This is a genomic window from Hymenobacter sp. BT559 (assembly GCF_016427535.1).
In the GTDB taxonomy this organism is placed as follows: Bacteria; Bacteroidota; Bacteroidia; order Cytophagales; family Hymenobacteraceae; genus Hymenobacter.
On record NZ_JAELXV010000001.1, the window covers coordinates 1,208,271 to 1,438,956 of the forward strand.

The 230,686-nt window shown below is 59.6% G+C and carries 184 protein-coding genes, 2 tRNA genes and 2 pseudogenes (2 of these 188 only partly in view); 85 read left to right on the forward strand and 103 right to left on the reverse strand.

The window, feature by feature from the left end:
• The 3 genes from JAO77_RS24335 to JAO77_RS05010 form a co-directional block, all read left to right on the forward strand.
• A protein-coding gene (locus JAO77_RS24335; RefSeq protein ID WP_198989194.1) for an OmpA family protein crosses the window boundary here: on the forward strand, positions 1–1,024 show its 3' portion. 605 nt of this gene lie to the left of the window's left edge; the window shows 1,024 of its 1,629 coding nt (coding positions 606–1,629); its start codon lies beyond the left edge, outside the window; it ends in the stop codon at positions 1,022–1,024.
• Between the two features lie 158 nt (positions 1,025–1,182).
• Complete coding sequence (gene gatB, locus JAO77_RS05005) at positions 1,183–2,640, forward strand: Asp-tRNA(Asn)/Glu-tRNA(Gln) amidotransferase subunit GatB (RefSeq protein WP_198989195.1); 1,458 nt, start codon at positions 1,183–1,185, stop codon at positions 2,638–2,640.
• Between the two features lie 90 nt (positions 2,641–2,730).
• On the forward strand, positions 2,731–3,855 hold the full coding sequence (locus JAO77_RS05010) for a TlpA disulfide reductase family protein (protein ID WP_198989196.1): 1,125 nt from the start codon (positions 2,731–2,733) through the stop codon (positions 3,853–3,855).
• Between the two features lie 75 nt (positions 3,856–3,930).
• Here JAO77_RS05010 and JAO77_RS05015 read toward each other — a convergent pair whose 3' ends face one another.
• The 3 genes from JAO77_RS05015 to JAO77_RS05025 form a co-directional block, all read right to left on the reverse strand.
• A complete protein-coding gene (locus JAO77_RS05015) occupies positions 3,931–4,740 on the reverse strand; it encodes a hypothetical protein (protein ID WP_198989197.1) in 810 nt (269 codons plus the stop codon).
• Between the two features lie 12 nt (positions 4,741–4,752).
• Complete coding sequence (locus tag JAO77_RS05020; protein ID WP_198989541.1) at positions 4,753–5,232, reverse strand: acyl-CoA thioesterase; 480 nt, start codon at positions 5,230–5,232, stop codon at positions 4,753–4,755.
• A 224-nt stretch (positions 5,233–5,456) separates the two neighbouring features.
• Positions 5,457–6,137: a protein-L-isoaspartate(D-aspartate) O-methyltransferase gene (locus JAO77_RS05025; protein WP_198989542.1), complete on the reverse strand. Its 681-nt coding sequence runs from the start codon at positions 6,135–6,137 to the stop codon at positions 5,457–5,459.
• 89 nt (positions 6,138–6,226) lie between these two features.
• Between JAO77_RS05025 and JAO77_RS05030 the strand changes: the two genes are divergently transcribed.
• From JAO77_RS05030 to JAO77_RS05045, 4 genes are all read left to right on the forward strand, one after another.
• The gene (locus tag JAO77_RS05030) at positions 6,227–7,639 is read left to right on the forward strand and encodes a sugar transferase (RefSeq protein WP_198989198.1); all 1,413 of its coding nucleotides are present in this window, start codon (positions 6,227–6,229) and stop codon (positions 7,637–7,639) included.
• A gap of 256 nt (positions 7,640–7,895) precedes the next feature.
• Positions 7,896–8,513: a riboflavin synthase gene (locus JAO77_RS05035; RefSeq protein WP_198989199.1), complete on the forward strand. Its 618-nt coding sequence runs from the start codon at positions 7,896–7,898 to the stop codon at positions 8,511–8,513.
• 66 nt (positions 8,514–8,579) lie between these two features.
• Positions 8,580–8,783: a hypothetical protein gene (locus JAO77_RS05040; RefSeq protein ID WP_198989200.1), complete on the forward strand. Its 204-nt coding sequence runs from the start codon at positions 8,580–8,582 to the stop codon at positions 8,781–8,783.
• 45 nt (positions 8,784–8,828) lie between these two features.
• The gene (locus JAO77_RS05045; RefSeq protein ID WP_198989201.1) at positions 8,829–9,056 is read left to right on the forward strand and encodes a hypothetical protein; all 228 of its coding nucleotides are present in this window, start codon (positions 8,829–8,831) and stop codon (positions 9,054–9,056) included.
• 32 nt (positions 9,057–9,088) lie between these two features.
• On the opposite strand, the gene JAO77_RS05050 is transcribed toward JAO77_RS05045, so the two are convergent.
• Both JAO77_RS05050 and hemF read right to left on the reverse strand, forming a co-directional pair.
• Positions 9,089–9,673: a phosphatase PAP2 family protein gene (locus tag JAO77_RS05050; protein ID WP_198989202.1), complete on the reverse strand. Its 585-nt coding sequence runs from the start codon at positions 9,671–9,673 to the stop codon at positions 9,089–9,091.
• A 13-nt stretch (positions 9,674–9,686) separates the two neighbouring features.
• Positions 9,687–10,622 (reverse strand): oxygen-dependent coproporphyrinogen oxidase, encoded by a 936-nt coding sequence (gene hemF / locus JAO77_RS05055; RefSeq protein WP_198989543.1) that lies wholly within the window; start codon positions 10,620–10,622, stop codon positions 9,687–9,689.
• Between the two features lie 134 nt (positions 10,623–10,756).
• On the opposite strand from hemF, the gene JAO77_RS05060 reads away from it, so the two are divergent.
• On the forward strand, positions 10,757–12,922 hold the full coding sequence (locus tag JAO77_RS05060) for a thiamine pyrophosphate-dependent enzyme (protein ID WP_198989203.1): 2,166 nt from the start codon (positions 10,757–10,759) through the stop codon (positions 12,920–12,922).
• A 124-nt stretch (positions 12,923–13,046) separates the two neighbouring features.
• On the opposite strand, the gene JAO77_RS05065 is transcribed toward JAO77_RS05060, so the two are convergent.
• A complete protein-coding gene (locus JAO77_RS05065; protein ID WP_198989204.1) occupies positions 13,047–15,113 on the reverse strand; it encodes a kojibiose hydrolase in 2,067 nt (688 codons plus the stop codon).
• Between the two features lie 269 nt (positions 15,114–15,382).
• Between JAO77_RS05065 and JAO77_RS05070 the strand changes: the two genes are divergently transcribed.
• The 6 genes from JAO77_RS05070 to JAO77_RS05095 all read left to right on the forward strand — a co-directional run bounded on the left by JAO77_RS05070 (position 15,383) and on the right by JAO77_RS05095 (position 27,417).
• A complete protein-coding gene (locus tag JAO77_RS05070) occupies positions 15,383–18,133 on the forward strand; it encodes a substrate-binding domain-containing protein (RefSeq protein ID WP_198989205.1) in 2,751 nt (916 codons plus the stop codon).
• 211 nt (positions 18,134–18,344) lie between these two features.
• Entirely contained in the window at positions 18,345–19,667 is a 1,323-nt protein-coding gene (locus tag JAO77_RS05075) for a sugar porter family MFS transporter (protein ID WP_198989206.1), read from the forward strand.
• 142 nt (positions 19,668–19,809) lie between these two features.
• A complete protein-coding gene (locus JAO77_RS05080; RefSeq protein WP_235998212.1) occupies positions 19,810–20,691 on the forward strand; it encodes a carbohydrate kinase family protein in 882 nt (293 codons plus the stop codon).
• A gap of 18 nt (positions 20,692–20,709) precedes the next feature.
• Positions 20,710–22,488: a glycoside hydrolase family 13 protein gene (locus JAO77_RS05085; RefSeq protein ID WP_198989207.1), complete on the forward strand. Its 1,779-nt coding sequence runs from the start codon at positions 20,710–20,712 to the stop codon at positions 22,486–22,488.
• Between the two features lie 290 nt (positions 22,489–22,778).
• Positions 22,779–25,823: a SusC/RagA family TonB-linked outer membrane protein gene (locus JAO77_RS05090; RefSeq protein WP_198989208.1), complete on the forward strand. Its 3,045-nt coding sequence runs from the start codon at positions 22,779–22,781 to the stop codon at positions 25,821–25,823.
• Between the two features lie 25 nt (positions 25,824–25,848).
• Positions 25,849–27,417, forward strand: a complete 1,569-nt coding sequence (locus JAO77_RS05095) for a RagB/SusD family nutrient uptake outer membrane protein (RefSeq protein ID WP_198989209.1) — start codon at positions 25,849–25,851, stop codon at positions 27,415–27,417.
• A gap of 87 nt (positions 27,418–27,504) precedes the next feature.
• Here JAO77_RS05095 and JAO77_RS05100 read toward each other — a convergent pair whose 3' ends face one another.
• The 13 genes from JAO77_RS05100 to JAO77_RS05160 all read right to left on the reverse strand — a co-directional run bounded on the left by JAO77_RS05100 (position 27,505) and on the right by JAO77_RS05160 (position 40,466).
• Positions 27,505–28,278, reverse strand: coding sequence for a 3-keto-disaccharide hydrolase (locus JAO77_RS05100; protein ID WP_144849431.1), 774 nt, complete (start codon positions 28,276–28,278; stop codon positions 27,505–27,507).
• 96 nt (positions 28,279–28,374) lie between these two features.
• Positions 28,375–29,268 (reverse strand): hydroxypyruvate isomerase family protein, encoded by an 894-nt coding sequence (locus JAO77_RS05105; protein WP_198989210.1) that lies wholly within the window; start codon positions 29,266–29,268, stop codon positions 28,375–28,377.
• A gap of 18 nt (positions 29,269–29,286) precedes the next feature.
• Positions 29,287–30,549 (reverse strand): nucleoside permease, encoded by a 1,263-nt coding sequence (locus JAO77_RS05110; RefSeq protein WP_198989211.1) that lies wholly within the window; start codon positions 30,547–30,549, stop codon positions 29,287–29,289.
• A gap of 104 nt (positions 30,550–30,653) precedes the next feature.
• Positions 30,654–31,145 carry a c-type cytochrome gene (locus tag JAO77_RS05115; RefSeq protein WP_198989212.1) on the reverse strand — a complete coding sequence of 164 codons (492 nt, stop codon included), beginning with the start codon at positions 31,143–31,145 and terminating at the stop codon, positions 30,654–30,656.
• A 21-nt stretch (positions 31,146–31,166) separates the two neighbouring features.
• Complete coding sequence (locus tag JAO77_RS05120) at positions 31,167–32,219, reverse strand: sugar phosphate isomerase/epimerase family protein (RefSeq protein WP_198989213.1); 1,053 nt, start codon at positions 32,217–32,219, stop codon at positions 31,167–31,169.
• Between the two features lie 9 nt (positions 32,220–32,228).
• Positions 32,229–33,392 (reverse strand): Gfo/Idh/MocA family protein, encoded by a 1,164-nt coding sequence (locus JAO77_RS05125; protein ID WP_198989214.1) that lies wholly within the window; start codon positions 33,390–33,392, stop codon positions 32,229–32,231.
• A gap of 75 nt (positions 33,393–33,467) precedes the next feature.
• Entirely contained in the window at positions 33,468–34,085 is a 618-nt protein-coding gene (locus JAO77_RS05130) for a gluconate 2-dehydrogenase subunit 3 family protein (protein WP_233635947.1), read from the reverse strand.
• Between the two features lie 20 nt (positions 34,086–34,105).
• The gene (locus JAO77_RS05135; protein WP_198989215.1) at positions 34,106–35,785 is read right to left on the reverse strand and encodes a GMC oxidoreductase; all 1,680 of its coding nucleotides are present in this window, start codon (positions 35,783–35,785) and stop codon (positions 34,106–34,108) included.
• Positions 35,786–35,862: 77 nt separating this feature from the next.
• A complete protein-coding gene (locus JAO77_RS05140; RefSeq protein WP_198989216.1) occupies positions 35,863–36,747 on the reverse strand; it encodes a sugar phosphate isomerase/epimerase family protein in 885 nt (294 codons plus the stop codon).
• A 493-nt stretch (positions 36,748–37,240) separates the two neighbouring features.
• A complete protein-coding gene (locus JAO77_RS05145; protein ID WP_198989217.1) occupies positions 37,241–37,450 on the reverse strand; it encodes a heavy-metal-associated domain-containing protein in 210 nt (69 codons plus the stop codon).
• Positions 37,451–37,547: 97 nt separating this feature from the next.
• Positions 37,548–38,855, reverse strand: a complete 1,308-nt coding sequence (gene fahA, locus JAO77_RS05150) for a fumarylacetoacetase (RefSeq protein WP_198989218.1) — start codon at positions 38,853–38,855, stop codon at positions 37,548–37,550.
• A gap of 169 nt (positions 38,856–39,024) precedes the next feature.
• Positions 39,025–39,252, reverse strand: a complete 228-nt coding sequence (locus JAO77_RS05155; RefSeq protein WP_198989219.1) for a NifU family protein — start codon at positions 39,250–39,252, stop codon at positions 39,025–39,027.
• A 107-nt stretch (positions 39,253–39,359) separates the two neighbouring features.
• Positions 39,360–40,466 (reverse strand): Mrp/NBP35 family ATP-binding protein, encoded by a 1,107-nt coding sequence (locus JAO77_RS05160; protein ID WP_198989220.1) that lies wholly within the window; start codon positions 40,464–40,466, stop codon positions 39,360–39,362.
• A 179-nt stretch (positions 40,467–40,645) separates the two neighbouring features.
• Between JAO77_RS05160 and JAO77_RS05165 the strand changes: the two genes are divergently transcribed.
• Both JAO77_RS05165 and JAO77_RS05170 read left to right on the forward strand, forming a co-directional pair.
• Positions 40,646–40,861, forward strand: a complete 216-nt coding sequence (locus JAO77_RS05165; protein WP_198989221.1) for a DUF2471 family protein — start codon at positions 40,646–40,648, stop codon at positions 40,859–40,861.
• Positions 40,862–40,870: 9 nt separating this feature from the next.
• Entirely contained in the window at positions 40,871–41,353 is a 483-nt protein-coding gene (locus JAO77_RS05170; protein ID WP_198989222.1) for a hypothetical protein, read from the forward strand.
• A gap of 57 nt (positions 41,354–41,410) precedes the next feature.
• Here the strand turns inward: JAO77_RS05170 and JAO77_RS05175 are convergent, their stop codons facing one another.
• Positions 41,411–43,252 (reverse strand): glycoside hydrolase family 2 protein, encoded by a 1,842-nt coding sequence (locus tag JAO77_RS05175; protein ID WP_198989223.1) that lies wholly within the window; start codon positions 43,250–43,252, stop codon positions 41,411–41,413.
• Positions 43,253–43,438: 186 nt separating this feature from the next.
• Positions 43,439–44,704 (reverse strand): asparagine synthetase B, encoded by a 1,266-nt coding sequence (locus JAO77_RS05180; protein ID WP_198989224.1) that lies wholly within the window; start codon positions 44,702–44,704, stop codon positions 43,439–43,441.
• A gap of 195 nt (positions 44,705–44,899) precedes the next feature.
• On the opposite strand from JAO77_RS05180, the gene JAO77_RS05185 reads away from it, so the two are divergent.
• Both JAO77_RS05185 and JAO77_RS05190 read left to right on the forward strand, forming a co-directional pair.
• A complete protein-coding gene (locus JAO77_RS05185) occupies positions 44,900–46,147 on the forward strand; it encodes an ABC transporter permease (RefSeq protein ID WP_198989225.1) in 1,248 nt (415 codons plus the stop codon).
• Positions 46,148–46,571: 424 nt separating this feature from the next.
• A complete protein-coding gene (locus JAO77_RS05190) occupies positions 46,572–46,979 on the forward strand; it encodes a hypothetical protein (RefSeq protein ID WP_198989226.1) in 408 nt (135 codons plus the stop codon).
• A gap of 148 nt (positions 46,980–47,127) precedes the next feature.
• On the opposite strand, the gene mtaB is transcribed toward JAO77_RS05190, so the two are convergent.
• Positions 47,128–48,471 (reverse strand): tRNA (N(6)-L-threonylcarbamoyladenosine(37)-C(2))-methylthiotransferase MtaB, encoded by a 1,344-nt coding sequence (gene mtaB / locus JAO77_RS05195; protein WP_198989227.1) that lies wholly within the window; start codon positions 48,469–48,471, stop codon positions 47,128–47,130.
• A 409-nt stretch (positions 48,472–48,880) separates the two neighbouring features.
• On the opposite strand from mtaB, the gene JAO77_RS05200 reads away from it, so the two are divergent.
• A complete protein-coding gene (locus JAO77_RS05200) occupies positions 48,881–51,070 on the forward strand; it encodes a glutamine synthetase III family protein (RefSeq protein ID WP_198989228.1) in 2,190 nt (729 codons plus the stop codon).
• 116 nt (positions 51,071–51,186) lie between these two features.
• Here JAO77_RS05200 and JAO77_RS24470 read toward each other — a convergent pair whose 3' ends face one another.
• The 8 genes and pseudogenes from JAO77_RS24470 to JAO77_RS24475 form a co-directional block, all read right to left on the reverse strand.
• The gene (locus JAO77_RS24470) at positions 51,187–51,432 is read right to left on the reverse strand and encodes a patatin-like phospholipase family protein (RefSeq protein WP_370549805.1); all 246 of its coding nucleotides are present in this window, start codon (positions 51,430–51,432) and stop codon (positions 51,187–51,189) included.
• Positions 51,433–51,474: 42 nt separating this feature from the next.
• Positions 51,475–52,641: a hypothetical protein gene (locus tag JAO77_RS05210; RefSeq protein ID WP_198989230.1), complete on the reverse strand. Its 1,167-nt coding sequence runs from the start codon at positions 52,639–52,641 to the stop codon at positions 51,475–51,477.
• 168 nt (positions 52,642–52,809) lie between these two features.
• Entirely contained in the window at positions 52,810–53,043 is a 234-nt protein-coding gene (locus JAO77_RS05215; protein ID WP_198989231.1) for a hypothetical protein, read from the reverse strand.
• Between the two features lie 654 nt (positions 53,044–53,697).
• Positions 53,698–53,862 (reverse strand): DUF3606 domain-containing protein, encoded by a 165-nt coding sequence (locus tag JAO77_RS24010; RefSeq protein WP_198989232.1) that lies wholly within the window; start codon positions 53,860–53,862, stop codon positions 53,698–53,700.
• Between the two features lie 269 nt (positions 53,863–54,131).
• Positions 54,132–54,353 (reverse strand): hypothetical protein, encoded by a 222-nt coding sequence (locus JAO77_RS05225; protein WP_198989233.1) that lies wholly within the window; start codon positions 54,351–54,353, stop codon positions 54,132–54,134.
• Positions 54,354–54,822: 469 nt separating this feature from the next.
• Positions 54,823–55,416, reverse strand: a complete 594-nt coding sequence (locus tag JAO77_RS05230) for a DUF4468 domain-containing protein (protein ID WP_198989234.1) — start codon at positions 55,414–55,416, stop codon at positions 54,823–54,825.
• A complete protein-coding gene (locus JAO77_RS24015) occupies positions 55,417–55,638 on the reverse strand; it encodes a hypothetical protein (RefSeq protein ID WP_235998213.1) in 222 nt (73 codons plus the stop codon).
• A gap of 18 nt (positions 55,639–55,656) precedes the next feature.
• Positions 55,657–55,821, reverse strand: a pseudogene (locus tag JAO77_RS24475) (helix-turn-helix domain-containing protein); the annotation flags it as partial.
• Between the two features lie 166 nt (positions 55,822–55,987).
• Here JAO77_RS24475 and JAO77_RS05240 point away from each other — a divergent pair.
• Together JAO77_RS05240 and JAO77_RS05245 are read left to right on the forward strand one after the other, a co-directional pair.
• On the forward strand, positions 55,988–56,305 hold the full coding sequence (locus tag JAO77_RS05240; RefSeq protein ID WP_198989236.1) for a hypothetical protein: 318 nt from the start codon (positions 55,988–55,990) through the stop codon (positions 56,303–56,305).
• Positions 56,286–56,924, forward strand: a complete 639-nt coding sequence (locus tag JAO77_RS05245) for a hypothetical protein (RefSeq protein ID WP_198989237.1) — start codon at positions 56,286–56,288, stop codon at positions 56,922–56,924. The genes JAO77_RS05240 and JAO77_RS05245 overlap by 20 nt, the downstream gene beginning before the upstream one ends.
• Before the next feature lie 406 nt (positions 56,925–57,330).
• On the opposite strand, the gene JAO77_RS05250 is transcribed toward JAO77_RS05245, so the two are convergent.
• Positions 57,331–57,828: an efflux RND transporter periplasmic adaptor subunit gene (locus JAO77_RS05250; protein WP_235998214.1), complete on the reverse strand. Its 498-nt coding sequence runs from the start codon at positions 57,826–57,828 to the stop codon at positions 57,331–57,333.
• Between the two features lie 1,393 nt (positions 57,829–59,221).
• On the opposite strand from JAO77_RS05250, the gene JAO77_RS05255 reads away from it, so the two are divergent.
• A complete protein-coding gene (locus JAO77_RS05255) occupies positions 59,222–62,332 on the forward strand; it encodes a SusC/RagA family TonB-linked outer membrane protein (protein ID WP_370549705.1) in 3,111 nt (1,036 codons plus the stop codon).
• 13 nt (positions 62,333–62,345) lie between these two features.
• Positions 62,346–63,836 (forward strand): RagB/SusD family nutrient uptake outer membrane protein, encoded by a 1,491-nt coding sequence (locus JAO77_RS05260; protein WP_198989239.1) that lies wholly within the window; start codon positions 62,346–62,348, stop codon positions 63,834–63,836.
• 114 nt (positions 63,837–63,950) lie between these two features.
• Here the strand turns inward: JAO77_RS05260 and JAO77_RS05265 are convergent, their stop codons facing one another.
• From JAO77_RS05265 to JAO77_RS05275, 3 genes are all read right to left on the reverse strand, one after another.
• Complete coding sequence (locus tag JAO77_RS05265) at positions 63,951–64,814, reverse strand: sigma-70 family RNA polymerase sigma factor (RefSeq protein WP_198989240.1); 864 nt, start codon at positions 64,812–64,814, stop codon at positions 63,951–63,953.
• A gap of 107 nt (positions 64,815–64,921) precedes the next feature.
• Positions 64,922–66,268 (reverse strand): sensor histidine kinase, encoded by a 1,347-nt coding sequence (locus JAO77_RS05270; protein WP_198989241.1) that lies wholly within the window; start codon positions 66,266–66,268, stop codon positions 64,922–64,924.
• 4 nt (positions 66,269–66,272) lie between these two features.
• The gene (locus JAO77_RS05275) at positions 66,273–67,646 is read right to left on the reverse strand and encodes a sigma-54-dependent transcriptional regulator (RefSeq protein WP_198989242.1); all 1,374 of its coding nucleotides are present in this window, start codon (positions 67,644–67,646) and stop codon (positions 66,273–66,275) included.
• A gap of 303 nt (positions 67,647–67,949) precedes the next feature.
• On the opposite strand from JAO77_RS05275, the gene JAO77_RS05280 reads away from it, so the two are divergent.
• From JAO77_RS05280 to JAO77_RS05290, 3 genes are read left to right on the forward strand one after another with little or no spacing between them, the layout of a single operon-like run.
• A complete protein-coding gene (locus tag JAO77_RS05280) occupies positions 67,950–69,209 on the forward strand; it encodes an efflux RND transporter periplasmic adaptor subunit (protein WP_198989243.1) in 1,260 nt (419 codons plus the stop codon).
• Positions 69,210–69,246: 37 nt separating this feature from the next.
• On the forward strand, positions 69,247–69,930 hold the full coding sequence (locus JAO77_RS05285) for an ABC transporter ATP-binding protein (protein WP_198989244.1): 684 nt from the start codon (positions 69,247–69,249) through the stop codon (positions 69,928–69,930).
• 21 nt (positions 69,931–69,951) lie between these two features.
• Entirely contained in the window at positions 69,952–72,309 is a 2,358-nt protein-coding gene (locus JAO77_RS05290; protein ID WP_198989245.1) for an FtsX-like permease family protein, read from the forward strand.
• A gap of 538 nt (positions 72,310–72,847) precedes the next feature.
• Here JAO77_RS05290 and JAO77_RS05295 read toward each other — a convergent pair.
• The 5 genes from JAO77_RS05295 to JAO77_RS05315 form a co-directional block, all read right to left on the reverse strand.
• Positions 72,848–73,750 carry a DUF4249 family protein gene (locus JAO77_RS05295; protein ID WP_198989246.1) on the reverse strand — a complete coding sequence of 301 codons (903 nt, stop codon included), beginning with the start codon at positions 73,748–73,750 and terminating at the stop codon, positions 72,848–72,850.
• A 103-nt stretch (positions 73,751–73,853) separates the two neighbouring features.
• Positions 73,854–76,217, reverse strand: coding sequence for a TonB-dependent receptor (locus JAO77_RS05300; RefSeq protein ID WP_198989247.1), 2,364 nt, complete (start codon positions 76,215–76,217; stop codon positions 73,854–73,856).
• Between the two features lie 371 nt (positions 76,218–76,588).
• The gene (locus tag JAO77_RS05305; RefSeq protein WP_198989248.1) at positions 76,589–77,062 is read right to left on the reverse strand and encodes a DUF1330 domain-containing protein; all 474 of its coding nucleotides are present in this window, start codon (positions 77,060–77,062) and stop codon (positions 76,589–76,591) included.
• A gap of 82 nt (positions 77,063–77,144) precedes the next feature.
• Entirely contained in the window at positions 77,145–77,732 is a 588-nt protein-coding gene (locus tag JAO77_RS05310; RefSeq protein WP_198989249.1) for a Crp/Fnr family transcriptional regulator, read from the reverse strand.
• Between the two features lie 200 nt (positions 77,733–77,932).
• Entirely contained in the window at positions 77,933–78,298 is a 366-nt protein-coding gene (locus JAO77_RS05315) for a winged helix-turn-helix transcriptional regulator (protein WP_198989250.1), read from the reverse strand.
• Positions 78,299–78,429: 131 nt separating this feature from the next.
• On the opposite strand from JAO77_RS05315, the gene JAO77_RS05320 reads away from it, so the two are divergent.
• The gene (locus JAO77_RS05320) at positions 78,430–79,116 is read left to right on the forward strand and encodes a nitroreductase family protein (protein ID WP_198989251.1); all 687 of its coding nucleotides are present in this window, start codon (positions 78,430–78,432) and stop codon (positions 79,114–79,116) included.
• Between the two features lie 164 nt (positions 79,117–79,280).
• Here the strand turns inward: JAO77_RS05320 and JAO77_RS05325 are convergent, their stop codons facing one another.
• Positions 79,281–79,796 (reverse strand): hypothetical protein, encoded by a 516-nt coding sequence (locus tag JAO77_RS05325; RefSeq protein WP_198989252.1) that lies wholly within the window; start codon positions 79,794–79,796, stop codon positions 79,281–79,283.
• Between the two features lie 609 nt (positions 79,797–80,405).
• Here JAO77_RS05325 and JAO77_RS05330 point away from each other — a divergent pair.
• Positions 80,406–81,494: an adenylate/guanylate cyclase domain-containing protein gene (locus tag JAO77_RS05330; RefSeq protein ID WP_198989253.1), complete on the forward strand. Its 1,089-nt coding sequence runs from the start codon at positions 80,406–80,408 to the stop codon at positions 81,492–81,494.
• A 23-nt stretch (positions 81,495–81,517) separates the two neighbouring features.
• Here JAO77_RS05330 and JAO77_RS05335 read toward each other — a convergent pair whose 3' ends face one another.
• From JAO77_RS05335 to JAO77_RS05350, 4 genes are all read right to left on the reverse strand, one after another.
• A complete protein-coding gene (locus JAO77_RS05335; protein ID WP_198989254.1) occupies positions 81,518–82,348 on the reverse strand; it encodes a helix-turn-helix domain-containing protein in 831 nt (276 codons plus the stop codon).
• 144 nt (positions 82,349–82,492) lie between these two features.
• On the reverse strand, positions 82,493–83,305 hold the full coding sequence (locus tag JAO77_RS05340) for an oxidoreductase (protein ID WP_198989255.1): 813 nt from the start codon (positions 83,303–83,305) through the stop codon (positions 82,493–82,495).
• Positions 83,306–83,489: 184 nt separating this feature from the next.
• The gene (locus tag JAO77_RS05345; protein WP_198989256.1) at positions 83,490–84,410 is read right to left on the reverse strand and encodes a DUF6268 family outer membrane beta-barrel protein; all 921 of its coding nucleotides are present in this window, start codon (positions 84,408–84,410) and stop codon (positions 83,490–83,492) included.
• Positions 84,411–84,758: 348 nt separating this feature from the next.
• Positions 84,759–85,742 (reverse strand): alpha/beta hydrolase family protein, encoded by a 984-nt coding sequence (locus JAO77_RS05350; protein ID WP_198989257.1) that lies wholly within the window; start codon positions 85,740–85,742, stop codon positions 84,759–84,761.
• 168 nt (positions 85,743–85,910) lie between these two features.
• On the opposite strand from JAO77_RS05350, the gene JAO77_RS05355 reads away from it, so the two are divergent.
• Positions 85,911–86,303: a winged helix-turn-helix transcriptional regulator gene (locus tag JAO77_RS05355; protein ID WP_198989258.1), complete on the forward strand. Its 393-nt coding sequence runs from the start codon at positions 85,911–85,913 to the stop codon at positions 86,301–86,303.
• A gap of 30 nt (positions 86,304–86,333) precedes the next feature.
• On the opposite strand, the gene JAO77_RS05360 is transcribed toward JAO77_RS05355, so the two are convergent.
• On the reverse strand, positions 86,334–87,116 hold the full coding sequence (locus tag JAO77_RS05360; protein WP_198989259.1) for a LytR/AlgR family response regulator transcription factor: 783 nt from the start codon (positions 87,114–87,116) through the stop codon (positions 86,334–86,336).
• Positions 87,113–88,177 (reverse strand): sensor histidine kinase, encoded by a 1,065-nt coding sequence (locus JAO77_RS05365; protein WP_198989260.1) that lies wholly within the window; start codon positions 88,175–88,177, stop codon positions 87,113–87,115. Before JAO77_RS05365 ends, JAO77_RS05360 begins: the two co-directional genes overlap by 4 nt.
• Before the next feature lie 468 nt (positions 88,178–88,645).
• On the opposite strand from JAO77_RS05365, the gene JAO77_RS05370 reads away from it, so the two are divergent.
• On the forward strand, positions 88,646–89,809 hold the full coding sequence (locus tag JAO77_RS05370; protein ID WP_198989261.1) for a fumarylacetoacetate hydrolase family protein: 1,164 nt from the start codon (positions 88,646–88,648) through the stop codon (positions 89,807–89,809).
• Between the two features lie 80 nt (positions 89,810–89,889).
• Here JAO77_RS05370 and JAO77_RS05375 read toward each other — a convergent pair whose 3' ends face one another.
• The 4 genes from JAO77_RS05375 to JAO77_RS05390 form a co-directional block, all read right to left on the reverse strand.
• Positions 89,890–90,276: a VOC family protein gene (locus JAO77_RS05375; RefSeq protein WP_198989262.1), complete on the reverse strand. Its 387-nt coding sequence runs from the start codon at positions 90,274–90,276 to the stop codon at positions 89,890–89,892.
• Between the two features lie 232 nt (positions 90,277–90,508).
• Complete coding sequence (locus tag JAO77_RS05380) at positions 90,509–90,889, reverse strand: VOC family protein (RefSeq protein WP_198989263.1); 381 nt, start codon at positions 90,887–90,889, stop codon at positions 90,509–90,511.
• 73 nt (positions 90,890–90,962) lie between these two features.
• Positions 90,963–91,883 carry a DUF6929 family protein gene (locus JAO77_RS05385; protein WP_198989264.1) on the reverse strand — a complete coding sequence of 307 codons (921 nt, stop codon included), beginning with the start codon at positions 91,881–91,883 and terminating at the stop codon, positions 90,963–90,965.
• A 324-nt stretch (positions 91,884–92,207) separates the two neighbouring features.
• The gene (locus JAO77_RS05390; protein WP_198989265.1) at positions 92,208–93,122 is read right to left on the reverse strand and encodes a magnesium transporter CorA family protein; all 915 of its coding nucleotides are present in this window, start codon (positions 93,120–93,122) and stop codon (positions 92,208–92,210) included.
• A 172-nt stretch (positions 93,123–93,294) separates the two neighbouring features.
• Between JAO77_RS05390 and JAO77_RS05395 the strand changes: the two genes are divergently transcribed.
• A complete protein-coding gene (locus tag JAO77_RS05395; protein ID WP_198989266.1) occupies positions 93,295–94,032 on the forward strand; it encodes a hypothetical protein in 738 nt (245 codons plus the stop codon).
• Between the two features lie 265 nt (positions 94,033–94,297).
• Here JAO77_RS05395 and JAO77_RS05400 read toward each other — a convergent pair whose 3' ends face one another.
• The 4 genes from JAO77_RS05400 to JAO77_RS05415 form a co-directional block, all read right to left on the reverse strand.
• Complete coding sequence (locus tag JAO77_RS05400; RefSeq protein WP_198989267.1) at positions 94,298–95,122, reverse strand: maleylpyruvate isomerase N-terminal domain-containing protein; 825 nt, start codon at positions 95,120–95,122, stop codon at positions 94,298–94,300.
• A 569-nt stretch (positions 95,123–95,691) separates the two neighbouring features.
• Positions 95,692–96,120: a hypothetical protein gene (locus JAO77_RS05405; RefSeq protein WP_198989268.1), complete on the reverse strand. Its 429-nt coding sequence runs from the start codon at positions 96,118–96,120 to the stop codon at positions 95,692–95,694.
• Between the two features lie 213 nt (positions 96,121–96,333).
• On the reverse strand, positions 96,334–96,897 hold the full coding sequence (locus JAO77_RS05410; protein ID WP_198989269.1) for a hypothetical protein: 564 nt from the start codon (positions 96,895–96,897) through the stop codon (positions 96,334–96,336).
• A gap of 12 nt (positions 96,898–96,909) precedes the next feature.
• Positions 96,910–99,228, reverse strand: coding sequence for a TonB-dependent receptor (locus JAO77_RS05415; RefSeq protein WP_198989270.1), 2,319 nt, complete (start codon positions 99,226–99,228; stop codon positions 96,910–96,912).
• A 148-nt stretch (positions 99,229–99,376) separates the two neighbouring features.
• Here JAO77_RS05415 and JAO77_RS05420 point away from each other — a divergent pair, with 148 nt between their 5' ends.
• Entirely contained in the window at positions 99,377–100,612 is a 1,236-nt protein-coding gene (locus tag JAO77_RS05420) for a hypothetical protein (protein ID WP_198989271.1), read from the forward strand.
• Positions 100,613–100,750: 138 nt separating this feature from the next.
• On the opposite strand, the gene JAO77_RS05425 is transcribed toward JAO77_RS05420, so the two are convergent.
• The gene (locus JAO77_RS05425) at positions 100,751–100,969 is read right to left on the reverse strand and encodes a hypothetical protein (protein WP_198989272.1); all 219 of its coding nucleotides are present in this window, start codon (positions 100,967–100,969) and stop codon (positions 100,751–100,753) included.
• A gap of 34 nt (positions 100,970–101,003) precedes the next feature.
• Between JAO77_RS05425 and JAO77_RS05430 the strand changes: the two genes are divergently transcribed.
• Positions 101,004–102,446: an alpha-L-fucosidase gene (locus JAO77_RS05430; protein ID WP_370549721.1), complete on the forward strand. Its 1,443-nt coding sequence runs from the start codon at positions 101,004–101,006 to the stop codon at positions 102,444–102,446.
• A gap of 112 nt (positions 102,447–102,558) precedes the next feature.
• Here JAO77_RS05430 and JAO77_RS05435 read toward each other — a convergent pair whose 3' ends face one another.
• Complete coding sequence (locus JAO77_RS05435) at positions 102,559–103,449, reverse strand: sugar phosphate isomerase/epimerase family protein (RefSeq protein WP_198989273.1); 891 nt, start codon at positions 103,447–103,449, stop codon at positions 102,559–102,561.
• Positions 103,450–104,042: 593 nt separating this feature from the next.
• Between JAO77_RS05435 and JAO77_RS05440 the strand changes: the two genes are divergently transcribed.
• Positions 104,043–105,902, forward strand: a complete 1,860-nt coding sequence (locus JAO77_RS05440; RefSeq protein ID WP_198989274.1) for a glycoside hydrolase family 97 protein — start codon at positions 104,043–104,045, stop codon at positions 105,900–105,902.
• Positions 105,903–105,964: 62 nt separating this feature from the next.
• On the opposite strand, the gene JAO77_RS05445 is transcribed toward JAO77_RS05440, so the two are convergent.
• On the reverse strand, positions 105,965–107,047 hold the full coding sequence (locus tag JAO77_RS05445) for an NADH:flavin oxidoreductase/NADH oxidase (protein ID WP_198989275.1): 1,083 nt from the start codon (positions 107,045–107,047) through the stop codon (positions 105,965–105,967).
• Between the two features lie 200 nt (positions 107,048–107,247).
• On the opposite strand from JAO77_RS05445, the gene JAO77_RS05450 reads away from it, so the two are divergent.
• Together JAO77_RS05450 and JAO77_RS05455 are read left to right on the forward strand one after the other, a co-directional pair.
• A complete protein-coding gene (locus JAO77_RS05450) occupies positions 107,248–109,566 on the forward strand; it encodes a tetratricopeptide repeat-containing sensor histidine kinase (RefSeq protein ID WP_198989276.1) in 2,319 nt (772 codons plus the stop codon).
• A 294-nt stretch (positions 109,567–109,860) separates the two neighbouring features.
• Positions 109,861–110,682, forward strand: coding sequence for an alpha/beta fold hydrolase (locus tag JAO77_RS05455; protein WP_198989277.1), 822 nt, complete (start codon positions 109,861–109,863; stop codon positions 110,680–110,682).
• A gap of 197 nt (positions 110,683–110,879) precedes the next feature.
• Here JAO77_RS05455 and JAO77_RS05460 read toward each other — a convergent pair whose 3' ends face one another.
• Positions 110,880–113,390, reverse strand: coding sequence for a sigma 54-interacting transcriptional regulator (locus tag JAO77_RS05460; RefSeq protein WP_198989278.1), 2,511 nt, complete (start codon positions 113,388–113,390; stop codon positions 110,880–110,882).
• Between the two features lie 223 nt (positions 113,391–113,613).
• On the opposite strand from JAO77_RS05460, the gene JAO77_RS24340 reads away from it, so the two are divergent.
• The 4 genes from JAO77_RS24340 to JAO77_RS05480 all read left to right on the forward strand — a co-directional run bounded on the left by JAO77_RS24340 (position 113,614) and on the right by JAO77_RS05480 (position 117,699).
• Entirely contained in the window at positions 113,614–114,489 is an 876-nt protein-coding gene (locus tag JAO77_RS24340) for a helix-turn-helix domain-containing protein (protein ID WP_198989279.1), read from the forward strand.
• A 72-nt stretch (positions 114,490–114,561) separates the two neighbouring features.
• A complete protein-coding gene (locus tag JAO77_RS05470) occupies positions 114,562–115,191 on the forward strand; it encodes an alpha/beta hydrolase (RefSeq protein ID WP_198989280.1) in 630 nt (209 codons plus the stop codon).
• A gap of 36 nt (positions 115,192–115,227) precedes the next feature.
• Positions 115,228–116,163 (forward strand): ring-cleaving dioxygenase, encoded by a 936-nt coding sequence (locus JAO77_RS05475; protein WP_198989281.1) that lies wholly within the window; start codon positions 115,228–115,230, stop codon positions 116,161–116,163.
• A 111-nt stretch (positions 116,164–116,274) separates the two neighbouring features.
• Positions 116,275–117,699, forward strand: a complete 1,425-nt coding sequence (locus tag JAO77_RS05480; protein WP_198989282.1) for an alpha-L-fucosidase — start codon at positions 116,275–116,277, stop codon at positions 117,697–117,699.
• A 16-nt stretch (positions 117,700–117,715) separates the two neighbouring features.
• Here JAO77_RS05480 and JAO77_RS05485 read toward each other — a convergent pair whose 3' ends face one another.
• The 3 genes from JAO77_RS05485 to JAO77_RS05495 all read right to left on the reverse strand — a co-directional run bounded on the left by JAO77_RS05485 (position 117,716) and on the right by JAO77_RS05495 (position 121,839).
• On the reverse strand, positions 117,716–118,459 hold the full coding sequence (locus tag JAO77_RS05485; protein ID WP_198989283.1) for a ThuA domain-containing protein: 744 nt from the start codon (positions 118,457–118,459) through the stop codon (positions 117,716–117,718).
• A 129-nt stretch (positions 118,460–118,588) separates the two neighbouring features.
• Positions 118,589–120,955, reverse strand: a complete 2,367-nt coding sequence (locus JAO77_RS05490) for a glycoside hydrolase family 127 protein (RefSeq protein WP_198989284.1) — start codon at positions 120,953–120,955, stop codon at positions 118,589–118,591.
• A 347-nt stretch (positions 120,956–121,302) separates the two neighbouring features.
• Entirely contained in the window at positions 121,303–121,839 is a 537-nt protein-coding gene (locus JAO77_RS05495; RefSeq protein WP_198989285.1) for a pyridoxamine 5'-phosphate oxidase family protein, read from the reverse strand.
• Positions 121,840–122,249: 410 nt separating this feature from the next.
• On the opposite strand from JAO77_RS05495, the gene JAO77_RS05500 reads away from it, so the two are divergent.
• The 8 genes from JAO77_RS05500 (at position 122,250) to JAO77_RS05535 (ending at position 130,778) form a co-directional block, all read left to right on the forward strand.
• Positions 122,250–123,122, forward strand: a complete 873-nt coding sequence (locus JAO77_RS05500) for a helix-turn-helix domain-containing protein (RefSeq protein WP_198989286.1) — start codon at positions 122,250–122,252, stop codon at positions 123,120–123,122.
• Positions 123,123–123,125: 3 nt separating this feature from the next.
• Positions 123,126–123,341, forward strand: coding sequence for a hypothetical protein (locus JAO77_RS05505; RefSeq protein WP_198989287.1), 216 nt, complete (start codon positions 123,126–123,128; stop codon positions 123,339–123,341).
• A 29-nt stretch (positions 123,342–123,370) separates the two neighbouring features.
• Positions 123,371–124,561: an FAD-dependent monooxygenase gene (locus JAO77_RS05510; RefSeq protein ID WP_198989288.1), complete on the forward strand. Its 1,191-nt coding sequence runs from the start codon at positions 123,371–123,373 to the stop codon at positions 124,559–124,561.
• Between the two features lie 146 nt (positions 124,562–124,707).
• Positions 124,708–125,208, forward strand: a complete 501-nt coding sequence (locus JAO77_RS05515; protein WP_198989289.1) for a hypothetical protein — start codon at positions 124,708–124,710, stop codon at positions 125,206–125,208.
• 281 nt (positions 125,209–125,489) lie between these two features.
• Positions 125,490–128,042: a PAS domain-containing protein gene (locus JAO77_RS05520; protein ID WP_198989290.1), complete on the forward strand. Its 2,553-nt coding sequence runs from the start codon at positions 125,490–125,492 to the stop codon at positions 128,040–128,042.
• 50 nt (positions 128,043–128,092) lie between these two features.
• On the forward strand, positions 128,093–128,497 hold the full coding sequence (locus tag JAO77_RS05525; protein ID WP_198989291.1) for a response regulator: 405 nt from the start codon (positions 128,093–128,095) through the stop codon (positions 128,495–128,497).
• A 242-nt stretch (positions 128,498–128,739) separates the two neighbouring features.
• Positions 128,740–129,495, forward strand: coding sequence for a GAF domain-containing protein (locus JAO77_RS05530; RefSeq protein WP_198989292.1), 756 nt, complete (start codon positions 128,740–128,742; stop codon positions 129,493–129,495).
• A 986-nt stretch (positions 129,496–130,481) separates the two neighbouring features.
• Entirely contained in the window at positions 130,482–130,778 is a 297-nt protein-coding gene (locus JAO77_RS05535; protein WP_198989293.1) for a hypothetical protein, read from the forward strand.
• Between the two features lie 18 nt (positions 130,779–130,796).
• Here the strand turns inward: JAO77_RS05535 and JAO77_RS05540 are convergent, their stop codons facing one another.
• From JAO77_RS05540 to JAO77_RS05550, 3 genes are read right to left on the reverse strand one after another with little or no spacing between them, the layout of a single operon-like run.
• Positions 130,797–131,201 carry a hypothetical protein gene (locus JAO77_RS05540; protein WP_198989294.1) on the reverse strand — a complete coding sequence of 135 codons (405 nt, stop codon included), beginning with the start codon at positions 131,199–131,201 and terminating at the stop codon, positions 130,797–130,799.
• Between the two features lie 23 nt (positions 131,202–131,224).
• Positions 131,225–131,596, reverse strand: a complete 372-nt coding sequence (locus JAO77_RS05545) for a cupin domain-containing protein (protein ID WP_198989295.1) — start codon at positions 131,594–131,596, stop codon at positions 131,225–131,227.
• A gap of 13 nt (positions 131,597–131,609) precedes the next feature.
• A complete protein-coding gene (locus JAO77_RS05550; RefSeq protein WP_198989296.1) occupies positions 131,610–131,870 on the reverse strand; it encodes a Kazal-type serine protease inhibitor family protein in 261 nt (86 codons plus the stop codon).
• 167 nt (positions 131,871–132,037) lie between these two features.
• On the opposite strand from JAO77_RS05550, the gene JAO77_RS05555 reads away from it, so the two are divergent.
• Both JAO77_RS05555 and JAO77_RS05560 read left to right on the forward strand, forming a co-directional pair.
• The gene (locus JAO77_RS05555) at positions 132,038–132,589 is read left to right on the forward strand and encodes a CsbD family protein (RefSeq protein WP_198989297.1); all 552 of its coding nucleotides are present in this window, start codon (positions 132,038–132,040) and stop codon (positions 132,587–132,589) included.
• Positions 132,590–132,737: 148 nt separating this feature from the next.
• Entirely contained in the window at positions 132,738–133,160 is a 423-nt protein-coding gene (locus JAO77_RS05560; protein WP_198989298.1) for a YtxH domain-containing protein, read from the forward strand.
• Between the two features lie 364 nt (positions 133,161–133,524).
• On the opposite strand, the gene lysS is transcribed toward JAO77_RS05560, so the two are convergent.
• The 3 genes from lysS to JAO77_RS05575 all read right to left on the reverse strand — a co-directional run bounded on the left by lysS (position 133,525) and on the right by JAO77_RS05575 (position 138,880).
• Positions 133,525–135,051, reverse strand: coding sequence for a lysine--tRNA ligase (lysS, locus tag JAO77_RS05565; RefSeq protein WP_198989299.1), 1,527 nt, complete (start codon positions 135,049–135,051; stop codon positions 133,525–133,527).
• 252 nt (positions 135,052–135,303) lie between these two features.
• Entirely contained in the window at positions 135,304–136,410 is a 1,107-nt protein-coding gene (locus JAO77_RS05570; RefSeq protein WP_235998215.1) for a hypothetical protein, read from the reverse strand.
• Positions 136,411–136,738: 328 nt separating this feature from the next.
• Entirely contained in the window at positions 136,739–138,880 is a 2,142-nt protein-coding gene (locus tag JAO77_RS05575; protein ID WP_198989300.1) for a carboxy terminal-processing peptidase, read from the reverse strand.
• 235 nt (positions 138,881–139,115) lie between these two features.
• On the opposite strand from JAO77_RS05575, the gene JAO77_RS05580 reads away from it, so the two are divergent.
• Together JAO77_RS05580 and JAO77_RS05585 are read left to right on the forward strand one after the other, a co-directional pair.
• Positions 139,116–140,096, forward strand: coding sequence for an ADP-ribosylglycohydrolase family protein (locus tag JAO77_RS05580; protein WP_198989301.1), 981 nt, complete (start codon positions 139,116–139,118; stop codon positions 140,094–140,096).
• A 30-nt stretch (positions 140,097–140,126) separates the two neighbouring features.
• Positions 140,127–140,672, forward strand: a complete 546-nt coding sequence (locus JAO77_RS05585) for a protein-tyrosine phosphatase family protein (RefSeq protein ID WP_198989302.1) — start codon at positions 140,127–140,129, stop codon at positions 140,670–140,672.
• 14 nt (positions 140,673–140,686) lie between these two features.
• Here the strand turns inward: JAO77_RS05585 and JAO77_RS24480 are convergent, their stop codons facing one another.
• The 3 genes from JAO77_RS24480 to JAO77_RS05600 all read right to left on the reverse strand — a co-directional run bounded on the left by JAO77_RS24480 (position 140,687) and on the right by JAO77_RS05600 (position 146,429).
• A complete protein-coding gene (locus JAO77_RS24480) occupies positions 140,687–141,577 on the reverse strand; it encodes an EamA family transporter (RefSeq protein ID WP_213019314.1) in 891 nt (296 codons plus the stop codon).
• 202 nt (positions 141,578–141,779) lie between these two features.
• Complete coding sequence (locus JAO77_RS05595; protein ID WP_198989304.1) at positions 141,780–145,211, reverse strand: DUF8696 domain-containing protein; 3,432 nt, start codon at positions 145,209–145,211, stop codon at positions 141,780–141,782.
• Positions 145,212–145,769: 558 nt separating this feature from the next.
• Positions 145,770–146,429, reverse strand: a complete 660-nt coding sequence (locus tag JAO77_RS05600; protein ID WP_198989305.1) for an outer membrane beta-barrel protein — start codon at positions 146,427–146,429, stop codon at positions 145,770–145,772.
• A 425-nt stretch (positions 146,430–146,854) separates the two neighbouring features.
• Here JAO77_RS05600 and JAO77_RS05605 point away from each other — a divergent pair, with 425 nt between their 5' ends.
• From JAO77_RS05605 to JAO77_RS05640, 8 genes are all read left to right on the forward strand, one after another.
• Positions 146,855–149,443, forward strand: a complete 2,589-nt coding sequence (locus JAO77_RS05605; protein WP_198989306.1) for a BamA/TamA family outer membrane protein — start codon at positions 146,855–146,857, stop codon at positions 149,441–149,443.
• A 97-nt stretch (positions 149,444–149,540) separates the two neighbouring features.
• Entirely contained in the window at positions 149,541–149,987 is a 447-nt protein-coding gene (locus JAO77_RS05610) for a MarR family winged helix-turn-helix transcriptional regulator (protein ID WP_198989307.1), read from the forward strand.
• Between the two features lie 211 nt (positions 149,988–150,198).
• On the forward strand, positions 150,199–151,518 hold the full coding sequence (locus JAO77_RS05615; RefSeq protein WP_198989308.1) for an inositol-3-phosphate synthase: 1,320 nt from the start codon (positions 150,199–150,201) through the stop codon (positions 151,516–151,518).
• 24 nt (positions 151,519–151,542) lie between these two features.
• Positions 151,543–151,992, forward strand: coding sequence for a phosphatidylglycerophosphatase A family protein (locus tag JAO77_RS05620; protein ID WP_198989309.1), 450 nt, complete (start codon positions 151,543–151,545; stop codon positions 151,990–151,992).
• Between the two features lie 4 nt (positions 151,993–151,996).
• The gene (locus tag JAO77_RS05625) at positions 151,997–152,380 is read left to right on the forward strand and encodes a GtrA family protein (RefSeq protein WP_198989310.1); all 384 of its coding nucleotides are present in this window, start codon (positions 151,997–151,999) and stop codon (positions 152,378–152,380) included.
• The gene (locus JAO77_RS05630) at positions 152,377–154,950 is read left to right on the forward strand and encodes a DUF5686 and carboxypeptidase-like regulatory domain-containing protein (protein WP_198989311.1); all 2,574 of its coding nucleotides are present in this window, start codon (positions 152,377–152,379) and stop codon (positions 154,948–154,950) included. The genes JAO77_RS05625 and JAO77_RS05630 overlap by 4 nt, the downstream gene beginning before the upstream one ends.
• Before the next feature lie 12 nt (positions 154,951–154,962).
• Complete coding sequence (locus JAO77_RS05635; RefSeq protein WP_198989312.1) at positions 154,963–156,264, forward strand: DUF4833 domain-containing protein; 1,302 nt, start codon at positions 154,963–154,965, stop codon at positions 156,262–156,264.
• 21 nt (positions 156,265–156,285) lie between these two features.
• On the forward strand, positions 156,286–157,227 hold the full coding sequence (locus tag JAO77_RS05640; protein WP_198989313.1) for a phosphatase PAP2 family protein: 942 nt from the start codon (positions 156,286–156,288) through the stop codon (positions 157,225–157,227).
• 32 nt (positions 157,228–157,259) lie between these two features.
• On the opposite strand, the gene JAO77_RS05645 is transcribed toward JAO77_RS05640, so the two are convergent.
• Positions 157,260–158,726: a S41 family peptidase gene (locus tag JAO77_RS05645; protein WP_198989314.1), complete on the reverse strand. Its 1,467-nt coding sequence runs from the start codon at positions 158,724–158,726 to the stop codon at positions 157,260–157,262.
• A 141-nt stretch (positions 158,727–158,867) separates the two neighbouring features.
• The gene (locus JAO77_RS05650; RefSeq protein WP_198989315.1) at positions 158,868–159,506 is read right to left on the reverse strand and encodes an MOSC domain-containing protein; all 639 of its coding nucleotides are present in this window, start codon (positions 159,504–159,506) and stop codon (positions 158,868–158,870) included.
• A gap of 88 nt (positions 159,507–159,594) precedes the next feature.
• Here JAO77_RS05650 and JAO77_RS05655 point away from each other — a divergent pair, with 88 nt between their 5' ends.
• Positions 159,595–160,845 (forward strand): M1 family aminopeptidase, encoded by a 1,251-nt coding sequence (locus JAO77_RS05655; RefSeq protein ID WP_198989316.1) that lies wholly within the window; start codon positions 159,595–159,597, stop codon positions 160,843–160,845.
• Positions 160,846–160,945: 100 nt separating this feature from the next.
• On the opposite strand, the gene JAO77_RS05660 is transcribed toward JAO77_RS05655, so the two are convergent.
• From JAO77_RS05660 to JAO77_RS05680, 5 genes are all read right to left on the reverse strand, one after another.
• Positions 160,946–162,697, reverse strand: a complete 1,752-nt coding sequence (locus JAO77_RS05660; RefSeq protein ID WP_198989317.1) for a S41 family peptidase — start codon at positions 162,695–162,697, stop codon at positions 160,946–160,948.
• A 50-nt stretch (positions 162,698–162,747) separates the two neighbouring features.
• Entirely contained in the window at positions 162,748–163,479 is a 732-nt protein-coding gene (locus JAO77_RS05665; RefSeq protein WP_198989318.1) for a GIN domain-containing protein, read from the reverse strand.
• Positions 163,480–163,482: 3 nt separating this feature from the next.
• Positions 163,483–164,412, reverse strand: a complete 930-nt coding sequence (locus JAO77_RS05670) for a hypothetical protein (protein ID WP_213019315.1) — start codon at positions 164,410–164,412, stop codon at positions 163,483–163,485.
• A gap of 156 nt (positions 164,413–164,568) precedes the next feature.
• Entirely contained in the window at positions 164,569–166,977 is a 2,409-nt protein-coding gene (locus JAO77_RS05675) for an FtsX-like permease family protein (protein WP_198989320.1), read from the reverse strand.
• Between the two features lie 13 nt (positions 166,978–166,990).
• On the reverse strand, positions 166,991–167,677 hold the full coding sequence (locus tag JAO77_RS05680) for an ABC transporter ATP-binding protein (RefSeq protein WP_198989321.1): 687 nt from the start codon (positions 167,675–167,677) through the stop codon (positions 166,991–166,993).
• A 129-nt stretch (positions 167,678–167,806) separates the two neighbouring features.
• Between JAO77_RS05680 and JAO77_RS05685 the strand changes: the two genes are divergently transcribed.
• Positions 167,807–168,625, forward strand: a complete 819-nt coding sequence (locus tag JAO77_RS05685) for an AraC family transcriptional regulator (protein ID WP_198989322.1) — start codon at positions 167,807–167,809, stop codon at positions 168,623–168,625.
• Positions 168,626–168,652: 27 nt separating this feature from the next.
• Complete coding sequence (locus JAO77_RS05690; protein WP_198989323.1) at positions 168,653–170,275, forward strand: FAD-dependent monooxygenase; 1,623 nt, start codon at positions 168,653–168,655, stop codon at positions 170,273–170,275.
• Positions 170,276–170,327: 52 nt separating this feature from the next.
• Here JAO77_RS05690 and JAO77_RS05695 read toward each other — a convergent pair whose 3' ends face one another.
• Positions 170,328–170,669 (reverse strand): hypothetical protein, encoded by a 342-nt coding sequence (locus tag JAO77_RS05695; protein WP_198989324.1) that lies wholly within the window; start codon positions 170,667–170,669, stop codon positions 170,328–170,330.
• 163 nt (positions 170,670–170,832) lie between these two features.
• Between JAO77_RS05695 and JAO77_RS05700 the strand changes: the two genes are divergently transcribed.
• The 5 genes from JAO77_RS05700 to JAO77_RS05720 all read left to right on the forward strand — a co-directional run bounded on the left by JAO77_RS05700 (position 170,833) and on the right by JAO77_RS05720 (position 180,096).
• The gene (locus JAO77_RS05700) at positions 170,833–172,194 is read left to right on the forward strand and encodes a sigma-54-dependent transcriptional regulator (RefSeq protein WP_198989325.1); all 1,362 of its coding nucleotides are present in this window, start codon (positions 170,833–170,835) and stop codon (positions 172,192–172,194) included.
• Positions 172,195–172,198: 4 nt separating this feature from the next.
• Positions 172,199–173,578: a sensor histidine kinase gene (locus JAO77_RS24485; protein WP_198989326.1), complete on the forward strand. Its 1,380-nt coding sequence runs from the start codon at positions 172,199–172,201 to the stop codon at positions 173,576–173,578.
• 302 nt (positions 173,579–173,880) lie between these two features.
• A complete protein-coding gene (locus tag JAO77_RS05710) occupies positions 173,881–175,983 on the forward strand; it encodes a glycoside hydrolase family 97 protein (RefSeq protein WP_370549806.1) in 2,103 nt (700 codons plus the stop codon).
• 264 nt (positions 175,984–176,247) lie between these two features.
• Positions 176,248–176,811 (forward strand): DUF4112 domain-containing protein, encoded by a 564-nt coding sequence (locus tag JAO77_RS05715; protein ID WP_198989327.1) that lies wholly within the window; start codon positions 176,248–176,250, stop codon positions 176,809–176,811.
• A gap of 270 nt (positions 176,812–177,081) precedes the next feature.
• Positions 177,082–180,096, forward strand: a complete 3,015-nt coding sequence (locus JAO77_RS05720) for a glycosyltransferase family 117 protein (RefSeq protein WP_198989328.1) — start codon at positions 177,082–177,084, stop codon at positions 180,094–180,096.
• A gap of 86 nt (positions 180,097–180,182) precedes the next feature.
• On the opposite strand, the gene JAO77_RS05725 is transcribed toward JAO77_RS05720, so the two are convergent.
• The 6 genes from JAO77_RS05725 to JAO77_RS05750 all read right to left on the reverse strand — a co-directional run bounded on the left by JAO77_RS05725 (position 180,183) and on the right by JAO77_RS05750 (position 192,136).
• Complete coding sequence (locus JAO77_RS05725; protein ID WP_198989329.1) at positions 180,183–180,737, reverse strand: GNAT family N-acetyltransferase; 555 nt, start codon at positions 180,735–180,737, stop codon at positions 180,183–180,185.
• A gap of 137 nt (positions 180,738–180,874) precedes the next feature.
• Positions 180,875–183,283 carry a glycoside hydrolase family 2 TIM barrel-domain containing protein gene (locus tag JAO77_RS05730; protein WP_198989330.1) on the reverse strand — a complete coding sequence of 803 codons (2,409 nt, stop codon included), beginning with the start codon at positions 183,281–183,283 and terminating at the stop codon, positions 180,875–180,877.
• 98 nt (positions 183,284–183,381) lie between these two features.
• Entirely contained in the window at positions 183,382–184,911 is a 1,530-nt protein-coding gene (locus tag JAO77_RS05735) for a glycoside hydrolase (protein WP_198989331.1), read from the reverse strand.
• A 176-nt stretch (positions 184,912–185,087) separates the two neighbouring features.
• Complete coding sequence (locus JAO77_RS05740) at positions 185,088–186,629, reverse strand: RagB/SusD family nutrient uptake outer membrane protein (RefSeq protein WP_198989332.1); 1,542 nt, start codon at positions 186,627–186,629, stop codon at positions 185,088–185,090.
• Positions 186,630–186,650: 21 nt separating this feature from the next.
• Complete coding sequence (locus tag JAO77_RS05745) at positions 186,651–189,791, reverse strand: SusC/RagA family TonB-linked outer membrane protein (protein WP_198989333.1); 3,141 nt, start codon at positions 189,789–189,791, stop codon at positions 186,651–186,653.
• 419 nt (positions 189,792–190,210) lie between these two features.
• Positions 190,211–192,136: a glycoside hydrolase family 35 protein gene (locus JAO77_RS05750; RefSeq protein ID WP_198989334.1), complete on the reverse strand. Its 1,926-nt coding sequence runs from the start codon at positions 192,134–192,136 to the stop codon at positions 190,211–190,213.
• 337 nt (positions 192,137–192,473) lie between these two features.
• Here JAO77_RS05750 and JAO77_RS05755 point away from each other — a divergent pair, with 337 nt between their 5' ends.
• Complete coding sequence (locus tag JAO77_RS05755; RefSeq protein WP_198989335.1) at positions 192,474–196,739, forward strand: hybrid sensor histidine kinase/response regulator transcription factor; 4,266 nt, start codon at positions 192,474–192,476, stop codon at positions 196,737–196,739.
• 119 nt (positions 196,740–196,858) lie between these two features.
• Here JAO77_RS05755 and JAO77_RS05760 read toward each other — a convergent pair whose 3' ends face one another.
• Both JAO77_RS05760 and JAO77_RS05765 read right to left on the reverse strand, forming a co-directional pair.
• Complete coding sequence (locus JAO77_RS05760) at positions 196,859–197,269, reverse strand: acyl-CoA thioesterase (RefSeq protein ID WP_198989336.1); 411 nt, start codon at positions 197,267–197,269, stop codon at positions 196,859–196,861.
• A 110-nt stretch (positions 197,270–197,379) separates the two neighbouring features.
• A pseudogene (locus tag JAO77_RS05765) lies at positions 197,380–197,802 on the reverse strand (5-methyltetrahydropteroyltriglutamate--homocysteine S-methyltransferase); the annotation flags it as partial.
• Positions 197,803–197,967: 165 nt separating this feature from the next.
• On the opposite strand from JAO77_RS05765, the gene JAO77_RS05770 reads away from it, so the two are divergent.
• Positions 197,968–198,240, forward strand: a complete 273-nt coding sequence (locus JAO77_RS05770; RefSeq protein WP_198989337.1) for a UBP-type zinc finger domain-containing protein — start codon at positions 197,968–197,970, stop codon at positions 198,238–198,240.
• Between the two features lie 49 nt (positions 198,241–198,289).
• Here the strand turns inward: JAO77_RS05770 and JAO77_RS05775 are convergent, their stop codons facing one another.
• Positions 198,290–199,069: an NADPH-dependent F420 reductase gene (locus tag JAO77_RS05775; RefSeq protein ID WP_286192435.1), complete on the reverse strand. Its 780-nt coding sequence runs from the start codon at positions 199,067–199,069 to the stop codon at positions 198,290–198,292.
• 55 nt (positions 199,070–199,124) lie between these two features.
• Complete coding sequence (locus JAO77_RS05780; protein ID WP_198989339.1) at positions 199,125–199,682, reverse strand: lipocalin family protein; 558 nt, start codon at positions 199,680–199,682, stop codon at positions 199,125–199,127.
• A gap of 260 nt (positions 199,683–199,942) precedes the next feature.
• Here JAO77_RS05780 and JAO77_RS05785 point away from each other — a divergent pair, with 260 nt between their 5' ends.
• Together JAO77_RS05785 and JAO77_RS05790 are read left to right on the forward strand one after the other, a co-directional pair.
• Entirely contained in the window at positions 199,943–200,653 is a 711-nt protein-coding gene (locus JAO77_RS05785) for a GAF domain-containing protein (RefSeq protein WP_198989340.1), read from the forward strand.
• Between the two features lie 203 nt (positions 200,654–200,856).
• Entirely contained in the window at positions 200,857–201,948 is a 1,092-nt protein-coding gene (locus tag JAO77_RS05790; protein ID WP_198989341.1) for a glycoside hydrolase family 53 protein, read from the forward strand.
• A gap of 137 nt (positions 201,949–202,085) precedes the next feature.
• On the opposite strand, the gene JAO77_RS05795 is transcribed toward JAO77_RS05790, so the two are convergent.
• The 6 genes from JAO77_RS05795 to JAO77_RS05820 all read right to left on the reverse strand — a co-directional run bounded on the left by JAO77_RS05795 (position 202,086) and on the right by JAO77_RS05820 (position 205,287).
• Positions 202,086–202,811, reverse strand: coding sequence for a M48 family metallopeptidase (locus JAO77_RS05795; RefSeq protein WP_198989342.1), 726 nt, complete (start codon positions 202,809–202,811; stop codon positions 202,086–202,088).
• A gap of 120 nt (positions 202,812–202,931) precedes the next feature.
• A complete protein-coding gene (locus JAO77_RS05800; RefSeq protein WP_198989343.1) occupies positions 202,932–203,216 on the reverse strand; it encodes a hypothetical protein in 285 nt (94 codons plus the stop codon).
• Between the two features lie 501 nt (positions 203,217–203,717).
• Complete coding sequence (locus tag JAO77_RS05805) at positions 203,718–203,954, reverse strand: hypothetical protein (protein ID WP_198989344.1); 237 nt, start codon at positions 203,952–203,954, stop codon at positions 203,718–203,720.
• A 285-nt stretch (positions 203,955–204,239) separates the two neighbouring features.
• Positions 204,240–204,313 (reverse strand) — tRNA-Asp (locus JAO77_RS05810).
• 227 nt (positions 204,314–204,540) lie between these two features.
• On the reverse strand, positions 204,541–204,879 hold the full coding sequence (locus tag JAO77_RS05815) for a hypothetical protein (RefSeq protein ID WP_198989345.1): 339 nt from the start codon (positions 204,877–204,879) through the stop codon (positions 204,541–204,543).
• Positions 204,880–205,213: 334 nt separating this feature from the next.
• A tRNA-Asp gene (locus tag JAO77_RS05820) sits at positions 205,214–205,287 on the reverse strand.
• Positions 205,288–205,558: 271 nt separating this feature from the next.
• On the opposite strand from JAO77_RS05820, the gene JAO77_RS05825 reads away from it, so the two are divergent.
• The 5 genes from JAO77_RS05825 (at position 205,559) to JAO77_RS05845 (ending at position 210,846) form a co-directional block, all read left to right on the forward strand.
• Complete coding sequence (locus tag JAO77_RS05825) at positions 205,559–206,506, forward strand: acetyl-CoA carboxylase carboxyltransferase subunit alpha (protein WP_198989346.1); 948 nt, start codon at positions 205,559–205,561, stop codon at positions 206,504–206,506.
• 108 nt (positions 206,507–206,614) lie between these two features.
• Complete coding sequence (locus JAO77_RS05830) at positions 206,615–207,463, forward strand: MBL fold metallo-hydrolase (RefSeq protein ID WP_198989347.1); 849 nt, start codon at positions 206,615–206,617, stop codon at positions 207,461–207,463.
• A gap of 87 nt (positions 207,464–207,550) precedes the next feature.
• Complete coding sequence (locus tag JAO77_RS05835) at positions 207,551–208,321, forward strand: patatin-like phospholipase family protein (protein WP_198989348.1); 771 nt, start codon at positions 207,551–207,553, stop codon at positions 208,319–208,321.
• A 123-nt stretch (positions 208,322–208,444) separates the two neighbouring features.
• Complete coding sequence (locus JAO77_RS05840) at positions 208,445–209,017, forward strand: 1-acyl-sn-glycerol-3-phosphate acyltransferase (RefSeq protein ID WP_198989349.1); 573 nt, start codon at positions 208,445–208,447, stop codon at positions 209,015–209,017.
• A 356-nt stretch (positions 209,018–209,373) separates the two neighbouring features.
• Complete coding sequence (locus JAO77_RS05845) at positions 209,374–210,846, forward strand: DUF4394 domain-containing protein (protein WP_235998216.1); 1,473 nt, start codon at positions 209,374–209,376, stop codon at positions 210,844–210,846.
• Between the two features lie 136 nt (positions 210,847–210,982).
• Here JAO77_RS05845 and JAO77_RS05850 read toward each other — a convergent pair whose 3' ends face one another.
• Together JAO77_RS05850 and JAO77_RS05855 are read right to left on the reverse strand one after the other, a co-directional pair.
• Positions 210,983–211,702, reverse strand: coding sequence for a carbonic anhydrase (locus JAO77_RS05850; RefSeq protein WP_198989549.1), 720 nt, complete (start codon positions 211,700–211,702; stop codon positions 210,983–210,985).
• 184 nt (positions 211,703–211,886) lie between these two features.
• Positions 211,887–212,552, reverse strand: coding sequence for a DUF4159 domain-containing protein (locus JAO77_RS05855; RefSeq protein ID WP_198989351.1), 666 nt, complete (start codon positions 212,550–212,552; stop codon positions 211,887–211,889).
• 154 nt (positions 212,553–212,706) lie between these two features.
• On the opposite strand from JAO77_RS05855, the gene JAO77_RS05860 reads away from it, so the two are divergent.
• On the forward strand, positions 212,707–213,399 hold the full coding sequence (locus tag JAO77_RS05860) for a hypothetical protein (protein WP_198989352.1): 693 nt from the start codon (positions 212,707–212,709) through the stop codon (positions 213,397–213,399).
• The gene (locus tag JAO77_RS05865; RefSeq protein ID WP_198989353.1) at positions 213,396–214,826 is read left to right on the forward strand and encodes an RtcB family protein; all 1,431 of its coding nucleotides are present in this window, start codon (positions 213,396–213,398) and stop codon (positions 214,824–214,826) included. Before JAO77_RS05860 ends, JAO77_RS05865 begins: the two co-directional genes overlap by 4 nt.
• Before the next feature lie 171 nt (positions 214,827–214,997).
• Here JAO77_RS05865 and JAO77_RS05870 read toward each other — a convergent pair whose 3' ends face one another.
• The gene (locus JAO77_RS05870) at positions 214,998–215,705 is read right to left on the reverse strand and encodes a 16S rRNA (uracil(1498)-N(3))-methyltransferase (RefSeq protein WP_198989354.1); all 708 of its coding nucleotides are present in this window, start codon (positions 215,703–215,705) and stop codon (positions 214,998–215,000) included.
• Positions 215,706–215,891: 186 nt separating this feature from the next.
• Here JAO77_RS05870 and JAO77_RS05875 point away from each other — a divergent pair, with 186 nt between their 5' ends.
• On the forward strand, positions 215,892–216,266 hold the full coding sequence (locus JAO77_RS05875) for a hypothetical protein (protein ID WP_198989355.1): 375 nt from the start codon (positions 215,892–215,894) through the stop codon (positions 216,264–216,266).
• Between the two features lie 79 nt (positions 216,267–216,345).
• Here JAO77_RS05875 and JAO77_RS05880 read toward each other — a convergent pair whose 3' ends face one another.
• Positions 216,346–216,759: a hypothetical protein gene (locus tag JAO77_RS05880; RefSeq protein WP_198989356.1), complete on the reverse strand. Its 414-nt coding sequence runs from the start codon at positions 216,757–216,759 to the stop codon at positions 216,346–216,348.
• 241 nt (positions 216,760–217,000) lie between these two features.
• On the opposite strand from JAO77_RS05880, the gene JAO77_RS05885 reads away from it, so the two are divergent.
• Positions 217,001–217,816, forward strand: a complete 816-nt coding sequence (locus JAO77_RS05885) for a M48 family metallopeptidase (protein ID WP_198989357.1) — start codon at positions 217,001–217,003, stop codon at positions 217,814–217,816.
• 89 nt (positions 217,817–217,905) lie between these two features.
• Here the strand turns inward: JAO77_RS05885 and JAO77_RS05890 are convergent, their stop codons facing one another.
• The gene (locus tag JAO77_RS05890) at positions 217,906–218,538 is read right to left on the reverse strand and encodes an LON peptidase substrate-binding domain-containing protein (protein ID WP_213019316.1); all 633 of its coding nucleotides are present in this window, start codon (positions 218,536–218,538) and stop codon (positions 217,906–217,908) included.
• A gap of 136 nt (positions 218,539–218,674) precedes the next feature.
• Between JAO77_RS05890 and JAO77_RS05895 the strand changes: the two genes are divergently transcribed.
• The 4 genes from JAO77_RS05895 to JAO77_RS05910 all read left to right on the forward strand — a co-directional run bounded on the left by JAO77_RS05895 (position 218,675) and on the right by JAO77_RS05910 (position 226,597).
• Positions 218,675–219,097, forward strand: coding sequence for a hypothetical protein (locus JAO77_RS05895; protein ID WP_198989358.1), 423 nt, complete (start codon positions 218,675–218,677; stop codon positions 219,095–219,097).
• Between the two features lie 261 nt (positions 219,098–219,358).
• Positions 219,359–223,792 carry a CusA/CzcA family heavy metal efflux RND transporter gene (locus JAO77_RS05900; protein ID WP_198989359.1) on the forward strand — a complete coding sequence of 1,478 codons (4,434 nt, stop codon included), beginning with the start codon at positions 219,359–219,361 and terminating at the stop codon, positions 223,790–223,792.
• A 60-nt stretch (positions 223,793–223,852) separates the two neighbouring features.
• Positions 223,853–225,046: an efflux RND transporter periplasmic adaptor subunit gene (locus tag JAO77_RS05905; protein WP_198989360.1), complete on the forward strand. Its 1,194-nt coding sequence runs from the start codon at positions 223,853–223,855 to the stop codon at positions 225,044–225,046.
• Positions 225,047–225,124: 78 nt separating this feature from the next.
• A complete protein-coding gene (locus tag JAO77_RS05910; RefSeq protein ID WP_198989361.1) occupies positions 225,125–226,597 on the forward strand; it encodes a carotenoid oxygenase family protein in 1,473 nt (490 codons plus the stop codon).
• On the opposite strand, the gene JAO77_RS05915 is transcribed toward JAO77_RS05910, so the two are convergent.
• The 4 genes from JAO77_RS05915 to JAO77_RS05930 all read right to left on the reverse strand — a co-directional run.
• Positions 226,594–227,007 carry an EamA family transporter gene (locus JAO77_RS05915; RefSeq protein WP_198989362.1) on the reverse strand — a complete coding sequence of 138 codons (414 nt, stop codon included), beginning with the start codon at positions 227,005–227,007 and terminating at the stop codon, positions 226,594–226,596. The two genes, JAO77_RS05910 and JAO77_RS05915, sit on opposite strands and share 4 nt — an antisense overlap.
• A 243-nt stretch (positions 227,008–227,250) precedes the next feature.
• Positions 227,251–228,558: a chloride channel protein gene (locus JAO77_RS05920; protein WP_370549748.1), complete on the reverse strand. Its 1,308-nt coding sequence runs from the start codon at positions 228,556–228,558 to the stop codon at positions 227,251–227,253.
• Between the two features lie 180 nt (positions 228,559–228,738).
• The gene (locus JAO77_RS05925) at positions 228,739–229,806 is read right to left on the reverse strand and encodes a T9SS type A sorting domain-containing protein (RefSeq protein WP_198989363.1); all 1,068 of its coding nucleotides are present in this window, start codon (positions 229,804–229,806) and stop codon (positions 228,739–228,741) included.
• Between the two features lie 243 nt (positions 229,807–230,049).
• Positions 230,050–230,686: the 3' end of a heavy metal translocating P-type ATPase gene (locus JAO77_RS05930; protein ID WP_198989364.1), read on the reverse strand. Its footprint extends 1,697 nt past the window's final position; 637 of the gene's 2,334 nt are visible here — the last part of the coding sequence; its start codon lies beyond the right edge, outside the window; the stop codon is at positions 230,050–230,052.

Sequence of the window (230,686 nt, forward strand, 5' to 3'; positions counted from 1 at the left end):
GTTCAACAAGTACGACCAGTACATGCAGTACTCGGCCGGTGTAACCGTGAACTTTGGCAAGGCTAAAGACACTGACGGCGACGGCGTGCCCGACCGCAAAGACAAGTGCCCCGACACCCCGCAGGGCGTGAAGGTGGATGAAAACGGCTGCCCCGTTGACACCGATGGTGATGGCGTAGCTGACTACCAAGACAAGTGCCCCGACGTGAAGGGCCTCGCTAGCCTGCAAGGCTGCCCCGACTCGGACAATGACGGCGTAGCCGACAACGACGACAAGTGCCCCAACACCCCCGCTGGTGTGAAAGTAGACGCTTCGGGCTGCCCCGTTGATAGCGACGGCGACAAAGTGCCCGACTACCTCGACAAGTGCCCCAACACCCCCGCCGGTGTGCAGGTAGACGCCAATGGCTGCCCGCTCGACCGCGACGGCGACGGTGTGCCCGACTACCAGGACCGCTGCCCCGACCGTGCCGGCCCCGCCAGCAACAAAGGCTGCCCCGAGATTAAGGCCGAGCAGAAGAAGGTGCTGAACGAAGCCACCAAGTACATCAACTTCGACTTCAACAAGGCTACGCTGAAGCCTTCGTCGTTCCCCAAGCTGGAGCAGATGGTACAGATTATGAACGAGTATCCCGACTACTCGCTCAGCATCGCTGGCCACACCGACGACGTGGGCAATGACGACTACAACCTGCGCCTGAGCTACGAGCGTGCTGCTGCCGCTCGCAAGTACATGGTTGACAAAGGCGTTCCAGCCGAGCGCATCGAGTCGCGCGGCTATGGCGAAACCAAGCCGATTGCCGACAACAAGACTAAGGCTGGCCAGGCCCTGAACCGCCGCGTTGACTTTGACCCTTACCTGACCGGCGAAGCCAACGCTGCCGAAGCCAAGTACGGCCCTGCCCCGAGCATTTCGGAGTTGAAAGCCACTGGCAAGCCGCTGCCCGGCAAGAAAACCACTGGCACCGGCTCGCCCCGCAGCCGCAAGGCGCCCGTGAAAAAGGCCCCCGCCAAGCGCAAGTAAACGCGCCTAGGTAGCCTACTCAAAAGTGGCCTGCTCCCAGCGAGCAGGCCACTTTTTTTGTGCCATTAATCGGGTTCGGTGGTTTTACGCTAGCAGGGCCGCCGGTTCGCCGGGTACTAAATCAGGACTAACTTGCGACTTCTTAGCTTAAGAGACTTATGGACGAAGCCACCATTGCGAATTACCAGCCTGTTATCGGCCTGGAAGTACACGCCCAGCTGCTGACGCACAGCAAGATGTACTCGTCGGATGAGAACGAGTACGGGTCGCTGCCCAACACCAACCTGTCGGTAATCACCCTAGGCCACCCCGGCACGCTGCCCCGCGTGAACCGCACGGCCGTGGACTTTGCCATCAAAATGGGCTTGGCCACCAACTGCCAGATACAGCGCGAAAACCTGTTTGCCCGCAAAAATTACTTTTACCCTGACCTTCCCAAGGGTTACCAGATTACGCAGGACAAAACGCCCATCTGCTACGGTGGGCACATCGATATCCGGCTGGCTGACGGTAGCACGCGGCGCATCGGCATCACGCGCATTCATATGGAGGAAGACGCGGGCAAGAGCATGCACCTCGCCGGCGAAACCGAAACCCTGGTAGACCTCAACCGCGCCGGCGTGCCGCTCATCGAGATTGTGAGTGAGCCCGACATTCGCACCGAAGAAGAAGCCTACGCTTACCTAGCCGAAATCAAGAAGCTGGTGCAGTACCTCGAAATCTGCGACGGCAACATGGAGGAAGGCTCGCTGCGCTGCGACGCCAACGTGAGCGTAATGAAAAAGGACGCCACCGAGTACGGTACGAAGGTGGAGGTCAAGAACATGAACTCGTTCCGCAACGTACAGCGAGCCATCGAGTATGAGGTGCAGCGGCAGGTTGAAATCCTAGAGAACGGCGGCGAGGTAGACTCCGAAACCCGCGGCTTTGACGCTACTAGCGGCACTACCAGCGGCCAGCGCTCGAAAGAAACGCTGAATGACTACCGCTACTTCCCCGAGCCCGACCTGCCGCCCCTCATCGTGGATGATGCGTGGCTGCACCGCGTGCAGGCCGCCCTGCCAGCGCTGCCGCAGCAGCTCTACGCCCGCTTCACGGGCGAACTGGGCCTGAGTGACTACGACGCCAATGTACTTATTGACCAGAAGGAAGTGGCTCAGTACTTCGACGAGCTATCGCGCCTCACGCCCAATGCCAAGGCCGCGGCCAACTGGATAATGGGTCCCGTAAAGTCGTACCTCAACGAGCGGGCCCTAGAGCTAGCCGATTTCCCGCTCGACCCGGCGCAACTAGCTGGCATTATCGAGCTGATTGATGCGGGCAAGCTCAACTACTCAGTCGCTTCTAAGCAGCTGTTTCCGTACTTGCTAGAGCACCCCACCGCCAACGCTACGGGCGCCGCCGAGACCCTAGGCCTCCTAGTAAAGGCCGACGCTGGCGAACTGCAAGCCTTGGTAGACCAGGTGCTGGCTGCCAACCCGGCCAAAGTAGCTGAGTACCGGGCTGGTAAGAAGTCGCTCACCGGCATGTTTATGGGTGAGTTGATGAAGCTGACTGGCGGCAAGGCCGACCCTAAGCTAGCCAATCAACTGCTGCGCAAGGGCCTGGATGGCTAGGCGGGAACTACCCGCCGCTTTCTGCGCTTTCAGCCGCAGGGTACCCGCCCTAGGTGCGCTTTTTTGTCGTTTTGCCCCATGAGTGCTTATATGAAACCAACCCTTGCTGCCGTGGCCCTTCTCGGCCTCACCAATGCTTGCCAGAACGCCAGCGCGGCTTCTGGCTACGAAATCAGTGGGCAGCTGAAGAATGCCCCGGCGGGCACCACGCTGCACCTGGCCGAGCTCACGAGCAGCCAGTTTGTGGAGCGCGGCACGGCCAAAACCGACGCGCAGGGCAACTTCACCTTCAAGGGCGAGCAGCCGGCTTCGGCGGCCGTGTACCAGCTGAAGGTAGACGAGCCTAACCAGATACTGCTGGTGCTCGACAACAAAACCAGGCTCACCCTGAACGGCGACGCCAAGAACCTGATGACGACCTACGCCGTGAAAGGCTCCAAGGATTCGGAAGTTATTCAGGAGCTTACGCGTAGTAACCTGGCCAGTAAAGTGCAGCTCGAGAACCTCGGGCAGCGCTACACGCTGGCTAGCCAGAATGGGAAAACTGATTCGCTCGAAGCCATCAAGAGCCAGTACCTGACGACGGTAGACCGCCTGACGGCCCGCAACAAAGCCATCATCCGGCGCAATGCCAAGTCGGTAGCGGCGGGCTTTGCGGTACTCAGCTTCGTGAGTCCCGATGAGGAGTTTCAGTTTGCTGATTCTATTGCCACGGTGCAGCGCACGGCGCAGCCCAACTCGCCCTTCACGGCCGCGCTCACCGAGCGGCTGGCGCCGCTGCGGGCCACGGCCATTGGCACTTCGGCGCCCGAAATTAACCTGGCCAAGCCCGATGGCACCAAGCTCTCGCTAAAGAGCCTGCGCGGCAAGTACGTGCTGGTAGACTTCTGGGCGAGCTGGTGCGGCCCCTGCCGCGGCGAAAACCCCAATGTGGTGAAGGCTTACAACGAGTACAAGGACAAAGGCAAGGGCTTCACGGTTTACAGCGTATCGCTCGATGATGATAAAGCCCGCTGGACCCAGGCCATTGCCGCCGACGGCCTGGCGTGGCCCAACCACGTGTCGGACCTGCAAAAGTGGAACAGCGCTGCTGCTTCGGCCTACGGCATTCAAGCCATTCCGCAGTCGTTTTTACTCGACCCGCAGGGTAAAATCATCGCCAAAAACCTACGCGGCCCCGCCCTGCAAGCCAAGCTGGCCGAGGTGCTGAAATAAGTGCCATAAGTCCTAGGTATGAAAAAGGCCCGCTTCTTCGAAGAAGCGGGCCTTTTTCATACCTAGGGCATTGGCTTAACTTAAAAACATGCGCTGCAAGCCGCCCCAAAGGCGCTTTTTGAGGCTGGTGTCGTACTCTATCATCTCGACCTCAGCGCCGGCCAGGTAGGCTAGGCCCACGGCCGGAAACTGCACGGGCTCGTATATCTGCGTGGTGCGCACGGCCACGTCGAGCAGGTTTTTGCCGAAGGCCAGGATGTGCGTGGCCGCAATCTCCTTGCGCAGATTTTGCAAAGCCACGGGGTAGGGGCCTTCTACGTTGACGAGTACCACGTCGGCCATCACCAAGCCAATGGCTTTAAGCAGGTTGTTGAGGAAAACGTTGCGCGGGAGCTTCTTAAACCGCTCGTCAGGCAAGCGCACTAGTAGCACCACCCCTTGCGCATTAGCGCCTAGGGTATTGAACTTGGTGAGTAGGTAAGGGGCCACTACTGGGGCGGCCGCAGGGCTGGCGGGCGCTGCGGGGGGCGTGGCAGGTGGCGTACCCAGCCCCGTACCTGCCAGCGATGGCAGCTTGCCAGCCGCAGCTGCGATGGGCGGCACTGGCTTTGGTGCAGGTGTCGGCGCGGCAATAGGAGCGACCGGCGCAGCAATAGGCGCTACTGGTGCCACAACAGGTACTACGGGGGCAACTGCAGGGGCCACTGGCGGCGCCGCAGCGGCCCTAGGTGCCGGCGCCGCGGCCACTGGAGTAGTAGCCTCAGCGGGGGCGCTGACTACGGCGGGTACGGCCTCACGCTCGTGCGCCTCGAAGGGCATGTAGAGCGTGATGTCGGTGTAGAAATTCTGCAGAAAAGCCAGGGTGCCGGCTTGCTCGTCAGCCATAAGTGACTAGGGTTAAGCTAGTTCGAACAGTGCTTTTAGCTCGGTAGCATCGGCGGGCTTCATGCGGCCGGCCAGTACTAGGCGCAGTTGGCGGCGGCGCAGGGCCCCGTCATAAAGGGCGATTTCCTCGGCGGTTTCGGGTACGGCATCGGGCACATCGATGGGGCGCCCCGATTGGTCGACGGCCACGAAGGTGAAAAACGCCTCGTTGGTTTTCATGCGCGTGCCGCTCGGAATATCCTCGGCCCACACATCGATGTGCACCTCCATGCTGGAGCTGAAGGCCCGCGTTACCTGCGCCTGCAAGGTAACGACGCTACCTAGGCGAATGGGGTCGCGGAACGACACATTATCAACCGACGCCGTGACGACGATGCGATTGGAGTGCTTTTGGGCGGCGATGGCGGCGGCAATGTCCATGAGGTGCATCATGCGGCCACCCATCAGGTTGTTGAGGGTGTTGGTATCGTTGGGCAGTACCAACTCAGTCATGATGACGTAGGAGTCGGCGACGGGGCGTTGCTTGCGCACTTCGAGGATAATTAGGAAGTAGAGAGTATGAAGTATGAATTGCTCCGAGGTTTCAGGGCGTCACAGTTCAAGGCAACAAAGGTAAGTTATGGCTCGCCCGACAAGCCGCGGGGCTTGCGTAAGCCGTTGCTTATCCTAAGCAGCCGCAAGTCATACTTTATAGTTTTTAATTTATAATTATTAACTTAAACTGCCCACCCCGCGGCGCCTAGCAGTGGCACAAATCGGCAGCCACCAAACTCCTCGCGTACGAACGACTCGGGGCCCTCGCGCGTGATGCGCAGGAGCTGCTGCTTGCTGGGGTCTTGGGCACCCACCGGCACCACTAGCCGCCCACCTATGCGCAGCTGGCGCAGCAGGGCTGGGGGCAGCGCGGGGGCGCCAGCCGTTACCAAAATACCGTCGTAGGGGGCGCCAGCCGGCCAGCCCAGCGAGCCATCGCCTAGGTGCAGGCCGGCCGTGGGCAGGCCTAGGGCGGCTAGGCGCGCCCGCCCCCGCGCATACAGTACGGGGTTAAACTCAATGCTTTGCACTTGGCTGGTGAGTTGGCACAGCACCGCATATTGGTAACCCGAGCCGGTGCCGATTTCGAGCAGGTGCTGGCCGGGCTGCACACCCAGCAGCTCGGTTTGGGTGGCCACAGTAGCGGGCTGCGAGATGGTTTGGCCTTCCCCAATAGGAAAGGCTTTGTCCTGGTAGGCGTGGGCTTCGAAAGCGGGCTCGAAGAACAAATGGCGCGGCACGGCAGCCATCGCGGCCAGCACGCGTTCGTCGCGGATGCCGCGCTGCTCACGCAGCAGTGTCACCAGCGCCCGGCGCTGGCCGCGGTGGCGATAGGTGTCGCGGTCGGGAGAAAGGGGAGAAATGATAAGCGTAGTAGTTGAGCTATTGGCGGGGCGGCGCCCTATTTTTGCGCCATACGCCGCGAAAATACGACTTGCCCGCTCCTTTGCTCTTGCTCCGCCGCCTTCAGTACTGCAAGCTGGTTGTCGCCGATTTTGCGGCGGCCCTGCTAGCCTGGGCCGGTTTCTTCCCCCTGCGCAAGTACCTGCTGCAAGAAGTTACGGCCGCGTACTTCACCCGCGCCATGGTGGCAGAGTTTGCCGGGGCGGCCCTGCTGATAGCTACCTTCTGGACGCTGCTCTACACCCTGCTGGGGCTCTACCGTGATGTCTTTCGCAAGTCGCGCCTTTCCGAAATCATTCGCCTGGCCCGTATTTCGGTGCTCGGAGTAGTGGTCATCTTTTTTGGCTTGCTGCTCGACGATGGGGTGAGTAGCTACCAGGTTTACTATAAGACGGTTACGGCCTACTACGCGCTGCATTTTATGCTCACGGCCGTGCTGCACACCTGGGCCGTCAGCAGCGTGCAGCACTTAGTGCGCAGCGGGCAAATTTCTTTTCCGGCTCTGCTTATAGGGTCTAATGCGCTGGCGCTGAATACCTCGCGCGAGCTGCGGCGCACCGGTAAGCACCTAGGGCTGCGGCTGGTGGGCTTCGTACCCATCGGCGAGGTCATCAACCCCGAGCTGGCGAGCGAACTGCCAGCGCAGGGTACTTATGCCGAACTGCCTACGCTGGTGCAGGACCTGCAAATCGAGCAGGTTATCATCGCCATCGAGCCCAGCGAGCACCAACGCATCCAAGAGATACTGGCCCTGCTGGAAGGGGTGCCGGCCCGCATCAGCATCCTACCTGACCTGTACCAGATGCTACTGGGTTCGGTGAAGGTCAACCACTTATTCGGAACGCCGCTCATCGAAATCAAGCAAGACCTGCTACCCCTGTGGCAGCAGGCGGTTAAGCGGGGACTCGATGTGGCAACCTCCGCGGCATTTATCACAGGCGGCTGGTGGCTCTATTTGTTCACGGCCGCAATGGTGAAGGCCTCGTCGCCAGGTCCCATTTTCTACCGCCAGGAGCGTATCGGTAAAAACGGAGTGCCGTTCTACATCATCAAGTTTCGGTCGATGTACGTAAACTCGGAGCGCCTAGGTCCGGCACTCAGCTCCGACCACGACCCGCGCATTACCAAGTGGGGTCGTTTCATGCGCAAGGTGCGCCTAGATGAGTTTCCGCAGTTCTGGAACGTACTCAAGGGCGATATGAGCCTGGTGGGCCCGCGCCCCGAGCGGCGGTTTTTCATCGAGCAGATTGTGAAAACCGCTCCCCACTACCGCCACCTGCACCGCGTGCGTCCCGGCCTCACCTCACTTGGTCAAGTCAAGTACGGCTACGCCGAAACGGTGTCGCAGATGGTCGAGCGCCTGAAATTCGACATCCTATACATCGAAAATATGAGTTTGGCTATGGACTTCCGGGTCATGCTTTACACGCTGAAAATCATTTTGGAAGGGCGCGGCAAATAATCGCAGATTATAGCGGATTTAACGGATTTCGCAGATACGCCTGCCTTCGGCAGGCTGACTAACTGGCCTAGGGCTGGACCAAAGTGGCTAGAGGCCCTCTAGACGGGTTTCTAACTTTCAAGCTTCGTGCGGTGTTTGGCACCTGCAGGGCATGCTATTCCTAATATCTAACACCTAGCTGCCCAAGCCGGTTAGTCAGCCTGCCGAAGGCAGGCGTATCTGCGTAATCCGTTAAATCCGCTATAATCTGCGATTCATGTTTACAGGAATAATTGAAGCCCTAGGTACTGTGGTGGGCGTGGCCGATGAAGGCGCCAACCGCCACTTTACTGTGCAGTCGCCTTTTGCGAGCGAGTTGAAAATAGACCAGAGCGTGGCTCACGATGGCGTGTGCCTCACAGTGGTAGCCCTCGATGTGGCGGCAGGCACGCACACCGTCACAGCCATTGCCGAAACGCTGCGTAAAACCAACCTAGGGCAGTGGCAGCCCGGCCGCCACATCAACCTAGAGCGGTGCCTGGCCGCGGGCGGGCGCTTTGATGGGCACATTGTGCAGGGCCACGTTGATGCCACTGCTGAGTGCGTGCTTGTGGAAGACCAGAATGGCTCTTGGCTCTACCGCTTCCGCCACGAGCCCGGCCCCCAGCGCCTCACGGTAGAGAAAGGCTCAATAACTATTAATGGCGTGAGCCTGACGTGCTTCGATAGCGAGCCCGATGCTTTCTCGGTGGCTATCATCCCGTATACTTACGAGCACACGGGCTTTCACCAGTTGCAAGTTGGCGAAGTGGTCAACCTAGAATTTGATATTGTGGGCAAGTACGTGGCTAAGCTGCTGGCAGCTCAGGGCTTAGTTTCTGCCGTTGCGAGCTAACATCTTGGTAATTCGCGCGTAGAGTAGGTAGGTGGCCAGTTGCATCCTGGTAGCCTACCTATTTTTATGTCCAGCAAACGCGAATTAATCGAGCCCAATCCCGGTGATAAGCGCTACATCCGGCGCGATAAGGATGGTAAAATTGAAAGCTCCGTTGACTTGAACCAATCGCTCTCGCGCGACGACAAGCACAACGCGAAGAAAACCAGTAAGCCCGGCCAGGGCGACCACGGCGACGGCCACACCGGCAACCGCAAGCCGGGCAAATAAGGTGCGCGTGCAGTATCATTGCTTACTACCGCAAAAATCTTCCTTATGAACTGGCTACCCTCCTTCGTTAAACTGTTTCTAATATTCGTGGCCGGGCTTGTGTTGTCGGTTGGGGGTATAATAGCAGAAATGGAAAGCATTGGTAGCTATGCCTTTAGCAGTATTGGTATGGCCTTGCGGCTGTTAGGGCTACTGTTGATGGTAGTTAGCCCGTTGCTAATAGCGCTGAAGTTCTTTGCGCAGATGGATAAAAAAGATGGTGCTGCCCGGTAAAAAATACCGGACAGCCAATAGTGCCCGACAAACTATCTAAGAACGTGGCTGCCGCCACCCCAGCGGCGAAATAGCTGCGTGGCGCCTATCCCCAGCGCCGCGCCAATCAGTGCTCCACCCAGCACATCGCTAGGGTAGTGGGCGCCTAGGTACATGCGGCTGTACGATAGCAGTCCAGCCCACAGAAAGGCCGTGATTTGGAGGGCGCGAAAACGGCGGCCCGGCAGTACCAGCAGCAGAAACACGGCCAGGGCAAACGAGTTGGCCGCGTGCGATGATAGAAAGCCAAATTGCCCGCCGCAACCATCGGGCAAGTGCAATTGGTCCATTAAGCCGGGCGCGTGGCAGGGCCGCAGCCGGGCAAAAAACGGCTTAAATAATTTGCTCGCAATACTATCGGCTAGAGCCACTGCACCTATTAGTAGCAATAGTAGCTGCCAAGCCTGCCGCCGAAAAATGTCTATCAACCAGAGAATCAAAAGTGCATAGGCCGGAAACCACACGTAGCGGTCGGACACGAAGACCATAAACCGGTCGAGCGCTGGCGTATGTGCGTGGTTGATGGCCAGCAGCAGTTGGTGGTCGAGGTCGGTGAAAAAGGTGCGCGTCAGGCTCATAACGGTTATGGCGTTATGCGCTCGCGCTAGTGGTGCCTACCCAGTCTACACCTTTGCGCAGCCACCCTAGGGTAGTGGCCTCGGGCGAGCCGGGGGCGGGCGGGGCGGGGTTGTAGCTCCAGCCGCAGCGGGGCGGCAGGCTCATAAGAATGCTCTCGGTGCGGCCGCCGGTTTCGAGGCCGAAGCGGGTGCCGCGGTCGAAAGCCAGGTTGAACTCGGCGTAGCGGTTACGGCGCAACGTTTGCCAAGCTTCTTCACGCTCGCCGAAGGGCAGGGCGTGGTTTTCGAGCATGAGCTGGCTGTAGAAGGGGCCAAAGACCTCGGCCACATCTTGCATAAAGCTGAATAGCTCGGCGGCCGTGCCATCCTTGCCTACCGTGAGGCGGTCGAAGAAAATGCCGCCCACGCCGCGAGTTTCCTGGCGGTGGGGCAGGTAGAAGTAGTCGTCGGCCCACTTATGAAAGCGGGCGTAGTATGTGGGGTTGTGCTTGTCGCAAGCGGCTTTTAGCTGCTGGTGAAAGCGCTGGGCCTGCGCCTCGTCTACATAAATAGGCGTGAGGTCGATGCCCCCACCAAACCACGCCTCACCATTGCCGGCCTCGAAGTAGCGCACGTTCATATGGATAATGGGCACCCTAGGGCTGCGTGGGTGCAGCACCACGCTCACGCCGGTGGCGTAGAAATGCGGGTCGGGCATGTGCAGCTGGCGAGCGGCGGCCTCGCTCATTTCACCTTCCACGGCCGAAAAGCCCACGCCGCCTTTCTCCAAAATGCGGCCTTGCTCGAGCACGCGCGAGTGGCCACCACCGCCGCCGGGCCGCAGCCAGTCGTCCTGGCCAAAGCGGGCGCCGCCATCGGCCGTTTCGAGCTGTTGGCACAGGCGAAGTTGAAAATCTTGAAGCCAAGCCGTGATGTCGGCGCGGGAAGGAGAGGAGGTCAACACGTTTATTCTGGCAAACTAACCCTAGTAAAACAACGCGGCTCGGCGCCTAGGTAGGCGCCGCCGCAAGTGGCAAAGGTAAGCCCGCCTAGGTGCGGGCGCAGCCTGGAGCGTACTTTTGGTACCCTATCTACCCCGCCTCTATGCCCACCGATTTTGGGGTTTCCCCACTCGCTCCTCCCGCCCCCGCTACCCTGGCACTTTTGCGCCGCGCCTACCTGCTCATGCACACCGCCGCCGAGATGGCTGCGCTGTTTGAAGAACAAAAAACGGTGGCCTCGCGCTACGTGCACGCCACCGCCCGCGGCCACGAAGCCGTGCAGCTAGCGGCCGCTTTCTTGCTCACCGAAATCGACTACGCCGCGCCTTACTACCGCGACGATGCCATGCTGCTAGGTATGGGCCTGCGCCCCTACGAGCTGATGCTTCAGCTGCTAGCCAAAAAAGACGACCCCTTCAGTGGGGGGCGCACCTACTACAGCCATCCCTCGCTGCGGCGGCCGGGCCTGCCAGTTATTCCGCACCAGAGCTCGGCCACGGGTATGCAGGCCATTCCGGCCACCGGCATGGCGCAGGCTATTCAGTACCTGGAGCGCGTGAAGTGGGAGGCCACCAAAGCAGGCAATGGCTCGCCGGTAAGCGGAAATACTACCGACAAGCTAGCCCAGCACCTCGCCATTGCAAAGTCTGATAACCCACTGGTTCTGTGTTCTATCGGCGATGGGGCCATGACCGAGGGCGAAGTGGCCGAAGCGCTGCAAATGGCCGTGCTGCACCGACTGCCCATCGTGTACCTGGTGCAGGACAACGACTGGGGCATCTCAGCCACCGGGCGCGAAATGCGGGCTATGGATGCCTACGAGTTCGCCGCTGGTTTCCCGGGCCTGCTGCGCCTGCGCGTAGATGGGGCCGATTTTATTTCTTCTTACAAAGGCCTGGAAGAAGCCTTCGCGCACGTGCGCCAACGCCAGGGCCCGGCCCTGGTGCACGCCAAATGCCCGTTGCTAGGCCACCACACCAGCGGCGTGCGCCGCGAGTGGTACCGCGGCGACAACCTACTCGAACACCAGACCCAGGACCCGCTGCCCCGGCTGCACCGCCACCTGCTGCACCTAGGGCTGGCTGAGGCCGAGCTATCGGCCCTGGCCGCCCAGGCCCGCGCCACCGTGCGCCAAGACTGGGCCGAGGCCCTAGGTGCCCCTGACCCCGACCCGGCCACCTACGCCGACCACGAGTTTGCGCCGCCTGCCGTGCTGGCCGAAACTGGCGAGCGCGCTCCTGCGGGCGCTGCCAAGGTGCTTATGGTCGATGCCGCGCTGCACGCGGTAGACGACATTTTGCGCGAATTTCCCGAGGCGCTGTTCTACGGCCAGGATGTGGGTGGCGAGCTGGGCGGCGTATTTCGGGAGGCAGCGCTGCTGGCCAAGAAATACGGCGACCACCGCGTCTTCAATACGCCCATTCAGGAGGCGTACATCGTGGGGAGCACGGCGGGCATGGCGGCTGTGGGCGCGCGGCCCATTGTCGAGATTCAATTTGCCGACTACATCTGGCCGGCGCTCAACCAGCTGGTGGAGGAGCTTAGCAAGAGCTGCTACCTGAGCATGGGCAAGTTTCCGGTGCCAACGCTCATTCGGGTGCCGGTGGGGGCCTACGGCGGTGGCGGGCCCTACCACTCGGGGTCGGTCGAGAGCACGCTGCTGACCATCCGGGGCATTAAAGTGGTGTATCCTAGCAACGCGGCCGATATGAAGGGCCTACTGCGGGCGTCGTTCCTCGACCCTAATCCGGTAGTATTGCTGGAGCACAAAGGCCTGTATTGGAGCAAGGTGCCTGGTACCGAAGAAGCCAAAACCACCGAGCCCGCCGCGGGCTACGTCATCCCCCTAGGGCAGGCGGCCGTGGCCCAGGCGGCCGATGCGGCGCAGCAGCAGCGCGGGGGCACCTGCGTGGTCATCACCTACGGCATGGGGGTGCACTGGGCCCGCGCGGCCAGCCGCCAGCATCCTGGCTTGGTCGAAATCCTGGACTTGCGTACCCTCAACCCCCTCGACTGGGAGGGGGTGCAGGCGGCCGTGCGGCGCCACGGCAAGGTGTTGGTATTAAGCGAGGAGCCGCTGCTCAATAGCTTTGCAGAAAGCTTAGCTGGCCGCATCCAGAGCCAGTGCTTTTTTGACCTCGACGCGCCCGTGCGTACCCTAGGCGCCGCTAGCCTGCCGGCCATCCCGCTCAATGTGGAGCTGGAAAAGCAGATGCTGCCCTCGGCCGAAAAAGTTGGGGTAGCGTTGGGCGAGCTGCTGGCTTATTAGTCAATAAAGACCGTTGTCCTCACGAGCGCAGCGAAGCAATCACACCTGAATGAGCCCACCTAGGTTCTGTTTAGGTGCGATTGCTTCGCTGTGCTCGTAATGACAGTCGTTTGGTAATCAGACGTTACTTCCCAACCGAATACGTCTTGCGCTGCGGCCCCACACCCGTAATCTTCACCGACTGCCAGCCGCTGGGTAAGGTGCTCTGGCGCTGCACAATGCCCGTAGGCGTGATGTCGAGCCCGCCGAAGCCCATGAGCACGGCTTGCAGCACGCCACCCGCGCCGGTGGCGAAGTAAGGGTTGGTGCCGCCTTTGGTTTCGGCGATGACGCGGAAGGGCGGCAGCAGATTGGGCGTGTAGGCATCCTGGAAGAAGTGCTGGGCCTTGGCGCCGTCGCCGAGCCGGGAGTAGAGCAGCGCGAAGATGGCCTGCGTCATGGCGGGTGTGCCTTCGTTGGGCACGCGGGTTTCGTAGTAGGCGAGGTCTTTCTTGATTTGAGCTGGGTTAGTAATGGTCTTGAGCGGGTAGGCCAGCAGATTCACGTCGCCCTGCTTGATGCCCTCGCCGTGGTAGGTGGCGTGCTCCTGGGTCACGCCATCGGCCGTTTTCAGGATGGGAATATTCTGGGCGACTAAGGCCCAGTCAGCGTTGGCCGGGCGACCTAGGATTTTGGCGGCGGCGGTAGCAGCTTGCAGGTTGGCCTGGGCAGCGGCGTTGGTAAAGGCGTTGTTGTCCACGTTTTCGGCCCACTCATCGGCCGCTACCACGTTCTTGATGTCGTAGTGGCCGGGGCCGTTGCGCTCGACGCGGCTAGCCCAAAAGTCGGCGGTGGCTGAGATAATAGGCCAGCCTTTTTCGCGTAGCCACTCCTTGTCTTGCGTCACGCAGTAGTACTGCCAGGCGGCTAGCCCCACATCGGCCGAAATGTGGTGTTCAAACGGACCGCTCAGGGCCCACACTGGCGTTTCTTCCACGCCCGAGTCAGCACTTTCCCAGGGGTACATGGCGCCCTTGTAGCCGTGGGCAAAGGCATTGCGCCGGGCCATTTCTAGCCGGTTAAAGCGGTACTCAACCAAGGACTTGGCAATGTCGGGGTGCAACACTAGGAGCGCTGGGTACATCCACAAGTCGCTGTCCCAGAATACGTGGCCGTTATAGCCTAGGCCCGAGAGACCCATGGGCGAGGGCGAGTAATCGGTGCCCGCCCGCGAAAAGCTGTAGAGGTGGTACAGCATACTATGCACATCTTGCTGGGCCTGCGCATCACCGGCTATCTGGATGTCACTGCGCCACAAATCCTGCCAGGCCTTGGCGTGAAAATCGAGCAGGCGCTGGCGGCCTTCGAGGCGGGCAAAGATGGTGAGGCGCTCGGCCTCGTTGAGCGGGTCGGGGTGGTGGGCCGACGTGATGCTAGAGCCTGCCACGGCATAGGCGTAGGTTTGGCCGGCCCGTAGTGTCTTGCTGAATTTCATGAGGTGCATGCTGTTATCCCACATCTCATGAATGATGCGTGGCTCCTGCCCATGCGGCTCGCTGAATAAGAAGCTGTTGCTGGCGCACATTAGCAGCTTGCCAGTGGGGCTTTTGGCCGACGACGTGAGCAGGCTGAGCGTGACATGCGGCCGGTCTATTTCGTTGTAGTAATTCTGCACGTCGCGCAGGGCATCGGGTGCTGCCATCACGCTGGCGGCCGTGATGCCTAGGTCCTTTTTGGCGGTGATGCTCACGTCCATGAGCACTGTGTAGGGCAGGTGGCGCAGGGCGTAATAGGTGTAGCTGATGGTGGCCTGGTCGCGGTAGTCGAAGGTGGTCGTCAGCGACGCCCGCTGCATGTCGAGCTGCTGCCGGAAGTTGGTCGCATCCTGGGCGTTGAGGCGGTGGCCGCCTATCTCCAGGTACATATTCAGCAGGTTGAAGCTGTTCAGGAAGTTGCTGACCCGGCCCCGGCCGTACTGGTCGTAGGCGCCGGCCAGCACCACGTTTTTGACCTGAAACGGCATTGGCGCCGACACAATGCCGAGCATGCCGTTGGCTACCGTCACGCCGTAGTAGTTGCTAGGGTCGATTTTGTCGGCACTGATACGCCAAGGGTCAGGCGTTTGTGCCTGGGCGGTTAGCGTGAGGGGAGCGGCCAGCAGCAGCCAGGCGCAAAGGCGCCCTTTGAGGCAGGAGAGTAGGGGTGGGAACATAGGAAGAATAAGGTAGGCGCGGGGGTAGCAATACGGCTGCCAGCCCCGCAGGCAAAACAAGCCGGGCTCTAGGTAGCGGGCGGCGCCCAGCGGTCAGCAAGATAAGGCGGCGGGCCGCAGCCGGCCAACGGCGGCCCCGGCCCGCCGCCAACTCTAGCTTTTGCGCTTACCTTGAGCCTCGTTTATAAGCCGCTAGCGCCCACCTTTCAGCAGGTGCGGCGCGGACCTAGTACCACCCTAGGTTGCGGCTGCTACCTTTTCCCACCCAGTTGACTACCGTATCCCGACTCGTTTTTAGAAGGCATTTTGCCTGGTTGCTACTCGGGCTGGCGGGCTGCGCTGCCGCCCCGCAAGAGCCCGTATACCGCATTGGGTTTTCGCAGTGCACTACCAGCGATGCCTGGCGCCGGGCCATGCTGGCGGGTATGCAGAAGGAGCTAGGCTTCTATCCCAACGTCCAGTTTCAGATGCTGGATGCGCACAACGACAGTGACTTGCAGCGGCGGCAGGTGCAGGATCTACTGCGCCAGCACGTTGATTTGCTTATTATTTCGCCCAACCAGTCGGGCCCGCTCACCGACCTGGCTGAGGCCGCCTACAGCCAGGGCACGCCGGTCATCATCCTCGACCGACGCACCACGTCGCGCCTTTACACGGCCTACGTGGGCGGCAACAACCTAGAGGTGGGCCGCACCGCCGGCCACTACGCGGCGCAGCTGCTGGGCCGCAAGGGCAGTATAGTGGAGGTGCTGGGTACACCTGGCTCGTCGCCGGCCGCCGAGCGGCACCGGGGCTTTGCGCAAGCGCTGGCCGCCTACCCGGGGCTGCGGCTGGTAGCCCAGGTGCAGGGCGACTGGCGCCCGGCCTCGGTGCGGCAGCAGTTGCCGGCCGTGCTGCGCGCCCACCCCGAGGCCAACCTGCTATTCGTGCACAACGACCAGATGGCGCAGGCCGCCCAGCAGGTGGCCCGGCAGCTCGGCCTAGGGTCGCGGCTGCGCATTATCGGGGTCGATGGCCTGGCGGGGCCCGGCAATGGTTTGCAGCTGGTAGCTGATGGTGCCTTGCAGGCCACGCTACTGTACCCTACCGGCGGCGAGCAGGCCATTCGCACGGCTTTGCGCATCCTGCGCCATCTACCCTACGAGAAGGAAAATCTGCTCGGCACGATGGTTATCGACTCGGCCAACGTGGGCGCTATGCGCAGCCAGACCGAGCAGCTGGCAATGCAGCAGCAAGACATTCAGCAGCAGCAGCGGCGCCTGCTAGAGCAGCAGCGGCGCTACGCCAGCCAAGCCACCACGGTATACCTGCTACTGGCCAGCCTGCTGGGCGCGGTGGTGCTGGGGGCGCTGGCCTGGCGCTCGGCGCGCCTCAACCGCCGCATTCGGCGGGTGCTGGAGGGGCAGAACGCCGAAATCAGCTCGCAGCGCAACCGCATTGCCGAGCTGGCCGAGGAAGCTCGCCGCTCGACCGAAGCCAAGCTGCGCTTTTTTACCAATTTCTCACACGAGCTGCGCACGCCGCTCACCCTCATCCTAGGGCCGGTGGAGGAGCTGCTGACCACTGCCACCGACCTCACGCCCGCCCAGCGCCACGACCTGACGCTGGTGCGCCGTAACGCCCAGCGCCTGTTGCAGCTGGTGAATCAGCTGCTCGATTTTCGCAAAATCGACGTGGGCAAGATGGCTGTGCGCGCCACCGAAGGCAACTTGGTCGGCTTCGTGCGCGAAATCATGGATGTATTTGAGAAAATAGCCCGGCAGCGCAGCATCACGTTCCGGTTTTTGCCCGCCGAGCCAGTTATCAAGCTCTGGTTTGATGGCGACATCCTGGATAAGGTCTTGTTCAACCTGCTCTCCAACGCCTTTAAATACACTCCCGACGGCGGCCAGATAACGGTAAGCGTGCAGCGCGTGCCCGACGCTGATACCGTGCGCATCAGTGTAGAAGACAACGGCCGGGGCATTGCGGCCGACGACCAAGCTCACATTCTAGAGTGGTTTTACCAGGGCAGCCAGCCTTCGGCCAATAGCTCGGGCCTAGGCTTGGCGCTGGCCGAGGGCCTGACGCGCCTGCACGAGGGCAAGCTGTCGTTTAAGAGTCAGCTCGGCTACGGCAGCACCTTTGAGGTGACGCTGCCGCTGGCCCGCCCGGCTACCTTCCTCGACGGCGTACCAGCAGGACCTAGCAACCACCACCCGTCGGCCGACGAGCCCACCGAGCTACTGACCGAAACGGCGCTCGCCGCTACCGACGTCACGGCCCTCATCATCGAAGACAACGACGAACTGCGCCAGTTTCTGGAGCAAAAGCTGCGGCCGCACTTCCAGGTGAGCACAGCGGCTGACGGGGCCGCTGGCCTGCGCCTGGCCGCCGAAACCCTGCCCGACGTGATTGTGTGCGACGTGAACCTGCCCGAGCTGAGCGGATTGGAAGTAGTGACCCAGCTCAAAGGCGACTGGCGCACCTCGCACATCCCGCTGGTGCTGCTCACGGCCCGCAATGCGCCCGAGCAGCAGGTGGCCGGCGTGCAGGCGGGCGCCGACCTCTACCTCACCAAGCCTTTCAACCCCACCTTCCTGCTCGAAAGCCTGCGCACGCTGTTGCGCAACCGCGACCAGCTGCGCGAGCACTTCCGCCGCCAGCTCAGCGTGGACACGGCCACGGTGGTGCCCCAGCGCGGCGACCAGAAGTTTCTGGCCGACCTCACCGCCATTATGGAGGCCCATCTCGATGAGCCGGGCCTCGGGGTCGATGACATCGCCCAGCGCCTGGGGCTGTCGCGCACCCAGCTCTACCGCAAGGTGAAAGCCCTGCTCGGCACCGGCGTCACGGACTACCTTCAGAGCCTGCGCCTCACCAAAGCCCGCCAGCTGCTGCTGCAAGTGGGCACCACTGTAGCCGAGGTAGCCTACCAAACCGGCTTCTCGTCGCCTACTTACTTCGCCACCGCCTTCAAGGCCAAGTATCAGCTATCGCCTACCGAGTTCCGGGCCCTGCACGCCCCATCACGCCCCTGATTCAATTTTGAACAGCGTGCATCAAAAGTGAAGCTACGCTAGGGCCCTAGGTTGAAATATTGCTGGTAAATTATTGATTGTCAGTTATAATTTTGCTCGAAGTCAAATTGCATTAATTCTTAACGCATTTGGGATAATCAAGTACGGCGGCCTGGGTGGCGGCACTGGACATTTGTTGCAATCGATTCCGATACGCACTTCTCCCCACCCAATGTCACAGCGCAAAGTACTCTTCTGGTCTATCGTCACGGCGCTGGGCGGCTTCCTGTTCGGCTTCGACACGGCCGTTATCTCGGGCGCCGAAAAAGCCATTCAGCAGCTCTGGCACCTGAGCGCGGTCGAGCACGGTTTCACCATTTCCATCGCCCTTATTGGTACCGTGCTTGGGGCCATATTCGGCGGCATCCCCAGCGACCGCCTAGGTCGGCGCCAAACGTTGCGCTGGATTGCGGTGCTCTACCTGGTGTCGGCGGTGGGCGCGGCGCTGGCCCCGAGCTGGGTGCCGTTTCTGGTGTTTCGCTTCTTAGGTGGCCTAGGGGTAGGGGCCTCGTCGGTAACGGCGCCGCTCTACATTTCCGAGATTTCGCCCGCCAAGTCGCGAGGCAAGCTGGTGGGCTTGTTCCAATTCAACATTGTCTTTGGCATTCTAGTCGCCTACCTCTCCAACTACCTGCTGGCTGGCGTCGGCGAGAACTCATGGCGCCTGATGCTGGGCGTGCAAGCGGTGCCTTCCATCGCATTTCTGCTCTTCCTGTTCCGGGTGCCCGAAAGCCCGCGCTGGTTGCTGCTACACGGCCGCGTAGAGGAGGGCCGCGAGGTGCTGCGCATCGTCAACCCCGATACCGTAGACGAGGACGTGGCCGCCATCCTGGCCAGCCAGGCGCACGCCGCCGAGCAAAGCGAGTCGCTCTGGAGCTCACAGTACCGCAAGCCTGTGCTACTGGCTGTAGCCTTCGCCTTCTTCAACCAGGTGTCGGGCATCAACGCCATCATCTACTACGCCCCGCGCATCTTCGAAATGACGGGTCTCGGGCAAGGCGCAGCGCTGCTGTCCTCGGCGGGCATAGGGCTGGTCAATTTCATTTTCACCTTACTAGGTGTCAACGTGATTGACCGGTTTGGTCGCCGCACGCTCATGTTCGTGGGCTCGGTGGGCCTCATCATCACCCTAGGGCTGGTGGCGCGGGCCTTTTACACGCAGCAGTTTGGTACGTTGCTGGTGCCGGGGCTGCTGTTTGGCTACATCGCCTTCTTTGCCTTCTCGCAAGGCGCCGTTATCTGGGTCTTCATCTCCGAGATTTTCCCCAACGCTGTGCGGGCCAAGGGCCAGGCCCTAGGTAGCTCTACGCACTGGGTTATGGCTACAGTCATCGCCTTCACCTTCCCGGCCTTTGCCGACAAGCTCGGCGGCGGCCACACCTTCGCCATCTTCTGCGGCATGATGGTGCTTCAATTAATTTTCGTGTGGCGCTTCATGCCCGAAACTAAGGGCACCAGCCTGGAAGGCGTCGAGCGCACACTGGTCATGCACTAACAACTGTCTTTGCGAGTGCAGCGAAGCAAGCGCACCCGAACAGAACCTAGGTGTGCTCGTCCAGTTGGCATTGGTTCGTCGTGTCTCCTGGCAATAACAGGCACTTATTCTTCCCCTTCACACTAATATCCCCACCCACCTCATGCCTATTGCCTGCTTCGGAGAAATGCTGTGGGACGTGCTGCCTAGTGGCCCTCAGCCCGGCGGCGCGCCCCTCAATGTGGCCGTGCACTTACACCAGTTTGGGCTGGTGTCACAGCTTATCAGTTGCGTGGGCCACGACGACCTAGGGGCCCAGTTAGTAGCATTTGTAGAAGGCAAAGGCCTAAGTACCCACTATGTGCAGCGCGGCGAAACCCACCCGACTGGTGTGGTAGAGGCCAATGTAGGCGACCGCAACGAGGTTGTTTACAAAATAGTACAGCCCGTAGCTTGGGACTATATCCAGTACGAGCCCGCCCTAGGGGCACTGGTGGAGGCCACCGATGCCTTTGTGTTTGGCAGCCTGGCCGCCCGCAGCCCCACCACCCGCGAAACGCTGTACCGGCTACTGCCCGCCGCGCCCTTCAAGGTGTTTGATGTAAACCTGCGCGCCCCGCACTACTCGCGCGATGTGGTGACTTACCTGCTACGCCAGGCCAACCTTGTGAAGATGAACCACCACGAGCTGACCGAAATCATGGGGTGGTTTGGGGGCAGCCCCGCCGAAGAAACGGCCCTGCGCTGGCTAGCCGAGCACTTTCAGCTGCAAGCCGTGTGCGTGACCAAAGGCGCCGACGGGGCCGTGCTCTGGACCGGGCAGCAGCTCTACCACAGCGCCAGCCCCAGCGTGACCGTGCAGGATACTATTGGCAGCGGCGATGCCTTTTTGGCCGCGCTGCTCAAGGGCTGGCTGGCCGACCAAGCGCCGGCCGAGTGTCTGGCTTTTGCCTGCGCAGCGGGCTCGCTGGTAGCCACTTACCAAGGCGCTACCCCAGCCGTATCGTTGCCACAGGTCGAAGCGCTCCTGGCTGTTCATCAATAGATTATACTGCCCTAGGTAATGAAGAATAAGTACGCGATGCTAGGTGGATTGCTGGCCCTGACGGTGGCCTGCAATCAAACTTCAAAAACCGAAAGCGCCAATTCTCCGGCTGCGGCTAACAAGCCTGCTAGCACCGCTATGCTCAACAAAAAGCCGGGCTGGTGGAAGGAAACAGTGGTATACCAGCTCTACCCGCGCAGCTTCCAGGACAGCAACGGCGACGGGGTGGGGGACCTTAAAGGCATCATCCGGCGCCTCGACTACCTCAAAAGCATCGGCGTAGGTACAGTGTGGCTAAACCCCATCTACGCTTCGCCCAACGATGATAACGGCTACGACATCAGCGACTACCGCGCAATAATGCCGGAATTTGGCACCATGGCCGACTTCGACGCACTGCTCAAAGGCATGCATGCGCGCGGCATCAAACTGGTGATGGACCTGGTAGTGAACCACAGCAGCGACGAGCACGCCTGGTTCAAATCGGCGCGGGCCTCCCGCACCAGCCCCTACCGTGACTACTACTACTGGTGGCCCGCCGAAAAAGGCACGCCGCCGGCCCGCTTCAGCACCTTCGACGTAAAGCACGACGCCTGGCAGTACGACGCGCCCACCAAGAGCTACTACCTGCACTACTTCTCTAAAAAGCAGCCCGACCTGAACTGGAACAATCCTAAGCTGCGCCAGGAAGTGCATAATATCATGCGCTTCTGGCTCGATAAGGGCATCGACGGCTTTCGCATGGATGCCTTCCAATTTGTGGCTAAGGACCCCAGCTTTCCGCCCATACCCGGCGTCACACAGGCCACCTTTACCAATGCCTACAACCACGGCCCCCGCCTTCACGACTACCTAAAAGAGATAAACCAGGAGGTGCTGAGCAAGTACAACGTGATGAGCGTGGCCGAAGGCGCGGGCCGCAACACCACCGAAGCCATGCTCTTCGTGGACCCCGCCCGCAAGGAGCTCGATATGACGTATACCTTCGAAGGCACCGGCGTGGGCAGCGACGCTGACACTTACAAGCTCACAGACCTCAAGCGCGTGTTCACGCACTGGGACAGCGCCTTTGCCCAGAAAGGCTGGCAAGCCATTGACTTAGGCAACCACGACCAGCCCCGCATGGTGAGCAAGTTTGGCGACGACCGCCCGGCTTTCCGCGCCGCTTCGGCCAAGCTGCTCAATACCTTCCTGCTCACCATGCGCGGTACGCCCTACTGCTACAACGGCGATGAGCTGGGCATGACCAACAGCACTTTCAACGGCATAGCTGACTACCGCGACGTAGCCGCCCGCAACGCCTACCAGTTGCTGAAGCAGCAGGGCGGCAACGAGGCAGCGTTCTTCCACTCGCTCAAGCGTTTCTCGCGCGACAATAGCCGCACGCCTTTTCAGTGGGATGCCACCGCTAATGCCGGCTTCACTACCGGCACGCCCTGGCTAAAAGTCAACCCAAACTACGTGGCCATCAACCAGGCAGCCGAGGAGAATGACTCCAGCTCGGTGCTCCATCACTTTCGCCAGGCCATCGCGCTACGCAAAAACCACCCCGTACTGGTGTATGGGCAGTACCAGCTACTCGACGCGGCCAACCCGCACATTTACGCTTATACCCGCACCCAAGGCACCGAGAAAGTATTGGTCGTGCTTAATTTTTCATCGGCGCCGCGCACCTGGAGCCTGCCTACCGGCCTGAAACCAACTGGCACACCTTGGCTCAACAACTATTCAACACTAAAAATGGATGCTGGGCTAACGCTACAGCCCTGGCAAGCAGTGGTGGTTAAGCTGCAGTAAGCTAATTAGATGTAGTTGGTTTAGGATGTCGTTTTTAAGATTCAGCTAAATGTCAGGCCTTGCTACTAGCCAGAGGGCTAGCAAAAAAATAGACGGCTTAATTCAAGTATTTCCCAGCCAAGAGTAGCGAGGAAAAGCATCGCGACCTATACCTTTACCGCACTCACGCTCAACAAGTCAAGAATAGCCAGCTTCCCTAACATTTCCGGAAACGTTTTCCGAAATCGTTTGTGGTTGATTTGGCTCCCTTTGTAGTTGTTTCTGTTTTCCCACCCTTTCATATTTTACCCATGCGTAACACCAGTTACTCAAGTAATTATGCTTATGAGCAGCCGGCGCCCCGGTCCATTCTAAGCGGTAAACTGCTGCTCCTGTCTCTCTTCCTACCTATAGCGGGCTATGCACAAACTGCCCGCCAGGTATCGGGTAAGGTGCTCGATGGTACGGGCACTGCCTTGCCCGGCGTAACAGTCCTCGTGCCTGGCACTACCACCGGCACCAGCACCGGCGCCGATGGCGGCTTCCAGCTATCGGTGCCCGCCAATGCCACCAAGCTGTCATTCTCCTTTGTGGGCTATGGTACCCAGGTAGTTGACATCACTGGCAGAAATACGGTGAGCGTAACGCTGAAAGACGATGCCCAGGCCCTAGGCGATGTAGTAGTAGTAGGCTACGGCACCGTGCAAAAAAGCGACCTGACCGGTGCCGTAAGCACCGTAGGTACCAAGGAGTTTAACAAGGGTACTTTCACGTCACCCGACCAGCTTTTGCAAGGCCGTACGTCGGGCGTGCAGATAACCCAGAACAGTGGACAGCCCGGCGGTGCCTCTACCATTCGTATCCGGGGCAACTCAGCCGTGACGGGTACCGGCCAGCCGCTGTACGTAGTGGATGGGGTGCCGCTTGATGGCCGCTCGGCCCGCCCCGGCCTGAACACGAGCCTCGGGGATAGCCCCGATAGCAACCCGCTCAACTTCTTGAACCCCGCCGATATCGAGTCGCTGACGGTGCTCAAGGACGCCTCGGCTACAGCTATTTATGGCTCGCGGGCGGCCTATGGCGTGGTGCTTATCACCACGAAGCGCGGCAAAGCGGGCGAGCCCAAATTTGACTTTGGCGTGTCGGGCGGCTTCTCGAATATTATGCGCCGCATCAAAGTGCTGAATGCCGACCAATTTCGGCAGGCCCTGACCTACTACGGTGCCCCGGCAACCAACGACCTAGGGCAGAATAATGACCCGCTGGGAGCTATTCTGCAAACCGGCCCGCTGCAAAACTACACCGGGGCCGTAAGCGGCGGCGGTGAGAACGCGCGCTACCGTCTCTCGCTCGGCTACCTCGACCAAAAGGGTATCGTGAAGAAGACTGGCTTCCAGAAGTACACCGCCAACTTCGTGACCAACGCGAAGTTCTTGGAGAGCAAGCGCCTAGGTATCGATATTAATATCACGGCCAGCCAATCACGCGAGCAGCTGGCGCCTATTACCAATAACGGTGACTTCCGGGGTAGCCTCATTGGCCAGGCCTTACAGTGGAATCCCACCGATAGGCTTTACAACGACGATGGCAGCCCGTTTGTCCGTCAGGGCCAGGTTATCAACCCGGTAGCGCAGCAAGAATACTACAACGATAGGGCTCGGGTAACGACAGCGTTAGCTTCGATTTCGCCCTACTATAAGTTCAACGACTGGCTAGAGTATCGCGCACTGTTTGCCACCAACTACAGCACTGGTATCCGTCGCACGTCTATCGACCAGCGCCTCAATATCCAGGACTATCAGAACCTAGGCTACGCGGCCATCAGCACTACCGAGCTGCAAACGCAGCAGATGACGCACACGCTGAATTTCAACAAGAAGGTAGCAACCGACCTTAATCTAAATGCCCTGCTGGGTTACGAGTACACGAAGTTTAATTACTCGGGTACTGGCCTCAGCGGTCGCGGCCCGGCCAATGCCGACGGCACGCCCATTGGCTTTGGTACCTACGGCCTCGACTACACCAACTACCTCCAGTATTCCAACCCCTCGGGCCGCCTCATCTCGTCGTTTGTAGACCCCGTTACGGAACTGCAGTCGTTCTTTGGTCGCGCTATTCTTAACTACAAGGAGCGCTATTTGCTGACGGCCACCCTGCGTGCCGACGGTAGCACCAAGTTTGGTGAAAACAACAAGTACGGCTACTTCCCGTCGGTTTCGGCGGCCTGGGATATCAGCCAGGAGAACTTCCTGAAGTCGAAGTATGAAAGCCTCAACCAGCTAAAGCTGCGTGTAGGCTATGGCCGCACTGGTAACCAAGAGTTTCCGGCTGGCTCGGCCCGGAGCCAGTTTGTATTCCAGGCCAACAATGGAGGCCTCGTGCAGACGACCAACGCCAACCCCAACCTGAAGTGGCAGTCGGACGAGCAGTACAATGCCGGCCTCGATGTGGCTTTGTTCAACAACCGCGTGACGCTGTCGGCCGACTACTTCTACAAGCGTACTACCGACCTGCTCTACCCCAACATCCCGGGCTTCCCGGCTGCCCCCGGTGGTAGCAGCGTTATCTGGCAGAACCTCAACGGTGTCATTGTTAACAAAGGGGTAGAACTGCTCCTAGGTGTTACGGCCGTTGATAATGCGCGTGTCGGGGTAAGCTTTAATGCCAACGCCACCTTCGTGAAGAACAACGTGACGGGCCTGCCCAACGCGCTTATCATCCAGACGGGCACGCTCAGCGGGCAGGGTCTCTCGGGCGTACTGGCCGAAACCATCCAAAATGGCCAGCCTCTGAACGGCTTCTTCCTGCCTACTTACAACGGCCTCAACCCCAGCACTGGCCTCTACAACGATTTTACTCCAGCCAGTTACGCGGGCAATCCCAACCCCACTGCTATTGCCGGTCTTAGCGCCACGTTCCGTTACAGCAAGCTGTCGTTGATTACAAACTTCAACGGGATTTTTGGCAACAAAATTTACAACAACACTTTCAACAGTGTGCTGAACGTGAGCCAGATTCGGGCTGGCAAGAATATCGCCCTCAGCGAGTACGAAGGCGGTGTAAAGGAGTCGCTGGCTAACGCCGTAACCCCCTCCACGCGCTTCCTGGAAAGCGGCAATTTTGTGAAGCTCTCCAACGTGACGCTTTCCTACGCCCTAGGTGACATCGGCAAGGTATTTAAGGGCGCGAGCATCTACGCCATCGGCCAGAACCTGTTCGTTATCACCAAGTATCGCGGCTTTGACCCTGAGGTGAATACCAACAAGTCGTCGGGAGTAGTGCCTTCGGCTGGTATCGACTACACTGGCTATCCGTCGGCCCGCACCTTCACCTTCGGCGTCAACTTCTCTCTATAATTCCCACCCACTGCTACCTATTTATATGAAAAAGATACTCAGCGCGGCGGCCATGCTGGCCTTCCTGCAACTAGCTGATAGCTGCAAGATTAATGAGGAGTTTCAGGCTGGCCTGACGCCAGACCAGATTACAGCAGGCAATGCGTCGTCGTTGCTTGATGGGGCTTATAACGCCATGCGCAGCCCGTTCCAAGGGGCCACCCAGATATTTGCTATGTCGGAAGTAACGACCGACGAGCGCATTATGCCTACCCGGGCAGGCGACTGGGACGACAATGGCAAGTGGCGGGCACTGCACCTGCACAACTGGGACGCCAACCATCCCGAAGTGCGCGACGCCTTTGCCAACCTAGGGGGCGTCATCTTCGCGGCTACCGACGTGCTGCGGCCCGAGTTTGGGGCCACTACGCAGCAGCAGGCCGAAGCCCGCTTCATCCGTGCCTTCGCCACTTACTGGACGATGGACCTTTACAACCAAGTGCCTTACCGCGAGCCCGGCGAACTGGTAGCTAATAATGCTAAGGTGCGCAAGGGAACGGAGGCACTCGACTACGTTATCAGCGAAGTGACAGCCGTAATCGGCAACTTGCCCGATGCGCCGGCCTACCGGGCCAACAAGGACGCCGCCCGCTGCCTGCTCATGAAGTGCTACCTCAACCGCGGGGTGTATACCAATCGGCAAACTCCCACGTTTGCGGCGGCTGACATGAATCAGGTAATTACGCTGGCTGACCAGATTATCAATAGCGGCCGCTACCGGTTTGCCACCAACTACTTCGACAACTTTGCTCCGGCTAACACGACTATTGGCACGGAAAATATTTTTACCGAGCTCAATATTGGGGGTGTGAGCAGCGGCGCACAGTATGATTTGTGGCGCTTTATCTCGCACTACAACATGACGCCGACGGGCTACAATGGACCCTGCGCCCTGCCGAGCTTCTACGATACGTTTGGAGCTAATGATATTCGGCGCGGCACGGTGTACGACTACACCAACGGCCCTACCAACCGCTTCCGGCACCAGAACGTAGGCTTTCTGGTAGGCCAGCAGTACGACTTGACGAGCAGCACCGACACGCCACTAAAAGACCGCACCGGCGCGCCGCTAGCCTTCACGCGCGAAGTACGCCTGATTGAAACCGGCTCTAACCTGGAAGTGACTGGTATCCGGCCGATGAAGTACCCACCCGATTTCACGAACAACCCGGCTGGTACCACGGACAACGACATGGTGCACTTCCGCCTGCCCGACGTGCTCTTGATGAAAGCTGAAGCCATCTTGCGCGGTGGCACCGCTACCTCGGCTGGCTCCTACGGCAGCACGCCCACGGCACTGGTCAACTCTATTCGCACGCACTCATCGCGCAATGCTGGCGCCCTCGCCAACGTAGACCTGCCCACGCTCTACGCCGAGCGTGGCCGCGAGCTATACCTAGAAAACTGGCGCCGCCAGGACATGGTGCGCTTCGGTACCTACCTAGGGCCGATTGAGCAGGGCCCCACGAGCAGCGACCCTAAGTACCTCATTTTCCCTATTCCGAATCAGCAGTTGGCGGTAAACCCCAACCTGACGCAGAACCCCGGCTACTAGTAATATAGTAGCCACTAAAAAGCCCGCCTGCTACAGTAGCAGGCGGGCTTTTTGTTGCTTAGGTACCTAGGTAATCAGAAGGAGAACCTAGGGACGGGCTTCTAGCTCGCGTATCCAGATGTTGCGGAAGCTATTGGGCTCGCTCTTGTCACCGTGCGACTGCAGCTTGATTGGCGAGGCGCCATGGGCCTGCCGGTAGGCAGCCGGGCCGATGTACTGCGTGGGGCCAGCCAGCTCCACGTTATTTTGCACCACGATGCCGTTGAAGATGACAGTAACGCGGGCTGGCGTGGCCACTGTGCCATCAGCCTTGAAAGTGGGGGCTAGCCAAATCACGTCGTAGCTCTGCCACTCGCCGGGCTTGCGGCAGGGGTTGGCCAGCGGCACGCGCTGCTTGTAAATGCTGCCTGCCATGCCGTTCACGTAAGTCTTGTTGTTGTACGAGTCCAAAATCTGCAACTCATACCCTAGGTCGCCCTTGCCCAGCGAGGCCAGGAAAAGGCCGCTGTTGCCGCGGGCCTGCCCCGTGCCGGTGATGTTGGCCGGTACACGCCACTCTAGGTGCAGCTGGTAGTTGGTGAAGGATTGCTTGGTTTCGATGTTGCCGGTGGTTTTGTCTACCGTAAACATCCCGCCACCTACCTTCCACTTGGCAGGCGTGTTGCGGTCTTCGGTCATCACCCATTGGCTGAGGTCCTTGCCATTGAATAGCACAATCGCATCGGCGGGCGGTGGGGCCAGGTTGGGGGTGGCGGCTACTACCTTGGGCACCGGCTCGTACACTTCGGTGTCCTCGGGTTTGCCTTGCGCGTAGGCTGCGACACTGACTAGCAGCGCGGCAGGAAGAAAGAGATGTTTCATAAGGCTAAAGAATGGGGGATAAGGAAAAAGCCTGGGCCCGGCACAGTGCCCAGCCCAGGCTGAGAAGAAACTTGTCCTAGATGGGCGCCTGCCCGCTTACACGTCGCAGAGGCGCACGGCCTGCCGCAATGAAGCCAGCTTGTCGGTTTGCTTAGGTATGAATTCCTGCGCCACATAACCCTGAAAGCCGGTGGCTTTAATGGCCCGCATGATAGCGGGGTAGTTCAGCTCCTGGTTGTCATCGAGCTCATGGCGGCCGGGCACGCCAGCCGTGTGGTAGTGCGCGATGTAGGCGTGGTTGTCGGTGATATTGCGGATAACGTCGCCCTCATCAATTTGCATGTGGTAGATGTCGTAGAGCAGTTTGAAATGCTCAGACCCTAGGCGCTTGGCCAGGGCTACGCCCCAGCTGGTGCGGTCGGCCTGGTAGTCGTGGTGGTCAATTTTGCTGTTTAGCAGCTCCATCACTAGCACCACTTTATGCTTGGCCGCCAATTCTACCATCGGCTGCAAGCCTTTCACGGCGTTGGTCAGGCCTACCTCGTCCGTCATGCCGCGGCGGCTGCCGCTAAAGCAAATCAGGTTGGTGTAGCCGGCCGCGGCCACTTTCGGAATCATGGCCGAATACTGCTTGTGCAGCTGGGCATGAAAGCGCGGGTCGTTGAAGCCGTCGGTGAGGTTAATCTCTGCGCCGTTGCACATGGGCGAGTCGAGGCCGTGCTTCTTGAGCGTAGCCCAATCATTTGGCCCTACCAAGTCGATGCCTTTAATGCCCATTTCTTTAGCCTTCACGCACAGGTCGTCGAGCGACAGGTCCTGAAAGCACCAGCGGCACACCGATTGCTTGATGTTGTTGAGCATTGGCGTAGTCTCCGCCTCGGCAGTTTGGGCAGTTTCCATGGAGTAAGCGCTGGTTGTGCCCAGCGCACCTAGGGTAGCAGTAGTAGTGAGCAAGCCCTTGAGGGCCGTCCGGCGATTCAGGTTTTTCATATGGTTAACAAGTAACGACTAGCCGGGCGCCACAGTAGAAGTCTCGCCATATGCCACCGGAGCTTCGCTCGAGTTGGTGGCCCCGGCCCCGCTACGCTCGCGGAAGAATAGCAAGAAGAGTACCAACACTACCGCCGCGATGCCAGCCGGAATCAGCCAAATCATGCGCCAGTCGTGGGAGTCGCTGCCCAGGGTGTATTTATCGAAAATATCACCCGACAGCAGCGTGCCAATGAGCATGCCCACCCCGTAGGTAGCCAGCGTGATAAAGCCCTGAGCCGAGCTCTTGAAGCGTTCGCCAGCTAGGTTGTCGGTATAAATCTGGCCCGTTACGAAGAAGAAATCGTAGCATACGCCGTGCAGTACGATGCCTGCAATCAGCATCCAGTAGTTGCTGTCGCCGTTGCCATAGGCAAAAAAGATGTAGCGCAGCACCCAAGCCCCCATACCGATGGCCAGCATTTTCTTTACCCCTAGCTTGCTGAAAAACAGTGGAATGGCCAGCATGAATAGTAGCTCCGATACCTGGCCCATGCTCTGGATGGCGGCGGCACCCTTCATGCCCACTTCGTTGAGGAAGGGGTTGGTGAAGCCATAGTAGAAGGCCAGCGGAATGCAGATGGCGATGGAGGCCAGGAAGAAAATCAGATAGGAGCGATTCTTCAGCAGGCCGATAGCCTCTAGACCCAGCAGGTCGCCTATCGAACTCGACTGCCCACTCTTAACGGGCGGCGTGGCGGGCAGCGTGAAGCTAAATACCCCTAGGAGCGCGGCGGCACCAGCCGCCATCAGGAAGGTAGCCTGCAAGCTATTGGTTTGCTCCCAGTTGAGCCAACCAATGGTGAGGCCCGCTACAATCCAGCCCAGCGTGCCGAGCACCCGCACCTGGGCAAACTCCTTCTGCGGGTTCTGCATTTGCCGGAAAGCGATGGAATTCACCAGCGCTAGCGTGGGCATATACAGCACCATGTAAGTCAGAATGTTGGGGTAGAAGCTATTGAAGTCGGGCGCCGACGAAGCGCGCCACAGCAGCAGCGCGCCAGCCAGGTGCAGCACCCCCAAGATTTTCTGGGCCGAGAAGTACCGGTCGGCAATCAGCCCCACGATAAACGGCGCCACGATGGCCCCGATAGACTGCGTAAGAAAAGCTACCCCCACTTGCGTGCCCGACGCGTTCAGGTTGTGCAACAAGTACGTTCCGAGGGTTACAAACCACGCGCCCCAGATGAAAAACTCTAGGAACATCATCAAGGACAGCTTAATCCGAATAGCAGTAGACATGGGTGGGGAGGAATTTTTAATTAAAAATTAAAAACTAAGAATCAGAAACCAGGAGTAGGGAGAGAGCCACTAGTCCTAATTTCTGATCCCTAATTCTCAATTACTTATTTGAGGCTCAGTACGTAGCGTACCATTTCCTTGGCGTCGCTTTCCGACAGGCCGGGGTGCGGAGTCATGGCAATATCGCCCCAGTGGCCCGCGCCGCCATTGATGATGTGCTGGCTTAGCATCGCAATGTTAGCCGGGGTTTCGGGGTATTTCTTGGCTACATCGCGGTAGGCTGGGCCAATGAGTTTCTCCCCCTCGCGGTGGCAGCTGCCGCAGTCGGAGGCGGCTACCAGCTGCGCGCCCTTGCCGGCGGGCTTGCCCACGGGTGAGGTGCCAATCTTAGAGGAGTTGGTATCAACCTGTGGCTGGTGAGCCACGGCCGCCAGCTTCACGTTGGCGGCGCTATCCTGGTTTAGCGGGGTGGCCTTAGCCTCGGGGTCGTCTTGGCTGTTAGCGCGCTCGGTGGCGGTCATCTCCTTCTTTTCAGGAGTAGAGGTGCAGGCCGCTAGCCCGGCGAGGCAACCTACTAGTAGCAATACTTTTTTCATGATGGAGAAATGCAGAGAGAATTAGAGACCTAGGAGCTTGCGGTTCGACGCTTCCGTGCTGCCCGAAGCAACGAAGTCGTCGAAGGCGTGGTCGGTGACGTGGATGATGTGGTTTTTGATGAATTGGGCGCCTTCGCGAGCGCCGTCGGCGGAGTTTTTGAGGGCGCATTCCCACTCTAGCACGGCCCAGCCGGGGAAGTCGTACTGCGCCATCTTGCTGAAAATGGCCTTGAAATCGACCTGCCCGTCGCCCAGCGAGCGGAAGCGCCCGGCCCGGTTGAGCCACGACTCGTAGCCACCGTACACGCCCTGCCGGCCCGTGGGATTGAACTCGGCATCCTTGACGTGGAACATCTTAATGCGCTCGTGGTAGATGTCGATGTGCTCCAAGTAGTCTAGGCACTGTAGCACGTAGTGCGAGGGGTCGTAGAGCAGGCAGGCGCGCGGGTGGTCATTGACCTCGGTCAAAAACCGCTCGTAGCTGATACCGTCGTGCAGGTCCTCGCCGGCATGCAGCTCGTAGCAAAGGTCTATGCCGTTGGCATCGAACTTATCGAGAATAGGCCGCCAGCGGCGACCTAGCTCAGCAAAGCCCTCCTCAACCAGGCCGGCTGGGCGCTGGGGCCAGGGGTAGAGGTAGGGCCATAGCAGCGCCCCGCTAAACGTAACGTGTGCCGTGAGGCCTAGTCGCCGCGAGGCCTTGGCCGCGTACTCCAACTGCTGCACGGCCCACTGCTGCCGGGCATGCGGGTTGCCCCGAAGCGCCTCGGGTGCGAAGCCATCGAACAGCGTATCGTACACGGGGTTCACGGCTACGAGCTGGCCTTGTAGGTGGGTCGAGAGCTCGGTGATTTCCAAGCCTGCAGCCTGCACTTTGCCTTTCAGCTCATCGGCGTAGGTCTGGCTTTCGGCGGCCAGCTTCAGGTCGATAAAGCGACTGTCGAGGGTGGGTAGCTGCACGCCCTTGTAGCCTAGGTCCGCGGCCCAGGCGCAAATGCTCTCTAGGCTGTTAAACGGTGCTTCATCCCCAATAAACTGGGCCAGAAAAATAGCGGGTCCTTTGATAGTCTTCATACGAGGCGGCTACACGGTAAAGTCGGTCCACTTCTGGTCGGAGCGGCCCGAGGCGATGACATTTTCAATGAAGGCCATGCCACGCACGCCCTCCTCGATGCTGGGGTAATCCAGCGCTTCGGGCGAGGCGGGCTGGCCAGCCTGCTCAGCTTGCAGGGTGAGGGCAAAGTTGCGGTAGAGGTTGGCGAAGGCCTCTAGGTAGCCTTCGGGGTGCCCGGCGGGCGTGCGGGTGTTGTGGTTGGCGTAAGAGCCTACCGACGGGCCGCCCGTGCGCCAAATTTCGGTGGGCCGGTCGAGCCACTTTACCAGCAAGGTGTTGGCATCGGCTTGCATCCAGTCGAGCCCGCCCTTTTCGCCGTAGACGCGAATGCGCACGTTATTTTCTTCCCCAGCAGCTACTTGCGTGGCTACCAGTACGCCGCTGGCCCCGTCGCTGAGGCGCAGCAATACGGCGCCATCGTCGTCGAGCCGGCGGCCTTCCACTACCGTGTTGATGTCGGCGCAAAGCTTCTCTACGCGCAGGCCGCTCACGTACTCCAGCAGGTTGAAGGCGTGGGTACCAATGTCGCCCATAGCGCCCGCTATGCCGCTCTTAGTCGGGTCGGTGCGCCAAGCAGCTTGCTTGTTTTCGCCACCTTCCTCAAACTTGCTGAGCCAGCCCTGCGGATACTCCACATACACCTTGCGAATGCGCCCTAGGGTGCCCTGTGCCACTAGTTGGCGGGCCTCCTTTACCATGGGGTAGCCGGTGTAGGTGTGCGTGAGGCATAGGCGACGGCCGGTGGTAGCCACCACAGCGGCCAAATCTTTAGCCTCGGCCAGCGAGAACGTCATGGGCTTATCGAGCACCACGTCGAAGCCACTTTCAAGCGCCAGCTTGGCCGGAGCAAAGTGCAGATGGTTGGGCGTCACGATGCTGATAACCTGCACCCGCTCGGCCTCGGGCCGCGCTTTTTCCTGCCCAATCAGGTCCTCGTAAGAGCCATACACGCGGTCGGGCGCTAGGCCCAGCAGTTGCCCGGTGGCGCGCGAGGTATCGGGGTTACTACTAAAGGCGCCGGCCACTAGCTCGTATTGCCCGTCGAGGGCCGCCGCCAAGCGGTGGACTGCGCCGATAAAGGCACCCTGCCCACCGCCAATCATACCTAGGCGTAGTTTTGTTGTATTAGCCATTCGCTGTTAACTACTGGCTGCTAGCTGCTTGGCCGAAAGCTAGGAGCTAACAGCCAGCAGCTAGCAGCTCAGGATTTAGGTAGTAGCCCAGGCGCGGTCGCCTTTTTTGTAGGGCACGTTGCCGTCATATTTGCCCGGCACTGGCAGGTAGCGTAGCACTTGCGTGGCACCCACCTCCGACGTGAAGAAGCCCAGTAGTGTCAGCTCTTTCATCATCCGGAAGTAGTGATTGGGCTGCTCCGGCGTTTTGGTTTTGCCGTAGTTTTTCTGCTCGGTATCGAGCGCCGTGAGTAGGGCGGTGCGCTGGGCTGGAGTGCTCTCCAAGAAGCCTTTGCTGTTCTGCTTTTTGCTAGCCTCCTCCAGCTTGGTCATGCCGTCCATGAAGATTTTTTGGTCTTCTGGCGTGTAGCAGTCGCGCACCATCACGGCCATGAAAGAGCCTACGTTGGCCGCCTTGGCACCCGGCGTTTTGGTGGCGGGCAAGATGGTGTCGGCCACTTCGGTGAGGTAAGCAGTTTGCTCGGGCGTTAGGATATCCTTAGGCTTGGCATTGGCCGTAGCCTGGTCCTTCATGTCACCTCCTTGCTTGTCGGAGCTGGCAGGGCTGCACCCGGTCAGGAAATAATCGCCCCCAATTACGGCGCCGCCCATCAGCAGGGCTACCCGGGCCAGGGCATCTCTTCGGTTCATCATGGCTAAGTAACTTGAGGGGGTTAGACGTTTTGCTTTTTCAATTCACCCACAGCGTGGTCCACAGCGCGAGCCGTGAGGGCCAAGTAGGTGAGCGAGGGGTTTTGGCAGCCGGCCGAGGTCATGGCGGCGCCGTCGGTCACGTACACGTTGGGCGCATCCCACACCTGGTTGTTGGCGTTCAACACCGAGGTCTTGGGGTCGCGGCCCATGCGGGCGGTACCCATTTCGTGAATGCCACCACCCATCGAGTACGGGTTGTTGTAGGTCTTCACGTTTTGCAGGCCAGCGGCTTCGAGCATTTCCTTGGCATCGGCCATCATGTCGATGCGCATTTTCAGCTCGTTGTCGCGGATGGTAGCGTCCATGGCTAGCACCGGCAAGCCCCACTTGTCCTTCTTGTCTTTGTCCAAGAAAATGCGGTTGTCGTGGTAGGGGAGGGTTTCACCAAAGCCCGTGATGCCCATGGTCCAGCCGCCTGGTTCGCTAAGGGCGTCTTTGAGGTCGCCGCCAATGCTCATTTCAGCAATATCGCGGCTCCAGCCCTGGCGCCCGGCACTGCCCTGGTAGCCAAAGCCCCGGATGTAGTCGCGCTTGTCGCCGCCGATGTTGCGGAAGCGTGGGATGTAGATACCGTTGGCGCGGCGGCCATACACGTATTTGTCTTCGTAGCCGGGCATTTCGCCGCTGGCACCAGCCCGGAAGTGATGGTCCATCACGTTGTGGCCCAGTTCGCCGCTGCTGCTACCTAGGCCGCCGGGCCACACGTCAGTGGCCGAGTTCATGAGTACCCAAGCCGAGTTGAGGGCCGAGGCGTTCAAGAAGATAACCTTGGCGAAGTACTCGTAGGTTTTGTTTGTTTCAGCGTCCAGAATTTCTACGCCTTTGGCCCGCTTGGTGTCCTTGTCGTAGATAATCTTGGTAACGATAGAGAACGGCCGCAGCGTGAGGTTGCCGGTAGCCATAGCCGCGGGCAGCGTGGCCGACTGCGTGCTGAAGTAGGCGCCAAACGGGCAGCCCAGCCAGCACTTGTTGCGGTACTGGCAGTTTACGCGGTTGTGGTGAGGCTTGGTGATATTGGCCGTGCGACCAATAATCATGTGGCGCTGCTCCTTGTAGTGCTTCTTGATGCGGGCAGCCACATCCTTTTCCACCACGTTCATTTCCATGGCCGGCATGTAGTCGCCGTCGGGCAGGTGCGGAATGCCATCGCGGTTGCCGCTGATGCCCGCAAACTTCTCGGCGTGGCTGTACCAGGGCGCCATTTCTTTGTAGCGAATGGGCCAGTCCACGGCTACGCCGTCCTTCAGGTTGGCCTCAAAGTCGAGGTCGCTGAGGCGGTAGCTTTGGCGGCCCCACATCAGCGAGCGCCCGCCCACGTGGTAGCCCCGAAACCAGTCGAAGGGCTTTACCTCCACGTAGGGGCTTTCCTTTTCATTTACCCAGTAGCTGAGGTTCGTCTCGTTAAGCGTATAGTCACGCTTCAGCACCGGATAGTCTTCCATCATCTGCTGCGTCTTGCCGCCGCGGTGGGGAAATTCCCACGGCGCTTTGTTGGCGTTCACATAGTCTTTGATGTGCTCTATGTTACGGCCCCTCTCCAGCATGATGGTTTTCAAGCCCTTCTCGGTCAGCTCTTTGGCAGCCATGCCGCCCGAGATGCCAGAGCCAATGACGATGGCGTCATAGGTGTACTTTTCCATTGAAAAATTGGGTGAGAATAGATGAGTAATTAGTAGACAATGAAGAATGCTTAAACCTTTAAGCACTGTGCATATAATTACACTAGTGCACGTTTGATGTAGGAAATGCTTTGCTTGATGCTGTCGAAGGGCGAGCCGGGCGTTTGGTCCTGCTCTACAAAGAAATACTGCATGCCGGCCAGTGGAGCCTGGGCAAAGATGCGCTTGAAATTAATCGAACCGTTGCCTACTTCCGTGAAGTTCCGCGCGGCCGTCTTATCCATGTCTTTCACATGCCAGAGAGGGAAGCGACCAGGATGTTTTTTAAATAAGGCTATTGGGTCTTGACCTGCTTTGGTGGCCCAATATAGGTCGAGCTCCATCTTTAACAAATTTTTGTCGGTCTGGCTCAGTAGCAAGTCGTAGGGCATTTGGCCGTCCTGCGCCTGAAACTCAAAGTCGTGGTTGTGATAGCAGAGTTGCATGCCTGCCTTTTTGCAGCGCTCGCCAGCTTTGTTCAGGTACTCTGCTATTTGCTTATAGTGGTCGAGGTTGCCGCGCTCGCTGTCCATGAGGTAGGCGCACACCATGTACTTCACGCCCGCCTGAGCTGCATCGTCCACGGCCTTGTCCCAGCCGTGCAGAATGGTGCCCTGGATGGGTTGCCCATTGTACTGCGCCTCGCCCAATATGTAGTGGCTGCTCGGCATGATAAGGCCATGCTGCTGCAACACCTTAGCAAAAGCCGCCGGCTCCATGCCGTAAAACTTCTGCGTGCCCGTATAAGAAGCGCCTTCTACCGAGTTGTAGCCCAGTTGGGCTATTTTGGCCAGCGTGCCGGTAGGGTCTTGCTGCATTGCCTCACGCACAGTAAAGAGTTGCAAGCCAATGTACTGCTTAGAAGCCGCAAAGAGGCTGGGGCTAGCAAGCACGCCAGCTGAGAGCAGCGCAGCTGACTTGACGAACGCACGTCGGGTGGTCATGGAAGAGGGTGGGCTAGGTGGAAGAGCGGCGCGGAAGCAAGCAGCCCGTGGGGAATAGTAGCAAGGTTGTACTCACTGTGTATTTCCTCTTCGGTTTGATATAACGACCGGATAAGCACGCTAAATGTAGGGCTCAGGCAACAATCTTGTGCACGGTAGCTGCTACCTGATTTTCTAGGTTATTAGCTCGGCATGTGGCTACTACTATAGGTGAAAATGCCAAGCCTGGCTTTATATTTTTGATTTATAGGTAATTATATTTGGGAAAGACAATCGAAATCGATTGCGATATTAAGTGAAGCGTAGATAAGGCCGCTCGCAAAAGAAAATTTGTTTTAAAAAATGATAGAATACTTCTGTTGTACAGGGATGAATAGGACAAGCTTACCATAAAAAAAATAAGCTGAAGCATTGCCGCAGCGCTACTTAGGGTAGGGCGCGGCAATGCTTCAGCTTATGGGATGGGTAGGCTAAAAATAGCCCCCTAGGTGGGCTAGGCCAGAGGTTGAGCCTCGAAGCCGGCTTCCTCTACCAAGGCTACTACTTGAGCAGCGGGCAGCTCGGTGGTCACGGTTAAAAGCTTGTCGGGGGTAGTAGTGTCCACCTGCCACGCCGTAATGGCGGGCTCAGCATTGAGGGTGGGCGTGATGGCGCGCAGGCAATTGGCGCAGTTGATGGTGGTTTTGAAACGTTGGGTAGCCATACGAAAGCAAGGTTAGCTGACTTTTACTAGTTAAAAAGCAACATTTCTGAAACACGTAACCCCGCTATTTTGTGCGAACCGACATAAAGGTGCTTCCCTAGGTAGTGGTAGGCAGCACCGTGCCGCTCACTTCGCCTAGGCCAATGCGCAGACCGTTTTTTTCGGCGTAGCCTCGCACAATTACCGTATCGCCGTCGCGCAAGTAGCCTAGGTGCAAGTCGTTGGGTAGGCTGAGCGGCTGCGTACCGCCTTGGGTAAGCTCTAGCAGGCTACCCAGCGCGCCGGAAGTAGGGCCGCTGCTAGCGCCTGAGGCGCAAAGGTCGCCAGCTTCTAGGGCAGTGCCGTTGGCGGTGAGCTGCGCGAGCTGTTGGGCCATGCTCCAATAGTTGGTGCTAGTACTGGTGTGGCTCAGTACCAGCGGCGCCACGGTAGAGCCAGTGGGTTTGAATAACAATTCGAGGTGTAAGTCGAAGTGCTGCTCGCCCGAGGCCTGCAAGTAGGGCAGAGGCTCGGGCTGCTGCGCGGGGCCAGCCACCCGAAAGGGCTCCAGCGCATCAAGCGTCACAACCCAGGGTGATACACTGCTGGCAACATGCATCTGGGCCAATGAACCTAGGGCCAGCGCCTGCCAGCGCTGCAAGTCACGCGCGTGCCACTCATTGCACAACAAAATACCAAAAATGTGGCTTTCGGCCTGCGCTACGGGCACTGTAGTGCCAGGCGCAGTAGTCTGGCCTACCACAAAGGCGGTTTCGAGCGAAACATCTAACTGCTGAGTAGGACCAAAAACTGGCTCGGTTTGGTCTGCTGGCACGTGCAGGCCGCTGGGCCGCCGGATAGCAGTATCACTCACTACCACCGAGCTAGCGCGGCTGCTATAGGCAAGGGGTTGGTGATGCCAGTGAGTACTTAGGGAGCTAACACCACCTAGGAGCTGAGCTACGTTGAGGGCGTGAGTGCGGCTGGCCTCAAAGCACGTAACATTGGTGGGCTTTACAGGGCGCAACATCGTTACGTCGCGCTGGCGCAGCAGGCAAGTGCGCACCGCCAGCTCATTGTCGCGCAGGGTAGGGTTGTCGTGGCGCAGCAATTCGCTCACGCGCTCGCGCACAGCCCGCCAGGCGACCGGGCCAAGCTTTAAAAAGGCATTGAGCGACCGCCGACGAAATACCTTAGGCAACGCCGCCCCTAGCTCTGGCACGTCTTCGGCCACGCTGTCGAAGTAGCCCAACTGCGCGCAAGCGTACAAATCTAGCGCGTAGCCGCCGATGGCCACTGCCAGGCGCGGGCCCCAGTCGGGCACGTCTATTACCCCAAAAGGCAGATTTTGAATTGGAAAGTCGTCGGTGGGCCGGATATCAATCCAGGAGTGCAGGCTGGGGTCGTTGGCGGGCGAGGCGGGCATGGAAGCAAAAAAGCGGACGGGCGTATCCGTAAAAAAACGTCTGTCATGCTGGGCTTGCGAAGCAGCTTACTAGGTCAGAATGATTAATTCAACCTTGGTAAACCGCTTCGTCAGCCTAGCATGACAGACGTGTAACGTAAATCAGCCTTAAGTGGTCTAGCCGCTTAGCTTAGCGAGCCTCGACGGCCGTAATCTCGGGCACGGCTTTGCGCACCGTGTCTTCTAGGCCGGCGCGGGTCATGGGCGACATAGGGCAGGCGCCGCAGGCACCTTCCCACTCCAGCTTCAGCACGCCGTCGGGGGTAATCTCGGCCACGCGCACGTTGCCGCCGTCGGTGGCTAGGTAGGGGCGCAAGCCGTCCAGAGCTTGCTCGACGCGGGACAAAAGAGTATCCATATTCGGGTAATTAGCAATTAACAATGAGCAATGAACAGCTAAATAGAAAGTAACGTGCGGTGAGTGGCTTGGTCTAGGCCAATAACTCACTGCGCACTACTCCTCAATTAATTGTTCATTGTAACGACAGTCGTCTTGGGGGCTACGTTGTTGCGGATGCTGACCTGGCGGGCTAGGCTTTCGGCTAGCTCTCGGAACGTGGCAGCTTCCGGCGAAGTTACGTCGGCGAGCACGGCGGGGCGGCCTTGGTCGCCGGCTTCGCGCACGGCTTGTACCAGCGGCAGCTGGCCAATGAGGGGCACCTGGTGCTTATCGGCCAGGCGTTGGCCGCCGCCTTCACCAAAGATGTAGTACTTGTTGTTGGGTAGCTCGGCGGGCGTAAACCACGCCATATTCTCGACAATGCCCAGCACCGGCACGTTTATCTGCGGCTGGCGGAACATCTGGAGGCCCTTCTGCGCATCTAGGAGCGCCACCGGCTGCGGCGTGGTCACGACGAGCGCGCCAGTTACGGGCACGGTCTGTACCATGGTGAGGTGAATGTCGGACGTGCCGGGTGGCAGGTCGAGCAGCAGGTAGTCGAGGTCGCCCCAGTCTACTTCCGTAATGAACTGCTTGAGCGCCGACGAAGCCATAGGGCCGCGCCACACAATGGCGTTTTCGCTAGGGGCCAGGAAGCCGATGCTCATCAGCTTCACGCCGTATTGAACCACCGGCTGAATCCGGTTTTTGCCCTGCTGGTCCTGAAACACGTGCGGCCGGGCATCTTCTACGCCGAACATCGTAGGCATGCTCGGCCCCGAGATGTCGGCGTCAATCAGCCCAACTTTGGCGCCGCTGGCGGCCAGTGCCACGGCCAGGTTGGCGGTTACGGTGCTTTTGCCCACGCCGCCCTTGCCCGAGGCAATGGCGATGATATTCTTCACGCCGGGCAAGATGGTGTTGTTGTTGCGCATGGTGGTCACGCGCGAGGTCATCTGAATCACCACGTTGGCGTCTTTGTCCACCATCGTGTGCACGGCCCGCTCGCAGGCATCGTGGATGAGCTGCTTGAGGGGGCAGGCTGGGGTAGTGAGCACCACGGTGAAGGATACCGTACGGCCTTCTACCACAATGTCTTCCACCATGTTGAGCGTAATCAAGTCCTGCCCTAGGTCGGGCTCTTCCACGAAGCTCAGGGCGTGGCGGACGGCTTCTATCGTTAGTTCGGGCATACAAGGCAAATGCACCACCTAGGGCGCAAGTTGCAAAGATAACCCGGGCGGCGGGGTAGGGGTTTCACTAAATGTGGATGTGCTCAATATCTTTACGAGTATTGATATCATAAAAGAATACACCAATAAGGAACTTAGAATTGTGTGTTTAAGTGCTAATTAACCATATTTTATAAATTATGCAGGACATCCATGAAATCCTTGCTGCCTATAATCTGAATGCATTAGATATTCAGCGAATCACGACTGAAGCCAAAGCATCTTCTGTAGGTTCTGGAGTAAAAGGCGTAAGTCGAGGACTCCTCCAGCCTACATGGAATTTACTCGATGATATATCAAATGAAATTTGGTATTCGGAAACGGAAGTGTCTCATAAGATTCCTTTAGGATTTTAAGCTTTTGAAATGTTTTCGAGTTATTATCACTTCCTAGTTCCGTTCTACCATGGGATTCGTAATAGGGAAATCTATTTAGTAGAGCATAAAGAAATTATTTGGAAACGTTTTATACAGTATCTATTAGCAGAAGCTTGTTACTCTGACCCGCTTAGCTACGTTCTATGGGTAGATTTTTTTGAGGATATAACTACTGTAAGAGAAACGTGGCAAGGATTGGTAAATAACTGTTCTACTAAGAAAGCTTTATTGCTTCTATTAGAAATAGCTGGACCTGTACCATTTGACTTAAAAGAAGTTTATTATAAAGCGTTACTTATGGATATAGGTAGTCATGAAGTTGTTTTTAACAGCTTATTGCATAGTGCTTTTGATGTGTATGGTCAGATTGATAGTAAGAAGGCTCAGCTAATCTTAGCTGAATTAAAAGTTGATATTAATAGTGAGAATTATAAACTGCTAAAGAAGAAGTTGCAGTTAATAGATAAATGATATTCAATAAAAAAGCCGCGATAAATACCACGGCTTTTTTACTAAAGGTGTCAGTTATTATTCCGGCTGCCCCGGCTCGGAGTGCAGCAGGCCAGCTGGCACGTCGAGCTCGCCCGAGTGGAAGCCGATGAGGCCGTTGCGCTCATCCTCGATGTTGGTGGCCTGGGTGTACACATCGCCCGCGATGGGGCGTTTGCGCAGCTCCTGCTTGAAGGCGCGGATGCTGTTGGTGCGGGCCTCTGCGTCGGCAGGGCCGCCGTAGTCGGGGAAGCCGAAGCCGCCCCACTCGCTCACCAGCAGCGGGCGCTGGCCGCGGTAGAAGTAGGGGTCGCCCACTACCAGCGGGAAGGCGGCGGTGCCCTCCATCTCGCCGTGGATGAGGCGGTCGAGCAGCTCGCGCCAGCGCCCTAGGTCAGGGGTATAGAGGTGAGCTGTGAGCAGGTCCGACTTGAGCGAGCCCTGGTACGAGATGTGGTGCCAGCCGTCGTTGTCAATCACCAAGAACTGCGGGTGCGCTAGCTGCATAAAGTTGTACATCTGCACGATGTAGCGCTGGGTGGCTGGGTTGGTGGCAATATCCTGGGCTCCCCAGTCTTCGTTGTAGAGGCTCCAGATAACGATGCTGGGGTGCGTTTCCATCAGCGAGAGCATGCGTAGCAGCTCGGCGCGGTGGTTTTCGCGGCTGCGGGGGGTGCTGCTGTGCGGGCTGGGCACTTCTACCCACAAAAGCAGCCCCAGCTCGTCGGCTAGGTTATAGATGCGGGGGTCGATGCCCGCGATGTGCACGCGCACCAGGTTGCAGCCTAGCTCCTTCATGGCGTGCATGTGGCGCTGCATCTCGGCGAAGGTGGCCGTGCCGGGCTGGTACAAGATGCCGTCGAGGTAGATGGGCTCGTTGTTGAGGTACACCTTACGGCCGCGCGCCTCAATCTTGCGCAGGCCGAAGCGTGCCTCAATCTGGGCCACATAGCCGGTGTTGTCGATGAGCTGGGCTACTAGGCGGTAGCGGTGCGGGTTTTCGGGGCACCACACTTCGGCGCCGGGTACCTCCATCGAAAAACGCTGCTGGTGCTGCCCAGCCGCCAGCCGCATCGGAAAGTCAGACGTGGCCAGCGGGGCCTCGCCCGGCGCGGCATCGGGCTCAAATATTTGCAGGCGCACCGTGTAATCAGCCGCGTCGTGGATGCGCAGCGTCAGGTTGAAGCGCACTAGGTTGTCTTCAATAGTGCTCACCACGCCCACCCGCGAGCGCAGGCGGTTGCGCTCCACGGTTTCGAGCCATACCGAGCGCACGGCCCCGGTGTAGGTCTGGTACCAGATGCCGCCGCGCTTATATACGTGCGACTCCTGCTTGCCGCGCGTAGTTTCGGCGTCCATGGTGTCGGCAATGCGCACCGTGAGGCGGTTGACGAGGTGCAGCATCTCTTCAGGCAACTCGTAGGTAAACGAGGTGTATTCACCGAAGTGCACCGACTCGCCCTCGATAGTAGTGAGCAAGTGCCCATTGAGCCACACCCGCGTTTCGTAGCCGCAGGCCCCAAAGGTGAGCTGAAACAGCGTCCGGTTTTGGGTGGCTGATACCTCGGGTAGGGGAAACTCGCGCTCGTACCAAGCCACTATCTTGTCTTGCCAGGCCGTGGGGCCCTCGGTGTGGGCGGCGGCCATGTGCTCTTCTATCGAGCCGGGCCACTGGGCCGTGTGGCGGTAGTCGTAGCCCTGTTCCCACTCTTCGATGAGGCCGCTGTCGTCACGGTCTACCGCAAATTTCCAGGTGCCATCGAGCAAAAAGTGCGTGCCCGGCCGCAGCACGGCCCGCGGTAGGGAATTATCGGTTTCGGCCGTGGAGTCGATGTCGGGCGGCGCCGACAGGCCGTAGTTGGATTGGGTGAGGTCGTCCATTTAAGAGTATCGAAGCTGGAAGAAGGGAGGAAACGAGAAGTAACCCTAGGTAGTAACGCCAATAGGTACTGGAATGATACAGCCCTAGGTGCCGTTGCTACGCAGCACCCGGCTTAAATGCAAAACCCCGGCCAAGCGTGGCCAGGGTTAGCAAATGCCTGGTAAAGGCCGGCCTCGCGGAGCCGCCTAGGTCTTGAGTTTCTTCTTTTTCGCGGCCGGAAACAGCACATTGTTCAAAATGAGCCGATAGCCGGGCGAGGTAGGGTGCAGGGCCAGGTCAGTGGGTTCTTCGCCCACCATGTGCTGGTAGTCTTCCGGGTCGTGGCCGCCGTAGAAGGTCCAGGTGCCCTTGCCCAGCGAGCCGTGCATGTAGCGCACCTCGCCGGTTTGCTTGGTTTCGCCCATTATCACCACGTCGGGCTTGATGAGGCTTTTGCGGAAGGCCGTGGTCTGGCCCATAAAGCCGTGGATGGTCTTCTCGTGGTTTTGGGTGAGCATGGTCGGCACGGGGTCGTACTTGGCCGAGAAGGTAAAGAGCTGGAAGTAATCGTTCTGCTCGTATAGCCCGCGCTCATAGGGCTGCATGTCGATGTTGGAGTACTCGTACTGCATCGGGTTCATGTACAGCTGAAAGTTCTGAAACGCCAGCGTGCGGTTGAAGTTGAGCTTGCTCTGGGCCGCCGGGTCGGCAGGGTCGCCGTCGTACATGCTTTCCACCATATCGACCCCTAGGCCGGCCAGCGCAATGTCGTAGGAGTCGGTGGCCGAGCACATGGCAAACATGAAACCGCCGCCCGCAATAAACTCCTGCATCTTCACGGCTTCGGCGGCCTTCATCTGGCTCACCTTGCCAAAGCCGTTGCGCTTGGCGGCGGCTTCGGCCTCGCGCTGCTGCTGCTGGTACCAGGGCGCGTAGCGGTAGGTTTGGTAAAACTTGCCGTACTCGCCCGTAAAATCTTCGTGGTGCAGGTGCAGCCAGTCGTACTTGGGCAGCACGCCGCTCAGCACCTCGTCGTCATAAATCTTATCGTAAGGAATTTCGGCGTAGGTGAGTACCATCGTCACGGCGTCGTCCCAGGGCTGCTTGCCCTTAGGCGTGTACACCGCTATTTTGGGCACCTTCTCCAGCTTCATCACGTCCATATTGGCGTTGGGGTCAGCTATTTCCGATAAAATGCTGGTGTACTGCGCCTCCGAAATAGTCTGAAACGAAATGCCGCGCACCGCCAGCTCACTTTCCACCGCTGGCTGTGCCTCCATCGCAAACGCGCCCCCTTTATAATTGAGTAGCCAATCGACCTCTATCTGCTTGCTCAACGCCCAGTAGCACAGGCCGTAGGCCTTGAGGTGCTCCTTCTGTGTATTGTCCATCGGGATGAAAATATGGTTGGCGAACGCCGGCAGGGTAGGGGCGAGCAGCGCCAGCAGTAGGGCAAGACGTTTTAGAAACATACTTTTGAGGGCAGAAGACCAGCTGGGCAAACGAGCCCGCCGCTACCGTAGTTCAAGGTACGGGCGCCGGGCCATAACAACGCGACACCCCGCAGTAGCCACCTTACCTGCTTGCCCGCATCCCTACTTCTCGCCTAGCCAGCCTGCCGCCGGCGGGCGTATCAGTTGAATCCTAAAAATCCGTTCGAATCTGCGATGAGTTTACTCGAAAACATCCGCGAAGCCCTGCGCTCCATCAAGGGTAATCTGCTGCGCACTATCCTCACCGCCCTCATCGTCAGCATCGGGCTTATGGCTCTGGTGGGAATTCTCACGGCCATCGACGCCATGCGCCACTCCCTAGGTGACACCTTTGCCAGCCTCGGGGCCAATGCCTTTGAAATGAAAGCCAAGGGCTACACCAACCGCTCGCGCCGTGGTGGCGTGCAGGGCAAGCAGTACCCGGCCATCACGTACCTGCAAGCCAGCCTCTATAAGAAGGAGCTGACCCAGCGCGAGCCCGCCGCCATTGTGGGTGTGTCGGCGCGCATCAGCGGAGCCACCGAAGCCAAAGCCAACGGCGAGAAAACCAACCCCAACATGGAAGTAGTGGCCGGCGACGAAAACTACCTGCGCATCCAGAGCTACGCACTCGCCCAGGGCCGCACCTTTTCGCCCGCCGAGCTGCAAAACGGGGCCAACGTGGTTGTCATCGGCGAAGAAATTAAAGACAAGCTTTTTCCCAGCCAGAGCCCCGTTGGCCAGTATCTCTACGCGCTAGGTCGGCGGTTTCAGGTAGTGGGGCTGTTTGAGAAAAAAGGCAGCAACGCAGGCGGCGGCGGGGCCGACCGCCTGCTGCTAGTGCCCCTCGAAACCGGCAACCAACTGCCCCGCCAGGGCGCCCTTACCTACGACGTAAAAACGGCTACTCCCAACGCCCAAAGCTTAAGCTACCTCCAAGACCAGGCCACCGGCGTGATGCGCGCCGTACGCCACGACCGCCTGGGCCAGGAAGACTCTTTCGAAGTCGAAAGCTCGGACTCCGCCTCCAAAACCCTCGATGAGCTAGCTGGCAAGATGCAGATGGGCGGCGGGCTGGTGGCCTTCATCACGCTGCTCGGGGCCAGCATCGCGCTCATGAATATTATGCTAGTATCAGTAACCGAGCGCACCCGCGAAATCGGCATTCGCAAGGCCCTTGGTGCTACTTCGCGCCAGGTGCGCCAGCAGTTCCTGCTCGAGGCCATCGTTATCTGCGTGCTCGGTGGCTCTCTTGGCATCCTGCTCGGCATTGCCATGGGTAATGGTGTAGCGCTGCTAGTAGGCAGTTCCTCCTTCCTAGTACCGTGGCTGTGGGTCGGCGTGGGACTGGCCATCTGCGTGTCGGTAGGGCTGATTGCGGGCTCTTACCCGGCTGGCAAAGCAGCGGCGCTCGACCCCATCGAAAGCCTGCGCTACGAATAGACCGCAGATTCGAACGGATTTTTAAGATTTAACGGATACGCCCGGCTGCGCCGGGCTGATTAGTGAAGGCCGGCTGGATATTTTCCAGCCGGCCTTTTACATTTGTGGCAAAATAACATTTGGTATAATGGCAGTTTCCTCCGTCGGGCAGCGGTTTTCGCAGCTTATCCAGCAGTTGGGCATGAGTAAAAATGCTTTTGCGCTGTCGCTTGATAAAACAGCTACGGTTATACAACATTTGGTTGATGAGCGTAATAAGCCGGGTTTTGATCTTATGTGTAAGGTTTTTGAAGTATACCCAAATGTATCTAGGGATTGGTTGCTGTTAGGTAAGGGGCCTATGCTGCTGGATGGTGCTATGAGCCCTGAGCCGCCAGCAGTTTCAGAAGAAGCCGCCGGGCCTGTGTTGGCTAAGGCTACAGTGTTGCTCCAGTCTTCTGCTAGTCCAAGCTTTCCTGCGCCGCTTTTTGCAGTTTCGGCCGCCCGCCCAGCGCTTGCCGATGTGTCAGCCCCGCCTGCTGCCCCAGTAGCGCTTCCTGCTGCAGATGCCCCCGCCCGCGCTGACCAAGCCCACCAGCCGGTGCCTGTGGCCCCAAATCCGGCCCTAGGTGCCTCCTCTTCGCCTCCTCCGCCTGTAGCGCCTCTGCCGGCTCCGGGCGCAGTAGCCCCGGCTGCTCCGGTAGCTTCGCTTGATGCGGCGGCGCTTACTGCCGCTTTGCACGCCCAGTACTTGCAGCACCAGCTAGCCCTGGCTGAGCAGCGCAATCAACACCTACTAGAGCAACAGCAACTCATGCAGCAAATGCTAGACCTCTTGCGCCGCCCCGCCTAAGCTCTAGATTTAACGAATTTTGCGGATGACTCCTCGGCTTACTTCATTTACCCGAATGCTAGACACCTAGGCGACGAACAAAAAAAGGCAGCTCGTAAGCTGCCTTTTTTACATCCACAAAATCCCATTAATTCGTCAAATCCGCGGTTTAGACAAGAATGCCGACTTCCTCGGCCTCCATCAGCCCTAGGGTATTTACTTGCGTGAGGCGTAGGGGGCGCACCTCGCCTACCAGCAGCGGGTCGTATTTGGCAGCTACCCGGATGTAGTTGGGCGTGTAGCCCTCCACCCGGCCGTCGGTTACATCGTCCTCAAACAGCACATTGGTTTCGAAACCTGCGTGCTGCTCGTAGAAAAAGCGTTTCTTTTTTTCCGATAAGCTGCGGAGTTGGGTGGTGCGCTCGGTGCGCACGCGCTCAGGCACGCGACCTTTCAGGGTTGGGGCCAGCGTATTGGCCCGCTCCGAGTAAGGAAACACGTGCAGGTAGCTTACCGGCAGCTCGTTCAGGAAATGATAAGTCTCCAGAAAATCAGCCTCCGTCTCGCCCGGAAAGCCCACAATTACATCGACCCCAATACCAGCGTGTGGCATTAGCTCCTTGATGCGGGCCACGCGGTCGGCGTAAAGGGCGCGGCGGTAGCGGCGGCGCATCAGGCCCAATATTTTATCCGAGCCGCTTTGCAAAGGCAGGTGGAAGTGCGGCATAAAGCGCCGTGATGCTGCCACGGTCTGGATAATCTCGTCGGTGAGCAGATTGGGCTCGCACGAGCTGATACGGAACCGCTGCATACCCTCGACCTCATCCAGCGCTTGCACCAGTTGCGTGAAGTTTTCGACGCGCTCGCGTTCGGGACCCTGTATGCCAAAATCTCCTAGGTTGACGCCCGTTAGCACGATTTCCTTTACTCCCTGCGCCGCGAGCGTTTCCACGCGCTCGACCACCGAAGCCACGCTACCCGAGCGGCTGTGCCCGCGCGCCAACGGAATCGTGCAAAACGAGCACGAGTAGTCGCAGCCATCCTGCACCTTCAAAAAAGTTCGGGTGCGTTCGCCCAGCGACTGCGCCGGGTGAAACTCCGTCGCCTCCGAAATAGGCGAGGCAAATACCCGACCCGGTGCGCCTGCTGCTAATGTCAAGCTTTCCGTCTCGAGCTCGGTTAGAATTTCGGCCAGCCGAAATTTCTCGGCCGCGCCCAGCACGGCGCCTACGCCCGGAATCTCCGCAATTTCTTGGGGCTTGAGCTGGGCGTAGCAGCCCACAATAGCTACAAAGGCCTGCGGATTATATTTCAAGGCCTGCTGCACCACCTTCCGGCACTTGCGGTCGGCATGGTCGGTCACAGAGCAGGTATTTACTACGTATAAGTCGGCGCCCTGCTCAAACTCGACGCGGCGCACGCCGCGCTCCTCGAATTGCCGCCCTAGGGCCGACGTTTCGGAGAAATTGAGCTTGCAGCCCAGCGTATAAAAGGCAACAGTTTGAGGATTCATAAGCCGACAAAGTTACGGCCGCGCCTCCATTGGGCGGCGGCCCTAAGTGCCTTTACCAAGCGTGCCGCGTTTAAAGAAGTTTCCGATGCACAGTAGCCTACCTGCTTGGCCACCAAGAGATGGGAAGTGATAACCTAGGAATGGCCACCCCAATCTTTCTGCCGCTTGCTTTAAATAGAAGAAAACGCTGCGAAGTGGTTTGGGAGAAGCTGCGCTGTATTTGATGGGCTGTCAAGTGAAAATTTACTTCATCTTTAAGGTTGAATGCCGTTTGCTTGACATTCAGAGTACTTCGCATAGAAATGAGCCTTATTAATTTGGTAAAGGTTCTTTTTTAAGGGTAATGCCAAGAAAATTGGCTTAGTAAGCGTACTTTTGCCCTGAAAACTGACACCCATTCTTCAATTTCATGGCCATTTTACGCTTCAAAGCCCTCGAACTCGTTGACCAGCGTCAGGCACTGACGGTTACGCCTGAGAAGGGCCGTCGGTCCGATTCTTTTGGGCAGAACGTCTTCAATTTGGAGGCAATGCGGGCAAATATGCCCGGCGAATATTTCAAGAAGCTACAGGCCGCTATTAAGCATGGCACGCCGGTCGAGCGCTCGGTGGCCGACGCGGTGGCTTCGGCCATGAAAACGTGGGCCATGGCCAAGGGGGCTACCCACTACACGCACTGGTTCCAGCCCCTGACCGGGGCCACGGCCGAGAAGCACGACTCGTTCTTCGACCTCAACTCGGACGGGCGCCCGATTGAGAACTTCAAGGGCTCGGCCCTGGTGCAGCAAGAGCCCGATGCCTCGTCGTTCCCCAACGGCGGCATCCGCAACACGTTTGAGGCCCGCGGCTACACGGCCTGGGACCCCACCTCGCCCGCCTTCATCATCGAAACGGTAGGCGCCAAGACACTGTGTATCCCCACCATCTTCGTGGCTTACACCGGCGAGGCGCTGGACTACAAGGCCCCGCTGCTCAAGTCGCTGGCCGTGCTCGAGAAAGCTGCCGTGGATGTGTGTCAGTACTTCGATAAAGATGTGCAGCGCGTCAACACGACCCTCGGTATCGAGCAGGAGTACTTCCTGGTTGATAAGGCTCTTTTCGACGCCCGCCCCGACCTGGTGATGACCGGCCGTACCCTGTTTGGTCACGCCTCGGCCAAAGGCCAGCAGCTCGAAGACCACTACTTCGGCTCGATTCCGCCCCGTGTGCACGCCTTCATGCTCGAGTTTGAGGAAGAAGCCAACGCCCTCGGTATCCCGCTGCGCACCCGCCACAACGAAGTGGCACCCAACCAGTTTGAGTGCGCCCCCACTTTCGAGGATGCTAACTTGGCCATCGACCACAACCAGCTCCTAATGGATGTGATGGACCGCGTAGGCCTCAAGCACAACTTCAAGGTGCTGCTGCACGAGAAGCCTTTCGCTGGCGTTAACGGCTCGGGCAAACATAACAACTGGGCCATGAGCACGGACACGGGCGTGAACCTGCTCGCCCCCGGCCGCCGGCCCAAGGAAAACCTGCAGTTCCTGGCCTTCTTCATCACGACCGTGAAGGCTGTGCACCGCTACGGCGACTTGCTGCGCGCCAGCATCGCCTCGGCCAGCAACGACCACCGCCTCGGGGCCAACGAAGCCCCGCCGGCCATCATGTCCGTGTTCCTGGGCTCGATGCTCGATAGTGTGCTTGACGAACTCGAGCGCACGGCCAAGCTGCCGCTCGACAAGGGCGACAACATCTACCTCAAGCTGGGCATCGATAAGATTCCGGCCATCCTGCTCGACAACACCGACCGCAACCGCACCTCACCTTTTGCCTTCACCGGCAACAAGTTCGAGCTACGCGCCGTGGGCTCCTCGGCCAACTGCTCGTCGGCCATGACCACGCTCAACGCCATCGTGGCGGACCAACTGATTGCCTTCAAAGAGCAGGTCGACGCGCTCATCAACCAAGGCAAGAAGAAAGAAGTGGCTATCGTGGACGTGCTGCGTGAGTACGTTATCTCGTCCAAGAACATCCGCTTCGAAGGCAACGGCTACTCGGACGAGTGGCGCGACGAGGCTGCCCGCCGCGGCCTGGCCAACGTGCCCACCACCCCCCAGGCTCTCGATGCGCTAGTGCGCGACGACGCGGCCGAGCTCTTCAGCCGCCACGGCATCTTCTCCGAAACGGAGCTGCACGCCCGCCACGAGATTCTGCTCGATGAGTACATCAAGAAAATTCAGATTGAAAGCCGCGTCCTCGGTGACCTCGCCGTCAACCATGTTATCCCAACGGCCGTAGCATACCAAACCAAGCTGATTCAAAACGTGCGCGGCCTGCGCGAACTGGGCCTCGACGACGAGAACAGCCAGGTAACGGTAGAAATGATTAAGTCGATTTCGGGCTACGTGTCTACTATCAAGAGCACGGTCGATGCCATGACGGAGGCCCGCAAAGTGGCCAACCGCCTGGAAGACGCCCGCGAGCGTGCCGTGGCCTACTGCGACACGGTGAAAGAGAAATTTGCGGTGATTCGCCGCGCCGCCGACAAGCTCGAACTGCTTGTGGCGGATGAGGACTGGCCCCTGGTGAAGTACCGCGAACTGTTGTTCCGGCATTAACTTTGGGTTGGAGCCACGGACCAGCGCTGGGTGGGAATTCTCGCTGCGTCCGGGTTTGGAAAGGGTCGTGCCGGGTGGCGCGACCTTTTTTTTGTGCCCGCTGGGTAGAGTTGCGTTTAAATAGGTGCTAGGGCACACGCAGTTAGGCTTTTTTTACTAGCTCCGGCCACCTTTTTATATAATGTAACTAAGTCGCTGGCAAGCTTACCAAGTGATAGACCAAGGGCGATAAGTCCGCCGGTAGAAATGCCACATATCATTTCAAAATGGTCGCACAGGCGGCACCCATAAGTTTTTCCCAGTTGAGCCAAGACAGTCGCGCTGTAAAATCCCTCAATGCCACCTCTATTTATAGCAAAAATTTTAAAGTATTTTTTGTTATCATGATACTTTGAAAGAAAGTATTAATCATTAAATTCTCTAGACGAAAATAATTTTCTGCTGTTTATTATTAATTCCAGGCTCCCAAAAGCAGTTGTGGCATAAGAGCTATCTACGCCCTCTACTAACCTAATCGTGCCAGGTATGTGGGGGTAAATATTAATATTACTGTTGCCTAATTGGATTTGGTGACTTCTTGAGTAGTTCATAAGTGCTTCTGATTCTAGAGACGTAGGTTCAGTCATTGAAAAAATATTTATAAGTTCTGAACAGTAACCTTTCTCTGATACAGCCTTTACAGGGAACACATAATTGTATGCCCTTACTTCCTTTATAGAAGCATAGTTTACTTTAGTTGAAGGAAACATTATGCCATCTACTATATTCCTTGTTGCTATATATTGCAGTAGCATCTGAGGTATTATATACTCTGGTTTAAATGAGCCGGTAATTTGGCTGGTTTTGATGGAGCAGGCAATAAAAAGCGGAAACAAAGCCAAGTACCTTAGTATTTCATCTAGATGGTCAGGGCTACCATAGCCAGGTTCACTCTGAGAAGGAAGTGTTTCTAGAAATTCAGCTAAGCGTTGTATTTTAATTACCTTCAGATTCCAAACATTAGAGAATCTGCTAAAGTATAATTTGTTCATGTCAGGCTTATTGTACTCTTCCCAGCATACATAAACTGAACTGCCAAAATAAAGAGCTGGAAAGCCTGGTATGCTATATCTGTTCGTATTTACTAAGTGTCTTTTGTCAAAAGGATTGTGAAATAACTCTGGCCTTGTAAGATGTTTTTCTCCCCCAAATCTAGTTCTGTAAAAATTGTGTTCTTTCTCAATTATCTGTGGTGAACTTACCTCCTTGATTAAAAGAGATTCTAACATAAGGTTGAATTGACCCGTTGCACTATAAACATTTCCAGAATAATATTCTTTAATTGTTCCATTTAAAGCTGATATAATTTTATCAAGTTTCTCAAATGAAACTATATTTTCCTTGTCTTTTTGAATGTACCCATGTACGTCATCTATTACCGGTTTTAGAAAATTTGAATAATATGTCAAGTATTTATTTAACTGTTTAGATAAGAAGGATGGAAAATAATCATTAGTTTGTTGAGTTAATGGTATTGCAAAGGTGGATGTACTTAAAAAGCTAAGTATCTTATCTATTTTCAGATTAGCCATATAAGTATACTCTCCTTTTGTGTACGCTTACTTGCATAGTAGGGCGACTCTTTTTTAATTCGGTCAGTTATACCCGCCACACAGCAGGATGATGATTTCTTACTTTGAGGCAATGACGGCTTCTTGCGAAGTCAGCATCGCATCCTTGGCCGCTATGAACGGCTAGCTTTACTTCAGCGCCCAGCAGCACACGCAGAGTTGAATTGCTGCCACCTTACTAATCTTAATCTTCTGGGTTTTGCAGTTGCCCGCCTGCAGGAAGAAGCTACTCAGAAAGTTGGTGGGTGGCACGCGCAGGTAACTGGCCAGGCGCTCCAACTCGAAGAGGCGCAAGTCGCCGAGGCGGCAAAGGGTGACTAGCTCGGACTTTGAAAGGACCATCTGGACGGCGAGTTGGGGCATAGTGAGGTTGGCAGTCCCCAGGCACTGGGTGACTTTTTCTTCTAAGGTTGCGGGCATAGCGTGCGCTTTACAGCGCGTTGGTGTTGCCTGGGTAAGAGGCAGAGCGAGGGTAAAGAGCTACGGGCGAGCGTCCGTGAAGGTACCGGCCGTAATCACTTGGCTAGTGAATCTGCTGAACGTAGCAGAGAAAGTACCGAAATAGCCGCCGCTGCTAAGCTTGCTCAGTGTGGCCTCAACACCCGGGACCAGGTAGTCAATACCATAGGGTGCCTGTGGCAAACTCGACGTAAGCGTTATCAACAGCAGCGTATAGTCAGAAGCAGGCGCGTCAAGCGGTTTTTGGAAATACAAAATGACTGTTTTGCCACTCTGTTGAGGGTTGGTTGGGATAAGCTCTATATTTAAGTAATCGCCATTTAAATTATAAGCTGAGCCAGAGCGCTCATTCACCACTGCTTTGCAAGGCGTGACGACCCCGTCGAGTGTGTAAGTGCCTGTATTATGTATACTAGCAGTAGGGTCGTCTTTTTTAGAGCAGCCTAGGGTGCCTAGGAGCAGGAAGAGAGCGAATAGGGAAGTAGTGAATAAGCGTAAGCGCATAGGCAGTAACGGTTGGGGTGAATCTATCTTAGTTGGCTATAGTACAGCTAATAGTCAACGGCTTAGGTACTGTTGCACATCGGCCGAGAGCGAGCCCACGGCTATGACAGCATTGCGCAAGCGGGTTTCGGTGCAGTTGAAGGTGCGGCACCAATAGTTGACTTCATTGGTGGACTTGACGTTAATGCGCTTGGCATCGGCAGGAATAGATGGGAGCACCTAGGAGCAGTTGGGACGGGTGAAGCTGGCGCGCAGCAGAATTAAGGTTTAGAATACAGATAGTGGAGGTAGCTAATTGCCGCCATTAAGACTAGCGTGACGCCGACTGCCAAGCCCCACATACGGCTATCCCCTTTGACCTCTTTTGGCATCAATGCCAGGGATAGCGCACTGACTACTAGAAAGAGAATAAAGCGGCGTAGCCGATGATAGGGCATCAATTAGGGCGAGTAAAGCTGGCCTCAGGTATAACGGCTCAGAAGGCGACGCTACTTCTTAATGACCTTATGCGGGAGAACCGTATCGGTCGGCTTGCTTTTCTGCACCATTTTGTGCCCTAGGTTCTTTGTAGTCTTTGCGCTTGGTGCCCCCTGCGCAGTGGACTTTGCGGGAGTCGGGTTATCGTGCGAGGTAGCGGGCGCCTGGGCGTAGGCGGTGAGCAGGAGCACCGAGAGGGCAAGACTGCTGGTGAGGGTAAGTAAGATTTTCATAACGTAGGGTGGGTGTAGGTGACGCTGACGTAGCAGCTATTAAATCTCAACGCTGATGTAAGACCCTTGTAGAGCGGCCTTTGGCATGTAGTAGGTAGTAGTATCTGCTCCGAACGAGTGCTGAGCAGAGCCCGCCCGCCAGCGAACGGCGACCCAGCGGGTAGTGACCGACCGCACAACGTCTAAGCTCCAATCTCCCCGAGGTAGCGGCCTTGCGTGGCGACGGCTAATCGTATCGCGCAAGTGCCGGTAGAGGAAGGTGCCAGCAGGCAGGTGTAAGTAGTGCGGATTTGCGGAGCCGCGGAGCGCCTGCGCAACGGTTGGTACTGCTGGCTTTATGGCACGCAGTGGCAGCTGAGCTTGCGCGCAACCCGTTATTGGAACTACGAGCATAAGAGCCAAGAGTGCTTTCACTAATTAGGGCGGGTGGAGCTGGCCCGCAGCAGGATAATGGTTTCGTCTTTGGGAGCTAGAAATCTTTAGGGTCCTTCGTGCCCTTCATCGCATTTTGTAAGTCAGCGACTAGCTTTTGCGCGTTCGCATCAGCCTGCCTGCGCATTCTATCCCAAGGACGCTTGCTCCCTATCATTGCAACAATTTGAACGTCAACTTGCTCCAGCGGGCCGACCGCGGCGATGTCTTGGACTCCACCAGTTGAGGTATGCGTGAGGTTGGTGAGCACATACTTATAGCGCCCGTCTTTGAGATAGATACTGAGCGTGTACTGTATAGTGCCTGCTGCAACAGTGCCGCCCATAAGCGAAATCGTGCTAGGCCAGCTGCCTTTGGCAACTAGTTGGTCAGTAGCCGGGCTTTGCGATGGGGCGTTGCTAGTCACGTTGGCTGCTTTTGCTAGCCAGTTCTGCGCCCGTGCATAAAGCTGCGCCTGTGTAACGCCGGGAGTTTCTACCACTCCTTGGTACGTGATGAGCTGTGTGTCGGCATCATAAGGCAACGCAGTGCCATCTAAGAGCACCGCTGCTGGTGGGACTTTGGATGGCTGCTTTTGCGCGATAGCAGCTACTGGAAGAGCTAGTAAGAAGAGTAAAGAGTAACTTTTCACTTAGTTGGGGCGGGTGAAGCTGGCGCGCAGCAGGGTAATGGTTTCGTCTTTGGCCGCCACCAGGGCGTTGGCCAGGGCTAGCTCGCGCTGGCAGGCAGCTAGGGCAGCGGCTAGGTCTTGCTGCGGCTTGCCCTTGTCCACCTTCACTTTCTGGCTATTTCCGCTGCCAGCTTGGTTGAAGTCGCCGGTTTGAACTGTAGAAGCCTTGTTGTCCTCTGACAAAAGAAAATTGAGTGTTGAGCTAAGTGCCTCAGCAATCTTTTCTAGCTGTGAAAGCTTGGCGTCACCTCTATTAAAAATGGCGTGTAAAGTTGGCTCCGATATACCTGCTACAGTGGCAAGTCGCTGTATAGTCATGCCCTGTTCTGCAAGCCGATTTTTAATCTTAGACTCAAGATTATTCATTTCAATAGGTTCGGCTATATTACACTTAGATTTTTGGATTAAAAAAATTAGCAAAGAATTCGGAGTATGACTCAGATTTCTTTAGTTTCGCACCGTTAACCCGGTGTAAATATCAAAAACACGGGGCAGATTTTCTAAAACAGTCTGGTGTTTTTCTGAAGAAGCGATGGAACCTAAGAACCGCCTGCGGGAAATCCTCACAGCCATTGGCCTGGCCAGTGTCCGCCCCACCGAGGACCTATTGAAGCAGTGGGGCATGAGCGCCATCCGCTTTAATCAGCTGCTCGACAACAAGGGCCGCCTAGGTATCACCGTCAGCGAGAGCAAAGCTCTAGAGCGCTGGCTGAAAACACACTTTCAGGAAAGCCACCAGTACCTGTTCCAGGACGACATGCCGCCCCACGAGCGCATGGTCAACCAGCAGCAAGTCCTCGCCCCTTCCTGCTATTCTGCCCGCTCCTTATATGCGTCATCTCTTCGCTAGCCTGCTAGTAGGTAGTGCGTGTGTAGCCACGCAGGCGCAGGACCTGCCGCCGGCGCCTTACGAGACCTCGTTAAAGCGCGAAGTTGCCCTGCTCAAACAGGGAGTGGTCCAACGCAGCCCAGGCGAAGGGGAAGTAGCCTTTCTCACGCGACTCTTTCCCGCTGCGCTTGAGCCAGCTAGACTTATTCGCCATCCCTGGCGACTAGGTGGCTATGGCCCGCAACTCTTTTTTTGGCGCGAGCAACGAGACGAGTCACACTGCTTGGGGGAGGGCACCGAGCTCTTCGTACTGGATTCGTTTCAGCCTCTTACCTATGCCGTGCAGGTGCTGCAGCTGAAGCCGATTGGCGATATCACCAACCTACTTGCGTTCTTCTTTGCCGATATTGAACAGGATGGCCAAAAGGAGTTACCCGCCTTAGTGTATGCCGAAGTTCAGGAAAATGGAATGCTTTACGCCAAGCCAGGCGCTAAGGGCATTCCCGTGTATAGTCATGTTACCCATTGGCAAACGCAGGTCTTTCGCTATGCGGGGCTGAGCCCACAGGCCGCCCGCGCTACCAGCGTGACCGAACGCCCCGACCTTACCTCAATGAGCTGGGTTCTGCCACTGAGGTAAGGCAGGCCCTGGCCCGGCAGCAGCAACGAGTAAAGGCACGCCCACTCAAAGCGAGTAAAAAATAGAGAGTAATCGCCTGACTGAGTATATGTTATAAACTAAAAACTCGCTTAGGAAAAGCTAGTAGTAAGAGGAGACATTATATAAACGTTCTTTTTCTCTCTGCTGCTACTATCTCTTGTTGTGCTCTAATTCGCCGCAGTTGTAACACAGCCGGAACCCATACTATAAAAATACCAACGTGTAAGAGCCACACATAGGGCGCGAAGGACAGCACGTCCACTTCAGCTAGTGCGAAGCCATGAACCAGTAATGCCGTTCCCCATCCAACCACAGCAACGTAAAATATCTCTTTTACCCATGAGAGCATGAGTAATTGTTTCTAGCTAAGAACCAAGCGAAGCTATTAGATAGCACCATAGCTAGTTTCCGTCCCTGTACATAATGCTGCTTGCCGGACACGCCTTGAAGAAGTGATGGCTTCGGAACTCTCTTCATGGTGCAATCGGTGTGGTATTTGGGCGCTGAGCACGGCCGATTGGACGGCGCGCACCTGCTGGTCGGCCTCGCCGCTGTTGAGGCGGAATAGTAGTTGACCCTTGCGCACGTGCGCGCCCTCATCCACCAGCACCTGGTCGATGAAGCCCTCCTCCTTTGGTCGGATTTCCACGTCGGCCTGACCTTGCAGCACGGTGGGGTAGTCGGTGTGCATCTCAGCCGTGCGCGGCTGAACGGTCATTACCCCGTAGTCGAGCACCTGAGCTGGGCCGCCGGGCCCACCAGGGCCGCCCGCACCGGGCGGGCCGCCACCGGCCGCCCCTTGGTCAGATTTAGAGTTGCAGGCGCTGGCTGCCACCATCAGGCACAGCAGGCTAGCCGCCAGTGAAGAAGCTACTTGTTTCATGCCCTAAAGCTCCCGCGGGGGCCTAGGGTACAGAAATAAAGGTTGGCGAATGCCGGTTTTGAACAGCGGAACACCGAAAAAGCGACGCTAAACTTCGGGAAGATGCTCGCTTCTATAATTGTAAATTGTACGCCCTCGTACTGGTGCTGAAAGACGTGGCTGTTGCAAAAGAGTATTAGGCGCCAAAAAAGGAGACTAGTTAAGGGCAAGGCGATGGTCAAGCTAACGGATTGCTGGGGCGCAGCAGTGCGTAGATACTTATCCAAATGGCAAGCCATGGCAGCTATGTACAGCACCTTTATGGCCCCTACTTGTCCTTTCTTACTTATCGCGCAAGCCATAGCAGGTGATGGGATGTAGAGTACGGGCTCGACCGTCGCGGCGCGCAGGCGTAGTAGGCGTTTGCCTAAGTGCGCCAGCATGCGGTCATAATAGGCCTTGTGAGGCGTGTAGTGTATGCGTTTTTTCTTAGCCTTCTTGCCCTTACACTGTTCCCGGATAGGGCAGCATTGGCTTTGGCCATGTAACGCTTCTTGGCGTGTCCCTCCGAAGCGACGAATACTTCAAAAGATGGAAGAATGCGCCAAGTAGGAGTACGGCGCGTGCCTTTATCTGGCTTCTCCGGGATACACCCAAGTTTGGGCTTGCCGTAACCGCAACGGCCGAAATACACTCACCATGACCTTCTATTTTGACCTCTGCTAAAAAACATGAGTCGATAGCATTCACTTAAAAAAGTGCAGAAATAATGCGCTTAAACAACGTTTTTTATAACATATGAGTGATGAATTAAGAATGAACTCGACTGTAGTATTTGCAAGATTGAGGTGATTTTACAGAAAAAATATTAGCTGGATTATGAAATTATTAGCACTATACTCTTTATTCGCACTTGCAACTGTAAAAATTTTTAATCGACATAACGAATTGCATGAGGAAATATTACACCCTTTTCTATATGCGAAGCCTGCACCATTTAAAGGTTGTTACAGACTTAAAGGTGGGCTGTTACCGATAGAGTAGAAGTAGAGGAGGCCGACGCTTCGGCATGTTTATCATTGTTTGGGGGTAGCTACTGTATACTATACTAGTAGCAGTATGTACACGCATGCTTATTGTGGGGTAAGAGAGTAGCTGCTGGGAAACGACCGGCCGATAAGGCTGCCTTATGTGATTCTTGCTTAAGGCTTTGTGGGGATGTTTAACTTGCCTGGCTAACTAAATAGCTAGCATTGGGTAACTCAACTGACTGAATCATAAGGGCGAGTGTAGTAAAGCCGGCAGATAGGAGAAGTTCAAGTAGAGAAAAAAGTAGGGTGAAGTAATCAACGCCTTGTTCATTCAATAAATCACGATTCATATGAAGCACGCTTTACTATCCAGCGTTGTTTTGGTGTCAGCTCTCTCAACGCAGGCCTGGGCACAGAACAATGCTCTGACAGGCCGAGTAACGGATGCTACTACCGGTGAAGGACTACCCGGGGTAACTGTTCGTCTCAAAGAGACTTCCGCTGCGGCGCCAACTGATGAGCAGGGCAACTACCGTATCAACGTACCAGCTAGCGGAGGGACGCTAGTGTTCTCTTTCATTGGCTATATCAATAAAGAGGTCACTGTTGGTAGCCAATCCACCATCAACGTAGCCCTGACTAGCGACGCCAAAAGCCTAGATGAAGTAGTAGTAGTGGCCTATGGTACGGCCGACCCAGCTACGTATACTGGCTCCGTGGCGCAGATTGGTGCTGAGAAACTAGCGCAACGGCCCGTGACTAACATCACCAATGCCATTGCTGGTCAAGCCCCTGGCGTGCAGGTTTCGGCGGGTTCCGGGCAGCCGGGCTCCGGTCCAGATATCCGCATTAGGGGGTTCAGCTCGGTGAACTACGCCAACGACCCGTTGTATGTCGTGGATGGCGTGCCGTACACAGCCGGCTTGTCGAACCTGAACGCGGAAGATATAGCGAGCGTCTCTATTCTAAAAGACGCCGCTTCCACCGCTCTCTATGGCTCCCGGGCCACTAACGGGGTAGTGATGATTACCACTAAGAGAGGTAAAAAAGACCGGATACAGGTTAATGTAAGAGCGTTGCAAGGCGTTTCCTCTCGCGCCATTCCCGAGTATGACCGCGTAAATGCGTATGAGTACTACCCCTTGATGTGGGAGGCCTACCGGAACAGCTTGATTAGCTCGACCGTTACCAATGCGCAGGCTAGCCAACGGGCAACCTCCGACATCAAAGGCTTGTTAGGCTATAACCCGTTCAATGTAGCGAACAACCAGATTGTTCGGCCGGATGGCACGCTGAACCCGGATGCGCAATTGCTGTGGGGAGATGACCTAGACTGGGAAAAGGCCCTGACCAGGAGCGGCTCCCGCTCCGATTATACTGTGAGCTTCAACGGTGGGTCCGAGAAAAGCGACTACTACGTGTCGTTGGGTTACCTCAACGAGAAAGGCTATGTGATAAAATCTGACTTCGAGCGGTTTGCGGGCCGCATGAACGTTAACACCAATCTGACCAAGTGGTTCAAGGCGGGCGTAAACCTGAACTACACCCTCACTAACTCCAACCAGGCGAACACGGGCAGCTCCACGGGCTTCGTAAATCCGTTCTTCTTCAGCCGCGGAGTAGGTCCTATTTACCCTATTTACCAGCACGACCCTACCACGGGCGCCTACGCGCTCGACGCCAATGGCGAGCGGATATATGACCTAGGCGGCTCCTCCCCAACCATGACTCGCCCGGTGTACCCGGGCCGGCACATTGTAGCCGAAACCAACTGGAACAACTACCTCTACCGCCGCAATGTGCTGGGTGGCAGAACCTATGGGGAAATCACCTTCCTAAAAGACTTCAAGTTTACGGCCAACTTCGCAGCGGATATCACCAACTACGAAGAGCAGACCTACGAAAACACTGTCGTTGGAGACGGTGCTCCAGCCGGGCGGGCGGGCCGCATTCTTTACAACCTAACGAGCTACACGGCCAACCAGCTGCTCAACTACACCCGGACGCTAGCTAACGTGCACGCGATAGATGTGCTGGTGGGCCACGAGAACTACAGCCGGAGCCGCGATTACCTGAACGGCACAAAGTCGGGGGAGATAGTGGCCGACAACACACAGCTGCAGAACTTTACCACCATCAATAGCTTCAATACCTATCTGCAGCAGCATAAGATAGAGTCATATTTCGGGCGGGCGAACTACACGTACAACAACAAATACACTGTTTCCGCGTCGTATCGGCGAGACGGCTCTTCGCGGTTCTACAAGGATGTACGTTGGGGAAGCTTCTGGTCGGTCGGGGGTTCTTGGCGCTTAGACCAAGAGACTTTCTTCACCAAGCCCAACTGGGTTGACATGGTGAAGCTCCGGTCGTCGTACGGGCAAGTGGGTAATGAAAACCTCGAAAACGCGGACGGTAGCCAATTCTATGCGTGGCAGGCGCTGTACACACTGGGCCAGAACAACGCCGCCGAACCAGGTTTTTCGCAATCAACCTTAGGCAACCGGGGGCTAGTGTGGGAGAAGAACAACAGCCTCGACGCGGGGCTTGAATTCTCGTTATTCAAAAACCGACTGAACGGTTCGGTGGAGTATTTCAAGCGGACATCTAAGGACCTGCTGTTTGAGGTGCAGCTGCCGCTTTCCAGCGGAGTAGCCAACCGGATTGAAAACGTAGGCGAGATGTACAACAAAGGCATCGAGGTACGGCTGGCCGGTGACATCATTAGAACCAACGCCTTCACCTGGAACCTAGACGTAAACTGGACCACCTTCAAAAACCAGATAACCCGGCTGCCATACCCAGAGCTGGTATCGGGCACTAAGAAGCTGAAAGAGGGCGAAGATTTGCAGGCATTCTGGCTACGAGAGTACTACGGCGTTGACCCAGAAAATGGCAATGCCCTCTACCGTGCCATCAGGTACACGGAGGCTAACAGCAAAATCATCGGTTCAGATACCGTGACTTGGAACGCCAACAATGGCCGGTATCACTACGCCGGCTCAGCTATTCCTAAATTCTCGGGCGGTTTCACCAATACCTTCTCTTTCAAAGGCCTCACCTTGTCGGCACTTGTTACCTACTCGGTAGGCGGCAAGTTCTATGACGGCCAGTATGCGACACTGATGAACCATGGCACCTATGGCGGCGCCATGCATAAGGACATGCTGAACCGGTGGCAGAATCCCGGGGATATCACGGATGTACCTAAGCTGCAAGTAGGCAACACGGCCAACCTGGCGGCCGCTTCCGACCGGTGGTTAATAGATGCCTCTTACCTGAACTTCCGGTCGGTGAGCTTGAGCTATAGTATCCCGGCTCCGCTTACCACAAAGCTTAAGCTGCGCAACGTGAACATCTTCGCCACCGGCGAAAACCTAGCGTTGGTTTCTAAGCGCAAAGGCATGAACGTGGCGCAAGCCTTCTCCGGCACTACGTCGGCAGTATACCTGCCCGCCCGGGTGCTTTCCCTAGGAGTAAATCTTTCTTTGTAGCAACTGATTGGTCATGAAAAAGACGATATACAGCGCGTTGCTGGCCAGCGCCATGATTTTTTCCTCCTGCAACAAGGAGTACTTGGAAACGACGCCCACCGATGCCGTGACAGAGGGCGATGTGCTCTCTAGCACTAAAAACGGAATGGCGGCCCTGAACGGCATCCACCGGATGATGTACACCCAGCACAATGGGAGCCAGAACCAGGGGGGCGAAGGGGGCATGAAGATTATGATGGACGCCCTAGGCGAGGATTGGGTGCAGACGATAGGAACCAGCTGGTGGTCTGGGGAGCATAACTGGATTTCACACCGGAATGCCACTTCCACTACTACCTATAACCACGCCTGGTACTATTTCTACTACCGCATCATCGCTAATGCCAATGTGCTAATCAACGGGTTAGGCAACGCCACCGGCCCGGAAGCTGAAAAGCAGATGGTGATTGGGGAGGCGCTAGTATACCGGGCCTGGGCTCATTTCCAACTGGTGCAGGCCTTTGGGGAGCGGTACGATGCTACTAAAACCAACAGTCAGCTAGGGGTACCCCTAATGATTACTAGTACTACGGAAGGTCAGCCGCGCGCTACTGTGGAGGAAGTCTATACCCAAATCAACACGGATTTGGACGCGGCCATCGGGATGCTCACGGGTGCGGCTAGCCGGCCCGCCAAATCGCACTTCAATGCAGCGGTGGCCAAAGGCATCAAAGCCCGGGTAGCGCTCACCATGCAAAACTGGCCCGTGGCTGCGCGGCTTGCGCAGGAAGCCATTCAGCAAAGCGGCGCTACCCTCATGAGCCGGACGCAGTACACGAGCGGATTCAACAGCGTAGACAATCCGGAATGGATATGGGGCAGCAAAATGCAGGCCGACCAGACCAGCTATTTCTACTCCTTTTTTGCCTACATGTCGGCCAACTACAGCTCGACAGCTATCCGGCAAAACCCGAAGAAGATTAACTCGGTCCTCTACAACCAAATTCCCACCACCGACATCCGCAAGTCGCTCTGGGACCCAACCGGCGCCAGCATCCCGGCCCCGGCCACAGGCGTGAAAGCGCCGTATGGGCAAAAGAAATTTCTGGTGGCGGACCCCAACTTAAGCATCGGAGACGTGCCGCACATGCGCTTAGCCGAGCTGTATTTGATTCAAGCCGAAGCTGAAGCCCGACAAGGGCTGACCTCTGCCGCTGGCAGTCTGTTTACGTTAGTGAGTGCACGAGACCCACAATACGTCCGGTCTACCCGCACGGGCCAAGCCTTAGTAGACGAAATCCTGATTCAGCGTCGGATAGAGCTGTGGGGCGAAGGCTTCCGATTTCTAGATTTGAAGCGTACCAATAGCGCATTAGATAGAACGGGTAAGAACCATATCACGCAATGGGCTTGGGTGCTCACGGGCGGCAACTTCCAAGTTGCCCCCGGAGTCAAGGAGTGGCAGTTCCTTTTCCCGCAGGCCGAACTCAATGTCAACAAAGCCATTGTGCAAAATCCACTGTAGAAAAAAAGAGTAAAAAACAAAAGAGAGAAAGCCATGGCTTTCTCTCTTTTGTTTTTTACTCTTTTTTAAGGACTGCTAGCCAGCAGTAGATACTCGTACGAAAAGGATACCGAGCTAGCCTAGGTATGATTTGAGCGACTGCGAACGAGAGGTGTGCTTGAGACGGCGAATAGCCTTCTCCTTGACCTGCCGCACCCGCTCGCGGGTCAAGCTAAAGCGCTCGCCAATTTCTTCTAGCGTTAGCGCCGCTTGGCCATTAAGGCCGAAGTGCAGCGTCAGCACGTCAGCCTCACGTCGCGTCAGGGTCGAGAGCGCTCGTTGTACCTCCCGGCGCAGCGAGTCTTGCAGCAAGCCCGCATCCGGCGTGTCTTGTCCTTCATCCTGCATTACATCGAGCAGCCCGTTTTCCTCGCCTTGCACAAAGGGCGCGTCCATCGAGACGTGGCGGCCCGAGACCTTGAGCGTGTCCACTACCTCGGAGGTCGTCAGCTCCAGCAGCTCGGCAATCTCGTCGGGCGAGGGCTCGCGCTCAAACTTCTGCTCGAGCTCGGCAAACGAGCGGTTGATTTTATTGAGCGAGCCCACCCGGTTCAGCGGTAGGCGCACGATGCGGCTCTGCTCGGCTAGCGCTTGCAAAATGCTCTGGCGAATCCACCACACGGCATAAGAGATGAACTTGAAGCCTTTCGTTTCATCAAAGCGCTTGGCGGCCTTGATGAGCCCTAGGTTGCCCTCGTTGATGAGGTCACCTAGTGTCAGGCCCTGGTTCTGGTACTGCTTGGACACCGACACTACGAAGCGTAGGTTGGCCTTAGTAAGTTTCTCGAGGGCCTGCTGGTCCCCGTCGCGGATGCGCTGAGCCAGGTCAACTTCCTCGTCAATCGATACCAGGCTCACTTTGCCAATCTCCTGCAGATATTTGTCCAGCGACTGGCTTTCGCGGTTGGTAATCTGCTTGCTAATTTTTAATTGTCTCATGTGAGAATAACGCGGCGTAGAAAGGAAAAGAGCCAGCTGTAACTCCTAGTGTGGTGGCTTGGTTCGTTAGCTTTAGTGAGACACCCCACTGGAGGGCGCATAATAAGCTAAAAGGTTAGCTGCCGCTCGGCCGGAAAACAGAGTTGAAACGCACTACCTGCCCCAGCCACGGAATGGACCTGGATGTTGCCCTGGTGCAGCTGCATGATTTGCTTGGCTAGACTCAATCCAATGCCGGAGCCGTTGGGGTAGGTGGTGAAAAAAGGAATAAAGATACTGTCCAGTACGTCGGCGTCAATACCGCTGCCATTGTCTTTTACCTCGATAATTACCCGTTCCTGCTCATCAAGCCAGGCCAGAAGGCTGAGGCGAGGAGTAGGCGATTGTGTGAGCGCCTGCGCCGCATTGAGGACTAGATTGATGAGTACTTGCTCCAGCAGGTGGCCGTCGGCGTGCAGGGTGAGGTGCGCGGGACGGACACTGAGGATTATCTCGATGCCTTGCGCGGCCAGTTGCTCTGCCAGGAGTTGCCGGGTGGCCTGGAGCACCTCCTGCACATAAAGAGTCGTGCGCTGTGGCGCGGCTAGGGTGCTAAAGTCGCGGTATACCTGGGCAAAGCGCAGCAGCCCTTCGCTACGCTGCTGGATGATGCGAATGCCGGTGCCCACATCATCGAGCAATTCACTGGAAGCCTCCTGCTGCTGGGCGCGCTGCACGTGGCGGCCCAACGAATCCGCCAACGATGCAATGGGGGCGACCGAATTCATGATTTCGTGCGTCATGACCCGGAGCAGTTGCTGCCAAGCGGCCGTTTCAGTATCAGCTAGGGCTTGGCTCACGTTCTTGAAGGCCAGGAGGGTAAAGGCTTCGCCTCGTAGCTTAAACTGCGTGGCCGACACGAGCAACTGCACCGCTTGGAGGCCCACCGTCAGCTTCACTACCGCGGGCTGGCCGGGAACCGCCTGGCAGATGGCCTCGTAGAGGACCGGCTGCCGGGATTGCAGCGCCCGAATGTTTTTCAGGTACGGCAGGTGCAGCGTCTGTTTAAACGCTTCGTTCACCCAGGCTACGGTGCCCGCCGCGTCGTAGGACACGATACCGGTATCGAGCAGCGCCAGGATGGTTTGCAGGTATTGAAACTGTCCCTCCTGCTCGGCTCGCAGCTCCCGAAACGTGGCGTTGACTTGGTTGAAGGCCTCGTGCAAGGGCCGCAACGACGCCGGAACGGACTGCGCCGGGTACTGCCGCGAAAAGTCGCGGTATTTCAGGGCCAGGGTAAAGTCGGTCAGGGCCTGCTGGCCGCGCGCTAGGTAGCGGGCTAGGTCCACTATCAGGAGTAGCAACAGCACCAACGCCCCTAGGGCTAGCCCGTAGGCGTGGTGCTGCGTGGCGTACCCGCCCCCGCCCAACACGGTCACTAGCAGTACTAATCGTCCCAGCAGGCGGGTATCCAAGCTATTATATATCATGCTTGTCGAGCCGACGATAGAGGGCAGTGCGAGTGAGACCCAGTTCCTTGGCTGCTTTGGTGAGGTTGCCCTGATGGCGCTCAATGGCCTGCCGGATGGTGTTTTTTTCTACTTCCAGTAACGGCAGCGGATTTTCAGCCACGGTTGCAGCTGGCGCGGCAGCAGTTGCCGATTCGGGGTTACGAAACGAGAAATCGGCTGGAAGCAGCACGGAGCTGGTCCCTAGGATAACGGCCCGCTCCACGGCGTGTTGCAACTCCCGCACGTTGCCGGGCCAGGTATGCTCCCGCAGCTTGCGCAGGGCGCCGGCACTGAATTCCGGCACGGGTTGCCGGTTGCGGGCGGCGTACACCTGCGCGAAGTGCTGGGCCAGCAACTGCACATCGTCGTCCCGCTCGCGGAGGGGGGGCAGCGTGATTTCAACGGTGTTAAGGCGGTACATCAAGTCCTGGCGGAAAGCACCGCGGGCTACCAGGGCGTGCAACGGGGCGTTGGTGGCCGACAACAGCCGGATATCCACCGGGACGGGGGCATTGCTCCCGACGGGCACCACCTGGCGGTTTTGCAGGGCCGTGAGCAGCTTGGCTTGCTGCGGCAGGCCAATGTTGCCAATCTCATCCAGAAACAAGGTTCCACCGGTGGCCGCCTCAAACCGGCCCACGCGGCTAACCTGGGCGTCCGTAAACGCGCCCTTGGTGTGCCCGAATAGCTCGCTTTCAAACAATCCCTCGCTGAGGGCGGCCACGTCGGCGGCCACAAAGGGCCGGGCGGCGCGGCGCGACTGCTCATGCAGGGATTTGGCGACCAGCTCCTTACCCGTACCGTTCTCGCCGAGCAGCAGCACGTTGGCTTCGGTTGGGGCGACTTTTTCAATAATAGCGCGGACTTCCTGCATGGCGGCTGACTCGCCCAGGAGAGCGGTAGCAGTGGCCGACCCGACTACTTTTTTCGGGGTGCCTGCGCTTTTGCTGCCGGGTTTGGGTTGGAGGGCGGCGGCCAGCGTTTGCAGCAGCTGGTCGTTGTGCCAGGGCTTGAGCAGGAAGTCAGTGGCGCCGGCTTTGAGGGCGCGCACCGCCGTGCGCACGTCGCCGTAGGCCGTCATCAGGATAACGGCCGTGGTGGGGTCGTGCTCCAGGATGCGGCCCAGCCAGTAGAAGCCCTCGTTGCCCGTCGCCTGGCCGCTGCGGTAATTCATATCGAGCAGCACGGCGTCGAAGTGCTGCTGGCGGAGTAGCGAGAGTAGCAGTTCTGGATTTTTCTCCGTCACGACTTCCCGCACTTCGGTCTTGAGCAGCAGTTTGAGGGCGAACAGCACGTCGGGCTCGTCGTCCACTACCAGAATGCGGGCGTGCTTAAGAATCATGAAAAAAGGCTGGGTAAAACGTAAAAGTCGGGGTTATTGGGCACCCGTACCAACCTAGGCCGCATAAACCGTGCAAGCCTCAGAAGATACTCGTTCTCAGTCGGCCAAGCCGTTTGCTGCCCGTCAAATGAATTGAGCTGTATCAGAACCGTACGGTCAAGTGTATCAAAACCGGACGTTCGGCAATAGCTAGCTAGTAAGTTTTTATATTAGCCTATTGACTAGCAATGCTTTGTGAAAAAGGCACCGTTCTTGGCATCTCCGGTTACTAACTTTTTGTGGCTAGTGCCTGCGCCGAACCAAATGGATGTCCTAATACCGAAGAAAAAGTGGTCGTTTGTTACCCGCTGGTGGTGGCTGGGGGCGCTGCTGTTGGGGGGCGCGGGCGCGGCCGGCCTCTACTGGCCTAAGCCAGGCCAGCGGCTGCACGTGGCGGCCAGCCGGCTGACCATCAGTCCCGTCACGCGGGGCAACTTTCAGGAATTCACGGCCATCGACGGGGTAGTGCAGCCGCTGCACACCGTGTACCTGGACGCAGCAGAAGCCGGCACGGTGCAGCAGGTACTGGTGGAAGAAGGCACGACCCTAACGGCGGGCCAGCCGTTGCTGCGGCTAGCTAACCCCGACTTGCAGCTGGAAATGGTAAACCGCGAAACGGCCGTGTACGACCTGATGAACAACCTGCGCAACACTCGCAACCAACTGCTGCAAAACCGTATTCTGCGCCAAAACCAGCTGGCCGACATCGACTTTCAGCTCGCCGAGGCCAAGCGGGTGTTCGACACCAACCAAGTGCTCTACGACCAGAAGGTGATTGCGCGGCAAGACTATTTGCAGAGCCAGAACGCCTACCGTTACCAGCTGCGCCGGCGACAGCTCACGCAGCAGACCCTGCGCCAAGATTCGGTGGCCATGCAGCAGCAATTGGGCACCATGCAGGAATCGGTGCAACGCATGACCAATAACCTGGCCCTGATGCGGCGCAAGATGGACGACCTGCTGCTGCGGGCCCCGGTCGGCGGGCGGCTCAGCTCGCTGGCCGCGGAAGTGGGCGAGGCCAAAACGCGGGGGCAGCGCCTAGGGCAGATTGACGCGCTGGTGGGCGTGAAACTGCACGCCGCGGTGGACGAGTTTTACATTGCCCGCATCGCGGCCGGTCAGGTAGGCGAAGTGGTGGTGGATGGCCAGGCGTATGCCTTGCGCGTGACCAAAATCTTTGCGCAAGTGGCCAAAGGTCTGCAAATCGACCTGGCCTTCACTGACGCGCTCCCACCAGGCCTGCGGCGGGGGCAGACCCTACCCATCCGGCTGGCGCTGAGTGCGAAGGCCCCGGCGGTGCTGCTGCCCAAAGGCGGCTTTTACCAGCAAACCGTCGGCAACTGGGCGTTCAAGCTGGGGGGCGACGGCACCCGGGCCCAGCGGGTAGCTATCCGGCTAGGGCGGCAGAACCCCGACTACTACGAGGTGCTGGCAGGCCTGCAACCCGGCGACCGGGTCGTGACCTCCAGCTACGAAGGTTACGCCGACCAGCAGGAACTGGTATTGGACAGCAATCAGCCCTAGGAACCTCAATAACTACTTGTCCTTAAAACTACTGCTCATGATTAAGACCGAAAACCTGGAGAAGGTGTACCGCACCGAGGAGGTGCAAACCAAGGCGCTGAACCACGTCTCGCTGACGGTGGAGCAAGGGGAATTTGTGGCCATCATGGGCCCCTCGGGCTGCGGCAAATCGACGCTGCTTAACCTGCTGGGCCTGCTCGACGAGCCCGACGGCGGCAGCCTACAGCTGCTGGGCACCGAGACCAGCCGCTACTCGGAGCGGCAGCGGGCCGAGCTGCGCAAGCGCAGTCTGGGCTTCGTGTTTCAGAGCTTCAACCTGATTGACGAGCTGACGGTGTTTGAGAACGTGGAGCTGCCCCTGCGCTACCTAGGCGTAGGAGCCACCGAGCGGCGGCACCGGGTGGAACAGGTGCTGGAGAAAATGCAGCTGCTGCACCGGCGCAACCACTTTCCACTGCAACTCTCGGGCGGGCAGCAGCAGCGCGTGGCCGTGGCCCGCGCCGTGGTGAACGCCCCGCCGCTGCTGCTGGCCGACGAGCCCACCGGCAACCTCGACTCGGCCAGCGGCCACGACGTGCTGGGGCTGCTGACCGAATTGAACGAGGCGGGTACCACCGTGCTCATGGTCACGCACTCCGAGCACGACGCCCGGTACGCCCGGCGCGTCGTCCGCCTGCTCGACGGGCAGGTGGTGCTCGAAAACAGCCGCAGCCAATTCTAACCGCTTCCTCCTTTTTCGGCCATGCTTCCCTACCCCCTGCTGCTTATCTACCGCAACCTTAAGCGGTTCAAAAGCACGTTCTTCATCAACATGATTGGCCTCTCGACCGGCCTAGCCTGCGCGCTGCTCATCTACCTGTGGATAAGCGACGAGCGCAGCTTCGACCGCTACCACGCCCTGGACGGCCGGCTCTACCAGGTGATGGAAAACCGCCGCACGGCCGCCGGCATCGAGACCCAAGGCGGTACCATGCCGCTGCTGGCCGAGGCCCTGCGGCGAGAAATGCCGGAGATTGAATTTGTAGCTACCACCACGCCGGTCCCGTTCTTCCCTGGGTTCACGCTGGCGGCGGGTGGCCAGCACCTCACCGTCGTCCCCAAATACGCGGACCCGGCCTTCTTCCAGCTGTTTTCCTACCCCCTGCTGGTGGGTACCCCCGCCACGGTGCTGCAAAACAAAGACGCCATTGTGCTCTCTGAGGCCCTGGCGACCAAGCTTTTCCAGACGCCGCAGAATAGCCTGGGCAAAGCCGTGGAATGGCAAATGGCCGACAAAAAACAGACCTGCTTAGTGGCCGGAGTTTTTGCCGGGGTGCCCCGCAACTCGTCCGAGCAGTTTGACTGTGTGCTGCCGTTTGCCTCCTTCAAGGATATGATGCAGATGAGCGAGACCATCAAGTGGGACGACGACGGCCCCTTCAACACCTACCTGGCCTTGAAGGAGGGCGCCGACCCCGCGCAGTTTCAAGGTAAGCTGGCGGGTTTGCTGAAAACCAAAAGCGCGCAGGCCCAGGCGCAGGGGCGTACGCTGTTCGTGCGGCCGTTCTCGGCGGCATACCTGCACGGCACCTACGAAAACGGCGTCGCCACCGGGGGGCGCATTACCTACGTGCGGCTGTTCGCCCTGATTGCCGCACTCATTCTGGTGATTGCCAGCATCAATTTCATGAACTTGTTCACCGCCAAGGCCTCGCGGCGGGTCAAGGAAGTGGGCATTCGCAAGGCCCTAGGGGCTAGCCGCGCTGCATTGGTGGGGCAGTACTTGACGGAATCCGTGGTGATGGCCTTGCTGGCCCTGGTTGTAGCCGTGGGGCTGGTACAGCTCGTGCTCCCGCAGTTCAGCGAGCTGACGGGCAAGCCGTTGGCCTTACGGTGGGAGTGGCAGCTGGTGGCAGCCGGCCTGGCCCTGGCGCTGGGTACGGGGCTGCTGGCGGGCAGCTACCCCGCCTTCTACCTGTCGGGTTTCCAGCCGGCGGCCGTGTTGAAAGGCAAGCTGCCAACCAAGGCCGGCGACGTGTGGACGCGGCAGGGCTTGGTCGTGCTGCAATTCACGCTCTCGGTCCTGTTCATCGTGGCCGTGGTGGTCGTCAACGCGCAGCTGGCCTTTGTGCAGCACCAACCGCTGGGCTACGACAAGGCGCACGTGCTCCGCTTTGATACGGGCGGCAAAGCGGCGCGCCAGCAGACGGCCTTTCTGGCTGAGGTGAGGAAGTTGCCCGGCGTCGTGCAGGCTTCCAGCGTCTTGGGCGGCTTCTTTGGGGGGCGCTACGTCTCGGAGATGAGCTGGCAGGGGAAGCGCCTGCCCGTAGCGACGATGCTGGTCAACTACGACCTATTGGAAACAATGGGCATGCACCTGGTAGCCGGTCGCAGCTTTGCGCCGCAGTTCCGCGCCGACAGCGCCGCCATCCTCGTCAACCAAACCCTGGTGGCCGGCCTGGGGATGCCGGACCCCGTAGGCCAACAACTCGATGGCGCCCGCATCGTGGGTGTGGTCCGCGACTTTCACTATGAGTCCCTGCACGAAAAAATCAAACCCCTTATTCTCAAACTCGACCCCCAGATTAACACGGTGCTCATGAAGCTCCAGCCGGGCGCGGAGCAGGCCACGATTGCGCGGCTTCAGCAGCTGTACGCCGCTTACAACCCCGGCTTTACGCTCGACTACTCGTTTCTGGATGCCGACTACCAGGCCCAGTACGTAGCCGAGCGGCGGGTGGCGGTGCTCGCCCGATACTTTGCCGGGCTCGCCATTCTCATTTCGACCCTAGGCCTGCTGGGGCTAGCCGCCTTCACGGCCGAGCGGCGGCGCAAGGAAATCGGTATCCGCAAGGCTCTGGGCGCGAGTGAGCTGGGCATTGTGTGGTTATTGACCAGTAGCCTGACCTGGCTGGTTATTGTGGCCATCGTCTTGGCGCTGCCGCTGAGCTACCTGCTCCTCCAGCGATGGCTGGAAGGCTTTGCTTACCATGTGGCGTGGCAGTGGTGGTACTTCGCCGCGGCCGGACTAGGGGCGCTACTTATCGCGTGGCTGACAGTAGGCGTGCAAGCCTGGCGAGCCGCCCGCCGCAACCCCGTGCTGAGTTTGCGGGCCGAGTGAGTGTCAGATAAACCGCAGTGAATCGTTCAAGCTAATGAGCTATTCTTCTAAATTGGGAAATGTCGTCTAATGAACCACTTGTTAGCACACTCGTACGGTCCACGCTCTAGTAAGCGGCCCGGCCGGTAGCCGCGGGTTGGTAGTACCTCGCCCAATGACTTCGCTCACCTAACTCAAACGGCCAGCACGTCGGCCGACTCGGCCGACGTGCCTCCCAGTAAAAGTCCCAGCCGAGTAGTTCGGCGAGGCGGCGATAGAGATTCTGCCTCGGCACGCGCTCCGATAACTGGAAGCGTAGCACGACTTTATCGACGAACTGTTTCTGGCCCTGCATAGCGCCAAGGTGCTGCGAGCCTGCAACTTAATTCTGCAACAGCCACTTTGTAATTCTGAACCTCTCTCTTATTGCTTCTTAAGAAGAAAGGAGGATAGTTTGTAGCGGGGGGGCAAAAAGCGGGTTCCAGAGGTGCTGGCGCTGAGCCTGTGCTTGCAGAACCCTACTACTCCTAGCAGCTTTGCTAGTGCTTAATAGGGCGCATCAGCGCATGATGAGGGTGCGGCGGTCGGCCATAAGGACGGTAAATACGCCTAGGCCACCCTGCACGGTGCTGCGGATGCGGGCAGGCTGACCAAAGGGGTTGCCATTGGCCGAAATAGCCGCGCGTACGCTCTGCTGGAAATTGAAATAGTCCGGCTCGATATGATAGAGCGTGGCGGTTATCGTGTCGCCAGGCGTGAGCCGATAGGTAGTGGGTACGGTGTAGGGCTGGCCATTGAAGAGTTGGTCGCTCACAAGATATTCTCCCACCGACGAGTTGGGCCCTTCGCGGTTAGTAAGCAGCAGACGATAGTAGTCAGCACTAGCACCGGGGTCGGTCCAGCGGGTCACGAAGCGGGCTTGCTGGTCGGGGCCGCTCGGCCCGTTGAAGCTGTAGCGCACCGAGTCGATGGGCACCACGGTTGGTACGCCAGCCGTGCCCGTCACGTGGTGGTTGCGGGTATCGCGCACGTCAAGGGCTAGGCGCTGGCCGGGCTGCACGGCCAGCGGCGCGGTGCCGATGTGGGTATATACCCGGCGCGTAACTGCGTCAAAGCCCGGTGCGAAGCGCATCGGCATCACTTGGCCGCTAGGCAGCGTGAGGTTCACCGTTACGTCAAGGGGCAGTTGCAGGGTCGTCCCGTTGGGTAAGACAAAACCCACGCTGGGCGTGGTGGTGTCGGGCAGCGTGACGTTGGGCTGCCCGGTGCCCGGTGTAGTAGGCAGGTAAGACCCCGACCCCGTAACGGTGAGGCGCGGTACCACGCCGGGCTCTAGGTAGCACTCCACCACCAACTCGCTGGAATAAGGCGGCGGTATCACCTCAATCTGGTTCTCCAAATTGCAGCCAGTGGCTGCCAGTAGCCCCAAGCCACCCAGTAGCACACTTTGTAATATTTTCATACACAAGCAATTTAAAGCTTTTGCACCGCAGCCGACTTTAGCATGCGTAGCCCGGCGCAGCCGAGCGTAACTGCGAAGCCCATCTAGTCAATTAACGCTGCGCTCAGAATTTGAAATTGTACGTCATCGACGGAATGACTGGAAACAGCGATACTTGCTGCGCCCGAAAGCCATTAATAATATCGGTGCGCGGGTCGCGGGTCGTTTCGAAGTACACGAAGTAGGCGTTGCGCCGGTCGTAGGCGTTGTAGATGCTGAAGGTCAGGTCGCGCTCGGTGCCGAAACGCACCGGCTTTAGCTTCCATACCAGCCCTAGGTCGAGGCGGTGGTAAGGAATGAGGCGATACGAGTTGCGGTCAGGGTAGACGGGCACGGGCAGCAGGTCGGCCCCCGGCACGTTTTGCAGGCCAAAAAGTCCGGCCGGTAGGGTAGTGGGCGCCCCGCTGGTGTACACGAAGCTGGCCGTGAGGCTCACGCGGGTACTGAGCTGGTGTAGCACTACCACGTTCAGGTTGTGGCGGCGGTCGTAGCTGGGGTAAAAGGGCCGCCCGCCATTCACGCCTTCCGTGCCGTTTTGGGGCAAGAACTGGCGCCAGCTCCAGGCCAGCGTGTAGCCAATCCAACCGGTGGTCTTGCCTTCCTTTTTCTCTAAATAGAGTTCATTGCCGTAGCTCCAGCCCCGGCCGAAGATAAATTCTTGGTTGAGGTTGGGATTGGCATAAATCTGGGCGCCATCACGAAAATCAATCTGGTTGGCGGCCCACTTATAGTATACTTCATTCGTCAGCAAATACTTGCTGCCCCCAATAAGCCAGCTCACGCCAGTGCTCACCTGCTGCGAGCGCTGGGGCCGAATGTTAAGCCGCGAGGGGTACCAGATGTCGGTGGGCAGCGAGGCGCCTGAGTTGCTGACTAGGTGCGCGTACTGGTACATCAGGGCGTAATTCGCTTTCAGCGACACCTTATCCGAGAGTGAGTAGCGCCCAGCCAGCCGCGGCTCCAGCCCGCCGTAGGTCTGCCCTCCGCTGCCAAAGCCAGTGAGGCGCAGTCCCAATTCAGCTTGGAGTTTGTCGCTCACCTTCCAGTTGTCGGTGGCGTAGAGGCCCGCTTCCAAACCGGGGTAGGTGATGTCGTCGTCGATGGCGAGCGAGTTGTCATTCGTTTCCACTTGCAGGCGGCCCACGCCAAAGGTGTGGCGCGTGGTGCTGACCCCAAAGCGCACTTGGTGCGCCGGGTGCGGGTTATAGTCAAAATCTACCCGGGCGCTGTAGTCTCGAATGGTAGACCTGAGGCCGAACGATACGATGTCAAATTCGCTACCTAGGTTATACTGGTAACTGGTCATCCCCAACTGGGTGTTGGCCGTGAGGGTGGGCGAAAACGTATGCTGCCAGCGCAACGTGCCTAGGGTATTGCCCCACGAGAAATTGGCCTGCAAGTCGCCGGTCCCGTTGAAGCCGAACACGTCGCGGCCCAGGTAACCGGTGGCAAAAACCTGGTTTTTTTCACCTAAGGAGTAATTAGCCTTGGCGCTGAAATCGTGAAAAAAGTAGTCCGGGATGGGCCGATAGGTTTCGTCGGCAGCATTGGCCCGGTTGATGGCGCGCGTGAAAATATCGAAGTAGGTGCGCCGCCCACTCACGATAAACGAGCCTTTGGCCGGCTGCCCGGCGGCGTGCTTACCCAGCGGGCCTTCTACACTCAGGCGTGAGGCAATGAGGCCGAGACCGCCCGTCACCGTAAATTTCTCGCGGCTACCGGCGCGCATCTTTACGTCAATTACCGACGAGAGGCGCCCGCCAAACTGCGCTGGAAAGCCCGATTTGTACAAATCTACTAACTGTACGGCGTCGGAATTAAACACCGAAAACAAGCCAAACAGGTGGTTAGGATTGTAGACCAAGGCGTTGTCGAGCAGCACCAGGTTTTGGTCGGCCGAACCGCCGCGCACGAAGATGCCGCTGCTGCCCTCGCCGCCGCTTTGCACGCCCGGCTTGAGCTGCAAGGTCTTCAAAATATCGACCTCGCCGAAGAGTGCTGGCAGTAGCTTGGCCTCGCGAATGGTGAGGTGCTCAACGCCCATCTGGGTGGTTTCGAGCTTCTCACGCAGCTTCTGCTGGCCCGTTACGACCACCTCGCCGAGGTCACTGGGGCTAGGAGCCAGGGTCAGGTTGCGCTGCTGGCGCTGACCTAGGTTCACGCGGAAGGTCTGCGGCACGTAGCCAATAAATGAAACGGTGATTTGTTGTGCGCCGCTAGGGAGCTCTAGCTGGTAGTAACCGGCACCATCGGTGGCCGTGCCGATGCCCAAGGCTGGTACCGCCACGGTGGCGCCCGGCAGGGCCACGCCGCCGGGGTCGCGCACGGTGCCGCTAAGCAAGTGCCGCGCCTGCGCCCAGCCGAGTTGCGGCAGCAACCCAAGTAAGAGAAGTAAGAGCGTGGGGTACTGAGAGGCTTGTCGCGTCATGCGCTAGGGCTTCAAGAAGAGGAAAGCATGGACCTAGGGCCTACATGGTTGAGCTAGGCTACGCGGTGGAAGCTAGCTGACTACAGCTAGCCGCACGCAAAGTTCACCTATCCTTCATCTTTTTTTGTCCCTGAAAACTGTCTTTCTCCCAATACCTTAAATCGTATATATTCTAGCCGCCCTATTTCACGTGGCTCTTCAAACGTAAAACGGGCTTTACCCCAGCTGCCTTTCGATTCTCCGTGCAGTAGAAGCAAGGTGGGGCAAGCGTTGATAGGCTGGCTAAGGGCTCTCAGAAGCACTTTCTAGGCCACTGCTTGTACTAGTAAGGCTGCGTAAAGCCAGTTGCCAGAGTCTGGCAAAGAGCAGCATCAATAAATCGTCTCTTGGGTCATTAGTCCGCGTCGATACCCCGTGTCAGGCGCGCCCGGCGTACTTGGACGGGTAAGCAAGAGTAGGCGCCAGTCAGCCAACGCGGCCTGGCGGATGGGCTCTACTTGATGGATGTAAAAGTCACTTTCCACCCAGCGGCGAAATACGCCTAGGTTTCGGTATTCCACCAGGGCAGCGGCGTCCCACTGCTCGCCGGGCAGGCCGGCCAGTTGCGCCTGGGCTGCCCCCTGAAAGACGATAGTGTATTCGGCTGGGTCGTTGTACTGCCGAAAGGCGTCAATGTAGGCCTGGTACGCTTCTTGGCCGGTGCAGGGCGGCTGGGCGGCCGGGTCATCGTAAGTGGCTTGTGCGCGGTAACGCAGCAGATTTAGCATCACTACGGGCTGCTCGGCGGGCAAGGCCGCGGCAACAGCGCGTAGCGCGTCGGGGCATAGGTTGGGAGGGGTGTCCATTATGGCAGGAGGCGGGATAAAGCCTTGTAGTAAGGAGACCGCAAAGCACGCCTTCGACCCTGCTCTACCTACTTAAACTACTTTAAGAACGCGGCGGCCGCGTGTGCTTGCGGCGCAACATGCTCAAAAACTCGGGCGTGATGCCTAGGTACGCCGCGATGTGCTTTTGCGCCACGCGATGGAGCAGGCGCGGATATTGCCGATGAAAGCGCAGAAAGCGCGCCTCGGCTGTGAGGCGCAGCATCGCCACCAGCCGGCGCTCAAGCAACTGGTAGCCCTTTTGGTAGAGCAGGCGAAAGAAGCGCTCAAAGGGGGGCACTTGGGTACAGAGGTGCTCTAGGTCAGCTAGGCTGAGCGAAAGCAGGCTTGTTTCTTCCAATGCTTGCAGAGGCAGGGTGGCCCGGCCCCCGTCGAAAAAGCTAGCCGAATCGGTGCACCACCAGCCTTCGGTGGAGAACGCCAAATTATGTTCGCGTCCCTGGGCATCGGTGAGATAGGTGCGCACGCAACCGCGCACCACGAACCAGAGACAGGTAGTGTGTTCGCCCGCCACTAGCAAATGGTCCCCACTTGCTACCTGCTGGGCACGCAGCAAGTGGGTGAAGCTGGTAGCCTGCTCGGGCGTTAGCGTGACGTGGCGGGCTACATTAGCCAGTATCTGCGAGTACATGCGAAGATGATGTATAGGGTAGCGCTAGGTACGAACTCCGGCCAGGTCTATTGGGTACCCTAGGGCTAGTAGCACCTGCTTGGCTGCTAGGTTTCCGCGCCATTTTATCGCGACTAGGTTCCGTAAGGTCTGAACTTCTGAATCTCCTCCTGTCCTACAAAACAAAGCGCATTCGTTTTAGACTACCAGGTGGACCTCGCTTACTCGCCAGTCCCCATCATGCGGGCGCGATGCGCTAGCCCCCAGTCCGCCAGATTATCAGTCAGCGCTTTAAGGGAGCGGCCCGTGTCAGAAATGCTGTAGGTCACGGTCAGCGGTTTGCTTGCCGACACGTGCCGCACAATGAGCCCGTTTGTTTCCAAGTCTTGCAACTCGCGACTCAGCACCTTGCCTGAGAGGCCTGGCACGTCGCGCAGCAAGGCCGAATAGCGCATCGGCTGGTAACACAAGCGGGCGATGAGCGCCAGCTTCCACTTGCCGCTCAGCAGGTCGAGCGTATCGTCGATGGCGCGCATGCGCTGAGTGCATGCGCTGCTAAGAGGGCGGTCAAGAGTGGCTTTTTCCATCGCTAAGCTGGTTACTTGTATGTCACTTGAGGGACGCGCTCGTCCCAGTTACTTTTTGTCCCTAAGGTACCACTTGCCAGTAGGGTCCAGTACCTTTGTCGAGGAATTATTACAATAAAACACTCATCGACATGTCGTTACTAGAAGACCTAAGCTGGCGCTACGCTACCAAAAAGATGAACGGGGAGCGCATCCCTGCCGATAAACTAGCCTATATTCTGGAAGCAGCCCGGCTCGCTCCCTCCTCGTCGGGGCTACAGCCCTACAAAATCATAGTTATTTCAGACCCGGCCTTGCTAGCGAAGGTCAAAGAGATAGCCTACAACCAAAGCCAGATTACGGACTGCTCACACCTGCTAGTCTTTGCGGCCTGGGATGGCTACAGCGAGGCGCGCATCACGCGCGTTTTTAATTATATCCTTGACGAGCGGGGCCTGCCGCACCAGACGATGGACGACTACAAGCAAACAATCCTGAACCTCTACGAGCCGCTAGGCACCGAGTGGCAAGCTCACCATGCGGCCAAGCAGAGCTACATCGCTTTTGCCATGGCTATCGCGGCCGCCGCCGAACAGCGAATAGATGCCACCCCCATCGAAGGCTTTGACACCGCCCAGCTCGATGCGCTGCTAAAGCTGACGGGCAGCGGCTACCGCAGCACGGTGCTCTTGCCGCTGGGCTACCGGCAGGAAGAGGGGGACTGGTTGGTGAAGATGAAAAAGGTGCGCACGCCCCAAGCAGACTTTGTCACCGAACTGACCCTGGCCGATGTGGCCGCGCCTGCTGACCAGCCGCTGCCGGCGGCCAGTCAACGCTAGCGCCAAGCACTTACCGCTAGTCCCAGCCGTGTTCAGGAAGCGCCTAGGTGGTCTAGCCGTAGGGTAGCGAGTAGGAGGCCCTACTGGGATTTCCCACTTGCTACCCTTGCGGCCTTAGACTGGTAAGTCACATAGCGCGCGGCACCGCTGGCTGGTCAATGGGGCTAAGGGTGGCTCGGCGGAAGTACAGGCACCACGGGACTGCTCACTGCCGCTGGGGGCAGCCAGCCGGCTTGGTTGAGTGCCTGGCGGCGGTCGGAATAAAGCGTGCCATTGACGAGCGCAAACTCAGCTAGGGCAGTTGGGCTAATGCTGCCCGTCTGCAATAAGCGCGTCACGTAGAGGGTACGGGCAATTTGTACTGGCAAGCTAGTGAGGCCCGTCGCGTATGGTATCTCGACCACCGTGTGCGGCTGCAGGAAGACGTACTGCAAGTACCCCTGCCCGCCGTCCGGATTGGCAGGCGTGCGGAGCACCGGGTCGTTCAAGCGCAAATCTCTGACGACGAACAAATGCGCGTTCTGCAGGGAGTTTATATAGACCAAACTGTTCCCATCGGATTCAAAGCGAAAATATGGCTGTCCATCCACGGTAACCAGGTCGCCCTTCACCGCAAACTTTTGGGCGAAGCTGGCCGGGGCGCTCAGCAGCAGGACCAGGCTGAATAAGAGCAGTTTCATGGATAAGGGTAATGAGGGAGAGTACCCCCTTCCCAAAACCTGTGCCACCTCTCCACCGACAAAGCCGTGGGCGCGCCCCTCTTCCCGAGGGCTCCTTCAATGCGCGCTAGCTATCCGGCGGACCGAGTTGCCACTTTCGTAGGGCTAGGCGCCCACTGGAGCTATAACAAGGACTCAGCTAACAGCTGTAGAGCGTGCCTTACTGAAACGCCTGCTCTACTTATCTTCTAGGTGTTGCGATGAACGGTTTAATAAATATTACACAGCTCTGCCATACAATTTAAAATGAGCCGTGCTTGAGAAAAAGCATATGCCTGCACTAACTACAGACAGCCCAGGCCTTTATCGAAAGGCCTGGGCTGTCTGTAGTTAGTGCTTGCTATATCTAAAATATTCAGTGTCAAATCATCAAATAGGGGAGGGCCTCGCCAGAAGGCGCGTAAGGAGTACTTAACTATTTTCCCCAACCTACTTGTAGCCAATAGCGGAAATGCGAGCTACTTACAATCATTGCGCAGTCTTATTATTTTCTGCACCTGATGGTAGCCTAGTCTATTTTGCATATTATGCCGATTCGCTGTCGGCCTGCAGCCGCTACATCCCCCTTGCATGCCCGCTTATCTTACTGCTTCCGCTGCCCGCTCAGCCCGGTTCTGGGCTGCCCGTCGTTATGTGGTACAAACAATTGCCAGCATTGGTGGGGCATTTGTCATGGTGCTTTTAGCGCTCATGCTGTTACTGTGGGTGCCCACGCGGGCCCTGTTTCCATTGGTTTGCATTGGCTTGCCCATCGGCTGGGCACTGGGTGTTCTACAGGTCGTTGTGTTTCCGGCGCTGGTGCAGCGGCTGCCGTTGCGCATGGCTATCTTTTTACAGGGTATCGGCCACCTGCTACTGCTGCTGGTACTGCACGGCAGCCTCGGGCTACTGGCCCACCGCCTGGGCCTGCCCCAGCTATGGCCGGAGCCGGCCGTGGCCGCTACTGAGCCCGTGCGGCACTGGCTGTTGGTACCTATTGTTTACGTTTTGGCCGTCGTGGTGACCTCACTGCTACGCCAACTGCTGCAAGGTATGAGCCGCCAGCGCTTGCGCGACCTGCTGAACGGACGCTACCAGCAGCCAGAAGCGGAAAACCGTCTTTTCCTCTTTATCGACTTAAAAGACTCGACGCACCTGGCGGAGACCCTAGGCAATGACCGGTATAGCCGCCTGGTACGCGACTTTTTCCGCGATGTGAGCCCGGCTATTGCGGCGGCCCGCGGCGAGGTATACCAGTACGTGGGCGATGAAGTAGTAGTCACCTGGCCCTCGGCCACGGGGTTGACGTTCGCCCGTTGCCTGCATTGCTTCTTTGATATGCAGCGCGCCATTGCCGAGCGGCACGAGGCCTACCAGCGGGCCTACGGTGTGGTTCCCTCGTTTAAAGCCGGGGCCCATGGTGGCCTAGTTACCACGGTGCTGGTAGGAACGCAGCACCGGGAACTGGTCTACCACGGAGATGTGCTCAATACCACTGCGCGCATTCAAGCGCAGTGCAATGCGCTCGGCAGCCGGTTTCTGGTTTCCGACGAATTGCGCCGGCAGTTGGGCGAGCAACCGGAATTTCAGTTTACAGCCCTGGGCGGGCAGATGCTGCGCGGAAAGGCTGGCGCCACGGAGCTGTTCGATGTGCAGCTCTACCTGCCTATTTTAACTTGAGAAAGCAGCTAAGCGCCGGTGTTTTAACCTTGTAAGCGTTGTGCCCTAGCTGGAGTTTGCAGTTCAGTCAAGGTCTGTCCGAACTGCTTTTTGAACGCGTACGAAAAGTGCGACAAGGTTTCAAAACCTAACTCCAAATAGATGTCCGATGGACGTTTATGCTGCTGATTGACAAGGAAATACGCCTGTGTCAACCGTTGTTTTTGCAGCCATTTTTCGGGCGTTAGGCTGAAAATCTTCGCAAAATCACGCTTGAATGTTGACAAACTTCGGCCCGTTAACTTCGCAAACTGGGTCAAGGGCACGTTATAAGAATAGTGCCGTTGCATATAGGCCTCTAGGTCTATTTTATGCGGTTCGCTGAAGTCAAACAAGAAGTTTTTCAGGGCCGGGTTGCGGAGTAATAGCGCAATGACTTCCGTGGTTTTTGCTTGGGCTAAAATCGGCGTTAGCTTTTCGGGCTGGTCGAAGTACGGCAGCAGCGAGCCGAAATAGCCGGCCAGGAAGGCATCATTTTCTACGAGCGACACCGATTCGCCGGTGTAGATGCCATCGGCTTTTATGTTATGCTCTTCACTGTATTGCTTCAGCGTTTCTTGCTCTAAGAACACCGTAATCGTCGCAAACGGTTTTTGCCCGTCTGGCTTCTTGACTACTTTCAGCAACTGGTTTCGCTTCACTAAGCACAACGAACCAGTCGGATAGGTGATAACTCCCTTCTCCGTATAATGGTCAGCACTGCCCGACGTGATGATGCCGATGTAGTTTTCATATACGAAGGGGTCGTGGCCAAAAGGAGTTTCGTCGTGGCACGTATATAAGAGGACGTTGCGGGTGCGGTGCGCTTGGTACATAGGGGGTAGGAAAGCCGCCGAGTTACAGCAAGATATGGTTAATGGGCTGGATGGGCGCTGGCAAATTGGGTTCGCTTAGGGAATGGCCCGTGGAGAGCAGGTTGGTTTCTTCAACTGCACTAGTTGCCTACCTAGAAAGAGACCTTATTTCATTTGGCTCATCAGCATTCGGTCGAACAGCTTATCCGACAAAATCTTGCGTAAAAACAACATAGGCTTGGCCATGTAGCCGCCGCTGTAGCGGGTTTTCGGGTTTTTAGCCTCAATACTGGTTTTAATCAGCTTAGCTATCACAATCGGCTCGGGCACATTGCCGGCTACTTTTTCAAAGGATTTTTTGAAACCAGTTACCAGCCCGGCGTAGGCAGTCTGGCCCGACACGCGCAGCAAGCTGTCAACGGCAATGTTGCCCCATTCTGATTTGGTGCCGCCCGGTTGAATCACGACAACATTCACCCCAAATGGCTGTACTTCCAAGCGCATGGCATCGCTCAAGGCTTCGAGCGCAAACTTACTGGCGTGGTACCACCCACCTAGGGGCGAGGCGATTTTGCCGCCAACCGACGACACATTAATGATTTTGCCGTAGCGGTTTTCGCGCATCTTCGGCAGCACCAATTGCGCCAAGCGCATGGCCCCAAATACGTTTACTTCCAGCTGATACTTGGCATCCGACAGTGCTACGTCTTCAATCGCTCCGTAGGAGCCGAAGCCGGCGTTGTTCACCAAAATGTCGATGCTGCCGGCTTCTTGAAAAATCTGCTCTACGCAGGCCGTAATGCTTGCGTCATTTGTAACGTCCAGCGAAATTGGCCTGATACCATAGCTTTTCAGCTCTTCCATCTTTTCTATCCGGCGGGCGGCCCCGTACACCGTGTAGCCACTTTGGGCTAAATAGATAGCGGTGGCCTTCCCAATGCCTGCCGAAGCACCCGTAACCAGAACTGTCTTTTGCATGATTTCCTGCGTTTAGTGTGATGCAAAATTAGATTCGGCCTAAAAGCGTGGGTTTCGTGAAACGTCCAAAGAATTGTCGTGAAACGTCCATCTTATAAAGGACCATTCCTTACTGCGGAATGTCATGACCCAACTAGGAAAAGCTTTGCTACTAGGAAAAGCTTTGCTACCAGGCCCTAGGACGCTACTTGGTGAAGATGCGGTAGCTCAAGGCGAGGCGGAAAGTCAGGCCCTTTTCAATTTCCGGACTGATGGGCCTGGGTTCCGTCCCCAGGACAAAGAAGTCCACGTTGTCGGCTTTGTCGTTTTCTTTGAAAACCTCCATGTTGCGGATGAGTGAGTAGCCTACTTTGGCGCGCAGGGCCAGGCCGGGCTTGATGTTATACTCGGCAAATACCCCTGGAATAGCGAAGGAATACCGCAGGTACTGGTTCTCCTGCGCCAAGCGGTAGCTGCTGTTCCCGGCTTGCAGGTCAAATCCGGTGTTGAGCTTGGCGTTGTGTGCGTAGTTGATTGTCAGGCTAGTCGGGGCATCGCCGAAGATGCGCACCTTCTTCGACACCTGCCAGTCGAGGCCAACTTGCACGATATACAACGCGCCGTAGTACTGCTGGCGGTACCCTAGGGAGCCGCGCAGCGAAAGCGTCGGATTTACTTTGTAGACGCCTCGCACTAGGCCGCCGAACAGGAAGTCTTCGCCTTTGATGCCTTTGAAGTCAGAGCTTAACGTGGGGAGGAAGATGGCGTCCAGTCGCAGCTTGTCCGACAGGCGGCGGTTGTAGCCTATCGTGGGGGTCACCGAATAAAGATTGTTTACTTCAAATCCAGGCCGCGTGCCGTAAAACGAAAACGCTTCGGTTTGCACCCCTAAAATCAGGTACTGCGACTTATCCTCCTTCAGGAAGTAGGGGATGCCCATGTTAAACCGAGTGACGCTGGCGCGGAAATCATGTTTTTGCCCTTCGTGGTTATTGAGGCTAAGCGGCAGCAGCTCGGAACTGACATTCACGCCTTCCTGGTAGCCTTGGGCGTAGGTGGTGTGGGGGAGGGCTAGGGCCGCCGCAGCTAGGGTGCCGAGCAAATACGAACGCAGGGAAGTGGACATGAGCTTGGTCAAGTAAGAAGGTGACTAAAAATTGAATCCTGCGAACCAGCACTTACTGGCCCGACAATGCCCTAGGCGGGGGTAGGAAAGCTGCCTAGCCGCGTTGGTGATTCAAAGGAAGAGTCTCCCTTTTGGCCTTCTCAGAAAACCCAGGTGAAGCCGGGCTTCGCCGCAGTAAAGCCGGGAAAAAGGCGTGGATGCTGCGTTTGCCATTGTGCGTTATCACTCATCAGCAAGAGGCTAGCGCCAGTGCGGGCAGCCGTCAGGGCAAGCTTACACATGCGGGTTTTGTAGTGGCAACTATCCCTCAGCGGTGCCCCGAACCTCATCCCTGCGATTTGACAAACCTCATTTACATACTATCTGCCCTAGCGGCTGCGGGGCACCCTCAAATGCCGCCAGGGCCGTTGACCAGGCGGAATCTGCGGGATAGAGGGCACTGCGCAAATAGGCCCACGTTAGCTGCTGGACCGCGGCGACGCGCGGTGGGTTCTCGTCTGTCGTCTCCGTCACCAAATAGCCAGAAATTCCACCTAGCATGTGTTCCCCCTCGAATAAAGTAACCAAGCAGGTCGCGCCGGGGCTCAGGGTGTAGGCATCCGTAAACCAATCGGGTCCGCGCTGGGTCAGCGGCGAGCGGTCCGCGTCGCCCGCCACGACCAGTGTGGGGGTTCTCAACTCGGCATAGCTTTGATTGAGATGCGGAAAATGCTCGGTCGCGAACGGGCTGAGGTCTGTCCCTCCCCGGCCCGCGGCGCTCAGCAACACACCCGCCTTAATGCGTGGGTCAAACCAGTCTTCGCCCAAGCTGCTGCCATCGGTCCCCAGCACGCGCGCGCCTAGTAGTAGGCCCGCCGTTTGCGCGCCAAACGAGTGGCCCGCCACTGCAATGCGGCTGTGGTCGAGCCGGCCAAGCAGGCCCGGTACCGCCGCTTCCAACTCGGGCAGTTGGTCGAGGATGCGCCGCATATCCTGTACGCGCGTGCGCCACATCAACAGCTTGCGAGGGTCGTTCAAATAAGCTTGAATGGCCTCCCCGTGGCTGGCTTTCGCCGCCGGAATCAGCGTGCGGGAATCTAGGAAAGTGGGCTGAAGCACGACGAATCCGTGCGCCGCCCAAAAATGCGCTAGTGGCGCATAGCCGTCCAGCGAAGAGCCGAAGCCGTGCGCCAGCACAATGATGGGGAGTTGACTCCCGGAAACCGGCGCGGACACGCGCACTTGCAGGTTGGTCTCCCGGTCTGGGGCGGCTAGCGTAATCGGACTAACGGAAATGACCGGCACTGGCGCGCTGCCAGCGCCGCCTAGGTCGGTGATAAGGGACTTGCGCATCTACTTGTTGCTTAGGAGCTTTGGGAGTGAGGTGACGACTGATTTTGTGTGCAAACCCGCGGTAGCAAGCAGTGGCCGCAGGAGGCGCACAAAGGTGCGCTCGCCTAGTGCTAGCTTTGATACCAGTTACTTAAAGCATACCAGTTACCAGTAGGATACCACCCGCTTATGCACCCTTTAGCGCCTGCTCTACCCGCCTGCAAAACCACGCACCGCGCCGTTTATGACACGCTCGAAGTAGTGAGCGGCAAATGGAAGCTCGTTATTCTGGCCGTACTGCTAGAGCGCCCGTACCGCTTCAAAGAACTAAGCCGCGAAATCGGCATCTCGCCACGAGTCTTATCGAAGGAATTGCAGGAGTTGGAGCAGCACCAGCTCGTGACGCGCACCGTCTGCGATACCCGCCCCATCACGGTCGAATACGCTGCCACTCCCTACAGCCAGACGCTCCACAGCGTCGTGGCGGCCATGCGCGAGTGGGGCCTGACCCATCACCAAACTATTGTGGGGCAGCCCCGTCCGGATACGGTGCCGCTAGCTCAGCCAGTAGCTAAACCGTAACCCCGCTGCAGATTTTGTACCTATGGCCGCTTACTCTAGCCAGCGTTTGAACAGGGGCGCCCGGTCGCGGCTAACCAGTACTTCTTCCGGGCGCGGCGGCAACAAGTCAAGTTTGAGCTTGCCGGCGAAGTAGCTGTAAATCTTACCAATGGCTTTGAGCGAAGACAGGTATTGGCGGTTAAGGCGGAAAAACAAAGCCGGGTCGAGCTGCTTTTCGAGCTGCTCTAGCTTGTTGTCTAAGGTAAATTTGCGCCCGTCGTGGCGCACGAGGTACACAATTTCGTGGAGCGTGTAGAAGTAAGCAATTTCGTCCACGGCCACTGGCAGCAGTTCCTCGCCCACCGTCACCAGCAGGCGGTGCCGGTAGCGCGGCCGGGTAGGCGCCAGCTGTTCCAGCAGTTGTTGCATCTTCAGCAGCTGCGCGTCGGCGTCCTGTACTTTCTCCTGGGGCGTGGCCTGCGTGAGCCAGTACGCATGCTTTTCTAGCGCCCGCTTAATATCGGCGGCCTGAATGGGCTTGAGCAAATAGTCCAGGCTGAGCAGGGCGAAGGATTGCAGCGCGTATTCGTCGAAGCTGGTCGTAAAGATGATGGGGCTGCGCACTGTCACGGCATCAAACACTTCAAAGCTCAGGCCGTCTTCGAGCTGAATGTCGGCGAAAATGAGCTCGGGGGCGGGGTTATGCTGCAACCAGTGCACGGCCTCGGCCACGCTTGGCAGCACTGCTTCCACTTCCACGGCCGGGTGCTTGCGCAGCAGGCTTTGCAGGTGCCGAACGGCTAGTTCTTCGTCTTCAATGATAATAGTTTTCATTTCTCGGTAGTCAGCAAAGGGAGCACGACTTCAAACTCGGTGCCCCGGTTTTCAATACGTAACGGGCGGTCGGTCAGCAGCTGAAACCGGCTGACGATGTTTTGCAGGCCTTGCCGGGTGCTTTTCTCCAGGACCGTTTTTGGGTGTAGGGTGTTGGTCACGCGCAGCTCCTGCCCGGCCGCCCGAATAGTGATACGCAGCGGCGAGCGCCCACTGAGGGCATTGTGCTTAATGGCGTTTTCGACCAGCATCTGCACGGCGACAGGGGGCACGCGCAGGCGCAGCGCTTCTGGCGCTATTTCTTTGACCACCACTATTTTCTTGCCGAAGCGGATGGCGTTCAAATGCACGTACGCGTCCACGAACGTCATTTCCTCCCCTAGGGCCACGGTTGCGCTTTTCTTGCTCAGCAAGATGTAGCGGTACACTTCCGCCAACGCCCCCAAAAACTCCTGGGCCGGCTCGTTGTCGCCGATGAGCCCGGCCATGGTGTTGAGGCTGTTAAACAAGAAGTGGGGGTCCACTTGCTGCTTCAAGGCTTCGAGGCGGCTAAGGGCATTCTCGCGCTCGAGCGCTGCCGCCCGCATAAAGTAGCTACGCCACTCATGAAAGAAGTACACGCTTTCGTACACATTGGTGATAAGCAAGGTCGTGACCAGGCTAAAGCGCAGGTCATGCCAGTAGGTGGGCCCAAAAGCCGCTCCTGGCATCTCAAAACGGACTTCCAGCCAGGTGTTAAACACCGTTGTTACCATCACAAACGCAATGCTCAGCAACTGGTGCAGCGCTACCCGCCGCACCGTTAGTTTGTAACCGGGCAATCGCCGCCGCAAAAAGAAGAAGATGGCCGCATTGCCCTGCCAGTATATCGCCGTCACCAAAAAGTGGCTCAGCCAGTCTTGCCAAAAGGAAAGGGCGGTGGCTTTGCGCATCGTCACAGTCAGCAGTAGGCTCACGGCCACGATACCCAGCCAGCGCAGCCGGGCTTCCCACGCCAACCATAGCGGAACCGAGCCCGTGGCCGGAGGGATAGCAGGAGAAGACGGAAGCGCGGAGGTCATGAGAGTGAAAAAGTGCCTGGAGAGGCTGGTGAGGCCAGATAAGTACCGTGCTGGTATGTAGAGCATGAAGAACAGACTTGGTGGTGCTACCTAGGTTCTTGCCTCAAAGCAACTGCTTTCTACTACCTCAGCTAGCCAAAAAGAAGGCGAGGCCGGGCTAGGGGTAGTTGAAGCCGGGCCAGCCCGGCGGAGAAAAATAGTTGAGCACAAAGGTGGCGAACGGGGACCAGGCAATAGGAAAGGTGCACTAGGCGAAAAAAACGACGGCCCTTTGACGGGCCGTTTACTACGCTTCACGTCGGCTTCGCCCGGCTTGACAGGTTTATTCCGGCATTGGGTTGGGCAGGCGCCGTGCTTTGGGTCACCAACCTCCCGCTGGCAGTGGTGCAGCCCTTACGCACCCCACCAGGTACCGGGCGGCAGGCAGGCATTTTCTACTCAACCCCATTTTTTAACAACCCCCTGTTTATGAAAACCCTTTGGACACTGCTCGGGCTGCTTAGCTGCTTGGTTTTTCAAGCCCCCGCCGCCGACTTGGCTCCCCTGCACGAAGCCCTTACGCTGGCTCGCTACGCCGGCCCCGAGGGGCGCGTACACACGCTGGCCGTGCTGCAAGACGATGGCCAGACCGTGCGTGGCGTAGACCTAAGCCACCTGCTGAACCGCTACGATACGTATTCGCTGGACGTGCTGCAAGGCTATTCGCACGACGAGTTATCCCGGCGCATCGAGGCAGAAAACACGCGGGTGCAGCGCACCTACGCCGACTTGCTGCCCGCCGTGGCAGGCAACCATCACCCCGCGCTCGGCATCAACTACGCCGAGCACGGCCGCGAAACCAGCATGACGGAGCCGTTTCTGTTCCCGAAGATGGTGGCGACCAGTGCCGCCGTACACCAGCTAACTTACCAGCCCGAATGGCTGCTGGACTACGAAGTAGAGCTGGGCGTGGTCTTCGACCGCACTATCACGGCCAGCACTTCGCTAGACGAGGCTCGCCTGGGCTTTTTGGTAATCAATGACTTCACGGACCGCGCCGATTTGATGCGCCACGTCGACACGAAGAACCTAGGCAGCGGCGCGGGCTTTTCGGATGCCAAGAGCTTACCCAACTTTTTCCCGACCGGCCCCTACGTAGTGGTACCCCGCCAGTGGCGCACTTTCTGGCCCGCCTTGCAGCTAAGCCTGACGGTGAACGGCGAAACGCGCCAGCAGGAAAAGGCCGATAATATGGTGTGGAAGCTAGAGAAAATCATCGCGGAAATAGTGGCCACCAACGGCGAAAAGCGCTGGGTGAGCCGCCAGCAGCCTGCAGCCCTTTTTGATGGTGCAGGCATCCCGAAGGGCGCCGTACTGCTGACCGGAACCCCTAGCGGCGTAGCCTTCCGGGCGCCAAGCGGCAGCTTCATAGCCGGGGCCATTATCAAGTCCATCTTCACCTTCAGCTGGCTCCGGGGGCAGTCGCCTATCGCCTACATGAAGGAAAGCTTTATTAAGGAGCAGCGCCGTCAGCCAGCCTACCTCAAGCCGGGGGATGTGGTGGTAACCTCCGTGTCAAAGCTCGGCCACATCACAACGACTATCCAGCCCGCCGCAGTCACGGTCGCAGCCGGCCAAGCGAAGCGCCCCTAGGTCGCGCTGCCCTACCTAGGGGCCAAGCATCTGCTTACGGTGACTCACCCCTAGGTAGGCAATTACAGCGTCAGCTCCCTTCAAGTGGTGATTTCAATGACATTGCCGTCTGGGTCGGCCACCACGCTTTCGTAATAGCCATCGCCGGTGGTGCGCGGCTCCCCTAGTACTGAATAGCCAGCAGCGCGCAAGCGCTCCGTCAGGCTATCGACGGCCGCGCGGCTGCCCGTGGCGAAGGCCAGGTGCGCGTAGCCCACGGCGGGGACGGTGCCGGCAGCGGAGACCAACAGGTCCGGCCGGTGCATGAGTTCGAGGCGAGCGCCCGAGGCAAAGCACAGAAAGTAGGAGGTAAAAGCCTTGGTCGGGTTATGGTAGCGCGCGCCGGCCGTCGCGCCAAAGTAGGCTTCGTAAAAGTGGCGGGCCCGCTCCAGGTCAATAGTCCACAGGGCGATGTGTTCGATGGTCATAGTCAGTAGTGAAAGACGTAAAAACAGGCAGTGTTCGCGCCTAGGCGCAGCAGTGTTTTTCCACCTTAGTTAAATTCAGTTGGAGATAGGTATTGGTGCTAACTGCAACGCACAGCAGCAGAGTAACTTAAGGCAAAAAGACCACCGTAAACAGCAGCTACTTGCCGCAAGCCGGCATCTGAAAACCCAGGTTGCTAAATGTCCAGCTGAATTGGCGTAAGTACTTGACGCATTAACTGGTGATTTCTATAGAAGTGCCGTCGGGGTCCGCGATTACGCTTTGGTAGCAGCCTTCGGCGGTGAGGCCCGGCTCGCGAGTAATGGGGTAGCCGGCCCGGCGCAGCCGCTCGGTCAAGGCCTGCACAGTGGCCACACTACCGCTCGCGAAGGCCAGGTGGGCGCACCTTATAACGGGGCCCCGGCCCGCTGCCAGCAGCTTCGCTGGCTGTATCAACTTCAGCCGGGCGCCGCTGGCGAAGGAAAGAAAATAGGCGGAAAACTGCCGGTTTGGGTCACGGTACCACCCTGTGGCTACGGCTCCAAAATAGTCGCCATAAAATTGACGCGCCCGTTCTACATTCGGGGTCCAAAGAGCGACGTGTTCAAGGGTCACACTAATTGGGCAGGGGGCAACTGGATTGGTAAATAAGCTACTACTCACTCCTGAAGCCGCTCTGCCAAAATCCTTAGGCTAATCGTAGCTCTGCGACGAGGGCCGTGCTACCGCCGCGGTCATCATCGGTCACCAAAAGCAACTCCCACTGGTTAGGGCCGAGTACGCGGCGCACGGCTAGACCCTCTACTTTGCCTAGGTAGGCTCGGCCATCGGCCCAAACGAGGCGGGCGAAAGCGGCAGTTTGGGTGCGCAAGTCCAGGCGCCCGACGTAGGAGCCCAACGTCGCCCCATCGGCCACAGCATCGGTAGTGGCCTCCACTGAGGCCGTGACTAGCAGCTGGCCGTCTACGCACGTGGCCCCGGAAAAGCCCGCCCGGTAGCCCGCCAGTTGAGGTAGGGAAAAAGAGTACACCCCTACTAAGGCAGGGACGGGCGTGCGCGGTTCAAATAAGTGCGCCAGCGTGGCGGCGAGCGGAAGCTCAAACACGAGGGCCGGGCCGCCGCCCACCGGCCGCTGCAACAGCCACAACGCGTGCGCGGTGGCCGCCGCTGCTTCCAGGTTGAGAGCCGCACCTGGGGGTAAGTGGGTCCGCAGGTGTGCATAGAGCGGGTGCAGGTCGAGGCGCTGCACAAAGCGCGGCGTGGCACCTTCCGGCGACGCCGTCGGCGCGGGTAGCCCCACAAAGTAGCCGGTCTCGCGGGAGGGGAGGGACCCCGAGCCACAGAGCAGCAAGCCAGCGGCCCCGCTGGGAGCTACGACGGCCACCATACTTTCCAGGTCAGGCTTGCGGGCTTTGGGAATCCGACCCACCTCCCCCTCGGGGCTGGTGAATAGGGCAACTTGCGCTACCGGGGCGAGCGTAGCGGCATCGAGCAGGTACAGGAAGGGCGAGTCATCGCTGACGAGGTAGGCAGTCGGCCCCAGCAGCTCGACCCCCGAGGCAGAGGGCAAATGCGGGAGCTGGGTTTCGGTTAGGAGCGTAGCGGTCATGGGCAGGAAAAAGGTGCGCCCTCAAAAGTAGCGGGCCGTCAAGCAGCGCCCACAGGCCGGCACCTAGCACCGCGTGCCTCGCACCCGCGCGCTCAACCCGTTCGCGCTGCTCCGCCGGTGGGCTTCCCGAAGCGAAAGCCAGGTGGTATTAGAGCACCCCTAGGCTTTAGGATAGTCTGCTACTCGGCTGCTTCCTAAGTTTCGAGGCGGTGCCCAATCCGAAAGCAACAGCCTATTTATGTGAGAAATGCGCTGAATGCGGCTTAGCGGGGTGTGCTGTTCCTACTTTAGGGCGACCCCTATTTCAGACGCTCGTGCTACCCTTTATACCCAGCCCTTGCGCTTAAACCAGACGTAGATGCCAACAGAAATAAGCACCATGCTGACTAATACGCCCGGATAACCCAGTTTCCAGGTTAGCTCGGGCATAAACTCGAAGTTCATGCCGTAAATACCCGCAATAAAGGTCAGTGGCAGGAAGAAGGCCGAAAACACGGTCAGTACGCGCATGGCCTCGTTCGTGCGCTGCGAGGACAAGGATAAGTACAGGTTCATCAGGTTGGTGGCTGCCCCATCAAGTTGCTGGTAGAGCGTTTCCACTTTGGTGTGCAAATCTTGGGTATCCTGTAGCAGCAAGGCGTGAGCAGGGGTCGTCGTCTGCCGGCGCAACATGGTTAGGATATCGCGGGTGAGCAGCAGCAACTGGCGGGCCACCGAGGCTTTGCGCTTGAGGAAGTATAGCCCCTGTAAGGCGTTGGGCACCTCTTTCTTGAGGAATATTTCGGCTTCATAGTCGTCCAACGCTTTGGTTAGGGTCAGGGCGGGCTGCACAAAGCTATTGAGCGCGTAGCGCGTCAGATGCAGGCTCACTTCAGCCGGGGTAGAGCACTCCTGACCTGGGGTACGGGCCACGTTTTTTAACTCGAGCAGTACCGGATGCTGACGCCGATGCACGGTTATAAGGCGGTCAGCGGTGTAAAAAACCGCAATTTTGGTAGTCAGTTCTTGAATAGTATCAGCTTCGCTATGTTTGGGGGTAGCGTATACCCGCAGGATAATGAAACTCAGCCCGGAGGTAGCCTCAAACTTCGGTAAGTGATTTGGCTCTAGGCAATCACGTACCAGGGCCTCAGGCAAGTTATACTGTGCGGCCACGGCCTGCAGCTCGCCCGCTTCTGGGTTGGTAATGTCGAGCCAGGTAAAGGGACAATCTTGTTGGGCTAAGAGTTGTTCGGTCATGTATACAGGGTGTGAAAGGAAAGCTATTGTAGCAGGGTGGGTTAACGCGGAAACAGACTTGGCTTTTAAAATCGTCTAGGGACGGGCATTAACCGACGGCCTCTTCTATGCGTGGTAGCTTTGCCTAGAATCTAACGCACCAATCCAGTGACCGTGCTGGCTGTTCCATGCTATGCCTAACCGCGACCAGACTATTCGCGCCAGGGGTGTTTTGTACACGGGGCTAGTTGGTTTACTCGGACTGCTCGGGCTGGGAAGCTGCTCGGTCGGGCGGGTAACGCAGCTCACAGAAGACTACTACCAGCTCCTGCAGACGAATGATTCGCTACTGACCAACGTCGTAGCGGGTGTTCCCCACCATCGCTTATACGTAGAGCAACCAGCACCTGATACATTGCTGCTCTATCTGCCAGGGACGACCATCGCGTCGCCTGTGCGCTACGGGCTGCGGCCTAAGCACCATGCCGTGCTATTGCATCGCGAAATGGATTTTGACATTTTCACCTTGCCGTTTAAGGTGCGTCCGGCCCGCGAGCAGGTGCCTATTGCACTCAACACGACCTTTAACGCGGCGCTGTACGTTGGGCGGCGGCTCGACTTTTACCATCTTAACCGCCACCGCTCACCTATTGGACGGACCGCGCCGCTGATTCGCACCGTGGGGCTGGGCTACGGCTTATTTACCGGCTTGGGTTCCTCCCTGGTAACAGGCGACTTGACCCGCGGCCACGCGGCGTTGGATTACGAGGGCGTAGTGATTCATAGCGGGGCCGCGGCCATCTACGACGCCCGGGTATTCAACCTAGGGATAGCTATTGGGGTAGACCAACTGCTTGGCTCCGACGCCGACTACTGGCTCTACCAGCGTAAACCCTGGTTTGGGCTGCTTTTTGGTCTGAATCTGAATTGATGACCACCAACTAGGATAAGCCAGTAACTGTACGCTTCTTTAAAAAAGGTCGATACAGTTCAGCACCCGGCAGGTTCATGGCGCACGAAGGTGCAGTGGCAGGTGCTTAAGTCTCACGCGCATCCAGCGAGCGCGGGATGTTTACACCACGACATGTAGTCCGTCGTTCACAACACGTAAAAGGGCATTTGACCTATTTGCACGCTCGCGGGTAGCTTGTTTGCTGCGTTTCCAGTAGCTGCTTGATGTTAATAGCAGCGCTAGCTTAGGCCATGACAGCCACCATCCGGAGCACGGCCGCGCCTAAGTGGGCATCGCCGCGCAGCTGCGCGCCGGCCTCCGCGGGGTCTATACCTTTGGTAAACACCTTCCACGCCACTTCCGGGGCCAGCTCCACTTCCGCCGCTAGCTGCGTGCCGGGCACGAACGTGGCCCGCAACTGCCAGCGGTCAGCGACTCTTTCCGTCTGCCACACGCCCCCGCTGGCCGAGGACACGCACACTTGTACCACCGTCCCAACTGGCGCCGACACTTCCCGTAGCGCATGAGGCAACCCACGCAGCAAGGTGTCCAGTAGCGGCCGGTAGAGCGCCGGGGTTAGTAGGTTGGCGGTTTGGCCCACGGCTTCCCGAATTTGCTGCTGGTGGTGCCATTTCTCGCTGTAGTCGCGCGCAATATGAAACCAGTTCTTCGACTCAGCCTCCCCGGCCCACGCCACCGAGAACGCGGCGGTCGCCCACGGGTCCAGGGTGTGGAGGTAGGCCGTGTACTCGGCGCCCGATTGGGCTAGCAGCTCAATGAGCACTGCAGGACTAAGCCGGCGCGCGGTGCGCACCCACTCGCCGTTGAGGCGGTTGAGGAAGGTCACAATACCAGCGTAGTCTACCGCCTCGGGCGCCTCGCCGTAGTGCCCATCGCGCAGCATGGATAAGGTGCGCAGGTTGCCGTCGAGCAGATGAGCGGCCACGTCTTTTACCGTCCATTGCCGGGCTAAAGTGGGGCGTTGCCAGTCCGCGTGCCCGAGCGAACGCATCAAGGTCAGCAACTCGTGGTCCAGCACTGGAAACAGCGGCAGAACGTCGAGGGGCACAGGTAAGGGCATAGTCATCAATGGTAAAAGCGAGGGGAGTACAGGCGCGAAAATAGCTCCCTTCCCCGACCAAAGCCCTTATTACCCTTGGTGATGAGTTAGTGCTGGTAGTCCAAAGTGAGGTCAAGAAACGCGCCCACCGGTTAACATACATGAACTCGCCCGAAGGCAGCGAAACCAGTGGCTGGTCTGCTGCTAAGATGCCACGCCAGTTGTGCTTCAAACGACAGCCAAATGCGTCACTTCTCTAAGTTGTGTCCGAGAAGCAGCCTTAGGTGAAACAGGGCGCCCATTAGTAGCCCTTTTCTGCACTTAACTACGTATTAGGGATAGATTCCCATACTGCAAGCAACTCCTTTGTGTTGTTGCTCTTGATGCCCTAGCCGTCAATATAAGCTGCCTTTAAAATCCTCATTTGTGAGAGGAAGCACTTAGCACTTATGACACGGTACTTTAAAATACCAGTTGTAAATGCTGAATGGACTGTTAAGCCGAGAGGGCTAGGCTACTGGTGAGGGTTGGTAAGATTTTTATAGGTGGGGTGGGTGAAGCTGGCGCGCAACGAGAGGCTAAGTCAAGTAGATTTTAGCTTGCATCGCGCTCGTGAGTGGGTGAGGGTAATAGGGTAGTAGCTCCTCTATTACTTCTTGCTTCATGCGCACTACAAATTGTAGGTGAGCGCATTGGCTTTGGATAAGGTGAAAGTCAGTCTGCGCAGCGCGAAACTTAGCTATTAAGTCTTGATAGCGAGTTTCCAGGCGTTCTTCGGGCGAGTGCTGAGTTAAGTACATCAGTTGGAGCGGGTGAAGCTGGCGCGTAATAGTTTCGTCTTTGGCGGCTACTAGGGCGTTGGCCGGGGCTAACTCACACTGGCAGGCCGCCGGGGTAGCGGCTAACTCTTGCTGAAATTTATTCTTCTCCACCTCCACCTTCTGGTTGTTACCACTGCCGGCTTGGTTGAAAGTACTCGTTTGGACTGTAAAGGCTGTAAATATCAAAAACACCAGGCATATTTTGTGAAATAGCCTGGTGTTTTTCTGAAGAAACAATGGAGCCAAAGGGCAACCCACGAAAGATATGCTCAGCCGTTGGCCGGGCTGGCAACTGGCCCACCTAGGACTTGCCGGCCTGCGTATCGACCAAGGCTAGGGCACGGAGAACCAGCTGAGCCAGTTCCGCGCCTTTGCTTACTAGCTAGGTACTACCTAGGCTTAGCGAATGGTAACTGGAAAGGTCGTGTCGAAGTCGGTGCTGCCGGGCGTTTCAGTGCCATCCTTAGTGCCGACTTGGTGGCGCAATACCACGCGCAGGCTACCGCTGCCCGCGCCTGCCGTGGTGGCCCGCGCCTGCAAGCCAAAGGGCAAGCCTTGGCTGTCTTTGTCGGTAACTACCACCGTGAGCGGCGCGCCCGTGGGCTTGTAGACAAACAAGTGGTTGGTGGCCTCGCGCACGATTTCGGGCGTCACGTCCTCGCTCGTGGTCGAGGTTTCGTTGAGAACGGCATCGACCGTGAGCGTGTACACCGTGTTGGGTTGCAAGGTGATGGGGTCGATAACGGGCGGGTTGCCGCCCTGGCCGTCCAGGTCTTTCCAGGTGGCCAGGCGCACGTCGGTGGGGGTGGCCTGGTTCACGAACTTGAGGCGCATGGAGGTTATCAATTCGTTTTCGCGCACGGCGGGCAGGGGCGTTTCGTCTTTTGAGCAGCTGCCCAGCAGACCTAGGGCAAGTAGGGCGGGGGCCAGCAAGGACGCTGGGCGAGAGAAAGCAAAAGTCATACTATCAAAGAATTAGGGGGTAGAAGAAGCGGCCGGCGATTGGCCAAAGGGTACCGTGAGGCGCAGGGCTACATTGCGGCCCACCTCGGGGGCGAAGTAGCGGAAGGCGTTGAGGTAGTCGCGGTAGGTGGTGTTGAAGAGGTTGTACACGCTCAGGCTCAGGGCCACGGAGCGGCCCAGTAGGTGGGCCTCGGTGCTGGCGTCGAGGTGGCAGAGGGTGTAGGCGGCGGGCGGCGGGGCAAAGTCCTGGTCGTCGCGCACGCGCCACTGGCGGGCGGTGTGCTCCACGCGTAGACTCAGGGTATTGTCGGCTAGGCCGCGCCAGGTGGGCAAGGTCAGGCGCAGGGCAGCGGCGGTGCGGTCGGCCGGAATCAGCTCTAGGTGCCGGCCGGTCTCGCGGTTGTAGGCGCGCACCGCCGAGTAGCTGGCCGTGGCCGTTAGCCAATCGGCCACGCGGTAGCTGGCCGTGGCATCGGTGCCGTAGAGCGCGGCATCGACCTGCACATATTGGTAAGCCAAAAACGCGCCCCGCACCGTGAGCACAGCCTCGGTGCCGGGGCGCAGGTAGATGTAGTTGTTGAGGCGATTGTGGTACACATTCAGCTCGCCGCTCAGCCGCTCGCTCTTCTTGGTCACCCCGCCGTAGAGGTTAAAAGTGGATTCTTCGCGCAGGTTGCGGTCGCCCTGCTCGAAGCGGGCGCTGCCGTGGTGCACGCCCTGCGAAAACAGCTCGTTGATGGACGGCGGCCGCCAGCCCCGGGCCGCGCCCGCATTCAGGCGCCAACCGGCCGGCAGCTGGTAGGCCGCCCCCACCGTGCCCGTGAGCTGCCCGTAGCTGAACTGGGGCCGGATTTCGGGGCTGCGCTGGTCGGTGGGCACCTCGCGCAGCCGGGCCTGCATGTGCCGGGCATCGTAGCGGGCGCCGGCTTCCAGCTCTAGGTGCCCGCGGCTCCAGCGCTCGGTGGCAAAGGCGCCCAGGCTGCGATTGGTGAAAAACGGGATGAGGTAGCGGCCGTCGTAGTAGTTCTGCTGGTGCTGCGCACTCACGCCCACTTTGCCTCGCAGGCCACCTAGGGGGCGGTGGTCGAGGTAAGCATCTAGGGCCTGGGTGGTGAGGTTGAAGCGTAACTGGTACTCGTGCTCGTAGGCCTGGCGCACCAGGTCATACTCCTCGCGGTTGTTGCGCTGGTAGCTGTAGCGCAGGTGCAGCTTGCCCAGCCTAGGTAGCTCATAGTGCGCAGCCACGCGCACCGAGTGGTGGCCGATAAGCTGGTAGGGCCGCCCGATGGCGTACGAAAAATCTCCCTTCACCAGCGGCTCGGAGCGCGCAATAGCGGCCAGCAAGTCGGTAGTATTGCCGATGTGCGCGCCCTCAAAAATGCCCAGCCGCGAGTTGAAAGTGCTGGCGTACAGCTCGGCCGAAAAGGCGTTCTTGGCAAAGCCCACCGTGGCCGAACCATTATACTCCTGAAAGCCCGTGTTCTTCAGGTAGTAGCCGGGTACGCGGGCGTTGGCGGCCTGCCGCGTGCTCAGTTGCACCCGGTAGCCAAGCAGGCCCTGGGGCCGGGCCCCTTCGGCCGTAGCCGACAGCGCCCCGAGGCCGTTATTGCTCATCAGCACCGACTCGACGCGGCCCCGCAGGCCGGGCCGATAGTCGAGGGCATCGGGCTCGACCAGGATAACACCGCCCACGGCATCGGAGCCGTACATGACGCTGGCCGCGCCCTTCACCACCGTGAGGCGGCTGGCCACGAAGGGGTCTACCTCGGGGGCGTGCTCGCTGCCCCACTGCTGCCCCTCCTGACGCACGCCGGCATTATAAATCAGCACCCGGTTGGAGTGCATGCCATGAATGACGGGCTTGACGATGCTAGGTCCCGTCTGGATGGTACGCAGACCTGGCACGCGTTGCAGGGCCTCGGCCAGCGTCTGCCCCCGTGTGAGCGACAGCTCACGCATCTCAACGCTACTTTGTTGCATTAATGGCGTATCATAAGCTCGCTGACCGGTAGCCGTCACCTCACCTAGGGTGCCCTCTAATGGACGCAGTACGACGGGTAGCTCTGTACTGGCTGCTAGAGTCAGGGAACGAGTAGCGGGCTCGAAGCCTAGGTAGGTCACTACCAGATGGTAGGTACCGGAGCATAGTCCAGCTAAGTAATAATGACCATTATTATCGGCCACCGTGCTAATAGAAGTGCCTTCTAGACGCACGGTGGCGGCGGGCAGTACTTGGCCGGCCGCGTCGGTTACCACACCCGCCACGTGCAGCTGGCAAGTCTGTGCCGTGGCCGTCTGGGGCAGGCTGGGCACGCTTAGTAGGCTGAGCATTGCTCCTATCCCAGCACAGGACAAGAGATGAAGCCGAAAGAATGAATGATATTTTTTTATTGCAACCACGTTTCAAAAGTAGGACGCGCTTGCTTAGGTTTGCAAAAAAAATCACGAAAACCTCATTTCATTTCTTCCCTTTTCTACCATGAAGCACCTCTTTTCATCGGCTCGGCTGGCGCTGACTATCGCGGCGGGTTTATCGCTTGCGGCTTGCAACAAGGACAACGACGACGTAACCCCGGTTGACCCTGACGCGGGCAAGGAGTACCGTTTTGTGCGCCTGCTGGTGGCCGACGAGCAGGCCAGTACCCTCACTCAACTCACGCCTTTCGACGGCAGCACGGCTTCGTTTAGCGCCAAGTATCCGCTGGCTACACTCTACCCCACGGCCTCGGGCCGATACGCCGCCGTGCTGTACCAGAGCCAGAACCTGGTGGAGATGTTCGACACTGGCCTAGAATCGCACGACGACCACGCCGATGTGAAGGGCACGGCCAAGTGGGCCGCCATCTCGGCTACGAACCCCAAGCCGACGCACTTCAAGAGCCATGACGAAGAGACGCTAATTTTCAACGATGGCGATGGCACGCTGAGCGTGGCCGACGAAGACGACTTCCACACACCGGGCGCTAAGTTTCGGGTTATCAATGCTGGCCTAGCGGCTCACCACGGGGCCATGGCCCACTTCAGCAACGACACCTATGCCGTAACCGAAACCCAGCCCGGCAGCACCGCGCCCACCGGCGTGCGCGTCATCAACTCAACTGGCGGCTTGGTGCATGCCGCCACCCTGCAAACTGGCAGCCTCCACGGCAATGCCAGCGATGGCGAAAACGCTGTATTCGGCGCTTGGACCACCACAGCTAACACCAGTGGCAGCGTGCTAGTAGTCAACAAGTCAGGTCAGCAGCGCCTCATTGCTAATCCCGCCAGCCTCGGTGCCAACCGCCTAGGCACCATTTTATATGCGGAGGGCGCTAAGAAATTTATTGGCTACTCAGCCACCAAGGGCGCTTACCTCATCGACCTGGCGGCGAATAGCATGACGCCCATCTACGACGGCACCGACGCCATTCAGTGCAAGCTTGACTACGCCGGCAAGCAGCTGCTGGTGCTGACGCTCGGCGGCCAGCTGCGGGTGTACGACCTGACTACTAATTCCTTGAAGCAGCAGGGCACCGTGATTGCCGCCACCTCCGCGGCCGATGTGTACAAGCCCGTACTGGAAGCTTCGGAGCGGTTTGCCTACATCGCCGTGCCTGCGCTGGGCGAGGTGCATCAGGTGCAGCTCGACAACCTGAGCGCGGTAACGAAGCACAAAGTGACGGCGCGCCCGGTGCGCCTCACGCTGCTCGGCATCGAAACCAGCGAGTCGCACTAAGCTGCGCTACTGCGCCTTACGAGACCATGTAGGAATGAAGGCCCAGCCGATTGGCTGGGCCTTTTGTGTAGTAGTGGCGCCCTAGGTGCTGCCGCAGCTGGTGCAGGGGCCTACGTGTTTGAGTGGCATCATGCTGCCCTACTTGTACCAGGCCAGGCGGCGGGTATCTGCCGCATCGGCGCCCCAGAAGTTAGCGTCTAGTGTAGCCTGCTCATCGTGCGCAATGCGAGAGAAGTGAAACGGCTTGCGATACAAAAAAACGGCAATAGCGGGCGGTGTGCGAACGGCAGGGGCGGTAGAGGTCGCGCCGCGGCTACCTAGGCGAGCAGATGGGGCGTACTTCTGCTGGCGAAGCACTAGCTTTAGCCGCTCATCTACTCCGTCGTTTCGCGTGTCTTTCTTGTCCTCTACCGGGTGGCGCTGGCTACTAGGGGCCGTGGTGGCGGTGCTGCCCGCCCGGGCCCAAACTCCCTACGCCCCCACCTGGGCCTCGCTCGACCGGCGTCCCATTCCGGCCTGGTTTACTGATGCCAAGTTTGGCATCTTCATTCACTGGGGCGTGTACTCGGTGCCCGCCTACCGGCCCGTGAGCCCGCGGCCCTACGAAACCTATGCTGAGTGGTACGGCGCCGATGTGTACGGCAACGCCGCCCTGCGGCAAAGCTTTCATGACAAGAACTACGGCCCCACGTTCACGTACCGCGACTTTGGGCCCCTGTTTCGGGCCGAGCTGTTTGACCCCGCCCGCTGGGCCGACTTATTTGCCCGCGCTGGCGCCCGCTACGTGGTGCTGACCACCAAGCACCACGATGGCTACTGCCTGTGGCCCACCACCGCCCCCTACAAGCAGCAGTGGCACAGTGGGGTAGTGGGGCCCAAGCGCGACCTGGCCGGCGAGCTAGCCCAGGCCGTGCGGGCCCGGGGCCTGAAAATGGGCTTCTACTACTCGCTGCTGGAGTGGGAAAGCACCGCTACGGCCAACCGCCCCAGCGGCTATTACCTACCCAAAGCCGACATCGACAAATACCGCATCCCCGACGCGCAGTACGTGGAAAAGAACTCGCTGTGGCAGCTCAAGGAGTTGGTTACGACCTACCAGCCGGCCTTGCTCTTTGCCGATGGCGAATGGGACCGCCCGGCTACCTACTGGCGCAGCCCCGAGTTTCTGGCCTGGCTCTACAACGAGGCCCCTAACAAGGAAGAAGTAGTCGTGAACGACCGCTGGGGACAAGGCACCCGCGGGCAGCACGGCGGCTACTACACCAGCGAGTACGCGAGCGACAACGACAAAGTCGGCGTGCAGCACCCCTGGGAGGAAAGCCGCGGCATGGGGCAGTCCTACGGCTTCAACCGGGCCGAAAACATTGAGGACTACAGCACCTCGGCCCAGCTGGTGCACCAGCTCATCGACATCGTGAGCCGCGGCGGCAACCTGCTGCTCAACATTGGGCCGGCGGCCGATGGCACCATTCCCGTCCTCATGCAAGAGCGCCTGGTCGATATCGGGCGCTGGCTTGCTGTCAATGGCGAAGCCATTTATGGCACGCGGGCGTGGGCGCCGGGGGCACCTGCCAAGGGCGCGTCGCAGTCCCTCTACTACACCGCCAAAGACCAGGACGTGTACGTGCTGGCCACAAGCTGGCCCACCGCGCCTTTTGTAGTGGCCGGGGTGCCCTCGGCCAGCCACCCCACGGTGACGTTGCTGGGCAGCACGGTGCCCGTCGCGTACACGGCCCAGCGTGGCCAGCTGCTGGTGCAGCCGCCGGCCCTCACCCCGGCCCAGGTGCCTTGTCCGTTTGCGTACGTGTTCAAGGTGCACCGCGCCACCCGCTAAGACCTAGGGCATATTAAGCGAAAGGCCGTTAACCCATCCTGCTGGGCATAGCCAAAGCAGCATGAATTAACGGCCTTTTTACAAACAGCCAACTACGCGTGGAGCTGTCCCGCTAAGCCTTCTTAGGTACAGACAGCAGGTTCTTGCGCATGTAAGCGGCGCTCTGGGCGATGCTCTGGAAGGCATCGCCTGCAAAATTCTCTTGCTCCATTACGGGGTGCTTGAGCCCCGCCGTGCCAGCGTAGGCCATGATGCTGCGGTAATCAATCGACCCGTTGCCCACCTCGGTGTTTAGCTCGCGATTGGCTTTGTCCATGTCCTTCACGTGCCAGAGCGGGAAGCGCTTGGGGTGGTCCTTTATCAGCTTGATGGGGTCTTGCCCAGACCGCACTACCCAGTAGATATCCATTTCAAAGTCTACCAGGGCCGGGTCGGTTTCCTTGAGCAGCACGTCGTAAACGGTGGTGCCTTCGAGGGGCTTGAATTCAAAATCGTGGTTGTGGTAACCTAGGCGCATGCCCGCGCTTTTGCACCGGGCACCCGCCGTGTTGAACTTGGCCGCCAGGGCCCGGCAGTCGGCCACCGTGGCGCGCAGCTTCTCATCCAGGTACGGCACAATGACGTACTGCTGGCCGCAAGCTTTGGCTGCCTCAATGGTAGCCATGAGCTGGGCCTCGTCGCCGCTCCGCAGAAAATTGCCCAGGTCGTAGTGCCCGCTGGGGGTGGTCAGGCCATTGCCCGCGAGCACGGCTTTAAACTCCGTGGGCTTCATGCCCCAGAAGTGCTTTTCGGGGCTGTAACCAAACGTTTCGACTTCTTGGTAGCCGGCTTTGGCTACTTTGGCCAGCACGCCTTTGGGGTCCTGGCCGATATACTCGCGCAGGGTATATAGTTGCAGGCCAGCCTTGTAGGGCGCGGGGGCGGCAAGTAGCAGCTCGGGCTGCAGGCAAGAAGCAGCGGCTAGCAAGCCAACTTGCTTCACAAAATCGCGGCGGTGGGTCATACAGTGGGGAAAGAAGAGAAAAGGGTGGAAAAGCGGGGTTAGCGGCTGCGCGCATGAGCGCTGGCGGTGGTAGCCCAGCGCTTGGGGCTTAGCGTGCTTGCCTGTGTAGGCGCTGGGTAGCACCGACTGGTATTGCGGAGTAGGCGGCGATTAATTGCCGCTTTATAAAAGTGGGTAGGAAGCGCAAAGTACAGCTTTTTAAACCGAAGCCTAGGTGAAAGACTAAAATGGCCGAGCCTTACTAGCTAGCTCGCCAAGTGCCGTGGGCAAAAAGGGTGCCTCTTATTGCCCCGTAGGCTGTAGTAGCTGCGGGCTTCCTAAAAGCGGGAGGGGTGCAGTGGCATACCTAGGGAAAGCGGGTGGGCCCGCGAGTAGTGCCAAACTGCTTGTGTCCAGAGCTTCGCAAACGGGAATAGCCGCCCTAATTCATGAGTTGCTGCCCCTTAGCCCCTCAGGTACTCCCGGCCGAAAGAGGTGCCCTAGGGGCTAAGGGTTAGGTGGCCAGGCGCTTACGGCGCCCCGCTCCGCGAAAGTTCGCCGCCCTTTGGGAGTACTTTAGCCGCCGCTACCTTTTCTCGTCGCTCTTCTCCTTCATGAATATCTCCACTGCTTTCTCCTGGCTGCTGGCTGCGCAGCTGCTATCGGCCCCGGCGCTGCTGGCCCAAACCCGGCAGGAAACCATTCTGAGCCCTGACAAGCGCCTGGCCTTAACGGTCTTTTTCACCGGCGACCAGCTGCAGTATAAAGTCATGTTTCGGGGCAAGCCGGTCATCGAGCCATCGGCCTTGGGGTTGCAGCTGGGTTCGCGGGTGGTGGGCCGGGGGCAGGCGTTTGGCCAGGTGCAGCGCACCAGCGTCGTCGAAACCTACCCTTGGCGCGGGGTGCACAGCAAGGCCACAAATGCCTACAACCAAGCAAGCTTGCCCGTTACGCCCGCGGCCCCGGCCGCAGCCTTTCGCCTAGAGGCCCGGGTGTTCAACGACGGCGTGGCGTGGCGCTACGTGGTGCCGCAGGCGGGGCAGGACCCAGTACGCGCCGACAACACGGAGTTTGCTATTCCGGCGGGCAGCAGCGTGTGGAGCCAGCCCGACATTGTCAACTATGAGGGCCGCTATCAGCCGCAGGCTATTGAGGCGGTGCCCTTGGGCCAGTTGGCGGGGCCGCCGCTCACCGTGGTGCTGCCGGGGCGGCAGGGCTACCTGGCTATTACCGAAGGGGGGCTTACGGATTTTGCTGGCATGTCGCTGGTCGCCAGTGGCCCGCGCGTGTTCAAAGCCAATTTGAAGGGGGCCGTAGCCACCGGTGCTACGATCGAAACGCCTTGGCGCATTGTGGAGGTAGGGGCGGACCTAAACACGCTGGTGAACTGCGATATTGTGCCCAACGTGTCGCCCAAGCCCGATGCCCGTTTATTTCCGCAGGGCTTGGCCACGCCCTGGGTCCAGCCCGGCCGCAGCGTGTGGTCGTGGCTCTCGGGCAACCGGGCCGTGACGTTCGAAAACATGAAGCGGTTTTCTCAGTGGGCGGGGCAGCTGGGCTTCGAATATAACCTAGTAGACGAGGGCTGGAGCCGCTGGAACGACGGTGGCAAAGACCCCTGGACCCTGATGCAGGAGCTAGTGACGTACTCGGCGGCTCAGCACGTAAAGGTGTGGGTGTGGAAAGCCTATTCCGACCACGACGGCACTCCCGGCTTGCAGCAGGCCGCCGCGCGGCAGGCCTTTTTTCGCCACTGCCGCGATATCGGCGTGGCAGGCGTGAAGATTGACTTCTTCAACGGTGAATCGCAGGAGGTCATAAAGTTTTACCAGGCCGCCCTGCGCGAGGCCGCCGAGCTGCACTTGCTGCTGGATTTTCACGGGGCCAACAAGCCGACCGGCGAGTCGCGCACCTGGCCCAACGAGCTGTCGCGGGAGGGGGTGCGGGGCCTGGAAAGCGAAAAAGTGTGGCCCGCGCACGACGCGGCTCTGCCGTTTACGCGCTACCTAGCCGGCCACGGCGACTACACGCCCCTCACCTTTGGGCCCCTCGGCCAAGGCTCCACGCTGGCGTACCAAGTTGCCACGATGGCTACGTTTACCTCGCCTTTTTTGTGCGTGGCCGCCAACCCCGAAGACATCCTGACCAGCCCCGCCTGGGAGCTTATTACCAGCATTCCGACCGAGTGGGACGAAACCATCGTGCTGCCCCAGAGCGCAATAGGGGGCCTTTCGCTGCTGGCCCGCCGCCGGGGCACCACCTGGTACCTAGCGGCGCTGAATGGGACGGCGGCCCAGCAAGTGCCCGTTAAGCTCGCCTTCTTGGGCAAGGGCAGCTACCAGGCCCTGACGCTGGCCGATAGCTCAGAAGCGCCGGCTGCGCCCAATATCAAGCGCGCCACCGTCACGTCGCAGGTCTCCCTCACCTTATCCCTGCAAGCGGGCGGGGGCTACCTAGGTATCTTCCGCAAATAGCCAGGGGCCGCCCTATTTGATGAGCCTAGGACTAGCCTAGGTTCCTGAGAGCTACCAAGCTCTCAGCGGCCGGCGTTGGGAAAAGCCCGCTTATACGGTGTTGGCACGGGGGCATCGGCGTGCAGTTCGGTAGCCGCCCGTAGCGGGAAGTAGGGGTCGCGCAGCAGTTCTCGCGCTAGCACCACGAGGTCGGCCTGGCCGTTGGCAATTAGCTCGTTGGCCTGCTGGGGCGTGGTAATGAGGCCCACGGCGCCAGTCAAAATACCGGTGTCGGCTTTTAGTTGCTCGGCGTAGGGTACTTGGTACAGGGGCACTACTTTGGCCCGGTCGGGTGCGCTAAACCCACCGGCCGAGGCCGTAACCACGTCTACTCCGTGCTGTTGCAGCACAGTCACCAGCCGCACCGAATCGGCCAGGTGCCAAGCGTGCTCTTCGTCCGAAAAATCGACGGCCGAAAGCCGCACCAGCAGCGGCATTCCGTCGGGAATGACGGCCCGCACCGCATCTACTACTTCGAGTAGCAGCCGAATGCGGTTTTCGAAGCTGCCGCCGTAGGCGTCGAGGCGCTGGTTGGCAAGCGCCGAGTAAAACTGGTGAAACAGGTAGCCGTGGCCTGCGTGCAGCTCAATGGCATCGAAGCCTGCCTGCACGGCCCGCGTGGCCGCCTGCGCAAACTCGGCTACCAGGGTAGTTATTTCGGAGAGGGTCAGTACCTCGGCCGTATGCTGCTTATCGAGCGACACGGCCGAGGCGCTTTTGGTAACCCAGCCCCCGTCGGCGGGCGGTAGGTAATGAAACCCTGCTGTGGGGTGCGCGTGGCTGCCCTTGCCGCCTGCGTGCCACAGCTGCACGGCTATCTTGGCTCCTTGGGCCTGCACAAACTGTACGATTGGCTGCCAAGCCGCCACCTGTGCTTCGTTCCACAAGCCGGTGTCGAACAACGTATTGCGGCCTTCGGGCGAGACGGCTGTGGCCTCCGTAATCACTAGGCCTACCCCGCCCACTGCCCGGCTGCCTAGGTGCACCAGATGCCAGGCGCCGACCAGGCCATCGGGGCTGAGGTACTGCTGCATGGGCGACATGACCAACCGGTTTTTCAGTAGTAAGCTGCGAACCTGGAGCGGCGAAAACAAGGGGACGTTCATGTATGGAGGAGTAAGGGGAGGGGCACTGCATTGGCGAACGAGTGCTGACGCCAGCTTTAGGCACGCAATCCCGAGTCGCTTTTCTTAGCTAGCAGTCGCCAGCAGCGCGCATACTCCTGCAAACCTAAGGAGCCTATAGGGCTAGCCTAGCGGTAAAAAAGCTGGAATAAACGGTACTTTTAAGGCAGAAGAGCTTGCCGTTGGCTGCTCCACCCGACGCGCGGGCGTATTTCGCGGCCCTTATGCACTTGCGTACTTTTCTACTCGCCCTAGGTCTGCTGGGAGCGCTACCTGCCGCCCGGGCCGAGCCCATTGCCCCGCTACTAGCGCCGGCTGAGGCTGGCCGGCTGCGGGCCCAGCTGTGGCGCACCCCGGCGGGCCCGGTTCGCCTGCGCTTGCTGTTGCAGCTGGCCAACGACCTGCTGGCCCGGCACGAGGAGCAGGAAACCCCTCTTGATAGTGCGGCGGTGTATGGGCAACAGGCCTTGGCGCTGAGCACTCAGTTGACCGACCCGGCCGGCCACATTCGCAGCCTGTATGTGCTGGGCCAGCTACCTAGGGCGGGTAGCGCGGCCGATACCACCGGCCGGGCTTTGCTGCGCCAAGGCCTGGCGCTAAGCCAGCAGGCGCGTAGCCCAGCGCTCGAAGCAGCCGGCTGGTTTTACCTGGCCAATAGCTACCCACGCACCAAGGCTGGGCTGCCGCGCAAGCTGGCCGACTACGCCCGCGCCGCCGTCCTATTTGCGCAGGCTAAGCGCCCGCTAGAGCACGCCTACGTGCTAAAAACCATGGCCGATATGCACTTGCTGCAAGGCCACTCGGGGCAGGCCGAGCAAGAATTGCTGCACGTGCTGGCCTTGTACCGCGCCGCCGGCCACCGCGAGTTGCACTATACCTACGACCTACTGCGCGGCGCCACCCGGCAGGTGGGCAACTACCAAGCGGCCCTACGCTACAGCCTGGCCGCCGTGGAGAGCGCCCAGGCCACTCGCGATACCACGTTGCTAGATTACTTATACAGCAACGTGGCCAGCATTTATAAGGAGCTGCAACAGCCCACCCAAGCCCTGGCCTACTACCAGCGGGCCCTGCAGCACGCTCGCCAGCGGCAGGTGCCGGCCGGCATCGTGAGCACGAGCGCTGCCATCAGCCGCATTTTGCTGAGCCAGCACCGGCCGGCGCAGGCGCTACGGTTTTTGCAGGCCTCGGCCGGCGCTTATCAGGCCGCGAGCCCAGGGGTGTACTTGCGGGGCCTCGTGGAGTGCTACGTGGCCCTAGGGCAATATGCGGCGGCCGAGCGCAGCTTGCGGCCGCTGCTGGCCCAGGCCGCGCAGCCCGCCACCAGCGACATGGACCGCATGAATGCTCACCTGGCGTCGGGCCGGTTTTACCTGGCGGCTGGGCGCTATGCCGAGGCGCGCCCGCACTTGCAGCAGGCGCTGCGGCTGTGCCAGTCGGCGGGCTTTCTGCTGCAAGCGGCTAGCCTGCACCAATTACTGTTTCGGGCCGACTCGGCGCAGGGGCGGTTTCCGGCGGCCATCGCGCACCTGCAGCAATACAAGCGCCTGAACGACTCGGTCTTCAATGCTGCCCGTCACCAGCAGCTGGCTAGTCTTCAGATTCAGTACGACACTCGCCAGAAGGAGCAAAATATTGCCCTGCTCACCAAGCAGAGCCTCTTGCAGCAGGCGCGCCTGCATCAGCGCGAGCAGCAGCGCAACGCCTTGCTGGTGGGGGCCGGGCTGCTGCTGCTGTTGCTGGGGCTGGGCTACAACCGCTACCGCCTCAAGCAGCGCAGCAACCGCCAGCTGCGCGCCCAGCAGGCCGAGATAGCGCAGCACAGCCAGGACCTGGCCCGCCTACTAGCCGAGCAGCGCGCGCTGCTGACCGAGAAGGAATGGATGCTGCGCGAGATTCACCACCGCGTCAAGAATAATCTGCAAGTAATCGGTAGCCTGCTGCATACCCAGGCCGATTATTCGGCTGAGCCCGCCACCCTGGCCGCCCTCGAGCAAAGCCAGCACCGGGTACAGGCCATGGCCTTGCTGCACCAGCACCTCTACCAGGCCGACCGCGTGGGCTGGGTGCCGCTGCCTGCCTACGTGCAGGAGCTAGCCATGCACCTGCTTGATGCTTTCGATGCCGCGGGCCGCGTGCGCCTGCACCTCGACCTAGCCCCGCTGGCCCTGCCCGTTGCCACCGCCACGCCCCTAGGGCTGGCGCTCAATGAGCTGCTCATCAATGCGCTGAAGCATGCCTTCGCCCCCAGCCAGGCGGGCACGCTTACGCTCACCGGCCAACAGCTCACGCCCCCCACCTACCTGCTCAGCCTGGCCGACGACGGCCGAGGCCTACCGCCCGATTTTGACCCCAGCCATGCCCAGACGCTGGGCCTCACGCTGGTGACGGGCCTCAGCCGCCAGCTCGACGGCGAGTTTGTGCTGCTGCCTAACCCCGCCGGCCGGGGCACGGTGGCCCGGCTGCGCTTTGCGCTGCCCAGCCTCGCAGTTGAAGAGTAAAACTGCTAACCATACAGATGAGCGTCATGCAGCGCGTAGCGAAGCATCTCGCGTGGCGTAGTAGACCTAGGCGTTAGATATTACTGCGCCACGCGAGATGCTTCGCTACGCGCTACATGGCGTTCTTACTTATAAATGTAGCCGCGGTAAAATCCGCTGATAGTACTGGGAAAGCCGGTTTTTTTACCGTTTGGCGCCCTAGGGGGCCGGGTAGTTTTGCAGGGCCAGAGCCATTGCGCCACGCATGGGGCGGGTCGCCTGGCTAGTGTTTCACCTCTCTTACTACGCAGCGCTATGCCTAAAATCACGGTACAAGACGGCACCGAAATCTACTACAAAGATTGGGGCACGGGTCAGCCTCTGTTCTTCCACCACGGCTGGCCGCTTTCCAGCGACGACTGGGATGCGCAACTCATGTTTTTCCTCACCAAGGGCTACCGCGTGATTGCCCACGACCGCCGTGGGCACGGCCGCTCGTCGCAGGCCCCGGGCGGGCACGACATGGACACCTACGCGGCCGACGTAGCCGAGCTGACGGCCCACCTCGACCTGAAGGACGCTGTGCACATCGGCCACTCTACGGGCGGCGGTGAAGCCATTCACTACGCGGCCCGCGCCGAGCCTGGCCGCGTGGCCAAGGTGGTACTCATCAGCGCCGTAACGCCTCTGATGGTGCAAGGCCCCACTAACCCCGACGGCGTACCCATGTCGGTATTCGACGAAATCCGCGAGGGCACGGCCACCAACCGCGCGCAGTATTTCACCGATTTCTCTATCCCCTTCTACGGCTTCAACCGCGAGGGTGCCAACGTGAAGCCGGGCCTGCGCGACAACTGGTTTCGGCAGGGCATGAGCGGCGGGGCCAACGCCCACTACTACGGCATTGCCGCCTTCTCAGAAACCGACTTCACCGACGACCTCACCAGCGTAGACATTCCGGTGCTAGTGTTGCACGGCGAAGACGACCAAATCGTGCCCTTCCAAGTAGCTGCCGCCAAAGCCATCAAGCTGCTCAAGCACGGCAAGCTGATTGCCTACCCCGGCTTCCCCCATGGCATGCCCGCCACCGAGGCCGCAACCATTAACGCTGATTTGCTAGCGTTTATCAAAGAATAGAAAACAAGCCAATTGCTAATCGACAAGAGCTGCCTCGTCGCCGGGGCAGCTCTTTCGCGTTGGTGCTAACGGAGCGCTAAGCAGTAGCTTGGACTTTGTAGTCCGAGTGCGAGCCTAGCGAGCAGACAGCCCTAGGGTCGTTCGCAGGCTCAATGCTCGCTACGCTCGCGCTCGGACTGCAAAGTTCAAGCTACTGCCTACCGCACGCCTAGCTTTTTCATGCGGGCCTCTAGGGTGGTGGGCTTGATGCCCAGCAACATGGCTGCGCCGCCGGGGCCGCGCACGCGGCCACCAGCCTGGGTCAGGGCCGCCACGATGGCCTCGCGGGCGGCATCAGCGAAGGGGCGCACCGGGGCGGGGGCTAGGGGAGCGGGCTCGGTGGAGGTGAGGGGCTCGGCCAAACTCAGGGTGGGCGAGCGGGCCATAATGGCCGCGCGCTCCAGCACGTGCTCTAGCTCGCGCACGTTGCCGGGCCAGGAATAGGCTAGCAGCTGCTGGGCAGTGTCGGCGGCCAGGCCGGTGAGGGGCTTGCCTAGCTTTTTGGCGAAGCGGTGCAGGAAGTGCGTGGCCAGGGGCAGGATGTCTTCGGGGCGCGCGCGTAGGGGCGGCACGGCCAGCGGAAACACGTTGAGGCGGTAGTAGAGGTCGGAGCGGAAACGGCCCGCGGCCACTTCCTGCTTGAGGTCGCGGTTGGTGGCCGCCACGATGCGCACATCCACCGCGATGGGGCCGCGGCCGCCCACGCGCTCAATCTCGCGCTCTTGCAAGGCGCGCAGCAGCTTGGCTTGCAGCTCTAAGGGCAGCTCGCCGATTTCGTCCAGAAAAATGGTGCTGCCGTCAGCTAGCTCAAACTTGCCCAGGCGCTTGTCGGTCGCCCCAGTGAAGCTACCTTTTTCGTGCCCAAATAATTCGCTCTCAATTAAGTGTTGTGGCAGGGCGGCGCAGTTCACTTTTATCATGGTGCGGCTAGCCCTGGCCGATAGCTCGTGCACGGCCCGCGCCACCAGCTCCTTACCGGTGCCGGTTTCGCCGGTTATCAGCACGGTGGCATCGGTGCCAGCCACCAGCCCTAGGCTGCTGAACAGCGCCTGCATGGCTGGGCCCGTGCCGATGATTTCGCCGATGTTGTAGGTGGTGCGAATTTCCTCAGCCAAGTAGGTATTCTCCAGAGCTAACTGCTGCCCTAGGGTCTTGATGCGTTCGAAAGCCAGCAGGTTTTCGAGGGCCAGCGCCAGCGGGCGGCTGAGTTCTTGTAGTAGACCCAGGTCGCGGGTAGTGTAGGCGTAGGGGGCGCGGCTGGCCACCACCACGGCCGCCACGGGCCGGCCCTGCACAGCCAGCGGCACATACATCGACGAGCGCAGCCCTAGGTACTCGCCGTAGCGCCGAGCCACGGGGTTGCGGGCCCGGCGGGCCTCGCCGGCCTCGCCCACGTTCAGGGTGGGCTGCTGCATCAGGGCCTCCAGCTCCAGCATGGCTTGCTGCCAGGCCAGGCGGGCGGCGGCATCGGGCAGGTGCACAAACTCGGCGGCAGGCAGCAGCCGGAAGCTGCCGTCGGGCTGGCGGCTGGCATGGATGCCGTCTTGCACAGTACCTAGCACGCGGTCGACGCCGTGAAGCGTGAGCAGGTCGAGGGGCAGCACCGGCTGCAAGGCCTGGGCCACGGCCGGGGCAATGGCTTCCAGCTCGCGGCCATTGCGGAAGGCGCTGACCAGGGCTAGCTCGGCTGCTTTCTGGCGGCGGCGGGCTTCTATTTCCTCGCACACCAGCAGGTTGTCGAGGGCTAGGGCTAGCTGTGGTAGCAGCAGTTCTACGGTGGCGTACTGCTCGGGGGCAAAGGCCGCGGGGTCGGGGCTGGCTAGCTGTAAGCTCGTGAAGGAGTGGCGCTTGAGCAGTACCGGAAACACGGCCAGCGCCCGCGCCCCAAACGCCTCGCGGGCGGTACGGGCCGTGCGTTGGGTGCGGCACAGTTCCTCGAAGGCCGCCCCGGCGAAGGTGCCCGTTTGCTCGCCCACCTCGTCGGGCGGCTGCTCGGTGAGGCGCTGCAGCAGCGCGTCGGGTGCGTCGGGGCCCAGCAGCCGCAGCGGGGGCACCTTCTCGAACACGCCGGCGGCATTCTTGTGCAGCACCACCCAGTAAAAAGCTTGTTCCTCGGGCAGCCCAATGCGCAAACTGAGCAGGGTGAAGGGCACCAACTGGTCGAGCTGCGTGGCAATGGCCTGGCTCAGCTCATCGCGGTTGTGCAGGCGCGCAATGGCATTGTTGACAGCTACTTGCAGCTCGCGCTGCCGGCGTAGGCGGGCCTCCTCGCTGTGGGCGTGGCGGTAGCGGGCCAGCTCCAGCGCCGCCAGCACGTCTTTCTCCCGAAAGGGCTTGTTGAGGAACCCTAGGGGCTGCGTGACCTGCGCGGCGGCCAGCACCTCGTCGTTGAGATTGGCCGAGAGGAATACGAACGGAATCTGGCGCTCGTGCAGCCAGCCGGCCAGGTCCAGGCCACTTTCCGGACCTTTCAGAAAGATATCGAGCAGCACCACGGCCGGCGGGGCGTCGGTCAATAGCTGCCGGGCCTCGGCGGCCGTAGCGGCCATTCCCAGCACCGCGTAGCCAGCCTTAGTGAGGCGCCGCCGCAGGTCGTCAGCCACGATAAACTCGTCTTCGACGATGAGCACGGTGGCTAAAGGTTCGGTAGGCGAGGAGGTAAGCGACATAAGCAAAAGGGGCAGAAAGACCCCACATAGTATCCAATAAACTCCAAAACAGGCCTCCAATATACTGGGTGCTCCAATATATTGGAGGCTATAGGATGGCTCTATTAATAAATGGTGTATGCACAAAATATTGATAATCAATATAATATGAGGGAGTAGTCTTGTGGGCCGGCAAGCTGGCACTGTCCTGGCAACTAGCTAGAGCACACCCTCTTTTTATCCCGTGTCTAATTCAGCCATTCTACCTCCCGAGCCGCTACACATTGCGGAATGGGCAGCTACCAGTGGCCCATTGCCGGCCCCCTCTTCTGGCTACCTGGCGTTGTTGCTCGCGCTTGAGGATGCCGGGACCTGCCACAATAGGGAAGGCGTCACCCTTGCGTGTCCGGCCGGTACGCTGCTGCTACTCGGCTCCGCCGACTGCTGGCAGCTCGACGCCCAACGACCCACCCGCCTAGCCTGGTTGTGCTTCTCGCTAGACTACCTGGCTAGCCAAACCGCCGGCCACGCTGAGGCGGCCGACTGGCAGCAGCTGCAAGCGCGCGGGCCGGCCCTAGGGTCGGCCGGGCACCTAGCGGCCACTAAGGTGCCGCCCGCACTAGCGGCTCTGCTCACGCTGCTGGTCGATTGCTACGATGGGCGTCGCGGTGTGGCCCAAGACGCACTGGCTAACCCTTTAGTTGGCACGGTGCTGCGGGCCCTAGGTCCGCTGCTGGCGCCTGCCCAGCCAGAGCCAGCTGCTACCCACGCGGCGAGCGTGGTGCGGCAGGTGCTGGCCTACATTCGGCGGCATGCGGCGGCGCCCGAGCGGCTGCACCTAGGGCACCTGGCCCAGGAGTTTGCCTATTCGCCCTCGCACCTGAGCGCCTTGTTTCGGCAGCATATGCGCGAGCCGCTGCACCAGTACATCGTGCGCCACCGGCTGCAACTCGTAGAAAATCAGCTGCAAGCCAGCGTGCTTACCGTGTCGCAAATCGCCGATGAGCTGGGCTTCGTGGACGTGTGTCATCTCAACAAGCAGTTTAAGAAGCGCTACCATCTCACGCCCACCGAGTACCGGCGACAGCGCAGGCGCCCTAGCCCCCTGAGCTACGCGTAAGGCTTTTGCGCTGACCGCGCTAGCTCGCTTTCTCTTATGATTTCTCGCCGGCCGCGTAGCCGGCCTCCCCTTATGCATGACGCCCCCATCACCCTAGCCGGCCAGCCGCTGGCCTCGGCTTCTAAGGCTCTCATTTTACTGCACGGCCGCGGCGGCAGCGCAGCCGATATCCTGTCGCTGGCCCGCTACCTGCCGGTGGCCGACTATGCCCTGCTGGCCCCGCAGGCCACCGGCCACACCTGGTATCCGCAGTCATTCCTGGCCCCGCCTGCTCACAATGAGCCCTACCTGACGGCGGCCCTAGGGGCCGTGGGCCGCGCCGTGGCGCTGGCCGGCGGCCACGGCATCGTTCCCGAAAACGTGTACCTGCTGGGCTTCTCGCAGGGCGCTTGCCTCACCCTAGAATACGCCGCCCGCCATGCCACCCGCTACGGTGGGGTAGTGGCCTTCACGGGCGGCCTGATTGGCGACCGGCTATACCTCGAAAACTACGCCGGCGACTTTGCGGGCACACCCTGCCTGCTGGCCAGCGGCGACCCCGATGCGCATGTGCCCGCCACTCGGGTGCGTGCCTCCACGGCCCTGCTCACTACCCTAGGGGCCGCCGTCACGGAGCAGATTACGCCCGGCATGGGCCACACTGTTACGCCCCAGGAGTTGGCCCTGGCTAGCCAGCTAATTTTCAAGCAGCCTGCTTCTTAAGTTTCATTTTCATCTTACTTCTTTCCCCTTAGCTCTATGGAACCTCGTATTCTGGGCCTGCACCACGTCACGGCTATCGCCGGCAATGCGCCGCGCAACTACGATTTTTACACCCGCGTGCTAGGCCTGCGCATGGTTAAGAAAACCGTCAATTTCGACGACCCTGGCACCTACCACTTCTACTTCGGCGACGAAACTGGCTCGGCTGGCACCATCCTCACGTTTTTTCCTTGGGAGCACATTACGGCCGGGCGGCGCGGCACTGGGCAGGCCACCGAAATCGGCTACTCGGTGCCGGCCGGCAGTTTTGATTTCTGGATGAAGCGCTTCGACGCCAATGGCGTGACCTACAACAAGCCGAGTGAGAAGTTTGGCGAGCGTTACCTGACCTTCCTTGACCCCGACGGGCTGAAATTTGAATTGATAGAGTCGAAAACACCCGACACGCGCACGCCCTGGACCACGCCTGAGGTTAGCGCTGAGGTGGCTACTAAGGGCTTCCATACCGTCACGCTCACGCTGGCCGACCCCGCCCGCACGGCCGAGATTTTGACCGACGTATTTGGTTACACGCTGCTCGAGCAGCACGTCAATCGCAGCCGCTACGTGACCGATGCGGTGCCGACCGCGCAGTACATCGACCTGGTGGCTGCCCCCGGCGAGGCCCGCGCCATCACGGCTGGCGGCTCGGTGCACCACATTGCCTTTCGGGTGAAAGACGACGAAGCCGAACTATACTTTCGCCGAAAGCTCGTGGCCAAAGGCTTGCAGCCTACGCCTCAAATTGACCGCGACTACTTCCACTCGGTGTACTTCCGCGAGCCGGGCGGCGTGCTCTTCGAGCTGGCTACTGATAACCCCGGCTTCACGGTCGATGAGCCGCTGGCCGAGCTAGGCACCCACCTGATGCTGCCCACCCAGCACGAGCACTTGCGCACGCAGCTAGAGCAGCGCTTGCCCCCGGTGGGGTAGCCTAGCGCAGTCAGTTTTTATCAGCCGCAGGGCCCTAGGTGGGCGGCGTACCCAGTAGCTACCGGGTACGCCGCCCACCTAGGGTGCCCAGCCACACCCTACGCTCACGCTATGTCCTCCACGAGTTTTTCACGCATTCTTCTACTTGCTGGCTCGCTGTTGCAGCTGGCTTGGCCCACCGCCGCCGTAGCGCAATCGGCCGCGCTGGCCAGCGCCCCGCTGCCCCTAGGGCAGTTGCAGCAGCAGTTCGTGGATTTGCGCTTCGGGATGTTTATTCACTTCAACATCCCGACCTATATGAACCAGGACTGGCCCGACCCGGACGCGTCACCAACCTTGTTCAACCCGAAGAAACTCGATGCTACGCAGTGGGCCCGGGCGGCTAAGTCGGCTAACATGAGCTACGGCTGCCTCACCACCAAGCACCATAGCGGCTTCTGCATCTGGGACACCAAGAGCACCGATTACAGCGTGATGCACAGCCCCTATAAAAAGGACGTGGTGCGGCAGTTCACGGACGCCTTTCGGGCCAATGGCCTGAAGGTCATGCTCTACTACTCCATCCTGGACACGCACCACAAGCTGCGGCCCAACCAGATTACGCCCGCCCACATTGCCATGATTAAGACGCAGCTGACCGAGCTGCTGACGAACTATGGCAAGATAGAGGCCCTGATAATCGACGGCTGGGATGCCCCGTGGTCACGCATTTCCTACGACGAGGTGCCCTTCGCCGACATCTATACCCTTGTCAAGTCGCTGCAGCCCGACTGCCTGGTAATGGACCTGAACGGCGCCAAATACCCCGCCGAAGGACTGTACTACACCGACATCAAAACCTACGAGATGGGCGCCGGCCAGCGCCTGGCCCCCGGCAGCAAGCGCATGCCTTCGCTGGCCTGCTTGCCCATCAACAGCGCTTGGTTTTGGAAAACCGACTTTCCCACCGTGCCCGTGCGCGACCCCGCCAAGCTGGTGCAGGAAACCCTGGTGCCACTCAACGAAAACAGCTGCAACTTCATCCTGAACGTAGCGCCCAACCGCGACGGACTGATTGATGCTAACGCCCTAGCCGGGCTCAAGGAAATCGGTAAACTGTGGAAAAACCAGGGGCCTACCACGCCACTCACGCCGCTTGAGCCACCCATCATAGCCAGCAACCTGGCCAAAAACCAAGCGGCCAACTCCAGTTGGAGCGACGACATGAACATCATGGACTTCGCCAACGATGACGATTATCGCACCAGCTGGCAGTCCAACAAAACAGTGCAGCAGCCATGGTACGAAATCGACTTCAAGAATGAGCGCAGCTTCAACACGGTGGTAGTGGCCGAGGAGAAAGCCAACATCAGCGGCTACACCCTCGACTACTGGAACGGCGTGGCCTGGCTGCCGCTGTTTGAGGGCCGCAATGGCGACCGCATCAAGCTGCACCGCTTCAATCGGGTGTGGGGCAGCAAGGTGCGCATGCAGATTAAGGCCTCTGACCACCAGCCCTCCATCGCCGAGTTTCAGGTGTTTGACGAGCGACGCTAGGGCCGCCTAGGTATAGCTACTGGCCCATGGCGTAGCGCAAGCCACCTAGCAAGTGGCGCTGAAACAACGAGTCGGCGTAGTTCTCGGGCAGGTGGCCGCCGGCTGTGTAAAAGGCGCGCCCCCCGCCGTAGGCGTGGTACCAGGCAAAGGGGTGCTGCTGGCCATTGATACCCCCGGTGTAAGACGTTTCATCTACGGTGGCCAGCACCCGCAGGTCGGGCGCGATATCGCGGAAGTTGTACCACTCATCGGTGCGCTGCCACCGTGCGGGCAAGAAGCTGGTCGCGGGGTGTTTGGCATCAGTGACGAGCACGGTGGCGGGCTGCACCTGGGGGTGGCTCTTGAAGTAGGCGCCCACCAGCTTCCCGTACCAGGGCCAGTCATACTCGGTGTCGGAGGCCGCGTGCACGCCCATAAACCCGTGGCCCTGCCCGATGTAGCGCTCGAAGGCCGCCTGCTGAGCCGGGTCTAGTACGTCGCCGGTGGTATTGAGAAAAACAACGGCGGCGTAGCGGCGCAGCGTGTCGGCCACAAAGCGCGAGGCCTGCAAAGTGGTATCTACGCGGAAATTGTGGGCGCGCCCTAGCTGCTGAAAGGCAGCCAGGCCAGCGGGAATAGAGGCGTGGTGGAAGCCTTTAGTTTTGTAGAAAACCAGCACGGCCGGCCGCTGGCTACCCTGCGGCGACTGCGGCAGCTGGTACGAGCAGCCGCTAGCGAATAGGCTGGCTAGCAGCAGCCAGGGGCGGTAAGAAAAGCGCATAGAGCTACAGAAAGGACTGGTAGATTTCTAATTAAAACACGACTGCCGCCCGTTGGTGGCGGCAGTCGGCTTCGGCAGTGGGTGGTAGGCACACCCTAGCAAAGCAGCAAGGTAGGCCTCCCTAGGTGGCTATTTCAGCAGCCGCACGTCGAAGACGCCGCCGGCCGTGGAGCCGGGGTCGGCCGCAAACTTAACGGTGAGCACCTGGCTGGCAGGGCCGCTACGCAGAGCCGCGGGCAGCGGGTACTCCACATCGAAGAACGTGCTGCCCTTGCTGGCATCAGAAGTTACTTTTTGCAGCAGCTTGCCGTTGAGAAAGATGGAGAACGTGCGGCCCCGGTCGCCGCCGAAGTACGTCACGCGCAGGGCGCGCGCTTCGGCCTTGGGGTTGCGCAGGTTGTAGCTAAACCAGCCAGTGGCATGGCGGTAGTGGCGGTCCTGAAACACGCCCGCCTCGGTGCGCTCGCTGGCAAAGCCGTGGTCAGACTCAGGCTGCTGCTCGCCGGGAGCTACACGGTCTACGGTGCGCGCATCTAGGGCCAGCTTCTCGGCATCCTTCTGGCGAATAGCTTCTTTACGGGCGGTTAGTCCTTCGGGCGTCGTCACGGGCCAGTACACCATGTAGCGCGTGTCGTGCAGCTGATAGAAGGGTACTAGCTTGACGTTGCGGTACTTATCGGCATCAATCAGCGTCGAGGCCGTAAAGGTGAGTGGCTCGCCGGGCACGGGCCGGATGCCGGCCGTGAGGTCGGCGGGCTGGCGGCTCACCAGCACCGGGGCGTCGTCGAGAGGGTAGAGGCGGCCGTTGGCCACGTGGCCCATGCGGCTGCCCCCGGCGCGCAGGCCAGGCTGGTCGGTGGTGTCGGTAGCGGCGGCCAGCACGATGGGGCCATGCACAAACGACACCCAGGGCGAATGGTCAGGCAGGTACTCAGCCGTGGTGTGCATGGGCAGTGCTACTGTCACTACGTCGCCCGATTTCCACTTGCGGTCCACCGTGACGTAGCCAGGCGTAGTCGAGCTAGTAGCCACTGGCTGGCCATTTACTTGCACGGCTAGCTGGCCGGCCGGCACCCACGCCGGCTGCCGAATGCTGAGGGCAAACTTGCGCGACTTCTTGAGCTTAAGTGCCAGCTCCGTTGTTTCGGCAAACGGAAAGCGGGTGGTCTGGGTGAGCGCGACGCCCGCCTCCTGCCACGCCAGGCGCGAGGGCATAAACAGGTTGACCAGCAGCTGCTCTTTGCCGCGGTGCGCATAAATCAGCTCGCCGTACTTGCCGTGGTTTTCCAGCCCCGAGCCCACGCAGCACCAGAAGCTTTCCTGGGGCTGCGAGTACACCCGGTAGTGCCGCGGCCGCATCGATGTGAAATACACAAACCCGCCCGTGCCCGGGTGCTGCGAGGAAAGAATGTGGTTGTAAGTTGCTCGCTCGTAGTAGTCTAGGTACTTGGTATCGCCGCTGGCTAGGTACAGGTCCTTGCTGAGCTTGAGCATATTGTACGTGTTGCACGTTTCGGGTCCCTCCTTGCTTTCGAGCATCGACGTGAAGTCGGTGGCCGGGTGAAAGTGCTCGCTCACGCTGTTGCCGCCAATCGACACGGTGCGGTGCTCCACCACGGTTTCCCAGAAGAACTTGGCCGCTTTGCGCCACTCGGGGTCGCCGCCTACTTGCGCCACGCGCTCGTAGCCAATCACTTTAGGTATCTGCGTGTTGGCGTGTAGGCCATTGAGCTTGTCCTGGCCTTGCAGCAGGGGTTGCAGTAGGGCCTGCTGCGAAAACCGCTGGGCCAGCTTGAGGTAGCGGGCATCGCCGGTGATGTCGGCCACATCGGCAAACACTTCGTTGAGGCCGCCCTGCTCGGCGCGTAGCATGTCCTGGATTTGCGCATCGCTGAGGTTGGCCGTGAGGTCGAGGCACCAGTCGCTGAGCTTGATGAGCATGGTTTTGGCCTTTGCGTTGCCAGCCAGCAGGTAGGCGTCGCGCAAGCCGGCGTAGGTCTTGTGCAGGTTGTACCAGGGCACCCACTTCTGGTTTAGCCCAAAGCTATTGGCCTGAATATTACCCGCCTTCACTTGCTGCCACATGGCCGGCCCGCCCGGAATGCCCCCTAGGTAGCCGTTACCGCTTTTTTGCTGGCAAACCTCCAGCTGGTCAATCATGTAGGTGAGACGCTGCTGCACCTCTTTGTCGCCGGTGGCCGCGTACAGCAGGGCCAGGGCCGAGAGGTAGTGCCCGCCCACGTGGCCATCGAGGCCGGTGTTTTCCCAGTTGCCGTAGCGCTCGGCCTTGGGCTGCAGGCCGGCCGACAGCTGAAACGGGGCCAGCAGGCGGTCGGGGTCCAGGGCCATGACGTAGGCGCGGTCGGTTTGCTGGGCTTCGCGAAAGGGGCTTTCGAGCAGCGCTACCGACGACAGCGGAAAGCTCTGCAGCGGCGCCGACTGGCCGCTAGCCAGGGTGGGGAGTAGGAGGGTAGAGGCGAAGAGAAGGGATTTCATAAAAGGTACTACCCGATTGGGAGCGTGCAATCGGCAACAAGAAGAGACGCAACAAAGTGGCTAAGTAAGCGCAAGCTACCACATTAACGTCAATTGGAAACTTCATCTAACACACATCTTTGTAAAGCATTGGGCTTATTGCCTAGAGTTTTTTATTGACGGACGGCAACAAACTATAGCGCTGCCTACCCATAGCAGCGCATAAAACACCGTCTGGTCGCTACAAAGAGGCGGACACACGCCAAGTTGGGTGCGAACGCTGGGGGCCGACCAAATCCTAAAAAAATGTCCGCCCCAGCGCGTAGCCAGACCGGACATTCGTAGAATAACCTAAGAACCAGGAAAGCTTACACAGCTAGCTTGCCCTCTATGGAGTCGTCAAGCGTTTGGCCGATGGCAGCACCGATGGCCGTTTTAACGAGTGCTATGGCGTTGCCGTGCTTGTTGTCCCAGTAGTAGCCGTCTTGCGGCGCTACCTTAATAACGGTGATACGCGGGTCGTCTTCTCCCTCCGTAAACCACGCCTTCAGAATGGGATTCCACAGCTCGTGAATGCGCGCCTTATCGGTCGAGATGGTAGCCGTGCCTACCACGCTCAGAAAGTCGGAGTGCGCCGAGCCCTGAAAGAGCAATTGCACCTGGTCGTCTTCCTGTAGCTCCTGGTTTTTGTTGCTATCGTTGGCGCTGAGAAACCAGAAGTTACCTTGCTCATCAACCTCTTGCACGGCCATCGGCCGGGTGGCCGGCACGGTGGCAGCGCGCAGCCGGGTGCTGAAAAAGCACGTGTTGGTTTTGCCGGCCAGCTCCTTGATTTTCTTTACTGCTTCGGCTTGGTGCAGGTCCTCATAATTGTGCTCGGGTTGTTGTTGGTTGATGCTGTCCATTAGCTGAATAAGCTGGGGTAATGAGGAATAAGGCCCGGCCCCTAGGTTGCCAACGGCCGCTCGGCCCTCGAAAAGGGCGAAACAGGAGCAAGCGAGGACCAATGCCCGTAGCAGCCCAGTGTCTGCGTACGCTGCTTGCTTACGCGCTGGGAAATCAAATCGTTATTTAGGCAATCATTTCCAGGCCTGGACCTCTGGCAGCTAGGCGCTGGCTCAGTGTCAGTAGTCGGGCAAGGCGTCGCAGCTTCTCACAGGCGTAACCTAGGGCTATTAAAAACCGGGATTTGTCCACCCAAAGCCGTTATTCGGTAGCCGCTGGGTGGCTAGCGCCCCAATACTTTTGCTCCTGCTTGGGGTAGCGAGGACAACTTGTTCTAATGTCGCTCAGAAACCCCTAGCCTAGGTAGCTCATGTCCCAAAAAATCATTCCGTTGCAGTCACTAAGCACCAGCTGGGCTGGGGTGGCGGTGTATCATATTGCGCCGGCCGACCTTACGCCGCACGTGCAGCGAGAGCTGGCTATTGCGCACCGGCACGACCACTACAGCTGCTTTCTCACCGAGGAGGGGGCTGTAGAGATAACCGTGGATTTTCAACCCCTGCGCCTGGTGCCGCACTCGCTATTTGTGTCGTGCCCCGGCCAGGTGCACCAAGTGGCTATGCCCCAGCAGTATCGGGGCTGGATGGTGCTGGCCGATGCCAAGCTCCTGAGTCCGCCCACCCGGCGCTACTTTGAACAAGCCAGCGCCCGCCCCGAGTTGCTGCACCTAGGCGCGGCCGAGCACGCGTGGTTTCAGCAACTGCTGCCCGCACTGCACGAGGCGGCTGGCCCGCCCAACTCCCAGCTAGCCGATGCCGAAACCAGCCAGCACCTGCTTAATGCCTACCTGGCCCAGGCCGTGCGCTTGCTGCAAGCCCAGCCGCCCCAGCAGCCGGCGCCCTCTCGGCGCAACCTGGCGCTCACGCAGCAGTTTCGCCAGCTACTGCAGCAGCACTTTTTAAGCTGTAAAAAACCAGCCTCCTACGCCCACCAGCTGCACGTGAGCGTCAACCACCTCAACGATACGGTGAAGGCTACCACGGGCTTCTCGGTCAGCTACTTCATTCAGCAGCAAGTGCTGGCCGAAGCCCAGCGTCTGCTCGTTTACACCGACCTCAACGTGCAGGAGGTGGCCGGGCAGCTGGGCTACGACGATACCAAGTACTTCAGTCGCCTTTTTGCTAAGGGCACTGGGGTGTCGCCCAGCCTCTTTCGCCAGCGGCAAGCCCCGCAAGCAACCTAGAAGATGGAGCAAGTAGAAGTATTTCGGACTTCGGTAGCCACCCCCGCGCAGGCCGCACCGCTCATCACGCAGCTGCAGGCGCTATTGCCTGGCTGCCGCATCACCTTCGACCTAGACGACTGCGATAAGGTGCTGCGAATTGCCGGGCCCGTGGTGGGGACACCGGCGGCTATTGCCTGCTTGGTGCGGGTCGGCTACGCTTGCGTGCCTCTAGACTAGTAATGATTTTATCCTATTTATTGCTGACAATGAACGTATTGATAACAGGGGCTAGCATTGCTGGCCCCGCCCTGGCCTGGTGGCTGCACCGATTTGGCATGGCGGTGACGGTGGTAGAGCGCGCCCCGGCGTTTCGCGATGGTGGCCAAAACATCGACGTGCGCGGCGCCGGCCGCACCGTACTGGAGCGCATGGGGCTCTTCGAGGCCGTGAAAGCCCACGGCACGGGCGAGCAAGGCCTGGTTTTCGTGGATGAAAACAACGCCACCGTAGCCGAATTTGACGAAGCCGACCTAGGTAGCAACAGCTTCACGGCGGAGCTGGAAATCTTGCGCGGCGACCTGGCCCGGCTGCTCTACGAGCACAGCCGCGCCCACGTCACGTACCGCTTCGGCGACTATATCAAGGCGGTGGAAGAAACGTCCGAGGGCGTCATCGTCACGTTTGCGCACGGCGAGCCGCAACGCTTCGACCTAGTGGTGGTGGCCGAGGGCGCCAACTCGGCTACGCGCCAGCTGCTGTTTGGTGCCGAGGTCACGCGCAAGCCCTACGACTTGTACGTGGCCTATTTTACCATAGCGCGGGGCGAGCACGACCACGAGCTGGCGCGCACCTACAATGCGCCGGGCGGGCGCGGCGTCTGCCTGCGGCCCGACAACCAAGGCACTACCCGCGCCTTGCTCACGCTACAGCAGGAGGCTGCCGGCTACGAAGACCTCTCGCCCGAAGAGCAAAAGGACCTGCTGCAAGCGCGCTTTGCCGATGCGGGCTGGGAAACGCCCCGCGTGTTGGAGGGGCTAGCCTGCGCCGACGATTTCTACTTCGAATTTGTGAGCCAGGTGAAGCTAGACCGCTGGGCCCAGGGGCGGGTGGTGCTCACTGGCGACGCGGCGTGGTGCGCGGGCCCCTTTGGCGTAGGCACCACCGAGGCGCTGGTGGGCGCCTATGTGCTGGCCGGCGAGCTGCGGCAGCACCCCAGCGACTACCGCGCCGCCTTCGCCGCTTACGAGCGTCTCATGCGCCCCTACGTAGCGCAGGGCCAGGATGTGCCGAAGCTGGCCCCGCGCCTGGCAAACCCGCAGAGCGAGCTGGGTATTGCCGTGCAGCACACGGTGCTGCGCGTGGCGGCGGTCCCGGGCATCCGGCAGGTAGTAGGCAAGCTGGCCGCCCCGCCCACCGATGCTATCGAGCTGCCCGACTACGAGCACGCCGGCGGCTAGCGGCGCTTGGCGTGCTCTAGCGCTCCTAGGTCGGCCGGCAGCCGACCGGCAGCCGTAAGCCTACTGCCCGGCCCCGGCTGGCTGGGCTGGGCAACCTTTGGGCGCCTGGCTGCATCTTAGCTGGTACCTACCTCGTTTTGTGATTTATGACACGTGCTCTTTCTTACTCTCTGCTGAGCCTACTACTGGTCGGCGCCACGGCCTGCCACGAAGCGGCTACCATCCCACAAACAGAGTTCTTTGTGCAAGCCACTCGGAATGCAACCCCTTGGACAGCCACTGCCACCGCCACCCATAGCAAGGCCAGCCAGCAATTTTACCTCGTGGGGCAAACCGGCGACGCAGCTAAAGCCGAAGCCTTGTCGCTGGGTTTTGCATTGCCCGCGGCACCCCAGCTGGCGCCCGTGCAGGCGTTGCCGGCCGCCTGGCGGGTGTCGGTGGGCTACGATGCGCTCATCGACAGCTACGCCACCGCCGATGAGGCGGGCCTCCCTAGGCTAGAAATAACGCGCCTCGACACAGTAAACAAGGTAGTAGAAGGCCGCTTCGAGGCCACCCTGATGCGGGAGAAGCAATGGACTACGAAGCCGGAACCGATGACCTTGGAGAAGGGCTCCTTCCGGGCGCACTATACCGAGGTGCCTTAAAAAATATTTTGAAGCGCCGGCCAGAGGCCGATGAAATAGGGGGCACGGGGTGCAGTTTCGTACCCTAAGTGCTATTTCAATAAAAAATAGGGGCGCACTTTTATAGTGAATAAGTAGGTGCCGGAGTAAATAAGTTGTAGTATATTGTAAATAAACATAATTTGTAGGTGACGTGAGGAAAAAGCAGGGGGTAAGTACCGGCAGGCAGTAGCCAATTAGGTATCTTCGTCGCGGGTGCGCGCTACGCGCTGTCACACTTACTTCCGCGCTTTTCCTTACCAATGCTGCCTTCCGACGAACTAAGCACGGCGGCGCTACTGCATACGCTGCTAGACGTCTCGCTTACCGGCGTCATCCTTTTCCGGCCCGTCTACGACGCGGCGGGCACGACCATTGTAGACCTGGCCTACGAGCACCTCAACCCCGCTGCGCAGCACATGCTGCAGCTATCCGAGCGCCCGGGCGAGTCGTTTCTGACCCTGTATCCAAGCGCCGCTACCCAGGAGGGCGTGTTTGCGTTTTACCGCGATACCTTCTTGGCCGGGCACCTAGGGAAGCACCAGTTCAACTACCAGTACGATGGGCTGGATGGCTATTTCATGCTGTCGGCCCAGCGCCAGGGACCGCTGTTGGTCGTCAGCTTCACCGACACCAACAACCAGCCCCGCACGGCAGCCGAGCAGGCGCTGCGCGAAAGCCAGGCCCGCGAGCAGGCGGCCCGCCAGGAGGCTGAGCGCCAGCGCCAGCAGCTCTACAACATGTTTGAGCAGGCCCCAGCCATGATTTGCATCTTCGACGGGCCGGCGCATACCTTCCAGTTTGTGAACCCGCCCTACCAGGCCCTAGTGGGCACGCGGCCGCTGGTGGGCAAGCCCATTGCCGAAGCCATGCCCGAGCTGGCCGGCCAGCCCTTTTTTGGCCTGCTCGACCGCGTGTACCAGACCGGCGAAACGTTTTATGCCTCGGAAATGCTGGTGCAGCTCGACCACCACAACGAGGGCCGTGCTGAACTAGAGCAGCGCTACTACAACTTCATCTACCAAGCACGCCATAGCTTGGCGGGCGATATTGATGGCATTCTGGTATTTGCCTATGAGGTAACATCTCAGGTACGCGCTCGGCAGCAGGTGCAGGACCTCAACGAGGAATTGGCAGCCATCAACGAGGAGCTGCGCGCCAGCAACGAAGAGTACCTGCTCGCCAACACTGCCCTGAGCCTAACCCAGCAGGAGCTACAGGCCCTGAACCAAGAGCTAGAAGCCCGGGTGCAGCGCCGCACCAAGCAGCTGGCCGAGGAGCGGGAGGGCTTCTACCAGATTCTTACCCAAACGACGGCCGCTGTATGCATTCTGCGCGGGCCCGAGCATCGGTTTGTATTTCGCAACCAAACCTACGAGCGGCTTTTTCCCGGCCGCGGCCAGCAGGGGATTAGCGTTGCGGAAGGATTCCCGGAAGTGGCTATGCAGGGTTTTACTGAGCTGCTGGACAAAGTGTATACCACGGGTGAGCCGTACTACGGCTACGAGGTACCAGTTCGGCTGGCGCAGCCCAATGGGCAGTCGCAGCTCTTTTACCTAAATTTTGTGTATTCGGCCTACCGCGAAGCCGGGGAGATTGTGGGCATCAGCGTTTTCGCCTACGACGTGACGGAGGGCGTAGTAGCCAAGCAGCAGCGCGAAGCCCAGCAGCGCCAGCTACGAGAGTTGTTTGAGCAGGCCCCGGTGGCCATCGCCATCTTCCGCGGGCCAACGTATGTGATTGAGTTTGCCAACTCGGCGGTGTGCGTGATGTGGGGGCGCACGCTTGAGCAGACCCTAGGTACCCCGTTGTTCGAACTGCTGCCCGAAGCGGCAGGCCAGGGCTTTGAAGCGCTACTCGATGGCGTGATGGCTACCGGCGAGCCCTTCGTGGCCCACGAGCTGCCTTCCTACATCGACCGCCAGGGCCGCCGCGACCTCGTGTATTGGGACTTTGTATACCAGCCGCTGCGCGAAGGCTCGGCGCAGATTACGGCCGTGACCGTGGTGGCTACCGACGTAACTGACCAAGTGCGCGCCCGGCAGCAGGTGCAGGACCTCAACGAGGAGTTGGCCGTCATCAACGAAGAGCTGACGGCCACCAACGTAGAGCTCAGCGAAACGAATACCCGCCTCACGCGCACCAACGCCGACCTCGACACCTTCGTGTACACGGCCTCGCACGACCTCAAGGCCCCGATTACCAACATCGAGTCCATCTTGCTGGCCCTGCGCGAGCACCTGCCGCCTGCCGTGCAGCAAGAGCCGCTAGTGGGGCACCTGCTGCACCTGCTGGGCACCACCGTCGAGCGTTTCCGCCTCACCATTGCCCAGCTCACCGACCTCACCAAGCTGCAGCTGGTGCACGCGGGCCCCGCCGAGGCCGTGCCCTTGGCCGCCCTGGTGCAAGACGTGCTGCTAGACCTGCACACCGAGGCTGCTACGGCCCAGCTCACGGTGGCCATCGACCCCGACCTAGAGGTGCGGTTCGCTCCCAAAAACGCGCGCAGCATAGTATATAACCTACTCAGCAATGCCTTTAAGTACCGCGACCCCGCTCGCCCGTCAGTGGTGCAAGTGCGGGCTTGGCGCACGCCCCAGGGCGCGATGCTAGCAGTGCAAGACCAAGGCCTGGGCCTGAATGCCACTCAACAAAGCCGGCTTTTTGGCTTATTTCAGCGCCTGCACACCCACGTCGAGGGCACAGGCATAGGCCTTTATCTGGTGAAGCGCCTAATTGAAAACGGGGGCGGAACCATCGCCGTTGAGAGCCAACCTGGCGAGGGCACCACCTTCACGGTTGAATTTCCTACTTAAACTACTGGGTTTATCTTGCTGGCTGCTCGGTAGCTGGTGTATTTTCTGCTATGTCTAAGTTAGCTAATGTGTTGCTCGTCGACGACGACGCAACCACTAATTTCCTCAACAAGCTTTTGCTGCAAACCATGGGCATTGCCGACCAGTTGCTGGTGGCTGAGAATGGGATAGAGGCCCTGCGCATCTTGCGCCAAACCTGCAGCGAGCTGGTCGAGCCCTGCCCGCAGCTCATTCTGCTCGACATGAATATGCCCATTATGAATGGGCTGGCCTTCCTGGAGGCCTATGCCCAGCAGCCGGAGGTGCACCGCCACCCCACCGTTATCGTGATGCTGACTACCTCGCTGCACGAGCGTGACCTAGTGCGAGCCCAGGCGCTGCCCATTGCCAGCATCCTGAACAAGCCCCTAACACGGGAAAAGGTAACGGCCATCCTGCAGACGCACTTCGCTTAGGAGCACAAGCGGGCACAAGCTTTACCTAGGGCGCTACTACCCCCTGGCACTACGGCTGGTAGTGCTGGCTGGCGGCGCGCTAGCTGCAGTGTTATAGAAAAAAAATTAGAAGGCAGAGTTGAATTAGTGAAAAAATATACGAACCTTTACGAAGGTAACGTTGTGTGTAATAGAAATATAGATAAATTATAGAGGAAGTTGTATTTATTAGTCCTTTTGTTATTCTTTTCCAATATCCTGTTATGATGCCCTTACCTACCCCCCTGGCTAGCTTGCCCAGCGAAACCGAGCGCCTGCGCGCCCTGCACCACTACAATGTGATGCCCGCCCAGCAAGAGGCGGTGTTTGATGAGCTGGTGCAGTTTACCGCCCAGCTTTTTAGCCTTCCCATTTCCTTGATTGCGCTGGTCGACGCCGAGGAGGTAGCCTACAAAGCCAACCAGGGGCTGCCCGGCTTGCAGCAGCAGCCCCGCGAAGAAGCTATTTGCGCCATGGTTATTAGGCAGCGCACACCGTTAGTATTCACCAACCTGACTCAGCCCGAGCAACTACGGTGCCTAACGACCATGGCTTCGACGGCGGCCCAGGCCAAAAATCTGCAGTTTTACGCTGGTGCGCCGCTGCATACGCCCGTTCGCCACCTCATTGGCACGCTGTGCGTGATAGGCAACCAGCCGCGCAGCTTCGGCGCCGAGGAGCGGCAGTTGCTGGCGCAGCTGGCCGGGCTGGTGAGCGAGCTGATTACTATTCGGCACATTTGCCTGACGCACCAGAAAGTGACGGCGCACAACCAGTGGCAGTGGCTCCAGAACTTGTTTACGGAAGAGGTGCAGCAGCTGCGTGTGCTGACGCGCTACTTGCTTGCCGAGTTTGGCACCAAGACGCCCATGCCCATGGGGGTGCTTAAGCCCGTGGGCCGCCGCCTCGACGACCTGCACCTGTTGCTGCAGCAGCACCACCCTGGGCCTATCTGGTACTCGCCTGCCGCCATGGCCTAGGTGGATAGGGCCGGCAAGCAGCGCGTAGGAGGCTAGTGCTTGCGATGCTTGGGAGCAGCTACCTTAAAGCTGCCCCGCACGCGGCTTGGCTGGCCAGCGGCTGGCGGCAAACTGCCATAAAACCGGCCCGTAAACCCTCCGCTGGGCAGGCGGGTAAGCTTGCCGCGCAGGTCAGGGGTATAGCTTACGCTATTGTAGCTGTCTGCGGCCTAGTACGTGTATGTAAGAAGCGACAGGCGATAAGCTGCTTCGGGCGCATCATGTGGCTTCTCATAGCTAGCCAGAAATACCCCCTCCCCGGCACCAAGGGGACGGCGCCCGATTTCGACATCTAGGCCATCCTGGCTGCTCGGAGTGCCCATACCTGGGCTGGCTCGGGCTGGTACATAAAAACGCTGGTCTCTCAGGGTATAGCTGGCCGAGTTGTATACGTTAGGGGTGCAGGCGGCTAGCAAGAGAAAGCCCATTAGCAAGGGGGGACTTGCGCATGGAATAAGATAGGGAAGAATGTGCTTGCTAAATAATCACAAAGAATAGGATTTTTTAGCGAAGTTTATGGGTGAAAAGCTAGTGCCGATAGCCCTTGCAAATTAGGTGCTGAACTTAATGACTGCGCTACAACTGCCACCATCCAAGGGCTAAGTGCGAGGGGCAACCAACTATTTTGAAAAATTGCAAAAAAAGTTGTGTAAGACAAGCTAAAAGGCCAGAAGCTTGTAAGTTGGAAGGCTGTACTTGAATTTTAGTAAGCTAATACGCTAATCACACGTCGATAGTATCATATACAATAGAATAACTGGCATTTTTCTGGGCCATCTATCAGGCGGTATTCTGTATTTTAACCTTAAGCGTTTGTAGTATTTATTGCCAATTATCAGGTGGTAATGATGGAGGCGTAACTGTTTAGCTAAGGCCTTGCTGCAATAGGATTATTTGTATTAATTTGGCCTTTGTATCCGCTTCTCACTATTTGATTTTTTTGGCCCGTGCACGCGTTCTCTCACTCCGCTCAGTCCGACGATACCGTTTATAAGTTTCGCCTCAATGGCTGCGCTATCGTGCTGGTGTTGCAATGCTTGGTGATGACGCTGCCCACCATGAAGTTTTTGCAAGTGCCCGTCGTGAGCGAGTGGTCTTGGCTCTGGGTTACGCTGCCCATCTGGTCGCCGAGTGTATTGCTGGCTGTGGTGCTGGCCGGAGAGAAAATTATGCAACTAGCTAACAGCAAAGTTGCTAGCCCAGTACGCAGCCTGGTAGTAGAACCTAGCCCCGCAAACTGCTAGCGCAGGCAGCGGGCCAGGCTATTCGCCCGCGGCCCAAGCCCTAGCTTCAATTGGCGAGGTGAAGTGCCGAAACTCGTAGTTCAGGCCCGGCACGGCCGATTGGTACATGCCATTGATGGTAAGCCGATTCAGCACTTCCTCCGATTCGAGGTGCGCGAAGCGTACTAAGCCCAGCTCAGACAGCGGAGCCAAAATAGCTTGGTGTGCCCACTCCAGGTCTTTGGGGCGCACAGCCCCTAGGTGGCGGTCGTCGGCCACCCAGCCTGTGATGTGGTGCAGGCGCGCCAACCGCAGCGCTTCCGTGAGGGCACTGCGAATATCGGCGCTCCCGGCAAAGCCCAACCATTGAGTTTCCAGCACGTTGCGGGTGCCGGTGTGCAGCAAAATATTCAGGAAAGGGTAGGTAGCGAGTGTAGTAGCCATGCGGAAGGAGCCTAGAGAGGCGCTTATTCTTCCCGGTGTACGGTAGCTGGGCTAAAAGCAGGCACGCACACCGACCAATATTCGCATTCGGTGTCGAAGGGATTGGAATAGCGCACCCGGGCGCCCGCCCGAATCAGCAGTGACTCACCGGCTTGCAGCTCTACCACGTCGCCGTCGATTTCGAAGCGCTTGCGCCCACGCACCACGATGGTTATCTCATCAAACTCGGGGCGCTGGTGCGGCTCGCTCCACTGGGGCGGCGCCACCATGTGGGCCAGGCTATACTGGCCGGTGCCGGTGCTGGCCAGGCCCACGTGCTCCTCGATGAGCTTGCCATCGGTGGTGGGCACGCGAAATGGTTGAGGGTTGCGGAAGTAGTTTTTAGGAGCAGACATAAGCTAGAAGAACTTAGGGGCGGGTAGGGCAGGGGCCCTGCGTGAAAGTGCGCACCCCAGCATTGCGAGCCACGCAGGGGTTGGAGTACGTTTTGCCATCGCAGCTGCACACGGGCGCATACTCCATGGTGCAAATACCGTTGGGGTTAATGCGGGCCGGGTCGATGCAATCGGCTACGGGCGACGTGGCCTGGGCTGCGGGGCGCTGGCAGCCTAGGGCTAACAAGGTAGTAGCCAGCACGCCTAGGGTACTGGCGCGGAATAAATGTGCCATAAGTGAAGGCAAAGTAATGGCGAAGTGGTGAAATGGCTATTTCCGCCGAAAATTTGCCGGTGCTGCCCAACCCCTCTGAGTAGGCCTCGTATAGCTGCCTACCAACAGGCAAAAGGGCTCCCTTCCTTGCGCCTCCCAAAACACCTTACCACCTTTTTTAACTTCCCATGTCGTACCGCGAAGAAGATAACAACGCAGGCAAAATTGTTCTCGCCGCCCTGGCTGGCGCTAGCGCCGGTATCCTGGCTGGCATCTTGCTGGCCCCCGATAAAGGCTCAGTAACCCTCGAGAACTGGAAAGGCGCCGCGAAAGACTATAGCAACAAGCTGGGCGACCAGTACAAGCAATACAGCGCAGACCTCGAAACCAAATTCAAAGGCCTGTCGGATAAACTCGAAGACCTCGGCATCCTAGGTGCCGGTGGCAGCCTCAACATCAAAGGCAACTGGGACGACATCAAAGGCAAGCTGAAGCAGCAGTACGCGCAGCTGACTGATGAAGATCTGACTTATGTTGAAGGCAAAGGCGACGAGCTGCTTGGCAAACTGCAAGACAAGCTGGGCAAAGGCAAAGCTGAAGTAACCAAAATCATCAACGACCTGACTGGTAAAGGTGATGACTTGGCTAGCAAAGCCAAAGATGCAGTAAGCGAAGGTGCTGACAAAGCAAAAGACGCTGCTGATAAAGGTGCTGATGCTGCCAAAGATGCCGTTAGCTAAGCCACTAGGCTCTAGCTAATAACAATACAAAACCCTGTGCCAATTGGTACAGGGTTTTTTGTGCTCCGTCTCAACCTCGGAGGCTTCTTCGCCGTTAGCCTGCTACTTTAGTTTTCACTTCTTACTCACCCTTTTACCTCTTTCACCCATGCCCAAAGACAACGGAAAAGTTATTGTTTCGCTGCTGGCTGGCGCTACGGCTGGCATCGTTACGGGCCTGCTACTAGCCCCCGAGACCGGCGAAGACCTGCGTAAGAGCCTGCGTGAGGCGGCCGGCAAGTGGGGCGGCAGCCTCGGCAAGCTTGCTCAGGAAGCCCTAGGCAAATTGCAGCAAACGGAGCCCGGTCACACCAATCCCGATGCGGCTGTGAGTGAGGACCGCGACGCGGCCGATGCCCTCTTCAACTCGATGAGTGATAAGCGCCCAGCGGGCAGCGCCGAGCCCGGCGACCTCACCACCAGCGCCACCGGCAATGGCCGCTCGATAGGTGGCGACGACTATGCTGCCGATGATAATACCCTAGACTACGACGGCGATGGTAGTGATGGTCGCCACCGAGGTATTGTATAACAAGTTGTTAGGTGTGCGTCGCAGAAATAATTTAACTATTTTTGCGGTCTTTGTAACCCCACTGGCAACACGCCGTTAAAGACTATACAAACGGCTTAAGTTTCAGACCTTAGGACGTTGGTCGTAAAATTGCCGATTATAGGAGCTTCTGCTGGTAAGTGGTTTAACATGCCAGTCGTAAAATCAGATAATCCATCGCAAGCTTCTGCCAACTAGCTCTGGTTTAGATTTGGTTAGCTGTTTAAAAGAAACGCCCGGTACTTTCACAGTACCGGGCGTTTCGACTTTTATAGCAAGCTATACAAATGCCCTAGGTTGCCTTAACCCGACTAGTATCAGGCTAAGGTAACCTAGGGCATTTGTGCTATAGCGCTTCAGGCCGCATCTGCGGGAAGAAGAGTACCTCCTGAATAGAAGGCGAGTTGGTCATAATCATGCTTAGGCGGTCGATGCCGATACCTAGGCCGGCCGTAGGCGGCATGCCGTACTCTAAGGCGCGCAGGAAGTCGTCGTCGAGCACCATGGCCTCGGTGTCGCCGCGCTTGCCCAGCTCCAACTGGTCTTCGAAGCGCTGGCGCTGGTCGATGGGGTCGTTGAGCTCCGAGAAAGCGTTGCAGATTTCTTTGCCATTGCAAATGGCTTCGAAGCGCTCCACGAGGCCCGGGCAGTCGCGGTGCTTTTTGGCCAGCGGCGACATCTCGACGGGGTAGTCGGTAATGAACGTGGGCTGGATGAGCTTGGGCTCGACGTGTTCGCCAAAAATCTCATCAATGATTTTAGCTTTGCCCATGCTGGGGTCGAGCTCCACATGCAGCTTGGTAGCCGTTTTGCGCAGGGCGGCCTCGTCCATTTCGCCGATGGCCACGCCAGTGTACTTCTCAATGGCCTCAAACATGGTGTAGCGCTGCCAGGGACGCTGGAAGTTGATGAGGTTGTCGCCTACCTGCACCTCGGTTTTGCCGTGCAGCTCCAGGGCCACGCGCTCCACCATTTCCTCTACTAGGTCCATCATCCAGGCGTAGTCTTTGTAGGCTACGTAAAGCTCCATCTGGGTGAACTCGGGGTTGTGGAAGCGCGACATGCCCTCGTTGCGGAAGTCCTTCGAGAACTCGTACACGCCATCGAAGCCGCCCACAATGAGACGCTTGAGGTACAGCTCATTGGCAATGCGCAGGTACAGCGTCATGTCCAGCGTGTTGTGGTGCGTCTTGAAGGGGCGCGCCGCCGCGCCGCCGTACAGGGGCTGCAGGATGGGCGTTTCTACTTCTAGGTAGCCTTTATCATTCAAATAATTGCGCATGGTCTGCACCAGCTGCGTGCGCTTGATGAATGTCTCGCGCACATGCGGGTTCACCACCAAGTCCACGTAGCGCTGGCGGTAGCGCTGCTCTGGGTCCGAGAAGGAGTCATACACCACTTCTTCGCCGGTCACCTCGTCTTTCTTGGTTTTCACTACCGGCAGCGGGCGTAGCGACTTTGCCAGCAGCTTTAGCTCGGTTACGTGCACCGAGATTTCGCCTACCTGCGTGGTGAATACATGACCTTTCACGCCGATGAAGTCGCCTAGGTCGAGTAGTTTCTTGAAAACGGTGTTATACAGCGTCTTGTCTTCGCCGGGGCAAATCTCGTCGCGGTTGATGTAGAGCTGAATGCGGCCCGATGAGTCCATGAGCTCGGCAAACGAGGCCTTGCCCATCACGCGCGACGACATCAAGCGCCCGGCCAGCGATACTTCCTGAAAGTTGTTGAGTTCGGGGCGGTAGTTGTCGAGAATTTCCTGCGCGGAGAAATTCACGTCGAACAGCTCCGACGGATACGGCTCAACGCCAAGCTCTTGCAGTTGCGTCAGTTTCTGGCGGCGCAGTTGCTCTTGTTCACTAAGATGGTGCATAGGTTGTCAGAACCACGGATTCGTCGGATTTTTCGGATTACGCGGATTTTGTAGACTAGTACTCATCGGCCGGTAATCTAATAAATCGTTGTATTGCTTACGATAAGCAAAAGCAAGTTTGGCGTGGTTGGTAAGTTGAAAGTGAGTTGCAAAAGTACAGCACGAAAAAAGCCGCTCCGAAAAGGAGCGGCTTCTTACAGCTACAAAATCCGCGTAATTCAAAAAATCCGACGAATCCGTGGTTCTGACAACCTAGGCAGCCATTTTGAGAGCGGGCTCGGGCTCGGCGCCGAGCAGCGTGGGTTGCACCCGCGTGCGCAGGCGCTCCTGCACAAAGCCACCCTGCAAGTGCGTAGGCAACTCGCGCACCAGCTGCTCGTAGCGCTCCAGACCTAGGGCCTTGGCCACGTAAGTTTCGTGCACGCCGTTGAGGTAGCTCACGATGTTGAGCAACGAGCTGTGGAACAAGCGGAAGTCGATGTCGGCCTCTACGTAGCGCTCAATCTCGCGGCTGTTCTGCGAGATGCGCAGGCGACCAAGCAAGTCGAAGATGGTGGTATAGCCCAGGCGCCAAGTAATCTGCTGCCAGTGAGAGGCGGTCCACTTATCGAGCGGGCGACCGGTCTTCTGACTGCGGATGGCGGTGTTAGGGTTAGCCTGCACCTGCTGGCGCGTGCTGATGGCTTTCTGCTTGCGCGTAGTGCGCAAGAACTGCCCAATCTGGGCCTGGGCGTCAATCTCCTGCGAGGCGATGTGCAAGCCAGCCTTGTAGCCAGCCAGCGGCAGGCGGTGAATCGAAAAGTCACCGTAAGCTCCAGCAGCGTAGAACGATACGGGGCGCGGGTACGCATTCTTCACTACCAAGCGGCCCACCTCGCGGCGAATAACTTGGCCGTTGTTGGAACGCACGCCGGTGGTATAGAGAAAGGCTTGCAAGCCCGAAAGAATGGTGTGGTAGGCCTGCGGGAACGTCCAGTGCAGGGCGTTACGCAGGAAGTTGTCGTCACCGAGCTCGGCGGTGGCGCGCAGGGCATACTCAGTGCTCCAGCAGGTATGCAGCAGCTTGGTGAGTGCAGCCACATCAGCGTCGTTGAGCTCGGCTTGGTGCTGGCGGAAGTAGGGCAGGTGACCTAGGCCACCCAGCGGGCCCTCGCCGTCTTGCAAGTGGTAGTTAATGGCAAAGAAGTAGTTGAGGAACACCTGCGCCGGAATAGAGCGACGCCAGTTTTCATCAGCAAGGCGCTGCTGCTCCTGCTCTTCGGGCGTGAGCACGGCTTCGGCAGCGGCTACAGTCATCGGAGCCTGGTAGGGCTCGGTGGGGATGAGCGGGATAATGCGGGCTTCGGTTTTAGTAGTCATACCAGATAAACCCGTAGCCAAGAAAATTAGTTGCTATTTACTAAAAATAATCGCAGATTCGAACGGATTTTTAGGATGTAACAGATTCGGACGTTAATCGGCTTTATTGGGTTGTGAAAGCCGTTTTTAAGGAAAGATGGCAAGTGAAATAATAGACAACAGCTTTGCTTTCATCCAGACGCTGAAGTAGGTCGATTTGCTAAAAAAATAAGCAATAAAAAAGGCTGCCATTCAGCAGCCTTTTTTATTGCTATTCTATTCTTGCTTAGTCAGCCTGCCCGAGGCAGGCGTATCCGTTTAATCCGACAAATCCGTTTAAATCTGCGATTTACATTTGGTCCTTCAGTACGTTCACAGCTTCACCTAGGGTGATGTCCTTGTTCAGGCCGCGTGTGAATCGCATCGAGCGGTTGATTTTAACGGAGTCGCCGGCCAATGTCTTGGTATCAGCTGCCAAGGGCTTGATGACGAGCGGGGTAGCCGTCTTCTGAATGGTCTCGTACTTGTCCGAAACTGCCTTGAGGGCTTGTTGCTCGGCGCGGTAGGAGCTAAGTTTCAGCGACACCGTGTTTTCGTCTTTACGCTTACGCAGGGTTTGCACCAACTCGGTCATCTGCTTGAAGCTAGGGCTGGCAGCTACACGGGCTTTGCTATTAGCTTCGAGCTTAGTATAGTTAGGCTGCTGGTCCCAAACGCGGAAGGGGGCAGGCTTAATCTCATCCCACTTCAGCGGGTAGTCAGACTCCTTTTCGCCCTGGTCGAGGTATGAATAGATGTCAGGCAGCACGATATCGGAAGCTACCCCTTTAAACTGGGTCGAAGCACCGGTAACGCGATAGAACTTTTGCATGGTGAACTTGAGCGAACCAAAGGGCTTGAGCGAGTTCAGTTCGGCGGGCAGCGTCTCATCGAGGTCTACCACGCGCTGCACGGTGCCCTTGCCATAGGTGCTGGCAGTGCCCATGATAATGCCACGCTTGTAGTCCTGAACGGCAGCAGCCAGAATCTCGGAAGCCGACGCACTGTGCTTGTTTACCAGTACCACGAGCGGGCCAGTGTATTGCACGCGGGGGTCCTTGTCGTTGAGCACTTGTGTCATGCCCTGGCTGGAGTGCACTTGCACCATGGGACCGCTAGGCATAAACAGACCGGCCATTTCAACGGCATCAGTAAGCGAGCCGCCACCATTTTCGCGCAAGTCGAACACCACGCCCTGTACGCCTTCGGCGTTGAGCTTAGCCAGTTCTTTCTTCACGTCATCGGCCGACGAGCGGCCGCCGTTGTTATTAAAGTCGGCATAGAAGCCAGGCAGGCGCAGGTAGCCAATTTTCTTGCCACTCGGGTCGTTAATAACGGCCGACTGAGCATAGGTTTCTTCGTTGACCACCACATCGCGGACGATGGGGATAACCTTGGTCGAGCCGTCGGGCTTTCTCACCGTCAGGCGCACCTCGGTGCCCTTCTTGCCTCGGATGACCGTCACGGCCTTGGCAGAGGTCCAGCCCTCGATGCTCACTGGCTCGGCGGCACCTTGGGCCACGCGCAGAATGGCATCGCCTTTCTTGAGCTGGCCTTGGCGGAAGGAAGCTGAGCCCGGTACGATTTCCTCAATATAAATCAGACCATCTTTCGGGCGCAGGATTGCTCCAATACCTTCCATCCGGCCCGTGAGTTGGTAGTCGAACTCCTCCTTGTCTTTGGGCGCGAAGTATTCGGTGTGTGGGTCGTAGGTATTGGCGATGGTGTTCGCGTAGCTGGCCAACGTCTCATTGGCGTCGGGCAAGTCAGCAAATTGCTCGTCGTAGTACTTCAGCACACGTTTGCGGGCCTCTACCTCCATTTGGGCGGGGGTGCGGTCGGGCTCGGCGGTAGCGGGCTCCTTGGCTTGGCTAGCGGTTTTGGCGCGGTCGTGGCGCTTGTCCTGCTCGTCCATCATCTCGGCCACGCGCGTCATGGTCTCGTACTTCAGCAGCTTGCGCCACTGCTCGCGCTGGTCGGCAGCATTGAGCGGGAAGGTAGCCTTCTCGAAATCAGTCTGAAACGTCTCGTCAGCGTCGAACGTGAAGGGCTGAGCCAGAATCTGGTGCGTCAGTTCCTGCACTTGCTTCGTACGCTCGGCCATGAGCTTAGTGCTCAGGTCCAGGAAGCCATGCGTGCCCGCTTTGGTTTCGTCGTCAATCTTGGTCTCGTACTGGCGGAGCTGCGTTACATCGGCCTGGGTCAAGAATTTCTTGCGGTAGTCGATGCGCTTAAGGTATAAGTCAAACACCCGCTTGCTGAACGCATCATCGATGCGCTCGGGCTGGTAGTGGGCCGAGGACAGGCCCTGCACCAGCGTACCTACCAGCACCTGCTCCTTGGTGGGCAGTGCCGTGGGGTCATTGTGCCGGTAAAAGCGGTAGGAGGCCAGTCCAAATACGGCCCCAACCATACCCGCATACATACCAATTTTAAAACGGGAGGAAAGCATCTAGAAAGAATAATAGTATGAAGAAGCCAAATGTAGGAGGCAGCAACCAACCTAGCACTATATACGATGAAAACGCCGCCAGAGGCCAGAATAGTGCCGACAAACGGTAGGAATAATCCCCTCGTGTTAGGCCAGGTGGGAGAGGCCCGTCGGTAGCCTAAAAAGCCCCAGCTTATGGCTGCCAAGCCCTTCCTTTGTTGAACAATAAACGCGCCACATTGGCAAACCGTTTTCTATGTCAACAACTCTGCTACTTGCCGCTCGCGCTGCCCTCCTAGGCCTGGCTGTAGGTGATGCCCTAGGGGTGCCCGTCGAGTTCATCGGCCGCGAGGCGCGGCGCCGCGACCCCGTACTTGCTATGCGTGGCTACGGCACCCACCACCAGCCCCCCGGTACCTGGTCTGATGACGCTTCGCTGACGTTTTGCCTAGCTGAAACGCTGGCCCGGCCGGGTGGCCGCACCGCTGCACCTGACTTAACTGACTTAGGCAGCCGGGCCATCAACTGGCTGGACAATAGTTATTGGACAGCTCATGGCGAAATCTTTGATGTAGGCAACGCGACCCGCGTTGCCATTCAAAATCTGCGCTCGGGTGTGGCACCCAGCAAAGCCGGTCCACGCTCAGAGTTTGATAATGGCAATGGCGCGCTGATGCGCATCTTGCCGCTGGTTTTTCATGACACTTGGCAGGCCGAAGAGCTGGACCTGAATGCTGCATGGCAACTGACCGAGGCGGTGGCAAGCGTCACGCATGGGCACCCTCGCTCTACGTTAGGCTGTTTTATCTACCTGCTGGTGGCTCGCTATCTAGCGAAGGCAGCGTCAATAGCGGTAGCGTATGCAGAGGCAATAGAGGCAGCAAACAAATGGCTTCACGCGCAAGCCAAAGCAGCGGCTTTTTATGAATGGCCAAAATATGCGCAAGTGCTAGATGGAAGCCTACGTGCATTACCAGAAAGCGAAATCAAGTCTTCCGGCTACGTGGTCCACACGCTGGAAGCGGCGCTGTGGTGCCTGCTCACCCACGACACGTATGCGGCCACTGTGCTGGCCGCCGTGAACCTAGGCGATGACACTGACACGACCGGCGCAGTAGCCGGCGGCCTGGCCGGGCTGGCCTATAGCGAGGCGGCTATCCCGGCAGAATGGCTGGGCGCGCTAGCCCGCCGCGCCGACATTGAGGACCTGGCGACGCGGCTGAGTGGGCCGCAATAATTTACACAACTCTAATCCCTTCCTCAGATTATGCCTCAGCTACCGCCCCGCCCGCTGCCTAACTCCTACTGGGCCACACCCACCTTGCTGGCCTGCGAATATCCCGGTGCCCCCACGCCCGCCGAAGCTATTCCGAAGCTCGATGCACTGCTGGACGCCGGGATTCGCGATTTTTATGACCTGACCGAGCCTGGCGAGCTTGTGCCCTACGAGGCGTTGCTGCGCGAGCGGGCCGCCCACGCCGGGCTCGACCCAGCCGCTATTCGCTATCGGCGCCTGCCTATCCGCGACCTCGATTTGCCTTCGGCTCAGTGCCTGCAAGAGGCGCTGGCTGGCCTGGAGGCGAGTGCAGCTGCGGGCCGGTGCGCGGCCGTGCATTGCTGGGGCGGCATTGGGCGCACGGGCACCGTGGTAGGCTGCCACCTAATGCAGGCCCACGGCCTGAGCGGGGCCGAAGCGCTCGCCTACATCGCCCACGAGTGGCAAACGGTAGCTAAGCGCGACCGCGCCCCGCGCTCGCCCGAAACCGATGCCCAGATTGCCTTTGTCCGCGGCTACCAGCCGGCCGGGCAGTAGCCTGCCCTAGGTCCCTACTCGCCGCCCACGGCGGCTACGGCCGAGCGGGCCGTCAGGGTCGAGCCAGCGCTGGCTGTCACTACCAGGGCCACGGCCACCCACTGGCCCGTGGTGAGGCGCTCGTGCAAGAACAGCCAGCCGCACAGCGCCGCGGCAGCGGGCTCGATGCTCATCAGAATGCTGAAGGTGCGGGTGGGTAGGCGCTTAAGGGCCTGCATTTCCAGGGTGAAGGGCAAGGCGCTCGATAGCAAGGCCAGGGCTGCCCCCGCCGCCAGTAGGCCCGGCGTGAGCAGGCGCAGCTGGCCGCTAGCCAGCCCAAACGGCAGCACGGCTGCCGTGGCAAACAGCATGCCCACGGCCACGGCGGTGTTGCCGGGTAGCACCTGGGCCACCCGCCCGCCCAGCACAATGTACACGGCCCAGCATCCGCCCGCCGCCAGCGCGAAGAGCATGCCCACCAGGTCGATGCCCTGCCCGTGCCAGGGCGCAATGAGCGCAATGCCCACCGCCGCAAGCACGGCCCACGCCACATCGAGCACCCGGCGCGAGCCCGCCAGCGCCACTAGCAGCGGCCCCACAAACTCCAGCGTGACGCCCAGCCCCAGGGGGATGCGTGCAAGTGCGCAGTAAAACAGGCCGTTCATGGCACCTAGGGCCACGCCATAGGGCACCACGGCGCGCCACTGCGCCGCCCGCAACTGCCCAAGCTTGGGCCGCACCGTGATGAACAGCATAACGGCGGCCAAGCCAATGCGCAGGCTGGCGGTGCCTAACGCGCCCACCACCGGAAAAAGCCCCTTCGCAATAGCAGCGCCGGCCTGTACGCTCAGAATAGCCAGTAGTACCGCCGGCACTGGCGGCACAGAAAAACGAGGAGAATCGGTAACTAGGCGAGGTTGATGCACGAGGAAAAGCGTCGCCTGGATTGCTAAACAGAGCGAACAAAAATTTCGCAAAGTTAAGGCCAGCTTAGTGAGCAGGTTAAAAAATGCTCGCCATTTGCCGAAAGAGATAGAAGGGCAGGAGCATGACTTTCCTATAAGCTACAAGCAAAGCCAGTGCGTAGTGGCTTTGTAGATGGGCGCTGAAGGTGCCCGCCGCTACCACCTAGTATACCACGGTGAGCGGGCCGCTGTACGACTTGCCATTGCCCAGCGTGATAACATAGTAGTAGGTGCCCACCGGCGCGGGCTGCCCGCTGATGCTGCCGTTCCATTCGTTGCCACGGCGGTAGCCCGTGGTTTCGAAAACCTTGCTGCCCCAGCGGTTAAAAACCAGCACGTGATTGCCGGGGTAGGCCTCAATTTGGTCAATTTGCCAGGTGTCGTCGCGGCCATCGCCGTCGGGGCTGAGCGCGTTGGGAATGCGCAGGCGCGGCGTCACGGTCACGGTCACCGAGCTTTGACTGGCGCAGTCGCCCAGCTGAGCCGAGAGGGTGTAAGTAGTCGTGACGGCTGGCGCGGCCATGGGCCGCAGCTGATTGCCGGCAAACGTGAGGCCTGGAGCGGGCGCCCAGGTTACGGGGTAGGTGCCATCGGCCGAGCCTTCGAGCAGCACCTGCTCGCCTTCCATAATGGTCTTGTTGGGCCCGGCCTCCACGTGGGGCGTGGGGTTGAGGGCGACCTTGATAGCGTTAGAAACGACTGTGACCGGGCCGCACGCCGTAGTAGTGCGCACGGCCAACGTCACGAGTTGACCATCGCGCAGGGTGCTGCTGGTGAAGGTATTACCCGCCGAAGTAGTTTGGGCGTTGCCCACCGTCACACCGTCTACTTGCCACTGGTACTGCGTGCTGGTGCCGAGGTTGGTCACGTTATCGGCCCGGAACGTCACGGGCGTTCCGGCGCAGGCGGGCAGGGCCGTTTGCACACTAATGGCCGCCGTGGGCAAAGAAATTGGTATCAGGCTGACTGTAGCGGTAGCTACGGGCTGGCCGGTGGCGCAAAAGCCGGCCGTGGGCGTCAATTCTACCCGCACTAGGTCGCCGGTGGCGAGGGTTGAGCTGGTGAAGGTGGTGCTGCTGGCTACCAAGGCGTTATTGACAAACCAGTGATAGGTAGGAGCGGGGCCGGCGTTGGTGGGCACGGGCGTAAAGGTCAGGGCCGTGCCCGCGCACTGCGCGGCGGGGGTGAGCAGCGCCACGGTGGCTACTACCGGGGTCTGGGGCCGCACCACCACTACATTAGAGATGGCCGTGCCGCAGGCATCGGTCACGACGCGCCGGTAGTACTGCAGCGCCGCTACCGGGTCGGGCGAGTAGGAGGGGCTGGTGGCACCCGCCACCACTGCCCAGCTCGCATTATCGGCCGAGGACTGCCACTGGTAAGCAAAGTGGTTGGTGCCGCCGCTGGCTTCGGCCGTGCTCGTGAGGGGCGCAGGGGCCGACCCCAGGCACACCGTTTGGTCGGCGCCGATGGTGCCCGGCGTTAGCACCGGCAGCACCAGTACCGCCACGGTGGCAGTGCTGGTACAGCCCGCGGCATTAGTCACGGTGAGGGTATAAGTCTGGGTAATAGCCGCGCTGGTTGAGTTAGTGAGCGTAGCGGTGGGGTTGGCGCTGCTCGCACTGCTCAAGCCGGTGGCGGGGCTCCAACTGTAGGTGAGGCCTGCCACTGGCGCGGCCCCTAGGGTAAGCGGCGCGCCAGTGCAGGTGCTGCGCGTGGCGGCGCCGGCATCGGCCACGGGTGCCGGGTTTACCGTGATGGTGACCTGGCCGGTAGCGCCGCAGCTGCTGCCCACGGCCGCCCCCGTAATGGTGTAGGTGGTAGTTTGGGTGGGGCTGACTACGAATGGCCCGTTGCCGGTGAGCGGAGTGGCCCCGCCCGTGAGGGTGTAGGGCGCCGCGCCGCCCGCAATGGCTAGGGTAGTGCTGCTGCCCTGGCAAATGGTAAGCGTACCGGTGGCCGCGAGCGTGCCGGGCTGGGCCACCACCACGCGCTGCACTACCGAGTCGAGCGGGCAGCCATACTGGCTGATGCCCCTTACTGCCACCGTGCCGGCGCCCTCCTTGGCCCAGTTTACCTGCAGCGTATCGGCGGTGCTGCTGCCCACGATGGTGCCGCCCACCACGCGCCAGCTCAGTTTGGCCGTGGTGTGGCCGCTGGCCACGTAGCGGCGCACGGTGTTGAGCCCGCACACCGTGGCGTCGCCGCTAATGACCTTGGGACCCTGCGGCTTGGTTACTGTAATGTGCAGGATGTCGGCCACGGTTTTGCCAGCGCAGCCCGTGTCTTTCACCAGCAGCGCTATATCGTAAGGAGTGGCGCGGGCAGTGGCGCAGGTGGTATTAAAAGTGAAGGTGCCCGTGACCACACCATTGGTACCCGTAGTAGTAGCCGTGCCTGTGGGGTTGCCGGGCGTCATGGTGCCTGGCTGGCCACCTAGGGCCGCGTCGAAGCCGCCCGCCCCGTCGAGCAGCACGCTATTCAGCGTCATTGCCAGGGGGTGGCCGTCGGCCTGGGTCACCGTGATGGGGATGCTTAAGCTGCTGCCCGCCTCAATGGTATAGTTGCGCGGCATCGTGGCCACTGGAGGCAGTACCGGCGACTTAGTAGTGGGGCACGAGGCCACCACGAGCTGCAAATCGCGCCGGGTAGTGCCGATGAGTACCTCCCGGCCGTTGATGGTGCGGTACTCGCTTACATCAACAGCCACGGCGTACTTGGCGCCGACTTTGGTAGAAGAATATTTGGCAATGCCACTGCTGGCATCGAGCTCGGCAAAATTGCCCGCCACCGTGCCAAAAGGAGTGGCGGCTGAGTAGCCAAACCCGGCCGTGTAGCCCAGCACCCGGGGCGGGGGCGCAAACGTGTACAGGGGCAGCGCTCCTAGGCCATCGGCCGTGCCGTAGGGCTGGCCAAACGAGTATACGAGCCGGTCGCCGTCGGCGTCCACGGCATTGTTGAGCAAAAAGGTGGTGTCGTTGGCGCAAATGATGGCCACGGCCAGGTCCGAAAATACCGGCGAGTGGTTGGGCAAGGAGGGCGGGGCCAGCGCCGTATACAGCGTTAGGGCTTGCCCACCTGCATTGAAGAGGTTGGTAATGTCAACGTTGCGGTTGCCGTCCGTAAACAGCGCGTAGTAGCCGGCCGTTGACTTGGGCAGGTTCACCACAGCCACAAACTTTTGCAGCTGGTAGGGCTGCGAAACCCCCGTAACGGTGCAGCCCGGCGGAATGGCCGGCTGCTCGCACGCCGACAGCGACGTTTCCGGAATGCTCATCATCCCGGTTTGCGCCGAGTTGGTGGTAGTGTAAGGATAATTGACGCTCGTCAGAATGACCCGCACCCCAGTGTCCTGGTTATAAATGCCTACCGAGGCCGACGGCCGAATGGCTTGGTTGCCACAGTTGTTGTATATGGCCACGGTTATCTCGTAGCGCAGCGGGGCATCGGCGGGGCCGTTGGCATCGAGGTAGCGGTAGGTCATCTCACCACCTAGCAAGTGCGTAGCCAGCGCCGGATGGGCAGCCCCGAGCCCCAGCATAAAAAACACCAACCCTGGCACCAGCCCTAGGCGACGTAGTAAAGTAGCAAGCATAGAAAGGCAGAGAGTAACCAGGAAAAAGCCGCTTGGGCGCCGCGGCCAGCACTACCGGGCAGCCACGCCACCGCAAGAGCCACCTGGCGGATTGGCAGCCTGCAGCGCCAGCCTGGCGCTACTGGCCGGCGGCAGCCCCTAGGGGGAGGTAAATGCCCGAAAACCAAGAAAGAGAAAAGCGAGCCCACGTCCCAAGCCGAGAATGGCCCACGGGTGCTGCGTAGCGCTGGCTAACAGCGCCAGGTACCGGCTCCAGCGCAACGAGCAGCAACAGAGCGCTGAGTAGTAGTTCGTAACGTTGAAGACATACCGAGTGGGAAAGGTGAGTGTGCGGCGTGAAAGTACAAGTTTCCCCCCAAATAGGTACAGCAGATTCTCAGGAAATATTAAAAAATACCTGTGGCCCGTTGTAGTCTCAGTAGCAGTAGCTTGCAGAAAGTTGCCGGTAAGTGGCAGGTCAAGTTGATTAGCGCTGCACTAGTCCTAAAGGAGGCCTTGAAAAGCAAGCGCTTTGGCACTCAACCTCATCAGTCGTGGCATTTGCAGCGCCGGTAGGCGCTAGCCAAACGTGTAGTGCGCGCCCACCAGCACGTTTAAGAAAGCCCGGTCGGTGAAGTGGGCCAGCGAATAGCCAATTACGGCATTGACGAGGGCGTGGCCCGTGAGCTCCACGTGGGGCCCTACCGTGTAGCGCACCCCCGGCCCCAGCGACACATTGCCGGAAAGCTGATTGCGGCGTTCAGTTTCTTGGCGGCTAGGCTGCCCAGTCGAGGCGGGCGGAACAACAGTATAGGTGTAGGTAGTGGCTGCCCGCAGCACCGTGAGCCCCCCCAAGGCCTCGACATGAAAACGCTTGGGTGCCGGCGCAAATGTGAAGCGCCCCAGCACTGGTACGATAAGGGTAGCCGTGTGCGTGTCGAGCGTTCCTGGAATGGAGGCAGGAACGCCCGGAGGGAAGTAGGGGCTTTGGGTTTGGTTACGCCAGGCCAGGGCGGCCCCCGCCTGCACGGCCCAGCGCGGGCTCAGGCGCACGCCGGCCGTTAGTGCCGGACCTAGGATGGTGCTGCTAGCGCCGCTATCCTTGAATGGCGAATCGGTGAGCAGCGACGCGCCTACCCCGGCATAGAAGCGCGAGACAGGAACTGTGGTTTGGGCAAAGCTGGCTAAGGGGGAGGCAGCCACGAATAAGCCCGTGGCTAGAAGGGTAGCGAAGCGCATAATAGAACCAGTAAAGGAGTGGGAAAAGGACGCCTGCAAGGTAAATGCTAACTTGTATACTATAGCTCGCCAGCCCATTATCTTCCTCGTTGCCTACCTGCTGGTGGCCTCACGCTACAAATAGTGTCTACTAGGCTAGCACTGCCTGCTTGCAGCCTAGATAAGCGTTGAAAAGAGCTGCTGCATACCCTAGCTAGCTGTCCCACTGGCTCGGATACTCGCATTCGGCTGGGGTGGGGGCGTAGACCTAAGGTCCGGCCTCACAGCGTAATGTCGACAGTACTGCTGAGCATTACGCAAGCAGCCAGAGCTATAGGCCAGGCAAGACAGTTATATCTTTGTATTTCAGGAAATCTTCACGCGCGCATCAAGCGTTTAAGCTTCAAATTTCCTTCAAGTTTTATTCTAAGTTGTTCGCTTTAGCGTTGTCTGCCTTTCCATCTTCTGCAAAAATAGTTAGCCTAGCTACCCTGCTTACTGCCCTTACCGGAACTGTAGCTGCCCAGGGGGCAGGCCCGGTCTCCGACAGCGTGACGGTAGCCATTGAGCCTACCTACACCCAGGTAACCAAGGTGCACCGCTGGCTGCTGGGCGATAGCTACCGCCAGTTGTGGGCGGCGCCCGTGCGGCTGCGCGTCTTTCACCTAGGGCGCGAAAAGGGCGGCCTCACCATTTTGCAGCGCGGGGGCGGCCTCCAAACCAAGTCGCTGCGCATGCAGGATGCTAGCGGGCAGCAGTGGGTGCTGCGCACTATTCAGAAATACCCCGAGCGGGGTCTGCCGCCCACGCTGCGGGCCACCATTGCCAAGGACATTTTGCAGGACCAAGTGTCGGCCTCGCACCCCTACTCGGCGGTGGTAGTGCCGCCGCTGGCGCAGGCGCTAGGTATTCCGCACGCACACCCTGAAATCGTGTTTGTGCCCGACGACCCGGCCCTAGGGCAGTACCGACAGGATTTTGCTAACCAAGTGTTTTTGCTCGAAGAGCGTGAGCCCCTGGACGCCGACAAAACTGACAACACGGAGAAAGCGCAGAACCGGCTCGAAAAGGACCATGACAACCGCGTCGACCAGGTGACCGTGCTGCGGGCCCGCCTGCTCGACATGCTGCTCGGCGACTACGACCGCCACGAGGACCAATGGCGCTGGGAGCGCCGCGAGGCCGACGGCGGCACCCGCTACGAGCCCGTGCCGCGCGACCGCGACCACGTCTTCTACAAGCCCTCGGGGGCGTTTCCGTGGGCCTTGTCGCGCCATATCTTCAAGGCCAACGTGCAAGGTTACGACGACCACATCCGGTCTATTAACCGCTGGAACGACAAGGCCCGCGACTTTGACCGCTACTTCCTGAATGCGCTGAGTGCCGAGGACTGGCAAACGCAGATTGCCTACGTGCAGGCCCACCTGCCCGACACCCTGCTGGCGCGCGCCGTGCGGCTGCTGCCGCCCAACATCTACCAGCTCAGCGGCCCCGAGATAACGCGCAACCTCCTAGCACGGCGTGCCAACCTAGGGCGGCAGGCCATGCACTACTACCGCTTCCTGGCCAAAAAAGTCAGCATTCCGGGTTCCAACAAGCGCGAGCGCCTTGAGGTAGCTCACCTGCCCGGCGGCCAGCTGCGCGTAACGACCACTGCCCTCAAAAAGGACGGTACTCCCGGCGACCTGCTGTACCAGCGCACCTTCGACCCAGCCGACACCCGCGAGCTGCGCCTCTATGGCCTAGGGGGCGCCGACAACTTTGCGGTGACGGGGACGGAGCGCTCGCGCATCAAGGTGCGGCTGATTGGCGGTGCCGGAGACGACACCTTTGCGGTGGCGCCCGAGGCCGGGCCCAAGCGCAAGGTGCTGCTATACGACCGCTCGGACGAGCCCAACACGCTGCCCGCGCCCGGCCTAGCTCGTGTGCGCACCTCGGCTGATACGACGGTGAATAGCTTCAACCGGACCGGCTTTCACTACGACTTTTTGCAGCCGCTTCTGCTGGCGGGCTACAACCGCGACTACGGCGTGCAGCTCATCGGTAACTTCATCTACCAGCGGCAGGGCTTTCGTAAGACGCCCTACGCCAGCCGCCAGAGCTTGCTCGTGAACTACGGCTTTGGCAACAACTCGCTGCTGCTCGGCTACACCGGCGATTTTAAGAAGGTACTGGGCCAAAACGACTTACTGGTGAATGTACTGTCGAAAGGCCCCAACTACAACAACAACTTCTTCGGGGTCGGCAATGAAACAGAATTTGTGAACGAGGGCGGGCGGCGCATTCGCTACTACCGCGGCATCTACAACCTGCTCACGGCCGATGTGCGCCTGAGCCGCACCTACCAGCACTGGCGCTTGAGCGGCGGCATAGCGGCCCAGCACTACACCAGTGCCGCCGAAAAGAACGTAAACCGCTACCTAGGTGTGTATGCTGCCGAAAACCCTGGCGAGGAAGTGTTCAGCCGCCAGATGTACGCTGGCTTGGTGGCCAGCGCCACCTTTGATACCCGCGACCGCGCCCTAGTGGCCCACCGCGGCGTATACTGGAGCACCAGCCTCAGCGGCCTGCGCCGCCTCGACGGCGACCACCACTCGTTCGGGCAAGCTCTTACTGAGTTCACGTTCTATGCCAGCCCCACCCGCGACTCTAGCCTCGTCATTGCCAACCGCACCGGGGGCGGCACCACCCTAGGTAGGGCTGCCTACTTCCAGCAGCTCAAGCTAGGCGGCGCCCAAAACCTGCGCGGCTACTACCTGTGGCGCTTCACGGGCAAGAGCATGGTATACAATAACCTAGAGCTGCGCTTCAAGCTCCTGGACTTTACCTCGTACCTGCTGCCCGGCACCCTAGGGCTGGTGGCCTTCAACGACGTGGGGCGCGTGTGGTCGCCAGATGAGCGCTCGCAAACTTGGCACACCGGCTACGGCGGGGGGCTGTACTTTTTGCCGGCGCAGCTAGTGCTGGTGCAGGCCGTGGTGGGCTTTTCTAACGAAGGCGTGTACCCTTACATCTCGGCCGGCTTCCGGTTTTAGCGTGGCCTAGGGTCAGCAGGGGCGGAGCGTGCCTTGCGCAGTAGTTAGATATCTAACGGTAGGTTGTCTAACTTTGCGGTTTGCTCGCGCTCAAAAAATGACCTCCCCCGACTCGTTTGTGGCCTTTCTGGATGCCCTGCCGCTGGCGGGCAGCGCCTTTCGGGCGTACTTGCGGCGGCGCTTTCGCGAGTATCGCCTCGACCTGACCCTGGAAATGACCCAGGTGCTGCACTACCTCTGGCAGCACAACGGGGCCAGCCAGCAGGAAATAGCCTGCGCTGCCAACCGCGACAAGGCGACCATGACGGCGATGCTCGACAACCTGGTGCGGCGCGACCTCGTGGAGCGCCGCGCCGATAGCCACGACCGCCGCACCAACCGCGTCGTGCTCACCCCCAAGGGTCAGGCGCTGGAGCTGCAAGTAAAACCCCTTATGCAGGAGATGTTTGCGGTGGCCGGGCAGGGCTTGGCCCCCGACCAACTGCGCACCGGCCTGGCCGTGCTCACAAAAATTACGCAAAATCTTACGCAGGCTGAAAAATAAAATGGGACGCCTTGCGTCTGGGTTGCCTTACGCTTACGCGGTAGTGCTGCCGAGCTCCGAGGCCCTAGGTAAAACATTCCGCTTCTACTCGGTTATACCTTCCCGCCGCGGGTGAGATAGCCGGGCAGATGACTCTGACTGGTGGCGCTAAATAAGGCCTGGCGCCCACCACCTACTACCGTTAAAGTGGCCCTCGAACACCAACTTAAAAATGACAGAACAGAAAGGACAACTGGCCCCCGCCAATGGCAAGTTGGGCATCTTGCTGCCCGGCATGGGCGCCGTTGCCACTACCCTCATTGCCGGCGTGCTGGCCGTGCGCAAGGGCGGCGGGCAGCCCATCGGCTCGCTCACCCAAATGGGCAAGCTGCGCACCGCGGCGGGTAATCAAAAAATCAAAGACTTCGTGCCGCTCACCGACCTCGAAAACATCGAGTTTGGCGGCTGGGACGTGTACGAAGACAACGTGTACCAGGCGGCGGTGAAAGCTGCCGTGCTCGACGACAAGCTGCTGCAAAGCGTACGCCCCGAGCTGGAGGCGATGGTGCCCATGAAGGCGGCCTTCGACCCGCACTACGTGAAAAACCTCGACGGTACGCACGTTAAAACATACACCACCAAGTTCGACCTAGCCGAGCAGGTGATTGCCGATATCCGCAACTTCAAAGCCGAGCGCGGCTGCGAGCGCCTCGTGATGGTGTGGTGCGGCTCTACGGAAATCTACCACGAGTCGGGCGAACTGCACCGCACGCTGGCGGGCTTCGAAGAAGGTCTGCGCACCAATGCGGCCAACATCGCCCCGAGCATGGTGTACGCCTACGCCGCCCTCAAAGAAGGCGTGCCCTTCGTGAACGGCGCCCCCAACCTGACCGTGGACGTGCCCGCCCTGCTGGAGCTGGCCGCTATCACGCAGACGCCAGTAGCTGGCAAGGACTTCAAAACCGGCCAGACGCTGATGAAAACCATCGTGGCCCCCGGCCTGAGCGCCCGCTCGCTGGGCGTGAAAGGCTGGTTCTCGACCAACATCCTGGGCAACCGTGATGGCCTGGTGCTCGACGACCCCGATAACTTCAAGACCAAGGAAGTATCGAAGCTGAGCGTGCTCGACAGCGTGTTCCACCCCGAGGAAAACCCCGAGCTGTACGGCGATATGTACCACAAGGTGCGCATCAACTACTACCCGCCCGCTGGCGACAACAAAGAAAGCTGGGACAACATCGACATCTTTGGCTGGCTCGGGTACCAGATGCAGATTAAGATTAACTTCCTCTGCCGCGACTCCATCTTGGCCGCGCCGCTGGTGCTCGACCTCGCCCTGTTCATCGACCTAGCCAAGCGTGCTGGCATGTCGGGCATCCAGGAGTGGCTCTCGTTCTACCTCAAGTCGCCCCAAACCGACGCCAACATTCGCCCCGAGCACGACATCTTCAAGCAGCTCGTGAACCTGCACAACACTCTGCGTCTGCTCATGAACGAGCCGCCCGTGGAGGCTGCTACCGAGGAAGAATACCAGGACGGCCCCGCAGTGTAATGCCTGGTAAAACAATTTAATAGAATGTTTAAGCTAATCGCCACCGTGCTGGGCATCGGGTACGTGAAGGGCGGCGGCACGGTGGCGGCCGTGGCCTGCTGCCTGCTGCTGTACCTGGTCCGGCCCGGTGGCGTTTTGCTGCACCTAGGGCCCGCCGCTTTGCTCACAGGCGGCCTGCTGGCCCTGGGCACGCTGGCCGCCCAGCGCGTAGAGGGCGTGTGGGGCAAGGATAGTTACCGCGTGGTTATCGACGAGGTGGCGGGCATGTGGGTGGGCATGCTGCTGGTGCCTCTCACGGGGCCGCGGCTGCTGGTGGGACTGGTGTTGTTTCGGTTCTTCGACATCGTCAAGCCCTTATTCATCAGAAAGATGGAGCAGCTGCCGGGCGGCGTTGGGGTGATGATGGACGACGTGCTGGCCGGCGTCTATACCAACGTGTTGCTACAAGCGGCCGTGCACCTAGGTTACCTCTAAGGCCGTGCGTACCCCTCGTTTCTTGAAGGCCCAGGCGGCCTCAGCGGCCGGTACGGTCGTTGATTTTTTGGTGACCATTGTGTGCGTCGAGGTGTTCCATAGCTGGTACCTGCTGGGTACGGCGCTGGGCAACGCCGCCGGTGGCCTCACCAACTTTTACCTAGGGCGATACTTAGTATTTAAAGTGCCCGAGCAGCAGGCTGCTGCTCAAGGGGTTCGGTATTTTGTAGTGTGGCTCGGTAGCATGCTACTGAACGCGGGCGGCGTTTACTTGTTTACGCAGCTGCTGCACCTCAACTATGTATATAGCAAGGTGGTTGTTTCGCTGCTGGTCGGCGTAGGGTTCAACTACTTTTTGCAGCTGCATTTCGTATTTCAAAAATCATGAAACGTCTGCCTCTCAGGCATTCTTACGCCGCCGTGCTTGGCTGGCTGCTGTGGCTGCTAGTGGTGCCTGCCGTAGCGCTGGCCCAGGGGGCCACTACCATCACGGGGGTAGTTACCGACGCTAAAACCCGCGAGAAGCTGCCCTTCGTGAGCGTATCGGTGCCGCAGGCCGCCATTGGCACCAACACCGACCAGGACGGGCACTACACCTTGCAGGTGCCGGCACAGTACACGTCGGTGGTTTTCACCTACCTAGGGTACCGCTCGGTCACGAAGACCTTCGAAGCGGGCACGCCCCAAACCATAAATGTGGCGCTGGCTACTAGCTCGGCGCAGCTGGGCGAGGTCGTAATCAGAGGCTCGAAGCCGCCGCGCTACAAGAACAAGGACAACCCGGCGGTGGCGCTTATTCGGCAAGTAATTGCTAACAAGCCCCAAAACCGGCCCGAGAGCTACGACTACGTCGAGTATAAGAAGTATGAGAAGATGACCTTCTCGTTCAGTAACTTATCGGAAAAGTTTAAGAATCGTAAGGTATTCAAAAACTATCAGTTTCTATTCAAGAAGCAAGACTCGACGGCGGCGGGCGGGGTCAATATTTTGCCCATCTACATCGAGGAAAAGCTGGCGAAGGAGTACTACCGCAAAAGCCCGGAAACGCGCCGCGCCGTGGAGCTTGGTAACAAGCAGGTCGAGTTTGACAAGCATTTTATTGATAATGAAGGCCTCAGTGCCTACTTCAATAGGATGTACCAGGACATCGACATCTACGCCAACAACGTGTCGCTGCTGGGCAACCAGCTCCTGAGTCCCATTGCTGACAACGCGCCCACGTTTTATCAGTTTTACATCTCCGACACGCTGCGCCAGCACGTGCCGCAGCTCATCGAGCTCAGCTTTTTTCCGCGCAACAAGGGCGATATGTTGTTTGCGGGCAAGCTCTACGTGACGCTCGACGGCCACTACGCCGTGCAGCAGGCGCACTTGTCGGTCGATAAGCGCATCAACCTCAACTTCGTAAAGAGCCTGGATGCGAACCTAGAGTTTGCTGAAAACCCCGACCGGCGCTACCACCTTAGCAAGACCTTCCTAGGTATCGACTTTGGGGTGACGGAGAAGGGCTCCGGCTTTTATGGCGAGCGCACGGTGTCGTTTCAAGACTACCGCGTGAACCAGCCCGCGCCCGCCGGCGTGTACGAGGGCCCGGCGCGGGTCATCTTGGCCGACAGCACCAGCCGGCAGAGCGCAGCTTTTCTGGAGCACAACCGGCCCGATAGCCTGAGCCAAGTAGAGCAGTCGATTTACAAAAACGTCGATACGCTGCAGACTATCCAGTCCTTTCAGCGCACGCTCAAGATAATCTCGTTTGTGCTGTCGGGCTACACGCCGCTCGGGCCGTTCGACCTAGGCCCGGCCAATACCTTCTACAGCTTCAATCCCGTGGAGGGCTTCCGCCTGCGGGTGGGGGGGCGCAGCACACCTGAGCTGAGCAAGCGCGTGTACTTCGAAACCTACACCGCTTACGGCTTTAAGGACGAGCGGTGGAAGTACTTTCTCAGCGGCACGTACTCGCTCAATGGGCAGTCCATTTATAAGTTTCCGCAGCACTTGTTACGGGCTAGCTTTCAGCGCGATACCCGTATTCCGGGGCAGGAGCTAGAGTTTGTGCAGGAAGACAACTTCCTGCTTTCGTTCAAGCGCGGCGTCAACAACAAGTACCTCTACAACGACGTGTACCGGCTCGATTACGTGCACGAGTTCAACAACCACTTTTCGTACTCGCTGGGCTTCCGTAAGCTGCAGCAGTCGCCGGCGGGTGGTCTTTACTTCCGCGACTCGAGCACCGATACGCCCGACCTCATTGGGCAGCTCACGACCAGTGAGGTGTCGCTGGGGCTGCGCTGGGCACCTAGGGAGGCGTTTTACCAGGGCAAGACCTACCGCTCGCCCATTATTAATAAGTATCCCATCTTCACGGCGCGGGCGGCGCGCGGCTTCAAGGGCCTGCTCGATGGCGAGTACAGCTACACCAACCTGTCGCTCAACGGCACCAAGCGATTTTACCTCTCGCAGCTCGGCCACGCCGACGTGGCCGTGGAGGGCGGCTACGTGGTGGGGCAGGTGCCGTTTCCGCTGCTCGACATCCACCGGGCCAACCAGACGTACTCGTACCAGCTGTACTCGTACAACCTGATGAACTTCTTAGAGTTTGCGAGCGACCACTACGCGAGCTTGTTCATCGACCAGAATTTCAACGGCTTCTTCTTCAACAAACTACCCGTTATTAAGCACCTCAAGCTGCGCGAAACCGCGTCGCTGAAGCTGCTGTACGGTGGCATTCGAGAAGAGAATAACCCCTACACGCACCCGCAGCTGTACCAGTTTTTGCAGGATGCGGCGGGACGGCCGGTTTCGTTTGCCCTAGGTAGCACACCCTACGTAGAAGGCAGCGTAGGCATCGCCAACATTTTCAAGCTCTTCCGTATCGATGTCGTGAAGCGCTTTACGTACCTCAGCAACCCCAACGTGGCCGAATGGGGCCTGCGGGGTCGCTTTAAAGTTGATTTTTAACTGCCTGACCGCATGAATTTTGCTACCATCCGGGCAGCGCTCCAAGCCGGGATTTACAAGGTTATCAACCCGTTTGTGCGCCTGCTCATCAAGCTGGGCTTTACCCCCAACGCCGTGACGCTGACCGGCCTGCTGCTCAACATAGGAGTGGCCGTGATATTCATCATCGGCGGCGAGGAAGGCAACCGCGGCGACCTGCGCTACGTGGGCTGGGGCGGCGCGCTTATCCTGTTTGCGGGCCTTTTCGACATGCTCGATGGCCAGGTGGCCCGCCTCGGCAACATGAAAAGCACCTACGGCGCCATGTTCGATTCGGTGCTGGACCGCTATAGCGAGCTGTTCACGTTCCTAGGTATCTGCTATTACCTAGTGGCGCACCACTATCTCCTAGGGTCGTTGTTCGCGTTTATTGCGCTTATTGGCTCTATGATGGTGAGCTACACCCGCGCCCGCGCCGAGGGGCTGGGCGTCGATTCGAAGGGCGGCCTCATGCAACGCCCCGAGCGCGTGGTGCTTATGGGGGTAAGTGCCTTGGCCTGCGGCATTAGCTCAGCCTATATAGGGGGCGATTATAAGCTGTTTATCCCGGGTGTGCCGTTCCACGTCTTCGAAACCATGTCAATTCTGACGCTGCCCATCACCATCTTGGCGGTGCTGGCCAACATCACGGCAGTGTCGCGGCTGCTGCAAGCCCGCAAGGCCCTGGAAGCCAAAGATGCTAAGGACGCGGCCGAGGCTGCCGTGGCCGCCACCCCAGCTGTGGTGCCTGCGCGGTCGGCGGTGAAAGCATTGGTTATTGGGTTGTTCTTCTGCGGCTTGCCGCTGGCCCAGGCCGCGGCGCCGGGCCTGGTATTTCCGGTGCCGACGGGGGTTGCCAATCAGCTCTTTTACCTACAGCGCGACCCGAATACCAACACCGTTATCTACCAGCTCAATGTGAACAGCGCTGGCAAAGTAGACGAGGATGAGCCGGTGCATGTGTTCTGGATACGCTACGGCGAGCACGGCGAGCGCAAGGACTTAAATTTCATTCAGCGCAAGTTTGCCTACGGCCTCACCGCCAAGAAGGCCGCGGCTGATAAATACGTCCTCAAGTTTGCTGCCTACGACAAGGTGCCGTTTTACCTCCAAAAAACGAGCGCCGACAATGCCTTCCACGTGGTTACGGTCATCAACAACAAGCAGATTGTGATAAACCGCGTGTACCTGCGCATCGAGGGCGGTACCTTCTGGGTGCCCAACGTGAAGTACATCGAAGTCAAAGGCTGGAACGCTGCTACCCGCGAGCCCGTGGTAGAACGGTTGAGCGTGTAGCGCGGGCTTCTATAATTCTTTATGTCTCAACTATCTGCCGAGCCGGTTCGCCCCGCCGGGCGCTGGCTCGTGCCAGCGCTTTCGCTGGCTTACCTGCTGTTTTCGCGGTTTCTGATTGGCTTCCGGCCTGAGCAATTGGTGCTGGTGGGGCTGTGCAATGCCTGCTACTTTCTGTCGGCCACCACGCGGCGGTTCATCACCGGGTTTTCCATTTTTGTGGTCTTTTGGGTGCTGTATGATTACATGCGCGCCTTCCCCAACTACCAGTACCGGGCCGTGGACGTGGCGCAGCTCTACCACACCGAGAAAAGCTTGTTTGGCATTCGCACCCTAGGGCAAGTACTAACGCCCAATGAGTTTTGGCTGCAGCACCACCAGCCTTGGCTCGATGTGCTCTGCGGCATCTTCTATTTGTGCTGGGTGCCGATTCCGCTGGCGTTTGCGGGCTATTTATTCTTCCGTAATCGCCGGCTGTTTTTCGCGTTTGCGCTGACTTTTTTGTTGGTCAACATCCTAGGGTTCATTGTGTATTACTTGCACCCGGCTGCCCCGCCGTGGTATGTGCAGCAGCACGGCCTACAGTTTCAGCCGCTCACGATGGGCAGCACGGCGGGCCTGGCTCGGTTCGATAGCTTTTTTGGGGTTCACATTTTTCAAGGCATCTATGCCAAGAATGCGAACATCTTTGCGGCCATGCCTTCGCTGCACTCAGCTTACCCGGCCATTGTGCTGTTTTACGCGCTCAAAAACAAGTCGGGCATCTTCAACGGGCTGTTCCTGGTAATTATGCTAGGTATCTGGTTTGCAGCGGTGTACACGAGCCACCATTATGTGCTGGACGTGCTGGCGGGCATCACCATTGCCCTGACGGGCATCGGTATCATTCGCTTTCTGCTGGCCAAGAGTCCAACGTTCAACCGCTTAGTTGACGCCTTTATGCAAGCCACGGCGCCGGCCGCCTAGGGTATCTTTTGCAGAGGGGGCATGCCACGTAGCTAGCGCAGTAGTGCAGGCAACTGGCTTAGCACGGCGTCGGTGCGGGTTGCCACCTGCCGGGGCGTGGGCACCACCTCGATATCGGGGCACACGCCCCGGCCCAGTTGCGGGTTAGGGCAGGCCGAGCGTATCCGAAAGTGCGGCAGTTGGAGTATCAAGTGCGTTTCGGGTAGCTCTAGGTCTGAGATTGTGCCGCCGTTGCAGCCGGCTTCGGCGCCGCCCGTTTCCTCCCCGATGACCGTGATGCGCCGCTGCGCCCGCAGGCTGGCGGTGAAATTGGAAGCGGCAGAAAACGTGCCACCATCGACCAGCACCACGACCTTGCCTCGGAAATAGCGCCCGTGGTAGGGCCGCTGCGGGCCTAATTCGGAGTTGACAAAGCTAATGGTGCCATCGAGCAGGCGCCGGACGCGGGTGGGGTTGAAGTAGTTGGGTTTGAGCGAGTCGGGCTGCGAGAAGAAAGGCAGTAGCACCGGAGCCAGGGCGCTTTTATTCAGTACAAATTCGGACTTCAGGAGGTATTTCATAATGTCTACCGAAATCTCTTGGTTGCCGCCAGCATTGCCACGCAAGTCGATAATTAATTGCTTGGTGCGACGCTTGGCAAGGTCGGCAAAGAGCTGGCGATGAAATGCTTTGAAGTCTTCCAACTCATCGTAGCTAAACTCGCGGATTCGCAGAATGGCCGTGGCGGGCAGGTCCTCGGGGTAGTGCACCGACCGCAGCCGGTCGAGGCGGCGGGTGCGGTTCTGCGCGGCCGTGAGGGGCGGGGGCATCGGGGCCAGAGGCTTGGGCTTGGCGGGCCTAGGTAGCGGCGTGAGCTGGCGTTGCTGCCCCGTGCTATCGCGCACAAGCAAGGGGTAGGTAGGCTTAGCCTCGTAGAAGCTCCAGTAATAAGAGTCAAAGAAGCCAGCTTCCAATTCATTGTCTTGAAAGCCAGTGCCGTAGCCATCGGCCGAAATAAGCGAACGTAGGCGCGGCAGCACCTCGGCGGTGGGGTGCCCGTCGATGGCCAGTAGCTCGGTGCCGGGCTGTAATTCGGGCGCGGTACTCTGGTTTTCAGCGATAAACAGACGGTCTTGGCGCACGGCCACCGTAAACGGCAGGTAGGGGTAGGGCTGCCGCCGAAACCACGCCTTGTAAGCCGCCGAGTGCTGCACCCGCGTGTGCCCGCAGTGCACGCGCCCCACCAGCGTTTGCAGCAGCTGCCAGTATTCGGGCTCGGTCATGGGGTGGGTGAGGGCGCCGGCCGTGCGGGCAAAAGCGCGGTCGAGCGAGTCCTTGGGCGTATACCAGTACAAGCCGGGGTGGACTTCTTCCAGTGCCCGGCGCAGGTACGCAAAATCACTTTGCAACTGTGCCACCTCGTAGCGCTGGGCCGGGTCGTAGCCAGCAGGCGCCGCCGATTGGGCCGCTGCTATGAGGTGTCCGATGCAGCAAGCGAGTAAGAGAAAAAGTCTTTTCATGAGGCTAAGTATGTTTTGCAGAAAGGGTTTGAGCATTCAGCCAAGTAGCTTGGACTTTGTGGTCCGAGCGCGAGCGCAGCGAACAGTGTGTAAGCGAACGTTGATGTGAGCTACGCTCGCGCTCGGACTACAAAGTCCAAGCTACTGGCCGAGCAATCGTTCTAAGCGTTCGCGCCAGCTGGGCGAGAGGGTGGGGAGGGCCAGCAGCGCTCGCACCTTGTCTAGGTCGGCGTAACCAGGCGCCAGCATCTGCACCATGTCGTGGATGGTGACGGCGCAGGTCGACGCCTCGACCAGCGCAATAGCATCGCCCGCCTGCAAGTGGCCTGGCTGCACCACCCGAAAGTAGATGCCTGGGCGCTGCGCTTCCTCAAACTCGCGCACCAGACTCGGCCGCTGCCAGCGGATGCCCAGCTTCAGGCACGGGCGGCGCGGCTGCACGGCCATGAGCACGGTGGTGCCGATTTGGAAGCAGTCGCCTACCCGCACGTCGGTTTCGAGCAGGCCGGTGGTAGTTAGGTTTTCGCCAAAGGCGCCGGGCACGAGTTGGGCGGCGGGTAGGTGCTGTTGCCAGTAGGCGTGGTGCTCCTGGGGGTAGGCGTACACGGCCTTGTCGGGACCGCCGTGCACGCGCAGGTCGGCCTGGCCATCGCCGGCCAGGTGCTCGGCGTGCAACTGCACTGGCCCCGCCACGGGCTGCTTAAAGATGCTGGTGCGAATGATTTTATCCTGCCAGGTAATGGCTTGGGGCAGTGCCACATTTAGGGAAAGGAGCTGCATAAAGCGAAGTAACGGCCGAGTTGGCGTAGCGATGGCCTAGGCTGGGCGGTACGTGGCGGTGACTACCTTCGGCTTTACTTTCCTTGCTATGAAAATTTTGGTATTGCTGCTTGGGCTGGTCCTAGGTAGCGCGTTTGCCGGCTACGCCGTGCCCCGCGTGCAGGTGCAGCTTTCAGTAGAGCCCACCACTCAGGCCTTCACGTGTCGGTACACGTTTGCACTGCCCGCGGGCGATACAACCACCGTGCTGCGCCTCAATCTGCGGAAGGCTTTTCGGGTGCAGCGCGTGCAAGGCGGCCGAGCCATAGTGCAGACCCGCCGCCTCTACTACCCCTATTTCGCCGACACGATGCAGCAGGTGGTGGCGCGCTACCCCGCCGGCCGCCAGGCCCGCATGCTGACCCTAGACTACACGGGTACCCTGGATAAGGAGCGCACCACGGCGGCACAAGTGCTAGAGTTTAGCGGGCATACTAACTGGTTGCCCTTCCGGCATTTGCAGGAGTATGAGGTGGTGGAGTATGCCCTAGGCGTGCGCGTGCCGGCGGGCTATCAGGTACGCAGTACCTCGCCGCCCCTAGGTGCCAAGCCGGGTTACTTTCGGTTTGAAGGCCGCGCGTGCGCCCTCGAGCTGACGGCCATCATTGCTCCGCAGTTTTGGCAGGCTGTGGCTAGTCGGGGGCCTGCTATTGCAGTAGTGAAAGCCGGCGCGGCCCTAAGTCCTATGGAGGCGGCTATTCTGCCCAAAGCCCAGGATATCGTTGCTTTTTACAACCGCACCATCGGCCGCCAGGACTCCATTACTAGGTTCACGGTGCTGCTCACGGGCACTAAGCAAGACGCGTTTGCCGTGCTCGAAAATGCTACCGTCATCACCTACGCCGATAATTTCGACGTGGCGCAGCGGGGGGATTTGCTGACTCTGGCCCACGAAATCAGCCATAAGTGGTGGGGCTACGGCTCGGTGCACGATGAAACCGACTGGCTAAACGAGGCCTTCGCGACCTATTCGAGCATGCTCTACCTGCAGGCTCGTGGCGATACGGCCGGCTATCGCCAGAACTACGAGAAGCTCGCCAAGACTACGCCCAACACGCCGCCCATCATCGGCTTCGACCGCACGAAGTACGAATCAGGCATGTACCGACGGGTGGTGTACAATAAAGGCATGGTAGTGCTAGCCGCCCTGCACGCTCACGTGGGCACCCAGCAGCTCTACACCATTTTGGCGCGTACGGCGGCCCAACAGGTGAGCACGACCAGTGCCTTCCTAGGTGTAGTAGGGCAGGTCGCGGGCGCCGAAACCCGTACTTGGCTGCAGGCAAGATTAAGCGAGTAAGGCAGTGTGTAGTGCCCACCGTAGCGCGGACTTTCAGTCCGCAAGCCAGTGCTACCGCACTCTCGAACTACACTTTGTACTCGCGGACTAAAAGTCCGCACTACTTGGCTTTAGCGAGCTTGGTGGCCTTGGTAGATACGCCTAGGTGGCGTAGGGCAGCGGCCAGCACTGGGTCTTGGCCGGCTTGCAGGGCGGCCACGGTGGGGTGCGCGAGCACGGTGGGCTGGATACCGATGCCGTTCCATTCGGTGCCGTCGGGGTAGGCGTCGCGCTTGGTGCACACGCGGGCCATGATGCCGCCGGGCACGGCAAACGCGAATGGCTGCCCGGTGCTGCCGCCGGTGGGTTCGCCCACTAATGCGCCCCGCTTCAGACCCACGTAGGCCGAGCAAAAGTCCTCGGCCGCCGAAAACGTTTCGCCGCTGATAAGCACCGCCACGGGCTTGGTGTAGAGCTTGCCCGCGCCGGCAGGCTGCCACCTATCAGCAGCGTACAGCGACTCAAACCGCACGCCCGCACCCCGCGCCCGGCCCACGGCGCTGTAGGTGCGCGACTGATAAGTGCCAGCACTATAGGGCTTATCGGTGAGGTAGCTGAGGATGTTGTAGCCGTTACCCGAATTGCCGCCCCCGTTTTGACGCAGGTCGATAATAAGGCCAGCCGTGTTTTTAATGGAATCGAACGCCGCCACAAAGCGCTTGAAGCCCGCATCGGTTTCAAACTCATCGACTCGTATATACGCCACGTTGCCGGGCAAAAAGCGCAGGCGCACGGGTACGTAGGGCGTATACTTTCCGTAGCCGCGGCGCGGCAGCACGCGCGTAAATTCGTGGCCCCGCGCATCACGGAAGGTGAGGCGCACGGGTCGATTTTTGGGGCCGCGCAGCAGGTTGTAAATGTAGGTTTGCACGTCCACGTTTTGGGTGGTCGAGCCGGCTTGGTAGGGGCGCACGTAGCGCTCGGCATAGGTCTTCACGGGCAAGCCATCAATCTGCACGATTTCGAGGCCGGGCACGATGCCGGTGCGACGCAGGCTGTCGTACTGTACGTCGCGCACCAGCACGCGGCCCTCTACCAGGTGGGGCCGCAGTGGCGGGCGGGCGCCCACTGAGTCGAGGAGTGGGCCACTATTGACCCACACATTGGTGTGGCCGTCGTGTAGCTGCACGTAGAACTGCTGGAGCAGCCGGAAGTACCCTAGGGTGCTGGTAGTGGCTTGTACTTTAGATAAGTACTCTAGGTAGAGCTTGTCCCAATCTAAGCCCGGTAAGTGGTCGAAATACGCGAAGTTGTACTTGGCTTCTTCCCACAGCTTCGATAGCCCGGCCACCTTCTCGGCCGTGGGTAGGTTGGGCTGGTAGGGCGTGGCCAGCGCTGGCGAATCGAAAACGTTGCTGAGAGCTGACACCTTATCTACTATCGGTTTAATAGAAGGGTCTTGCCGTGCTACAGCCAGGGCCGGCTGTTTCAATATCCAGGGTGTATATACCTCTTGCTCTTCTGGGGAAACCAGAAGTTGTTGCAGCGAAGCGGCAGCGGCAGCCGGCTGTCCTAAACGGCCTTGCAGCACAGCCAAGTCGAAGAGGATATCGCTTTTGCGGTAAAAAAGTGACTCGCTGGTTTTGGCCAGCGCCACTACTTCGGGGCGCTGGTAGTACCCTAGGGCCGCTTGCAGCAGGCGCACGCCCTTTTGCAGACTGTCGGTGGGCGGGTTTTCGGCTTTGCCTACCACTGCCCGCACGCGAGCGCGCTGGTTTTGTAAGTAGTCGTAGGCCGCATCGGCCGTGAGGAGCGCCTGAGCCTGGGCCGCCGCGCTACCAAAAACGAGGAGTACGAATAATAAAAGTTTCATAGCCAAGTAGCTGGGGCAGAAAAGAGGATGGCTTCGATGAGGAATAAGACCTAGAGATGCACAATTTGGCCGCCTTGGTCGTGGCGCTCCTGCGTGAGCAGGGCCGAGCCGCTGTAGGTGATAGTAGCTTCATTGATGGCGCTGGCATCTAGCGTTTTACTCACGGCCAAGCGCGCCGTGCTGCCGCTAGAGGCATAGGCGGTGCACTGGTCGGCGCGCAGGCCGGGGCTGCGAAACTTGCTGCCCCCGATGGCCCGCACCCGTAGCGTAGTGGCCGTGCCGCTGAGGTGGGCTTCAGCGCCTTCGCGCAGTTGGACATCCAGCGCGGGCACCTGCACCGCACCGCCTAGGCTGGCCCCTGAGCGCAGCTGCACGGCTAGCGTGCCCGCGTCACCGGTGCTTAGGCCCTTGGTCAGGGTCACGGCGGCTCCGTCGGCAGCTTGCAAGGTGTGTAGTTCGTGGGTCGTTACCAGTACTTTGAACACTTCGCGCGAATTCACTAGGCCTTGCCAGTTGGGCTCGTGTTGGTAGTCGAAGTACACCTTGAGTACCCCTCCTTCGACTACCGTTTTGGTCATGCGCCGAAACTGAGCGGTCGAGGCGTCTACCACCGCCTCCGACGAGGGGCCGGCCTGCACCACTAGCTGGATGCCACTGGCTACGTCGATGGCCGTGAAGGCCGGCAGGGTACGCGCTTCGGTGCGGGCAGACGGGCTGTGCTGTGCCCAACTGCTGGCGGGCGTGGCGAGGCAACCTAGGGCGAGTAGTAAGAGCGTTTTCATGGGTTATTGCACGCCAAAAACGTGGTTTTGATAATCAATAATGACCGTGTTGTGCAGGAAATATGCGTTGCCGGTGATGCCCCAGACGCCTTCCTCCTCGTAGAGCTTATCGAACTTGTGCAGGTTGTCGGCAAACACCAGGGCCTCGGGTAGCTGCTTGGTGCCGTAGTAGATAGCGCCCGTAGGCCGGCGGCCGTAGACGTAGTAGTACTCGCCCCAGCTAGAAGTTTTGATGGAGTCTTGCACCGCGCCGGGCGCTAGTGTGGCGGCGCGCTGCCGGGTGGTGAGCAGGGCAAACAAGCTGGAGCCAGTATCGAAGAGCAAGTCTTCTTGCTGACCATTGATGCGCAGCGGAATCTTGATGCGTCCATCCTTCAGCTTGAAGGGCTGGAACGAGGCCTTAGCGTAGGCGGCGGGTACCTTATCGACCACGCAAAGCCGCTGGTGTGGGTAGTCAATAATGAGTACCCGGTTCTGGAAAAGGTCGGGGGCGATGGTACCGACATGCACCTCCGTTTTGTCGGTCAGCGTTTTGGCAGTCAGCTTGTCGCCAAAATTTCTGAAAGAACCGAGGTCGCGCAGTCCAAAATCAATGGGCCCTAGTTTGAGCTTGACGCCGACCAGCTTCGGGTTTTTCTGGCCTTGCATGTAGAAAGTGTGGGTGGTATCCAGCTTAACGTTGAGCGCTGGATACTTGGCTAGATAGGGCGCGATGGGATTGCCGTAAACATGAGTAGTCTTGGCCCCTAAGTCTAGCTGCATCTTGAACTTATGAGGCAGGTTGTCCAGGGTTACCGGCACTGTGATAGCTACCTTGTCGAAGCGGCGGCCGGCCAGCGTGCCGCCCTCCCAGTTGAAGGGTATCCAGGGTAACTGTTGCCCAAAGGCAGAAGAAGTTAGGAGTAGGAAAAAGAGGGTGACTAGCTTGTTCATTCGCGGCAGGTCTTGGAAAGTGGCCTGCCCTAGGTGTTGCCAAACAGATGCCACTTGTGCAAGTGCCTTACTTTGAGCGCTCTGTAAAAAAGCCTGCCTCGCACGAGTGTTCGAAAACGAACACCAGTTGTTCGCTGCCGAGCAGCCCGGCGCTCGCTACTTGGCCCGTAGGGCCGGGGCGGGCGGAGCCAGCGCCGCCCGCAAGGTGAGGTAGCCAATGGTGAGCAGCATCACGAGCGCCGTGCCAGCCAGCCCGGCCCCAAACAACCAGGGCGACAACTGGATGTGCGTTTCGAACTGCCCGAGCCACTGCTGCATGAGCCAGCCCGTGAGCGGCGCGGCTACCCCAAACGACACCAGCAGCAGCCCCACAAACTCGCCCCCGAAAGACGCCACAATCTGCCCCGGCCGTGCCCCGAATATCTTGCGAATGCCGATTTCGCGGGCCCGCCGCTGCACCAGAAAAGCCAGCAGCCCATACAGGCCCAGGCACCCGATGGCAATGGCCGTGCCCGCCGCCAGCCGCACGAGCGCCAATTGCTGCCGCTCGCGCCCGTAGAACCCAGTCAGCACGTCGTCGAGGCGCGTAGCGCTGAAGAGGTGCTGGGGGTAGTAGCGGTGCCAGATGGCGCGCACGGCGAGCGGCAGCGAGTCGCCCGCGCTCGGGGCCAGGTGCAAGGCCAGGGTTTCGTACTCGCCCCGGCTGGAGTAAAGCACGGTGGGAATAACACCCAGCTGCAAGCCGCTGTAGTGCCAGTCGCGCACCACGCCCAGAATGGGGCCGCTCGACGTTTCGGCCCCGTTTTCTAGGTGCAGGTGGTGGCCGATAACGGCGGCCGGCCCGCCCACGCCCAGCTGGCGCACGGCGGCTTCGTTGAGCAAGTAGCCGCGCACGGTGTCGCTGGCGGGCAGGTTGCGGCCGGCTACCAGCCGCAGGCCAAATAGCGGTACGTATTGGGCATCAGCCGGCAGGCGCGCCAGCAAAAAAGGCTCGCGGGAAGCTCGGTTGTCGTAGGAAAAGTAGTTGGTATTGACAGTGTTGATGGTGGGCGCATCGTAGCAGAAGCTGAGCCCCAGCACACCTGGCACCCGCCCTAGGTCGGCTGTAAACTGCTGAAAGACGGACGGCCGGAGCCAGCCAGCCGGCACTACCACCCGCCCGCTGGCCGCGAAGCCAGGGTCGGTTTTCAGCCACACGCTTAGCTGCTGAAACATCACCAGCACGGCCAGTATGAAGCCCTGCATAAGGGCCAGCTGCGCCACCACCAGCCCTCGCCGCAGCCACAGGCCCCCGGCCGCCAGCGTGGGCGCCTGCCCCTTGAGCACCTGCGCTGGCCGAAAGCCCGCCAGCACCCGGCCGGGGTACCAGCCCGCGCCCAAGGTGAGCAGGGCCACTAGCCCAAGTAGAAAAAGCCAGGCGGCCCCGTCCAGCGGCCTCGGGATGGGCGTGTCGGTCCAGGCGCGCAGCCAGGGTAGGCCGGCGTTGGCCAGCACCAATCCGGCGCCAGCGGCTACCAGTACCAGCAGGAGGGTTTCGCCCAGAAAATGCCAGAAAATGCGCCGACTGGTGGCACCCACCGTGCGCCGCACCCCGATTTCGCGGCCCCGCCCCAGGGCCTGCGCCGTAGCCAGATTCACAAAATTGACGCCCGCCGTGAGCAGCAGCAGCGCCCCAATGCCAGTAAGCACATCTAGCGTGGCGTGGCCGACGTAGCGGCCGGGGTTGTACTGCGCCGAAAAATGCAGCTCGGTCAGCGGCAGCACCTGGTAGCGCACCTTATTTAGCGTCGTGGGCGAGTATCGGCGGTGCACGGCACCTAGGGCTTGCGCCAGCCGGGCGGGTGGGGTGCCAGGCGGCAGCAGCACCCAGCCGTGCGTTTGGGAACTCACGCCATCCCAAGTCGTGAGGGGCGTGCCCGAGTGCTGGTAGTAGCGCAGCGTGGCGTAGGAAATGAACAGCTCGTAGGGCTGGTCGGTAGCGGTCGGAATATCATCGAGCAGGCCCGTCACCTGCACGTCGAGGTAGTTATTGAGCCGCAGGCAGCGGCCCAGCGGATTGGCCGCGCCGAAGTACTTGCGGGCCAGCCGCCGCGTGAGCACCGCCGTAAAGGGGTAGCGCAGTGCCCGCTCCGCCGTGCCCACCCGCCATCGATACGCTAGAATAGAAAAGTACTGCGGCTCTACAAACGCCACCGCCTGTTCTTCAGCGTACTTGGCGCCGGGCTGCCCGGCCGTACCCAGCACCCGCACGTACTGGTTTTCCTGCCCAATGCTCATGGCCACGGTCCCTAGGTCCGGAAACTCGTGCCGCAGCGCCGGGCCTACGGGCGTCGGAATGCCCTCGTTGTAGCCAGTGCCGCCGTAGTGCTGCTCCGTCACCAGCCGGTAGGTGCGGGCGAGCTGCGGCTGGTCGGCCTCAAAGCTCTGGTGAAAGCGCACAAACCAGTATAGCAGCAGGCTGCACGCCAGCGCCAACGCCAGCCCGCCTACATTGAGGAGGGTGTAGGCCGGGTGCCGGCGCAGGGTGCGCAGCGTGTACAGCAGGTGTGGAAAGCGCGAAAGCATAAGGCAACGGCGACTAGTGCGTGGTGAGCAGCACCTGCCCATCGTGCAGCCGCACGGTACGGTGCGCGTACAGCGCATCGGGCTCCGAGTGGGTCACCATGATGACGGTCATGCCCGCCTCGTTGAGGTCGGTGAGCAGGCGCATCACGGCCTCGCCATTGGCCGAGTCGAGATTGCCAGTGGGCTCATCGGCCAGCAGCAACCTAGGCTCGCTCACTACTGCCCGTGCAATGGCCGCCCGCTGCTGCTGCCCGCCCGATAGTTGCCCCGGCCGGTGCTGTTCGCGGTGCCGCAGTTGCAAACGCTCTAGCGCGGCCTCCACGCGCTGCCGCCGCTCTGCGGCGGGCACGCGGGCGTACACGAGCGGCAGCTCCACATTCTGGTACACCGTGAGCTCGTCGATGAGGTTAAACTCTTGAAAAACAAAGCCGATGCGCGGTTGCCGGAACAAGTCGCGCTGGCGCTCGCTGAAGCGCGTGACGTCGGTGCCGTCGAACAGGTAGCGCCCACCATCCACGGTGTCGAGCAGTCCTAGCACGTTGAGCAGCGTCGATTTGCCGCAGCCACTCGGCCCCATGATGGCCACAAAATCGCCGGCCGCCACCTGCAAGCTCACATCTTGCAGGGCCGGCGTTTCGACGCCGCCGGCCAGCCAGCCGCTGGGGCGGTACACCTTCTGTACATTGTGCAGCTCGAGCAAGGGCCTAGGATGGGGGAGGGGAGAAATTACAAAGAAAGCGGCGCGCCCGAGGCTTTTGGTGCGGCGCACCTCCGATGAGCTCCGCCACTACCGCAGCGCCGGGCGAGCCGCCCTAGGCTATCTTCCCCTATGAAGCCTCAAGAAATCGAGCCGCCGGAAGAGTTGCGGAATGCCATTAAGTGCTTCTGGCACACTACGCTGGACTTCGGCGCGCAGCCTTCCGATTTTGAGGTGCTGCCGGACGGCTACGCCGAAATTATCTTTCATTTTGGCCCCACGTGCAGCATTGCCACCCCCGAAGGTTGGCAGCCGTTGCCTTCCCCTTTCTTGATGGGACTGCTCAACCAGCCGGCACGGCTGCAATCCACCAACCGCCTGGAGGTCATTGGGGTTCGCTGCTATCCCTGGACTGTATTCGAGCTGCTGGGCCTGGCGGCGGGCAAAGGTGATGTGCGGGTCTTCGAGCATCCCATTGCCCAGTTGCAAGCCCCGTTGCAGCAAGCCATTCAGGCTGGCAACGTGGCCGACGCGCTAACCCAGGTGAGCCAGTATTTCCTGGCCGCTCGCTCGCGGCTGGCTAGCGACAGCACGCTCGGCAAAGCGGGCCGCGCGATGCGGGCTGCCCACGGCACCCTGCTGGTGAGCCAGGTAGCGGCGGCCGCGCACGCCACCGTGCGCACCCTAGAGCGAAAATTCAAGCACGCGGCGGGCCACACTGTAAAAGATGTGTCGGGCCTGATACGCTTTGAGCAGGTGCGCAACCACTTGTGGCTGACGCCCACGGCCAACTTGGCCGGCTTGGCGCAGGAGTTGGGCTACGTGGACCAGGCCCACCTCAGCCGGGAGTTTAAGCGCTACAGCGGCACCACGCCCGCCGCCTTCGCGCGCCAAGCGCAGCGCGGGCGCCAGGCGCTGCGCACCGATTTTGTCGCGTTTGTACAAGCCTAGGGCAAGTGGTCGCCGGAATTTTGTGGCATGAAAACTATTTCTGAAAGCGCTAATGCCGCCCCAAATCAGGCTATTTACGATGTCATTATTGCCGGTGCGGGGCCGGTCGGGTTATTTCTAGCTAGCGAGCTGGCTCTGGCCAACTGCACCGTACTGGTGCTGGAGAAGGCCGAGCATCCGCACTCGCCCCTGAAGCAGATGCCGTTTGGGATGCGCGGGCTCAATGCCCAGTCGGTAGAGGCGCTGTACCGCCGCGGCCTATTGAACGAGCTAGAAGCGCATAAGCGCCTTAAAATGCCGCCCTTCGCCGCTACCGACAAGTCGGGGGCCAAGCCCCAGGTGGGCGGCCATTTCGCCGGCATCACGTTTACCAGTAGCACCATCGACGCCTCTCAGTGGCCGTATCGCCTGCCCAGTTCGACTGCTGTGCAGCTGCTTTCGGAACTAGAGGAACTGGAAACGGTACTGGCACGCCGCGCCACCGCCCTAGGTGTCACCATTGCGCGCGGGTTAGCCATCACGGACTTGCAGCAAACCGCAGACGGGGTAACGGTGCAAGCGGGCGGCCAGTCTTTTGCTGGCCAGTGGCTCGTGGGCAGCGATGGCGGCCGGAGCGCCGTGCGCAAGCTAGCCGGGTTTGACTTTGCTGGCACCGAGCCCGAGTTTACCGGCTACTCAGCCCAGGTCGACTTAGTGGACCCCGAAAAGCTCAAGTTAGGCCGCCACGTCACGGCCACCGGCATGTACATGCAGTCGCAGCCCGGCTACCTGATTCTACAGGACTTCGATGGCGGCGCCTTCCGAAAATCCGGCCAGCCCGCTACCCTCGACCATCTGCAAGCGTTGCTGCGCCGCATCTCGGGTACTGATGTGACCATCAGTGCCCTGCACCTCGCCACTACCTGGACCGACCGGGCCCGGCAGGCCACCACCTACCGCCGCGGCCGGGTGCTGCTGGCTGGCGATGCCGCGCACATCCATTCGCCGCTGGGCGGCCAAGGGCTGAACCTAGGGCTGGGCGATGCCCTGAACCTGGGGTGGAAGCTCGCCGCCACCATCCAAGGGCAAGCGCCAGAAGGCCTGTTGGATAGCTATTATGCGGAGCGTTACCCCCTAGGGGCCCAGGTGCTGGACTGGTCGCGCGCCCAAGTGGCCCTCATGAAACCAGACCCAGCTGCCCGCGCGGCGCACGCCATCATCCGCGACCTGATGGCTACGCACGATGGGGCTGCCTACTTTGCCGGCCGCGTGTGGGGAATGACCACGCACTATGACCTAGGGGGCAGCCATCCGCTAGTTGGCCACAGCGTGCCCAACTTCGAGCTGAAAGATGGCCCAACGATAGGCGAGCTCCTACGCACCGGCCACGGAATACTGCTTGATTTCGAGGATAATGCGGCCTTGAAAACGCTGGCTAGCGACTACGGCGACCGCTTGCAATACGTCTCGAGCCGAGCCAAAGACCAGCTAGGCCTGCGCGCCGCCTTGATACGTCCCGACGGGTTCGTAGCCTGGGTGGCAGAAGGCGACCTAGATAGCAGAGAGCTTCGGCAGGCGGCCGACCACTGGTTTAGGAGTAATACTGCTCGCGGTGCCACAAGCCTGTATCGGCCTGCAAAAGAAAGCCTGAGGCAAGATATGGCTACCTAGGGCTCTATTTAATCGAGTGCAGGTTGCTCATCGAGCCCGCTTGCCCGAAGATTTATTGGGTTACTCGCCGTAGGATATAGCGTGTGCCCGGCCCCTGCTCAAACTGGTAGGGGACAATGGAAATGACCTGCCACCCGCAGGTAGCCAAGTAGTTCAGGGCATCTACTTCGTAAGAGCAGCTGTTCACTTGCGCGGCTTCCATGAGCTGGCCCGAGATGTAGCGATTGCCGACCACTAGCTTAATAGCCGCTTTGCCGTCGGCTTGCCCGACTGCATTCACAATGCAATACTGCTCGGTAGCGGTGGCTGGCGCGGTAGCCTTAGCTGCCGCTGGCGTAGCATAGCCTGGCGAGGCCAATAAAAGCAATAGGCTGAAAGTGAAATACTTGAACATGAAAAAAGAAGGGTGTGAGATAGGTATAAGGACTACTTGACCTGCAAAGTGGCAATTACTAAGCCAGTCTGACCCGTAGATAGGCGATAATGACGGCGCTGGGCCACCGGGCGTCCCCGTTGGCGGGGCTATTTTTGAGTGTGAAACTGCCCCGCACTACTTAATGGCGAGCGCCCCGCTACTATTCAAAGCCACTATTCTGGTAGTCGACGACGACCCCGACGTGCTGCTGGCGCTGGCCCTGCTGCTACGCCCGCTCGCCGGCCGCGTGCTCACCGAAAAGAATCCTGAGCGCCTGCCCACCCTGCTGCGCCAAGAGCGCCCCGACCTGGTGCTGCTCGACATGAACTACCAGAGCGCCGCCAACACCGGCAACGAAGGTTTCTACTGGCTGGCCCATCTCAGAAAGCTGGCACCCACCCAGGCCGTAGTGCTCATGACGGCCTACGGCGACATCGACCTGGCCGTGCGCGCGCTCAAGGACGGCGCCGCTGACTTCGTGGTAAAGCCCTGGCGCAACGATAAACTCGTGGCCACGCTCACTGAGGCCCTAGGTCGCGCCAGCGGCGCAGCGCCCGCCTCAGCCCCGCCGGCTAACCAGGCGGACACCGCCCTAATCGGGGACTCGGACGCCATGCAGGCCGTGCGCTACAAGCTGGAGAAAATTGCCCCGACCGATGCCAACGTGCTCATTATGGGCGAAAACGGCACCGGTAAAGACGTGGTGGCCCGGTTGCTGCACCAGCTTTCGCCGCGGGTAGCGGGCCCGTTCGTGGCCGTAGACCTAGGAACCATTACCGACAGCTTGTTTGAGTCGGAGCTGTTTGGGCACCTAAAGGGCGCCTTCACCGATGCCCGCCAGGACCGGGCCGGCCGTTTCGAGGCCGCGCAGGGCGGCACGCTCTTTTTGGATGAAATCGGCAACCTGCCCTTGCCTCAGCAAGTGAAGCTGTTGGCCGTGCTGCAAAACCGCCAGGTGGTGCGCCTAGGTAGCAATACGCCGCTGCCCATCGACGTGCGCGTGCTCTCGGCCACCAACGCCCCGCTCTACCAGCTGGCGGCCGAGGACCGGTTTCGCAAGGACTTGATTTACCGTCTGAATACTATTGAAATAACGTTGCCACCCCTGCGCGAGCGGGGTGATGACGTGCTGCTGCTGGCCCGCCACTTTACGGCGCAGTACGCCGCCAAGTACCACAAGCATGACCTAGGGCTGGCCGACTCTGCCTTGGCGCGACTGCGGGCGCACGCCTTCCCCGGCAATGTGCGCGAGCTGCAACACACCATCGAGCGGGCCGTGATTATGGCCGAGGGCAGCCTACTGCACGATACTGACCTACTGTTTTCGCCGCTCGAAGCAGCACCCCCCGCGGCGCTCGCCCCCTCGCTGCGGCTCGATGAGCTAGAGAAGTCGGCCATTCAGCGCGTTATTGATAAGCATCAGGGCAATATCTCGCAGGCTGCCCGCGAGCTGGGCATCACGCGCATGGCCCTGTACCGGCGGCTGGGCAAGCATAATTTGTAGCGCCGTGCGGTATTCCTACCCCTTCGCGCTGCTAGTACGCACCGGCCTGCTGCTGCTCATGCTGGTGGGCGTGGCCGCCGCGCTGGTCAGTAGCCAGCCCATCTACTGGGTGCCGGGGCTACTGCTCACAACTGGGCTGCTGGCCGAGCTGGTGCACTATCTCAACCGCAGCAATCGCGACCTGGCCGACTTCCTGGCCGGCCTGCGCTACGAAGATTATGCGCTCACCTTCGGCACCAAGGGGGCCCCCGCCACGGTGGGCCAGCTGCGGGCGGCCTTCAATCAGATAAATCGGAGCTTCAAGCATTTGTCGCGCCAGAAGGAAGCGCAGCACGTGTACCTGCAAAAGGTGCTGGGACTGGTTAATACCGGCATTCTGTCGTTTTACGACCCGCACGCCCCGGCCACCGAACTAGAGTGCGCCGGCCCGGCCGTGCCCGGTGAGGTGCGCTGGCTCAACGAGTCGCTGAAGCGGCTGCTGGGTGTGCCGTATCTCAAGAATATCCAGGCGCTGCAAAAGCGCGACGCTGCCCTCTACGAGGTACTGCTAGCCCTCAAGCCCGGCGATAGCCGCACCGTGCGCCTGCACCAGCAGCCGGTGTTGCTCTCGGCCACGGCCTTCAGCGATGAGTACGGCCGCACGGTGCTAGTAGCATTCCAGCCGGTAGGCGAGGTGCTCGAAGAAACTGAGGCGCAGGCCTACCAAAAGCTGCTGCGGGTGCTCACTCACGAACTCATGAACTCGGTGGCGCCCATCGCCTCGCTGGCCAATACCCTACACCAGCAGTGGGAGGCCGCCTCGGCCGGCACCGCCCCGCTGCCCGCCTCCGTAGCCGACCTAGGCCGCGGCGTGGCCGTCATTCGGCGGCGCAGCGAGGGGCTGCTGCACTTCACCCAGACCTACCGCCAGCTCAGTAAGCTCTCAGCGACCACCTTCCAGCCGGTGGCGGTGTGGGCACTGTTTGAGCACGTGGTGGGGCTGCTGGAGCCCACCTTCGAGCAGCGCGGCATCGACCCCGACATCGTGCTGGCCGACACCGACCTGCACATCATGGCCGATGCTACGCTGGTTGAGCAGGTGCTCATCAACCTTGTAACCAATGCCCTAGAGGCTATGCAGCACCAGTCGGCGCCGCAGCTGCGGCTGGCTGCTTATCTCCAGGAGCCGCACCGCGTAGTGCTCGAAGTAACCGACAACGGCACTGGCATCGACGCCCCGCTGCTCGATGAAATTTTTGTGCCCTTCTTCACCACCAAGAAAACCGGCAGCGGCATCGGCCTGAGCTTGTCGCGCCAGATTATGCAGCTGCACCGCGGCAGCATCCAAGTCCAGTCGGAGGCAGGCCGCGGCAGCCAGTTTCAGCTGCTTTTCCCAAAAGTGTAGCCAGCAAGCAGCTCGGACTTTCAGTCCGAGCGCAGCGAGCTAAGAGCTTATCTAGATAGGTGTATAAATTGTTGTCATGCAGCGCGTAGCGCAGCATCTCGCTTGCTTCGTTGCTAACGCCAGAAATTACTGCACCACGTGAGATGCTGCGCTACGCGCTGCATGACGACCTATTCGGATAGGATAGATTCTAAGCGTTGCTGACGGACCTTTGCGGCTCGACCTTCCCCACATCCACTTTGCTCTTTTTAAATTCTTACGTGAAACAAGTTCACTTTCCTAGCCGCCGCCTGGCTGGCCGGGTGCTCGTGGTGCTGTGCCTGAGCTGGCTAAGCCAGCAGGCGCGGGCCGAAGAAATCAAGTCGCCCAACCGCAACCTGACGCTCAATTTTAGTTTGCAAGCGGGCGGCGTGCCTACCTACAGCCTTACCTATAAGGGCCGCCCGGTCATCAAGCCCAGCCACCTAGGGCTGGAGTTGAAGGAAGGCCCGGCCCTCACCAACGGCTTTGCCGTGACGAGCAGCAAAACGCGCGCTTTCGATGAAACCTGGACGCCGGTGTGGGGCGAAACCAAAACCATTCGCAACCACTACAACGAGCTGACCGTCACGCTCACGCAGGCGGCCACCAAGCGCGTGATGCTGGTGCATTTTCGGGTGTTCGACGATGGCCTAGGCTTCCGCTACGACTTCCCGAAGCAGTCCGAACTGGCGTATTTTGTGGTGAAGGAGGAGCGCACGCAGTTCGCCCTGGCCGGCGACCACAAGGCCTTCTGGCTTCCCGGCGACTACGACACCCAGGAGTACAGCACTACCACGTCGAAGCTCTCGGAGGTGCGGGGCCTAATGAAAACGGCCGTGACGCCGAACTCTTCGCAAACCACGTTTTCGCCCACCGGCGTGCAAACGCCGCTCATGCTCAAGAGCCAAGACGGCCTGTATATCAACCTGCACGAGGCCGCGCTGATTGACTATTCCACCATGTCACTGGACCTAGACGACAAGAACATGGTGCTGGAGTCGCACCTCACGCCCGACGCGCAGGGCAACAAGGGCTACCTCCAAACGCCCTGCCTGTCGCCCTGGCGCACCATTATCGTGAGCGACCGGGCCGGCGATATCCTGGAGTCGAAGCTGGTGCTCAACCTCAACGAGCCCACCAAATACAAGGACGTGTCCTGGATAAAGCCCACCAAGTACGTGGGCGTGTGGTGGGAGATGATAACCGGCAAGAGCACGTGGTCTTACACCAACGCCACTAACATCAAGCTTGACTCCACCGATTACGCCAAGCTCAAGCCCAACGGCACCCACGGCGCCAACACGGCTCATGTGAAGGAGTACATCGACTTTGCGGCCCAGCACCACCTCGACGCAGTGCTGGTAGAAGGCTGGAATACCGGCTGGGAGGACTGGTTTGGCCAGAGCAAGGACTATGTATTTGATTTCGTGACGCCTTATCCCGATTTCGACGTGCAGGAACTGCACCGCTACGCGGCCAGCAAGGGCGTTAAAATCATCATGCACCACGAAACCAGCGGCTCGGTGCGCAACTATGAGCGGCACCTAGATAAGGCGTATAAGTTTATGGCCGACAACGGCTACAGCGCCGTGAAGAGTGGCTACGTGGGCAACATCCTCCCCAGGGGCGAGCACCACTACGGACAGTGGCTCAACAACCACTACCTCTACACCATCACGGAGGCGGCCAAGTACAAGATTATGGTGAACGCCCACGAGGCCGTGCGCCCCACCGGCCTGGCGCGCACCTACCCCAACCTCATCGGCAACGAGGCTGCCCGCGGCACCGAGTACGAGTCGTTTGGCGGCAACAACGCCGACCACACCACCATCCTGCCCTTCACCCGCCTCATCGGCGGGCCGATGGACTACACGCCGGGCATCTTCCAAACCAAAATCAGCGCCTACAACCCGCAGAATACGTCGTTTGTGCACAGCACCTTGGCCCGCCAGCTTGCCCTGTACGTGACTATGTACTCGCCGCTGCAAATGGCCGCCGACCTGCCCGAGACCTACAACAAGCACCTCGACGCCTTTCAGTTTATCGAGGACGTGGCTGTGGACTGGGACGACTCGAAGGTGCTCGAAGCCGAGCCCGGCGACTACATCACTATCGCCCGCAAGGCCAAGGGCAAGCCCAATTGGTTTGTGGGCAGCACCTGCGACGAGCAAGGCCGCACCTCCACCATCAACCTAGGCTTCCTCGACCCCGGCAAGAAGTACGTGGCCACCATCTACGCCGACGCCAAAGACGCCCACTACGAGAAGAACCCCCAGGCCTACGCTATCCGCAAAGTCAACGTGACCAACAAAACCAAGCTCACGCAGTACTGCGCGCCGGGCGGCGGCTACGCCATCAGCCTCATGCCGAGCGCTAGGAAGTAATTGGCCCTAGGGTCGGTTTATAAAAGAGCGTCGGGCTGGGTGGCCCGGCGCTCTTTTTTTGTAAGTAGCGTGGCGCCTCACCCCTCAGCCCCCTCTCCGAAAAGGAGAGGGGGAGCCGAACGCAAAGCAGTCGTAAGCAAATGCAGGTAGTTGTCAGGCTCCCCCTCTCTTTTTCGGAGAGGGGGCTGAGGGGTGAGGTTCCCACGTTAGAGCGTCCGTCCCTCGCCGCGGGGCGTATACAAGCCAGTTCTCTACCTCCCGACCATGCCCCTCCTCGCCGCCCGCCCCGCTGTACCTGCTACTTCCGCCGAAGCCGACGACCGTCTGCGCTGGGTCGAGGGCGTAGCCCGCCTCATGGACAGCCAGTTCCGGCTGCCCGGCACACGGTTTCGCTTTGGCCTTGACCCGCTGCTGGGGCTGGTACCTATCGTAGGCGATTTGTCGTCTACGGCCGTGTCGGTGGCGCTGCTGATGACAATGATGCGCCATGGTGCCAGCGGCGCGGTAGTAGTGCGTATGGCGCTCAACATCTTCATTGATACCGTGGTGGGTGCCATTCCGCTGATAGGCAACATATTCGACTTTGCCTACAAGAGCAACGAGCGCAACGTGGCCCTGCTGCGCCGCCACTACGCCGAGGGCAAGCACAACGGCAGTGGCAAAGGCTTAGTAGCCTTGCTGCTGGTAGCTTTCGTTGCATTGGCCGGGCTAGTAGGTTGGGGCGGTGTAGAGTTGGTGCGCTGGGTATGGCACTACTTCGAGGCGCAGCCCGAGGCGGCCACAGGACCAGTTGCAGCGCTAGTGCGCGGTTGGTGGGGCGGGGCCTAGGTCGTTAACTGGTTGCAGCTAGAGAGTGTAGCTGGAGCACCGCTCTTAGGTAGTCAAAAAATAATATTCAAGAATAAAGACAATTATTCTTGCGACTAGGCGCAACCTCGCGTGGGGCAACGTGTCGTTTAGGTGAACAGGGTTTCAACAAGACAAGGGGTAATAGCAAGCTAGCTAACTGGTGGTAATGACCAGCTTAGTCAGGTAGTTATTGCCCATTTCGAAGCGCCTGATTCGTCACGTCCACCCTTATTTTCCTGGTTGTTGCCGATGCTGTCCTTTTCCAAAAAGAATAACCTCGTGGGCTGGCTGGTCTTTGCCGTGGCCCTAGGTACCTACCTCAAGACCCTAGAGCCCACAGCCTCGTACTGGGACTGCGGCGAGTTCATTGCCTGCGCCTACAAGTTGTTGGTGCCGCACCCACCGGGCGCGCCCACCTTCCTGCTGCTGGGCCGGGTGCTGTCCCTGCTGAGCTTCGGCGACCGGCAGGTAGTAGCAGTGCTTATTAATGCCTTATCGGGCCTGAGCAGCGCCTTCACAGTCCTGTTCTTGTTCTGGATAATTACCCACCTAGGGCGCAAGTTACTGGTGCCAAGCGCGGCAGCGGGTGCAGCGACCCCGGCGCCCACGGCCGGCCAAACTTGGCTTATCCTGGGGGCGGGCGTGGTGGGGGCGCTGAGCTTCGCCTTTTCCGACTCGTTCTGGTTTAATGCCGTGGAGGGCGAAGTCTACGCCATGTCGAGTTTGTGCACGGCCGCCGTGGTCTGGATAATGCTGAAGTGGGAGGCCCGCGCCACCGAAGCTGATTCTGATAAGTGGCTCATCCTCATTGCTTACGTTATCGGCCTCAGCATCGGGGTGCACTTGCTGAATCTGCTGGCGCTGCCAGCCCTGGCCTTTATTTATTACTACCGCCGTACGGCCAACCCAACTACCCTAGGCGGCATCATCACGCTGGTAGTGAGCATGGCTATCGTGGGTTCGGTGCTGGTGGGCATCATTCCGGGCCTGCCCACGCTGGCGGGTGGGTTTGAAGTGTTCTGTATCAACAACCTAGGGCTGCCATTCAACTCGGGGCTAGTTATCTTCTTAGTATTGTTTGGCGGGTTCATTTACGCCGGTTTCCGGCTGTCGCAGCGGCGCCATAGCCAGCTGCTGAACACGGCCATGCTGTGCTTCGTGTTTATTCTGATTGGGTATTCGAGCTACCTCATCGTGCCCATCCGGGCTTCGTTCCAGCCCACGATTAATGAGAATAATCCGTCGGACGTGCTCTCGTTCGTGAGCTACCTCAAGCGCGAGCAATACGGCTCGCGGCCCCTGCTCTACGGCCCGCAGTTCAACGCCCAGCCTGACCACTACACCGACGGCACCCCGCGCTACCAGCGCAAAAACGGGCACTACGAAGAGCTGCTGCCCCGTGCCCAGGAGGCCGGCTACGCCGACGCCGATAAGATGCTGCTGCCCCGCATTTACAGCACTATTCCGGCTCACATTCAAGAGTATAATACCTGGCTGCCGGGCCTGGATGCCAACCCCAACGACCCCAGCGCTAACCCCAAGCCCACGATGGGCCAGAACCTGAGCTTCCTGTTTAAGTACCAGCTGGGGCACATGTTCTGGCGATACTTCGGCTGGAACTACATTGGGCGCGAGTCCGATATTCAGCAGGCGAGCGTACTCACGCCGTTTAGCGCCCGGGCCAATGAACTGCCGGCGCGGGTAGGGCAGAGCGCGGCGCACAACAATTTCTTCGCTATTCCGCTCATGTTGGGGCTGCTGGGGCTGGTGGTGCAGCTGCGCCGCCGCGGGGCCGATGCGCTCATTGTGGGGTTGCTGTTTGTATTCACCGGCCTGGCAATTGTAGTGTACCTCAACCAGCCGCCCATCGAGCCGCGCGAGCGCGACTACACCTTCACGGGCGCCACGTTCGCGTTTGCCATCTGGATTGGCCTAGGAGTCATCGGGCTGGCCCAGGCGCTCGAAGCGGTGCTACGGGCCGACCGCCTGCGCACCACCGTGGCCGTGCTGTTAGGCTTGGCCTCGCCGGCCATCCTGGCCTCGCAGGGCTGGGACGACCACGACCGCTCGGGCCGCTATGGCGCCGTAGATGCGGCTAAGAATCTGCTCAATAGCTGCGCCCCAAACGCCATTCTGGTCACCAACGGCGACAATGATACCTTCCCGCTCTGGTATGCCCAAGAGGTGGAAGGAGTGCGCTCTGACGTGCGCGTGACCGTGCTGCCCTACCTCAATACCGACTGGTACATTCAGCAGCTCCGGCAGCAAGCCAACCAGTCGGCCCCGGTGGCCCTCTCGATGGGCGACACCACCTACACGCAGGGCAACAACGATATCCTGCCCTTCATGCCCAACGCGGCCGTGGATAGCCTTGACCTTAAGCAGTTTTTGGCCTTGGTGGGCCAGGACAGCCCGCTGCTGCGCTACACCGACGGCACGTTTTCGACCAGCACCTTTCCCACGCCCAACTTCTACCTGAAAGTAGACACCGTCGCCGTGCGGCGGGCCGGCCTGGCAGGCCCTGAGCGTAGAAACCAGCTAGTGAGCGAGCTGCGCTGGAGCATGGGCAAGCGCTCGATGGAAAAGAAAAACCTAGTGTTGCTCGACCTCATTGCGACTAATAATTGGCAGCGACCCATCTACTTCAGCTCGTCGGTGGCCACTTCCGACTACATGAACCTGGAGCCCTACTTCCAGCTCGAAGGCTTGGCTTACCGTCTGATGCCGTTTAAGAACCCCGACTACGCCGCCACGCAGGAGGAGGGCTACGTGCCGACGGCCCTCAATGAGAAGCAACTGCTGCATACCTTCTCGTACCGCGGGCTCAACAACAAGAACATCTTCTACGACGAAAACAGCCTGCGCTTCCCGGCTTACTACCGCGACAAATTTGCCCGCCTCGCCAACGCCTACCTCGCTAAGGGCAACGCCGCCAAGGCCAAGGAAGTGGCCGACTATTGCCTGCAAGTGATGCCCCCCGACACGGTGCCCTACGACTCGTTTTCGCCCTTGCTGGCCCCCGCGCTGCTGGCCGGCGGCGCACGCGAGCGCGCCAACGTGCTGCTCGACACCACCCTGCGCGAAGCCACGCAGCAATTGGACTACTACGCCGCCCGCCCCGACGCCGCCCTATTCGACTACCCCCGCAACCTGAACCTGATGCAGGTGCAGAATGTGTACCGCGCCGCCGCCCAGATGCAGGACACCGCCCGCGCCCAGCGCGCCCTGGCCATGTTGCAGTCCTATTTGCAGCGTCAGCGCTAGGTACATACCCTAGGAAACCGCTACAAAAAGAAAGCCCGGACTTTAGTGAGTCCGGGCTTTCTTTTTGTAGTCGCCACGCGGTATAATCAGGCTATTGGAAAAACCAGAATGTCATACGCTTGCTCTTGAAACTCGATTTCTCCTACTTGTTCCAGCCCCAGCTTTTGGGTGTGCACCCAGCGAGAGGCCGCATTCTCAGTAGCAATGAAAGCTACCCCTAGGTCGAAGCGCCCCGCCAGCGTCTGTTTCGTGGCAGCGAAAAGCTGCTCAAGTAATCCCTGGCCCCGGTACTCCTGCCTGACCAGCACTGGCCCATAGTAAAACCAGTGGTAGTCCGTCACCGGGCGCTGCTGGTACAATAGGCTAGGCAGCAGCTCATTGATGGCTTGAATAAAAGGCGGGTAGCGCTCGGCCGGCAGCTGAGAATTGATAACAAAGCCAGCTAGTTCCTCCTGATGATAGGCCACTTGGCCCGGCACCGAGGCCAGCATGGCACCTAGGGCCGGCGTCGCAAACGAGCCCGTCAGGAAACCGCCTTGCCGAGCGTTCTCGTCCAGATTTTGATAGGTATACTGGTTGGCCAGCTCGGCTAGGGCAGGGGCATCAGCCACAGAGGCTTCCCTAATAGTGAACTCGTTCATGTATGCTGCTTGAGGCTGGTAAAAGTAAAGTAGCTTGGACTTTGTAGTCCAAGCGCAAGCAACGCGAGCAATACGTAGGGGAACGTTGATGCTCGCTGCGCTCGCGCTCGGACTACAAAGTCCAAGCTACTGCTTGGCTACTCTGCTCGTAGCTCAGTCTTGGCCACCCGTAGGCCGGGAGCGGTTAGTGTCACGCCGATGGTGCCAGCGCCGGTAGCTTGCACGTATACTAGCAAGTGGCCTAGGTGGGCGCGGTGCTGGGGAATGGTGGGCGCGTCGTGGTTAGCGAGGTCGCCGTTTTCGATACCTAGGAGGCGAGCCGGTCCGGTGAGCGCCACCGTGATTTCGTCGGTGGCGGTGGGTACGAGGCGGCCGGCCTCATCCACGATAGTGACTTCGAGTTGGGCCAAGCCGCGGGTTTTGGCGGGTAGGGTGCGGCGGTCGGGCGTGAGCTGAATGGCGGCGGGCGCGCCGGCCGTTTGCAGCTTCATTTCACCCACTACTTTATCGTTGCGGTAGCCTTTGGCCGAAAGCTCGCCGGCGGCGTAGGGCACGTCCCAAGTGGGCTGGCGGCCGGGTTTCTTGCCTAGCGACTGGCCGTTGAGGAACAGCTCGGTGGCCTCGTTGGTGGTGTAGGCACTCACGCGGACTTGGGTGGCGGTGGGCCAGTTCCAGGTGGCGGTGCCGCGCGGGCGGCGGCCAGTGGCGCCGGCAGCGGGCGCTTCGGCGGCCACTAGGTAGAGCATGGGCGCGCTGGTCCACAGGCTTTGGCGCAGGTAGTACTCAGGCTTGGGGAAGCCGGCCATGTCGAGCAGGCCCGCGCCGTTGGCGCGCTGGGGCCACTTGCCGGCTTCGCCTAGGTAGTCGATGCCGGTCCAGAGGTACTGCGCCGACACGTAGGCATTGCTGTCAACGGCCGCCCAGGCGTCGCGGGCCATGCCGTTTTCGCTGCCGTAGATGATGCGGTTGGGATACTGCTTGTGGTCTTCGGGGTAGCGAAACTCCTGGTAGTTGTAGCCCACTAGGTCGAGGGCGGCGGGGTAGTCGGTGAAGTTGGACATCACCACGCCGGCCAGCGCCGCCGTGATGGGCCGCGAGCTATCGGCCTGCTTGGCCACTGCCACTAGGCGCTTGGCGATTGGCCCCATTGCGGCGGCGGGCGGGTGGTTGGGCAGGTAGCCCTTGCCGTAAATCTGCGGGTTACGGCCGGTGTTCAGTACCTCGTGCGAGTAGGGGTCGTTGGGGTAGTCGATTTCGTTGCCGATGCTCCACATGATAATGCTCGGGCGGTTGCGGTTGCGCAGCACCATGTCGCGCAGGTCGCGCTCGCCCCACTCCTTGAAGTACTCGTGCGAGCCAAATTGCGCGGGTGTGCCTACGTTCCAGCCGGCCACCCACTTGTTTTTGCCGTGCTCCCACTCGTCGAAGGCCTCATCCATCACCAAGAACCCTAGACGGTCGCAGAGTTGGTAGAGGTAATCGGCGTGGGGGTTGTGGCTCATGCGCAAGGAGTTGCAGCCGCCAGCCTTCAGCAGCTTTAGGCGGCGCTCCCACACCTCGGGCGGCACGGCCACGCCAAGCGCGCCCGCATCGTCGTGGATGCACAGGCCCTTGAGCTTCATGTTCTCGCCGTTCAGGAAAAAGCCCTGGTTGGCATCGAAGCGGATGCTGCGCACGCCCACTTCTTCGGTTACTTCATCGGTGGGCTGGCCGGCCACCCCTAGGGTGGTGCGCAGGTGGTACAGGTTGGGGTGGTCTACGGACCACAGCGCGGGCTGCTTGATGGGAAAAGTCAGCGTGGCGGTGGCATCGGCGCCGGGCTTGTCGGCTACCGTTTGCTTGGCCGTGGCTATGGCTTGGCCATTGGTATCGAGCAAGGTACTCGTAACCGTCACGGTAGCGGCCTTGGCCGAGGCGTTGGTAAACGTCACGGCTACCCGGCCGGTGGCGGCGCTGGCGCTCACCGTGGGCGTGGTGAAAGCCACGCCCCAGGGCCGGATGTGCACCGGCGCGGTAGCCAGCAAATACACATTGCGATAGATACCCGAGCCAGTGTACCAGCGCGAATCGGCCGCCTCGTGGTGGTCTACGCGCACGGCCAGTACGTTGGGGCCGGTGGGGTTGAGGTAGGGCGTCAGCTCGTACTGAAAGGAGGCGAAGCCGCTCGGCCGCTTGCCCAGCGAGTGGCCATTCAGCCACACCTCGCTGTTCTTGTACACCCCGTCGAAGTAGATGAACACCTTCTTGTTACGAAAGCTAGCGGGCACGCTAAACGACTTGCGGTACCAGCCCACCCCGCCCGGTAAAAAGGCGGTGGCGCTGGCCCACTGCTCGCTGTACGGCCCCTCAATGGCCCAGTCGTGCGGCAGCGTCAGGGCGCGCCAGTCTTTATCGGCGGCTTGGGGCTGCTGGCTGCCGGGTACATCACCTAGGTGAAATTTCCAGTCGCTATTGAATAATAGCTGCTGGCGCTGCGCGCTGGCTGAGTGGCTGCCTAGTAGGAGGCAACTGGCTAGTAGTAAGAGTAGGGTAGGGCGAAATCTCATGAGGTGGGAAAAAGAGAATTGTAAGATGTATCCGGGCGCGTTAACCTCACCCCCGGCCCCTCTCCTTGGGGAGAGGGGCCGGGGGTGAGGTTAACGCGCTAGCGCAACTCGCTCACCAGCGTAACAATGGAGCGCGGCGCAACTTGCAGTGGCTGGCCCGCGGGCACCGGCGCACCCGGCTGCAAGTCGGCCGTAGCCGAGGTGACGTAGGACTTGCCCGCTCCCAGCCGGCTACCGCTGAGCACGAGTTGCACTGTGGCCGGCGTATCGTAATCGTTCACAACAACCGTCACCAGCTGTTTGCCATTCGAGCTTTTATAGACCGACACCAGGGGTTGACCAGTGCGAGCCGAGTCGGCCAGTTGGGCATCGAGGCGCACGGCGCCTGGGCGCAGGTAGCGGCTGTAGTTACCTAGGGCCCACAGCATCTTGCTGGGGTGGTAGGTGCCGTCGGTCTTATTCTTGTCGATGTACACTAGGCCATCCTTGTAGTCGTAGGGCGAAATGGCCAGCCACCACTGCCAGGCGGTGGCGTTGCCCACGGCTAGGTCGTAGTGCACGACTTTAGCCAAGTACAACGCCGGTTTCATCCCTAGGTCGCGCGGCCCGCCGTTGATTTCGCCCGCGTTATCGCCCAAGATGCAGTACTCGCTCTGCCAGTAGCTGATGCCTTTCAGCGCCGCTACCCGGGCCGCGAGCTGCCGCCGCGTGGCGATGGCTGTAACGGTTGGCGAGGTCGTGAAGTAGCTATGCCCCGCCATGATGGACGCCACCTGCGGCGTGCTGCCTAGGTAGGTCGGCGCGGCCTTGTCGCCAAAAAACGCGGCCAGCTGGTCGCCCCGGCCGGGCTTGTCGGCGGTGGTAAAGAGGTAGTCGAGCTTGCCAGCCTCGGTCACCAGCACCTTAGTGGGCAGGCGCTGGGCGGCCAGGGCGGCACTGGTGGCTTTGGCTACGCCCGCTATTTCGGGGTTGCGGAAGGGGCTACCTTCCTGGCCGCCGTCGCTCCAGTCCCATTGGGGCTCGTTGATGGGGCTGAGGTAGTCGAAAGTGATGCCGGTGGCTTGCTTCACACCCTGTACTACTTTGGCGCAGTAGGTACCTAGGGCGGCGTAGTTGGCGGGTTGTAGGTTGGTTTCGCCGCCTTTGGCGTAGGCCTTGCCGGTGGTGGTGAGCGACACGGGTGGACTATTCAAGAAACCTAGGAACTGCTTGACGCCGCGTTGCTGGGCCGCTTTTAAAAACCACAGTTGCCCCGCCTGCCGCGTGAAGTCGTAGCTGCCTGTGGGTGTGAGAAATGACTCGGCGCGGCGCCACTCATCCTTGATGCCGCTGGCCTCGCCCTGCTCAGCGCTACCCGCCCCGATGTTGAAGCGCCACATCGAGAGGCCGATGCCTTTGTCTTGACTGAAGAGCAGGTCGGCAATGGCTTCCTTCTTAGCGGTGGGCCAATTGCCCACAAACTGCCCCGCCCAGGCATCGGAGGCGGCAAAGTTGGCGATGGTCTGGTGGGGCTTAGCGGCGTCGATGCGCACGGTGGTCACGGCCGGAGCCTGGGCGCGAGCGGCGCTGGCGGCTAGTAGCCCAACGGCCAGCGGCGCTACAGCCTTCAAGGTGAAGGAGAAATGCATAAGGAAAAGACTTGAAAAAGGTAATCCGGCTGCCCCTCCGGTATAAGGTGGGCAGCCGGACTAGCAATAAGTGAAACTAGAGGTGGGCGGTGTACTGTGGACGCTGTGAGTCCGTGCGTAAGAAGAGTAGCACCAACCACGCGCGGACCCGCAGGGTCCACGGTACGCCCGCCGGCTTAGTAACCAGGGTTCTGAGTTACGTTGCCGCCCGAGAGCTGAATCTGGGGCGTCGGAATCGGGAAGAGGTTATTCTTCTCCGAAATCTGGTCCTTCACCTTGCCCTTGTCGTAGGGGTCGGTGCTGGTGAGCTGCGCTTTATTGAAGGCCGTCATCACGTCAACCAAGCGCTTCTGGCGCACTAGGTCGTAGTAGCGGTGGCCTTCCATAGCCAGCTCGAGGCGGCGCTCCAGCCAGATGTCATTGAGTAGCTGCGTGCCTGACGAGGTGCGCGGCAGCACCGTGCCAGGGCTGAGGCGATTGGCGCGAGCGCGCACCAGGTTCAGCGAGGTCAGGGCTTTGGCGTCCTGGCCCAGCTTGTTCGAGGCCTCGGCGTGGATGAGCAGCAGGTCGGCCAAGCGCATCTCAATGCGGTTGAGCGGCGCGTGGTTTTGCTCGTTGGCGGGGCGGTCGGCTAGGGGCAAGAACATCTTGCGGCTAATGCGGCCCGACTCGTTTTCGCTCACCTTGGTATCGTAGTTCGAGTAGTCGAAATTGGCCGTTTTGGGGCCGACATTGTCACCCTGCTTGATGATAGTCCACTGGCGGCGCGGGTCATTGCCAAAGGCCTGCTCTAGGTTGCTGCTGGGCGTGTTGAAGCCCCAGCCGCCGTCGGCGCGGCTGCGCATTACCACCGTGAGGGCGGTGCCAAGGTTGAAGGTCTGGTTGGCGTTGTAGTTGAGCTCAAAAATTGACTCGACGCCGTTGGGGTTGCTCACGCTCCACACCTTGTCGAAGTCACCTAGGCTGTACTGGTTCGAGTTGATAACCGTTTCGGCGGCCGTCTGGGCCAGGGCCCACTGTTCGGTAAAGAGGTAGGCTTTGGCTAGGTAGGCATTGGCGGCGCCTTTGGTGGCGCGGCCTTTGTCGGCGCTGGCGCGGGCGTTTTTCTCGGGCAGCGCAGCGGCGGCTTCCTGAAAGTCCTTAATAATCTGCGCGTAGCACTCGGCGGCCGTAGCGCGCTTGAGGGTCACGGCATCGGCGGGCGACACGGGAGTGAGCACCAGCGGCACTCCGCCGTAGCCCTTCACTAGCTCGAAGTAGTTGTAGGCCCGGATAAACTTGAGCTCGCCAATGAGCTGCTGCTGTAAGGTGGGGTCGATGGGCGCCTTGGCGATGCCCACTAGCGCGGCGTTGCAGTTGCCAATCGACTGGTAGATGTGCGTGTAGCGGTTGTCGAACCACTCGTTGTTGGGTAACCAGAAGAAGCGGGCGAAGTCGCCAAACTCGCGCTGGTCGCCGGCAATGGCGTTGCCCTTCCAGGCATCGTCTGAGCCCGCATCGCCAAACATGCGAGTGCGGTCAATCTGCCACCAGTCGCTTTGGTCGGCCAGGGCGTAGCAGCCCATCACGGCCGCCTTGCACTCGTCGGCGGTGGTGTAGTAGTTATCGGTGGTTTGCTGGCCCTGGGGCGATTGGTCCAGGAAAGTAGAGCACGACTGCGTACCTAGGCTCAAGCTCAGGCCCAGCGCCAGGGTGAATAGGCGGGAGTAATTTTTCATGACGGTGGCGGGTGGGGAGAGTTAGAAGCTGATGTTGGCGCCCACCAGGTAGGTGCGGTTGGTGGGGTAGTTGCCGAGGTCGATGCCGCGGTTCAAGGCCGACGAAGCATCGGTGTACGAGCGGCCGTAGCCGATTTCGGGGTCGGCGCCGCTGTACTTGGTGAAGGTGAACAGGTTCTGGCCGCTCACGTAGAGGCGCAGGCCAGCCATGTGCAGGGCGCTGGTTACCTCCTTGCGGAAGGTGTAGCCCACTTGTAGGTTGCGGACGCGGGCGTAGGAGCCGTTCTCCACGTAGAAGTTGTTGAAGCGCGTCAGGTTCTGGTTGTTGTCGTTGGCCGTGATGCGGGGCACCGTGTTGGAAGAGCCTTCGCCATTCCAGGCGGTGTTTTCGAGGCCGGCTATCTTGTTGTAGTTGTAGCTGCCCGAGTACCACCAGCCTTTGCTGGCGTTCACGATGTCGTTGCCGAGGCTACCCACCAGCGAGGCTTGCAGGTCGAAGCCCTTGTAGCCCATGTTCAGGTTCACGCCAAAGGTCATGGCCGGCGTGGGGTTGCCGATGTATTTCTGGTCGTCGGCATTAATCACGCCGTCGCCGTTGAGGTCCGCAAAGCGGAAGTCGCCGGGCTTGGCATTGGGCTGAATGACGGTGCCATTGGCCGACTTGTAGGAGTCAATCTCGCCCTGGTTTTGGAAGATGCCCGTGTTCTGGTAGCCGTAGAACGCGCCCACGTAGCCACCTTCCTCGGTCTTGGATGGCCGCCCGAAGATGGGCGTATTGCCCGAGTACAGCGCTTGGCCGTTGGCCAGCGTACCGATTTTGCTGATGGCGCGGGTGCCGTTGATGCTCAGGCCGTAGGTGAAGGCGCCTTTGTTTTCGGCGTAGCCCACTGTGAAGTCCAAACCGTTGGTTTTCATGCTGCCGATGTTGGTCACCGGGCTGTTGTAGCCGTAGCCAGCGTGGCCCGGAATGGCCTGGGCCATAAGCATGTCGGTGGTGTTGCGGCGGAACACGTCGAAGGTAGCCGTCAGGCGGTTCTGGAAGAAGCCGAAATCAATACCTAGGTCGTAGTCCTCTACGGTTTCCCACTTCACGTTGGGGTTGGGTACGTTGCTCTGGATAACCGCCACTTGCGCCGTGCGGTCGTCGCCGGTCACGTAGTAGGTCTTGGAGAACGTGCCGGTGTAGGCCGAGTTGGTGATGCCGTTGAAGCCGGCGCCGCTGAAGGTGCTGATGTTCTGGTTGCCCACGCGGCCCCAGCTGGCGCGCAGCTTCAGGAAGTTCAGGGTCTCAAACGACTTCATAAACTCCTCGTCGGTGATGAGCCAGCCCGCCGACAGCGAGGGGAACGTGCCCCAACGGTTGTTGGTCGGGAATACCGACGCCCCGTCGCGGCGTATGCTGGCCGACAGCAGGTAGCGGCCCTTGTAGTCGTACGTCAGACGCCCGATAAGCGAGGCAATCGTATTCGTGTAGGTATTGCCGTTAGCATTGTAGTTGGCCGTGGCCGCGTCGAGCTGGCGCAGGCTAGGGTCATTGCTCGGAATGGCCTGGCCCGAAGCCACCTCATTATTCAGCCTGAACTTCTCGAACGTGGCAGCAGCCAGGGCCGTGAAGTTGTGGTCGCCCAGCGACTTCGTGTAAGTCAGGGTGTTGGTGTTGTTCCAGTAGAGGTACAGGTTGTGCTCGCGCGTCACCTGGTTTACTTGGTTGCGCTCGTTGGCGTCGATGGTGTAGAACGGCGAAAACGCGTTGCGCTCGTAGAAGTTGGTGTTCGTGCCAAAGCGCGTTTCGGCAATCAGGCCCGGAATAAACTCGTAGTTGGCGTACACGTTGCCCACCAAGAAGTACTGGTTACGCTTGTCGTCGTTGCGCTCCACCACGGCCAGCGGGTTGCCAATGTCGGTGGGCGAGGCCCCGTAATTGTCGTAGGGGTTACCAGTGTTGCGGTCCTGGCGGGGCGAGGTGATGGGGTCATCGTTGAACGCATCCCGAAACAGACTACCATTATTGAGGTACTTCTGGTTGGTCATCGAGATGTTCAAATCCTGGCCCACCTTGAGGTGTTTGGCTGCTTGGTACTGGGTTTTCACGCGCAGCACGAGGCGGTCGAAGTCGGTGCCGCGTACCAGGCCCCGCTCCTTGTAGTAGCTAAGGCCCGTAGAATACTGCACCTTATCGGAGCCGCCCGACAGACCTAGGGAGTAGTTTTGGGTGATGCCGCGCTGCCGAATCTGGTCCCACCAGTTAGTGCTTTGGGTGTACTGGTCGGGGTTGGCGTACACGGGCTGGTTGCCCGAGTTGGTAGCCGCTAGGTTCATGATGCGAGCGTACTCGCTGGCCGACGCCATATGGGGCACCCGCGTGGGGTTCGATACCCCGTAAGTAGCATCAACCGTAATCACCGGCGCGCTCACCGAGCCCGCTTTGGTCGTGATGAGCACTACGCCATTGGCCGCCCGCGAGCCGTAGATGGCCGCCGAAGCCGCATCTTTGAGCACCGTGAGGGTGGCAATGTCCTTCGGGTTGAGGTAGTTGATGTCATTCACCGGCAGGCCGTCTACCACGTAGAGCGGGCTGTTGCCGTTGATGGTCGAGATACCACGCACCAAAATCTGGGGCTGGCTGCCCGGCTCAGAGCCGGCGCTGGTTACGGTCACGCCGGCGGCCTTGCCTTGCAGGGCTGAGCCTACGTCGCTCACCGTCAGCTTCGAGAGCTCGGCGCCCTGCACCGTAGTTACGGCGTTGGTCACGGTCCGCTTTTCCTGCGAGCCGAAGCCGATGACTACGGCCTCGTCGAGGGCCTGGGCGCTCGCGGTTAGCTTTATGCTTAGACCCTGGCCAGTGGCGGCCACTTCCTGGCGCTCGTAGCCGATGTAGGAAATAACGAGGGTAGGGGTAGCTGTGCCCTCGGGCACCCGCAGCGAGAAGCGGCCGTCGGCGTCGGTGGTGGTGCCAACGGTGGTGCCTTTTAGTACCACCGTTACGCCGGGTAGACCGGCGCCTTTTTCATCAAGTACGGTGCCGCTCACGGGCGTGTCGGCGGCTGGCGCGCGGCGGGCGGTACCTAGGGAAGCGCCCTCGGTGGGGAGAGCGGCAGCGGGTGCGGCGGCCACTGCCAAGGGCAGCATGGCTCCGCACAGGAGTATAGATTTTGCTTGCATCAGCAAGAAGATATGCGACGGGCCAATGCCCGCCTGGGTGGGGAAAATGTGGAAATCAGCTCGACTTGCGTTTCGAAGCAGGCGGTGGACACCGGCTCGGAAAAAGGGCGCAAAAGAGGATGTAAAAGTACCGGCCGCCTTGCCCCCCAGGGGGCGCATTTTTCGGCAGAAGGGGGGCCAAAACCCGGCATTCTCAGCCGACCATTGAAAACCGCTTGTTAGGTAATGTGCTAAAAATAAAATGTATAGTGCATTTTATTAGTGCTCCAGAAATGAAGGCCCACAGGCCTGCCACGCAAAAGGGAGCAACCCTGCGCCTGGCAGAGTTGCTCCCTTTTTCAGCGCCGAGCGCCTAGGTTAGTGAGGTGCTTTTAGCTGGCGTTGCCCCTCGATTTGGGACGACTAGCAGCCCTACGAGTCTACAAAGACCCGAGCGGTTTCAGCTCGCTGAGGATGGGATGGTCGAGGCCAGCCAGGCTAGCTTGCTGAGGCTTGAGCAGCTCGAGTACGGTAATCTCATTGGCGCCTTTTTTCAGCCACTCGGCCGGCACGTACAGCGTTTGCTGCGGGCCGATGCCCCAGTAGCGCCCTAGGTTGTGGCCGTTGACCCACACGCTACCCTTGCCCCACTGGCGCAGGTCGAGGTAGGTGTCGGTGGGCGTGGTTATGGTAAAGGTGCCGGTGCGCAGCACCGGGCCGCTGGTGGCGGTGGGGGCCGCCGCGCTAGCCTTGGCCACGGCCGGAGCTTGGTCGAAAGGCAGGCCGTACTGCTGCCAGCCAGTGAGCTCCTTGCCACCTAGGGTCACGCTTTTAGTGATGCCCTTGTTATTCTGGAGCAGGTACTCGCCAAAGTTGATGCGGCCTAGGTTCTCAACCAGGATGTCGAGCTGCACCTTGCCGGCGGGCAGCGTCACGCGCATGCTGTCCTGGCGCTCGCGGCGGTCGAGGGTGCCCACGCGCTGGCCATTTACCAGTACCACGGCGTAGTCGCGCAGGTCGCGCAGCTTGAGCACTTGCGCACCGCCACCACCGGCCACGGTAGTGCGGTAGAGCACGAAGCCGTAGGCCTGCTTGAGGGCCTCAAACGTAAGCGGCTTTTGGCTGGCTACCGGGGCCGGGAGACGCTCTAGCAGAGGCTGGCTCTTGGTGAGCTGTACGGCCGGCAGGGCCACACTGGGCTTGGCGGCCGGCACGGGCGGCAGGGGTTGGTTCTTAGGCCGGTACTTGGCAATGACCTCGCGGAAAGCCCGGAACTTAGCCGTGGGGTTGCCGGCTTCGTCGAGAGGGGCGTCGTAGTCGTAGGAGCTGATTTGGGGCTCGTAGTGGCTGGTGTCACCCTTGAAGTTGGCCCCGTTCATGAAGCCCCGGGTGGTGCCGCCGTGGAACATGTACATGTTAATGCTCATGCCGGCGCGCAGCACCGAGTCGAGGCCCGGCGTGTAGCGGGCAGCGGGCACCGTGTGGTGCGGCGCGCCCCACCAGTCGAACCACGCGGGGTACCACTCGGCCACGTAGTAGGGGCCCTTGCCGTCGTGGTTGGTATTCACAAGCTTGCGAATCTGGCTGGGCTTGTCGGTGCCGTTCACGGCGGGCAGCAGGCCGGGCAGGTGGCCCTTGGCCACGTCATTTACTGGGTCGCAGGTGTAGAGCAGCCCATCGAAGCCGGCTTGCTCAAATAGGCGCTTGTTTTGGGCTAGGTACACTTTATCCGACCCGTACGACCCATACTCGTTCTCAACCTGCACCATCAGCACTGGGCCGCCGTGGTTGACTTGCAGCGGGGCGAGCTGCTTGCCCACGGCTTGCAGGTAGCGGGTGTAGGCCGCAATGTACTGGGGCTCCTGCGAGCGCACCTTCAAGCCAGATACGTTCTGGAGCCAGTAGGGGTAGCCGCCAAATTCCCACTCGGCGCACACGTAGGGGCTGGGGCGCAAAATTACCCACAGGCCTTCCTCCTGGGCCATTTTCACAAAGGCCGCCACATCGTTGTTGCCCGCAAAGTCGTACTTGCCCGGCTGGGGCTCGTGCACGTTCCAGAATACGTAGGTGCCGATGGTGTTCAGGCCCATGGCCTTGGCCATCTTGAGGCGGCTGCGCCAGGCCTCGCGCGGAATGCGGGGGTAGTGCAGCTCGCCCGAAATCATTTGCAGGGGCTTGCCATCGAGCAAAAACTGGTTGGTGCCCAGCGCAAAGGTGTGCTTGGGCGCCGGGGCTGGCTTAGGGGCGGCCACGGTGGCGCGCTTGCGAGGCGGTCGGGCTGCGGGTGGGGTAGTGGGGGCGGCTTCGGCCAGGCCGGCAGCCAGCAGCAGCAAAACCAAGTTTTGCGAGAAAGTAGTTTTTCTCATAAGGGCGAAAAGTGGCAGGCCACGGCGGGGCCGGGTAGCCGGGTGGGAAATGCCCCGCGACAGCCAGTGCGGGGAGATGATAGAATTGTGAAGGGACAAAAGTACCCGCCTGCGCGACCGACCAAGGGGGCTTTTTTCGGCAAAAAACGCCCTAAATACCCTGCAAAAGGCCTATTAAAGGGTATCGCACCCGCAGTGGCATAAGGCCGCCTAGAAACTAGCTGGCAGCTCGAGCCGCCCGGGCGCGAGCTTGGCTGGGGCCGCCGGTAAGCTGCTCGCTGGCCGGTTCGGTGCTATCTTTCCTTAGCGGATAGCAAGTCCGCTACGGTATTTTAGCATGAATAGGCTGCGAAGATTTCAATGGGTCAGGCTGCTGCTGGGGCTACTCCTGTGGGGAGCCGGCTTGGGCGCGCAGGCCCAGGATACGCCCCCCGGCGAGTTTCGCTTCGAGCACATCACCGTCGACCAAGGCCTCTCGCACAGCGATGCTATGTGCATGGCCCAGGACCACGACGGCTTCATTTGGATAGGTACCAATCGGGGCATCGACCGCTACGATGGCTACGGCCTCAAGTCGTACGCGCTGCCCATCAACCCCCGCAACGGGCAGTCGAGCAACCGCATTTCGGCCTTGCTGGCCGCTCCGGGCAGGCAGCTTTGGGTAGGCACCGAAAACTCGGGCTTGAGCCGCTACGACGCCGACCACGATACCTTCATGCCCTTGGGCACGCAAGTGCTGCCGCCCGCCTACCGTGCCCTAGGTGCTCGCTTGGCCCAGGCCGACGTGAAAGCGCTTACTACCGACGCCCAGGGCCGCCTCTGGGTAGGCACGGCCCAGGATGGCCTATTTGTGCTGACTTTCGACAAGCAAGGCCAGCCCGCGGCCCTGCGCCAGCTGCCACCCACGGCTGCTGGCCGGCCACCGCTCGCGGGCATTACGAGCCTAGCCATCGATGCCGACGGCCAAGCCTGGGTAGGCACCAAAAGTGGGGGGCTAGTGCTGGTGCGCACCACCGAGCCCGCGCTGCCAGTAGAAGCCACCTCGCTGACCATGCCCGTGAGCGCGCTCACCCTCGACCGCCGCGGCGACTTGTGGGTGGGCACCGAGCGGCAGATTTTCTGGATTCCGGCGGCCAGCCGCCGCACCGGCCACGCGCTGGCTGGTCACGCGCTGCCGCATCACTACCCGCTCATTCAGGCGCTGCACCTCGACTCGCTGGGGCGGCTGTGGGCAGGCACGCTCTACGGCCTCTACGTGTGGGAGGCGGGTGTAGTGACGGGCACCGCCCCGCCGCTGCGCACGGCGCGGCCCACCCTGTTTTTGCCCCGCGATGGCGAGGTGCACGGCTTGAACTCGGAACGCGTGCACCAGATTTTTGAGGGCCGCGACCAACTGGTGTGGCTATGCGCCTCGGCGGGCGGCCTCAATAAGGTCGACCTGCGCCAGCGCGCCTTCGGGCACCTGCGGCACCAGCTCACTGGCCAGCCGGCCCTCTCCAATGCCAACAACTACATCAACGCCATTTATAAGGAAGAGGCGACAAATACGCTGTGGCTGGGCTCGCGCAATGGGGTGTCGGCCTACGACCTAGGGCGCCATACCTACCGCAGCTACCTCAACCAGCAGTCGGACACGGTGCGGGGCGTGGATGTGGCTACCATCTTTCGAACTGCCGATGGCACGCTCTGGTTTGGGACCCGCGACAATGGGCTGGTGGCCCTGCGCCGCACCGGTGGGCGCGAGCAACTCACCACCTACCGCCGGCTGCCGGGCGGCTTCGACCTGGCCGCCAGCAGCATCGAGCACCTAGCCCAGGATGGCCAGGGTACGCTCTGGGTAGCCACGTTTTCGCAGGGCTTGTTTCGCCTAGGTCCCGATGGGCGCCTGCTGGCGCACTACGACGCTCCGCACGCCGGGCTGCCCACCAGCCGCTTTACCTACCTGCTCTACGACGCCGGGCGCGACGTGCTGTGGGCCAGTACCCGCAACGCAGGCCTGCTCAAGCTGCGCCCCACCGCCGACTCGCTGCTTCTGCTGCGGCAGTTTGCCTACGATGCCCGCGCGGCCGAGGGCCTGCGCGTGAATTACGTGTGGCCGCTGCTGCTGGGTAAGAATGGCGACCTCTGGCTAGGTACCATCGGCGGCGGCCTGCACCAACTCACCACCGATGCGCAGGGCCGCGACGTGGTGCGCCCCTACAGCCGCTACCTGCCCGAGAGCGACGTGGAGAGCCTGCTGGCCGACGAGGCCGGCAACCTCTGGGTAGGCGGCACTGGCCTTTACCGCTTCACACCGGCCACCCGCCGCTACCTACGCTACGACGTGGCCGACGGCCTACAAAGCAATGCCTTTAAGATAGGGGCGGCCGCCCGCGGGGCCGATGGTACACTATACTTCGGTGGCATTAATGGCATCAATTACTTCCAGCCCTGGGCCATTCAGGCCAACCCCACGCCGCCAGTGGTGCAGCTCACAGGGCTGCGGGTGGTCAACCAGCCGGTAGCGGTGGGTCAGCCGTTTAATGGCCGCGTGCTGCTACCTAGGGCGCTGAGTCAGCCCCAAACGGTAACCATCCGGGCGGCCGAAAACGACTTCTCGGTCGAGTTTGTGGCCCTCAACTATACCAATCCGCAGAAAAACCACTACGCCTACCGCCTGCTGGGTTACAACCAAGGCTGGGTAAGCCCCGGCCCCGGCCAGCGCACGGCCAGCTTCGCCAACCTGCCGCCTGGCCGCTACACCCTAGAGGTGAAGGCTGACAATGGCGAGGGCGTATGGTCGCCGCGGCCGGCTACCATGCAGTTTGAGGTGTTGGCCCCGTGGTACAAAACCTGGTGGGCGTACCTGCTGTACGCCAGCGCGCTGGTGGGAGCCGTTGTCCTGTACCGGCGCACCGAAATCACCAAGCAAAACCTACGCAATAAGCTGGCGCTGGAGCATTTGATGGTGGAAAAGGAAAAGGAGCTGACCAACCTCAAGCTGGGCTTTTTCACTAATGTGAGCCACGAGCTGCGCACGCCGCTTACGCTCATCCTAGGGCCGATGGAGGAGATAATTGGCTCGTCGGCGCCTATCCACCACCTGCGCGACAAGGTGCTGCTCATGCACCGGCAAACGCGCAAGCTCTTTGACCTGGTCAACCAGTTACTCGATTTTAGGAAGGTCGAAACCGGCAACGTGCCGCTGCGCGCTAGCTACGCCAACGTGGTGCGGGCGCTGACTGACATCTTCTCCGTATTCGAGCAAAAAGCCACCGAGCGCCGCATTACCTACCTGCTCGACGTGCCCGCCGAGGCCGTGCGGCTGTACTTCGACCGCAGCAAGCTCGAAATCATTCTGACTAACCTGCTGGCCAACTCTTTTAAGTACACCCCTGAGGGCGGGCGCATTGAGCTGGCGGCCACGGTGGTGGGCACGCCGGGCAGCGAAGCTGTGTTTGAGCAGGGGCAGCCTGTGGGCAACTACCTAGAGATAAGCGTAGTCGATACTGGCGCCGGTATCCAGGCCAGTGAGCTGGCGCACATCTTTGACCCCTACTACCAGGCCTCGCACACCGATACGCTGCGCATGACGGGCACCGGCATTGGGCTGTCCTTGGTCAAGCAGTTTGCCGAGCGGCACGGGGGCAGCATTGTGGTGGCGAGCGAGGTAGGGGTGGGCACCACGTTTCGGCTGCGGCTGCCCTTCGGCCAAGCCCACTTGCAGCCCGGCGACCTAGTGCCCGATACTGAGCAGCCCGAGCCGCTGGCGCCCGCGCTTCTCGCGCCCGAGGCGCTAGACCTGCCCAACGAGCCCGTGACCCTGGCCGCGCGCCCCCGCCTGCTGGTGGTGGAAGACAACGACGAGGTGCGCCAGTATTTGCAGCAGCTCTTCGCTGCCGACTACGAGGTACTGGCTGCCGCCGATGGCCTCGAAGGCTGGCAACTGGCCCTAGGTCAGGCTCCCACTCTGGTTATCAGCGATGTGATGATGCCCAATAGCGATGGCCTGGAGCTGTGCCAGCGCCTCAAGCAGCATCCCAAAACCAGCCACGTGCCGGTGCTGCTGCTCACGGCGCGCACGGCTGCCCTGCACGAGGTCGAAGGCCTCGACCTAGGGGCCGACGACTACGTGCCCAAGCCCTTCAACCCACTGGTGCTGCAAGCCAAGGTGGCTGCGCTGTTGCGCAACCGCCACCAGTTGCGCGAGTACTACCAGCGCCAGCTGCTGCTCGAACCCACCGAGGTCATTATCCCCGACGCCGACCGCACCTTCCTAGAGCAGGCTATGCGCACCGTGGAGGCCCACCTCACTGACCCAGCCTTTAGCGTGTTGGTACTGGCCGAGGCGCTGTGCATGAGCCAGTCGGTGATGTACCGCCGCATCAAGAGTATCACGGGCCAAACTACGGTTGAATTCATTCGGGATGTGCGTATGAAGCGCGCTGCCCAGTTACTGGCCCACAGCAGCTTGCGGGTGTCCGAAATAGCCTTCGAGGTAGGAGTGGAGAACGTGAAGTACTTCCGAAAGACCTTCCAGAAAATCTACGGTATGGCTCCCACTGAGTACGCCCGCCAGCACCGCCCCGCCCGCGAAGCGGCGCTTGTGGACGAGGACGAGTAGGAGGGCTATTGCTAAAATGACGTTTGTCGTTGCGAGCGCAGCGAAGCAATCGCATCTGTTCAGCCGCGCTGCTCAAGTGCGATTGCTTCGCTGAGCTCGCAATGACAGATGATTGTATTTTAGCCCTGCACTAGCTCCACGCCCGAGCGTACCGGCACGGGGCGGCGGTGCTCGTCAACGGCCACAAACGTGAATAGGCCCGTAACGGCCAGCTGGCGGTCCTCCGAGTACATCTGCTCGACATAGAGCTCGACGCGCACCTGCACGCTGGTGTTGCCCACGCGGGCGATGTTGCCGATGAGCTCGACGAGCGAGCCGCCCGGGATGGGATGCGTAAAATCGACCTTGTCGGACGAAACGGTCACCATCTTGAGGCGCGAAAAGCGGGTGGCCGTGATGAAGGCCACCTCATCCATGAGCATGAGCGTGGCGCCGCCAAAGAGAGTGTCGTAGTGGTTGGTGGTGTTAGGAAATACAGCTTTAAAAATGCGCGTTTCGGCGCGGGCAATCTGGTCGGCGAGGGAGTTCATAAAACTTCAAAAACAGCTTTAACACACAAAATAACGGCTTAGTGAGGGCACGCAGCGCCCTAAAAGGCCGGGCGATACGGTGGCCGCCCACCCCCTAGGTCGGTGCCAGGCTAGCTAACCGGCTGCAAAGCGGCTACTTGTCGCAGCTGCGTGGCGGCCTCCACCATTTGGCGCAGGGCGGCCTCAGTTTTGGGCCATTTGCGGGTTTTTAGGCCGCAGTCGGGGTTCACCCACAGGTCCTCGGCGGGCAGGATGGCCTGGGCTTTTTCGAGCAACGCCACCATCTCGTCCACGGTGGGCACGCGGGGCGAGTGGATGTCGTACACGCCCGGCCCAATCTGGTTGGGATATTGGAAGTCGGCGAAGGCGGCGAGCAGCTACATCTGCGAGCGCGGGGTTTCCATGGTTATCACGTCGGCATCGAGGGCCGCGATGGCGAGCAGCATGTCGTTGAACTCCAAGCAGCACATATGGGTGTGAATCTGCGTGTCGTCGCGCACGCCCGACGTGGCCACCCCGAAGGCCCGGTCCGCCCTTGAGTGCGGTAAAAAGCTAGGAAAATTCGGTATTAAAGCTAGGTAGCAGTACCGCAGGTAGGAGGTAAGGCCAGTACTTTGCGAAGGCTGCCTAGGTGGCCCTGCGCTACGAAAGCAACTGCTTGACGAATAACCTTTCTTCCCTAACCTGTCCTTATATATATGAATGCACCTTGCCAACATCTGCAGGCGCTCGACCTGCGCCACCTCAAGCACGATACCCAGCACGTGTGCCCCGAGTGCGTGGCCCTGGGCGATACCTGGGTGCACCTGCGCATCTGCCAGCAGTGCGGCCACGTGGGCTGCTGCGACGATTCGAAGAATAAGCACGCTACCAAACACTTCCATGCCACGCAGCACCCCGTCATCACTTCGGCGCAACCCGGCGAGCGCTGGGCTTGGTGCTACCTCGACCAGTCGTTTGGGGAGTATTAGCCCCTAAGAGTAGTGGCCTGGGGTAAGGGCCACTACTCTCACAATAAGCCTACTTGTCGCCGCGTTGCGACCCGTACTGCTTTATCATGGCTTCTTCCTGCTTCACGTGGTTGGCGGCAAATTCCTTGCGCTGCTCCTCCGTGCGCTGGGTGCCTAAGTCGGCCAGCTGCTTTTTAAGCTCTGCGCCCGGCAGGTCGGCGCCGTACACGGGCGTGCCGGGTTGCTGGCGCCACGACTCGTGCAGGCTGCCATTGTCGACGGCGTCGAAGCCTAGCTCCTCCACCAGCGCCATCACTTTTTGTTTGGCGGCAGCATCGTCGCCGGCCACAGGCAGGCCTACGCGGCCGGGCGTGCCGACGGGTTTGCCCGCGCTGCCCAGGCTCGTGAAGGAGATATTATTGAACACCTTCACCACCGGGCGGCCTAGGTGCTGCTGCACCCACTCGCTCTCGGTGAGGTCGCCATGCTCTAGCTCGGGTAGGTGGCCATCGCGCAGCAGCGGGTAGTAGTTGCTGGTGTCAATGATGGGTACATCGGCCGGCACGCCCGCAAATAGGTCTTTGGGCAGGTCAGGAATTTTTATCAGTGGGATGGTCACGATAACCAGGTCCTTGTCGCGGGCGGCGTCGTGGGCCGTAACGGGGGTAGCGCCCGTTTTTTCGGCCAAGTCTTTTAGCGTCTCGGGGCCGCGCGAGTTGGCGATAGCTACCGTGTGGCCTAGCTGGGTGAGGCGGCCGGCAAGGGTGCCGCCAATGTAGCCAGCCCCAATAATTCCAATTTTCATCTTACTTAAACTGAAGGGTGAGCCAGCGGCCGAGTGCCGCTGCAAGCACTTATAACAGCCAAGGGCGCGTTTTGCTTAGGGCCGGCCGCTGGGCCGTGCCCTAGGGCTGGGGCGTGAAAAGAAGCTTTTCTACCGGAAAGCCCAGGTTGCGGGCCCGCCCAATGAGGCGCTGCCGGATGTCAGGGGCCAGCTGCGGCTGGCGGCTCAGCAGCCAGAGGCTCTTGCGGCTCGGTTCGCCCACCAGCGCATACTGGTAGTCGGCCTGGTCAAGGTCTAGTATCCAGTAGTCGCCCTCAAAAGGCCAGAAAAACTGCACCTTAAGCTTGGCATTAGTAGCATCGATGGGGCGGGCGGTGGCGGTGGCTATTTTCACTGGGCCGTCCACATCTCCCTTTCGGCAGGTATTCACTACCCGTATTTTGTCATTGGCGTGGCGCGAGTAGTCGGCCGTTACGTGCATGCAGTTTTTCTCAAACGGCACGGGCAGGCGGGCTACTTCGTACCAGCGCCCGAGGTAGCGCGCTAGGTCAACATGCGCCACGGTGGGCAGCGGCGCGTAGCTTTTGCGGCGCAGGTATAGGTAAGCAGCTCCGGCCGCCGCTGTGGCGGCCACGGCCGCGAGCAAGGGCGCTGGCCGGCGGCTAGGTTGGTTGGTCATGGTGTGCTATATAAAAAAAGGTAACGGTCAACGGGTCAGCTTCGACACCAGCTGGCTGAGCGGTATACGGCCCCAACCTGCTAAATGCTACCTAGAATACTCATTAGTACTGCGTCAACTTGAGCTGAGACAGTGCGTGTTGCACAATACTTACTACTCCTAGTTGCTATATTCAACTTGCTACCCCTATATTTAAGCTGTTAAAATTAAGGTTCTCTATATTTTTTCCTTTTATCGATTAGCTACTACTTGTCATGACAATGACTCCCTCTTTTCTGCTGCCGGCTAATGAACTCAGGCGCCTGCATACGCTTCAGAACTATGACATTCTGCATTCGTTGCCGGAAACGCTGTTTACCGAGGTAGTCGAGCTAGCGGCTACGCTGTTCAATGTGCCCATTTCACTGATTGCCCTTGTGGCGGCCGATGAAGTGCAGTACAAAGCCGCGCATGGCCTGCCCGGCCTGCGGAGCCAGCCGCGCGTAGAGGCCATCTGCGCGCTGGCCGTGAAGGAGGAGCAGGCTGTGGTATTTACCGACCTAGCGCACAGCCACGCCCTTACAATGGAAGCCGAAGCAGCCGCCCATGCCAAGGGCCTGCGCTTTTACGCAGGCGCCCCCCTGCGCGCCGCCGATGGGCACTGCATTGGCACGTTTTGCATCATCGACCGGCAGCCGCGCTCCTTTAGTGCGGCCGAGCAGCAACTGCTCGAGCAGCATGCGCAGCTAGTGGCGAGGCTGATAGCAGTGCGGCAGCAGTGCCTGGCCCACCCGGCGCAGGGAGAAACGCACTGGCATAAGGTGCGCACCGAGCTAGCCTGGGACGTGCAAGCCCTGATAGCGCTGGTGCGCTACCTGGCCACGTATTCGGGCACGCATATTCCCGTCCCTACTGATGTGCTGGCGCTGATGAGCCGGCGGCTTCAAGAGCTGCACGGCAAGCTGGCCGATGTCCCCGCGGAGCCGCTGTAGCCCAAGCGCAACATACCGCCAACAGGCCTGCTTTCTTGGGCTAGGCGCCTGTTTGGGTACCTAGGGCGTGCGGCCGCGAGCGGGGGCGGGGCAACTTTTGTAGCGAGCGAGGCGGTTAGCTTTGCCTCCTTCTACTACAAACTAGCCCGGTGCTGTGGCCGCCACAGCTGGCCGCGATAGCCCCGGGCTGCTCTTCCGCAAGTATGACATTTTTTGCTTTGGCCGCCCGGCGTGCAGGGCTGGTGCTAGGGGCTGCTTGGTGCACCGCCTCGCTGCTGGCCGCGCCCGCCACCGCCCAAACCTTTGCCAAGGGCGCCGACGTAGGCTGGCTCCAGCAGATGGAAGCCACTGGCTACGTATTCTATAATGAGCAAGGCCAACCCCAGGACTGCTTTGCGATTCTGAAAGCCCAGGGTATCAATTCGATTCGCCTGCGGGTGTTCGTCAACCCCTCCGATGACAAGGCCAGCGGGCACTGCAGCCCCGCCGAGGTAGTAGCCATGGCCAAGCGGGCGCACGACCTAGGCTTCCGGCTCATGATAGACTTCCACTACAGCGACACCTGGGCCGACCCCGGCAAGCAGGCCAAGCCCGCCGCCTGGGTTAGCCATCCCTTTCCGCAGCTGCTGGCCGATGTGTACGACCACACCTTCAGCACTATGACTATGCTGAAAGCCGCTGGCGTCACGCCCGAGTGGGTGCAGGTAGGCAACGAGATACCGGGTGGCATGCTCTGGCCCGAAGGCAGCACCAAAAACTTTGCGCAGCTCGCCCAGCTCATTACCAAAGGCTATGAGGCCGTGAAGGCGGTGAGCCCCACGTCCAAGGTAATTGTGCACCTAGACCGCGGCAACGACAACGCCATGTACCGGTCGTTTTTCGACAGCCTGACTAGCCTAGGCGGCAAGTTTGACGTTATCGGCATGTCGTACTACCCCTACTGGCTCAAGCAAGATTACACAGCCTCCATTGCCAACCTGCGCACCAATCTGCTCGATATGGTGAGCCGCTACCCCGGCAAGGAGGTGGTGGTGGCCGAGGTGGGCGGCGACTACACCGCCGTGCAAAACACCTACGACATGCTGGTGGCCACCCAGCAGGCCGTGCGCGCCGTGCCCAAGGGCAAAGGCCTAGGCGTATTTTACTGGGAGCCGGAGGGCGCCAAAAGCTGGAGCGGCTACCAGCTCAGCGCCTGGGGCGACGACGGTAAGCCTTCGCCGGCCCTCAAAGCGTTTTTGGTAGACAAGCCTAAAGCCAAATCCACAAAGCCACAGCCCGCCAGAAAACCCAAATAGCACGGCCAGCGAAAGCGGGCAGCAGCCGTGCTGGCGTCATGTCGAAGACTACACTGCTGCCCGCCCTGGCGAAAAATTACACCTAGGAGCTAAAAGTAGGGGCGAGTTTCTTTTTTGCTGTAATTGGCCTAGGCTAATTACAGCTCACCGCTTGCATCCTTGGCCAACGCGGCCAGTTGGTTTTGTCTAAGAGCTTGGTGGTGCTGGCGCCAGTCGGGCATCGCCTGTGTCAGTAGGTGCCAAAAGCGCGCGGTGTGCAGGCGCTCATGCAAGTGCGTCAGCTCGTGCACCACTACGTATTCAAGGCAGGGTAGGGGCCACTGGCTCAGCTCTAGGCTCAGCCAGATGCGTCGGGCGCGGATGCTGCACGTGCCCCAGCGCGTTTTCATTTGCTTGATGCCCCAGGCCGCCGCTTGTGCCCCCACCACGGGCTCCCACTTGGCCAGTAGGCCCGGCACCTGAGCTTGCAGCTGCGCCCGGCGCCATCGCGCCAGTACCAGCGCCCGCTGCGCCGACGTGGCACCTAGAGGCACATGCAGGTGCAGCTCGCCGGCTCCTAGGTGCACCTGGGGCCGCCCTGCCTGCTCGTGCACGCACAAGCGCAGCGCCTGGCCCTGGTAGTAGTGCGTTTCGCCGGTTGCGTAGTGCAGTGCTGGGGCAGGCGTACGCTGCTGAAAAGCCGCTTGGTGCTTCCGAATCCAGCTTTGCTTGCGTAACACTACTTCCCGAATAGTGGCCTCGGTAGTGCGCAGCGGCACCGTGATGCGCAAGCTGCCCTGCGGCGGCAAAATGGTAAGCCGCAGCTGGCGCACCGATTTGCGAACCACCTCCGCCCGAATATCCTCAATAAACAGTTCGCGCATAACCTAGGGCTAGGCCCCACCAAGAAGCCCAGCACCTGAGCATGCAGCGGCAAAAATAACAGGCTCTTCTTTAGCTAGGGAATACCTAGGCACCTAGACCGAGGCTGGCCTCACGGGTTGCTAGGGTAGCTGATTATGCTGGGCAGCCTCCCGGAGGCGCAGTATTTCCTCGTAAGACTGGTCGGGGTATACATGAGTAAACGCTACCGAAGCCAAGGCCCAGTGCGCCGCCTGCCCCGCCGCATCAAACTGCAGGTTGGTGTCGGCCGGCAGCGTTTCGGTAAGCGTCTCGCTATCAACATGCACCTCGATGCGTGCCCGGTCGCCATCGGGCACCACTGTGGTCGAGTGGAGTCCCAGCCGCATCGCTTGCCCGTTAACGGTTACATCGTAGAACCTTTCCATAAACTTAAAATTGTAAGACGGCGAGCTAAGTAAGTAACCAACCAGCATAGCGAGGCAACCAGCCGCCTAAGCTAGCGGGTTTTACTTCACTCTAACCGGAAAGGGCGGCGCCGGCTTGCTTTCACGAATCATTTTATCACCTAGTGCCTTCGTGTCTTTTACCACCTTAGGGCCTTTATAAGTGGCAGCCCGTTTCGCCGCCGTTTTGGGTGTAGGCTTAGCCGGAGCTGTTTTAGTAGGAGTCTGGGTTTGAGCCGACGCCGCACTGGCCAGGCAAAGGCTACCCGCAATAACTAAGAGCGTTCTCATAAGGGACGGGGTAATAGGTTGATGAGAAAGAAGTTGCCAAGGTGAGCTTTTCACTCTACTAACGTAGAATTCAAATCGCGCCGGCATCGGCCGCGCTAATGCGCCGACTCGCATACGCAAAAAAGCGATTACTAGGGTGAAGCATTTCCGCCTAACTAGCCAGCCACTTATCCTTAGTAAAGAGACCGCTCCTTACCTGATAGGGGTATGGAGTACTTCGGCGGGCTTGCTTTTTTCAACAAACTTGCGTCCCATCGCTTTGCTCGCGGCCGGGGCCTGCTTATCAGGCTTGCCGCGCTGAGTAGTAGGCTTTGGAGCCGACTGGGCGGGGCTTAGATTGTCGTGCGTAGTGGCGGGCGTTTGGGCCCAGGCCGGTAGCAGCAGTGTGGCCATGGCAAGACTGTTGGCAAAAACCAGGAGCGTTTTCATAAAAGCGAGCAACTAGGTGAGAAGAAAGCAACGCATCACTATCGCGAGGTTACTACGCCATAAAAAGCTGATAAGTAGGGCGTAGATACCAAAGAGCCAAAAACCTCATAACTAGTTGCAGGTCGAAGGTTTAGTCTGATAACACAAGCTGCCTCCAACGCCATTGCTGCACGAGCAATCTAGCGGCCAGATGTGTAGAAGCGGGCGCTGTACCATGGATACTTCAAGCGGACTAGGACATAAAAAAAGGCCCTTCCGAGGAGGAAGGGCCTTTTGCAAACGGAGCGGTCTGGACGGGACTCGAACCCGCGACCTCCGCCGTGACAGGGCGGCATTCTAACCAACTGAACTACCAAACCGTTTACCGTATTCGGAAAACGCTGCCGTTTTCCGCTTTGGTGCTGCAAAGGTAAGGAGATAAAAATCGCTTTAACAAGCAATAGAGTGAAAATAAAATGATAAAAAGGCTAACGATGTGCGAATGAGTAGCTTTAAAAATTTTAGGTGGCAGCGCCAGAATGCCCTAGGGAGTATTATTTCCGTTTAGCCAATCTTAGCTACTGCTCTAGCTGCTCACCCAAGTACTTTATTCCAGCCCAATCATCCCCATAACCAGTGCTGCTGCTAATAGTAGTATCGTAAGAAACAGCGTGAGCCCTAGTGAAGCTTCCTTTTGTTTTATTGTTGCCCAGAGCGCTGAGCCCAGCAAGTATAGTGCGAGTAAGCCAACACTACCTGTAAAGCTGGCATAGCGAGTAGGTGTTTGATAAGTCCAGTGCGCTGGCCCTTCGCCACCAAAAGGATAACCAGCCGTCTGCTTTAGAATGCCAACGGTCACAAACTCGGCACCATATAGATACGCCGCACTACCGGCTAGGGCAATAGTAAAAAACGCAAGCAGCCAGAAGGAGATTGGTGGTCTCATGCAATTGGTAGCAACAGTATTCAACGGACAAAAGCGGGTATGGTGCTCTTCTGCTCAAAAACAGTAGTGATTATAATGAGCGTGATGCAAAAGATAAGAATTCCTAGGTGCCATTAAGAAGCCGCCGGCGCTAAAGGGCATAAATAGCTGAGCTAGGTAAAAAGTACAACCAATCACCGCTTACTACACAGGCCAATAAGGGGTAAGTAGGGCTTAATCGGCTGGCAATGGATGCAAATGGAGCGGGGTGTAACTTCTAGCTGACCGCCGCCAGTCAGAAAACCAAAACATAAAAAAAGGCCCTTCCGGAGGGAAGGGCCTTTTGCAAACGGAGCGGTCTGGACGGGACTCGAACCCGCGACCTCCGCCGTGACAGGGCGGCATTCTAACCAACTGAACTACCAAACCGTTTACCGCATTCCGAAAACGCTGCCGTTTTCCGCTTTGGTGCTGCAAAGGTAGGGCGAACTAATTCGCCGCGGCAAGCAAAACCACCAAAAAAGTGCGTATTCGAGCTGCTGGCGCACGTTGATGGTTGTTTCTCAGGCCAATTATTTTCGTGGTGGGCAGCTGGCAAGGTTTAGGTTTACCTTTGCCGCCCGGTGTTTGGCAGCGCAAGTAGGCGCCCTCGGCAAACCCGTTGCTCTACACAGAACCTAGGAAATTATTTCCCGACTTTATGCTGCTCGATTTTGAACAACCCATCGCCGCGCTAGAAGGCAAGCTCCACGAAATGCAGAAGCTGGCCGCCGATAGCGACGTCGATGTAACGGAGGCGGTGCTGGCGCTGGAAGCCAAAATTCAAACCCTCAAAAAGGAAACCTACGCCAACCTTACGCGCTGGCAGCGCGTGCAGCTCTCGCGCCACCCCGAGCGCCCCTACACGCTCGACTACGTGGACGGAATGGCCGAAAAATTTGTGGAGATGCACGGCGACCGCACCGTACGCGACGACAAAGCGATGGTAGGCGGCTTTGCCGAAATAGGGGGGCGCACTATCATGGTTATTGGCCAGCAAAAGGGGCACAACACCAAGCAGCGACAGTTTCGCAACTTCGGCATGCCCAACCCCGAGGGCTACCGCAAGGCCCTGCGCCTGATGAAGCTGGCCGAAAAATTTGACAAGCCCATCGTTACCTTCATCGATACGCCGGGCGCTTTTCCGGGCCTCGAAGCGGAGGAGCGGGGCCAGGGCGAGGCAATTGCCCGCAACCTCAAGGAGATGTTTATGCTGAAGGTGCCCGTTATCTGCGTCATTATTGGCGAGGGCGCCAGCGGTGGGGCGCTGGGCATCGGCATTGGTGACCGCGTACTGATGCTGGAAAACACTTGGTATTCAGTTATATCACCCGAAAATTGCTCGACCATTCTGTGGCGCTCGTGGGACTACAAAGAGCAGGCCGCCGAGGCCATGAAGCCCACTGCCAACGATATGCTACAGGCCGGGCTGGTCGATGGCATCGTGAAAGAGCCGCTGGGCGGGGCGCACACCAACCCGCAGCAAATGATAGAAACGCTGAAGGAAACGCTGCTCAGCACGCTGGCCGAGCTAGACGTTATTCCGGCGGAGGAGCGCATTTCGCAGCGCATCGATAAGTTCTCGGCAATGGGTGTAGTTATGGAGTAGAACATTTAACAATTATCAATTAACATTTAACATTAACAGCCTGTTGGTGCCAAACCAGGTCGCTGTTGTTAGTTGACAGGGTGTTAAATGCTAATTGATAATTGCTAAATGAAGATTCATACGCTCGATACCGGCCTGTTCAAGCTTGATGGCGGGGCCATGTTTGGGGTGGTACCTAAGAGCATGTGGCAAAAGCTGAATCCGCCAGATGCCAATAATATGTGCACCTGGGCCATGCGCTGCCTGCTGGTAGAAGATGGCAATCGCTTGCTGCTCATCGATAACGGGATTGGCGATAAGCAGGATGAGAAGTTTCGGGGACACTTTTACCTGCACGGCGACGATACGCTGGAAAAGTCGTTGCAGAAGCTAGGCTTTACCAGCGCCGACATTACCGACGTGCTGCTAACGCACTTGCACTTCGACCACTGCGGCGGCTCGGTGGTGCGGCGGCCCGACGGCGCGCTGCAAACGGCCTTTGCCAACGCTACCTACTGGAGCAACCAGGCGCACTGGGATTGGGCCGTGCACCCTAACCCCCGCGAAAAGGCTAGCTTCTTGCGCGAGAATATCTTGCCCATTCAGGAAAGCGGCCAATTGCAGTTTGTGGACCCGGCCCTAGGGGTGCCGGACGCGCTACCTATGCTGCACGATATCCTATTTGCCGACGGCCACACCGAAAAAATGATGGTGCCGGTGCTGCAGTATAAGGGTCGCACGCTAGCGTACATGGCCGATTTGCTGCCTAGCACAGGCCACATTCCGCTGCCCTACGTGATGAGCTACGACATGCGCCCGCTCGTGACGATGAGTGAAAAAGAAGCCGTGCTGCGCCGCGCCGCCGAAGAAAACTGGGTGCTGCTTCTCGAACACGACGCCACCCACGAAGCCTGCACTGTGCAGCTCACCGATAAGGGCGTGCGCTTGGCCGACACGCTGCGGGTTGCGGATTTGTAGGCTGTAGTCGAGGTAGTGCTGCGGGCGTGCCACGCCGTAGGTTATCAGATAGAAGTAAGCGTGGAGCCAATAATTAGCAACAAGCCAGTGACTAAACTTAGCCTGGCCCTGTCGGGGGGCGGGGCGCGGGGTATTGCGCACCTAGGTGTGCTGGCCGCCCTCGATGAGCTGGGTCTGCCGGTAGGGGCGCTGTCGGGCGCTAGCTCGGGCGCCATTGTCAGCACCTTTTATGCGGCCGGCATGGCGCCGCGCGAGGTACTGCGGCTGCTGCAAGCTACTAGTATTCCACGCCTTACGCGGCCCGTATTCGGGCGCCACGGGCTGCTGGGGCTCGATGCCGTAGGGCAACTGCTAGAGCGTCACCTAGGGGCGGGGCTGCGCTTCGAAGACCTACGGCTGCCGCTGGCGCTGGTGGCCACCGACCTCGAAGCTGGCGAGTCGGTGTACTTTAGTGAGGGGCCGCTCTTGCTGCCGCTGCTAGGTTCGGCGGCGGTGCCCATAGTGTACCGGCCCATCGAGTACCAAGGGCGGCAGCTCGTAGATGGTGGCCTGCTCAACAACCTGCCCGTAGAGCCGCTGCTGCCCCTGGGGGCGCCCATTGTGGGGGTGCACTGCAACCCCATCAACTGCGAAGGCCGGCTGCCCAACCTGCGCCGGGTGGTGGAGCGCACCCTGCAAATTGCGCTCAGTGCCAACGTGGCTACCCGCAAAACTCAGTGCGCGCTGCTGCTCGAGCCGCCCGAGCTGCGGCAGTATCGCCCGCTCGACTTTCGCAAGGCCAACGAGCTTTTCGAAATTGGCTACCGCCATACGATAGGCCGCGCCGCCGAGCTGCGCGCCCTGCTGGCAGGCGACTAGCCGCGTCGGGTCGGCTTGCACGCTACGAGCTACCTAGGCCTGATAAACAGCTTAGATAGCCTCACTGCGGCTGCACTGGTAGTTTTTGCCTAGCTTTGGGGTTTCAAGATTTGCTTCGCTTAGATGGCTGCCCGCAAAACCTCTACCTTCTGGTACTACATCGCCAAGGCTATTTTTGGAGTGGCTGGCTGGAAACAAACCGGCCAAGTGCCACCCGACATCAAGAAATGTATGATGATTGCGGCCCCGCACACCAGTAACTGGGACCTCATCATGGCCCGCGCGGCCTTCTACATCATGGATGTGGACGTGCGCTTCACGGTGAAAAGCGAGTGGACCGAAAACCCGGTCCTAGGTTGGTTGGTGAAAGCTATTGGCGCGCTACCCGTAAATCGCAGCCGCAATAATAGCCTGGTCGATGGCATGGTGCAGCTCTTCAAGCAGCACGAGGAACTGGTTATTCTCATTACTCCGGAGGGTACCCGCGCCTACCAGCCTAAGTGGCGCAAAGGTTTTTATTACGCTGCGCTTGAAGCCAAGGTGCCTATTCTACTAGGCTTCCTAGACTATGAGAAGAAGGATGCTGGCGTGGGTCCCGTCTTCTGGCCCACTGGCGACTATGAGAAGGACCTAGAGGAAATTAAAGCTTTTTACCGCACCAAAAAAGGCCGCTTCCCGGAAAAGGGCGTGCGGTAAGCGCGATTGCGCTACACAGCTCATGTCACGCAATGCCGCGGCTCGGGCAGTCTGTTTAGACTGCCCGAGCCGCGGCATTATAGTATGGGTCTAATGAAGTAAGAAACAATGCTTGCAGCGGAGAAGAGGGGCACTTGTTTGCCAATAAAATTGCTTGTTGCAGGAGCTAATGGCGAAAATAAATAGATGAAAACAAAGCAGGTTGCTAATTTTTTATAGCTGCTAGTCAAGCGCTTTGGGCACAGCAACCGCCTTAAGCAATCTGGACAGTAATGAGAACCGTAAGAAGAAGTGTGTTCATCAAAAATTCATCTTGCATGAAGCTTTCTCTTTCCAAATCTTTTAGCTCTTCTTTTTTGCTTGGGCTAGGCCTGTTATTCACCGCGTGCGATAAGGACAATGACACGGCGCCGGTCGGCAAAATCGACCAGACTTTCCAGGCCCTGACCGATAGCAACCAGTTGTTGCAGTTTAATGCCAACAACGTGACTACCGCGCCGACGCCCGTTGCTATCACAGGGCTGCAAACCGGCGAGCGCATCCTGAGTGTGGACTACCGGCCTGCAACCGGCCAACTATATGGCCTAGGGAGCACTAGCCGTCTGTATGTTATCAACCCCACCACCGGGGTGGCCCGTGCAATAGGCAGTGGTCCTTTCTCCCCGGCTATCAGTGGCGCTACCGCTACCATCGACTTTAACCCCACCGTAGACCGGCTGCGCTTGGTGAGCAGCACTGGCCAAAACCTGCGCCTGAATCCCGAAACCGGCGCCGTGATGACCACCGACGGCAACATCAATGGTGCGGCGGGGGCCACTATCTCGGCCGTGGCCTACACTAACCCAACGGCGGGTGCTAGCAGCACGGTGCTCTACGATATAGACCCCACGACCGACAAGCTTTACCGCCAAGACCCGCCCAATGACGGTACCCTGGTGGCCATTGGTGACCTAGGGGTGAATGCGACGGGGGTAGCGGGCTTCGACATTGCCGCTACCGACAATAATGCTTTTGCCGCGCTCACGGTAGACAACCGGTCGGGGCTGTACAAAATCGACCTAGGCACGGGCCGCGCCACGCGCTACGATAACTTCCCGGCCAACACGAATATCGTGGGTGTTGCCATTCCGACGCAGGCCGTAGCCTATGGCGTGGATGCGGATAATAACTTCGTTACGTTCAACCCCAGCGCGCCCCAGACGCAGGTGGTTAAGCCCTTCACCGGCTTGCAGAGCAGCGAGCGCCTTGTAGGCCTAGACATGCGGCCGCTCAACGGGCAGCTCTACGGCCTAGGTAGTACTAACCGGCTGTACACGATTAATATGGCATCGGGGGCGGCCACGGCCGTGGGCACTACACCTCTAGTGCTGACCGGCACCCACTTTGGATTCGACTTCAACCCGACAGTGGACCGCATCCGCATCGTGAGCGACGCGGGCGTGAACCTGCGCGTGAACCCCGCCGATGGCATAGCTGTGGTAGATGGCGTACTGAACCCCGGCACGCCCAGCATAGCGGCCGCGGCTTACACCAACAATTTCGCGGGCGCCACCAGTACGGTGCTGTATGACATCGACGCCAACACGGATATGCTGTATCGGCAAGACCCGCCCAATGCGGGCACGCTGGTGTCGGTGGGGGCGCTGGGCGTCAATATCACCGGGGTCAATGGCTTCGATATTGGGGGTACTAGTGGCACAGGCTACGCTGCCTTGGCGGTGGGTACCGCTGCCAGCGTGTACACTATCAACCTGACTACTGGTGCCGCTACCAAAGGCGCCGACTTGCCCCGGCCTTTGCAGGCTATGGCCGTTGGCCTAGGGTTCTAACGCGCCCTTTGCTTACCGTTGCCTGGTTTGCCGCAACCTAGGCAGGTTAGATGATAATAGAAAAAGCCCCTCAATGCGAGGGGCTTTTTTAGTGGTTTTGCCAGGACCTAGGAGCTTGCGAAGGAGCAAGCAGCTTCTAGGCTACCGGCTGGCCAACGGAAGACTCGGCAATTTCCTCGGCGGGCGATGTCTCTTTCTTACTATTGCGCTCCTGCGCTACCTCATCGCTGAGGTCGTAAATCTGCTGGATGTTGTGCAGAATTTGTTCGTAGTCCAGCTTTAGGTCTTTGAGCAGGCCAGTGCGCAGGTCGAAGACCCAGCCGTGTACTACGGGTATTTTATGCAGCAAATACTGCTCCTGTACCACGGCCGATTTTAGTACGTTCACGCACTGCTCCTGCACGTTGAGCTCCACTAGGCGGTCGTAGCGGGCATCGATGTCGGCAATGGCGTCTAGCTCGGCGTGGTGCAGGCGGTACACGTCACGGATGTTACGCAGCCATGGGTTCAGAATACCCAAATCCTTAGCCTGCATGGCCGCCTTTACGCCGCCGCAGCCGTAGTGCCCGCACACCACTATGTGCTTTACGTGCAGGTGGCGCACGGCGTACTCCAGCACCGACAGCGAGTTGAGGTCGTTGTTTACCACCAGGTTGGCAATGTTGCGATGCACGAATACTTCGCCTGGGGCCGCGCCCATCATCTCCTCGGCCGTCACGCGGCTGTCGCTACACCCGATGTAGAGGTAGTCGGGCGCCTGGCTAGCCGCGAGTTGCGTAAAGAAATCGGGCGCATTGGCCGAGTGCTCGGCCACCCATTTCTGGTTGTTCTCGAATATCTGCTGGTAGGAGGTCATTGTGAAGGTCTGGTGAAAGAAAGATGTGAGCGGCAAGTTAGCACTGGTTTTTGAGCCAGCCGAAAATCTTGCTACGGTCAAGCTTATCTCTGTGATTGATTAAAATGAAAAACAGTGTGCTATGCCTCATTACGTGCTGCATGACACACTGTTTCTAACTGAAAAATAAGTTCGGCTGCTAAAATCAGTCCTGCGTTAGCGCGTAGCTCACGAGGTTGGCGCCCATGCGCAGGGCGGCGTCGTGCACGGCGGGCGTGTCTTCGGGGTAGGTGCCCACGTCTTCCCAGCCGTTGCCTAGGTCGCATTCGAAGGTGTAGAAGCACACTAAGCGGCCTTTGTACACGAGGCCGAAGCCCTGAGGGCGCTTGCCGTCGTGCTCGTGCACCTTAGGCAAACCCTTCGGAAACTGGTACTTCTGGTGGTAGATGGGGTGGGAGAAGGGTAGCTCCACAAACTCTAGTTCGGGAAATACCTTCTTCATCTCGGGCCGGATGAACTTGTCGAGGCCGTAGTTGTCGTCGATGTGCAGAAAGCCCCCGCCGATGAGGTAGCGGCGTAGATTCTGGGCCTCGGCCGTGGTGAAGCTCACGTTGCCGTGCCCGGTCATGTGCAGAAAGGGGTAGGTGAGCAGCTCGGGCTGGTCGAGCTCTACGGTGGCTTCGTCGGGGGCCAGGTTGGTATGTAGCGCCTGGTTGCAAAAGTTGATGAGGTTGGGCAGGCTGGTTTTGTTGGCGTACCAGTCGCCCCCGCCCCCGTAGTGCAGCTTAGCTAGCTGGTAGCTAGGCGCAGCAGGCGGCATGGCACCCAAGGAGCACAATAAGAGAACAACAAATGACAATTTTTTTAGCATATTAAAAGGAAAAGCTAGCTTAATATTGAATTTGCTAACTACGTTTGCAGCATTAGGCGCGATTTACATCCGAAGCGGCTGGATAAGGTAAAGACATTTTACCAAAACCAGTGGTTCGGGGGCGCTTAGCATCTCAGTGATTCATGTAAGTCCTATGCGTAGCAACCTTGAAAAGTTGATAGCCGCTTATGAAGCAGAGCGCGCTAGCCTTACCATTGAGATGGAGGAATGTGTGGCCGAGGCAGACTATGGGAAAGCGTACCTATTTTCTAAAGGCATAAGGCAGGTAAACCAGCAACTGCAGACACTGTATAATATTCAGGATAAGTGGCATGACGAAAAAGAGCGTCTAGTGCAGTGGATTAGTTACTTGGAAGAAACAAAGGCGTCCAATGAGCTTAGCCGCCACTTTACGGAGCTAATTGCTGAGAACAAAGAAAAGCTAGCCGCGCTGCAACACGCCTCTGCCCAAAAGGCAACGCCCGGACGTGCCGTGCGCGATGCTTTAGACAAGCTATTAACGGGAGAAATTACGGGGTTTGCATTGGTATTTCAGGAGTCAAACCGGCTTAGTTGTCACCTAAGGCTGGTACGGAGAACGTTGATTTTGACCATACCAGAAATTCGTCGCCATAAAGATGACTGTACGTTGGAAAAGCGGCACCTGCGCAAGCTTAAGCAGTTAGGATTTGCACTTTATGATAATAAAGACAAGCTGATGCTATTTGCGCCTTATTCGGCCATAGATGATATAAAAGCTATCCAACTGGTGCTAGCTCGCATCACCTTTGAGGTCTTCAATTTTAAAGACTTTGTAGGCGACACACTCCTAAAATACTACCCATGACCACCGGCAAAGACCTCATCGACCTAGGCTTCAAATCGGGCAAGTGGTTTAAAGAAGCCCTCGAACACATCAACGCCCACGCGCTGGAAGGTGACGCTATGCTTGCCTACCTCCGCGAAGTGGGCCCGCCGCCCGCGCTGCCGCTGCTGCCCGAGCCGCAGCCGTTTTTCGAGAATATCCAGGCCGACACGGCCGTGGAGCAGCAGAACATCGACTACGTGCGGCTGTCGATGCAGCAGCTCATGCGCACGCCCACGGTGGTGACGGGCGCCGTGATGCCCGATGCCTGCCCGGCCGGGCCCCTAGGTACCATTCCGGTGGGTGGTGTGGTGGTAACGCGCAATGCCATCCACCCAGGCATGCACTCGGCCGACATTTGCTGCTCGGTAATGCTGACTAACCTAGGGCACATAGATCCCAAAACTGTGCTCGACGTGGCCCAGCAGGTGACGCACTTCGGGCCGGGTGGCCGGCCACCGGAGAGGCAGTACCCACTGCCCACCGAGCTGCTAGCCGAGTTTCAAGCCAATCCGTTTCTGGACTCAGACAAAAGCCTGAGCCTGGCCCAGGAGCACCTAGGTACCCAAGGCGATGGCAACCACTTCCTGTACGTGGGCACGTCGCGCCGCACCGGCGAAACAATGCTCGTGACGCACCACGGCTCGCGTGGGGTAGGGGCGCGGCTCTACACGGCCGGCATGAAAGTGGCCGAGCGCTTCCGCCAGCAACTGTCGCCCGAAACGGCCCCGGCCAATGCCTGGCTGCCCGCCGACTCGCCCGAGGGCGAGGCTTACTGGGCGGCCCTGCAAACCGTGCGCAAATGGACCAAGCTCAACCACCTGAGCCTGCACGACGACATTGTGCAGCGCCTGCAAGCCCCGGTGCAGCAGCGCTACTGGAACGAGCACAACTTCGTGTTCAAGGCCGGCGACCTGTACTACCACGCCAAGGGTGCCACGCCGCTCGACCCCCAGTTTCTGCCCGACATCACCGGGCCGCGCATCATCCCGCTCAATATGGCGCAGCCCATCCTTATTGTGGAGGGCGAAACGACTGAGAATAATCTAGGCTTTGCCCCACACGGTGCAGGCCGTAACCTCAGCCGCACCCGCCACAAGCACAGCAAGGCCGACAAAACCAAGGAAGAATGGTTTGCGGAAGAAACCCAAGGCATCGACGCCCGCTTTTTCTTCAACGAAATTGACATTTCGGAGCTACCCAGCGCCTATAAAAACGCCGAAGAAGTAAAGCGCCAAATCAGCGAGTTTAAGCTGGCCCACACCGTAGACGAGGTGCAGCCCTACGGCTGCATCATGGCCGGCGACTGGGAGGTCAATGCGCCCTGGCGCGTGAAAAAGCGCCAGGAGAAGGCCGCCGAGAAACTAGGCAGTGATACGCAAGCTGACTTGTCGGCTGTAACAGAGTAAACCTGTGACTTAAAAAGTGTCGACAGTTAGTCGGTTTTGTCATGCTGAGCCTCGCGAAGCATCTCTAGTCATGGCCTAGGCGCTGGCGAGAAGAGATGCTTCGCGGGGCTCAGCATGACATAGGGTAGGGGGTATAATAGGCTATAAGTAAATGGTTTATGATAAGCTCGGCTAAAGCTCGCGCACTATCTGCGCCGTGAACACTGCCGCCAGCGCGGCCGTCTCTGTGCGCAGGCGCGAGGCACCTAGGGTCACGGGCCGCACGCCGCGACCTAGGGCCAGCTCGATTTCGGCCGGTGTAAAATCGCCTTCGGGACCGATGAGCACGCAGCAGCGCGGTGCCGCGGCGATAACCTGCGCCAGAGCTGTGCGCTCGCCGGCTTCGAGGTGGGCAATGAAGGTAGTAGCTGGGTCGATTTCTTGTATAAAATCATCGAAATCGGTAAGCTCGTCGAGCTGCGGTAGCCACGCCTGGCCGCTCTGCTTGAGGGCGCTAATGGCAATTTTCTCGAGCCGCTCGAGCTTTAGCTCGCGGCGCTCGGAGCGGGCGCAACGCAAAAACGTGAGCCGCTCCACGCCGACTTCCACCGCTTTTTCGACCAGCCATTCCATGCGGTCAAGGTTTTTGGTGGGGGCCACAGCTACGTGCGTATAAGTGGGGCGCGGCGCAATAACCTCCTCCTTCGTAATGCGTAGAGTGCAGCGCTTGGGGTTGGCGTCGGCTACGGCGGCCTCGTAGCAGGTGCCGCGGCCGTCTACCAGCGTCACGGCATCGCCGGCGGCGAGGCGCAGTACCCGCACAGCGTGCTTGCTTTCGTCTTCGGGCAAAAGGTAAGTGGCGTGGCCCGGCGCCAGGTCGGGAGCGTAAAAGGTAGGCATCTTAGAGTAGAGAATAAACGACGTGAAAGTAATCGGACGCTCGCAAAAGGCGCTAGGTTTAAAACAAGAAAAAGCTGAACAATAGAAATACTAGAAGTAAATAGTTTATTAAAAATTCCAAGTATATTTGGGAGATTATTTGACAATATTCTGAGACACCCCAATTCCCTCTTTCCTGCATAAGCTATGGTAACTAAAGTACTTTCCATTGTGCCCGCCCTTCTTCTAACGGCTATTGTAAGCCACGGGCAAACGGGCCCTACTCCCATCGACCCTAAGACCAGTCAAGTCGTTACGGCAATGACACGGGAGATGAGCAGCCACTTACAACTCAATGAGGGGCAATATATTAAGCTGTACAGCATCAACCGCACGCGCCTGGCGCGGCAGCAAGAGATAGAGCGCGCTACCACCGCCGATGCCTCGGCCCGCACGAGCCAGCTCGCCGAGCTGCAGGGGCAGTACGAGCAAGAGTGCGCCCGCATTCTGTCGCCATCGCAGCTGAGCCTATTGCAGCAAGACCAAACTAACCCCGCCACTATTGGCAACGGCCAGGGCTAGCCCCAGGCGGCACCAGTCAGTCGCTCATTAAGCTTGGAAGCCAGCCGCACTAGCGGCTGGCTTTTTTGTGGGCGGGTACCTAGGGAGTCGGCTGCGCGTCGGTGGGCAAAATAGGGTCGGCCTGCACCTCCGTAACGGTGCCCAGCGGCCCAAAGTGCAGGCGCAGGCGCGGCGCCGCCGAGCGCGGGTGGCGCGGCCCGCACTGCGCGCCCGCTACCAGGTAGTAGCAGTATACCTTCTCGGTTTGGGCCTGCAGCTCCTCTTCGTCGGGGGGGCCAAGTAGGGCATTGACATCGTCGGCGCGGGCCTCGTAGAGCTGCGCGCGGGCGGCCAGCAGCGGGGGCAGCAGGGCCGCGCGCTGGTTGCGGCAGGCGTAGGGGTCGGCGCGCCAGGCGGCTGCCTCAAAGCCCGGAATGGAAGACAACGCGTGGCCGCACCCACTGAGCGCCAGGGCCAGGCCAGCTGCCAAGCCGGGAAGCAAAAAACGAAACATAAGCAGTTACTGGGCTGCCAAGTGGCCCAGCCCGGCGAAGCTACTGCGCAAAACGCACCCCCGGCGGGCCCAGCCGCCACTGACCGCGTTTCTGCCACCTAATAAAAGGTACGGCCCCCGCGGCAATAGCCGAGCCTACGAGCCCGAACCTTGGCCTAATAACCTAGGCGTATTTGGTGCGTTAAGGGAGGCACGCGCGGTAGGAGCGCACCCCTTCTCTCACGAAAACACCTGTTCTCAAATGCGACTGAATCTTCGCTTTATCATTGCCCTAGTCATTGCCGCCGTCACGCTGTTCGGCTACTTCTTCAACACCTCGACCAACCCCGTAACCGGCGAAAAGCAGCACGTAAATATGTCTGCGGCGCAAGAAATAGCCCTCGGCGTGCAAGCCGCACCCCAAATGGCGGCCGAGTACGGCGGCGAGAGCCCCGATGCCCGCGCCACCGCCGCCGTGCAGCAAGTGGGCCAGCGCCTAGTTGCTGCTAACAATCTAGCTCAGAAAACGGACTACCGCTATCAGTTTCACCTGCTAGCCGATGACCAAACCATCAACGCTTTTGCCTTGCCCGGCGGACAGATATTCATCACGATGGGCATTCTCAAAAACCTGAAAACTGAGGCCCAACTGGCTGGCGTGCTAGCCCACGAGATTGGCCACGTGGTGGGTCGGCACTCGGCCGAGCAGGTGTCTAAAAGCCAGCTGACGCAAGGCTTGTCGGGGGCTGCTGCCATTGCCTCGTATGACCCCAACAACCCCGGTAGCAGCGTGGCCCGCGCCGCTGCCGCCGCCATGATTGCCAAGCTGGTGTCGCTGCGCTTTGGCCGTGAAGACGAGTTGGAAGCCGATGACTTCGCGGTTAAGTTCACCCCCAAGGCAGGCTACGACCCCCGCGCCATGATTAACGTGATGCAGATGTTGGACCAGCAAGGCGGCCGCAGCGGCCAGCCTGAGTTTCTGAGCACTCACCCCAACCCCGGCAACCGCATTCAGGAACTGCAAAAGGACATCCAGCAAGCCTTCCCGCAGGGCGTGCCGGCCGGACTCAAGCCCTAGGTTGGTAGTTATTGCTACACTACAAAAAGGCCTGGCTACGCAGCACGTAGCCAGGCCTTTTTGCTTGCTCAGGTGGCAGCCGCGTCGCTTTAAAAAGTTGGGGGCTGTAGGTTTTTAAAGTGCCCATTCAGGCGCACGCGCTCTTTAAGGCGCTCGGCCTCGAGCACGGCGGGCAGCAGGCGAGCTAGGTGCTCGTGCACCATGTCTTGGCGCTCTTGCTCGGCAGTGGTGCTCAGCAATTGGTACTCTTGCTCGGTGCTGAGGCCGATGTGGTGCGCCACGTCGAAAATTTTGAAATTGGGTTCGAGCTGCAAAAGCAGTTTGCGCAAGCCTAGGGCCTCGTACAGCTGTCGTACCTGCTCGGCAATGAGATGGCGTAAGTCTGGGTCGGCCACCTCGTCTTGCACAATGGCCTCGACCTGCCCGGCCGCGTAGAGCTTGCCCGGCGCCTGCCGGTAGAACTGGCGCACCCGAAACACTCCGATGGCCTCGGTTTTGATGTCCATTTCGCCGCCCTCGTGCGTTTTCTCGATGCTAAGCAGGCGCATTTCGGTGCCAAGCTCCTGCACCGAATTGTCGAGGTAAGGCGGGATGCCGAAGGTGAGGCCTTCGGTAAAGCAATCGCGCACCAGCTCGCGGTACCGCGGCTCAAAGATGTGCAGATTCAGTTTTTCGCCCGGAAAAGCGACGAGGTTGAGCGGAAAGAGCGGAAGTAGACGCATGATGAGCCAAGAATACGACGGCCGAGCAAATGTTTTGCTTATTGCCCGCCGAGCTTTTGTTTAGAATGACTCTGAATTTTGTTAATTCAGAGAAAGCTGCAAACTTTCGGCCCTTCCCGGCGTTTTGGGGCAGCGTATGAAAGTGGTGCTTTCCTTGTTTATGGCCTGCCTCATGCTGGTCGGTAGCCTTATTCCGCAGAATGACCTGTCGGAACTGAGCAAGCTGCCCCAGCTCGTGGAGCATTACCGCTTCCACCACTCGGTGGCGGGCGGTGGGCTGTCGCTGGGCCAGTTTTTGGCCGAGCACTACGGCTCTGGCACCAAGCAGCACTTCGGCTGCACCTTCTCGCCCCAGCATCAGCAAGACCACCAGGGCCTGCCCTTGCACGGCCGCCACGCGTGTAGCAGCCACGTGGCTTTTGCCTTCTTGCTGGCCGGGCCAGTCCTCGCATTCGAAGGGCAGCCTGCCCTAGCGGCGGGGCCCGAATACCGGCTGGCGGGCCAGGTGCGCTACTTAGAGGGTGCCACGGCCGCCCTGCTCCAGCCACCTCGAGCTTAGCTTCCCCCTGCCCCTAGGGCTAGTGTGCGCTGCCCGTTCTGGGCCTAGCTGCCGATGCCTAAGGTAGTTAGCGCGCCCCTAGGTGGGACCTAGGGCCTGCGTGCATGGCAGGGCCACGGCCCGCCGCCCAGTGAGGCGGCGCGCTGAGCGGCCGAGTTGGTAATTCTGGTTTTTGGTGGGAGGGCTTCTGGTGCTACGGCACGGCAGAAGCCGCGGGGCCATTACTGGCCCGGCCGCCAAGCGCCGCATCCGTTTGTTTTCATGCTAGAAAAAATTATTGCGGCCAGCGTCCGCAACAAGCTGCTGGTATCCCTGCTGCTGGTCGCACTCATGGCTTGGGGCGGCTACTCGGCGGCCAACCTGCCGCTCGACGCCATTCCCGACGTCACTAACAACCAGGTCCAGGTTATCACCCAAAGCCCGGCCCTGGCCGCGCAAGAGGTCGAGCAGCTCATCACGGTGCCGCTCGAATTGCAGTTGCGCACGGTGCCGGGCGTTACCGAAATCCGGTCCATCTCGCGGTTTGGGCTGTCTGTGATTACCGTCGTTTTTCCTGACGAGGTGAGCACCTACCAGACCCGCCAGCTGGTGGCCGAAAAGCTCAAAAGTGCCGAAGCCGACTTGGCGGCCGGGGCGGGCGTGCCCACCATGGCGCCCATTACCACGGGCCTGGGCGAGATATATCAGTACAGCATTCGGGTGCTGCCGGGCTACGAAAAGCAGTTTTCGCTCGCCACGCTGCGCGACGTGCAAGACTGGCTTGTGAAGCGCCAACTGGCCGGCGTGCCGGGCGTGGTAGATGTCAGCAGCTTTGGCGGCTACCTGCGCGAGTATGAGGTATCGGTAGACCCCAATCGACTGGCGGCCAATAATGTTACCATGGCCGAGCTCTACCAAGCCTTGCAGGATAACAACGCCAATACCGGCGGCGCTTACCTCGAGCGTGGCCCCAATGCCTACTTCATTCGGGGTGAGGGGCGGGCCGCCTCGCTGGCCGACCTAGGGGCCACGGTGATAAAGCAAGCGACGCAGGGCGCGCCACTGCTGGTGCGCGATGTGGCCACCGTGCGCATGGGCCACGCCGTGCGCTACGGCGCCATGACCCGCAACGGCCAGGGCGAAACTGTGGGCGGCATTGTGCTGATGTTGAAAGGAGCCAGCTCCGAAAACACCATCAAAAACGTGAAGGCGCGGGTGACTGAGATTCAGAAAACCTTGCCTAAGGGTTTGGTGGTAACGCCCTTCCTGGACCGCACCAAGCTTATTGACAAAGCCATTGCTACCGTAGAGCACAACCTGATAGAGGGCGGCGTAATCGTGCTGGTAGTGCTCTTGCTGCTGCTCGGCAACTGGCGGGCCGGCGTGGTGGTAGCTCTCATGATACCGCTGTGCATGCTCTTTGCCCTGGGTATGATGAGCCTTTTTGGCGTGTCGGCCAACCTGATGAGCCTAGGGGCGCTGGACTTCGGCTTGATTGTCGACGGCGCCGTGATTATTGTGGAGGCCGTCATTTTTCACCTGGTACACCAGCGCCGGGCGGCGGCCCACGAAACGATGGACGACATCACCGAGAAAGCGGCCACGCGCCTGATGTCGTCGGCTTTGTTTGGGCAGCTTATCATTCTTATCGTGTATTTCCCCATTTTGTCGCTCACCGGCATCGAGGGCAAGATGTTCCGGCCCATGGCCCTCACGGTGAGCTTTGCCATCATCGGAGCCATGCTCATGTGCCTCACCTACGTGCCGGCGGCCACGGCCTGGGCGCTCAAGAAAGACATCAAGGAGGAAGGCACCCTGGCCGACCGCATCATGAAGTTTTTGCACCGCGGCTACGACCCGATTATTCGGGCGGCGCTGGCGGCGCGCTGGGCCGTGGTGGGCGCCGCAGTGGCGCTGCTGGTGCTGGCGGGTGTGTTATTTGCGGGCATGGGCGGCGAGTTTATTCCGCAGCTCGATGAAGGCGACTTTGCCCTGAACGTAACGTTGGCCCCTGGCTCGTCGCTGACGCAGACGGTGGCTACCAACACCAAGGTGCAGCAAATCTTGCTCAAGCAGTTTCCCGAAATCGAGCAAATCGTGGGTAAGAGCGGCACGTCGGAGATTCCGACCGACCCCATGTCGATGGAGGACAGCGACGAGATGATTATTTTGAAAGACCGCAGCCAATGGACGTCGGCCAACAGCCGCGAGGAACTGGCGGGCAAGATGCAAGCTGCCTTAGCCGACATTCCGGGGGTGAACCTGGAGTTTCAGCAGCCCATCCAGATGCGGTTTAATGAGCTGATTTCGGGCGTGAAATCGGACGTGAGTATCAAAATTTACGGTGACGACCTAGGGGTGCTGTATGAGAAGGCCAACCAAGCGGCCGACCTCATCAGGCCGCTGGCCGGGGTGGGCGACCTCAAGGTAGAGCAAATAGCGGCCCTGCCGCAGATGCGCGTGCGCTACGACCGCCAAAAGCTGGCGCAGTACGGCCTCAAGGTGAGTGACTTGAATACGCTGCTGCGCTCGTCATTTGCGGGCGATGTGGCGGGGCAGGTGTACGAGGGCGAGCGCCGCTACGACCTCGTAGTGCGCCTCGATAGTGTACACCGTTCAGGCCTTACCAACCTACAAAACCTGTACGTGGACACGCCCAGCGGCCAGAAGGTGCCGCTGGATGAAGTGGCCAGCGTGGCCTATCACAACGCGCCCATTCAGATTTCGCGGGATGATGCGCGCCGCCGCATCAACATCGGCATCAATGTGCGGGGGCGCGATGTGCAGAGCCTAGTTGAAGAGATTCAACAGAAGCTAGGGGCGCGCCTGCCGCTGCCCAGCGGCTACTCCATCACCTACGGCGGCCAGTTTGAGAACCTGATGCAGGCCAAGAAGCGCCTGGCGGTGGCCGTGCCGGTGTCGCTGGTGCTCATTTTTATGCTGCTCTACCTCTCATTTCGGTCGGTGAAGCAAGCGCTGCTGATTTTTACGGGGGTGCCGCTGGCTACCATTGGCGGCATTGTGGCGCTGTGGCTGCGCGGCATGCCGTTCAGTATTTCGGCGGGCGTGGGATTCATCGCGCTTTTCGGCGTGGCCGTGCTCAATGGTATTGTGCTACTAGCTAGTCTCAACGAGCTGGCGGCCGAGGGCGTAGCCTCAATACGTGAGCGCGTGCTGCGCGCCACCGAAGAGCGGTTTCGGCCGGTTATTCTCACGGCCAGCGTGGCCTCACTGGGCTTCTTACCCATGGCACTGAGCACGTCGGCCGGCGCCGAGGTGCAAAAGCCCCTGGCAACGGTCGTGATTGGGGGGCTTATCTCAGCAACGCTGCTCACGCTGTTAGTGCTGCCGGTGCTCTATTCTTTCTTTACCAAAGATGGTGAGCCCAACCCCAGGCAGGCGGCCGAGGACCAGGAAAAGGCCCGCCACGCGGCTGAAACAGGGGAGGCCCCAACCGCCGCACCTAGCGCGGCACCGGCTGTAGTTACGGCTAGCCTGCTGTTGTTGCTCCTAGGTGGGGGCGCGCTGCCCGCGCGGGCTCAAAACACCCTAGCCTCGACTGCCGGCCAACCCCTGAGCCTAGGGCAGGCGCTGCAAACGGCCGGTACCCAAAACCTCTCGCTGCAAACCGCCGGCCTGCAAATCGAGCAGCAGCGCGCTCTCAACCGCACTGGTTACGACGTGCCCCGCACAGTGCTCGACTACCAGTACGGCCAAATTTCGGGTCCGCTCAACGACCAGAGCTTCAATATTATTCAGCAAACGGCGCTGCCTACGCTTTACGCCGCCCAACGCCGGCTGCTGCAAGCCCAAGCCTTAACGGCTGACCAGCGTGCCCGCCAGCAGCGCCGCGATGTGGCGCAGGTCATTCGGTCTTCGTACTACCAACTGCTGGTGGCATACCGGCGCGCGGCCCTGCTACGCCGCCAAGACAGCCTGTACCGGCGCGCGGCTCGCGCGGCCCGCATCCGCTACCAAGTGGGCGAAACCAACCGCCTCGAGCAGGTGTCGGCCGAGGCCCGCAGCTTGGAGCTGCGCAACCGCCTGGCCACGCTGCGCGTGGATATTGCGGTGCTGGAGCGCCAGCTAGGGCAACTGCTGGGCAGTGCGCAGCCTGCTCGCTTCGACACCACGGCCAACCCCGTGGCCCCGCTAGCCCCCGCCGACACCCTAGAGCTGTCGGCCGACTCGAACCCGCAACTGGGCCTCTTGCGCCAGCAAGCCGCCGTGAGCCAGCAGCAAACCAAGGTAGAAAACCTGCGCCGCCTGCCCGACGTGCGCCTAGGGTACTTCAACCAGAGCATCAATCGCGAAGGGGGCTTTAGTGTGGTGCAGGCCGGGCTGGCCGTGCCGCTGCTGGGCGGCGTGCAGAAAGCCCGGGTGGCCGCCGCCCGCCTCGGCCAGCAGGTGGCCGACCAGCAGCTCACTTACGCCCAAAGCCAGCTCACCACGCAGCTTGCTACCCTGCGTCAGCAGTTGGCCCGCGCCCGCGCCTCACTCGACTACTACGAGCGGGCAGCGTTGCCCCAGGCTAAGCTCATTCTTGACACGGCCGAGAAAAGCTTTCGGGCCGGCGACATTGAGTATGTAGAGTACGTGGTGAACACCCAGCCCGCCTGGCAAATCCAAGAAAACTACCTCGACCAAGTGCGCCAGTACGACGACCTGGTGGTGAGCTTACTGGCTCTCACTGGCGCAGACCCGGCTAGTAAGTAAAGGTTTGAATTTTGCCTTGTACAGTATTGATTTTAAATAGGATATTTGATGAGTACTAGTTTGAAACAGCTCGCGCTACTTGCTGGCCTCGGCGTACTGGCCGCCTGCGGCGCTAAGCCCGATACTGCTGCCGGCACCGGTAAGCCGGCGGGCCAAGCGGGTGAGCCCGCTGCCCCAGCCGCCCCTGCCAATCCCGACCAAGTAACCGTTAGCGATGCCCAGATGCGGGCGGCGGGCATCGAGCTGGGCAGCTTCGAGCGCCAGAATATGACGACCGAAGTGCAGGCCAACGGCTCGGTAGAAGTGCCGCCGCAAAACCGGGTTTCCATCACGGCCATCCAGGGGGGCTACGTGCAATCGGTGGCGGTGCTGCCCGGCGAGCACGTGGCGGCTGGCGCCACGGTAGCCACACTGCGCTCGCCCGAGTACCTCACCTTGCAGCAAACCTACTTGCAGAGTAAGGCCAAGGTGCGCTTCCTGACTGAGGACCTAGAGCGCCAGCGCATCCTGGACGTGGAGGACGTGGGCGCCAAGCGTAAGCTGCAGCAAGCCCGGGCCGACTACGCCACCGAGCAGGCCACCCTGCGCGCTACGGCCGCCCAGCTGCGGCTGCTTGGCATTTCGGTAGCTCGCCTCGATGCTACTGGCCAGCTCCAAAACAGCGTGCCGCTGACCACGCCCATCTCGGGCTATGTGAAGGCAGTGAACATTAACCCCGGCCAGTACGTGAACCCTCAGGATGTGCTGGTAGAGGTGCTGAGCCGCGACGACCTGCACCTTGAGCTAAAAGTGTTTGAGAAAGACGTGGCCCAGGTGAAAGTAGGCCAGAAAATTCTGTTCCGGGTGCAGAATGTAGACCGCGGCGAGGAGCTCACGGCCCGCGTGTTCTTGGTGGGCCAAGCCTTCGACGACAACGCCCGCACGGTGCGCGTGCACGCTCACCTAGAGCCCGAGCGCCGCGACATGCTGCCCGGCCAGTTTGTGGCCGCTCGCATCCAAACGGCTGGCGCCCGCGTGCGCACGTTGCCCGAAAGCGCACTTATTCAGGCCGGCGACCTGAGCTATATTTTTCGGCGCGTGGGCCAGGACTCAGGCCGCACGGTGTTTCGGCGCGTGAAGGTGCGCGCTAGCCAGCCTCAGCACGGCGACGTGGCTGTGACCGCGCTCGACCCGCTGCCTGATACTACCCAACTCGTGCGCCGCGGCGCGTATTTTCTCGATGCCGAGCTGCGCAAAGGGGCTGATGACGAGTAGGGCAGTAGCCAAGCTGCAGCTTGCCGTCACGTCAACTATTTCGCGTTTGCCGTAGTTAGCGGCTAAACACATGCCACCATGCCCATTCGCCACTACCCCACGCTGCACGCCTACGTCGAGGCCAACCGCCGCACCCGCGCCGAATACGATGAGGAGGCGCTGCCGCTGCTAGAGGGCACCCTGCCGCCCGACCTGGTCGGCACGCTGCTGCGCAACGGCAACGGCCACTTTGAGCAGCACGGCGTGCCCTACGAGCACCTATTTGATGGCGATGGCATGGTGGCGCGCTTCCGCTTCGATGGGCGGGGCGTGACCTATCGCAACCGCTACGTGCGCACCGACGAGTACGTAGCCGAGGAAAAAGCCGGCCGCATGCTCTACCGCAGCTTTGGCACCAACCTGCCTGGCGGGCTGCGCGCCAACTTCGGCAAGACGCAGTTTAAAAATACCGCCAACACCAGCCTGGTGGAGCACGGTGGCCACCTGCTGGCCCTGTGGGAAGGTGGCCTGCCGCACCGCCTCGACCCTGACACCCTAGGTACCCACGGGCGCTACGACTACGATGGGGTGCTGCGCAACCCGTTTTCGTGGCTCGACCGGCGCATCACGCCCGAGCTGCCCTTTTCGGCCCACCCCAAGGTGCACCCTACCACCGGCGTACTGCACAACTTTGGCACTGTGGCCGGCACGCAGCACCGCCTGGCGCTGTATGAGGTGAGCCCCAGCGGCGAGGCCCGGCTGGCCCACGCGTTGCCCATGCCCGCCGCCACCTTCGCCCACGACTTTGTGCTGACGCAGAGCGGGCACCGTATTTTCTTTCTTACGCCGGTAGCTTTCGATGTGGTGCGGGCGCTGGCGGGTATCACGTCGCCGGCGGCTTCCATTAAGGTTGACCCTCGGCAATCTACCCAGATAGTGGTGGTGGGCCCCACCGGCGAAGTACAGCGCCTCGAAACCGAGTTTGGCTTTCCGTTTCACTTCGTGAATGGCTACCAGGACGCCGACGGCACGCTCGTGGCCGATTCCCTGCTGATGAATACTTACCCCGACTCGCTCAGCATCAAGGCCTACCTGGCCGGCAATCTGCCCGATGATGAGCCCTTGGCCAAGTTTGTGCGCTTCCGTTTCGACCTAGGGGCCGGCACCGTGACCCGGCAGGTGCTATCGGATTATGAAGGCGAACTGCCCGAAGTCAACCCCCAGCGCGTGGGGCAGCCCTACCGCTACACCTGGGCTATTGGGCGCCCGCCCAGCCACCCGCTGCCGCTGCTCGACCACCTCATCAAGCTCGATGTGCACACCGGCGAGGCATGGCACGCCTACCAGCCCGCCACGCTGGTGAGCGAGCCCGTCATCGTTCCGCGTGAGGGTGCCACCGCTGAAGACGACGCCTACTTGGTGTACCTGCGCTTCGATGCCACCACCACGACCACCGACCTGGTAGTAGCCGACGCCGCCGACCTGCGCTTGCTGGCTCGCCTGCGGCTGCCGCACAATATTCCGCTGGGCTTTCATGGCCTGTGGCAACCGGCCCAGGTAGCTATTACCTAGAGAATAAGCACCAAGGTGCCTCCAATGATGAGTGCGGCACCTAGGGCAGCTTTCAGCGTCAGGGTTTCGCCCAGAAATACTACCGACAGCCCGATAGCAATGGCCACGCTGAGCTTATCGACGGGGGCGACCTGAGATACTTTGCCCAGTTGTAAGGCCTTGAAATAGAATATCCACGACAAGCCCGTGGCCACCCCCGACAGCACTAAAAATACCCAGGTGCGTGGGCTCAGGTGCAGCAGGTCGGCCGGGTTGTCTTTGGCCAGCACTATGCCCCAGGCCACCACCAGAATAACCACCGTGCGGATGGCCGTGGCCAAATCGGAGTTGACGCCCTTGATGCCAACCTTCGCCAGCACGGCCGTGAGCGCCGCGAATACGGCGGAGAGCAACGCATACCACCACCACATAAATTGTTAATTGTTAGTGGTTAATTGTTAAGGATGTAGCTGTGTAACCAGTACTTAAGAACATGGTTAACGAGGCTGTGTTAGGAAGTTAAAAACAGCGTTTGTCATGCAGCGCGTAGCGAAGCATCTCGCGTAGCGCACTAACTTCTAGCGTTAGCAACGAAGCGAACGAGATGCTTTGCTACGCGCTGCATGACCAAACAGACTTTTTCTGACCTCCTAAAATCAGCTTCAACAGCGAATCTACAGTTCGCCCAGTTTTCGGCCGCGCTGCCGACCTAGGAGCGGATGCTTGGCCTGCCCGATTATCTGCGAGCCATAGATGCCGTGGTGCCCCGAGAAGAGGTACGCAACTACGCAAGCCAGCCCTAGGTATATGCCCGCGTGGCTGCCAAACAGCTCCAGGCCCATGAGCAAGCAGGCCAGCGGCGTATTGGCTGCCCCCGCAAAGACTCCTACAAAGCCCATGCCCGCCAGCAGCGCCACCGGCAGTGGCAGCACGCCCGCCAGCGCCGACCCTAGGGTGGCCCCAATAAAGAAAAGCGGGGTAACCTCGCCACCCTTGAAGCCCGCACCAAGCGTGAGGGCCGTCAAAAACAGCTTCCAGGCAAAGTCTTGCCCATCTAGCTGGTGCTGAAACGCTTCTACAATGACAGGTACCCCCAGGCCGGCATAGCGCGTGCCCACGGCCCACAGCAGCAGCGCCACCGCCACGCCACCCACCACGGGCCGCAGCGGTGCGTAGCGCAGCCGCCCAAACAGCCGCGAGAATGCGTGCGTGAGTGTGGCAAACGCCCGCGCCGCCAGCCCAAACAGTGCCCCCGCCAGCAGGGTAGCGCCCAGCCCGGCCGCCGTGAGCGGCAGCGCCGCCAGCTCGGGGTAGTGGGTGTGGCCCACGCCCCAGGCCCGCGTCACGATATCGGCTACCACGGCAGCCAGGAAGCTCGGTAAAATAGCCTCGTAGCGCACCCCGCCCAGCAAGAATACCTCCAGCCCAAACACAGCCCCCGCCAGCGGCGTCCCAAACACCGAGGCAAAGCCCGCGCTCATGCCTGCAATTAGCAGCAGGCGGCGGTCGCGCCGCAGGCGCAGCCCGGCCGGCAGCCAGCGCCCCAGCTGGTCGGCCAGGGCGCCGCCCATTTGTACGGCCGTGCCCTCGCGCCCCGCTGAGCCGCCAAACAAGTGCGTGAGCAGCGTGCCCCCTAGCACCAGCGGCACCAGCCGCAGCGGTATGCGCTCGCTGGGTGCGTGTATTTCGTCCAGAATCAAGTTGTTGCCCTTCACAACGCGGTTGCCAAAATGGTGGTAGGCCAGGCCCACCACCAGGCCCCCTAGGGGCAGCAGCGCCAAGGCCCACGGGTGCGCCTCGCGCCAGGCAGTTACCCACTCCAGCGCCACCAAAAAGCCCGCCGAGGCCGTACCGGCCAGCAGGCCTACCAGCCCGGCCAGCACCAGCCAGCGCCCCACATACCGCACCGTAGATGTAGCGGCTACGCCTCGCCCAGCGACCAGCCGACGGGAGGTAGGTAAAAAATCAGAAAGAACAGCCACGCTGCGAAGTAACGAGCTACGCAGCACCTAGGGGCTTTTGGCTAGGCCCGTGCCGCCTAGGTGCCTGCTCAGGCGCCACCCAACAAAAAGCCCCCGCTGAAACAGCGGGGGCTTTTCGCTACCCTAGGCTCGGCTGCCGAAGCAGCCAGGTTCTCTCCAAGTCCTAGTGTAAGTCGGCGGCTAGCGCCCACTGCTTTTAATAAACCGCGCGCTCTGGCCCGTGGCCGCATCGCGGAGAAAATACATTCCGCCGGGCAGGCTGCTCACGTCGAGCTGTTGCCGCTGGCTGCCGCTGATGTCGGCTACCTGCACCTGCTGGCCCTGCTGGTCGAACACGGCAAAATGAGTGCCAGTGCGGCCGGCTACGTTCAAAACGCTGGTGGCCAGGGTGGGGAATACCGTGAGGCCGGCCAGCAGCCCGGCATCTGCCGCTACTACGGGGCTAAACGTTTCGGTGCCCGTGGCATCTACTTGGCGCAGGCGGTAGTAGCGCAGGCCCATGGCGTGCGCATCCACAAACTGGTACGAGCGTGCCTGGGCGCTGGTGCCCGCGCACTTTACTTGGCCCAGCGAGCTGTAGCCGGCCGTTGGGCTGTCGGCCCGCTGCACTTCAAAAAAATCGGCATTGTGCTCCGAGGCCGTTTCCCACTTCAGGGTCACGCCGGCGGCTGTAGGCTGGGCCTGGAAAGTGGTGAGCTGCACGGGCAGGGGGCTTACGGTGCCGTACACGGCGTAGACATCCACATTCGAGCTTACGTTGAGCAGGCCACCCACACGTAGCTCGAGCTGGTCGAAGGGCTGCGCGGCCGTGAAAGTAACTTTATTGCTAGCATCGGTTCCTGGCAGTAGGCTGACCGCGATAGAGTTATCTGTCAGCGATACTTCTTGCAGCGCCGTAGTAGGCGTTTTGCTCGTGCTGGCATAGGTGCGGATAACCATGCGCCCGAGCACTGAGGCGTCGAGCAGGCCAGTGGCGGGCTTTACAAGCAGCATGGCCTGCTGGCCGGGCTGAATGGCTGCCGGAAAATTTACCCGTAAGGCAGCCCCGCCGACGAGAGCGGGCTGAAGCGTAGCCGCAGTGGCCGACGACTCATCTACCGCTTGGTCTGGGTTTACGGTGTTAAAGGTAGGAGAAGTAGAATAGCTGCGAGCCTGAACCTGGCTTTGAGCTGCGCACGGCAGCGCCGCGAAGCCAGCCAATACAAGGCCAATAATAGAAGAACGAAGCCGGAGAGTAAAATTGAACATAAGGAAGGAAGGGTATAGCGTACCCTTCCTTCTTTACAAAGCCATTGCCAAACTTTTCTTTATGTTTATTGTGCTACTTCGTACAGGTAAGTTCTTATAAAACCTATGTTTTTGCGCTGAACCGTCGAGTAGATTCCCAAAATGGGAAAAATAGTACTTCTCAAATTGGGTAAAATCTGCTTTTTTCGCCTAACGGAGCCGAGTACTTGCTCAATCGCCGCCTTTTCTAAGCCAACGGTAGCCCTAGGACTGCCCGGTGGGCGCAAAACGACGTAGCCGGAGCGAGTTAGTGAGTACCGAAACTGAGCTTAGCGCCATGGCTCCGGCTGCCAGCATAGGCGAAAGCAGCCAGCCCGTGGCCGGGTACAGCAAGCCTGCCGCGATAGGTATACCAATCGTGTTGTATATGAAGGCAAAGAATAGATTTTGCCGGATGGTGCGCATGGTAGCGCGCGACAGCGCGATGGCCGTAGCTACTCCCTGCAAGTCGGGCCGCATAAGGGTAATACCCGCCGCCTCGAGGGCTACGTCGGTGCCAGTGCCCATGGCCAGGCTTACATCGGCCTGGGCCAGCGCGGGCGCATCATTAATGCCATCGCCAACCATCGCTACCACTCGTCCCTCAGCCTGCAGTTCTTGTACTTTTTGGGCTTTGTTTTGTGGTAGTACTTCGGCATAATACCGCGATATGCCCGCCTGTGCGGCGATGGCCGCAGCAGTTTGGGCATTGTCGCCCGTTAGCATCACCACCTCGAGGCCCTGTTGCTGTAGCGCTCGCACGGCTTGCAGCGAAGTAGGACGTATCTCATCGGCAAGGCCCAGCACGGCTACCGCTTGCCCATCCAGAGCGGCGTACAGCACCGTCTTGGCCTGAGCTAGC

Excerpts from the sequence above, each read along its gene's own strand:
- JAO77_RS05785 (WP_198989340.1), top strand. The coding sequence starts at position 199,943 with ATGACTCCCTCTTTTCTGCTGCCGGCTAATGAACTCAGGCGCCTGCAT.
- JAO77_RS05735 (WP_198989331.1), bottom strand. The coding sequence starts at position 184,911 with ATGCATTTCTCCTTCACCTTGAAGGCTGTAGCGCCGCTGGCCGTTGGG.
- JAO77_RS05480 (WP_198989282.1), top strand. The coding sequence starts at position 116,275 with ATGTCCTCCACGAGTTTTTCACGCATTCTTCTACTTGCTGGCTCGCTG.
- JAO77_RS05660 (WP_198989317.1), bottom strand. The coding sequence starts at position 162,697 with ATGAAACTTTTATTATTCGTACTCCTCGTTTTTGGTAGCGCGGCGGCC.
- JAO77_RS05345 (WP_198989256.1), bottom strand. The coding sequence starts at position 84,410 with ATGTCCACTTCCCTGCGTTCGTATTTGCTCGGCACCCTAGCTGCGGCG.
- JAO77_RS05580 (WP_198989301.1), top strand. The coding sequence starts at position 139,116 with ATGTCAACAACTCTGCTACTTGCCGCTCGCGCTGCCCTCCTAGGCCTG.
- JAO77_RS05040 (WP_198989200.1), top strand. The coding sequence starts at position 8,580 with ATGTCCAGCAAACGCGAATTAATCGAGCCCAATCCCGGTGATAAGCGC.
- JAO77_RS05245 (WP_198989237.1), top strand. The coding sequence starts at position 56,286 with ATGCGTCATCTCTTCGCTAGCCTGCTAGTAGGTAGTGCGTGTGTAGCC.
- JAO77_RS05185 (WP_198989225.1), top strand. The coding sequence starts at position 44,900 with ATGAGTTTACTCGAAAACATCCGCGAAGCCCTGCGCTCCATCAAGGGT.
- gatB (WP_198989195.1), top strand. The coding sequence starts at position 1,183 with ATGGACGAAGCCACCATTGCGAATTACCAGCCTGTTATCGGCCTGGAA.
- JAO77_RS05885 (WP_198989357.1), top strand. The coding sequence starts at position 217,001 with ATGCGACTGAATCTTCGCTTTATCATTGCCCTAGTCATTGCCGCCGTC.
- JAO77_RS05105 (WP_198989210.1), bottom strand. The coding sequence starts at position 29,268 with ATGAAAAACCTGAATCGCCGGACGGCCCTCAAGGGCTTGCTCACTACT.
- JAO77_RS05890 (WP_213019316.1), bottom strand. The coding sequence starts at position 218,538 with ATGCGTCTACTTCCGCTCTTTCCGCTCAACCTCGTCGCTTTTCCGGGC.
- JAO77_RS05110 (WP_198989211.1), bottom strand. The coding sequence starts at position 30,549 with ATGTCTACTGCTATTCGGATTAAGCTGTCCTTGATGATGTTCCTAGAG.
- JAO77_RS05125 (WP_198989214.1), bottom strand. The coding sequence starts at position 33,392 with ATGGCTAATACAACAAAACTACGCCTAGGTATGATTGGCGGTGGGCAG.
- JAO77_RS05170 (WP_198989222.1), top strand. The coding sequence starts at position 40,871 with ATGTTTTCGAGTTATTATCACTTCCTAGTTCCGTTCTACCATGGGATT.
- JAO77_RS05505 (WP_198989287.1), top strand. The coding sequence starts at position 123,126 with ATGGAGCAAGTAGAAGTATTTCGGACTTCGGTAGCCACCCCCGCGCAG.
- JAO77_RS05300 (WP_198989247.1), bottom strand. The coding sequence starts at position 76,217 with ATGACGCGACAAGCCTCTCAGTACCCCACGCTCTTACTTCTCTTACTT.
- JAO77_RS05855 (WP_198989351.1), bottom strand. The coding sequence starts at position 212,552 with ATGCTAAAAAAATTGTCATTTGTTGTTCTCTTATTGTGCTCCTTGGGT.
- JAO77_RS05350 (WP_198989257.1), bottom strand. The coding sequence starts at position 85,742 with ATGCGCAAGTCCCTTATCACCGACCTAGGCGGCGCTGGCAGCGCGCCA.
- JAO77_RS05900 (WP_198989359.1), top strand. The coding sequence starts at position 219,359 with ATGCTAGAAAAAATTATTGCGGCCAGCGTCCGCAACAAGCTGCTGGTA.
- JAO77_RS05615 (WP_198989308.1), top strand. The coding sequence starts at position 150,199 with ATGACAGAACAGAAAGGACAACTGGCCCCCGCCAATGGCAAGTTGGGC.
- JAO77_RS05240 (WP_198989236.1), top strand. The coding sequence starts at position 55,988 with ATGGAACCTAAGAACCGCCTGCGGGAAATCCTCACAGCCATTGGCCTG.
- JAO77_RS05515 (WP_198989289.1), top strand. The coding sequence starts at position 124,708 with ATGACACGTGCTCTTTCTTACTCTCTGCTGAGCCTACTACTGGTCGGC.
- JAO77_RS05295 (WP_198989246.1), bottom strand. The coding sequence starts at position 73,750 with ATGAAAATATTACAAAGTGTGCTACTGGGTGGCTTGGGGCTACTGGCA.
- JAO77_RS05320 (WP_198989251.1), top strand. The coding sequence starts at position 78,430 with ATGTCGTTACTAGAAGACCTAAGCTGGCGCTACGCTACCAAAAAGATG.
- JAO77_RS05140 (WP_198989216.1), bottom strand. The coding sequence starts at position 36,747 with ATGACCACCCGACGTGCGTTCGTCAAGTCAGCTGCGCTGCTCTCAGCT.
- JAO77_RS05020 (WP_198989541.1), bottom strand. The coding sequence starts at position 5,232 with ATGACTGAGTTGGTACTGCCCAACGATACCAACACCCTCAACAACCTG.
- JAO77_RS05755 (WP_198989335.1), top strand. The coding sequence starts at position 192,474 with ATGAATAGGCTGCGAAGATTTCAATGGGTCAGGCTGCTGCTGGGGCTA.
- JAO77_RS05365 (WP_198989260.1), bottom strand. The coding sequence starts at position 88,177 with ATGACCTCCGCGCTTCCGTCTTCTCCTGCTATCCCTCCGGCCACGGGC.
- JAO77_RS05415 (WP_198989270.1), bottom strand. The coding sequence starts at position 99,228 with ATGCTCAGCCTACTAAGCGTGCCCAGCCTGCCCCAGACGGCCACGGCA.
- JAO77_RS05135 (WP_198989215.1), bottom strand. The coding sequence starts at position 35,785 with ATGGAAAAGTACACCTATGACGCCATCGTCATTGGCTCTGGCATCTCG.
- JAO77_RS05455 (WP_198989277.1), top strand. The coding sequence starts at position 109,861 with ATGCCTAAAATCACGGTACAAGACGGCACCGAAATCTACTACAAAGAT.
- JAO77_RS05915 (WP_198989362.1), bottom strand. The coding sequence starts at position 227,007 with ATGTGGTGGTGGTATGCGTTGCTCTCCGCCGTATTCGCGGCGCTCACG.
- JAO77_RS05550 (WP_198989296.1), bottom strand. The coding sequence starts at position 131,870 with ATGGCACATTTATTCCGCGCCAGTACCCTAGGCGTGCTGGCTACTACC.
- JAO77_RS05490 (WP_198989284.1), bottom strand. The coding sequence starts at position 120,955 with ATGAAATCCCTTCTCTTCGCCTCTACCCTCCTACTCCCCACCCTGGCT.
- JAO77_RS05210 (WP_198989230.1), bottom strand. The coding sequence starts at position 52,641 with ATGGCTAATCTGAAAATAGATAAGATACTTAGCTTTTTAAGTACATCC.
- JAO77_RS05555 (WP_198989297.1), top strand. The coding sequence starts at position 132,038 with ATGTCGTACCGCGAAGAAGATAACAACGCAGGCAAAATTGTTCTCGCC.
- JAO77_RS05640 (WP_198989313.1), top strand. The coding sequence starts at position 156,286 with ATGTCTCAACTATCTGCCGAGCCGGTTCGCCCCGCCGGGCGCTGGCTC.
- JAO77_RS05910 (WP_198989361.1), top strand. The coding sequence starts at position 225,125 with ATGCCCATTCGCCACTACCCCACGCTGCACGCCTACGTCGAGGCCAAC.
- JAO77_RS05050 (WP_198989202.1), bottom strand. The coding sequence starts at position 9,673 with ATGAGCCTGACGCGCACCTTTTTCACCGACCTCGACCACCAACTGCTG.
- JAO77_RS05690 (WP_198989323.1), top strand. The coding sequence starts at position 168,653 with ATGAAAACTATTTCTGAAAGCGCTAATGCCGCCCCAAATCAGGCTATT.
- JAO77_RS05510 (WP_198989288.1), top strand. The coding sequence starts at position 123,371 with ATGAACGTATTGATAACAGGGGCTAGCATTGCTGGCCCCGCCCTGGCC.
- JAO77_RS05445 (WP_198989275.1), bottom strand. The coding sequence starts at position 107,047 with ATGAACGTCCCCTTGTTTTCGCCGCTCCAGGTTCGCAGCTTACTACTG.
- JAO77_RS05560 (WP_198989298.1), top strand. The coding sequence starts at position 132,738 with ATGCCCAAAGACAACGGAAAAGTTATTGTTTCGCTGCTGGCTGGCGCT.
- JAO77_RS05280 (WP_198989243.1), top strand. The coding sequence starts at position 67,950 with ATGGATGTCCTAATACCGAAGAAAAAGTGGTCGTTTGTTACCCGCTGG.
- JAO77_RS05540 (WP_198989294.1), bottom strand. The coding sequence starts at position 131,201 with ATGGCTACTACACTCGCTACCTACCCTTTCCTGAATATTTTGCTGCAC.
- JAO77_RS05285 (WP_198989244.1), top strand. The coding sequence starts at position 69,247 with ATGATTAAGACCGAAAACCTGGAGAAGGTGTACCGCACCGAGGAGGTG.
- JAO77_RS05225 (WP_198989233.1), bottom strand. The coding sequence starts at position 54,353 with ATGAAAATCTTACTTACCCTCACCAGCAGTCTTGCCCTCTCGGTGCTC.
- JAO77_RS05745 (WP_198989333.1), bottom strand. The coding sequence starts at position 189,791 with ATGCAAGCAAAATCTATACTCCTGTGCGGAGCCATGCTGCCCTTGGCA.
- JAO77_RS05155 (WP_198989219.1), bottom strand. The coding sequence starts at position 39,252 with ATGGATACTCTTTTGTCCCGCGTCGAGCAAGCTCTGGACGGCTTGCGC.
- JAO77_RS05760 (WP_198989336.1), bottom strand. The coding sequence starts at position 197,269 with ATGAACTCCCTCGCCGACCAGATTGCCCGCGCCGAAACGCGCATTTTT.
- JAO77_RS05805 (WP_198989344.1), bottom strand. The coding sequence starts at position 203,954 with ATGAAAACGCTCCTGGTTTTTGCCAACAGTCTTGCCATGGCCACACTG.
- JAO77_RS05720 (WP_198989328.1), top strand. The coding sequence starts at position 177,082 with ATGCTGTCCTTTTCCAAAAAGAATAACCTCGTGGGCTGGCTGGTCTTT.
- JAO77_RS05545 (WP_198989295.1), bottom strand. The coding sequence starts at position 131,596 with ATGTCTGCTCCTAAAAACTACTTCCGCAACCCTCAACCATTTCGCGTG.
- JAO77_RS05085 (WP_198989207.1), top strand. The coding sequence starts at position 20,710 with ATGAAGAATAAGTACGCGATGCTAGGTGGATTGCTGGCCCTGACGGTG.
- JAO77_RS05700 (WP_198989325.1), top strand. The coding sequence starts at position 170,833 with ATGGCGAGCGCCCCGCTACTATTCAAAGCCACTATTCTGGTAGTCGAC.
- JAO77_RS05650 (WP_198989315.1), bottom strand. The coding sequence starts at position 159,506 with ATGCAGCTCCTTTCCCTAAATGTGGCACTGCCCCAAGCCATTACCTGG.
- JAO77_RS05305 (WP_198989248.1), bottom strand. The coding sequence starts at position 77,062 with ATGGACACCCCTCCCAACCTATGCCCCGACGCGCTACGCGCTGTTGCC.
- JAO77_RS05570 (WP_235998215.1), bottom strand. The coding sequence starts at position 136,410 with ATGACTACTAAAACCGAAGCCCGCATTATCCCGCTCATCCCCACCGAG.
- JAO77_RS05385 (WP_198989264.1), bottom strand. The coding sequence starts at position 91,883 with ATGACCGCTACGCTCCTAACCGAAACCCAGCTCCCGCATTTGCCCTCT.
- JAO77_RS05740 (WP_198989332.1), bottom strand. The coding sequence starts at position 186,629 with ATGAAAAATTACTCCCGCCTATTCACCCTGGCGCTGGGCCTGAGCTTG.
- JAO77_RS05475 (WP_198989281.1), top strand. The coding sequence starts at position 115,228 with ATGGAACCTCGTATTCTGGGCCTGCACCACGTCACGGCTATCGCCGGC.
- JAO77_RS05130 (WP_233635947.1), bottom strand. The coding sequence starts at position 34,085 with ATGATGAACCGAAGAGATGCCCTGGCCCGGGTAGCCCTGCTGATGGGC.
- JAO77_RS05790 (WP_198989341.1), top strand. The coding sequence starts at position 200,857 with ATGACATTTTTTGCTTTGGCCGCCCGGCGTGCAGGGCTGGTGCTAGGG.
- JAO77_RS05335 (WP_198989254.1), bottom strand. The coding sequence starts at position 82,348 with ATGTACCAAGCGCACCGCACCCGCAACGTCCTCTTATATACGTGCCAC.
- JAO77_RS05115 (WP_198989212.1), bottom strand. The coding sequence starts at position 31,145 with ATGAAAAAAGTATTGCTACTAGTAGGTTGCCTCGCCGGGCTAGCGGCC.
- JAO77_RS05795 (WP_198989342.1), bottom strand. The coding sequence starts at position 202,811 with ATGCGCGAACTGTTTATTGAGGATATTCGGGCGGAGGTGGTTCGCAAA.
- mtaB (WP_198989227.1), bottom strand. The coding sequence starts at position 48,471 with ATGAATCCTCAAACTGTTGCCTTTTATACGCTGGGCTGCAAGCTCAAT.
- JAO77_RS05175 (WP_198989223.1), bottom strand. The coding sequence starts at position 43,252 with ATGGACGACCTCACCCAATCCAACTACGGCCTGTCGGCGCCGCCCGAC.
- JAO77_RS05525 (WP_198989291.1), top strand. The coding sequence starts at position 128,093 with ATGTCTAAGTTAGCTAATGTGTTGCTCGTCGACGACGACGCAACCACT.
- JAO77_RS05410 (WP_198989269.1), bottom strand. The coding sequence starts at position 96,897 with ATGACTTTTGCTTTCTCTCGCCCAGCGTCCTTGCTGGCCCCCGCCCTA.
- JAO77_RS05610 (WP_198989307.1), top strand. The coding sequence starts at position 149,541 with ATGACCTCCCCCGACTCGTTTGTGGCCTTTCTGGATGCCCTGCCGCTG.
- JAO77_RS05645 (WP_198989314.1), bottom strand. The coding sequence starts at position 158,726 with ATGAAAAGACTTTTTCTCTTACTCGCTTGCTGCATCGGACACCTCATA.
- JAO77_RS05500 (WP_198989286.1), top strand. The coding sequence starts at position 122,250 with ATGTCCCAAAAAATCATTCCGTTGCAGTCACTAAGCACCAGCTGGGCT.
- JAO77_RS05825 (WP_198989346.1), top strand. The coding sequence starts at position 205,559 with ATGCTGCTCGATTTTGAACAACCCATCGCCGCGCTAGAAGGCAAGCTC.
- JAO77_RS05850 (WP_198989549.1), bottom strand. The coding sequence starts at position 211,702 with ATGACCTCCTACCAGCAGATATTCGAGAACAACCAGAAATGGGTGGCC.
- JAO77_RS05655 (WP_198989316.1), top strand. The coding sequence starts at position 159,595 with ATGAAAATTTTGGTATTGCTGCTTGGGCTGGTCCTAGGTAGCGCGTTT.
- JAO77_RS05165 (WP_198989221.1), top strand. The coding sequence starts at position 40,646 with ATGCAGGACATCCATGAAATCCTTGCTGCCTATAATCTGAATGCATTA.
- JAO77_RS05340 (WP_198989255.1), bottom strand. The coding sequence starts at position 83,305 with ATGCAAAAGACAGTTCTGGTTACGGGTGCTTCGGCAGGCATTGGGAAG.
- JAO77_RS05880 (WP_198989356.1), bottom strand. The coding sequence starts at position 216,759 with ATGTTTCGTTTTTTGCTTCCCGGCTTGGCAGCTGGCCTGGCCCTGGCG.
- JAO77_RS05315 (WP_198989250.1), bottom strand. The coding sequence starts at position 78,298 with ATGGAAAAAGCCACTCTTGACCGCCCTCTTAGCAGCGCATGCACTCAG.
- JAO77_RS05090 (WP_198989208.1), top strand. The coding sequence starts at position 22,779 with ATGCGTAACACCAGTTACTCAAGTAATTATGCTTATGAGCAGCCGGCG.
- JAO77_RS05215 (WP_198989231.1), bottom strand. The coding sequence starts at position 53,043 with ATGCCCCAACTCGCCGTCCAGATGGTCCTTTCAAAGTCCGAGCTAGTC.
- JAO77_RS05375 (WP_198989262.1), bottom strand. The coding sequence starts at position 90,276 with ATGACCATCGAACACATCGCCCTGTGGACTATTGACCTGGAGCGGGCC.
- JAO77_RS05840 (WP_198989349.1), top strand. The coding sequence starts at position 208,445 with ATGGCTGCCCGCAAAACCTCTACCTTCTGGTACTACATCGCCAAGGCT.
- JAO77_RS05120 (WP_198989213.1), bottom strand. The coding sequence starts at position 32,219 with ATGAAGACTATCAAAGGACCCGCTATTTTTCTGGCCCAGTTTATTGGG.
- JAO77_RS05620 (WP_198989309.1), top strand. The coding sequence starts at position 151,543 with ATGTTTAAGCTAATCGCCACCGTGCTGGGCATCGGGTACGTGAAGGGC.
- JAO77_RS05600 (WP_198989305.1), bottom strand. The coding sequence starts at position 146,429 with ATGCGCTTCGCTACCCTTCTAGCCACGGGCTTATTCGTGGCTGCCTCC.
- JAO77_RS05895 (WP_198989358.1), top strand. The coding sequence starts at position 218,675 with ATGAAAGTGGTGCTTTCCTTGTTTATGGCCTGCCTCATGCTGGTCGGT.
- JAO77_RS05290 (WP_198989245.1), top strand. The coding sequence starts at position 69,952 with ATGCTTCCCTACCCCCTGCTGCTTATCTACCGCAACCTTAAGCGGTTC.
- JAO77_RS05370 (WP_198989261.1), top strand. The coding sequence starts at position 88,646 with ATGAAAACCCTTTGGACACTGCTCGGGCTGCTTAGCTGCTTGGTTTTT.
- JAO77_RS05420 (WP_198989271.1), top strand. The coding sequence starts at position 99,377 with ATGAAGCACCTCTTTTCATCGGCTCGGCTGGCGCTGACTATCGCGGCG.
- JAO77_RS05460 (WP_198989278.1), bottom strand. The coding sequence starts at position 113,390 with ATGTCGCTTACCTCCTCGCCTACCGAACCTTTAGCCACCGTGCTCATC.
- JAO77_RS05395 (WP_198989266.1), top strand. The coding sequence starts at position 93,295 with ATGCCTAACCGCGACCAGACTATTCGCGCCAGGGGTGTTTTGTACACG.
- JAO77_RS05520 (WP_198989290.1), top strand. The coding sequence starts at position 125,490 with ATGCTGCCTTCCGACGAACTAAGCACGGCGGCGCTACTGCATACGCTG.
- lysS (WP_198989299.1), bottom strand. The coding sequence starts at position 135,051 with ATGCACCATCTTAGTGAACAAGAGCAACTGCGCCGCCAGAAACTGACG.
- JAO77_RS05265 (WP_198989240.1), bottom strand. The coding sequence starts at position 64,814 with ATGAGACAATTAAAAATTAGCAAGCAGATTACCAACCGCGAAAGCCAG.
- JAO77_RS05260 (WP_198989239.1), top strand. The coding sequence starts at position 62,346 with ATGAAAAAGACGATATACAGCGCGTTGCTGGCCAGCGCCATGATTTTT.
- JAO77_RS05360 (WP_198989259.1), bottom strand. The coding sequence starts at position 87,116 with ATGAAAACTATTATCATTGAAGACGAAGAACTAGCCGTTCGGCACCTG.
- JAO77_RS05585 (WP_198989302.1), top strand. The coding sequence starts at position 140,127 with ATGCCTCAGCTACCGCCCCGCCCGCTGCCTAACTCCTACTGGGCCACA.
- JAO77_RS05080 (WP_235998212.1), top strand. The coding sequence starts at position 19,810 with ATGCCTATTGCCTGCTTCGGAGAAATGCTGTGGGACGTGCTGCCTAGT.
- JAO77_RS05075 (WP_198989206.1), top strand. The coding sequence starts at position 18,345 with ATGTCACAGCGCAAAGTACTCTTCTGGTCTATCGTCACGGCGCTGGGC.
- JAO77_RS05595 (WP_198989304.1), bottom strand. The coding sequence starts at position 145,211 with ATGCTTGCTACTTTACTACGTCGCCTAGGGCTGGTGCCAGGGTTGGTG.
- JAO77_RS05045 (WP_198989201.1), top strand. The coding sequence starts at position 8,829 with ATGAACTGGCTACCCTCCTTCGTTAAACTGTTTCTAATATTCGTGGCC.
- JAO77_RS05495 (WP_198989285.1), bottom strand. The coding sequence starts at position 121,839 with ATGGACAGCATCAACCAACAACAACCCGAGCACAATTATGAGGACCTG.
- JAO77_RS05310 (WP_198989249.1), bottom strand. The coding sequence starts at position 77,732 with ATGTACTCGCAGATACTGGCTAATGTAGCCCGCCACGTCACGCTAACG.
- JAO77_RS05830 (WP_198989347.1), top strand. The coding sequence starts at position 206,615 with ATGAAGATTCATACGCTCGATACCGGCCTGTTCAAGCTTGATGGCGGG.
- JAO77_RS05715 (WP_198989327.1), top strand. The coding sequence starts at position 176,248 with ATGCCCCTCCTCGCCGCCCGCCCCGCTGTACCTGCTACTTCCGCCGAA.
- JAO77_RS05725 (WP_198989329.1), bottom strand. The coding sequence starts at position 180,737 with ATGAACGAGTTCACTATTAGGGAAGCCTCTGTGGCTGATGCCCCTGCC.
- JAO77_RS05695 (WP_198989324.1), bottom strand. The coding sequence starts at position 170,669 with ATGTTCAAGTATTTCACTTTCAGCCTATTGCTTTTATTGGCCTCGCCA.
- JAO77_RS05870 (WP_198989354.1), bottom strand. The coding sequence starts at position 215,705 with ATGCCTACCTTTTACGCTCCCGACCTGGCGCCGGGCCACGCCACTTAC.
- JAO77_RS05860 (WP_198989352.1), top strand. The coding sequence starts at position 212,707 with ATGCGTAGCAACCTTGAAAAGTTGATAGCCGCTTATGAAGCAGAGCGC.
- JAO77_RS05250 (WP_235998214.1), bottom strand. The coding sequence starts at position 57,828 with ATGAAACAAGTAGCTTCTTCACTGGCGGCTAGCCTGCTGTGCCTGATG.
- JAO77_RS05355 (WP_198989258.1), top strand. The coding sequence starts at position 85,911 with ATGCACCCTTTAGCGCCTGCTCTACCCGCCTGCAAAACCACGCACCGC.
- JAO77_RS05180 (WP_198989224.1), bottom strand. The coding sequence starts at position 44,704 with ATGTTTCTAAAACGTCTTGCCCTACTGCTGGCGCTGCTCGCCCCTACC.
- JAO77_RS05145 (WP_198989217.1), bottom strand. The coding sequence starts at position 37,450 with ATGGCTACCCAACGTTTCAAAACCACCATCAACTGCGCCAATTGCCTG.
- JAO77_RS05010 (WP_198989196.1), top strand. The coding sequence starts at position 2,731 with ATGAAACCAACCCTTGCTGCCGTGGCCCTTCTCGGCCTCACCAATGCT.
- JAO77_RS05685 (WP_198989322.1), top strand. The coding sequence starts at position 167,807 with ATGAAGCCTCAAGAAATCGAGCCGCCGGAAGAGTTGCGGAATGCCATT.
- JAO77_RS05925 (WP_198989363.1), bottom strand. The coding sequence starts at position 229,806 with ATGTTCAATTTTACTCTCCGGCTTCGTTCTTCTATTATTGGCCTTGTA.
- JAO77_RS05780 (WP_198989339.1), bottom strand. The coding sequence starts at position 199,682 with ATGACCAACCAACCTAGCCGCCGGCCAGCGCCCTTGCTCGCGGCCGTG.
- JAO77_RS05060 (WP_198989203.1), top strand. The coding sequence starts at position 10,757 with ATGCCCACCGATTTTGGGGTTTCCCCACTCGCTCCTCCCGCCCCCGCT.
- JAO77_RS05630 (WP_198989311.1), top strand. The coding sequence starts at position 152,377 with ATGAAACGTCTGCCTCTCAGGCATTCTTACGCCGCCGTGCTTGGCTGG.
- JAO77_RS05275 (WP_198989242.1), bottom strand. The coding sequence starts at position 67,646 with ATGATTCTTAAGCACGCCCGCATTCTGGTAGTGGACGACGAGCCCGAC.
- JAO77_RS05675 (WP_198989320.1), bottom strand. The coding sequence starts at position 166,977 with ATGCTTTCGCGCTTTCCACACCTGCTGTACACGCTGCGCACCCTGCGC.
- JAO77_RS05435 (WP_198989273.1), bottom strand. The coding sequence starts at position 103,449 with ATGACCCACCGCCGCGATTTTGTGAAGCAAGTTGGCTTGCTAGCCGCT.
- fahA (WP_198989218.1), bottom strand. The coding sequence starts at position 38,855 with ATGCCCGCCTCGCCCGCCAACGACCCCAGCCTGCACTCCTGGATTGAT.
- JAO77_RS05750 (WP_198989334.1), bottom strand. The coding sequence starts at position 192,136 with ATGAGAAAAACTACTTTCTCGCAAAACTTGGTTTTGCTGCTGCTGGCT.
- JAO77_RS05635 (WP_198989312.1), top strand. The coding sequence starts at position 154,963 with ATGAATTTTGCTACCATCCGGGCAGCGCTCCAAGCCGGGATTTACAAG.
- JAO77_RS05800 (WP_198989343.1), bottom strand. The coding sequence starts at position 203,216 with ATGGAAAGGTTCTACGATGTAACCGTTAACGGGCAAGCGATGCGGCTG.
- JAO77_RS05470 (WP_198989280.1), top strand. The coding sequence starts at position 114,562 with ATGCATGACGCCCCCATCACCCTAGCCGGCCAGCCGCTGGCCTCGGCT.
- JAO77_RS05575 (WP_198989300.1), bottom strand. The coding sequence starts at position 138,880 with ATGCTTTCCTCCCGTTTTAAAATTGGTATGTATGCGGGTATGGTTGGG.
- JAO77_RS05160 (WP_198989220.1), bottom strand. The coding sequence starts at position 40,466 with ATGCCCGAACTAACGATAGAAGCCGTCCGCCACGCCCTGAGCTTCGTG.
- JAO77_RS05100 (WP_144849431.1), bottom strand. The coding sequence starts at position 28,278 with ATGAAACATCTCTTTCTTCCTGCCGCGCTGCTAGTCAGTGTCGCAGCC.
- JAO77_RS05730 (WP_198989330.1), bottom strand. The coding sequence starts at position 183,283 with ATGAGATTTCGCCCTACCCTACTCTTACTACTAGCCAGTTGCCTCCTA.
- JAO77_RS05330 (WP_198989253.1), top strand. The coding sequence starts at position 80,406 with ATGCCCGCTTATCTTACTGCTTCCGCTGCCCGCTCAGCCCGGTTCTGG.
- JAO77_RS05065 (WP_198989204.1), bottom strand. The coding sequence starts at position 15,113 with ATGTTCCCACCCCTACTCTCCTGCCTCAAAGGGCGCCTTTGCGCCTGG.
- JAO77_RS05665 (WP_198989318.1), bottom strand. The coding sequence starts at position 163,479 with ATGAAAACGCTCTTACTACTCGCCCTAGGTTGCCTCGCCACGCCCGCC.
- JAO77_RS05325 (WP_198989252.1), bottom strand. The coding sequence starts at position 79,796 with ATGAAACTGCTCTTATTCAGCCTGGTCCTGCTGCTGAGCGCCCCGGCC.
- JAO77_RS05770 (WP_198989337.1), top strand. The coding sequence starts at position 197,968 with ATGAATGCACCTTGCCAACATCTGCAGGCGCTCGACCTGCGCCACCTC.
- JAO77_RS05875 (WP_198989355.1), top strand. The coding sequence starts at position 215,892 with ATGGTAACTAAAGTACTTTCCATTGTGCCCGCCCTTCTTCTAACGGCT.
- JAO77_RS05815 (WP_198989345.1), bottom strand. The coding sequence starts at position 204,879 with ATGAGACCACCAATCTCCTTCTGGCTGCTTGCGTTTTTTACTATTGCC.
- JAO77_RS05865 (WP_198989353.1), top strand. The coding sequence starts at position 213,396 with ATGACCACCGGCAAAGACCTCATCGACCTAGGCTTCAAATCGGGCAAG.
- JAO77_RS05440 (WP_198989274.1), top strand. The coding sequence starts at position 104,043 with ATGAATATCTCCACTGCTTTCTCCTGGCTGCTGGCTGCGCAGCTGCTA.
- JAO77_RS05200 (WP_198989228.1), top strand. The coding sequence starts at position 48,881 with ATGGCCATTTTACGCTTCAAAGCCCTCGAACTCGTTGACCAGCGTCAG.
- JAO77_RS05015 (WP_198989197.1), bottom strand. The coding sequence starts at position 4,740 with ATGGCTGACGAGCAAGCCGGCACCCTGGCTTTTCTGCAGAATTTCTAC.
- JAO77_RS05390 (WP_198989265.1), bottom strand. The coding sequence starts at position 93,122 with ATGACCGAACAACTCTTAGCCCAACAAGATTGTCCCTTTACCTGGCTC.
- JAO77_RS05095 (WP_198989209.1), top strand. The coding sequence starts at position 25,849 with ATGAAAAAGATACTCAGCGCGGCGGCCATGCTGGCCTTCCTGCAACTA.
- JAO77_RS05035 (WP_198989199.1), top strand. The coding sequence starts at position 7,896 with ATGTTTACAGGAATAATTGAAGCCCTAGGTACTGTGGTGGGCGTGGCC.
- JAO77_RS05485 (WP_198989283.1), bottom strand. The coding sequence starts at position 118,459 with ATGCGCTTTTCTTACCGCCCCTGGCTGCTGCTAGCCAGCCTATTCGCT.
- JAO77_RS05530 (WP_198989292.1), top strand. The coding sequence starts at position 128,740 with ATGATGCCCTTACCTACCCCCCTGGCTAGCTTGCCCAGCGAAACCGAG.
- JAO77_RS05670 (WP_213019315.1), bottom strand. The coding sequence starts at position 164,412 with ATGAACAAGCTAGTCACCCTCTTTTTCCTACTCCTAACTTCTTCTGCC.